Raw genomic sequence first — 226,512 nt, 5'->3', positions numbered from 1 at the left:
ATATCGCGCTTGCGCAGGCTGCAGAAGTTCTGATTAGGGAAGGGCGGGAGATGTATCGCACGGACGCGGCGAACGCTAGTGGTTTAGCGTCGAGCTCGGCAGAAGATATCGTTGACATAGGAATTCCACCTTCAACTCGTGCTCGAGCCTTGAAGCGTGCAGTGGACATTTTTGGATCGATCTTCCTTATCGTTCTTTTGTTGCCAATGATTGTTGTCGTGGCGATCGGCGTGAGGCTGTCTTCAAGCGGGCCTATCTTCTACGCGCAAACTCGGTCTGGAAGGGGGGGGCGCCACTTTCAGTTCTACAAATTTCGCTCGATGAAAGTCAACTCCGAAGACGTTCTGGCGGATTTTCTAAACAGCGACCCGGAAGCAAAGAAGCGCTGGGATCAATATCAGAAGATCGATAATGATCCACGCATCACGGCTTTTGGACGTTTCATTCGGCGGACTAGCCTCGACGAGTTGCCGCAGTTCTGGAACGTGCTCAGGGGTGACATGAGTCTTGTCGGCCCGCGCCCATGTATGCTCCAGCAGAAGGAACTTTATGGCCGGTACTGGCGCGCATACTGCGCAGTCAAACCCGGCATTACCGGACTGTGGCAGGTCTCGGGTCGAAATAGACTGACCTATGAAGAACGAGTTAGACTGGACGTTCAGTATGTCCGTAACTTGTCCGCTTGGGGTGACATAAAGCTCCTAGCCAAGACGATCAAAGTCGTACTTAGCGCGCACGGCGCACACTGATTTCTGGCGCAATCCAATCACTCGGCGATTGTAGTTCCGGGAGGCAAAACTTGCCAAAAAGAGATTGCCGCTGAGTCTTCCTCGGCAGTCGTATTGACGACGCAATCTGAGACTGAGCTTGGGCCTTCGCGCACCTTTTAGGCGTAAAAACAGTCATTAATGGCTAGATGCGCCTAAGCACGCAGTCGTGCACAGGACCTGGAATCTGTTGAAACGAGCATACCTAAGCCATCGCTTTTCCAATGTCTTTAACCCGCGATCGCCAAATACTGGCATCCATTGCAACAGGTATTTGCAGCAAACTTGCAGGCGCGGCGATGGCTTTGCTTGCTCTGCCCATAATCGGCCGCTCCCTCAGTCTAGATGATTACAACTCCTTTCTGGTGGCGATGACCAGCGGTTCTGCCACGACACTGGTCTTTGGAGCGATAAGCGTAACCGGCATTTCTTCAATAGCCGAGGCCGATACCCCCTCGGCGCGGCTGATGGCGATAGGTGAGACCGCGTCCTTCCTTGCTGCCGTATCTGTGGTATTGGCTCTAATTTCATGTGGGCTTTTTCTCCTTTACAGGGACGTAACGCCTGGGGCATGGGTGATTTTCATTGCGAGCATGCTCACGATCGCACAAGGGTTTCTGCTGTCGGGTGATATATATCAAGTTGCCACCGGCAGAGGCTATTTGGCGAACGTACTACAGATGTTGGGCAGTATTGTTGCGCTCGCCCTTTTGTTATTGACTCCGCTTAATGTCGCCTCTGTCACCGCTATCTATTTTGGAGTCCCGGCTATCGTGCAGATGGGGGTTTCGGTTGGGGCGTTTCGCCGACCACTTCCACCTCTTGTCCGCTTCACTACGCTAACGCAGCTGGCGAGTCGCCTAAGCGCGTTACTGCCGGCGCTCATCAATTCTGTCTCGGACTACCTGAAGATATTCGGATCCGCCATGGTCGTCGGGGCAATAGCCGGCGATCTGGAGTACGCGGTCTATTCGACCCTTGTGTTAATGGCTGCGCGCGCGGTCAATCCGATTTCGCTTTTCGTTCGCCCCATACTGCCGGCGTACTTGGATGCTCAAATTCAGCAAGACGTACAGTGGCTCCGGAAGCTCTCGCTATTAATTGCTGGGGGGCTCGCAATAACCACCGTCCTGGCGCTTGCGGCGGCCACGTTCTTCAATCTTGATCTGGCACTAAAAATATTGCCGCAAGGAGCCGAGTTTGGGCGTGCCGACTTGTTCGCTCTAGCGTTATTTGTTGTCGGCCATGCATTCTGCACGTTGCAGTCGCCTTTCTTTGTCGTTAGCGCCCTTCGTAGCGACTATGCGCGGGTGCAGCTTTTCAGTGTGATATTTGGTTTGGTGGCTGGCGCCAGTCTTTCTTCTTGGGGGCTGCAGTACGGCATGCTAGTGGCATTAGGCGTGCTTACGTATCTTCACGCGTGTCTACTCTGTTTCGGAATTCCGAGGTTTTTGTTTAGATCTGCGCTTCCGTCTTCATGAGGTCGCTGAAATGACAAATCTACTCTTCATAGGGCCATTTCCGCCGCCAACGCACGGGCAAGCGCTGGCGACTGCCGTGCTTTTTGAAAAACTTGTGGATGCTGGCGTAGTACTTACACAATTCGACCTGTCTCCCGCGTTGGGCGTTAGGAAGAAAATCTTCGCATACCTGTGCGCCCTGCGCCTCATTCTGACGGGTAGCGGGCCCGTCTATATTTCGGTGGCTTCCAATGCGGGCGTCTGGCTGACCCTTATGTTGGGGCTGGCATGTAGGCTGAAGAATAGGGCCGCATTCTTGCACTACCATGCATATGGACCGATCAATAGACGAGCACATGTCGTCCGTGTTCTGGCCTTCGCGCTGGGACAACTCGGTCACCATATTGTGCTCGGTCGAGCAATGGCGCAGAGTATCGCGCAACTCTTGCCAAAAAATGCATGTGTACTTGAGCTAAACAATTCGGGGCTTATCGACCTCGAGCCAGCGAAGCAATGCCGCTCGGGGGGGGGCCTAATCTTGGGGCACCTTAGTAATCTAACGATAGACAAAGGCGTTGAGGTCGTAATCTCTGCAGCGATATCCGCGATTGAACGCGGGCATGATGTAAAGGTCGTTTTGGCTGGGCCATGTGCAGATCAAAGGTCTCGGGATGTGATTGCCTATGCTTCCGAGCGCCTAGGCGCGCGTTTTAAATATTTGGGACCAGTCTACGGTTCGGAAAAGCTGAAATTTTTTTCCGACATTGACGTATTCCTATTTCCAACGATGTATGTAAACGAGGCTTCGCCTCTCGTTCTGCTCGAGGCCATGGCTTGCGATGTGCCATGCCTTTCTACTGACTTGGGATGTATTCCTGACAGTCTGGGGACTGAGGGCGGGATCGCTGTGCCTATCGAGCAATTTGAGGCCGCCCTAAGGCAATTGCTCAATTCGATCGCACTCATGCCAAGTGCTTTTGCGCCGCGGCAGCGCTTCCTCCATCTTCTTGAGGCTCATCAAGCCCAATTTATTAGCCTCAAGGACGCCATAATTCAATGACCGAACTGCTAAAATTCTATTCTCTTCTGCACATTTCGGCTGGGCAGGCGGGAAGCGGCAACCTAGTAAGCGCGACTGATGCGGCGCGCGTAAAGGTGTATGTCGACTGCGCATTAAGCCTTGATGCGTCCTTGAGGGCTGCGGGCGCGCGTTTGACACTTCTAACCAACAACCGAAAGGCGGTGAAAGATATAGTCGGCAATGATGAGTTGATTGTTGAGGAGATCAACTTTGGCTTGGCCGTGCCTAGTGGGATCGCTTTTTTTTCAGCGCATTATAAGATCGATGTATTCAGGCATTTTTCTGGGCGGGCAAATGAATATTCCATCCTTCTGGATCTCGACATGGTATTGCTCAACCCCGTCGTGGCGGAATTTTCAGAACTAGTTCGCCGAGGGGTTCCGGCCTATTACGATATCACTAGCCAGATTTTGCCTGCATATGGAAGTGCACGGGTTGGCGCAAGCATGCGCTTAATCGATTCGGAATGTTTTGAGAACCGATGGGCTGGCGGTGAATTTATCGCGGGAAGTTCGGATTTCTATTCGTCGCTCGTCGCTCACGTCGATTACCTTTGGCCTAAATATCTCCGGCACCACAAAGAGCTCTTCCATAATGGAGATGAGATGATCGTTTCTGTCGCGCTTGAGCGTATGCGACGTCGCGGGTGGTACATTTCAGACGCGGGGACGCTTGGGATGGTTGCGAGGTATTGGTCCGGACTAATCTCTCATCCTCAGCCGGCATTCAATATTGTTGCCTCAGCTTCCATCTTGCATTTACCTCAGGAGAAGATGCTTCTTGCTAGGTGCAACAGAGATTTCGAACGGACTCGTTTCTTGCGCACTTATGCGAAATGGCGCGTATATCGGCGCCTGCGAAGCGCGGTTGCGACTTGCGTGAAGGCGATCAAGAGAAGCGCATGAAAGCTAAGGCGTTGCTCCGACGTGTTCTCCCAGCTGCTGCGATTGACATGGGACGGCGATTGCAGGCGAGTGTCGAATCAAAATTTTTTGTTCCAGAACGGCTGACCGGGCTGCCTCCTTTCAGTTGGCGTCAAGGCCTCAAGGTCGCGTTAGTCAAGCAAGATACATATAGCAATTTGTATGTGGGCCCCAATCGAATGGCGCCTGCCGATTTGCTCGAGAGTTCAATTAAGCATACTGGCCCTTTTGCATTGTTTAGCGAGCTGGATGCGGATTTTTTTATTATCAAGCCTAGTCTGTCAGCCGGCTGCCACGTGTGGAGGGAAAAGGTTACCCATTGTGGACAGGGTTCGATGCTGCATTTTGAGAATCTGCGGCAGAACTGTAGGTTTGGCGGAAAAACGCAGGGCGAGTGGGCTGTTGACGAGGCTTCTGTGGACTGGGGGAGCTACGACATTGTAATCAGCGTCGATGTTGCTATATCTCCTGGGATTACGCGGCAGCATTCTGGGGTTCTTTGGTGCTATTACATCAGTGAGCCTTGTATGCCAAGCTACGCAAAATCTCATCGCTCGCCCCTTCCGGGTTACGATATATTTCTCAATCAGAGATTTGATGGTCGATTTGCTTCGCCCTCCGCGCATGAAATTAACTTCCCGTTCGCGCTCCAAAAGTTCGGGTGCTTCGATAGGGCGCTCGGGCTCTCTGCGCAAGAGATGCGGCGCAGCGGTTGTTTTGTTGAGTCGCATTCCGCTAAAGACGCGGCGTTCTTAGACTTGCGGAGATTTGGTGAAATTAGAGGTGTCAGTGCAAGCAGCTTTAAGATTATCTCTGATCTTTATAGAAGCAAATATTTTGTGCGACTTGGCGGCAGACACATGTGGGGCAACGCGATGGTAGAGGCAGTGGCTTCGGGTTGCCTTGTGTTGGGTCGGCCTGGAGAGTTTAAGAACAAATCGCTATTCACTCGCGGCGCGGCAGTCGAATCGTTGGATGAGTTGGCCAAAAAAATAGAGTATTTTGAGGCTAATCCTAACGCCTATGCGGCTGAGGTTGAGGAGCAGCGAGCAAGGCTTGATCATTTTTGCTTTTGGCGGCCCATGGGTGAACTGATCGGTAGGGCTAAGGCGATTGTATGAAGGTGCTGTTCTTCCACAATATCCTCTGGGCCCACTACAAAGGCGCCGTATTCTCGGAACTTGTCCCGCTAGCAAATGAAGAGGGGTTATCTGTAGAGATTGTCCAAATTGCGGAAACTTCGGGGCAACGGAAATCTCTTGGATCGGTTGATCTCGCCTATCATCGGTATCCGTACACCGTGTTGTTTCGGGGGGCGTACGATGACACTTCTTGGATTTCTCGATCTAGAGAGATGATCCGTGCTCTCAGGCGGTCGCGTCCAGATGTGGTCGTGCTTCCTGGCTACTATGATCGGGCGTTTTGGGTGGCGATGGCCTATGCGGTAGTGTTCGGAATCAGGCGGGGTATTACGATGGACTCTACTGCATCAGATCACCCGAGGCGCTGGTTGAAAGAGCAGCCGAAAAAGTTCTTTCTGCGGTTTTGTCACTTTGCTCTTTGCTACGGAACGCGAAGTAAGGATTACCTTAAGCAACTGGGAATGCCGGAAAAGCGACTCGTCATTCGATGTCAGGCAGCCCCAACTGATCAGCTATTAGCGATTGGTCAATCGGCAACGGCATCGCTCGTCAAGCCGGCCAAACCATTTTTCTTGTACGTTGGACGCCTATCTCCGGAAAAAGGCCTTCTAGAACTGCTCGCGGCCTACACCGAATTTCATGAAAAGAGGCCTGACTATCGACTTTTGTTGATCGGTGGCGGGCCGATGGAGGCTGAGCTGAAAAGAGTTGTGCGTGAGTTGGGTATTTCGTCTGCTGTCGAATTCCTTGGCCCCATGGCGATGGCTGAAATTGTTCCTTATTACATGACTGCCTATGCTCTGGTGCTTCCAAGCACTAGTGAGCCTTGGGGTTTGGTGGTGAACGAGGCTCTGCTATTCGGTTGTCCGGCTATAGTGAGCGACAGATGTGGTTGCGCGCCTGATCTGATAAGGGCTGATCGTACTGGGCTAGTGTTTGCTTCTGGAAGTGCTCAGGAGTTGGCGAAATCGTTGCATCGAATGGCTGAATTATCGCCGCAACGCGAGGTTATGGGAATTGAATGCAAGGCGCTAATTCGGCATTTCACGCCTAAAACCGCGGCGAGTCAAATGGTGTCGGCCCTGCTTTTGTTCGCTAGCCCGGGTCAATGACATTGCCAATTAGGCTGGGTCTCTCGTTGCGGGCTAAGTTCGCGATTTCGGATTGAGTGCATTTGTTGTGTCCGCCATGATCTCACGAGAAGCTACAGCCGATAAGAGCCCGACGAGCGCGTCGACGTACTGGCCCTTGGTACTGGCGTTCGTTATCGGAGGTTTTTCGGGGGAGAAGTCGCCATTAGGCGAAGCGGGCCAATGGGCGCCGTTGCTTGTTCTCGCTGCTATTGCGATGTGGACGGTCACGCGCGGGGCTAGCTATCGCTTGGACGCAGCCAATAGGCAGGCGGTTGTGGTCGGGGTGGCAATTTGCGCTTCATCTATGATTGGAGCCTTTATCGCCTCCGATGAGGCGAGTGCGATTTACACGGTATTGATGTTATTGGTTTGGTTGGTGATTGCTCTCATGGGCGGGCGCATATCTTTAGATAGGATGTTGGCCTCGTTTGCGTTGGCTGCGATTATTCTGGTTTGGTCCTTCCTCGCCTTGAGCTATGATGACTTCTTGGTCAGATTGCAGCTTAGTGCGGTCGGTTTGGCGCCGGAGAGCCGTTACGGCGGGCCCTTTGAGATTCATCCGAATTTGCTTGGCCATATCATGGGCGCTAGTGCTGGGGTAATGTTCTGGTACGCGACCTCCGTATATGGCTTACGCAGATGGTTCACTATAGTCTCATGCGGGGTGGCGTTGGCTATGTGTTTGGCTGCGTCGTCCCGTGGAGGGTTAGTTGCCTCGACAGCGGCGGTGGGCGTTACATACCTATTGACGGCAATCGAAGATCGCCGACGGCGTACGCACGTCGTGATTGCGATTTTCGCTATCGCAGGAGCCGTCTTAATATTTGTGCCCGAAACGTTGGATGCGTTGTCGAATATGCTTGATCTGACGAGCAAAGACAGGGGCTTGGCTGATAGCGGTCTGTCAGGACGAACTGAATTATGGGATGCCGCCATTGCTAGATTTGGATCCATCTCCGCGCCAATTGTTTGGGGCGGAGGGTTTCGTAATCGGTGGCTCAACGAGAACATCGTTGACAACAGCTACATCGTCATTCTGATGGAAACCGGGGCAGTCGGACTAGTGCTATGGATAGGCCGTATTCTGCAGATACTGAAGCGGAGCATTAGCAGCATCTTTCGGGCCGCTCGCCCAGTCGATCTGGCGGTTACGTCTCACTTGCTGTTCTCGCTCGCGGAAGGCGTCGTCAATCGCCAGTTGCTTGCAATCGGCAACCCTGCTTCTCTGCTAACAATCATGATTGTTATCCTGTACGTACCAATCCGCGCCCGTTCAGACGAGGCCCGACCTATCGATTCGCAGTCGCGCTGATTAGTGGGCGAGGCAGTGTTCTAGCTGTCCTTAAATGATTTGCCCAATTGATGTGATCCACAATGGAGTGGCTCCGTGGGACATGCATCGCTGAGCGTCGGCGCATTCCCGGTAGGGCGCTGCAGGCCATTAAGGACCCGAAAGCGCTGTCGGCGGCTGGCTGAATCGGCCTCCGGTGCAGTCTTGTATCAATTAAGATGGGCCTGGTGGTCGGATTACCATCTCGGATCATGGAATTTCAATACCGACCTACTACAAAAAAGCCCCGCGACGCGGGGCTTTTTTTCTTGCTGAGAAGAGAGCAATCAGGTCCCAGAGACCGTCTTGACAGTTAGTTGCACCGTCGGAAGATTGATGGTTGAATTGCCCACTAGCACAGCAACAGTGCCGTCCGTGCGGACCAGAATGCTCTTCTTGCGCGGCGAAGCCTTAAAGCCGCCCAAGTCGAAGATGGCATCGACTGTTGCGGGGTCGCCGATTCTGGTTCCCGAACTCGTCACTTCTAGGTTGCAGGTTGTGATGGTGTAGGTCGTGCCAACCACCACGCCAGGAATGGTTGACGCCGTAATTGTGAATTTGCAAGAGCCGTAGCTCATAGCGCCAGTGGCGGTAACGCCACCCGCCGCACTGATGCTGAACGACTGAGAGTTGCCGCCGGTGTCCGTGATCGTGAGCGTTGCCGGGCCGGGGATGCTCATTCCGCCGGCATTGATACCCGACGCGAATACCAGTGGATCGCCGTTGAACGTTTGGGTTATGACAGCGCCCGTCGTCGCGTTGACGGCCATGGCCACGTTGCTACCTGCCACGGAGGTGGTAGTGCCACCGCCGCCACCGCCGCCGCACGCCGCGACAAATGCCACGGCCGTCAGGCTGGCCAACATCTTCGAAATCCTCTTCATGCCTCTTTCCCCGTCTGAGTGGTTACGTTGATGGGCTAGAGTACAGGAGCCGTTTCGAATCGTAAATAGGCCAGAGGGCCCAAGCGCGCATTTTTCGTACTGTTGTGTTTGCCCGGTAACATCCCCGCCTCCCATGCGCGCACCCAAACCCACCACCCTTGCCTTGGCGATCGGCATGACGACGCTGCCGGCTTGGGCGATCGACACCACTTTGACATCGGCAGGTTTCACGGGGCTCGGCATCACCCCTAACGCCCACCTGCTCGGATGGGGCCGTATGGAGGTAGGGTATGAAAACCAGCTACCGGGCAACGTGCGCCGCCCCGACGGACACAACGCAGTCCTAGGGTTCGGCCTGCTGCCGAATCTGGAGTTTGCAGGCCGTTTGGCCACGAACACGATCCACGACAACTGCTTCACGTCAGGCTGCGGTGCGCGTGACCTGTCGGCGTCAGCAAAGGCCGGCATCGGGCTGGATGTGGCCAACCGCTGGCGTGTCGCGCTCGGTGCGACGGATGTGGGAGGCTCTGTAACCTACTTCAGGACGTACTACGGCGTCTTGACGTTCAATGAAGGCCCGTTCGAGGCGAGTGCGGGTGGAGCTAAGCGCAGCGGAAACGGCGTGAATGGCTCGCAGGCTCCTTTGGATGGTCCGTTTGCAGCGCTGGCATGGCAGCCGATTCCACTGGTGCGAGGGCATGTGGAGTACACAGACGGCAACTCCTGGGCGGGCGTCCGACTCTTTGCCCCGAAGCAATGGATGCCGGACGGGTGGCTGCTGTCGGCTGGAGCCAACGTCCGCCTGAACAACAACACGCTGACTGAGCGGAGTTGGTGGTCCGCTTCGTTGTCGATCCCTCTCTACAAGACGCCCGGCCTTTCAGGGGCGCAGACGGCAGCGCTCCCGCCTCTTCGACCCGGCGAGCAGCCATTGCCGGCTTACGAGGCGCGGACCGTGCCCGCTCCGCAAGCATCCACGGCTGCGCCTGCATTGCCCCCGCCCGTGTCCTTGGCTCCCCCCGCTCATCCGACTCCCGCGCTGACGCAGACGGCGGCCAGCGACGATGAACTGCGCGCATTGGCCAATGCCTTGCAGGCCAAGGCCCTGGAGGACATCTGGGTGGGGCGCATGCCCGATGGCACCCTGGCCATCCGTGTGAACAACGGCAGCTATCAATGGAATTCGGCGGATGCCCTAGGCGTCGCGCTGGGGGTGATCGGCCGTTCCTTTAGCGAGCACAAGGCAGGCTTCCGCCTCGTGCTCACGCAGCGTCAAGTGCCTCTAGTGGCCGTCACCGGCCAGGCGGACTGCCTGCGCCAGTGGATCGAGCAGGCAACCAGCACGTGCACGGCGGGACAACTGAGTACACCAGGCACCCTACCGCTTGAGCCCTTGTATGAAGGGGCGGCATGGGTCGTCGAGCGACAGAAGCCTGCCTCCAAGACACTCCGACTTAGCGTGAGCCCGGTCCTGCGAACCAATTTTGGGACGGAGCTTGGCGCCTACGATTACTCGGTAGGTGTGAATGTGACGGCGCAATTGCCCTTGTGGGCAGGCGCTAGCGTCGAGTGGGGTCTGAATGCCCCGCTGGCCAATTCGAACGACTACGAACCGGGCGGTGTGTTTGCTGACCGCGCCGTGAAGGCCGGCACGGAGCGACTGACGCTGACCCAAGTTACTCGTGTGCCACTGGAGCGCTGGTTCTCGCCAAGCCAGAAGCTTGGTGCGATGCCTGGCGCGTTGACCGCGCAAGCAACCGTGGGGCGTATTGGCACCTTTTACGACGGCGTGGTTGGTGCGCTGCGCTGGGAACCAGGCGATGGCCGTCACCGGGTTTCTGGGCAAGCGGGGTATTTCCAGAACAATGACTCCCAGGGCGGCTTTGGTCCGTTGGGAAGCTTCCAGCATGGCGGCCCGGTGCTGGGCAGCTATCGCTTCAGCTTCTTGCCAACCCGGACCGACTTCGAAGGTACTGTCGGACAGTTCCTGAACAACGACCGCGGCTTCCAGCTCACCATGCGGCAGTGGTTCACCGACGTTGCTGTCGACGTTTTCTACAAGCGCACAACCTTCCCAGGCCAAAGCGCCGCGCAACTCGTGGGCGTGCAGTTGTCACTTCCCATCGGGCCGCGCCGCGACTGGCAACCGGCGCCGTACCTCCAAGTGGGGGGCACGCCGCGGTTCTCGCACTTGGTGGAAACCACCATCCGTGAGGGCGCCGGCAATCCTCTTCGATTGGGGCACGCCGTGCGTACACCAGCGCAGGATCTGAATGACTACTTCAACTCCGACCGTTCGGGATTGGCCTGGTTCGAAGACAACCTGCGCCGCGTTCGCGATGCAGCGCGTTGACGACAGGAGCGCAACTGAATGAGCACCTGTAGCCTGAAAACAGGAGAGGCATTGACGCAAGCCGGGTAAGTGGGAGGGTGTAAGCTAAAGTGAGTGGTTGCTGGTTGTAACAAAAATACGCAGAGGTCGTCGAGGATGTCTAGGGGCTTCAATGCCGCGCGCGGTTGGCGTGCGGCACTTCCTTTTTGGGGTGCACTGTTCTTGTCAGGCTGTGGGGTCTTTACTGCCCCCGGGTTCGACTATGCGGATCCAGGCACTCGCACGAGCATCACGCTTGGCCAATATGTCCCCGGCGATGTGATCAGCCCGCCACAGGGCGTCATCATCCCTATCAGCCCAGCTCTCGTGCAGGCGCAGCAATCCGCGAGGCCGCGGGAGGTATCTGCCGACGTACGTCGGTTGCTGGGTACGGCTAGGCCTTACACGATCGGGCCCAGCGATGTGCTTTACATCGTCGTGTATGACCATCCCGAACTCCTCCCCAACGCTGGCGCCGTCATCAGCCAGCAAGTTGACCCCACGGGGATAAGTCCTGCGCCTGGATTCACAGTGGGGGCTGATGGGCAGGTCTCGTATCCCTTTATTGGCCGAGTGCGAGTTGCTGGCCTTACGGAAATAGAAGCTCAGGACCTCATTCAACAGCGCCTGGCCCGGTTCATCAAGGAGCCGCAAGTCAGTGTACGGATCAACTCCTATCGAAGTCGCAGAGCCTATGTGGATGGTGAGGTGCGCTCACCCGGTTCTCAAGTGTTCACCGACTTACCGATGACTCTACCCGAGGCTATTAATCGTGCAGGCGGCATCACGCCGGTGGGAGATCGTTCGTTTATTACTCTTACCCGCGCCAACCAGACGAGCATCATCAACCTCATGCAACTGCAGGAACTCGGCATCAACCCGAACCAAATCCTGCTTGAAAGCGGCGACTTGGTGACCGTGCGGAGCCGGGACGACAGCAAGGTGTTTGTGATGGGCGAGATCGCCCGTCCGACGGCGTTGCAGATGCGGAATGGCCAATTGTCGCTCAACGAAGCGCTCGGCGAAGCCGGCGGCCCAAGTCTGAATACAGCCAACAGCAGTCAGATTTATGTGATTAGAAATGTGGAAGTTGGCAAGCCGCCAGCGGTCTTCCATCTCAACGCTAATAATCCCACAGCGCTCGCGTTGGCTGAAACGTTTTCGCTTCGGTCCCGGGACGTGGTCTACATCGATCCGGTGCCGCTGGTGAACTGGAATCGAATCATTTCCCTTATCCTGCCGTCCGCCCAAGCTGCGGCCGTGACGCGTACTACTCTAAATCCGTGAAGACCATTCTTGTCATTTGCGAGGGCAATATTTGCCGCAGCCCTATGGCAGAAGGCCTGCTCGCAAAGTGTCTGCCATCTATTCAGGTCCGAAGCGCCGGCCTTGGCGCCTTGATCGGCATGCCTGCTGATGTTTCGGCAGTACTCCTGATGCATGAGCTGGGCCTCGATATAACCCGACACCGTGCCACCCAGTTGAACCGACAGATGTGCCACGAGGCTGATCTCTTGCTGGTGATGGATGGGGAGCAACGCACACGCGTGGGGTCGCTTTATCCCCAAGTCCAGGGGAAATCGTTTCGGCTCGGCGAATACATAAAGCAGGACATCCCGGACCCATATCGAGCCCCTTTGTCAGAGTTTCGCAGAGTACTCAATCTGATCCAAGACGGCGTTGCCGAGTGGGTCCAAAGAATCCAGAAATTGTGAGGGCGCGTCTATGAATGCTCCGCTTCCGCTTCCGCTTCCGCTTCAGCAAAGCTTCGTTGGGAATTCCCCGGTTCCACAACCGATGAATAGTACCGAGGAGATCAATCTCCTGGAATATTGGGATATTATCCTAGACAGCCGCTGGTTGATAGCGGCCATCTCGGCCGCCGCAATCGGAATTGGCGTCGCCTACGCTCTGTTCGCGAACCCCGTGTATGAGTCTAATCTGCTGATACAGGTCGAAGATTCGCAGAGTTCCGCAAAAAGTTTTCTCGGGGAGGCCGCCAGTCTGTTCGACGTCAAGACACCGGCAACCGCTGAGATGGAAATCATTCGATCACGCATGGTGATTGGTCGAGCTGTGGACAGCACGTTGCTTTACATCACCGCAAGGCCCAAGCGGCCCCCGGTAATCGGCGAATGGTTGGCGCGTAACGCAAATAGCCTTTCGCAGCCAGGATTTTTCGGTGTTGGGGGGTGGGTAACAGGGACTGAACGGGTTGTGGTGAAAGTGTTTGACGTACCGGCCGCCTCAGAGAACACTCGCTTCACGCTGACTGCGCTTGGTGAAGGCCAATTCACCTTGTCTGGTGAGGGGATGAAGGCTCAACGAGGATCCGTTGGAGTACCCCTTGCGGTTCGCTTGGCAGAGAGCGATCTTCTCTTGAATGTGGCCGAATTGGAGGCAAAAGCCGGCGCAGAGTTTGAACTGATCCGGCATTCGCGTTTGGAAACCGTGGAGAGGCTCCAGCAGAACCTGAAGTTATCCGAGAAGGGGCGTCAATCAGGCGTGATTGACGCTACTCTGCAAGACACAAGCAGGACGAAGCTAACGACCATTCTTAATGCAATAGGGCAAGAGTACGTCCGCCAGAACGTAGAAAGGAAAGCGGCCGAAGCGCAAAAGACGCTGTCCTTTCTCGATGTTCAACTCCCGCAGTTTAAAAAACAGCTAGATCAGTCTGAAGAGGCGTACAACCGCTATCGGAATCAAAAAGGGACGGTGTCCCTTGACGAAGAAGCCAGGCTAATCTTAACGCAGAGCGTGGAACTCCAGGGAAAGCTGCTAGAGGCCCAGCAAAAGCGGCGCGAATTCGTGGCGCGTTTTACGCCTGAGCACCCGCAGGTTAAAACGCTCGATGATCAGATCGCTGCTTGGAGTCGTGAAATCGCCACGTTAAATTCGCGAGTCAAGGGCTTGCCTTCCGTCCAGCAGGAGGCTGTGCGTCTTGAGCGCGACGTAAAGGTGAACAATGAGCTGTATCAGCAGTTGCGCAACAATGCGCTCCAAATGCAGCTGATTCGAGAGGGGAAAATCGGAAACGTCCGCCTTATAGATCCCGCTATTGCTCCCATCGAACCTGTCCGGCCTCGTAAATCGCTAACGGTCGGCATTGCGGCGTTGGTCGGCTTGCTGGGGGGCATCCTATTGGCACTCGCGCGAGCTTCGTTTTTCCGCGGAGTGCGCAGCCCGCAGGAGGTGGAAGCTGAGACGGGATTGAGCGTGTACAGCACTGTGCCACTGAGCGATGCGCAACAGCAGATGGCCCGACTCGCCGCCGCTAAGGCTCCTGGCCTGCACGTCTTGGCGCACGCTGCACCGCAGGACATCGCGGTGGAGGCACTTCGCAGCCTGCGCACAGCCTTGCAATTTGCGATGCTGGAGTCAAACAACAATCGTGTGCTCATTACGGGGGGGACGCCTGGCGTGGGGAAGAGCTTTGTCTCCGTCAATTTTTCGGCTGTCCTTGCCAGCGCGGGCAAACGAGTACTGTTGATCGACGCTGACCTACGCAAAGGCCACCTGAATCAATATTTTGGGATTCCCCGGGATGGCGGACTGTCGGAATTGATGGCTGGTCAGATATCAAGTGATCAGGCGATCCGACACGGGATTCTTCCGCAGTTCGACTTCCTGCCTACGGGCGCGCTTCCACCAAATCCAGCGGAGTTGGTTGGAAGCGCGGCTTTTGCTGCCCTGCTCGAGAAATTGTCCGCGCAGTACGATCTCGTCGTTATCGATAGTGCGCCCGTTCTTGTTGCGGCCGATACATTGTCAATTGCGGCGCATGCCGGCACGCTACTTCTTGTTGCACGTGCGGAGTTGACAACCATCGGCGACCTGCATGAGAGCGCGCGCCGGCTCGCCCATTCGGGCAAGGCAGCCAACGGAGTGTTGTTCAACGCTCTCGATGTCTCGCGGCGGCACTATGGCAAATACGGCTACAAGTATGGCGGCTATAGTTATGTCGGTTATCGCTACGGCTCCAAGCAGTACGCATACAACCGAGATTCCGCTTCCTAATTAGCACTGGTCAGAGACCTTTCGATCGAAGCGCGCAGAGAGAGTTCGACTTAACGTGCGCATCCTCATTCACGGTATCAATTTCGCGCCTGAACTCACCGGCATTGGCAAGTACACCGGGGAAATGGCCGCTTGGCTTGCGGCACAGGGCCACAACGTTCGCGTCGTCACTGCGCCTCCGTATTACCCGGAGTGGAAGGTACGCCAGACGTACAGCGGTTGGCGTTGGCGCACTGAATCTGGCGCCGCCCTGCAGATATGGCGTTGCCCGTTGTGGGTGCCGCAGCGTGCAGGCGGCCTGAAGCGAATCGTCCATCTCCTGAGCTTCGCCCTGACCAGCCTGCCGGTGATGGCACGCCAGTGGATCTGGCGCCCACACGTGGTGTGGGTCGCAGAGCCCGCACTCGCGTGCGCTCCGGCAACAGCCTTGCTGGCGGCTCTTGCCGGCGGCAAGTCATGGCTGCACGTGCAGGACTTTGAGGTCGATGCCGCCTTCAGCATGGGTTTGCTGAAGGGCGGTCGTCTCAAGAGGATGGCTCTCGTGATGGAGCGTTGGTTGATGCGCCGCTTCGACCGCGTGTCCACTATCTCAGGTCGCATGATGGATCTTGCGGCGAGCAAGGGCTTGGCGTCGGATCGGCTCGTCTTTTTCCCCAATTGGGTCGACATCTCGCTGATCCAGCCGCAGAAGTCCAGCAGCTATCGCGAGGAGCTTGGTATCGCGGCAGATACCGTCGTTGCCCTCTACTCCGGGAACATGGGTAACAAGCAGGGACTCGAGATCCTGTCAGATGTCGCACGGATTCTGCGCAACAACGCCAGCATCACCTTCGTGTTTTGCGGCGACGGCACGGGCAAGCCCGATCTCGTTCAGCGCTGTGAAGGCCTGCCCAACGTGCGCTTTCTGCCGCTGCAACCCTTGCGCCGTCTCAGTGACTTGTTGGCGCTGGCCGACCTGCATCTGCTCCCTCAGCGTGCGGATGCGGCCGATCTTGTCATGCCCTCCAAGCTCGGGGGCATGGTCGCCAGTGCGCGGCCAGTGGTGGTGACGGCCGCTGCAGAGACCGAGCTGGCAGACGTGGTGGAGCGGCGCGCCAAGTGCGGGCTGGTTGTTGCGCCGGAAGACGCGCAAGCCTTTGCTGGTGCTGTCCTGCAACTCGCGGGCGACCCGAGCACTCGCGCTGTCATGGGCGCCAATGGGCGGGCATTCGCCGAGCGTGAACTCGATCGAGATGCTGTGCTCAAGACTTTCGAGTCGGAGTTGGAATCCCTGGTCGGCGAAGCCCGGGCGAAGTCGTTCTCGAGCTAAGCGGCACTGCGAACTTGCCAGCTACGGCTTGAAGTACGAGGCCACATCTCCCAGGTCGTCCGCCCCCAGCAACCCCGCCGCATGCCGCAGCCGCGTGTGGGCCAGCAAGTAGCTGTAGCGCGCCAGCGCGAGATCGCGCTCGGTCTCGAACAACAGGCGCTGCGCATTGAGCACGTCCAGGCTGGTACGTTGCCCGCCGCGCACGCTGCGGATGGTGGCTTCCACCGCCGACGCGGCCGATCGCTGCGCACTGGCGGCCGCATCGATCCGGGCCAGGCTGCTCAGGTTCAGGTTGTATTGCTTACGCAGTTCCACTTCGACTTGCGTCACCTTGGCGTCCAGGTCGGCCTGTGCCTTGGCGTGGTTGGCCACCGCCTGCGCCGTGCTGGCGTCGATGGCGCCGCCGGAATAGATCGGAACCGTGAGCTGCACGCCGATGTTGACGACGTTGGCGAGTTGGTTGATCGTGTTCGTGGTGTCCGATTGGTTCCGGTAAGCCGTCGCCAGCAGGTCCATCCGCGGCAGGTAGCCAGCCCTGGCCTTGTTGACTTCTTCGACCGCGATGTCAACGATCCGTCGCTGGGTCTGCAGCTCCGGGCTGTTGACGATCGCCAGTTCCCGCCATTCATTGAACGAGGCAGGCTGCATCGGCCGCGGGCGGAAGTCGCGCACCAGCGGGTCGAGCTGCTCCGCCGGACGCCCGATGATGGCTGCCAGCTCCTGCCGCGCCTGCGCCAGCAGGTCGGTCGCTTCGATGAGCTGGGCTTCCGCGCCGTCCAGGCGAGCCTGCGCCTCCAGGACTTCCGTCACCGTGCCTTCGCCGCGCTCGCGCAGGCGCTGGGCCGACGCGCGTGCTTCGAAATAGGCCTCGCGCTGTGCGCGCACCTGGCGCAGCTGGTCGTCGGCGTGGTGCGCTTCGACAAAGGCAGCCACCACGCGGACGATGATTTCCTGCGACCGCTGCGCGAACACGGCTTCACCGGCCTGCGATTGCGCCGCACCCTGGCGGTCCTTGGCCCGGCCTTCCGGGTAGAAGACGGGCTGCCTCACCTGCAACTGGCCTGCGATGCTGGTGTAGCTGGGCTTGGTCGTGACGGGGCCTGCGATGGTGGCGGTCTCGATGTCCGCGTGATTGCGCAGGCGCGTGTAGCTGGCCGAGACCTGTGGCAGAAGGTTCGAGCGGCCCAGGGCGCGGTACTGCTGCGAGGCTTCGTACTCGTGTCGTGCCGCGCGGTACACGGGATCGTTGACGACGGCGGCCTCATAGGCTTCCATCAACCCCAGGGCGTGTGCGCTGGTCCCCAGGGAAAGCGCGAGCGCCACCAGCGCCCGCACCGACGACGTGGCAGTGAAGCGGGCGCGCACGCTCACTCTTCCCGCATGGCCATGTGGAAATGGTCGATCAGCGGCTTGAGCATGTAATTCATCAACGTGCGTTCTCCGGTCTTGACGAAAAGATCCACCGGCATGCCGGGGCGGATGTTCAGGGCCGAGATCATCTGGCGGCCCTCGGGCGCCACCTTGGCCTTGACGTTGTAGTACGGCTGGCCGGTCTTGTCGTCCACCATCCGGTCGGCCGACACATGGGTGATCAGGCCGGGGATCTGGGGTGTGACGTTCTGGTTGAAGGCCGAGAAGATAAGGTTCACCGGCAGGTCGGGGCGCACCTTGTCCACCAAATGCACAGGCAATTGGCCGTCCACCACCAGCGGGTCATCGGCGGGCACGATGTCCATCATCTTCTGCCCCGGGGGCACCACGCCGCCGTTGGTGAAAATGTTCATGCCCACCACGGTGCCGTCGACCGGTGCCCGCACCACGACGTTCTGCAGGTCATGGTCCAGCGCGGTGAGCTTGTTGCCCAGACCGTCGGCTTCGCGCTGGGCATCGGCCAGCTGGGAGCGCACGTCCTTCTGGTATTCCTGCAGGCGCTGCAGCCGGCGCAATTTCAGCTCGGCGACTTGCCGCTCGCCCTTGGCGATGCTGCTCGTGTCTTCGGCGATGGCCGTCAGTAGCTGCGAGTGGCTGCGCTCCAGCTCCAGCAGGCGGTTGCGGGCGACGTAGCCTCCGGCCGCCAGGTCGCGCATGCCGTCCACCTGCTCGCGCAGGAACTGCAACTGCTGCTTCTTACCTTCGCGTGAATCGACCAATCCCCGGTTCTGCTGCAGGACGCCGGCGATGTTCTCGTCGAACGCCGCCAGTTCGCTGACAAGCGCGGCTTGCCGTGAGCTGAACAGTTGGCGTTGCAGTTGCAAGTTCGCGTCGGCACGCGGATCGGTCCGAAGGGCTTCGAGTTCCGCCGGGAACACGATGCTGCGCGCGCCGTCGCGCTCGGCCAGCAAGCGGGCCTCGGCCGCGCGCGCCGCCAGGTACTGCACGCGCAGGGAGTCGGCATTCGCCTTGGGCAGTACGGCGACCATTCGCACCAGCGGGTCCCCGGCTTTGACCGCGTCGCCTTCCTTGACCAGGATGGTTTCGACCGTGCCGCCATTGAGGTGCTGAACGGCCTTGCGGTTGGTGGCGACGGTGACGGTGCCGCTCAGGGGCACACCCTTGTCCAGCGGCGCCAGCGCCGCCCAGGCCAGGAACACACCGAACGCGAGCAGCAGGATCCACCAACCCCATTCCGCCGGTGCTTCGGCATCCGTGGAGGCGCCGGCGATATCGGGCGGCGGCATCAGGCCACCGGTCTGCAGGGCAAGCTGGTTCGAGCTCATTGTCAACCCCTCTCCGTGCGTGTTTCGTCGCCGGGCTCCGTCCCGGTGCCTGCCTCCATCGGCGCCACGCGTGGGCGGGCGGCCTGGGCCTTCTGCTGCGCTGTCGTCAAGTCTGCCAGCACCTTGGCGGTGGGACCGAACATCTCTTGCGAACCGTTGCGCAGGAGCAGCAGTTTCGTCGTGACGCCGATGGCGCTGGTGCGATGCGTGATGAGGACCAGCGTCTTGCCGGCCTTGCGCAGGTCCAGGATCGCTTCCACCAGTGCTTGTTCGCCGGCTTCGTCAAGGTTGGAGTTCGGCTCGTCCAGCACCAGCAACGACGGGTCGCCGTACAGGGCACGTGCCAAGCCGATGCGCTGCTTCTGCCCGCCTGACAGGCCCAGGCCACCGTCACCCAGCGGCGTGTCGTAGCCCTTGGGAAGCAGCAGGATCATCTCGTGCACGCCGGCCTGCTTGGCCGCGCGCACCACTTCCCCGGCGTCGACCTGACCGAAGCGGGCGATGTTCTCGCTCACCGTTCCCGCGAACAGTTCGATGTCCTGCGGCAGGTAGCCCAGGTGGGGCCCCAATTCGTCCTTGTTCCAGCGGTATACGTCGCCACCGTCGATGCGCACGCTGCCGTAGGCGGCGGGCCAGACCCCCACCAGCAGGCGGGCGAGGGTGGACTTGCCGGCGCCACTGGGCCCGATGACGCCCAGCACGTCGCCGGGGGCGAGCGCGAAACTCAGGTTGCGAATGGCGGGGGTGGCCGAGCCGGGCGGGGCCGCGGTCACGGTCTCCAGCACCACGTGTCCTTGGGGTTTGGGCAGCGACATCACCGAGTGGCGCGGCGGGTTCGCCTGCAGCAGCTCGTTCAAGCGTCGGTAGGCGCTGCGGGTGCTGCTCCAGTTGCGCCACACGCCGATCAACTGCTCGACCGGGTTGAGGGTGCGGCCCATCAGGATGGACGCGACGACCATCATGCCGCCAGACATCTTGCCTTCCAGCACCAGCAGCGCGCCGAACCCGAGCACCAAGGACTGGATGGCCGTGCGCACGGCCTTGGTCGTTGAGGCGATCGCGCCGGCCCGCTGGCTGGCGGTGGAATGCAGGCCCAGGAACACACCATGCAGCTTGAACCAGCGTGCCATCAGATTGGGCAGCATGCCCATCGCCTCGATCACTTCGGCGTTGCGCAGGTTGTTGGTCGCCAGGGCGTTGGCCGCGACGGCCATGTTGCTCGCCTCCGCCAGGGGCTTGCGCGAGACCGCCTCGCTGGCGAAGGCCAGCGCGATCAGCACCAGAGTGCCGGCCAGGGCGAAGGTGCCCAAGTAGGGGCTGAAGAGAAAGATGATGGCCAGGTTGATCGGGAACCAGGGCGCATCGAAAAAGGCGAAGAGCCCATTGCCCGTAAGGAACTGCCGCACCGTCGTGAGGTCTTGCAAGGCCTGGCCGGCATTGCCGTTTTTGCCTTTGAGGTTCTGCTCGAAGGCGGCGGTGTAGATGCGCCGGTTCAACTTCATGTCAAGCCGGGTGCCCACCCGGACCAGAATAGCACTGCGCACCCACTCCAGGGCACCCATCAGCGCGAAGCCGCCGAGCACCAAGATAGTGAGCATCAGCAGCGTGGTCTGGTTGCGGCTGGCGAGCACGCGGTCGTAGACCTGCAGCATGTAGAGCGAGGGCACCAGCAGCAGCAGGTTGATGATGGCGCTGAACACCGCCACCTTGCGGAAGGCGCCCTTGCAGTCCGCAAGGGCAGCTTTCAGTTCACCCGAGGAGTTCGGAGGGGGGGATTTGGTCATGTGTGGCCTATTGTTCGGAGGGCGCGGCCTCCCCTCTCAGAAGAGGATGCCGCGCCGTATCCGGGTTAGAGGATGAAGTCGGCGCCTGTCAGGGCAGACGTCCCCACCAGCGCAATTTGCATATCTGCGCTTGCGCCGCCGCTCACGTTGACTTCTACGATGGTTTGGCCGCCGACCAAGCTATATCGCACCTGACCTGCGCTTGTGAAGGCATCGGTACCAATGTACGTTAAGGGTGTACCGTTAACGTTGCTCAGGTCTATCCGGTCGGTGCCGGAAATGAAGTCACGGATTACATCTCTCGAGCCTGCAAGTGAATCAGACGTCGCGAGGAACCTGAAAACATCGTTTCCGCTCCCGCCAGAAAGGTCGTCTGCCCCCAATCCTCCGATCAGTACATCCGCGCCGAGGCCGCCAAGTAGCAGGTCATTGCCGCCGCCGCCGATAAGCGTGTCATCTCCGGATTCACCCGAGAGATAGTCATTGCCATCCCGGCCGTCAAGCGTGTTGGCGCCGTTGTTGCCAACAATGATATTGTTGAGAGAATTGCCGGTGCCGCTGACAGCTGCGTCGATCAGGAAGAACTTTTCAACGTACACGTTTTCGCCGAGGGTGTAGTCGGCCGCTCTGCTCTTAAGTTCTTCGGTTCCCTCACCGGCGGCTTCGACGATAACGTCATTGATGTTGTCGACTACATAGCTGTCGTCACCCAGGCCGCCGATCATGGTATCTGCACCTGAGGCGCCGTCCAATTGATCCGCTCCGGCGCCGCCAATCAGCGTGTCGTTGCCAAGGTCCCCATAGAGGTAGTCGTTGCCGTCTCCTCCATTTAGGGTGTTGGCAAGAGCGTTGCCAACGATAAGGTTGTTCAGTGCATTGCCAGTGAAACTAATGGCCGAATCGATCAGGAATGCTTTTTCCACGTGCACGCCGTCGCCCAGCACATAGTTGGACGCACGGCTCTTTAGCTCATCATTGCCATTCCCAGCGGCTTCCACGACGACGTCGTTTAGATCATCTACGACGTAGCTGTCATCTCCCGCACCACCGGACATGACATCAGGTCCGGCGCCACCGTCCATGATGTCATTGCCGTCTAATCCAAAGATGATTTCCTTACCAGGCGTGCCCGTAATTCCGTTGTTTGCCGTCGTACCCACAATGGCCGTCATGTCCGACACCACGCTATGCGACCCAAACGCGTCGCTATACGTCGCCACCACCCGATCCGTCGTATTCGACTGAGCAGCCAGTGAAGAGCCCGTTGCTCCCGGGATGTTGGTCCAGGTGCTCCCCACCAGGCGCTGCCACTGGTAGGTGGGAACCACGCCGCCGGGCAGGTCCTGGTCGGCCAGCAGGTTGACCGCCTGCAGGGTCGCATCGGAGCCGGTGGCGGCGCTGCTGGTGATGCCCACCGAGCCGGTCGCGGCGTCGTCGGCATTCGTCACCGTCACGGCGAGCGCCTGGGTGTCGAACAGCGAACCGTCCGAGACCTTGACGATGACGTCGTAGACGTTGTTGTTGCCGACGTCGGTCGGGGACTCGAAGTTCCGCGGCGTGACGAACGACAGCTGGCCGGTCGTGGCATTGATGCTGAACGCCGAGGCGTCGGCACCACCGCTGATGGACCAGGTCAGGGTCTGGGCGGGGATATTGTCGAAGTTGGTCGCGTTGTTCGCGTCGGTCGCCGTCAGAGTGGCGATGGCCGTCGTATTTTCCGCGACTGACCTGGCAGCCGAGGCGGCGCCACCGCTGGAGGTGATTTCCGGCGCCACATTGCCCACCACCACCGTGCGATCGGCGAACCTGATCTGCTCGAAGTTGCGGATCAGGTCGGTGCCGTCGTCCAGCACACCGGCGACCACGTTGGTGTGGGCCACCGTGATGGAACCGTCACCATTGCGGGTGAGCGTGTAGTCGGCGGAGTCGCCGTTGTAGACCGCCGTGTCGACTTCGGCGGATGCCGTGGTCGATTGAACGATCTCACGAACGATGTGCAGCTGGCCGGGATTGATCTCACCGCTGATCATGCGGGGGGTGAGCTGGGCCAGGCTGTCGACAGTGAACCACTCGTTGGCGGCCGTGTTGGCGTCGCCGACGTTGTGGGTGACGCGGATGCGGGTGTTCAGCCAGGCGTCGCCGTCCAGGTAGTCGTTGCCCAGGTTGCCCCGGATCGTGTCGCTGCCAGCACCGCCGATGATGACCTCTGCGCCAAGCGTGACGTCGATCACCGAAGTGTTGACCGGCAGCGCGTCGATCTGCGCCTGCGTCATGCCGAGCAGTTGGGCGAAGCCATTGATGAGGCTGACGTTCTGCGACTTCAGGTCGCTCTCGTCCGGCGGGTTGCCCGGGCCGGCACCCGCGCCGCCTGCGGCACCCTTGAGGGCCGAGGCACCGGTCAGGATGTCGTCGTACTTCCAGCCCGAGAGACCCTCCACCGAGTCGAAGCGGTCACGCAGGGTGAAGGGCTCCTGCGAGTTGAAGATCGGGATCCCCAGGTCGGAGTTGGCGGCCACGTTGTCGCCCTTGTGCGAGGCCCAGTCGAAGCCGAACATCCCGTTGCTGCGCTGGATGCCGGGGCCCTGGATCATGATGTCGTCACCGGTCTCCCCGTCGTAGTCGGTGTCGTTGCCATTCCCGTTCAGGACGTCGTGGCCGATGATCGTGCTGTTGAAGAACAGCTGCGAGTTCTCGCCCGACAGGCTGTCGAAGCCTTCGCCGCCCTCGATCCAGTCATTGCCCTCGTTGCCCATCAGGCCGTCGGGACCGTTGCCGCCGATCACGAAGTCGTCGTCGCGGCCGGCGAAGACTTCGGAGAAGTCGCTGCCGAGGACGATGAAGTCCTTGCCGCCGCCGCCGAAGAGGACGTCGTTGCCCGGACCGTTGCTGATGACGTCGTTGCCTTCATCGCCGCGAATGAAGTCCGCGCCGCCGGCCACCGTTCCGTGATCGGTGATGATGTCGTCGCCGTCACCGCCGTGGATCTCGTCGGCCTCGTCGCCGCCGTCGATGCGGTCGTTGCCGCCGTCGCCCCAGATCGTGTCCATGCCGCGGCCGCCCAGCAGGGTGTCGTTGCCCTGGGTGCCGCCCAGGACGACGTGGTCGCCGCCGTCATAGGCGTAGCTGAGCACGCCGCCATCGGCAAAGCCGTCGCCGTTGACGTCCGCGCCCGGCGCCTTGCGCACCACCAGGGGGTTCATGGCGTTCAGGAACTCGTTGTCGCGGGTCGGATCGCCGTTCAGCAGGTCCACGCCGCCGACGACATGGCTGATGCCGGTCAGCTGCTTGGACTGGTCCATCTCCAGGATGTAGCTGGCCGTCCCGAAGAGGTGGCCGTACACGTGGGTGGTGTTGCCCGTCATGCCAAGGTCGCTGTTGCGCATGGCCAGCGCAGCGAAGGTGTTGGCCTCCAGCTCGTTGATCATGTTCAAGCCTTGCGTGCGGCTGAGGTAGTAGAACCGGTCGCCGTTCTGCAGGCTCTCGAGCTGCTTTTCGAACACGTAGTTGAAGGTCGGGCCAAGCATGCCGCCGAACTCCAGCTTCGCTTCGGCCAGGCCGCCGACCCAGAAGTCGATGTCATTGAGGCCGGCTGCCGCAGCCGTCCAGGGACCGGTGCCTTGCAGGAAGGCCACGCGGGCCTGGGTTTGGGCGGGCGTTTCGCCCTCCACGCCGAAGACGATGTCCATGGCGGCTTGCCGCTTCCCATCCACCGTCGTGGCGGCCAGGATGGTGTCGAACTTGCCGTAGGCCGCGATGAAGTTGACGATCGATGCCGGGTTCTTCAGGTGCGGAGCCAGGTCGGCCCAGCTCGTATACGGCGCGAACTGCGAGTCGCCGGTGGCTGCATAGAACGAAGCGCGGGCCTCGTTGAAGCTGGGCGCACCGGTCTCCCGAGCCCGGGTGATGTTCAGCGTGGCCAGGTCCAGCGGGATGCCGACCAGGTTGTTGCGCAGCGCATCGGTGATGAACTCGTCGATCTCGTTGCCGACCTGGCGGGCCATGCCACGGATCACCGCGCCGATGGCCTGCTCCTCGGTGATCGTGCCATCCTTATCGAACGCGATCGGGTTCAGGAAGGCCTGGATCAGGCCGATGTCGTCGGACTGCAGGTTGGGGTCCATCCGCGCGACGGTCTCCGTCAGCATCGAGTGGCCGAAGCGGTACACCACGTTGGCGAACTCTTCCATGATGGCCGGGTCGATGTCGGCCGAGTTGGAGAAGATGAACGGGTCGACGTTCGGGTCCACCGCGCGGGCGAACTCCTCGAAGACCAAGTGCTGGTACTGGATTTCAGTGGCGAACCGGCCGGCCTGAAACAAGCGCTCGCCGTCCCACCGCAGCCCCGCAATCTCGTCCTGCGTGGGCATGTGATCGACGTCGACCAGCAGCCACTCGTTGAGGGTGGCGACATCGCTGCCCAGCAGCGTCTGCTTGTAGCCCTCGACCAGGCGGTTGTGCTCCGAATGGAAGATCGAGTGGATCGTGGTCAGCCCGATGTTCTCGTTGCCGCGGCCGTCGCCGGTGGCGAAGTGGCGGTCCAACATTTCGTTGTCGTAGGTGCCCGCCGGCTGCGCCAGCAGCAGGGGGTTGGCCGTGGTGATCGGCTGGGTCGGGTCAAAGTTGGGGTTCGGCACGCCGCCGACGCTGTTGTCGGAGTCGGCCACCAGATGGACGCCCGCGTCCGTGATCGGGACCGCGCCATGGGCGACGTCGATCAGGAACTGGTGCCCGGTGTGGACGGTATTGGGCGGCAGGTTGACGCCCAGGCCGCCGTTGGCGGTGGGATCGCCCTCCACCAGTCCGGTGGTCGTGACGATCTGGACGAAGCCGTGTTCGCCGCGAATGAACTCGCCGTAGCGGTCGGTGGCCAGCAGCGGAACGTCGAACACGTCGTAGTCGGTCAGGTGGATGCCCAGCAGGGCCGAGGCCTGGGCCTTCACGTCGCCCCAGGTGCCTTCGCCGTGGGCACCGTTCAGCAGGCGGCCGGTGGCCAGGGGCTTGCCGTCGACCATCTGGTATTCGCGCAGGAAGACCTGGTGCGACGGGTGCGAGGTGTAGGTCTGGTTCTGGTCAATGAACGGGGTGGTGGTGTTCTGGTGGCCGCGGGTGTCGTCATCCGCGGTTCCCAGAATCCCGTCTTGGCCTGGGCCGGTGGAGTTGGCGGCGCGCGAGAGCACCATGAAGTTGGTGTGGCTGCCCTCGACATACAGCGGATCGTCCGGCATCAGCGGCACGAACACGGTGCCGTTGTTCTTGGTGATCAGGTCCAGGCCGTGATCGAAGAACTGGCCGAAGAAGGTCATCACGCCGTTGAACGGGGGCGACAGGCCGATGTCGGGCGACAGGTTCGGGATGAACATGGTGCCATTCGTGCTCGTATGCACCTGGCCGTCGTTCGGGAAGGTGTTGTCGGCTGCCCGCTCCAAGGCGGCGATCACGGCCGCCGGGTTGTTGGCGGTCTGGTCGACGATGAGGTTGCTGATGATGCGCGGCTGCGTGTCGTACACGAAGTCGTTCGGGTTCGTCTGTGCATAGCTGCTGCTGGCGGTGCCCGGGTCGCCGGGGCCGAAGAAGCCGACCGGCCGACCTTCGGCCTGGCGGAAGGTGCCATCCACGAGCCGCGGCATGACGTTGTCAGCCGCGCCCAGCCTCTCCTGCCCGGGCAGCAGGTTGTTCCACGTGCCGTCGACCGTGCGCAGGCCATACGGCAGCAAGGCGCCGCCAATGGCTTCCCGATAGGCATCGCCGTCGATCTGTCCGTTAGGCAGCGTGGTCGACTCCGCGATCTTGATCTGCTTCAGGATGAAGGCCAGGTCGTCGAGGTTGACGGTGAAGTTGTACTGGGGAGTGGTGGTGGGCATGTTGCGCTTTCAGGAAGGTGGTTGACTGGGAGGCATTGGTTCAGAGAGGGGTCGTTCGAAGCGGGTCCTGCTGTCGTCGTCGCAGCAGCTGGGCGTACCAGGGAGCCGTGGCGGGGTCGAGGGAGAAGGAGTGGGCTGCGTCAAGCGCGACGGGCGGGCGGGTGTAACCAATGCCGCCAGTCACGGATGAGCGCAGCGACGGGAGCGCACGGGCTTGTCGGCTCGCGTCTCGAGTCGGAAGGTCGCGTCCTCGGTCAAGGAAATGACACATCTCGCAGCTCCTGCCACCTGGGAAGAAGGTCACAAAAGAATGCGAACTTTTCAGGCGGAAGCGGAGTGTGGAAGAAGTCAGCTGCTCACGACGATGTAGTTACCACTGCAACATGTAGTTACTACCAGTTTTTGTTCGTTATGAGGTATGTCGCACTTAAAGGGAGGGAGGGCGTGCCCGAGCCAGGCATCAGGGAGACCCTGACGGGTCGGCAGCCCAACCATGCGGATGTCGCGCCAGTCAACGACTTCAGCGCAATCGATCGGTCCGGGAGGAGTGCCAGGCGGCAGTTGCGTGGCCAAGGACAGGAAAGCCACAACTAACTGTCGAGAAAGATCGTGGCGGGTTTTTTGGTAACAAAGTACCGCGGATGACCGGGACGACAAAGCCCCGGCTGCCATTCCTGGCAGGCCGGGGCTTTGCGGAGGTGCCGTGGGGCCGGTTTCAGCTGACCCTGGTGCGTCCGCTGCTGCGGGCCACGGGGTCCACCGCCATCAGGGTTTCGACGATCTGGTCGGCGTCCAGCAGCGCAGGCGCCATGCACCAGCGGTCCAGGGTGTCGTTGCCGATGCGCACCACGCCGGTGTGCTGGCCGATGTCGGCATCGACCTTCGGATCGACGTCATAGAAGCCCAACGCGACGCGCAAGCGCTCGACGTCTGCCTTGGCACCGGTGAGGAAGGTCCACCCCGGGCCGACGTCATGCTGCTTCATGTAGGCATGCAGGTCGGCCGGCGTGTCGTGCTCGGGCAGCAGGCTGATGGAGTACATGAAGATGTCGTGCCCGACGCGCGCACCCAGCATGTCCTGCACGCGTCGCAGGTTGTATGTCATGGGCGGACAACGATCGCTGCACTGGGCGTACATCATGTTCACGAACACCACGCGGTCCTTCACCAGGTCGGTGTAGAAACGCACGCGCTTGCCTTCGTGCGTGGTGAGCTCCACGTCGGGGAAGCGCCGGCTCCCTCGCGTCTGCGGCGCCGCGGGCGGCTGCTCCCGCGGCTTCAACTGCAGGTACGTGCCGGCGGCGGCTGCCGCGGCTGCGGCACCTGCCGCCAGGGTTGCGAGGGTGCGGCGGCGGCCGCCGGTTTCAAGGGAGGATGTCATAGCGCACCATCATTGCGTGATCTTCGTGAATGAGGTTGTGGCAGTGCATGACGTACTTGCCACTGAAATCGCGGAACCGCAGGAACACCCTGATGGTCTCGTTGGGACCGAGCAGGTAGACGTCCTTGCGACCCCGTTCGTGCGCAGGCGGCGCAACCCCGTTGCGGCTGAGGATTCGGCCTTCCTCGAAATGGATGTGGATCGGGTGGATCCAGCCGCCACTGGCATTGCGCAACGTCCAGATCTCCGCCGTCCCCATCTTCGGCGTGGCAGCCGGCTGGCCGTTGAAGAACTTGCCATTGACGGTCCAGGCCCCGCCGTCCCTGCTGAAGACGAAGTCGCGGGTTGTGACCACCTCGTTCAGGTTGACCGGCGGCAGCTCGCGCAATGTCTCCGGCACGCGGCTGTAGTCCGGTGAGGACAGCGGGCGGTCCACAATGAACTTCAACATGGGAATCGGGCTGGCCAGCAGGGTGTCTTCGGGCTTGCGGCCATCGAGCTGTTGGAACCGGTTGACCAGGTACAGCTCCGCGCCCACCGGGAACTTGGAGAAGTCGACGATCATGTCGCATCGCTCGGCCACGCCCAGGGTGGTGCTGGTGCGCCCCAGCGGAGCGGGCAGCAGGTTGCCGTCGTTGGCGATCTGCAGGAATCCCTGCGCCACCCCGTTGTAGCGGATCTGGATGTCGTAGGTGCGCGAGATCGCTGCGTTGAGGAACCGGAACCGGTACTTGCGCGGCGAGACATGGAAGTACGGCTGGATCTTGCCGTTGACCATGAACTTGTCGCCGATGAAACCGTCGGTGTTGAACTCGTCGAAGAGGTCGTAGCCGCTGCTGTCGAACTGGCGGTCCGACAGCATCAGGGGCACGTCATAGTCGCCACTGGGCAGGCGCAGCGCCAGCGGATTGGGGTCGTTCTCGTTGCCCGAATCGAGCTCGTCGTAGACCAGGAAGAAGCCGGCCATGCCGCGGTACACATTGCCGGCCGTGAAGTCCAGGCGGTGGTCGTGGTACCAGCAGGTTCCCAGGGCCTCGCGCGAGTCGCCGCCGGCATACACCATGGGATAGTGGTGGTCCTTGTACTCGCCGGGGCTGGTGAGGCCGGGGCCGTAGGCGCGGGAGCTGAACCAGTCGAGCGGGTTGCCGTCACTCGCTGAGGGCGTGTGCATGTTGTGCAGATGCATGGAGATGTCCGGAGACCCCCAGCCCGTCACTTCGTTGGGCAACTTGTTCTCCAGGCGCACCAGGATCGGCCGACCGTAGCGGGCATGGATCATCGAACCGGGATAGGTGCCATTGAAGCCCCAGACCTTCGCCGACGGCAGGTCGGAGTGGAACTGATGGCTGCCGACTTTCATCTCGAAGCGATACAGGTCGACGGGTGGATTGGCGGGCCACGCGACGTGGTCTGCGCGACCGCACTCCCCCACGCCGCGCAGGCCCGTCGGCATCGGGCTGAGCGACGACACGGGTTGCAGCGGGCGTAGCACTGGCAACTCGTCGGCCCAAGGCCTGGTCGGCGGACTCGGCACACGCACAATGAGCGCCCGCGTCTTGTCGTCGTCGCCTTTCGACATGACGGGAACAGTCGCGGCCGCTGTCACGGCCGCGCCTCCCGACTTCAATAGCAGGCGGCGATGCCTGTTCGAGGGACCCGCGCCTGGGGGGGCGGAGGTCTCCCGGGATCCGATGCGAAGTGCCATGACAACTCCTGGAAGAGGTACTCGGGGGAACACTGGCGACTGGGGCATTTCACCCAGCGTTACGGAATGCAATGTAGGAGTCCTGCCTCAGCCTGTGGGGCCTTTCCGGGCTGGCGACTCCCCGGCGGGCGCATGTTTTGAGGAGGTACGCGGCGATACCTTGGCCACTCAACCTGCCCGGGGTCACGTCATCCGTAGCTCAGGCGCTCGGCACCAAGGTGCCGTCCCACCAGCCACACCTGTGCCGTGTGAAAAAGGGCCAGGCGAAGCTCTTCTTTAAGAAACACATTCGAACAAAATTATCGGAAGTGAAACGCACCGTCGAGCGCCGATGTCTTGACTGGAGGTCAAGGTCCCGCATGAGAAGGAACCTCTACATCAGCCAATTGGCTGAGGCGTGGTCCTCAGTCTCAGGTCACACGAGCCTCAAAAGGACTGTCCAAGAGGGGCCCGTCGAGGTCCACCAGCATGGCCGTTCCGCCATGCTCGCGGAGAACGCGACAGGTGGAATCGGTGCGGATACTGAGGTCGGATTTGGCCTTTGAACCGACCCAACCGGCACCTTTGGTCTGGATCTCATGACCGAACGGTCGGCCTTTGATGGATCGACTGCCTGCTCCGCTGCGCGGCATTCGTTTGGCGCCGAGGGTGACCGATCGCCGGAGGCCGGAAAGGCGGCGCCTCGTCAGGTGAGCCTTCGATGAGGCGCGAGCGTCACTAGAGAGCGAATGGCAGCATTCGTCGATCATCGAAGGCAGCCAGGGCTGAAAGAGCAGCCAGCGGTCTCGCCGGCGCATGACTCAAGATTTCCAACAATGAGCCGTGCGCGCGGTCTTCTTCCATGGTGCACATGGTGCCGGAGCCCGGAATCGAACCGGGACGGTGTTGCCACCGGCAGATTTTGAGTCTGCTGCGTCTACCGATTTCGCCACTCCGGCAGCGTTGAGAGCGCAACAAAAATTATGGCACAGTGCTCCGATGGAGCTAGTCACCTACCCCACGATTGAAGATGCAGTCGGCCGCACCCCCTTGGTCGCTCTTCAGCGGATCGGCGCTGCCGAGAACAAGTCCCGCGGCAATGTCATCCTGGGCAAGCTTGAGGGCAACAATCCAGCGGGCTCGGTGAAGGACAGGCCCGCCCTGTCCATGATCCGCCGGGCCGAGGAGCGTGGCGAGATCAAGCCAGGCGACACGTTGATTGAAGCCACATCCGGCAACACCGGCATTGCACTGGCAATGGCGGCAGCCATCAAGGGCTACCGCATGGTGCTGATCATGCCGGAAGACCTGTCGATCGAGCGGGCGCAAACCATGAAGGCATTCGGTGCCGAGTTGGTCCTGACGCCCAAGAGCGGTGGCATGGAGTACGCCCGCGACCTGGCCGAGAATATGCAGCGCGAAGGCAAGGGCAGGGTGCTCGACCAGTTCGCCAACCCGGACAACCCACGCATCCACTATGAGACGACCGGCCCGGAGTTGTGGGAGCAGACGTCGGGTCGCATCACGCACTTCGTCAGTGCCATGGGCACCACGGGCACGATCACCGGTGTATCGCGCTACCTGAAGGAAAACAATCCGCAGGTGCGCATCGTGGGCGCGCAGCCGAATGAAGGCTCGCGCATTCCCGGTATCCGCAAGTGGCCGCAGGAGTACCTGCCCAAGATCTACGATCCGTCGGACGTCGATGAACTGGTCTACGTGAGCCAGGACGACGCCGAGGAGATGTGCAGGCGTCTCGCGCGCGAGGAAGGCATCTTCGCGGGCATCTCGTCTGCCGGCGCTTGCTGGGTGGCGCAGCAGGTCGCGGCGCAGGTGCGGGACGCGACGATCGTGTTTGTCGTTTGCGACCGGGGAGACCGTTACCTGTCCACCGGGGTGTTCCCGGCGTGAGCGGGGCCTACAAGTTCTGCCCGGCGTGCGCCACGCCACTGCAACTGGTCGTGGCCGACGAAGATGGCGGCGCCAAGGAGCGTCTGCGCTGCCCTGCCTGCGGCTGGACCCATTGGAACAACCCGACGCCGGTGCTCGCTGCCGTGATCGAGTACCAAGGCAAGATTCTGCTGGCACGCAATGCTGCGTGGCCCAACAAGTCGATGTATGCATTGATCACCGGCTTCATGGAAGCAGGCGAGTCGCCGCAGGCCGGCATTGCGCGTGAGGTGAAGGAAGAGACGAATCTCGACGTGACGTCGCTGTCGCTGATCGGCGCCTACGAGTTCCTGAGGATGAACCAGGTGATCATCGCCTACGGTGTGCAGGCCCAAGGGGAGGTGAGGTTGTCCCCGGAACTGGTCGACTATCGTCTCTATGACCACGACAAGGTGAAGTGCTGGCCGGCCGGAACCGGCTATGCGCTCGCAGAGTGGCTGCGGGCCAAGGGCTATGAGCCTGAGTTTGTCGAATGGGCCAGGCGCACGGACTAGGTGGTCGGGCCGCAGCGGGTCAATGACCGGCGCTGGGTGACGATGACGTCGAAAACGCGGCTGGCGTCCACGCGGAATCAGTTTGCGCTCGGTCTGGCGAACTAGGTAGCAACACGCGCTTGGCGGAGTGTCAGGATCCGCGGCCTGAGCTGGCCAGGCGCGCACGAAGGCGGATCTGATGAAGCGGCCGCCGCGAGAGGCGCCCCAAGCCGTCACGAGAGAACTTGTCCTCCAATTGCAGGGCACCGGGCTTCGTCACCCTCGCTGATCCCGCAATCCGAGGATGCCCCTGCGCCCCACCCGCACTACCTTTGCGACAAACGCAGGGAGGACGGGATGACGGGTGATTGGGTGCTGAAGGTGACGGCGGATCTGCTCTGGACCGGGCTGCTCGCGAGCCTGCCGATCCTGGGGATCACCATGCTGGTGGGGCTGGGGATCGGCCTGCTGCAAGTCGTGACGCAGGTCCAGGACATGTCGCTGAGCGCCGTGCCGAAACTGGTGGCAGCAGGTGTCGCGCTGGTGGCCTTCGGGCCTTGGATGCTCCGCTTGCTCTGCCAGTACCACGTCCAGCTCTGGTCGCGCATCCCCTCGCTGCTCTAGGCCATGGGGGACTTCGCCACCATGTTCGGCACGACCTGGCTGTCCACGACGCTGCTGATGGCGACGCGGCTGGGGGCCACCCTGCTCATGACGCCGCTGCTGCAGGCCATTCCCGTGCCCGGGCCGGTGCGCCTGGCCATCGTGCTCGGGCTGGCCGCCGCCCTGGCGCTGCCGCTGGCGGCCAGTAGTGCCTGGCAGCCGCATTCGCTCGGCGAGTTGCTGGTGGCCCTGCTGGGCGAAGCCGCGCTGGGCGCCACGCTGGGGCTGGGAATCCTGCTGGCGTTCGCTGGCTTCGCGGTGGCCGGGCGACTCCTCGACGTCCAGATCGGCTTCGGGGTGGCCCAGGTGTTCGACCCGCTCACCCGCAGCCAGGTGCCCATCCTCACGTCGGTCATCGGCCTCGTGGGCGTGTTGCTGTTCATCCTGGCCGACGGACACCACGCCGTGCTGCGCGGCATCGCCTTCAGCCTCGAGCGCTTCCCGATCGGCCGGGCCTGGCCCGGCCAGGGCGCGGCCGCTTCCATCGTCCAGCAGGCCTCGGCGCTGTTCGCCCTCGGGTTCGCCTTGGCCGCGCCGGTGGTCCTGTGCCTGTTCCTGGTCGACTTCGCCCTCGGAGTCATCGCCCGCAACCTGCCGCAATTGAACATGCTGGCGCTGGGCATTCCAGTGAAGATCGTGGTCGGGCTGCTGGCCCTGTCGCTGTGGGCGGCGGTCATGGGAACGGCCGCCGGCCGGTTGCACTCGGCCTGGTGGCGCGGCTGGTCGGCGGTGCTGCAGGCCCCGGCGCCGGGAGGCCGCTGATGGCCGAGCAGGACCTTGACCGCAACGAAGCGGCCACGCCGTTCAAGCTGCAGAAGGCGCGCGACCAAGGCAAGGCGCCGCGCAGCCCCGACGTGGTGGCGGTCGCCGGCTTCGCGGCGGCGATGGCTGTTGCTTCCTGGCACGGCGCCGCCATGGTGGCGTCGTTCCTCGACCTGGTCCGCGGCGCCCTGGCGGCGGCGGCCGTGCCGGCCATCGATGCCGCCTGGGTCTCGGCTCAGGTCGGTGCGCTGGGATGGGAGGTGCTGTCCATCCTCGGCCCCTTGCTGCTCACCGTCATGGGAGCGGCCATCCTGGCCTCGCTGGCGCAGACCGGCGTGCTGCTGTCATTCGATCCGCTCAAGCCGGACCTGAGCCGCATCCATCCGGCAACGGGCTTGCGGCGGCTGTTCTCCGGCCGCACCTCGTTCGACGCGGCGCGGGCCGTGCTCAAGCTGGTCGTGCTGGTGGTGGCGGCTGGACTTGCGCTCCAGGCGCTGCTGCCGCGGTCGCCGGCGCTGGCTGACCTGCCGCCGCCGGCCATGGTGCTGGCCTTCATCGACGAGACCACGGCGCTGGGGTTCCGCATGGCCGTGGTGCTGGCCGTCATCGCTGCCATCGACCTGCTCTGGACCCGGCGCGAGTACGGCGCCCGCATGCGCATGAGCCGCCGGGAACTGAAGGACGAACACCGGCAGCGCGAAGGCGACCCGCGCGTGCGCGCTCGGCTGCGCGAGTTGCGCGTCCAGCTTCTCAAGCGCAGCAAGGCGCTGCGCAATACCCGCTCCGCCGACGTCGTGCTGACCAATCCCACGCACGTCGCCGTCGCCTTGCGCTACGTGCACGGGCAGATGGACGCGCCGCAGGTGGTGGCCAAGGGGGCGGGCCAGCTCGCGGCCGCCATGCGCGAGATCGCGCGCCGCCACGCCGTCGTGGTGGTCCCCAGCCCGGCGCTCGCCCGTCGCCTGTTCGGGGCCGTCGACATCGACCAGGTGCTGCCGCCTGCGTTCCATGCCGAAGTGGCGCGCATCATCGTGTGGGTCTTCGCCATGCGCCAGCGCCGCGCGCAGGGTCAGGGGGCGGCCGGATGAGCGGCATTCAGGACCGCTTGGCCCGCCACGCCGACGTGGCCATCGTGCTCGCCGTGCTCGGCGTGCTGCTGGTGCTGTTCATCCCCATCCCCAGCCCGCTGCTCGACTTCCTGGTGCTGGCGAACTTCAGCTTCGCCCTGCTGGTGCTCCTGCTCACGTTCGTCGTGTCGCGGCCGGTCGAGTTCTCCACGTTCCCTTCCTTGCTGCTTGTGGCCACGCTGTTCCGGCTGGCGCTGAACGTCGCCGCCACGCGCCTGATCCTGGCCGACGCAGATGCCGGGCGGGTGATTGCCGCCATCGGCTCCTACGTCGTGGGCGGCTACGCCATCGTCGGACTGGTGGTTTTTTTCATTCTGGTGGTGGTCCAGTTTGTCGTCGTTACGAACGGGGCCCAGCGCGTCTCCGAAGTGGCGGCCCGGTTCGCGCTGGACAGCATGCCGGGCCAGCAAATGAGCATCGATGCCGACCTGAACATGGGCTTCATCGACCAGTCCGAGGCACAGCGCCGTCGGCGCGGGCTGGAACGCGAGGCCGGCTTCTATGGCGCCATGGACGGCGCCTCGAAGTTCGTCAAGGGCGACGCCGTCGCCGGCATCGTCATTCTTTTGATCAACATCGTCGGCGGCCTGGTGATCGGGGTGATGCAGCACCAGCTGCCCTGGGCGCAGGCGCTGCAGACCTACACCCTGCTGACGGTCGGCGACGGCATCGTCACCCAGGTGCCGGCGCTGGTCATCGCGGTGGGCACCGGCATCATCGTCACGCGCTCGGCCAACGACGGCAACCTGGGGCGCGAAGCTTTGCGGCAGATCACGGCCTTTCCCAAGGCGCAGCTGCTGGTGGCGGCCGCCCTCGGTGGCCTGCTCCTCTTGCCCGGCATCCCGGCCTGGCCGGCGCTGGCCCTGGCCATGGCAGCAGTCGGAGTCGCCTGGGCCGCGGCGCGACTGCGCGCGACGCCGGCCGCTGCCGCCGTCGACAGCGGAGCGGATCACTCGATGGCATCCGATGCGACTGATGCCGACCTGGCCATCGAGCCGATCGAGGTGCGGGTGGGGGCGCGCTGGGCCGCCGCGGTGGCCGGCGACGGCAGCCTGTTCCAGGCCCGCATCGGCGCGTTCCGCCAGCAGCACGCCCGCGACAGCGGCTTCGTCCTGCCGCGGGTGCGGTTCCGGGCCGAGCCCGGCCTCGCGCCAGATGCCTACGAGATCCACCTCGACGGTGCCTTGGCGGCGCGCGGCCAGGCCCGGCAGGACCGCCTGCTCGCCATTCACCCTGGCGGCGACCAGCGCTCGGTGGCGGGCGAGCCGACCCGTGATCCCACCTACGGCCTGCCGGCCCTGTGGATCGAGCCGTCGCAGCGCGGCGCGGCATCGGACGCGCGCTACACGCTGGTCGACGCCGAGTCGGTGTTCCTCACCCAGCTTACGGAGGTGCTGCGGCGCGAGTCGGCCCTGCTCCTGACCCGCAGCGAGACCGATCGCATCGTGGCCCGGGTCCGGCAGGCGAATCCCTCGCTGGTGGAGGAGTGCATCCCCACGGTCCTGTCGCTGGGCGACGTGCAGAAGATCTTGCAGAACCTGCTGCGCGAGAAGGTCTCGATCCGCCACGTCGAAGCCATCCTCGAGACGTTGGCCGATGCCGGCCGAGCGACCAAGGATCCAGCCCGCCTGACCGAAGTCGTGCGGCAACGGCTGGCCGCGGCCATCTGCCAGGGCCTGACGGGCAACACCGGAGCGCTGCACGTCCTGACCATCGATCCAGCACTGGAAAGCCGCCTGCTGCAATCGGTCACGGCCGCCGATCTCGGCGCCGCGCCCGCGCTGGAGCCGCGGCTCCTCGAGCGGTTCCTGGCCAACCTGGGCCAGCAGGCGAACCGGATGATGCAGAGCAATCTGTTGCCGGTCCTGCTGTGCGCGCCGGAATTGCGGCGTCACCTGCGCTCGCTGTCCGAGCGCGGCGTGCCGCACCTGCGCGTGCTGTCCATGGTCGAAGTCCCGCAGGCCGTGGAGCTGAAGGCGTTCGGCACGGTCGCCGCCACGTGACCGGAGTCACACCGTGGCGCCCATCCTCCAACTCACGCTCCAGGGCCTGCAAGCCGACATGGCCCGCCTCGACCAGGTCGCGATCAACCTGGCGAACGTGCAGACGCCGGCATTCAAGCGCGAGGTGACGGCCAGCGCGGGCTTCGCGCGCAGGATCGATGCCGGCGCACCGGTTCTGGCCGGTGGCGTTCATCTGGATGCCCGGCCAGGAACGCTGCGCTCCACGGGGCGCGCACTGGATGTCGCGCTCGCCGGCCCCGGGTGGTTCGAGGTCCGCACCGACCGCGGGCCGGCCTACACGCGCCAGGGCGAGTTCCGGGTCGATGCGCTGGGCCGGCTGGTCACGGCGCAGGGCCACGCCGTGATGGGAGTCGGCGGTGAGATCCGGCTCACGTCCAGCAACCCGGTGATCGACACCCAGGGGCGCATCTTCGATGCGGCACCGGGCACCACCACGAGCCGTCGCCTGGCAGACGCGGTCGCGCAGCTGAAGGTGGTCCAGGTCCCGGCCTCAGCGCCCGTGGAACGCCTCGGTCAGGGACTGGTCCGGCTGCTGGTCGAACCCGAGACCGCTGGCGCCCTGCAGGCCGAGGTCCGGCAAGGTCACCTGGAGAACTCGAACGTCGACCCGGCGCGCGAGATGGTGCAACTGGTGCAGGCGATGCGCCATGCCGAGACCCTGCAGAAAGTCGGGCTGGGCTACGACGAGATGCTGGGCAATGCCATCCGGCGGCTCGGCGAGATGTCCTGATCGAGAGAGGAACGACCATGACCAACGCCCTGGCCATCGGCGCCACCGGCATGCACGCCCAGCAACTGCAGGTCGATGCCATCGCCAACAACCTGGCCAACGTCAACACGCCGGCCTACAAGAAGACGCGGGTCGTCTTCACCGACCTCGTCGGCCGGGCGCTCCTGGACGGCGCGGGCGCCCAGGCAGCCACGACGCTCGGCGTGACGGCCACCTCGGCGGGCAAGCTGTTCGATCCCGGCGAACTGCGCAAGACGGACGCGCCGCTCGACCTCGCGATCCAGGGCGACGGCTTCCTGGAGATCGCGATGCCGGACGGGAGCCGCGCGTACACCCGCGGCGGCACGTTGAAGGTGAATGCCGACGGCCAGCTCGCCACGCAGGCGGGCCTGCCCCTGAAGCCGGGCATCGCCATTCCCGACAACGCCGAAGCCATCGTCATCTCCGCCACCGGGCGGGTCCAGGTCCGGGTCGCCGGGCAATCGGCGCTGGCGGAGGCCGGGCAGCTGGAACTGGTGCGGTTCGGCAACGCGCAAGAGCTCCTGCCCCAAGGGGGCAATGTCTACCGGGCCACCGAAGCGTCCGGCGAGCCGCAGGCCACGCGGCCGGGCGAGGAGGGCGCCGGGACCTTGGCGCAGGGCTACCTGGAAGGATCGAACGTCAAGCTGGTGGAGGAGATGGTCCAGCTCATGGTGGCCCAACGCGCATACGAGGCCAGCGTCAAGGTCGTGCAGGCGTCCGACGAGATGCTGGGCCTGGTCAACGGGCTGCGCCGGTGATGCGCCTGGTCGTGCTCTCCGGTCTGCTGGCCGCCCCCGCGTGTGGGGCGGAATTGCGCATCGACCTGCGGCCGCGGGTGGAGGCGGCATCCGGGCCGCTGCACATGGGCCAGCTGGCCCGGCTGGCCTCCGACGACCTCTCGCTGCTGCGAGCTGTCGCCGACTGGCCCTTGGGCCGCCCCGCAGTCTCGGCCCGGTCGCAAAGCGTGCAGCGAAGCGACATCGAGGCGTCGCTGCGCCGCTTGCCGCAGCTGGCCGGCACGGCCGTGCAGTGGTCGGGGGCGCTGGCCTGCGATATCGAATCCGCGACAGCCCTTGTCACCGGCGAGGCGGTGGCGCGCGCTGCCTTGGGTGCGGTGCCGGGGCCAGCGCGCCTGACGCGGCCTCCGCGCGACGTGCGTGTTACGTCCGGCGAGGTGACGCTCACGGCCCGCGCCTCGATGCTGCCGGCCGCCAGTCGCAGGCAATTGGTGTGGGTCGAAATCCGCAGTGGCGGGCAGGTCGTGCGCGAAGTGGCCGTGTCCATCGAGCGGCTGGAGGCCGATCCGCAGGCGCACGTGGCCGTGGCGCCGATGGCATCGCCGACCCGATCCGCACCCGAGGTACCGCGGCGCGGCGCCTCACCGGATGCGCGGGCACCGGCCGTGGAGCGGGGCCATTCCGCCACCCTGCGCGCCGGAACCGGCCTGGTCGTGGCGGAGCGGCGGGTCGAGGTCCTGCAGGATGGCCAGGCAGGCGACCGGGTGCTGGTTCGGTCCGCCTCCGCGCCGGCGCCCCTGTCGGCGCGTGTGATCGGCCCGGAGCTTTTGGAGCTCGACCGATGAAACGCATCGCCTTGGCAGTCACCGTCCTGGCGACAACCGCGTGGCCGGTGCAGGCCGAGAGCCTGTACCGCGAGGAGGCCTGGCGCGGCCTCACTGCCGACAACAAGGCCTACCGCCCGGGCGACGTCCTCACGGTCCAGGTCTACGAGAACACCACGGCCGTGGCCAGCGCCGACACCGGCACCCGGCGCACCAACAACCTGCGCGCCGAACTGGCCCACGGTGGCACGTCAGTGGGGCAGACCACGCTGAACGTGGCGGGTGACTTCGACGGCGGTGGACGCACGCAGAGAACCAACCGGCTGCTCACCACCGTGACCGTGTCCGTCCGCGAAGTGCTGCCGTCGGGCCAGCTGCGCATCGCTGGCACCCAGTCGATCCAGGTCAACGACGAACTGCAGCAGGTGACGCTGGAAGGCCTGGTGCGTCCGGCCGACATCAGCGATGCCAACCTCGTCCAGTCGACCCGCATTGCCGACGGGCGCATCACCTATGTGGGCGAGGGCGACGTCTCCGACCGCTCGCGCCGGTCCTGGTGGCGGCGGTTGGTCGATGCGCTGGGCTTCTGACATGAGCTGCTTCAGACTTTCGAGGGCCGTCTTGATGGCCGTCCCCGTGCTGCTGGTGGCCGCGGCCCAGGCTGCCCCGCTGCGCGTCAAGGACCTGGGCAAGCTGCAGGGCTGGCGCGAGAACGTGTTGGTGGGCACCGGCATCGTCACCGGCCTGGCCGGCACGGGCGACGCACCTGGCAACCGCGCCTCGCGCCAAGCGCTTGCCAACGTGCTGGCGCAGTTCAACCTGACCATCGCGCCCGACCAGGTGAGCAGCCGCAACGTCGCCGTGGTGGTGGTGAGTGCGTCGCTGCCGACGTTCGCGCGCGAAGGCGACACGCTGGACGTGGCGGTCGCGTCCAGTGGCGACGCCCGCAGCCTGGTGGGCGGCAATCTCCTGCTCACCTCGCTGCGCGGCCCCAACGGCCGGGTCTATGCGCTCGCGCAGGGCCCCGTGTCGGTTGGCGGCCACCGCTACGACGCCAACGGCAACGTGGTGCAGAAGAACCATCCCACGGCGGGCTCCATCCCGAACGGCGCCACGGTGGAGGTCGGCCTGGCCCTGCCGGCGCCCACGCCGCCCAGCCACGTCACCTTCGTCCTGTCCGAACCCGATTACACGACCGCCAACAGGGTCGCGGCGGCCATCAATGGCCAGCTCGGCCCGGGCCTGGCGCGGGCCCGCGACGCATCGGGGATCGAGGTGGAGGTGCCGGCGGCGCTGCGCACGGAGCTGGTGGGCTTCCTGGCCCGGCTCGAGGACGTCACCGTCGAACCCGACCGGCGTGCGCGGGTGGTGGTCAACGAGCGCACCGGCACCGTGGTCTCGGGCGGCGACGTCCGCCTGTCGCGCGTGGCCATCTCCCATGGCGACCTGAAGGTCACCATCGCCAGCCAGGTCACGGCGTCGCAACCGGCGTTCGTCTCGCACGTCGGGTCCGGCGTGGGCACCGCGGTGCTGACCAACACCACCGTCGACGTCGAAGAGCCGGCCGGGGTCGGCTATCTCGCCACCGGCGGCACAGTGGCCGACCTGGTGCAGTCGCTCGCCCGCCTGAAGACCAGCACGCGCGACATGATTTCCATCCTGCGGGCCGTCAAGGCCGCCGGCGCGCTGCACGCCGAACTGGTGGTCCAGTGAGGGCGGCCGCATGAGTGGTTCCGTCGAAGCCGTCACGACCGCGGTGCTGTCGGTGGCACTGGACGCCGCCAGCCTGCGCCACCAGGCGATCGCGGCCAACATTTCGCGCGCCGGCGTGCAGGGCACGACGCCCCTGGCGCTGGCCTTCGAATCGCAGCTCGACCAGGCCCGGGAGGAACTCGCCACCGCCGGCGTCCTGCGCCGCGACACCGTCGCCGCGCTGCATCCCGAACTCGAGCCGGCCCTCGACGCCGCGGGCCAACCCGTCCTCCAGTCGGTGGACGAGCAGATGACGCAACTGGCCCGCAATGCCGTCCACTACCAGGCCTTGCTGCAAGGGCTGTCCCGCCATCTCGGCGTGCTTGCGCTGGCGGCGAGCGAAGGGAGGAAGTGATCCATGGATTACCTGCAGGCATTCGCGATCAGTGCGGCCGGCATGTCCGTCGAGCGCATGCGTGTCGAAACAGCCGCGACCAACCTGGCGCACGCCAACACCGTGCAGGACCCGAATGGATCCGGCTTCCAGCCCCTGCGCGTGGTCGCCCGCGCGGGCGCCGCCAGCTTCCCGTCGCTGGTCCACGAGCGCCTGCCCGAAGCCATCGAGGTCCAGGTCGTCCCCGCTTCGGGCCCCGTGCGCCGCCTGCACGAGCCCGGGCATCCGCTCGCCGATGCCGAAGGCTTCGTGCGCTACCCGGGCGTGGACACCGCAACCGAAATGGTCACGCTCACGGGCGCATTGCGTTCCTACGAGGCCAATGTGGCGGCGCTCACCACGGCGCGGGCGCTCGCCCTCAAGACGCTCGAGATCGGCAGAAGCGCATGAGCCCGGACGCCATTGCCGCGATCGGGCTGCACGACGAGGTGCAGCCGGCCGCTTTCCAGCCAGCGCCAGTCGTCGGGGGCGACGAACTGCCGTTCGGCCGGCTGGTCACCGAAGGCTTGCGGGCCGTCGACCAGCGCCTGGCCGCCAGCCAGTCGGACCTGCAGGCCCTGGCGCTGGGCGAGTCCCGCAACCTGCACGAGGTGATGGTGCGGATGGAAGAGGGCCGCATCGCGTTCCAGCTGCTGCTGCAAGCACGCAACCGCGTCCTGGAGGCCTACCAGGACGTGATGCGGATGCAGCTCTGAGGCCAAGGAGGAGCGGCAGCGTGATGACACAGTGGTGGCAAGGATTGCAGCGGCAGGCGCGGGTGGGTGTCGGCATCGGCCTGGTCCTGTTGCTGGCCGCCGGCCTGGGCACCTGGTGGCTCTGGCGCCCCGAACCGGCCGTGCTGTTCGCCGACCTGGGTCCGCAGGACGCGGCCTTGCTGGCGGCTGAACTCGACAAGGCCAAGGTGCCCTACACGGTGGCCGCGGGCGGCACGACCCTGCTGGTCGACCGGGCGCAGGTGCATGCCACCCGGCTGAAGTTGATGGGCAAGGACCTGCCACTGCATGGCGCGGTCGGCTTCGAGTTGTTCAACAACGCCGACTTCGGCATGACCGAGTTCGCGCAGAAGATCAACTACCAGCGCGCGCTGCAGGGGGAGCTGACGCGCACCATCCTCTCGTTCCCCGAGGTGCGGCAGGCCCGGGTGCACCTCGCGCTGCCGGAGCAGGGCCTGTTCAAGCCGGCCTCGGCGGTGCCCAAGGCGGCCGTGACCCTCGCGCTGCGCCAGAACCAGGCACTGCGGGGCGAACAGGTCACCGGCATCCAGCGCCTGCTGGCCGCGGCCGTCCCGGGGCTGGCCGCGCACGAAGTGACGATCGTGGACGACCACGGCGTGGCACTCAGCCGCGGGGCCGCCACCGACAGTGCTGCTGGCCCTGCGGCATCCCTGGACCTCAAGCGCGACATCGAGAGCTACCTGTCCCGCAAGGCGGGGGCCGTGCTCGAGCGCGCACTGGGACCGGGTCAGGCGCTGGCCAGCGTCGACGCCACCCTGGACATGGACCAGGTGCGAACGACCACCGAGGACGTGCTGCCGGCCCCCGATGGCAAGGGTGGTCCGGCCACGGGCGTCCTGGTGCGCGAACGTGAGTCGACCCGCGACAGCGCCGCCCCGGACGGCCGGGGCGACGGGCGCTCCCTGCGTGGCAGCAGCATGCAGCGCGATGCCGACTACCAGGCGGGACGCCGGCTGGAGCAGGTCGTCAGCCAGCCCGGCTCGGTGCGGCGCCTCCACGTGGTCGCCGTCGTGCGCCAGGCCTTGTCGCAGGTCCAGCAGGACCAGGTGCGCCAGCTGGTCGGCGCGGCGGTTGGCGCTTCGGTGGAGCGTGGCGACACGGTGCTGGTCCAGGCTTTCGACGCGGCCGCGATCGCGCCGCCGCGCACGCCCGATCCGGCCGGCCTGGCGCTCGCTGCTGCCGACGTCCCGCGCAGCGGAGACCACGCCGATCCGGCCGTTTCGATGGGGTGGGGCGCGGGCGTTGCCGTGACGGCCGCCGCTCTCCTGGCCTCGGTCCTGCTCTGGATGCGTCGCCGCCCGACGGTGGCCGCGGTCGATCCGCGCGATCTGACCGAACCCCAGCGCCAGCTGGCCTTGGGGCAGGTGCGAGCTTGGCTCGCGGGCGAGCCGGCCGGTGCCACGGCGGTCGCCGTGCCGAGGAGCGACCCATGAACGTCGACCTGCTGTCCCTGCCGGCCCGCCAGGCTGCGTTGCTGGCCCATGGGCTGCCGGCGCACGACCGCGACTGGTTGCTGGATCGCCTCGAGCCGGGGCCGCGCGGCGTGCTGGCCGATCTTCTGAGGGAACTGCAGACCCTGCGCATCCCGCCAGACCATGACCTGCTGCAGGAGGTGCTGCGCCAGCACCGGCCGGCATCCGTGCTGTCCCCCACTGAACGCCTGGAGCGGCTGGATGCAGAAGGTGTCGCCAGGCTGGTCAGCCGGTTGCGCAGCGAGCCGCCTGGCCTCGTGATCCGCCTGCTGCACCTGCACGACTGGCCCTGGCGCGCCGCCGTCGCTCGCGAACTGGGCGTGCACGCGGCCGACGGGCCCGATGCTCCTGCCGACTTGCCGCCCGCGCCTGCGCTCGATGCCGCGCTGCTTGAGGCGGTCGCCGCGGCACTGCCGGCCAGCGGTGCCGCCATGCCGCCAGTACCGCCCGGCGGCCGCTGGCGGGAGATCTTCCGGCGCAGGGGCCGTCCATGAATGCCGCCGCGGTGCTGCGCTCCGTTGCCTGGCAGGGGGATGCTGTGCGCCTGCTTCCCGGGCTGCGTCCGGTTCCGGAAGCCCTGCCGCCCGCCGATGCCGGGCGCAACGGCTACGAGGAGGGGCTGCGGCGCGGGCTGGACGAGGGAGCGCGGCAGGGCCACGAGGCGGGCGTTCAGCGTGGCCACCAGCAGGGCCTGGTCCGGGGGCTGGCGGAAGGTCGTGCGCAAGGCCAGGAGGAACTGGCTTCGGCACGCGAGGAGGTGCAGCGCCGCGGCCAGGAACAGCAGGAGCGGCTGACGGCGCTGGCGCAGTCGCTCGAGCGGGTGCTGGCCGGCGTGCTGTCCGCTGCCGAAGACGAACTGGTCGTGCTGTGCATGGATGCACTGTGCCGCGTCGTGGGGCCTGCACTGGCGTCGGCCGAGGGCGTGCGGGCGCAAGTCGATGGTCTGCTGGCGCAGCACCCGTCAGCAGGTGCGATCCGGGTCCACGTGCATCCGGCCGATGCGGTGAGCCTGCAAGGTGACAACGCCTCGCACGCGGCCGGGGCGTCCCTGTCCTGGGTCGCGGACCCGCAGGTGGCGTTGGGCGGTTGCATGGTGCGGGCGGCGGCGCAGACGCTGGACGCGCGGCTCGAGGTCGTCGTGGATGCGTTCAAGGCGGCCCTGCTGGCGGGCAGGATCCGGCATCGCGAAGCGGCTGGTCGCGCGCTGGAGGGCGCTGCATGAGCGTGCTGCGCAGTTGCCTGGCCACCCTGCGCGAAGCCCCGTTGCAGGCCCGGTCCGGCCGGGTCTGCCGCATCCAGGGGCTGGCGCTCGGTTCGCTCGGTCCCGCGGTGGCGGTCGGGCAGTTGTGCCGTGTCGTGCCCGCGTCCGGCGGAGCCGCTGTCCTCGCGGAGGTGGTCGGGTGCCAGGGCGACGAGCGCACCTTGCTCGCCTACGGTTCCCTGCACGGCATCGGTGCCGATGCCGCCGTGGTAGCGGTCGACGCTCCGCTGGCGGTGCAGGCGGGCCCGGCATTGCTGGGCCGCGTGATCGACGCCTTCGGGGAGCCGCTGGATGGCTCTGAGCCCGCCCCGCGGCCCGCAGCCGTTTCGGTGCAGCCGGACACCAACCCGCTGGACCGTCCGCCGATCGACCAGGTGCTGGAAACCGGCGTCCGCGTCATCGATGCGCTGCTGACGCTCGGGCGCGGCCAGCGGGTCGGCATCTTTGCCGGCAGTGGCGTCGGCAAGAGCAGCTTGCTGGGACTGGTGGCGCGTCACGTGCAGGCCGACGTGAACGTGGTCGCGCTCATCGGCGAAAGGGGCCGCGAGGTGCGCGAGTTCATCGACCGGCACCTCGGGCCGGCTGGCCTGGCGCGTTCGGTGGTGGTGGTCGCCACCTCCGACCAGCCCGCGCTGGCGCGTGTGCGCGCCGCGCACACGGCGGTCGACATCGCCCGCCAATTCGCGCGCACCGGTCGTCATGTCGTGCTGACCATGGACTCGGTCACGCGGCTGGCGATGGCACGCCGGGAGATCGGGCTGGCATCGGGCGAGCCGGCCACGGCCAGGGGCTACACGCCGTCGGTGTTTGCCGAACTTCCGGGCCTGTGCGAGCGCTGCGGCACCGATGCCTCCGGCGGCTCGGTGACGGCCCTGTGGACCGTGCTCGTCGAAGGCGGCGATCTCGACGAACCCGTCGCGGACAGCCTGCGGGCGCTGCTCGACGGCCACATCGTGTTGTCGCGGGAGCTGGCACAGCAGGGCCATTTCCCGCCGATCGATGTCCTGCGCAGCGTCAGCCGCCTGCAGCACCACCTCGCCGACCCGGCGGAGCGCGAAGCGGCGCAGGCCGCGCGCAACCTGCTGGCGCTCCTCGATCGCAACCGGCCACTCGTCGACCTGGGCGCCTACCAGCCGGGCGCGCAGCCGGCGCTCGACCGCGCGCTGGCGCTGGAGCCGCAGCTGCTGGCGTGGATGCGGCAGGCAGAAGGCGGCGTCGCTCGCGCGACCGCGTTGCGGGAGCTGCGCGAATTGCTGGCGACCGGGGGCGCGGCATGAGCCCGTCGTCGACGCGGGCCCCGATGGCCGACCAGGCGGGCGCGCTGGCATCGCTGGCGCTCCTGCGCGCCTGGCGGCTCGACGCCGCCCGCATCGAGCTGCAGAAGGCCCGGCATGCAGCGGACACCGCCAGCTGCTCCGCGCGGGTGGCCGGCGAGGGCTTGGCGTCCGCTCTGGCGTGGTCGTCCGCGCACGCCATCCAGCCCGACCCCGTCCTGCATCGGCGCACGCTGGACCACCTGGCCCGGCTGGCGGCCGAGGCGCGGCGGTCCGATCAGGAACTGACCCGGCGCGCGGCGCTTGCGGACCAATGCCGCCTGGCGCTGCAAGCCCGGCACCGGGAGCTCGACATGGTCCGTCGGGCGCAGGAGCGCAACGCTGCGGATCACCTCGCCAACCGCACGCGCCAAGCCTGGAACGTTGCCGATGCTGCGTGGATCGTCGCCCGCAGAACGCAGGAGCGGTCATGACCTCCGTCTTGCCAATGCCCGCCCCCCGTGCACCGCTGCCGGTTCTTGCGCCCGGCAGCGTGTCGGTCTGCCGCGGTTGGCAGCGTGCGATCGACAAGGCACAAGGCGAGGCCTGGTTCCGGGGGCCCCTGGCGGGCCATTCAGGTTTCGACGTGGCCTCGCGGTCCGCTGCGTCGGACGCTGGCATGCCCCGGGTCCATGCCCTGTCGACGGCGCGCCGCAATGGACCTGCGGAAGGCATCGGGACACCGGCAGAAGGCACCGGGATCGTGTCGCCCACGCCAGCGCCTACCTGCAAGCCGCCACTCCCTGCCACCGCGCCCGGCCTCGCGCGCCCCGACAGGACAGGCGCTGGCCTATCGAGCCCCGGAACCCTCGCTTCGAAGCAGCAGGCCACCGTCAGCACCACCGGCGTCATCGGTCCCCGCGGCGTGCCCACCGAGCCGGTTCCCGGTGAAGAGGGCGCTTCGCCGGCCCGGCCTCGCTCCGCGACCGGCGACCCGGCCCACCGCTCCGTGCACGTGCACGTGGAGCACCAGCCCGATGGCCTGCACATCTGGCTCGGTGCTCCGGCCGGGGTGGCCGACCTGTTGCTGCGGCAGCCCGGGTTGCAGGCGGCCCTGCAGCGCGGCCTGCCGGACAGGCTGGCCACTGTGGTTTTGAACGGCGTCCTGCTCGATCGCGGCGGGATCAAGCCTTCGCGTCCCTTGCATCCGCCCGGCCCGGCCGGGCACAACCAGGAGCCATGATGGAACTCGGTGCGATCAGCGGCACGGCGGCCTCCGCCGCCGGACAGGCGATGGGCCTGCAGGACTTTCTGAAGGTCCTGCTGACCCAGCTGAACTACCAGGACCCGCTCAAGCCCATGGACAACCAGGCGTTCATGGCCCAGATGGCGCAGTTCACGTCGCTGGAGCAGTCACAACGCCTGAACGACAAGCTGGAACTGCTGGTGGCGAACCAGGCCGCCCTCCAGTCCATCGGGCTGATCGGCAAGACGGTGAGCGCCACCGGCGATAGCGGCAGCATTTCCGGTGTCGTCTCGAGCCTGTCGCTGCAAGGCACGTCCCCGCTGGTGAGCATCACCACCACGGCGGGCTCGGTGGTGGCCGACGTGGACCTCAGCCGCATCGTCTCCGTGCGTTGAGGCCGTCCCATGCTCGATTCCATCCACGTGGGAATGACCGGCCTGCAGGGCTATTCGCGCGGCCTGCGCGTCATCGCCAACAACACCGCCAACCTGGACACGCCCGGCTACAAGGCCAGCTCGTTGCAGTTCGCCGACCTGTTCTACACCGGCGCCGATCAGGCCGGCGGACGAGCCACGCAGCTGGGGCACGGACTGGCGACCACGGGGACGCAGCTCGACCTGCGCCAGGGCGATCTGCGCGACACGGGCAACCCGTTCGACCTCGCCATCGATGGCGATGGCCTCTTCGTCCTGCGGCCCGAGGACGGCAGCACGCGCTACACCCGCGCCGGCAATTTCCAGTTCGACGCGGACGGCCGCCTGGTCGACCGCGCCAACGGCGCTCTGGTGCTGGGACGGGATGCCGCCGGGGTCGACGCGCCGCTCTCGCTGTTGGGCCTGAAGACGACGGCGGGCGCCCCCACCGCGGTCGCCCGCTTCGCCGGCAACCTGTCGAGCACGGTCGAGACGCAGACCATTCCCTCGGTGCACGTGCATGACGCCATGGGCGAGACGCATGAACTGGCGGTGAAGTTCACCCGCACGGACGACCAGGCCATCGGGAGCTGGAAGGTGGAGCTGCTGGACGGCGCCACCACCGTCGGGGAGGCCACGATGCAGTTCATCGACGGCCGCCCCGACGCCGCCAGTGGCAAGCCGAGCTTCACCTACACGCCGGCGGGCAAGGCGGCGCAGGTGGTCGTCCTGGATTTCTCCGCCGACGTCACCTCGTACGCGGCGGGCAATCTCTCGACGCTGGCCATGTCCGCCCAGGACGGACGCCCGCCCGGCAGCCTCACCAAGCTGACGTTCAACGCGCGCGGCGCTTTGGTCGCGACCTATTCGAACGGCCAGGAGGTCGAAGGCGCCCGCTTGCTGCTGGCGCGGGCGCGTTCGGCCGACGCCACGGAGAGCGCCGGCGGCAATCGCTTTGTCGCCGCGGGCGGCCAGCCCTGGGAACTGGGAACGGCCGGCGACGGCGGCTTCGGCGCGGTGCATGCGGGCCAGCTCGAGATGTCCAACGTCGACCTGGCGCGCGAGTTCAGCGAACTGGTGGTGATGCAGCGTGGCTACCAGGCGTCGTCGCAAGTCATCTCGACCGCGAACGACATGCTCCAGGAGCTGCTCAACATGAAGGCGAAGTAGCCATGGGCGGCACGGCGGGTCCCGCCCGCGCCTGCGCGCCACACGTCCCGGCCTGGCGTCCCCTGCGCGGGTGGAGCCAGTCGCAGCTGCAGTCCGCCTGCCAGCGCCTGGACACGGTGCAGGCCGCGTGGTCGCTCGCCTGGGGCCTGTCGGCTCCGGCCGGGGGCTGCACGGCGCGAGCGGCCGGAGCGGCCGACCTGCACCTGGCCACCTGGGTGGCGCTCACCACCTCGGACGGCGAGGTCCGCGCGTGGATGGGCGACACGATGCTGGGTGCGGACCTGCGCCGCATCCTGTGGGGCGACGTGCCGGCGGGGCCGCTCGCTGCCGCGCTGGGAGGGCAGTGCGCCGCCGACCTGCAGTCACGGCTGGCGTCCCTCCTCGGCCTGATAGTGGCGCCATCGCCCAGCCGGGGACCGACGGTGGACGACGTGGCGCCCTGGTCCGGCGCGGTGCTGGTCGAGCAGGCACTGGCGCCGCGTCGCCAGTTGCTCCTGCTGTCCGCCGAAGCAATCGACCCCCTCATTCCCCGAGTTGCACCGCAACGGTCCGAGCCTGCGGCCCTGGTGGGCCTGGATGAGGCGCTGCGCAACCGGCGTCTCGCATTGCAGGTCCGTCTCGCTGGCTGCACGGTCGACCTCGGCGCGTTGGCCGGGCTGCGCATCGACGACGTCGTGCGCCTCGACCACGGCCTGCAGCAGCCCGCCACCGTCACCGACGGGCAAGGCCGACCCTGCTTCGCGGCGCACCTGGCCCGGCGCGGCGACCGAAAGGCCATCGTGCTGGCACCCCTCGCATCCGTCCCCAAGGAGTTCCCATGACGCAAGACACCTGGCCCGGCATCGAGCTGATCGATGAGCCGCTGCCGGCGCACACCATCACGCTGGAAGAAGCTGCCGAGCCGCAGGCCACGGTCGCGTTGGCGCCCGCGGTGAATCCACTCCACGCCGTGGACATTCGCCTGCAGGCCTGCGTGGGCGAGGTCGTCCTTACGGTGGGCGAGTTGCTGGGGGCCCGGGAGCAGGCGGTGCTGCCCGTCGATCGCACGCTCGACGCCCCGGTGGACCTGCTCTTGAACGGCCGCGTCGTCGCCCGGGGCCAGCTCGTCGCGGTGGAGGATCGCTTCGCGGTCCGCGTCACCGAACTGCCGTTGCCGCTGGGCATCTAGCCGGACGGGCGATGCGGCGCGCGCATTCCGGTTGGCTGGCCGCGGCGTTGGCGGCGTTCCTGTGCTGCTCGCCGGCGCGTGGGGTGGACGCAGCGGACACCGAACCGCAGGTGGAACTCCCACGGGTCTCTGCTGCCTTGCCCTTGCGCCGTGGCGAGCCTGCGGTCAGCGACGTGTCGGCCGTCACGGTCCTCCTCGTGCTCGGCCTGAGCCTGGGCGGCGGCCTGCTGGTCGCCTTGCAGTCCGGTGGCCTGCGCGCGCTGGGGGCGCGCCGGGGCCGCACGGGGCGCGCGGCCATCGAGCGGCTGTCCAGCCAGATGCTCGGCAAGGGCGCCGCGGTCCATGCCGTGCGCTGGCACGACGAGGAACTCCTGATCGGCTGCACCGAGGGCCAGGTCATCCTGCTGGCGCGACGGCAGGGCGCAAGCGGATTTGCGGAGCCCGCATGAGGCGCTGGTGCCGCGTCCTGGGCTGGCTGGCGGTCGCCGCCTGGCTGTCGTTCGGCGGATGGGCAGCGGCGGCCCCGCAGGAAGCTGTGCCAGGAGCGGGACCCGGCGCGCAACGGGCTGCAGTTCGCTTGCAGACCAGCACGCCGGCGCGGAAGGGCCTGGTGGCGGATCTGCCGTCGCCGGGCCAGCAGCAGGGCACGTCGCAAGCCTTGCGCATCGTGCTCGGTCTGACGGCGCTGGCGGTTCTTCCCGCCCTGCTCGTCTGCCTGACCTCCTTTCTCCGGATCGTCATCGTGCTGTCGATGCTGCGCCACGCCCTCGGCATGCCGGAAACGCCGCCCAACCCGGTGGTGATCGGTCTGGCGCTGTTCCTGACGCTCTTCACCATGGCCCCGGTGTTGCACCAAGTGAACCACCAGGCTTTCCAGCCCTTCATGGACGGCACACTCGCCATGGACGCCGCCTATGAGCGGGGGGCCGGCCCGCTGCGCGAGTTCATGGTGCGACAGACCCGGGAGGAGGACCTGGCGCTGACGGTGGAGCTGTCGCATGCACGTCCGCCTGCCAGCCTGGCCGAGGTGAGCAACGTGCAGCTCATCCCGGCCTTCATGCTGTCGGAGCTGCGGGCTGCGTTCCAGATCGGCTTCGTCGTCTGGCTGCCGTTCCTGCTCATCGATCTCGTGGTGTCGGCTTCGTTGATGAGCCTGGGCATGATGATGCTGCCCCCGTCCACGGTTGCGCTTCCGCTGAAGATCCTGGTGTTCGTCCTCGTGGACGGCTGGGCCTTGCTGCTCAAGGCGCTGGTCGGCTCGTTCCATTGACGTGGCCATGGAGCAAGCCAGCCAAGCCCGTCCATCGACTGCGCTGCCGCTCGAGGAGGCCCAGCTCTGGCGCAGGTTCAGGACCGGCGGCGACGAGGCGGCGCGCGGCGCCTTGCTTGACCTCCACCTCGACTATTCGCGTGTGCTCGCGGCGACCTACTATGCGCGTCGCTTCCACGACGACATCGAATTCGGCGACTACCTGCAGTACGCCCAGATCGGCCTGCTGGAAGCGATGGACCGCTTCGACCCCGACCAGGGCGCGCAGTTCAGGACCTTCGCCGCCCGCCGCATGCATGGCGCGATCCTGAACGGGATCGAGCGGCTGACCGAGAAGCAGCAGCAGATCGCCGCCCGCCAGCGCCTGCGGGCCGAGCATGCCCAGGCCGTCAAGGCCGCGGCATTGGCCGACAGTGGTGCCGCCGACCACGCAGCGCTGCGCCGGCCCGAGCAGTTGCTGCGCTATGTGGCCGAGGTGGGCATCGGCCTGGCGCTGGCCTGGCTGCTGGAGGGCACCGCGATGGTCGACACCGGCGAGGGCACGGTGACGGCGCCGTTCTACCGCCAGGCGGAGCTGCGCCAGATGCGCCAGCGGCTGCATGCCCTGGTCGAAGCCCTGCCGCCGGCGGAAAAAACCGTGGTGCGGTCGCACTATCTGCAAGAGCAGCGCTTTGACCAGATCGCAGCCACGCTGGGCCTGACCAAGGGGCGCATCTCGCAGATCCACAAGCAGGCGATGCAGCGCCTGCGCGCCGGGCTGGCCGAGGCCGGCTTGGATCTCAGCTGCTGAGGCGCCGCGCATGTCGCCCATGACACCGGCCACCGCCCGTCTCGCCCTGCTGGAGGGCTGGCTGCGGCAGGATGCGGGCAATGCCGCCTTGCGCCTGTCCGCCTTCGAAGCGGCCCGCGGCGCCGGGCGGCTCGACGCCGCGGCCCTGCATGCCGAGGCCGGCGTGGCGGACGGCGCCGAGGCCGGGGCGTGGTTGCACCGGCTGGCCCAGGTCCGACTGGCGCAACGCGATGTGCCGTCGGCGCGGGCACTGTTGGCGCGGGCCCGCGCAGCCGGTGCGCCGGCGGCCGTGGTCAACCACGACCTGGCCTGGATCGCGCACCAGGCCGGCCAGACCGACCACTGCCTGGACCTGTTGCGGCCGCACTTGGCGGGCGCGGACGATCCCCCGCTCGAGCCGACCGTGTTGGCCTCGCTCCAGGTCCTGTGGCTGAGGACGCTGCAGCAGGCTGGCCGGCACCAGGCTGCCCTCGAGTGGACTGTGGGCGAGGAGGCGGCGGGCCGACTGCAACCGGCGGGGCAAGGCGTCGCCAGCGTGCTGGCCTGGGACGCGGGGGAACTCGACCTGGCCGAGCGACTGGCGCAGGCTGCGCTGGCAACCGATGCCGCCCATGCGGACGCGCTGCTCACCCTGGCCAGTCTGGCCCTCCTGCGGCGCCAGGACGCGCCGGCCGAGGCGTTCATCGACCGGGCACTGGCCGCGCGGCCGGCGGAAGGACGCACCTGGTCCCTGGCTGGCATGGCCAGCCTGCAGCGTGGCGATACAGGCCAGGCGCGGCTGCGCTTCCAGCGCGCCATCGGCGGCATGCCCGGCCACATCGGTACCTGGCACGGGCTGGGGTGGGCCTGCCTGCTGGCGGGCGATCGTGAGGCGGCACTGCGGGCGTTCGAACGGGCGCTGTTCCTGGATCCGGCGTTCGGCGAGAGCCACGGCGCGGTCGGGCTGGCCCAGGCGCTGGGCGGGGATGCCGAGGCGGCCGAGGCGTCCCTGCGCACCGCGCTGAAGCTCGACCCGGCCTGCGTCACGGCCCGCTATGCGCGCGCCGTCATGGCCGGGGAGGCCAGCGCCGACGGCGTGCCGGCGCTGGCGGGCCGCCTGCTCGACCGGCCCGGGTTCTTCCGGCGGTCGCTGGCGGCCGAAGTGCAGGACCGCGTGGCGGCCCCGCCGGTCAGGCCTTCAGGGCCTTGAGGTACTCGCGGAAATCGGCGCCGACTTCCTGGTGCTTGAGAGCGAAGTCGACCGTCGCTTCCAGGAAGCCCTGCTTGCTGCCGCAGTCGTAGCGGCGACCCTTGTATTCGTAGGCGTGCACGCCTTCGGTGTCGATCAGGCGGGCGATGCCGTCGGTGAGCTGGATCTCGCCGCCCGCGCCGCGCGGATTGGAGCGGATCATGTCGAACACGGCGGGGGTGAGGATGTAGCGGCCGGCCACGCCCATGCGCGAGGGCGCTTTCTCGGGGCTGGGCTTTTCCACCATCTGGTTGACCTTGATGAGGTGATCGCCCACCTTGTCGCCGGCCACGATGCCGTAGCGCTTGACGTGGTCGCGCGGGACTTCCTGCACCGCCAGGATGCAGGTGGGCGTGCGGGCGAACTGCTCGACCATCTGCCCCATCACCGAAGGGCCGCCGTCCGGGCCGCACATCAGGTCGTCGGCCAGCAGCACGGCGAAGGGGTCGCCGTTGACCAGCGGCGCGGCGCACAGGACCGCGTGGCCCAGGCCCAGGGCGCGCGGCTGGCGCACGAACGAGAAGAACATGTCCTCGGGCGTGAGAGAGCGCACCAGCTCCAGCAATTCCTTCTTGCCGCTGGCCTCGAGCTCGTGCTCGAGTTCGTAGGCGGTGTCGAAATGGTCCTCGATCGCGCGCTTGTTGCGGCCGGTGACGAAGATCATGTGCCGGATGCCGGCCTCGTAGGCCTCCTCGACCGCGTACTGGATCAGCGGCTTGTCGACGACGGGGAGCATCTCCTTGGGAGCTGCCTTGGTGGCGGGCAGGAATCGGGTGCCAAGGCCGGCGACCGGGAACACGGCCTTGTTGATCCTCGTGACATTTTTCATCGACTGGAGAGGTGTTTCTGGTTAAAGTCCGCGCAGTTTTTCACGAGCCAGCCGTCTCATCTGTTCGCATCGGCTGATCTTCCTGTCGGACAAAGGCGGAACTCGGTTGGACATCTTACTGGTCGAACGACTTGTCCCGGAGGCCCAGAAGTGGCTGCAGGAGAGGCATTCGGTCGAGTTCCGGCCCGATCTCGCCACCGACCCCAGCGGCCTGCGCAAGGCGATCTACAACACCCAGGCGCTGGTGTTGCCGCGCAAGATGGTCATCACGCGCGAGTTTCTCGACTTCGCGCCCCTGCTCAAGGCCGTCGCCCGCCTGCACGGCGCCACCGACAACACCGACCTCGAAGCCTGCCGCGAGCGCAGCGTCCGTGTCATCCAGGCCAACGCCGCCAACGTGCGCTCCAACGCCGAGTACCTGCTCACCGCGCTGCTGCTGCTGTTCCGGCGCGGCATCGGCACCACCCTGGCCGGCCAGCGCCACGGCGAGGTGCGGCTGGGCCGCGAACTGCACGGCAGCGTCGTCGGCATCCTGGGGCTGGCGCCCTCGGCCCATGCGCTGGCCATGATGCTGCACTCGCTCGGTGCACGCCTGGTCGGGTATGACCCGGCCATCCACCACACCGCGCCGGTCTGGGCGCGCCTGAACATCCAGCCGGTCGGGCTGCAGGAGATGATGGGCGCCGCGGACGCCGTGTCGGTCCAGGTGATGTACGCCTCGCGCTACCAGGGCTTCGTCAACGCCAAGCTGCTGGCGCATTGCAAGCCGGGCCAGATCTGGGTGGGCACCAGCCGATCGCAACTGTTCGACGGTGCGGCGCTGGCGGCCGCGCTGGACGACGGGCGCATCGAGGCCGCCATGCTCGACGGCGCGGAGGCGGGCTTCGCTTCCCGTGGCACCCCGCTGCACAGCTGCGAGAACCTGTACCTGACGCCGCGCCTGGGTTCCTTCACACGCGAGGCGCGCCTGCGCGCCAGCTGGTACCTGGCCCATCGCATCCACGAGACGCTGACGGCGCCCCACTCGGGCTTCGAGGGCACGCCCACCGGCATGATGGACCTGGAGGGCCGGCGCACGTCCGGCACCGAACCCGTCGTCATCCGCTGAGCCGGCGCGGTACTCAGGTGCCGACGTCCTTGTGCTTGTCGGCCTCGGTGGTGAAGGCGTCGGCGTGGAACTCCTCGGCCGGCAAACCGCAGCGCTCGGCGAACTCCGCCCGGGCCGAATCCACCACGATGGGCGCGCCGCAGGCATACACCTGGTGGGCCGACAGGTCCGGGAAGTCCTCCATCACCGCCTTGTGGACGAACCCGGTGCGGCCGGTCCAGTCGTCCTCGGGCAGGGCGTTGGAGACCACCGGCACGTACGTGAGGCTGCCCATCTCGGCGCACTTGGCCTTGACCCAGTCGTCCAGGTACAGGTCGGCCGGCCGCCGCCCGCCCCAGTACAGCACCGCCGGCCGGTCGATGCCCTTGAACTGCAGGTGCTCGATGATGGCCTTGATGGGCGCGAAGCCGGTGCCCGACGCCAGCAGCACCATGGGCTTGTCGGAGTCCTCGCGCAGGTAGAAGCTGCCGTAGGGGCCCTCCACGCGCAGGATTTCCTTTTCCTTCATGGCGCCGAACACGTGGTCGGTGAACTTGCCGCCCGGCATGTGGCGGATGTGCAGTTCTACATGCGGGCCGTTGTGCGGCGCGTTGGCCATCGAGTAGCTGCGGCGTGCGCCGTCGCGCAGGATGAACTCCACGTACTGGCCGGCGTGGTAGCGCATGGTGTCGTTGGCCGGCAGCTGCAGCTTGACCACCATCACGTCGTGCGACTTCTTCTCCAGCGCCAGCACGCGCGAGGGCATCTTCTTGATCGGGAACGCGCTCTCGTCGGTGACCTGGCGCGATTCGAGCACCACGTCGGACAGGGCGACGGCGCTGCAGGTGAGCACGTAGCCGTTGGCTTCCTCTTCGGCCGTCAGGGCCTTGCTCTGGTGGACGCGGTGGTGCACCTCGCCCTCGAGCTTCTTGCACTTGCAGGATCCGCAGGCGCCGTCCTTGCAGCCGTAGGGAAGGCCGATACCCTGGCGGATGGCCGCGGCCAGCAGGAACTCGTCGGCGTTGGCGGTGAAGGCGCGCCCGCTGGGCTGCACGGTCACCTGGAACGGGCCTGCGGCGGCCGGGGCGCTGGTCATGGGTTGGTTATCCTGTCGAAGCTGGTCTTCACGCGTTTCACTTCGTATTTTGCCTTCGAACCAGACCCCCCTCGGCGCGCTGCCGGCGCGCTTCCGGCGCGAGCGCGTGCTCGTGGTCGGCTGCGGCGACGTCGGCCTGCGCGTCGCCCGCGCGCTCGGGCCGCGGGTGCGCCTGCTCGCGCTCACCTCCTCGCCGCAGCGGGTGGCCGGGTTGCGGGCCCAGGGCATCGTGCCGCTGCAGGGCAACCTCGACCAGCCGGCGACGCTGGCGCGGCTGGCCGCGCTGGGCACGCGCGTCGTGCACCTGGCGCCGCCACCGGCCGAGGGCGACGAGGCCTGGTGGCGCGATGCCCGCACGACGGCCCTGCTGGCCGCGCTGCGCCTGCGCACGCCGCCGGCATCGCTGGTCTACGGCTCGACCTCCGGGGTGTACGGCGACTGCGGCGGTGCGCGCGTCACCGAGGCGCGGGCGGTGTCCCCGGCCACGCCGCGGGCGCAGCGGCGCGTCAATGCCGAAGCCGCGGTGCGCCACTTCGGCCGCGTCGCCCAGGTGCGCGCCAGCATCCTGCGCATCCCCGGCATCTACGCGCCCGATCGCGAAGGCGGCACCCCGCGCGAGCGGCTGCGCAAGGGCACGCCAGTGCTGGTGGCGCAGGACGACGTCTACACCAACCACATCCATGCCGACGACCTGGCCCGGGCCGTCGTGGCGGCGCTGTGGCGCGGGCGGCCGTTGCGCGTGGTCCACGCCAGCGACGACTCCGAACTGAAAATGGGCGACTACTTCGACCTGGCGGCCGACCTGTACCGGCTGCCGCGGCCACCGCGGGTGGCCCGCAGCACGGCGCAGGATGAACTGCCGCTCATGCTCCTGAGCTTCATGGGCGAGTCGCGCCGCCTGGACAACACGCGACTGAAGCGTGAACTGCGCGTGCAACTGCGCTATCCCACCGTGCACACCGGGCTGCTCGCGCCGGGGCGCTGACCCGGCCGGAGGCGGTCAACCCGCTAGGGCACAATTTGCGCAATCCCCCGCTTTTCCACCTCCATGACCGACGTCTCCCACATCGCCGCGCGTGACAAGGCCGAGATCCTGGCCCAGGCGCTGCCCTACATCCGCCAGTTCCATGGCAAGACCATGGTGATCAAGTACGGCGGCAACGCCATGACCGACCCGGAGCTGCAGGCCGACTTCGCCGAGGACATCGTGCTGCTCAAGCTGGTGGGCATGAACCCGGTGGTGGTGCACGGCGGCGGCCCGCAGATCGAGCAGGCGCTCAACCGGCTCGGCAAGAAGGGCGAATTCATCCAGGGCATGCGCGTGACCGACGCCGAGACCATGGAGGTCGTCGAGTGGGTGCTGGCCGGCGAGGTGCAGCAGGACATCGTGGGCTTCATCCACAAGGCCGGCGGCAGGGCCGTGGGCCTGACCGGGCGCGACGGCGGCCTGATGCGGGCGCGCAAGCTCCGGATGGTCGACAACAAGGATCCCTCCAAGGAACACGACGTCGGCCAGGTGGGCGACATCGTCGAGATCGACCCCGGCGTGGTGCGCGCGCTGCTGGAGGACCACTTCATCCCCGTGGTCAGCCCGATCGGCTTTGGCGACGAGAACGAGAGCTACAACATCAATGCCGACGTCGTGGCCGGCAAGCTGGCCACGGTGCTGCGGGCCGAGAAGCTGGTGCTGCTGACCAACACGCCGGGCGTGCTGGACAAGAACGGCCGGCTGCTCACCGACCTGACCGCCCGCGAGATCGACGCCCTGTTCGCCGACGGCACCATCTCGGGCGGCATGCTGCCCAAGATCAGCGGCGCACTCGACGCCGCCAAGAGCGGCGTGAACTCGGTCCACATCATCGACGGCCGGGTGCCGCACTCGATGCTGCTCGAGATCCTGACCGACCAGGCCTACGGGACGATGATCCGGTCGAAATGACTCTGTCCCGACATGCCCCCGCCACCAGCGGGCAGGCAGCCGGATGGCGGTGAACTGACATGCGGCTGCTCCTGGTGGAAGACGACGTGATGGTCGCCAGCGGCATCAAGCTGGGCCTCACCGATGCCGGCTACGCGGTCGACTGGGTCGGCAGCGGCGAGCGCGCTGAGGAAGTGCTGCGCACCGAGCCGTTCGACGCCGCCATCATCGACATCGGCCTGCCGCACATGGACGGCCTGGAACTGACCCGCCGCCTGCGCAAGCCCGAGATGGCCAGCCGGCAGATGCCGGTGCTCATCCTCACCGCCCGCGACGCCCTGCAGGACCGGGTGCAGGGCCTGGACCTGGGCGCCGACGACTACATGGTCAAGCCGTTCGAGCTGCCCGAGCTGCTGGCGCGGCTGCGAGCGCTGCTGCGGCGCTCGCAGGCGGCCACCAGCGCCGTGCTCAGCTTCGGCCCGATCGAGCTCGACACGGCCAACCGGCGCGCCAGTGCCACCCGCGGCAGCCAGAAGGTGGCCATCGAGCTCGGCCCGCGCGAGTGGACCGTCATGGAATACCTCCTGATCCACGCCCCCAAGCCGGCCAGCAAGGAAAAGCTGCTGCAGGCGCTGACCGGCTGGGACAAGGAGATCACGCCCAACGCGGTCGAGGTCTACATCTCGCGCCTGCGCGGCAAGCTCGAGCCGCACGGGGTCGCGTTGCGCTCGATCCGGGGCTTCGGCTACCGGCTGGAGTTGCAGGGCACCACGGCGCCGTGATGGTCCGCTGGCCGCGCCGCCGCGGCGGGACCCGCATGCTGTCCGGCCTGCGGCGGCGGCTGCTGGTCATGCTGCTGGCGCCGCTGGTCGTGCTGGCGCTGCTCAATGCCTGGTTCGACTACCGCTCGGCCGACAACGTCGCGCTGCAGCAGGACAAGCGGCTGGCGGCCCTGGTGCCGCTGGTGGCCGACTCGGTGATCGCCGAGGGCGCCCGCGCCGGCGGCCCGCCGGTGATCCTGCTGGCGCCGGCGCTCGAGCAGTTCCTCAACGACCGGGGCGGCTTCGCCTCCTGGAGCCTGACCGACCCCGACGGCCAGCTGCTGGTGGGCGAGCACTGGCTGGCCTCGCTGCCGCCCAGCGATGCCGAGCCCGAGTTCCACAGCGAGGAGGATGGCGGCGTCACCTTCCGCATCGTCCGCCAGCGTCAGCAGACCGTCATCGGCGAGGTGGTGGTGGCCATCGCCGACGGCTCGGACCCGCGCCAGCAGTGGGCCCGCTCCATCGTGCTGAAGGTGCTGCTGCCCAACCTGGTGCTGATCGCGGCGGCGGCGTTCGCGGTCGGCTGGGCGGTGGAGCGCGCCCTGAAGCCGCTGCTCGACCTGAAGGACGCGGTCGAGCGCCGGTCGCCGCGCGACCTGAGCGCCATCGACGAGGACGCCTCGCCGGAGGAGGCGCGGCCCCTGGTGCAATCGCTCAACCGGCTGTTCGGCCTGGTCAACGCGCAGGCCGAAAGCCAGCGCCGCTTCGTCGCCGATGCCGCCCACCAGCTGCGCACGCCGCTGGCCGGCCTGCAGGCGCAGGTCGAGGCCTGGGCGCAGGCGGCCAATGCGGCCGGCCGCGGCGGCGCCGTCGAGCTGCAGCGCGACCAGGTCTACAAGCTGCGCAGCGCCACCCGGCGCACCTCGCAGCTGGCCAACCAGCTGCTGGCGCTGTCGCGCGCCGACGCCCGCACCATGCAGTCGCAGCCGATGCAGCGGGTCGACCTGAAGGCGCTTTGCGAGGACATGCTGCAGGCGCACCTGGACGCCGCCTCGGCCAAGCGGCTGGACCTGGGGCTGGATGCCGAACCGGTTCAGGTGATGGGGCACGAGTGGCTGCTGCGCGAGCTGCTGTCCAACCTGGTGGACAACGCGGTGCGCTACACGCCCGATGGCGGCACCGTCACCATCCGCTGCGGCCGGCGCGACACCGGCGCCTTCCTCGAGGTGGAGGACGACGGGCCCGGCGTGCCGCCGCACGAGCGCGCCCGGGTGCTGGAGCGGTTCTACCGGGTCCAGGGCACGGTCGGCGAGGGCAACGGCCTGGGCCTGGCCATCGCGCAGGAGATCGCCCGCGTGCACCACAGCCAGCTCGAACTGGGCGCGGGCGACGGCGGCCGCGGGTTGCGGGTCACGCTGCCGCTCCAGCGCGGGCTTCCCTTCGCCTCGTTGTAAGTGCGCACTTGGGCGCAAGGCCGCGCCTTCACAGGGCAGCGTGCGGGAGAACCCTGCCCATCGGTGTGCGAGAATGGTTTCAACCCATCCGTTGTCCAGCCATGCCCGACGCCGAGATCAGCTCCCCCGACAGTCCCGTTGCACCCGCAGCGGCGGTTCCCCGCAAGCGCCCCAAGCCCGGCGAGCGGCGCGTCCAGATCCTGCAGGCGCTGGCCATGATGCTGGAGCAGCCCGGCGCCGACCGCATCACCACTGCCGCGCTGGCAGCCCGGCTGGACGTCAGCGAAGCGGCCCTCTACCGCCACTTCGCCAGCAAGGCCCAGATGTTCGAGGGCCTGATCGAATTCATCGAGCAGAGCGTCTTCACCCTGGTCAACCAGATCCAGGAGCGCGCCGGCAACGGCGAGGCCGACACCGGCGCCCGCCAGGCCGCCCGCATCGTCGCCATGCTGGTGCAGTTCGCCGAGAAGAACCCCGGCATGACGCGCGTCATGGTCGGCGACGCGCTGGTCTACGAGAACGAGCGGCTGCAGCAGCGCATGAACCAGTTCTTCGACAAGATCGAGGCCACGCTGCGCCAGAGCCTGCGCGGCGCCGCCGACAGCGAGGGCTCGGCCACGCCGACGCTGGACGCCCAGGTGCGCGCCTCCATGCTCACCGCGTTCGTGGTCGGGCGGCTGCAGCGCTTCGCCCGCTCGGGATTCCGCCGCAGCCCGTCGGAGCACCTCGACGCCAGCCTCGCCTGCATGCTCTAGCGGATTCCCGGGCGTGCTGCAGGTCCGCCTCGCCGGCGAGGACGTGCTGCTGCATCCGAGCGGCGCGCTGTTCCTGCCCGGCCACGACACCCTGCTGGTGGCCGACGCCCATGTCGGCAAGGCGGTGAGCTACCGCATGCTGGGCGTGCCGGTGCCCGAGGCCACCACCGGCGCCACCCTGGCGGCGCTGGATGCCGCCGTCGCGCAGACCGGCGCCCGCCAGGTCGTGTTCCTCGGCGACTTCCTGCACTCGGCCCGCTCGCATGCGCGCGACACCCTGGCCAGCCTGCGCCAGTGGCGGGGCCGCCAGCCGGCGCTCGGCCTGCGGCTGGTGCGCGGCAACCACGACGACCGCGCCGGCGACCCGCCGCCCGACCTGGACATCGCCGCCAGCGACGAGCCGTGCCGCCTCGGCCCCTTCGCCCTGTGCCACCACCCCAAGCCGGTGGCCGGCGCCTACGTGCTGGCCGGCCACTGGCACCCCTGCGTCAGCGTGCGCGGTCGCGCCTTCGAGCGCCTGCGCCTGCCCTGTTTCTGGCTCGGCGACGACAGCGGCGCGCAGCCCGGACGGGCGGTCGGGGTGCTGCCGGCCTTCGGCAGCTTCACCGGCATGCACCGCATCGAGCCGGCCGCGGGCGACCGCATCTTTCCAGTGGCCGACGGGACGGTGCGCGCGCTGCCGCCGGTGCCGTCCGACTGAGCGCCCACGGCTGAGCGTCGGCGGGCAAGCTGCGCAAGATGCGGCGGCGGCCCACAAGCGCGGCTGTCGGCCGCCGCTCCAATGGTTGGGGGTCCGCCCGCCGGCGGACGGGAGCAAGGCGATGCAGCGCAACAGCTTGGTGGCCGCGGTCGCGGCCGCACTGGCCCTGGGATGCCTGTCGGGCTGCGGCGGCGGCGTGGCCACCGGCACCGACCCCGGCCGCACGCTGGCGGTGGCCGACCCGTCCGCCGACCGCACCGTCACGGCGGTCAGCCTGTTCGACGCCGTGGCCGGTGTCGAGCGCATGCTGGCCGCGTCCAACGGCTACTCCGTCATCGAAGGGCCGTCGGGGGTGGACGTCACCAGCGCCTGCGCCGGCGGCGGCACGATCCGGGTGCGCAAGGTCACCGCGACGACGGCCGAGCTGTCCCCGGCGGATTGCCGGCTGCGCACCGACGACACGCTGGTCTACGCGGGCACCTGGCGGTTCACCGTCACGAGCTCCAGCTTCGGCGCGAGCGGCGCCTGTCCGGCCGGGACGGTCTGCCAGCTGGCGGCCACCATCGACCTGTCGACCGCGCGCTACGGCTACGGCAGCGCGACCGAGCGGGTGGTGGGCACGCAGTACCAGTCGGTGACCGACGCGGCCGGCTTCCGCCGGGCGCTGGTGCGGGCCGGCGGCGAGACCCTGCCCAGCCTGGACGCGACCGTGCTGGCCGGCACGCTCGACAACCTGGTGATGCGCCTGCCGGGCGCCGTCGACTGGCAGATCATCGGCGACGTCACGCGCCAGACCCTGCAGGTGGCCAGCCCGTTCGGTGCCACCCTGGTGCTGGGCCCGAGCATCAGCGCGACCTTCGACGACAACCGGGACGGCGTCACCGACAGGACGGCGACCGTTCCCTGGTCGGCGTTCCTGCCGTGAGCGGCTAGGCCAGCCCGACCTTCCGGCCGGCGGCCTGGATCTCGGCCCAGGTGGTGTCGTCGATGGCGATGCCGTCGCGGGCGCGCTCGGCGCGGGCGGCGCGCTCGGGCTCCCCGGCCAGCAGCACGCCGTCGGTGCCGGCCGCGGCGGGGCTCTGCCGCAGCCAGTCGACGAAGGCCAGCGCCTCCTGCGCGAAGGCGTTGGCCGTGCCCAGCTTCACCGGGTCGACCAGCACCGTGAACATGCCGTTGAGCACGGCCCGGGCGGCGTCGGCCGGCCGGTGCCAGGTGCCGCTGCCGGTGAGCGCGCCCCCCAGCAGCTCGCAGGCGACGGCCATGCCATAGCCCTTGTGCTCGCCGAAGGGCATCAGGGCGCCGAAGCCACCGCGCGGCTGCTGCACCACGACCACCCCGGGATCGGTGGTCGGGCGGCCGTCCTCGTCGATGAGGGTGCCGGGCTCGATCCGGCGGCCCTCGTTGTGGGCGACGCGCATCTTGCCCTGCGCGACCCGGCTGGTGGCGAAGTCGAGCACGAACGGCTCGCGACCGGCCAGCGGCACGCCGATGCAGCACGGGTTGGTGCCGAAGCGGCCGTCGCCGCCCTGGAACGGCGCCACCACCGGACGCGACAGCACGTTGACGAAGTGGACCGACACCAGCCCCTGCGCCACCGCCATTTCGGCGAAATGCCCGATGCGCCCCAGGTGGTGCGCATGGGCCAGGGCCAGGATGCAGCTGCCCAGGCTCTTCGCGCGTTCGATGGCGAGTTGCATCGCCTGTTCGCCGACGACCTGGCCGTAGCCGCGCCCGCCTTCGACGCTGAGCAGCGCGCCGGCGTCGAGCGTGACCCGGGCGGCGGTGTTGGGCTTGAGGCCGCCTTCGAGCACCGCGTCGACGTAGCGCGGCACCATGCCGACGCCGTGCGAGTCGTGGCCCGAGAGGTTGGCCAGCACCAGGTTGGCGGCCACGGTCCGGGCCTCGGCCGCGCTGCTGCCGGCGGCTCGGAGGATGGCGTCGACGCGCGCCTCGAGTTCCTGCGGGGACAGGGTGATGGCCATGGCTACATCACCGCCCCGACCTGCCACGGCACGAACTCGTTCTGTCCGTAGCCGTGACGCTCGCTCTTGCTGTGCTCGCCCGACGCGGTGGCCAGCACCAGCCGGAAGATGCGCTCGCCCATCTGCTGCACCGACGACGTGCCGTCGATGATCTCGCCGCAGTTGATGTCCATGTCCTCTTCCTGGCGCTGCCACAGCGCGCTGTTGGTCGCCAGCTTGAGCGAGGGCGATGGCGCGCAGCCGTAGGCCGAGCCGCGCCCGGTGGTGAAGCAGATCATGTTGGCCCCGCCGGCCACCTGGCCGGTGGCGCTGACCGGGTCGTAGCCGGGGGTGTCCATGTAGACGAAGCCGTGCGCCGTGACCGGCTCGGCGTACTCGTACACCGCCTGCAGGTTGGTGGTGCCGCCCTTGGCGACGGCGCCGAGCGACTTCTCCAGGATGGTGGTCAGCCCGCCGGCCTTGTTGCCGGGCGAGGGGTTGTTGTTCATCTCGCCGGAGTTGATGCGGGTGTAGTCCTCCCACCACTTGATGCGCGAGATCAGCTTCTCGCCCACGTCGCGCCGGACGGCGCGGCGGGTGAGCAGGTGTTCGGCGCCGTAGATCTCGGGCGTCTCCGACAGGATGGCCGTGCCGCCGTGCGCCACCAGCAGGTCGACCGCGGCGCCCAGCGCCGGGTTGGCGCTGATGCCCGAGTAGCCGTCCGAGCCGCCGCATTGCAGGCCGATCGTGATGTGCTCGGCGCCGCACGGCTCGCGCTTGACGCGGTTGGCGGCCGGCAGCATCTCGCGCACCAGCGCGATGCCCTTCTCGACCGTCTTGCGGGTGCCGCCCGTGTCCTGGATGTTGAACACGCGCAGCGTGTCGCCTTCGCGCAGGCTGCTGTGCGCCAGCCAGGCGTTGATCTGGTTGGCCTCGCAGCCCAGGCCGACCACGACGACGCCCCAGAAGTTCGCGTGGGTGGCGTAGCCGGCCAGCGTGCGCTCCAGCAGCTGCATGCCCAGGCCCTCGGTGTCCATGCCGCAGCCGGTGCCGTGGGTGAGGGCGACCACGCCGTCGATGTTGGGATAGTCGGCCAGCGCACCCGGGTTGCTCTGGCGCGAGAAGTGGTCGGCGATGGCGCGCGCGGCGGTCGCCGAGCAGTTGACGCTGGACAGCACGCCGATGTAGTTGCGGGTGGCGACCCGGCCGTCGGCGCGCCGGATGCCCAGGAAGGTGGCCTCGCGGCGGCCCGGCTCGGGCTTGACGTCGGCGCCGAAGGCGTAGTCGCGCGCAAAGGCGCCGCCTTCGGCCCCCACGCCCAGGTTGTGCGTGTGCACATGGTCGCCGGCCGCGATGGGCTTGCTGGCGAAACCGATGATCTGGTTGTAGCGGCGCACCGGCTGGCCCGGAGCGATGTCGCGCAGGGCGACCTTGTGGCCGGGAGGCACCAGGCCGCGGACCTGGACGCCTTCGACGGTGGTGCCGCCCACGAGCTGCGAGCGGGCGATCAGGACATCGTCCTGGGGATGGAGGCGGATGAAGGGGGTCATGTCAGTAGAACATCTTCGGCAGCCAGAGCACCAGCTTGGGGAAGTACGTGATGATGCCCAGCGACAGCAGCAGCGGCACCAGCCACGGCAGGATGGCCATCGTCGTGCGCTCGACCGACAACTTTGCCACGCGCGCCAGCACGAACAGCACCATGCCCATGGGCGGGTGCAGCAGGCCGATCATCAGGTTGAGCACCATCACCAGGCCGAAGTGGACCAGGTCGATGCCCAGCTGCTGGCAGATCGGCACCAGGATGGGCACCAGGATCGTGATGGCCGCCGTCGGTTCCAGGAAGCAGCCGACGAACAGCATCAGCGCGTTGGCCAGCAGCAGGAACACCCAGGGTTCCTTGGTGAAGGCCAGCACCCATTGCGCGATGGCCGCGGTGACGCCGGTGGCGGTGAGCATCCAGCCGAAGATGCTGGCCGCCGCGACGATGAGCAGCACGGTGGAGGTGGTCTCGACGGTGTCCAGGCAGACCTTCACGAACATCTTCCAGGTCAGCGTGCGGTACCAGGCGAAGCCCAGCACCATGGCCCAGATGCAGGCCGCGATGGCGCCTTCGGTGGGGGTGAACAGGCCGGTGGTCATGCCGCCGATGAGCAGCACCGGCGTCATGATCGGCAGCACCGCCTGGAAGCGGAACACGCGGTCCATGCCGAACAGAACCACCAGCCCGGCGGCCACCGTGGCCTGCGCGGGCAGGCCGGCCTTCACGATCAGCAGCCACAGCGCCAGCGGCCAGCCGACCACGACCGCCGTCTCGCCGACGGCCTTGCCCAGGCGGCCCCATTCGAAGGCGATGTCGCCGCCCCAGCCGTTCTTGTGCGCGAAGTAGGCAACGGTGAGCATCATCAGCACCGCCATCAGCACGCCCGGCAGGATGCCGGCCAGGAACAGCGCGCCGACGCTGACGTTGGCCATCATCCCGTAGATCACGAAGGGCAGCGACGGCGGGATGATGGGGCCCAGGGTGGCCGAGGCGGCGGTGACGCCGACCGCGAACTCGGTCTCGTAGCCATGATCCTTCATGGCCTTGATCTCGATGGTGCCCAGGCCGGCGGCGTCGGCGATGGCCGTGCCGCTCATGCCGGCGAACACCACCGAGCCGACCACGTTGACGTGGCCCAGCCCGCCCTTGAGCCAGCCCACCAGCGCCAGGGCGTAGTTGTAGATGCGGTTGGTGATGCCGGCGTTGTTCATCAGGTTGCCGGCCAGGATGAAGAACGGCACCGCCAGCAACGGGAAGCTGTCGATGCCGCTGACCATGCGGTGGATGACGACGAAGCCGGGCAGGGTGCTGTCGGACAGCAGGATGAACAGCAGGGCCGAGCCGGCCATCGCGACGGCCACCGGCAGGCCGCTGGCCATCAGGCCGAGGAAGATGATCTTGAGCATGGGTGTTCTTCTCGTGGGCGGGGGTTCAGCGGTCGTCCATGGTGGATTCCGGCCGCTCCAGCACGGAGTAGCCGCGCCGCCAGTGGGTGCGCGCGACGAGCACCGAGCGCACCGCCATGGCCGCGAACCCGAGCAGGCAGACGCCGTACACGTAGTTCATCGGCAGGTCGACCATGGTCATGCGCGAGTTGCTGCCCAGCTTGAGCATCATCATCACCGTCAGCACCGTGGCCGCCGCGAAGAAGGTGATGCGCAGCACGTCGACGGCCGTGGCCAGCAGCCGGCTGAAGCCGGCCGGCATGTAGCGGTAGAAGAAGTCGACCTGGATGTGGTTGTTCTTGACCACCCCGATGGTCGCGCCCGTGAACACGGTGGCGATCAGCAGGTAGCGGGCGATCTCCTCGGTCCAGGCGGCCGAGTCGTTGAACACGTAGCGGGTGATGAACTGGTAGAACACCACGCTCCCCAGGATCCAGAAGAACGCCAGCGCCACCCAGGCCTCCGGCGGGGTGCCGGACAGCACCACGGCTTCGTCCTGGGCATGGAATTCCCCGTCGTCGCCCATGACGCGGGGCATGTCGTCGATGCTGCTGGTGGCAGCGGTTCCGAGGTCGGCTGACATCGCTTGAGTCTCCTGCAAGGGGGCGGCCGGGCCGTGCCGGCCCGGGGCTCTGGTCGGTCGCGGCTTACTTCAGGCCGACGACGCGGTCCCAGTCCTTCTTGTCCAGCTTCATCGATTCGAAGCTGATGGCCTTGAGCACGCGTTGCTGGAAGTCGTTGCGGTCGACGGTGACGACGTTCACGCCCTTCTTCTTGAACTCGTCGACCAGTTCACCCTCGCGCTTGCGGATGTCGTTGGTGGCCTTCTCCGCGGCTTCCTGCGTGACTTCCACCAGGATCTTCTGCTCGGCCGGCGACAGCTTGCCCAGCAACGTGGGCGAGACGATGGTGAGCAGCGAGTCGGCGATGTGGCCGGTCAGGATGATGTTCTTCTGCACCTCGAAGAACTTCTTGGCCTCGATGGTGGGCAGCGGGTTCTCCTGCGCGTCGACGGTGCCGTTCTGCAGCGCCAGGTAGACCTCGGCGAACGCGATCGGCGTCGGGTTGGCGCCGCAGGCACGGGGCAGGGCGGTGTAGGCCGGCGCGTCGGGCACCCGCATCTTCAGGCCCTTCATCTCGTCGCAGGTCTTGAACAGCTTGTTGCTGGTGGCGTGGCGGGCCCCGTAGTACGTGAGCGCCGTGACGGTGTTGCCGGTGGCCTTCTTGTAGCCCTCGGCGAGCTCCTTGAAGACGTCGCTCTTGCTGTACTTGATGACGTGGTCGGCGTCACGGAAGGTGAACGGGTAGTAGCTGACCGCCAGGCGCGGGAACGAGGTGGCTGCGAACGAGGCGCCGGTCAGGATGATGTCCACCGTGCCCAGCTGCAGGCCCTGGTTGATCTCGCTTTCCTTGCCCAGGCTGGAAGCCGGGAACACCTGGATCTCGTACTTGCCGTTGGTGCGCTTCTTGAATTCCTCGCCGGCCCACACCGACCACTTGTGGTACGGCTCGGAGGTCTCGTAGACGTGGGCCCACTTGAGCTTGGTCTGTGCGAACGCGGGCGCGGCCACCGCGGCCGCGAGGGCGCAGGCGGCGACGAGTTTCAGGGTGAGTCGCTTGTGCATCGGTCTGTCTCCTTTGTCGTTGGGGGTTCTGGCGTCAGGAACTGTTGGCGCGGCGCCAGCTCGCGCTGTAACGGGCATAGGCCTTCTTCAGGTGGTGCTGCATGGCGGCGCGGGCGGCGTTGTCGTCGTGCTGCCGGATGGCCTCGAGCACCTGCTCGTGCTCGCCGATCGCGGCGCTCCACGAGGCCGCGTTCTCGAAGTAGTCGCTCATCCGTTCGAACAGCACGCCGCTGCGCGCGTCCCAGTAGCTCACCACGGTGTCGTGCAGCACGCCGTTGCCGCAGGCAGCGGCGATGGCCGAGTGGAAGGCGCCGTCGCCCTCGCGCGGGACGATGCCGGCCGCGGCGGCATCGCGCATCTGCTGGAGGGCCTCGGCCATGGCCGCGATCTGCGCCTTGCGCGCGTGGCGCGCGGCCAGCGCAGCGACCTCGCCCTCGACCAGTTCGCGCGCCCGCATCAGTTCGAGCGGGCCCCATTCGGCGGCTGCGGCCGTGGCGGCGTGGCCCGGGGGCTTGCTGTTCAGCCTGGCGCCGGCCGGCGGGCGCACGTAGACGCCGGAGCCGATGCGCACTTCCACCAGGCCCTCGACCTCCAGCGCGATCAGCGCCTCGCGCACCGAGGGGCGGCTCACGCCCAGCTGGCGCGCCAGGTCCCGTTCGGCCGGCAGGCGGCTGCCGGTGTCGAACTCGCCCTTGCCGATGAGCGAACGCAACTGCTCGGCGATCTGCCGGTACAGGCGTTGCGATTCGACGGCTTGCAGTGGCATCGTTGGGGGGCGGCCAGCCACTAAGGGTTCGCCATGACTGGCCAAGTGGTCAGGCCAATTAATATCCGTCCCGCGCCTGTCCCGCGCATCCGGCAAAACCCGTGGGCAGGCGCGAACAGGAGGCACCGATGCGTTTGAAGGGCAAGACCGCGCTGGTCACCGCGGCCGGTCAGGGAATCGGCCGCGCGAGTGCGCTGGCCATGGCGGCGGAGGGCGCGCAGGTGTGGGCGACCGACGTCAACGAGGACTTGCTGGCCGGCTTCGCGGGGGTCGAGCGGGTGACGGCGAGGCGGCTCGACGTCCTGGACAAGGCGGCCATCGCCCGCGTGGTGGGCGAGATGCCGGCCGTCGACGTGCTGTTCAACTGCGCCGGCGTGGTGCACAACGGCACCATCCTGCAGGCCAACGACGACGACTGGGCGTTCGCGTTCAACCTCAATGCCCGGGCGCAGTTCTGGGCCATCCAGACCGTGCTTCCGCGCATGCTGGAGCAGGGCCGCGGCGGCAGCATCATCAACATGGCCAGCGTGTGCAGCAGCATCAAGGGCCTGCCCAACCGCTTCATCTACGGCGCCAGCAAGGCGGCCGTGCTGGGCCTGACCAAGAGCGTCGCCGCCGACTATGTCGGCCAGAACGTGCGCTGCAATGCGGTGTGTCCCGGCACGGTGGACACGCCGTCGCTTCAGGACCGCATCAACGCCTACGACGACCCGGTCGAGGCGCGCAAGAACTTCATCGCCCGCCAGCCGATGGGCCGGCTGGCGCAGGCGCACGAGATCGCGCCGGTGGTGGTGTTCCTGGCCAGCGACGAGGCCGCCTTCGTCACCGGCCAGGCCTACGCCGCCGACGGGGGGATGACGATTTGAACCAGCTCGACTTCCAGGGCCGGCATGCGGTCATCACCGGCGGCGCCACCGGCCTGGGCTACGCCATCGCGCAGCGCCTGGTGCAGTCCGGCGGCACCGTGTCCCTCTGGGACCGTGACGAGGCCGCTGCGCAGCAGGCGGCCCTCACGCTGGGTGGCAAGGCGCGGGCGATCCACGTCGACGTGGCCGACTTCGCGTCGGTGCAGGAGGCGGTCCGGCGCACCACCGCGCAGGCTGCCCGCATCGACGCCCTCGTCAACAGCGCCGGCATCACCGGCCCCAACACCAGGGTCTGGGACTACCCGCCGGAGGCCTGGCGCCAGGTGCTCGAGGTCAACCTGCTGGGCGTGTTCCACTGCTGCCGCGAAGTGGCGGCGCTGATGCGCCAGCAGGGCTACGGCCGCATCGTCAACATCGCCTCGGTCGCCGGCAAGGACGGCAACCCGAACGCCAGCGCCTACAGCGCCAGCAAGGCAGGTGTGATCGGCCTGACCAAGTCGCTGGGCAAGGAACTGGCCGACGTCGACGTGCGGGTCAACTGCGTGACCCCGGCGGCGGTGAAGACGGCCATCTTCGACCAGATGACGCCCGAGCACATCCAGTTCATGCTGAGCAAGATCCCGATGGGCCGCTTCGGCATGCCCGAGGAGATCGCCGCCATGGTCGGCTGGCTGTGCACCGAGGAGTGCTCGTTCTCCACCGGCGCCGTGTTCGACCTCTCCGGCGGCCGCGCCACGTATTGAAATCCCTCGACAACGGAAGAAAGAAGAACCGATGAAACTCGTTCGCTATGGCAACCCGGGCAAGGAAAAGCCCGGCCTCATCGATGCCGACGGCAAGCTGCGCGACCTCAGTGCGGTGGTGCCCGAGCTGGGGCCGGCGCAGCTGGCGCCGGCGGTGCTGGCCAAGATCCGCAAGGCCAACCCGGCCAAGCTGCCGCTGGTGCGCGGCAAGCCGCGCATGGGGTGCCCGGTGGCCAACGTCGGCAAGTTCATCGCCATCGGCCTGAACTTCACCGACCACGCGGCCGAGTCCGGCATGCCCATCCCCAAGGAGCCGGTGGTGTTCATGAAGGCCACCAGCTGCATCCAGGGCCCGGACGACGACGTGATGCTGCCCAAGGGCTCGGTCAAGAGCGACTGGGAGGTCGAGCTGGGCATCGTCATCGGCAGCCGCGCCCGCTACGTGTCCAAGAAGGACGCGCTGTCGTACGTGGCCGGCTACTGCGTGATCAACGACGTCAGCGAGCGCGAGTTCCAGCTCGAGCGCGGACCGCAGTGGGACAAGGGCAAGGGCTGCGACACCTTCGGGCCCATCGGCCCCTGGCTGGTGACCACCGACGAGATCGAGAACGTGCAGCGCCTGGACATGTGGCTGGACGTGAACGGCGAGCGGATGCAGACCGGCAACACGAAGACCATGATCTTCGGCGCCGCGCACCTGGTCAGCTACGTCAGCCAGTTCATGACGCTGCTGCCCGGCGACGTCATCACGACCGGCACCCCGCCCGGCGTCGGCCTGGGCATGAAGCCGCCGCGCTTCCTCAAGAAGGGCGACGTCATGACCCTGGGCATCCAGGGCCTGGGCGAGCAGCGGCAGCAGGTCGTCGGCTTCAAGGCCTGACGCTCGGGGCGCGGGCCTTCAGCGGGCCTGCGACACCATGTAGTCGACCGCCGCCTTCACCTCGGGGTCGGGCAGCGCCGTGTTGCCGCCCTTGGGGGGCATGACGCCCTTCTTGCCCTGGAAGCCCTGGAGGGCGTGCTGGTACAGCGTGTCCTTGCCCTGGGCCACCCGCGGTTCCCAGTCGGCCTTGTCGCCGATCTTGGGCGCGCCGGCGATGCCCGCGCCATGGCAGGCCACGCAGGTGGCCGCATACACCTTCTGGCCGTCGGCGGCGGCGCCCATCGTGGCCGGGCCGCCGGGTGCGCCCGGTGCCGTGGAGGTGGGTGCAGCAGGCGCAGTGGGCGCCGTCGGGGCCGTGGTGGAAGCAGTCGTCGAGCTCGACCTCGCACCCGATCCCGGCGGCGTGCCGGTGCCGGACGGCGCGGTGGCCGCCGTGCTGCCCGGCGTTGCGGGCGGGCCCTTGGCGCTGGAGGGGTCCTCGGCCTTGCCGCAGGCGGCGAGCAGGCAGGCGCTGGCCAGTGCCGCGCCAAGTGCGATCGGTTTCATGGAATCTCCGGGAGCATGGGCAGGATGTCCCAGTCTCGACACGTGCGCCGGCCACCCGTGTAGTCCTGTCCTGATGGTGCATGCCTGCGGGCGCCGATGCCCGCAGCCCGGCCGGGTCCACCTGTATCGCGCGCGACACCTCATGGGGCAGACCGCATCGTCCGGCGGCCCGAATGCCTGCAAAATAGAACGACCGTTCGTTTCATTCCTCCTGCCCATGTCCGTTTCCGAGTTCTCCCTGAAGCCGGCCCGCGCACCGCGCGAGCGCGACGGGCGCGCGCTGCAGAAGGGCCAGCAGACCAAGGCCGCCATCGTCGATGCCGCGCTCGGCCTGGCCACGCAGATCGGCCTCGAGGGCCTGTCCATCGGCGCCCTCGCCGAGGTGGCGCAGATGAGCAAGTCGGGCGTGTTCGCCCATTTCGGCTCGCGCGAGGAACTGCAGATCTCGGTGGTGCGCGAGTACCACGCGCGCTTCGAGGATGAGGTGTTCTACCCCGCCATGGCCGAGCCGCGCGGGCTGCCGCGCCTGCGGGCCCTGTTCCGCAACTGGATGGCACGCACCTCGGTCGAACTCGATTCGGGCTGCATCTACATCAGCGGCGCGGTCGAGTTCGACGACCGGCCGGGGCCGGTGCGCGACGCGCTCGCCAGTTCGGTGTCGACCTGGCACGCGGCCATGAAGCGGGCCATCACGGTCGCCAAGGAAGAGAAGCACCTGCATGCCGACGTGGACGAGGAGCAGGTTCTGTTCGAGATCCACGGCCTGATCCTGGCCCTGCACTACGAGGCGCGCTTCCTGCGCACGCCGGGCTGCATAGTCCGCGCCAACACCGGTTTCGACAACATCCTGCGCCGCCTGGGCGCCGACATTCCCGACCCGCCCGCGCGGGCCCGCAGCAGCAAATCCCCCAAGGACTGAACCCATGCCCACCTACACCCCGCCCCTGCGCGACATGCAGTTCGTGATGCACGAAGTGCTGAAGGTCGCCGACGAGTACCAGGCCATGCCGCGCTACGCGGAGGTCGACGCCGACACCATCAACGCCGTCCTGGAGGAGGGCGGCAAGTTCGCCAGCGAGGTGACGTTCCCGCTCAACGGCAGCGGTGACGAGGAAGGTTGCACGCTCGACACCGCCACCCATGAGGTGACCACGCCCACCGGCTTCAAGGAGGCCTACGCCCGCTTCATCGAAGGCGGCTGGCCGGCGCTGTCGTGCGATCCGGCATACGGCGGCCAGGGCCTGCCCATCGTGGTGAACCAGGCCTTCTACGAGATGCTGAATTCGGCCAACCAGGCCTGGACCATGTATCCGGGCCTGTCGCACGGGGCCTACGAGGCGCTGCATGCGCACGGCACCGACGAGCAGAAGAAGGTCTACCTGCCCAAGCTGGTGAGCGGCGAGTGGACCGGCACCATGTGCCTGACCGAGCCGCATTGCGGCACCGACCTGGGGATGCTGCGGACCAGGGCCGAACCGCAGCCGGACGGCAGCTACCGCCTCACCGGCAACAAGATCTTCATCTCGGCCGGCGAGCACGACATGGTGCCGAACATCGTCCACCTCGTGCTGGCCCGGCTGCCCGACGCGCCCAAGGGCAGCAAGGGCATCAGCCTGTTCGTCGTGCCCAAGTACCACGTCAACCCGGACGGCTCGCCGGGCGCGCGCAACGGCATCCACTGCGGCGGCCTGGAGCACAAGATGGGCATCCACGGCAATGCCACGGCGCAGCTGGTGCTGGAGGACGCGGTGGGCACGCTGGTGGGCGAGCCGAACAAGGGCCTGCAGGCCATGTTCGTGATGATGAACGCCGCCCGCATCGGCGTCGGCATGCAGTCGCTCGGCCTGACCGAGGTGGCCTACCAGAACGCCCTGGCCTACGCCAAGGACCGCATCCAGATGCGCTCGCTCAGCGGCGTCAAGGCCAAGGACAAGCCGGCCGACCCCATCATCGTGCACCCCGACGTGCGCAAGATGCTGCTCACCGCCAAGGCCTACGCCGAGGGCGGCCGCGCGCTCACCATGTACTGCTCGCTGCTGATCGACCGCGAGCTGCACCACCCGGACGCCAAGGTGCGCCAGGAGGCCGAGGAGCTGGTGGCGCTGCTCACCCCCATCGTCAAGGCCTTCCTCACCGACAACGGCCACGTCGCCACCAATGCCTGCATGCAGGTGTTTGGCGGCCATGGCTTCGTGCGGGAGTGGGGGATGGAGCAGTACGTGCGCGACAACCGCATCAACATGATCTACGAGGGCACGAACACCGTGCAGTCGCTCGACCTGCTGGGCCGCAAGGTGCTGGGCAACCAGGGCGCGACGCTGAAGAAGTTCGGCAAGCTGGTGGCGCAGCTGGTCGAGGAGGAGGGCGTGAACGAGAAGATGGCCGAGTTCATCAACCCGATCGCCGCCCTGGGCGAGCAGATGACCAAGTTCACCACCGAGATCGGCTTCAAGGCGTTCCAGAATCCCGACGAGGTGGGCGCCGCGGCCGTCGACTACCTGCGCGTGGCCGGCCACCTGGTGTTCGGCTACCTGTGGGCCCGGATGGCACAGGTGGCGCTGCGCGAGATCGCGGCCGGCAACGCCGACCCGTTCTACCAGGCCAAGCTGCAGACGGCGCGCTTCTACTTCGCCCGCCTGTTCCCCGAGACGGCGATGCTGATGCGCACCGCGCGCTCGGGCGCCCGGGTGCTGCTCGACACCCAGGAGGCGCTGGCCTGACCATGGATCAGCAACTCGACGAACGCGCCACGGCCGGCGCGACCCACGGCGACGCGGCCAGCGCGATGAACCGGTTCCGGGTGAAGAAGGTGGCCGTGCTCGGCGCCGGCGTGATGGGGGCGCAGATCGCCGCCCATCTCGTCAACGTGAAGGTGCCAGTGGTGCTGTTCGACCTGCCGGCCCGGGAAGGACTGAAAAACGGCATCGTGGCCAAGGCGGTCGAGGGGCTGAAGAAGCTCAAGCCGGCGCCGCTCGGCGTGGCCGAGGACGCCGCCCTGATCCAGCAGGCCAACTACGAGGAGCACCTGGACCTGCTGGGCGAATGCGACCTGGTGATCGAGGCCATCGCTGAACGGATGGACTGGAAGCTCGACCTGTACCGCCGGATGGCGCCGGCGCTCGCGCCGCACGCCATCGTGGCGTCCAACACCTCGGGCCTGTCGATCACCAGGCTGGCCGAGGCGCTGCCCGAGGCCATCCGGCCGCGCTTCTGCGGCATCCACTTCTTCAACCCGCCGCGCTACATGTACCTGGTGGAGCTGATCGCCGCGCCGGCGACGCTGCCGCAGGTGCTGGACGACCTGGAGACCTTCGTCGTGCGCGGGCTCGGCAAGGGCGTCGTGCGCGCCAAGGACACGCCCAACTTCATCGCCAACCGGGTCGGCATCGCCGGCATGCTGGCGACGATGCGCGAGGTCGAGAACTTCGGCCTGTCGTACGACGTGGTCGACGACCTCACCGGCAAGAAGCTGGGGCGCGCCTCCAGCGGCACCTTCCGCACGGCCGACGTGGTGGGCCTGGACACCCTAGCGCACGTGATCCGGACACTGCAGGACAACCTGGACGCCGACGCCGATCCGTTCTACCCCAGCTTCGGCACGCCGGCGGTGCTGCAGGCCCTGCTCGAGATGGGCCACCTGGGCCAGAAGAGCAAGGCCGGCTTCTACAAGAAGGTCGGCCGCGACATCCTGCGCTTCGAGCTGGACAGCCGGACCTACGTGCCGGGCGGCCAGAAGGCCGACGAGGTGTACGGCCGCATGCTGCGCAAGCCGGCGGCCGAACGCCTGCGGCTGCTGCGCCACGCCGAGGGGCCGCAGGGGCGCTTCCTCTGGGCCATCCTGCGCAACAGCTTCCACTACGCGGCGGTGCACCTGGCCGCGATCGCCGAGACGGCGCGCGACGTCGACTTCGCGATGCGCTGGGGCTTCGGCATGCAGCAGGGCCCGTTCGAGCTGTGGCAGGAGGCCGGCTGGCTGCAGGTGGCGCAGTGGATCCAGGAGGACATCGACGCCGGCCGGGCGCTGTCGACCGCGCCGCTGCCCGCGTGGGTGTTCCAGGGGCCGGTCGCGCAGGCCGGCGGGGTGCACACGCCGGAGGGGTCGTGGAACCCCACCAGCGGCCGGTTCGAGCCGCGCCGCCTGCTGCCGGTGCACCAGCGCCAGCTGTTCCCCGAGGCCGTGCTGGGCAGCGGCGCGCCGCGCTGGGACAGTGCCGGGCACACGCTGCACGAGGACAAGACCATCCGACTGTGGACGCTCGACGGCCAGGTGCTCATTGCCAGCATCAAGACCAAGATGCACGCCATCAGCCCCGAGCTGTGCGAGGGACTGCAGCAGGCCGTCGAGACCGCCGAGCAGCAGTTCACCGGCCTGGTGATCTGGTCGGGCGACGAGCCGTTCTCGGTCGGCGCCGACCTGCAGGCGCTGCTGCCCGCCTTCATGGCGGTGGGCGTGGCGGCGGTCGAGGACGCCGAGGGCTTCATGCAGCAGACCATGCTGCGGCTGCGCTATGCCAGCGTGCCGGTGGTCTCCGCCATCCGCGGCATGGCGCTGGGCGGTGGCTGCGAGCTGGCCCTGTACTCGCAGCGCCGGGTGGCCGCGATGGAAAGCTACATCGGCCTGGTAGAAGTGGGCGTGGGCCTGGTGCCGGGTGCCGGCGGCCTGGCCTACATCGCGCGCCGCGCGGCCGAGCTGCAGGCCCGGACCGCGCACAAGGACCTGCTGCCCTTCCTCACCGATGGCTTCAGCGCCGCGGCGATGGCTAAGGTGGGCACCAGCGCGCTGGAGTCGCGCAAGCTCGGGTACTTGCTGGACAGCGACGTCATCGTGCCGAACAAGGATGAACTCCTGCACGTCACCATCGCCGAGGCCCGGTCCATGGCCGAGAGCGGCTGGCGCGCGCCACTGCGGCGCCTGTTCCCGGTGGCGGGCCGCAGCGGCAAGGCGACCATCCAGGGCCAGCTGGTGAACCTGCGCGACGGCGGCTTCATCAGCCCGCACGATTTCCGCATCGCCTCCCTGATCGCGCACGTGGTGACCGGCGGCGACGTCGATGCCGGCACCCTGGTGAGCGAGGAGTACCTGATGACGCTGGAGCGCCAGGCCTTCTGCGAGCTGGTGCAGCACCCGAAGACGCAGGAGCGGATCCTGGGGATGCTGAGCACGGGCAAGCCGGTGCGGAACTGAGGACAGGACATGAGCAAACAAGTGCAAGACGCCTACATCGTCGCCGCCACCCGCACCCCCATCGGGCGGTCGCACCGCGGCTTCTTCCGCCACACCCGGCCGGACGAGTTGCTGGCCACCGCGCTGCGCGCGGCGCTGGCGCAGGCGCCGGGGCTGGACCCGGGCGCTATCGAGGACATCGTCTGCGGCTGTGCCATCCCCGAGGCGCAGCAGGGCCTGAACGTGGCGCGCATCGGCGCCGTGCTGGCGGGCCTGCCCAGGAGCGTGGGCGGCATCACGGTCAACCGCTTCTGTGCCTCAGGGCTGTCGGCGGTGCAGATGGCCGCCGATCGCATCCGCGTCGGCGAAGCCGACGTGATGGTCGCGGCCGGCACCGAGAGCATGAGCATGGTGCCGATGATGGGCAACTCGCCGTCGCTCTCGCCGGCGATCTTCGCCAACCCGGACGACCTGGAGAGCTACGGCATCGCCTACGGCATGGGCCTCACGGCCGAGAAGGTGGCGCAGCAGTGGAAGGTCGGCCGCGAGGCGCAGGACGCCTTCGCCTACCAGTCGCACATGCGTGCCGTCGCCGCCATGCAGGCCGGCGAGTTCGCCGACGAGATCACGCCGGTCGAGGTGGCCGAGCGCTCCGTCGACCTCGACTCGGCCGACGTCACCGTCCGCACCCGCACCGTGACCCTCGACGAAGGCGCGCGGCCGGACACCACGCTGGAGGGGCTGGCCAAGCTCAAGACGGTGTTCGCAGCCCGCGGCAGCGTGACGGCGGGCAACAGCTCGCAGACATCCGACGGCGCCGGTGCGCTCATCCTGGCCAGCGAAGCGGCCGTGAAGCGCTTCGGCCTGCAGCCGCTGGCGCGCTTCGTCAGCTTCGCCAGCCGCGGCGTGCCGCCGCACATCATGGGCATCGGGCCGGTCGAGGCCATTCCCGCCGCGCTGAAGGCGGCCAGCCTGCGGCAGGACGACCTCGACTGGATCGAGCTCAACGAGGCCTTCGCGGCGCAGTCGCTGGCTGTCCTGAACACCCTCGGCCTGGACCCGGCCAAGGTCAATCCCCTGGGCGGCGCCATCGCGCTGGGCCATCCGCTGGGCGCCACCGGGGCTATCCGGTCGGCGACAGTGGTGCACGCGCTGCGCCGCAAGAATCTGAAGTACGGCATGGTGACCATGTGCGTCGGCATGGGCCAGGGGGCTGCCGGCATCTTCGAACGCGTCTGAGCGTCCGCACCCAGGCCACCGCGAGGTGGCCTTTTCCTTTCTTGCCCTGCAGGAGACCACGATGGAGCAGGAGACCCTCACGCATCCCTTCGACGACGCGGTCGCGCTCGAGCCGGTCGGCGACGATCTCTGGCGCGGCCACACCAGTGCGGCCTACGGCAACATGGTCGGGCCGTTCGGCGGCGTGACGGCGGCGCAGGCCCTGTCGGCCGTGCTGCGCCATCCCGGCCTGCTGGGCGAACCGGTCGCGCTTACCGTCAACTTCGCCGCCGCCCTGGCCGACGGCCCGTTCGAGGTGCAGGCCAGGCCCGTGCGCACCAACCGCTCGACGCAGCACTGGATGCTGGAGATCCGGCAGCAGGGCGAGGCCGTCCTGACCGGCACCGCCTTCACGGCGCTGCGCCGCGCCACCTGGGACCGCATCGAACACGAGATGCCCGCCGTTCCCCGGGCGGCCGACGTGCCGCGGGCGGGCGGCCCCCGGCGTGTCGAGTGGGTCGGCCGCTACGAGATGCGCTTCATCGATGGCGCCCTGCCGACCACCTGGGACGGCCAGGAGCAGGGCGACAGCCGCAGCCGGCTGTGGCTGCGCGATGCGCCGCCGCGCGCCATCGATTTCGCGTCCCTCACCGCGCTGGCCGACGTGTTCTTCCCGCGCGTGTGGCGCCGCCGACCGGTGCTGGTGCCCATCGGGACGGTGAGCATGACGGTGTACTTTCACGCCGGTGCCGACCAGTTGCGTGCCGCCGGCACCGGCTACCTGCTCGGCCAGGCGCAGGCGCAGGCCTTCCGCGGCGGATACTTCGACCAGACGGCCCAGCTGTGGACGGAGGGCGGCGACCTGCTCGCCACCACCCACCAGGTCGTCTACTACAAGGAGTGAACACCATGGAAGCCAAGGCCTGCCTCGTCATCGGTGCCGGCGACGCCACCGGTGGCGCCATCGCCCGCCGCTTCGCGCGCGAGGGCTACGTCGCCTGCGTCACGCGCCGATCGGCCGACAAGCTGCAGCCCCTCGTCGACCGCATCCAGGCCGAGGGCGGCCTGGCGCGCGCCTTTCCCACCGACGCGCGCAAGGAGGACGAGGTGGTCGCGCTGGTCGACCTGGTCGAGACCACTGTCGGCCCGATCGAGGCGATGGTGTTCAACATCGGCGCCAACGTGCCCAGCAGCATCCTGGACGAGACCGCCCGCAAGTTCTTCAAGATCTGGGAGATGGCCTGCCTGAGCGGTTTCCTGGCCGGCCGCGAGGTGGCGCGCCGCATGGTCCAGCGCGGCCGCGGCACCATCATCTTCACCGGCGCCACCGCCTCCCTGCGCGGCAGTGCCAACTTCGCGGCGTTCGCCGGCGCCAAGCACGCCCTCCGTGCGCTGGCCCAGAGCATGGCGCGCGAGCTGGGGCCGCGCGGCATCCACGTCTGCCACGTGGTGATCGACGGCGCCATCGACACCGAGTTCATCCGCGAGAATTTCCCCGAGCGGTACGCGCTGAAGGACCAGGACGGCATCGTCAATCCGGCCCACATCGCCGACCAGTACTGGATGCTGCACTGCCAGCCGCGCGACGCCTGGACCCACGAGCTGGACCTGCGACCCTGGATGGAGAAGTTCTGATGGCCAAGGACCTGGAGTTCTACTTCGACGTCGGCAGCCCGGCCGCCTACCTGGCCTGGACGCAGATCCCGCGGCTGTCCGCCGCCACCGGCGCGCAGGTGCACTACCGGCCGTTCCTGCTGGGCGGCGTGTTCCAGGCCACCGGCAACCGCTCGCCGATGGAAGTGCCGGCCAAGAGCCGCTTCATGCAGGACGACCTGGCGCGCTACGCTGTCCGCTACGGCGTGCCGTACCGCCACAACCCGCACTTCCCCATCAACACGCTGATGCTCATGCGCGGCGCCACCGGGCTGCAGATGCGCCAGCCCGACCGCCTGCTGCCTTACGGCGACGCGGTGTACCGGGCGATCTGGGTCGACGGCCGCAACATGAACGACCCGGCCGAGGTCGGCGCGGTGCTGCAGCAGGCCGGCTTCGAGCCGCAGGTGCTGCTGGCGCTCACCCAGGACCCCGAGGTGAAGGAGCGGCTCAAGACCGTCACCCAGGAGGCGGTGGCGCGCGGCGTGTTCGGCGCGCCCTCGTTCTTCGTCGGCGACACGCTCTACTGGGGCCAGGACCGGCTCGATTTCGTGCAACAAGCTTTGGCCTAGAACGCCACGGAGACCCGACATGACCCAGGACATCCTCACCCACGTCGAAGGCGGCGTGATGACCATCACGCTCAACCGGCTGGAGCGCAAGAACTCCATCACCTCCGCCATGTACGGCGCCATGGCCGAGGCGCTCGGGCAGGCGCAGGCGGATGCGGCCGTGCGGGTGGTCGTGCTGCAGGGGCACGAGACCGTGTTCTCGGCCGGCAACGACATCGGCGACTTCCTGAACCAGCCACCGGGCGGCCTCGACGCGCCGGTGTTCCGCTTCCTGCGCGGCATCGCGGCCTTCCCCAAGCCGCTGCTGGCCGCCGTGTGCGGACCCGCTGTCGGCGTCGGAACCACCCTGCTGTTCCACTGCGACCTGGTGTACGCGGGCGACAACGCGGCGTTCTCGATGCCTTTCGTCAACCTGGGCCTGTGCCCGGAGGCCGCCTCCAGCCTGCTGGTGCCGCGCATGTTCGGCTACCACCGCGCCGCCGAGGCCCTGCTGCTGGGCGAACCGTTCATGGCCGAGGCCGCGCTCGAGGCCGGGCTGGTCAACCGCGTGCTGCCGCCGACCGAGGCCAGCAATTACGCGCAGGCGCAGGCGCGCAAGCTGGCCGCCAAGCCCTCCACCGCGCTGGCCGAGACCAAGCGGCTGATGAAGGAAGGGCAGCTGGCCGCGGTCCAGCAGCAGATGACGCAGGAGGCCGAGGTGTTCGGCCGCATGCTGCGCGAGCCGGCCGCGCGCGAGGCCTTCGGCGCCTTCATGGACAAGCGCAAGCCCGACCTGTCGAAGTTCTGAGTCGGGGCGGCACACCATGGCCTACATGCTGCTCATCGTCGAAGACCCGGCCCAGCGCGGCACCCGCAGCGAGGCCGAGGGCCACGCGGTCTACCAGCAGATGGTGGAGTACGCCGACGCGCTCAAGCAGCGCGGCCTGCTGCGAGGCGTCGAGTCGCTCAGCAGCGGCGGCACGCGCGTCCAGGTGCGCGAGGGCGCTGCCCGGCTCGTCGACGGCCCCTTCGCCGAGGCCAAGGAACTGATCGGCGGCTTCTTCCTGGTCGACTGCCGCACGCACGACGAAGCCGTGGCGCTGGCGCGCGAGTGCCCGGCGGCCCGCTGGGCCACGGTCGAGGTCCGGGCGACGGGCCCCTGTTACACCTGAGGCGGGCCGATCGGGGTTTTCCCTGAGGGCGGGACCGTCGAAATCCGGTCCGCTCGGTCGTCGTGGTGGTGACGGGCCGGTGGCGGCCCCAGCAAAGGACCCGCGATGCCCCAGACCAGCACCTGCCTCTGGTTCGACAACCAGGCCCGGGAGGCGGCCGACTTCTACGTCGCCCTGTTCCCCAACTCCCGCATCACCGCGGTGACGCACTACGGCCCCGGCGCCCCCATGCCCGAGGGCAGCGTGCTGACGGTCACGTTCGAGCTCGACGGCCGCAGCTACACCGGCCTGAACGGCGGGCCGGTGTTCAAGCTCTCGCCGGCCGTGTCCATCGTCGTGCACTGCCGCACCCAGGACGAGGTCGACCATTACTGGAATGCGCTCTCGGCCGTCCCGCAGGCCGAGCAGTGCGGCTGGGTCTGCGACCGGTTCGGCGTGTCCTGGCAGATCGTTCCCGAGCAGCTGTTCGACCTGCTGCAGGACCCCGACGCCGCGCGCCGCCAGCGCGTGATGTCCGCCCTCATGGGCATGAAGAAGCTCGACCTGCGCGCATTGCAGGCCGCCGCCCGTTGACCACCCACCAGGAGAATCGACCATGGATCCCGTCGTGCACTTCGAACTGCCCTGCGACAACCGCGAGCGCATCAGCCGCTTCTTCAGCCAGGTCTTCGGCTGGACCACCCAGATGCTGGGACCCGAGATGGGCAACTACGTGGTGGTGACCACGGCCGACAAGGATGGCCCGATGGGCCACCGCGGCGCCATCAACGGCGGCTTCTTCACCAAGACGGCCGACATGCCGGCCCAGTTCCCGGGCATCGTCGTGGCGGTGCAGGACATCCGCGCGTCGATGCGCAAGGTCACCGAGGCCGGCGGCCAGGTGCTGGGCGAGCCGATGGACATCCCCACCGTGGGCGCCTACGTCGCCTTCCTGGACACCGAAGGCAACCGCTCCAGCATGCTGCAGCCGCTGCCCAAGGCCTGAGGGGAGGGCGCATGCGCTACATGATCATGGTGCGGGCCAACGCCGACACCGAGGCCGGGCTGTTCCCGGACGACGTCGACCAGCTGATGGCCGACATGGCCGCCTTCCACGAGGAACTGGCGCGCGCCGGCGTGCTGCTCGACGTCTCCGGCCTGCAGCCCTCGTCCGCGGGTTTCCGCGTCGAGTGGGACGGGCGTGGCCAGCGCGTGGTCGACGGCCCGTTCGCCGAGAGCAAGGAACTGGTCGCCGGCTACACGCTGATCCAGGTGCGCAGCCGCGAGGAGGCGCTGGAGTGGGCGCGCCGCTACCCCAACCCGATGGGCCGGGGCCGGGCCGGCGCGATCGAGGTGCGGCCGCTGTACGAGCTGGAGCACTTCGAGCAGAAGGGCATCCACGGCGCCGAGCGCTTCCGCGAGCTGGGCACGCTATGAGCGCCGCTGCCTCCCCCGACGACGACCGGGCACTGGCCACCAGCCGGAACCTGGCGGCCTCCCCGGCGGCGGTCTTCGACGCCATCCGCGACCCGGCGCGCCTGGCGCGCTGGTGGGGACCGGCGGGTTTCCGCAACCACTTCGCGGTGTTCGAGTTCCACCCCGGCGGCCGCTGGCAGCACGAGATGGAAGGCCCGGACGGCACCCGCTACCCGAACGAGGCGGTGTTCGAAGCCGTCGATCCCGGCTGCGTGGTGGTCCGCCACGTCGGTCCCGACTTCCGGCTCACCATCACGCTGGCGCCGGAAGGCGGCGGCACGCGGCTGGGCTGGCGCCAGGTGTTCGACGACGCCGACACCTGCCGCAAGGTGGCGGCCGTCTGCATCCCCGCCAACGAACAGAATCTCGACCGCCTGGAGGCCGAACTGGCCTCGGCACGCTGAAATATTGGAGCATCCGCCCATGGCCCGCAAGATCTTCGTCAACCTGCCCATCAAGGACATGGAGCGCGCCAAGGCGTTCTTCACCGCCCTGGGCTTCTCGTTCAACCCCCAGTTCACCAACGACAAGGGCGCCTGCATGGTGATCACGCAGGACATCTTCGCGATGCTGCTGGTCGAGCCGTTCTTCCAGACCTTCACCAAGAAGCCGGTGGCCGATGCGACCAAGGGCACGGAGGTGCTGGTGTGCCTGTCGTGCGACAGCCGCGAGGAGGTCGACACCCTGGTGCGCAAGGCGGTGGCCGCCGGCGCCAGGACGCCCAACGCGCCGCAGGACCACGGCTTCATGTACGGCCACGGCTTCGAGGACCTGGACGGCCACCTCTGGGAACTGATGTGGATGGACCCGGCCGCCGTGCAGCCGCAGGCCTGATCCGTCCATGCATTCGGCGACCCACCAGGCCATCGCGGCGGCCTGGCGCATCGATGCGCCCAAGGTGGTGGCCACGGTCGCGCGCATGGTGCGCGACGTCGCCGTCGCCGAGGACCTGGCGCAGGAGGTGCTGGTCACCGCGCTGGAACGCTGGCCGGTCGACGGGCTGCCCGAGCGGCCCGGCGCCTGGCTCATGGCCGCGGCCAAGAACCGCGCGCTGGACCACCTGAGGCGCCAGCAGCTGCTCGCGCGCAAGCACGAGGAGATCGGGCACGAGCAGGAGGCGCAGGAGGCGTTGATCGTGCCCGACTTCACCGACGCCCTCGATGCGGCCCGGCAGGACCAGATCGGCGACGACCTGCTGCGCCTGATGTTCACCGCCTGCCACCCGGTGCTGCCGACCGAGGGCCGGGTGGCGCTCACGCTCCGGCTGCTGGCCGGCCTGACCACGCACGAGATCGCGCGCGCCTACCTCGTCCCCGAGGCCACGGTGGCCCAGCGCATCGTGCGCGCCAAGCAGAAGCTGCGCGACGCCGGGGTGCCGTTCGAGGCCCCGCAGGGCGAGGAGCTGCAGCGGCGGCTTGCCTCCGTGCTGGAGGTGGTGTACCTGGTCTTCAACGAGGGCTACACCGCCACGGCCGGCGAGGACTGGATGCGCCCGGCGCTGGCCGACGAGGCGCTGCGGCTGGCGCGCATGCTCGCCGAGCTGGCACCCCGGGAACCCGAGGCGCACGGGCTGGCCGCGCTGCTGGAGCTGCAGGCCTCGCGCATGCAGGCCCGCACCGATGCCGCCGGCCGGCCGGTGCTGCTGCCGGACCAGGACCGCGGCCGCTGGGACCGCCTGCTGATCCGGCGCGGCCTGCTGGCGCTGGCGCGGGCCGAGGCGCTCGCGCCGAGCCGGGGGCCGTACACGTTGCAGGCGGCCATCGCGGCCTGCCATGCGCGGGCCGCGCGCGCGGACGCCACCGACTGGCAGCGCATCGCCGCCCTGTACGGGGAACTGGCCGGGGTCGCGCCCTCGCCGGTGGTGGAGCTCAACCGCGCGGTCGCGGTCGGCATGGCGGACGGGCCGGCCGCGGGGCTGGCCATCGTGGATCGGCTGCTGGAGGCGCCCGCCTTGCGCGGCTACCAGTGGCTGCCGAGCGTGCGCGGCGACCTGCTGGAGAAGCTGGGCCGCCACAGCGAGGCCCGCGAGGCATTCCTGGCGGCGGCGCAGCTGGCGGGGAATGCGCGCGAGAAGGAGTTGCTGCTGGAGCGGGCGGCGAAGCTGGCGGATCCGACGGAGTAGGCCCCGGCGTCGGCAACCCCTAGCGCCGGGCCTGCCGCACCGGCCCGGCCAACGGCCGCTCGGTGTAGCGCGAGCGGCGCTTCTTCTTCGCCGGCGCGGGCGGCGGCGGGGTGGGGGCCTTTTCCGGCTTCTTGCGGAAGCCCAGGTCTTCCTCGGTCAGGCCGTAGAACGCGATCGCCACCTTGATGCGCGCGATGACCTCGTCGACCTCGCGCTGGCGCACCTCTTCGGCCTGCTTCTTGAGGCGCTCGATCTCTTCCAGCATCTGCTTGTAGGTCTTCTTCACGGGACAGGTCCTTCCGGTCCTGGGCAGTATGGCGCAGCGCCCGCGGGCTGTGCGGCCGCGGTGACCAGGTGTGGATGAGCCGGGCGGCTGCGGGACAATGGCGGGATGACGAAGAACCCACCCGCCGCCGTGCGCGAGTTCGAGCCCGAGTTCGTGGCCGGCCTCCAGGGCATCTTCGAGCACCAGATCCCGTTCAACGGCGTGCTCGGGCTGAAGATCACCAGCGTGCGCCCCGACGGCGTGGCGGGCCGCATCGCCATGCAGCCCCAGCTGGTGGGGCACCCGCTGCACAACCGGCTGCATGGCGGCGTGGTCTCGGCCGGCCTGGACGCCATCGGCGGGCTGGCCTGCATGGCGGCCATCGGCGCACGCCACATGGACGAGACCCCGTCCGACCGGCTGCACCGCTTCGGCAAGCTGGGCACCATCGACCTGCGCATCGACTACCTGCGCCCGGCGGTCGGCGACCACTTCGACTTGCGCGCGGAAGTGCTGCGGCTGGGCTCGCGCGTGGCCTCCACGCGCATGGAATTTCTCGGCCCCGACGGCAAGCTGCTGTGCACCGGCAGCGCCGCCTACATCGTGTCCTGACATGAAACCCATCCTCGTTCGCGGCCAGCCGCTCGCCCAGGGCGCCCTGCCCGCCGTCTGCATCCCCCTGGTCGGCAAGACCGCTCCTGCGCTGCTGTCCGAGGCCCGGGCGGCCGCCGCCAAGCAGCCCCACCTGGTCGAGTGGCGGGTCGACTTCTTCGAGGGCATCGCCGACGCGTCGGCGGTGGCCGGGCTGGCGCAGGAGCTGCGGACCGCCGCCGGCGTGCCGCTGCTGTTCACGCGCCGCTCGCGGCGCGAGGGCGGCGAGGCCATCGCCCTCGACGAGCCGCAGGTCGCCGATCTCTACCGCGTGGTGTGCGAACGGCAAGTGGCCGACCTGGTCGACGTGGAGATGGAGTCGCCCCTGGTCGCCCCGATGGTCGCCGCGGCCGGCCAGCACGGCGTGCCGACGGTGCTGTCGTTCCACGACTTCCAGCGCACGCCGCCGCTGCAGGAACTGCTGGCGCGCTTCCGGCAGGCGAAGGACCTGGGCGCCGACGTCGGCAAGCTGGCCGTCATGCCGCGCAGCAAGGCCGACGTGCTGGTGCTGCTGCAGGCCACGCTGCAGGCCAGCGAGACGCTGGACATCCCGGTGGCCGGGATGGCGATGGGGCCCCTGGGCGCGGTGTCGCGCGTGTGCGGCGGCGTGTTCGGCTCCGCGCTGACGTTCGCGGTCGGCCAGGCGGCCTCGGCGCCGGGCCAGATCCCGATCGACGAGTTGCGGGCGGCGCTGGCGGTGCTGCGCTCAGCCGGCTGAGCGGTCCGGGCCGGGCGATCCCGGCGAGCCCGGCGTCTGCTCGCGCACCTCGGTCAGCAGGTTCCAGCAGACCAGGAACATGGCGGCGATGACCGGGCCGATGACGAAGCCGTTCAGCCCGAACAGGCCGATGCCGCCGACGGTGGCGACCAGCACCAGGTAGTCGGGCATGCGCGTGTCGCGGCCCACCAGCACAGGGCGCAGCACGTTGTCGACCAGCCCGATGACCAGCACCCCCCAGACGATGAGGCCGATACCCCCGACCAGTTCACCGGTGAACAGCTTGTAGAGCGCCACCGGCCCCCAGACCAGGGCGGCGCCCACCGCGGGCAGCAGCGACAGCAGCGCCATGAAGGCGCCCCACAGGGCGACGCCGGGCAGGCCGAGCACCCAGAACGCCAGGCCGCCCAGGGCGCCCTGGATGAGCGCGACCACCACGTTGCCCTTGACGGTGGCGCGCACCACGGTGACGAACTGCTGCAGCAGCTGCCGGGTCTGGTGCGGCTGCAGCGGCACCGCCCGGTGGATGTGCCGGCCCAGCTCGGAGCCGTCGCGCAGCAGGAAGTACAGCACGTACAGCATGATGAAGAAGGACACCACGAAATTGAGCGTGTTCTGCCCGATGCCCAGCAGGCGGGTGGTGAGGAACTGGCTGCTGCGCGAGAGCAGGTCGCCGGTGCGGTGCGACAGGGCCGGGATGTCGTTCAGGCCGAACCGCTGCAGCACCGACCGCACCCACGCCGGCAGGGCGTCGAGCACCTGCTGCAGGTACTGCGCCGGCTGCAGCTCGCCGGAGCGGATCTTCTGGTAGAGCGCCGAGGCCTCCTCGACCACCGAGGCGCTGACCAGGGCCAGCGGCACGATGACGATGACCACGATCGACAGCAGGGTGAGCAGGGCAGCCACCGACGGGCGATGCACCAGCCGCTTGCAGCGCTGGTGCATCGGCCAGAACACGATGGCCAGGAACAGCGCCCACAGGACGGCGCCGGCCAGCGGCCCGATGACGAAGACGAACGCCACCGTGAACGCGACCACCAGCCACAGCAGGGTGCGGTGCTCGAGGGTGGGGGAGCGCAGCGGTTCGGGCGTCTGGGGCGTTTCAGGCGTTTCGGGCATGGCCGAGCCTAAACGCCGGCGATCGGGCGGGGCTTTCCGTTGTCGTCAATCGCCACGTAGGTCAGCGTCGCTTCGGTCACCTTGACGAAGCTGCCCTGGGAGCGGAAGTGCTCGGTGTAGACCTCGACCTGCACCGTGATCGAGGTGCGGCCGATGCGCGTGACGGCGGCGAAGAAGGAGCAGATGTCGCCCACCCGCACGGGCTGCTTGAAGACGAACTCGTTGACCGCCACCGTGGCCATCCGGCCGTTGACGTGGCGCGCCGGGATGACGGCGCCGGCCAGGTCGACGTGCGCCATCACCCAGCCGCCGAAGATGTCGCCGTTGCCGTTGGTGTCGGCCGGCATCGGGATGACCTTGAGGACCAGTTCCTTGTCGGTCGGGGGTTCGGCGGGGCCGAGCGGCTGGGCACTTGGTTTCTGGGACATGGGCACAATCTCCGTTCGACTCCCCTGGATTGTCCCTGATGCGTCGCGCCGGCGAAGCCGCCCCCCTGCCCGTTCCCCACAGTTCCGCGCCCGGCGCGGCGCCCGCCCGCGGCGCCGACTGGGCCGTCCTCAAGCGGCTGCTGCCCTACCTGCTGCAATACAAGTGGCGGGCGCTGGCCGCCCTGGCGTTCATGGTCGGCGCCAAGCTGGCCAACGTCGGCGTGCCGGTGCTGCTCAAGACCCTGGTCGACAGCATGAGCCTGAAACCGGGCGACCCCGCGGCGGTGCTGGTGGTGCCCATCGGCCTGCTGCTGGGCTACGGCCTGCTGCGCCTGTCCACCTCGCTGTTCACGGAACTGCGCGAGCTGGTGTTCTCCAAGGCCACCCAGGGCGCCACCCGCAGCATCGCGCTGCAGACCTTCGAGCACCTGCACTCGCTGTCGCTGCGCTTCCACCTGGAGCGCCAGACCGGCGGCATGACGCGCGACATCGAGCGCGGCGTGCGCGGCATCGAGTCGCTGATCTCGTACTCGCTCTATTCCATCGTGCCCACGCTGGTGGAGCTGGCGCTGGTGCTGGGCATCCTGGCGGTGAAGTTCGACGTCTGGTTCGCCTGGATCACCATCGCCGCGCTGGCGGTCTACATCGTCTTCACGGTCAGCATCACCGAGTGGCGCACCAAGTTCCGGCGCGAGGCCAACGAGTTCGACTCGGCGGCGCACACCCGCGCCGTCGATTCGCTGCTGAACTACGAGACCGTCAAGTACTTCAACAACGAGGCCTTCGAGGCGCGGCGCTACGACGAGAGCCTGGACCGCTACCGGCGCTCGCGCATCAAGGCCCAGACCACGCTGTCGCTGCTCAACACCGGCCAGCAGCTGATCATCGCCACCAGCCTGGTGGCCATGCTGTGGCGGGCCACCCAGGGCGTGGTCGACGGCCGCATGACGCTGGGCGACCTGGTCATGATCAACGCCTTCATGATCCAGCTCTACATCCCGCTCAATTTCCTGGGCGTGCTGTACCGCGAGATCAAGCAGAGCCTGACCGACCTCGACAAGATGTTCGTGCTGATGGAAAAGGAGCGCGAGGTCGCCGACAAGCCCGGCGCCGCGCCGCTGGGCCTGCCGCCCGGCCAGGCCACGGTGCGCTTCGAGCACGTCACCTTCGGCTACGAGCCGGCCCGCGTGATCCTGCACGACGTCAGCTTCGAGATCCCCGCCGGCAAGACCGTGGCCGTGGTCGGTCCGTCCGGCTCGGGCAAGTCGACGCTGGCGCGGCTGCTCTACCGCTTCTACGACGTGCAGCAGGGCCACATCCGCATCGGCGGCCAGGACGTGCGCGACGTCACCCAGGCCAGCGTGCGGCAGGCGATCGGCATCGTCCCGCAGGACACCGTGCTGTTCAACGACACGGTCGAATTCAACATCGCCTACGGCCGCCCCGGCGCCACCCGCGCCCAGGTCGAGGAGGCGGCACGGTCGGCGCGCATCCACGCCTTCATCGAGTCCACGCCCCGCGGGTACCAGACCATGGTGGGCGAGCGCGGTCTCAAGCTGTCGGGCGGCGAGAAGCAGCGGGTGGCGATCGCGCGCACGCTGCTGAAGAACCCGCCGATCCTGATCTTCGACGAGGCCACCTCGGCGCTCGACTCGGCCAACGAGCGCGCCATCCAGGCCGAGCTCAAGAGCGCGGCCCAGAACAAGACCACGCTGCTGATCGCGCACCGGCTGTCCACGGTGATCGACGCCCACGAGATCCTGGTGATGGAGGCCGGCCGGGTCATCGAGCGCGGCACCCACCAGCAGCTGCTGGCGCGCGGCGGCCGCTACGCCCAGATGTGGGCCCTGCAGCAGCAAAGCGGCGAGGGCGAGCCGGCCAGCCCGGCGCGGGTGGTCCCGGCCTGACGCAGCCGCGCACCACCGACTACCATCGCCTCCCTCTGCGTCCCGACAAGGAGCCGAACATGATGCTGGTGCTGGTCGACAAGCGCGCGGCGACGCGCCGATGGGGGTCGAGGCCGTGAAGACCCAGTACTACACGGCCAGCAGCCTGGACGGCTTCATCGCCACCCCGGACGATTCGCTCGAGTGGCTGTTCCCGCTCGGCGACATCAACGCCACCGGCTATCCCGCCTTCATTGCCGAGGTCGGCGCGCTGGCGATGGGATCGTCGACCTACGAGTGGATGCTGCGGCACGTGGTGCGCCCCAACACCGCCCATCCCGGGGCCTGGCCCTACGAGCAGCCGGCCTGGGTGTTCTCCAGCCGCTCGCATGCGCCGGTGCCGGGCGCGCGCATCCGCTTCGTGCGCGGCGACGTGCGGCCGGTGCACGCCGAGATGCGCGCCGCCGCCGGCGGCAAGAACCTGTGGCTGGTGGGTGGCGGCGACCTGGTCGGGCAGTTCCACGATGCCGGCCTGCTGGACGAGGTGATCGTCCAGGTCGGGTCGGTGACGCTGGGCAGCGGCAAGCCGCTGCTGCCGCGCCGGATCACCCAGCCCTCGCTGCGGCTGGTGGCGGCGCGCCGCATCGGCGATGGCTTCGCCGAGCTGCGCTACGAGGTGCCGCGCGCCCCCGGGCCCGCCGCGTGATCGTCCAGGTCCGCGTCAAGCCCAACGCGCGGACCAGCCTGCTGGAGCCGGCCGCCGATGGCAGCTGGGTCGCCCATGTGAAGGCGCCGCCGGTGGACGGCAAGGCCAACGCCGAACTGGTGGGGCTGGTCGCCCGCCACTTCGGCTGCCCGAAGGCGGCGGTGCGCATCAAGGTCGGCGGCGGAGCGCGGCTGAAGCTGGTGGAGGTCGACGCCGGCTGACGGCGTGCCGCCGCAGCGCCTCCCCTGGTGGCATGATCCTCCGACCTCAGGCGGGCTCCTCCACCCGGCCGTCCGGGTACTTCGCGAACCGCTTCGGCTCGCTGCCGTGCACGGGTGCGGCGTCGCCGAACGACCAGCCGCCGAACTGGGTGCGGCGGTAGTCCTGCAGGGCCTGCTGGATCTCCTGCGCCGTGTTCATCACGAACGGGCCGTACTGGGCCACCGGCTCGGCGATCGGGCGGCCCTGCAGCAGCAGGAACTCGCACGCGCCGTCGCCGGCGACCAGAGGGACCTCGGCGTCGGCGCGCAGCTGGATCGCGACCGGGCCGGCCACCGCCTCGCCCGCCACCTGCGCCGCCTGGCCCTTGAAGAAGTACAGCGTGCGCTGCGTGCCGGCCCCGGTTGCCGCCGGCAGGGTCCAGGTCGCGCCCGGCTCCATGCGCACTGTCCAGATGGCGACGTCGGCGTCGGCCTGCGCCGCCCAGGAGTCGGGTGGCGGCGCGAGCGGCGCCACCTCGCCGCAGCGGCCGGCGATGACGGCCACCTCGGTGCGGCGGCCCTCGCCGTCGGTGAACACGCGCCGCGGCACCTGCTCGTTCCACAGCATGGTGAAGTGCGGCTGCGCCATCTTGCTGCGCTGGGGCAGGTTCAGCCAGATCTGGAACAGTTCGAGCGGGTTGTCCTGCCCGGTCTCGAGCAGCGGGAACATCTCGGAGTGCACGATGCCCCGGCCCGCGGTGACCCATTGCACGTCGCCGCCGCCGAAGCGCGCGGTCGCGCCCAGCGAGTCGCTGTGGTCGATCAGGCCCTTGCGCACGATGGTCACGGTCTCGAAGCCGCGGTGCGGGTGGGCCGGGAAGCCCGGCACGCTGTCGCCGTGGTACATGCTCCAGCCATCCTTGCGGCTGAAGTCCTGGCCGATGTCACGCCCGGCCAGCGACTCCGCCGGTCCCATGCGGCCGTTGCCGCGCGGGTAGGCGTCGTCGTGGTAGGCGCAGAACAGGAACGGGTCGGAGGTGGCCCAGGGGAAACCGAGCGGCTGGACGGACAGGACGGGGGAGGACACGGTCATGGGAGCCTTTCGCGAATCCTCGCAGGTGAGGGCAGGGCGGGCGGCTTTCAATCATGGCGCCGGCGGCCGGCGCGGTGGGCCAGAATGGTCAGCAATGAAGCTGGCCGACTGCCTGCCGGGCTCGAGACTCGCCCTCGCCGCCGCGTTGGCCCTGCAGGCCTGCGTGTTCGTGCCGCGCACGGCCGAGGTCTACGACGCCGACTGCCAGATCGCCGCCCGCCGCATGCAGCTGGAGGCCATCCAGATCGCCAGCATCAGCGGCTGCAACAACGAAGGCTGTGCGCTGCTGCTGGCCGCCGCGGGCGCCACCGCCGCCGCCAGCGCCGTCGTGTCGGGCAGCATCGTGGTCGCCGGCAATGCCGTGTACTGGCTGGAGAAGCAGGGGCGCTGCGTGCGCGCGCGGCCGGCCGCCACGGGGGCGGTGGGGGCGGCGGGGTGAGGGAGGCCTGGCTCGCGCTGCTGGCCGTGGCGGCCGGCTTCGCGCTGTCCTTCCTGGCCATGGGCCTGTTCTGGATCGCGATGGCCTGGCCGGTGCAGGCGCTGGTGGTGCTGCCGTTCGGCGCCACGGCCTGGGCGCTGGCACGCTGGTCGGGCAACCCGCGCCGCGCCGCCTTGCTGCTGCTGGTCGGCGCGACCCCGCTGGGCCTGCTGTTCACGCTGTTCCGCGACCGCGAGGGCTCGCACCTGCTGCCCGTGCTGATGGTCGTGCTGTGGGCGCTGGGCACCTTGGCCGGCGCCTCGCTGGCCGCCGGCCGGCCGGACGGTCAGGCCGGCGAGTAGGCCAGCCGCACGTAGATGGGGGCGAAGGCCTCGGCCTGGGTGACCTCGATGAGGGTCTCCTTGGCCAGTTCGAGCATGGCGATGAAGGTGACGATGAGCACCGGCACGCCGCGCTGCACGTCGAACAGCTGCTCGAACTCGACGAAGCGCCGGCCCTGGAGCTTGCGCAGCACCACGCTCATGTGCTCGCGCACCGACAGCTCCTCGCGGGTGATCCTGTGGTGCTGCACCAGCCGGGCCCGCTTCAGGATGTCGCGCCAGGCCTCCTGCAGGTCGACCAGCTGCACCTCGGGAAAGCGCGGCTGCAGGGACTGCTCGATGTAGACCTGGCCGCGCAGCACGTCGCGGCCGAGCTGCGGCACCTCGTTCAGGCGGGCGGCGGCCAACTTCATCTGCTCGTATTCGAGCAGCCGGCGCACCAGCTCGGCGCGGGGATCCTCGGCCTCGTCGCCTTCCGCCGTCTTCTTGGGCGGCAGCAGCATGCGCGACTTGATCTCGATCAGCATCGCCGCCATCAGCAGGTACTCGGCGGCCAGCTCCAGGTTGCGGGTGCGGATCTCGTCGACATAGACCAGGTACTGGCGGGTGACGGCCGCCATCGGGATGTCGAGGATGTTGAAGTTCTGCTTGCGGATCAGGTACAGCAGCAGGTCCAGCGGACCCTCGAACGCCTCGAGGAAGACCTCCAGCGCGTCGGGCGGGATGTACAGGTCGGTCGGCAGCGCGAACAGCGGCTCGCCGTACAGGCGGGCCAGCGCCACCTGGTCGACCACCTCGGGCATGCCGGGCACGTCGTCGCCGTCGGCCGGCGCGGGCAGGACGGTCTCGGTCGGGTCGCTCACGTCGTCAGCCCGGCGCGCGGCCGGCCTCAGCTGCCGCTGCCGTAGACGTAGGGCTTCTGGGGCACGCGGGCCTGCTTCCACTCGCCGATCGCGTCGCGGTCGAGGTGCTTGTCCCACCAGATGGCGCGGCCGGCGCGCTGCTGGGCCTCGAGTTCGGGCCGCTCGGCCTTGAGCTGCTCGATGAACTGCGTGACGTCCGACTGGTAGTCGGCACGGCGGAAGATGCGAAGCAACTTGGAGGACATAGACTCGTTCGGTGGACGCTCGATTTTACAGGGGGTGGCGCATGGGGCTCGTCGGTGGTCTGCTGGCCGGCCTGGCCGCGCTGGTCGGTTGCGACTCACGCAGGATCGCCGAACTCGAGGAGGGCGTGGCCACCGAGGCCGACGTCCGCGCCCGGTTCGGCCAGCCCGAGAAGGTCTGGGACGAGCCCGGCGGCGCCCACACGCTGGAATACAACCGCAACCCGGCCGGCCACCGCAACTACATGGTCACCATCGGCCCCGACGGCCGCATGTCGGCGCTGCGCCAGGTGCTCACCCCCGAGACCTTCGCCCGGGTGCAGCCCGGCCTGCCGCTGGAGCAGGTGCGCCGCATGCTGGGCAAGCCGGCGCGGCAGCTGCAGTTGCCGCTCAAGCGCGAGCAGGCCTGGGACTGGCGCTGGCTGGAGCCGCCCAACACCTCGATGGTGTTCACCGTCTGGTTCGACGCCGACCAGCGCGTCGTGCGCACTGCCACCGGCCGCGACCCCGACGACCCCGACCTCGGCAAGGGCAGCAAGTAGGCGCCGGCCAGGGGCGGCAGCGGCTGCCGTGCTTCAGCCGCCGATGAGCAACCAACCCCAGCGGCCCACCCGCGGCGGGCGGCCTGGATGTCCGCCACGGCAATGCCTGCGCAGCCGGCCGGCGGAGCAGCGCAGGCTGCGGGAGGACACACGGGAACGGCGGCGCGACATGACGACAAAAGGCTGCAAGCGGATGAGCCCCGATTCTATGGATGAGGTCCTGGCTCAGCCGCACGGTGTTGTAAGCGGCCGTTGCGGCGGCCCCTCTTCCGAGCACAGCGGGCCGGCGGCGTCAACCGAGACTGTCCCGAGGTGGGCGCCGGGCGGCGCTGGTTGAATGGACCCGTCGCGCGGGCCCCGCACCGCGGCGGCTCGCAGGCATCGAACCAAGCCGCTGCGGCGGCACAGGAGACATCCATGAAGCTGCTGTTCAAACCCGCTTTGGCCGCCGGCGCGCGCCGGCTGCTCGCGGCCACCGCCCTGGCCATGGCCGCCGGCGCGGTCCACGCACAGACCGTCACCATCAACGTGGTCGACGTGGGCGGGGCCCTGGCGCTGCTGCAGGACGCGATCGAGGGCTACACGGCCAAGAACCCGAACGTGCGCTTCGCCTTCACCAAGGCGCCGGCGCCGGAGCTGCCCGGCAAGATCAAGGCCATGCAGGGCGCCAACCGGGTCGACATCGACATGGTCCTGGGCGGCACCGACATCCTGTCGGCCGGCGTCGAGCAGGGCCTGTGGCTCAAGGTGCTGCCCGACCATGCGGCCAAGTTCCCCAAGCTGATGGACAACTACCTGCCGCAGGCGCGCAAGATGCAGGAACTGGCCAAGGACCAGGCGCTGGCGGTGGTGTTCATGACCGGCGGACCGTTGCTCGAGTACAACCCCGACAAGGTCAAGCAGGTGCCCACCACGCCGCAGGAACTGCTGGCCTGGTGCAAGGCCAACCCGAACAAGCTGATCTACGCCCGGCCGGCCAACTCGGGCCCGGGCCGCACCTTCCTCATGGGACTGCCCTACCTGCTGGGCGACAAGGACCCCAAGGACCCGGTCAACGGCTGGGCCAAGACCTGGGCCTACCTGAAGGACCTGAACACCTGCATCGAGTACTACCCGGGCGGCACCGGCGCGGTGATGCGCGAGCTGGGCGAGGGCTCGCGCGACATGACCGTCAGCGTCACCGGCTGGGACATCAACCCGCGCGCCCTGGGCGTGGTGCCCAAGAACTACAAGATCGCCGCCTTCAAGGACTTCACCTGGGTCAACGACACCCAGTACATGATGGTTCCCAAGGGCATGCCGGCGGCCAAGCAGGCCATCGTGCTGGACCTCATGGCCTTCCTGCTGCAGCCGCCGCAGCAGGCGCTGACCTGGGACAAGGGCTACTTCTACCCCGGCCCGGCGGTCGCCAACGTGCCGCTGACGATGGCGCCCAAGGAGAGCCAGGACGTGATCAAGGAATTCGGCCGGGCCGAATACGCCGACTGGATCGCCAGCCGACCGCACGTGCAGCCGCTCGACTCGCAGGCGCTGGTCAAGGCGTTCCGCAAGTGGGACGAGGAAGTCGGCGGGCAGAAGCTGCGCTGACGTGCGCAACGACTTCGGCAGCCTGCGGCTCGACGGCGTCACCCGCAGGTTCGGCGGCCCGCACGGGTCCGCCACGGCGCTCGACGGCCTGAGCCTGGAGGTGCGGCGCGGCGAGTTCATCGCCCTGCTGGGGCCTTCGGGCTGCGGCAAGTCCACCGCCCTCAACTGCATCGCCGGCCTGCTGCCCCTGTCGCAGGGGCAGATCTTCCTGGACGAGCAGCGCGTCGACCAGCTGCCGCCGGAGCGGCGCGGCTTCGGCATGGTGTTCCAGAACTACGCGCTGTTCCCGCACATGACGGTGGCGCGCAACGTCGGCTTCGGCCTGCTGATGCGCAAGGTGCCGCGCGCCGAGCTCGACCGCCGGGTGGCGCGCGCGCTGGCGCTGGTGCAACTGAGCGACCACGCCCGCAAGCTGCCCGGCCAGCTGTCGGGCGGCCAGCAGCAGCGCGTGGCCATCGCCCGCGCCATCGTCATCGAGCCGCCGCTGGTACTGATGGACGAGCCGCTGTCCAACCTCGATGCCAAGCTGCGGCTGGAGATGCGCACCGAGATCCGCCGCATCCATGGCGAGCTCGGCCGCACCACGATCTACGTGACGCACGACCAGGACGAGGCGCTGTCGCTGGCCGACCGCATCGTCGTCATGAAGGACGGCCGGGTGCAGCAGGTCGGCACGCCGGCCACGGTGTACGCCCAGCCCGAGAGCCTGGCCGTGGCCCGTTTCATGGGCTACCGCAACGAGCTGCCGCTGGAGGCGACCGTCGACGGTGCCACCCTGCGGCTGGCGGGGCCCGGCATCGCGATGGCGCGCCCGCTGGCGGGCACCGTCGCCACCGGCCCGGTCGTGGCCGCCATCCGGCCGGACGACCTGCGCTTCGCCGACGCGGCCACGGCGGGCGACGCCCGCCTCGAGGCCACGGTGGAAGGCGTGGAGTACTACGGCAAGGAGAGCCTGTTCATGCTGCGCACCGACGGCGGCGTGTCGCTGTTCGCGCGCACCGTCGGCCGCGCCCGGGCCGGCGACCGCGTGGTGGTGGCGGCGCCGCCCGACCGGGTGCTGGTGTTCCCGCGCGAGGCCGCCGCATGACGGGCGAACCGGCCCGTGGCAGCTCGGCGCTGCGCGACCCCGCGTTCTGGATGGCGCTGCCGGCCACCCTGTTCGTGGTCGCGGTGTTCGTCTATCCCTTCCTCAGCGGGCTGGTGCTGTCGTTCACGCCCGAGGGCAAGGACACCTTCGCCAACTACCTGGAGTTCTGGAACAAGCCGACCCTGTGGAACACCATCGCCACCACGCTGAAGCTGGCCCTGCCGGCCACGCTGATCAACGTGGGGCTGGCGATCCCGGTGGCCTACCGGCTGCGCAACCGCAGCCCGTTCCAGAAGGTGGCCACCACCCTGGTCACGGTGCCGCTGACGCTGGGCACGGTGCTGATCGCCGAGGGCATGCTCACCTACTTCGGCCCGCGCGGCTGGTTCTCGCAGGCGGTGCAGGCGCTCGCCCTGTGGGACGGCCCGGTGCGCCTGACCCACAACTACTGGGGCGTGCTGATCTCGCTGGTGATCTCGGGCTTCCCGTTCGCCTTCCTGCTCACGCTGTCGTACATCACCGGCATCGACCCCGCGCTGGCCCGCGCCGCCGCCACGCTGGGCGCTCCGCCCTGGCAGCAGTTCCGGCACGTCATCTTCCCGCTGCTGCTCAGCGGCCTGGCGATGACCTTCTGCCTGGCCTTCGTGCAGGCCTTCTCGGTCTTCCCGTCGGCCGTGCTGCTGGGCGCACCGGCCGGGCCGACCCGCGTGATCTCCATCGCCGCCTACGAGGCGGCGTTCGAGGCCTACGACTACTCGCTGGCCTCGGCCATCGCCATGGTCATGGGCGTGGTGCAGCTGGCCGTGGTGGCGCTGGTGCTGGCATCGCGCAACTTCCTGTACCGCGGCCCGGCCGGCGGGGGCAAGGGCTGACCATGGCAGGCGCCCCCGACCGTCGCATCGCCGGCAGCTGGGGCGGCCGCTGCTGGAACGCCGTGGTCGTGGCCGTGATGGCCTTCTTCCTGCTGAACGTCGCCATGATGGTGCTGGCGGTCGCCGTGAACTCGTTCGCGCAGCGCTGGTTCGGCACCGTGCTCCCCGAGCACTTCACCACCCAGTGGTACGCGGCGGCCTGGAAGGAGTTCCAGCTGTCGCAGGTGCTGCTGGTGACGGTGGAGGTGGTGGCCGCGGTGGTGGGGCTGTCCGTCCTGCTCGGCGTGCCGGCCGCGTACGCCCTGGCACGGCGCGACTTCCGCGGCAAGCGCGTGCTCATGACCCTGTTCCTGCTGCCGATGCTGGTTCCGCCCATCACCTACGGCATCCCGCTGGCGACGGTGTTCTACCAGCTGCACCTGGCCGGCACGCTGTGGGGCGTGATCCTGGCCAACCTGCTGCCGGCGCTGCCGTTCGTGATCCTGGTGATGACGCCCTTCATCGAGCAGATCGACATCAACCTGGAGTCGGCGGCGCGGGTGTTCGGCGCCCGCACCTGGCAGGTGTTCCTGCACGTGCTGGTGCCGCTGCTGGTGCCGGGCATCCTGGCGGCGTCGCTGCTGGTGCTGGTGCGCACGGTGGCGATGTTCGAGCTCACCTTCCTGACCGCCGGCGCCGATTCGCAGACGCTGGTGGTGGCGCTGTACTACGCCGTGTTCGCGGCCGGCGTGCGCGCGCCGCAGTCGGTGGACGCCATGGCCATCGTGTACATGGGCGTCACGCTGGTCTGGCTGCTGATCGCGATGCGCTTCGTCAGCCCGACCCAGCTGGTGTCGCGCGTCAAGGAGCAGCCGGCGCACGCCTGAGCGTCGCCGCCGCCCTTCAGCGCACCCGCATGCCGGGCTGTGCGCCGGTGCCGGGCTCCAGCACGTAGATGCCGGGCTGCGCCTTTTCGTCGCCGTGGCTGGCGGCCAGCACCATGCCTTCGCTGAGGCCGAACTTCATCTTGCGCGGCGCCAGGTTGGCCACCAGCACCGTCAGCTTGCCCACCAGCTGCTCGGGCCGGTAGGCCGAGGCGATGCCGGAGAACACGGTGCGCTGCCGGCCTTCGCCCGCGTCCAGCGTCAGGCGCAGCAGCTTCTTCGAGCCCTCGACCGGCTCGCACTGCACGATCTTCGCGATGCGCAGGTCGATCTTGGCGAAGTCGTCGATCGTGATCTCGGGGGCGAGGGCCTCGCCGCCAGGCAGGCCGTCACCGCCCGCTGCGGCTGCGGCCGCGGGCTGCACAGCGGGCTGGGCCGCGGCCGCGGCGGCCTCGGCCGGCACCTCGAACAGCGCGTCCAGCTGCTTGGCGTCGACCCGCTGCATCAGGTGCTGGTACTGGCCCACCACGTGGCCGGCGCCCAGCGGCGTGGCGGCGTTCGACCAGTCGAGCGGCGCGCAGCGCAGGAAGGCTTCGGCCTGCTCGGCCAGGAGCGGCAGCACGGGCTTGAGGCAGGCGGTCATGACCTTGAAGGCCTCCAGGCACTCCGAGCAAACCAGCGCCGCCTCCTCCGGCTTGCCTTCCTTGACCAGCTTCCAGGGCGCGGCGCCGTCGAAGCGCTCGTTCACGGCGTCGGCGTACGCCATGATCTCGCGCAGCGCCTTGCCGTACTCGCGGCCCTCGTACAGGTTGCGCACCTCGTCGACCAGGCGGATGGAGCGGCTCTCCTCGGCGCTGAACGAGCCCACCAGCTGGCCGCCGGGCACGAACTTCACCGCCCGGCTGGCGATGTTGACGAACTTGCCCACCAGGTCGCTGTTGACCCGGGCCATGAAGTCCTCGGGGTTGAAATCGATGTCCTCGTTGCGCCCGGTGAGCTTGGCGGCCAGGTAGTAGCGCAGCCACTCCGAATTCATGCCCAGCGACAGGTACTTGAGCGGGTCGAGCCCGGTGCCGCGGCTCTTGCTCATCTTCTCGCCGTTGTTGACGGTGAGGAAGCCGTGCACGAACACCTTGCCGGGCACCTTGCGGCCGCTGAAGTGCAGCATCGCCGGCCAGAACAGGGTGTGGAAGGTGATGATGTCCTTGCCGATGAAGTGCACCTGCTCCACCGCCGGGTCGGCGATGAAGTCCTCGTAGCTGCGCGGCTCGCCGCCCGCCCGGGCGCCGCCCTTGTCGAAGTAGTTCTTCAGCGAGGCCAGGTAGCCCACCGGCGCGTCGAGCCAGACGTAGAAGTACTTGCCCGGGGCGTCCGGGATCGGGATGCCGAAGTAGGGCGCGTCGCGGCTGATGTCCCAGTCGCCCAGCGCCGTGGCACCGGTCTCGTCCGGCCGCAGCCACTCGCTGATCTTGTTCAGCACCTCGGGCTGCACCGCACCGCTGGTCGTCCACTGGGTGAGGAAGCGCAGGCAGCGCGGGTCGGACAGGCGGAAGAAGAAATGCTCCGAGCTGCGCAGCACCGGCTTGGCGCCCGACAGCGTCGAATACGGGTTGATCAGGTCGGTGGGGCTGTAGACCTTGCTGCACACCTCGCAGTTGTCGCCGTACTGGTCCTGCGCGTGGCAGTTGGGGCACTCGCCCTTGATGAACCGGTCGGGCAGGAACATGTTCTTCTCGGGGTCGAAGAACTGCTCGATGGTGCGGCTGGCAATGAGGCCGTTGGCCTTGAGGTCGCGGTAGATCTGTTGCGCCAGCTCGGTGTTCTCGGCGCTGTCGGTCGAGTGCCAGTTGTCGAAGCGGATGTGGAAGCCGTCGAGGTAGGCCTTGCGGCCGGCGGCGATGGCGGCCACGAATGCCTGCGGCGTCTGGCCGGCCTTCTCGGCCGCGATCATGATCGGCGCCCCGTGCGCGTCGTCGGCGCCGACGAAATGCACCTTGTGCCCGCCCATGCGCTGGTGCCGCACCCAGACGTCGGCCTGGATGTATTCCATGATGTGGCCGATGTGGAACTTGCCGTTGGCGTACGGCAGGGCGGTGGTCACGAAGAGGTGGCGCTGGGAGGACATGAGGGTTTCCGCGGAGAGCCGGCGATTTTAGGCGGCGCGAAGGGGCTCTCGCCGCGTGGGTAAACTGGCCGCTCCCCCACGCGTCCCCTTCCATGGCAACCCCCGACCAGCTTCTCGCCGCGCTTGCGGCCGTCCAGGACCCCAACACGGGCCAGGACTTCGTGTCCACGAAAGCCCTGAAGAACCTGCAGGTCCAGGGCGGCGACGTCTCGTTCGACGTCGAGCTCGGCTACCCGGCCCGGTCGCAGGTGCCGGCGCTGCGACAGGCCCTGGTGGCCGCCGCCCGGGGCGTGCCCGGCGTGACCGCGGTCACCGCCAACATCGTGACCCGGGTCATCCCGCATGCCGTGCAGCGCGGCGTGCAGCTGATGCCCAACGTGAAGAACATCATCGCCGTGGCATCCGGCAAGGGCGGCGTCGGCAAGAGCACCACGGCCGTCAACCTGGCGCTGGCGCTGGCCGCCGAGGGCGCGTCGGTCGGTCTGCTCGATGCCGACATCTACGGCCCCAGCCAGCCCATGATGATGGGCATCGACGGCCGCCCCGACAGCTCGGACGGCAAGACCATGGACCCGCTGGAGAACTACGGCGTGCAAGTCATGTCGATCGGCTTCCTGGTCAACCCCGACGAGGCCATGATCTGGCGCGGCCCCATGGCCACCCAGGCGCTCGAGCAGCTGCTGCGCCAGACCAACTGGCGCGAACTCGACTACCTGGTGGTCGACCTGCCGCCCGGTACCGGCGACATCCAGCTCACCCTGTCGCAGCGCGTGCCCATGACCGGCGCGATCGTCGTCACCACCCCGCAGGACATCGCGCTGCTGGACGCCCGCAAGGCGGTGGCCATGTTCGAGAAGGTGGGCGTGCCCATCCTCGGCCTGGTCGAGAACATGGCGGTGCACGTGTGCAGCAACTGCGGCCACGTCGAGCACATCTTCGGCGAGGACGGCGGCAAGCGCTACGCCGCCGACCGCGGCCTCGACTACCTGGGCGCGCTGCCGCTGGACATGGCCATCCGCCTGCATGCCGACAACGGCAAGCCCACCGTGGTGGCCGACCCCGACGGCCCGGTGGCCGGCATCTACCGGGACGTGGCGCGCCGGGTCGCGGTGCGCGTGGCGAGCAAGGCCAAGGATTTCTCGGCCAAGTTCCCGACCATCACCGTCTCCAAGACCACCTGATTCCGGCCATGGACCCGCGCCCCAGCCTGCAGGTCGACGTGGTGATGCGCCGCGAGCGCATCGACAACCCCTGGCAGACCTGGCGCTGGGTGCTGCACGACGTGGTGCTGCACGAGCCGGCGTTCGGCACCGAGCCGCGCCGCATCGGGACCGACGAGCACGAGGAGCGCTGGCTCCACCCCGGCTACACCGTCGAGCTGTGGCGCGACGACGCCGAGGGCTACTACCTCAACGCCACCACGCCGGCCCCGTGCTGGTTCGTGCTGTGGCGCATGGAAGAGACCGCGAGCCTGGCAGACGAACCGATCGCCCGGCCCGAGATGGTGACGCTCAGCTACCACGACGCCGGTCGCTGGCTCGACGCGCAGGAGACGGTGGAACAGGTGCCGGCCCCGCCCGAGGTGGTCGCCTGGATGCGCGCCTTCGCCGATGCGCACTACGTGCCCGAGCCCAAGCAGCGCAAGCGGCCGGAGAGCTTCCGGCCGCTGCAGGACCGGTTCGGCAATCCGGCCAGCGTGTCCACCGACGGCAAGCGCCGCGGCGGCGGAGGCGGCGGTGGCTGACGGTTTCCTGGGCCGCTGGTCGCGCCGCAAGCTCGACGCGAAGGATGGCAAGCCGCTGGACGAGCCGGCCGTCGTCGCCCCACCGGCGGCCGTTGCGCCGGTGTTGCCGGCCGTGCAGCCAGACGTCGATCCGGACGGGGTCGCGCTGGCGGCCGGGCAGCAGGCGCCGGTCGCGCCGCCGGCCGCCGAGCCGGAACCGCCGCCGCCGACGCTGGAGGATGTGCAGGCCCTCACGCCCGAGTCGGATTTCCGCCGCTTCGTCGGCCGCGACGTGGCGCCGGACGTGAAGAACGCGGCCGTCAAGAAGCTGTTCGCCGACCCGCGCTACAACATCCAGGACGGGCTGGACGTCTACATCGACGACTACAGCAAGCCCGATCCGATTCCCGAGTCCATGCTGCGCAGCCTGGCCAGCGCGAAGTTCCTGGGGCTTTTCCGTGAAGAAGAGCGCGAAGACGCCGCTCCCGGTGGCGCAACAAGGGAAGGTGCGGAGGAGTTGCCGGCCGATTCCGTGGCACAGTCGGGCGCCGCGGATCCGACCCCGCTGATTGCGCCGACCGCGCCGCTTGCCGACCATGCCGACCCTGATCTGCGACTGCAACAAGACCATGCCGCTCCAGGCGAAGAGCCTGGGCACGGCACTGGGTGAGTCGCTGACGCTGCATTCCAGCCTGTGCCGGCGCGAGGCCGGCGCCTTCCAGCAGGCCGTGCGCGGCAGCGGCGACGTCGTCGTCGCCTGCACCCAGGAAAAGCGCCTGTTCGCCGAGGTCGGCCGCCAGACCGAAGGCGCCGTGGCGCCGGTGCACTTCGTCAACATCCGCGAGACCGGCGGCTGGAGCCGCGACGCGGCGCAGGCCATGCCCAAGATCGCGGCGCTGCTGGCCGCGGCCCACCTGCCCGAGCCCGAGCCGGTGCCCACCGTCACCTACCGCAGCGCCGGCCGCCTGCTGGTCATCGGTCCGGTCCAGCAGGCCGAGAAGGTCGCCACGCTGGTCGGCGACGCGCTGGAGGTCACGGCCTTCGCCCAGGGCGGCGCCGGCGCTCAGGAACGCACGATCCCGGTGCTGGCCGGCCGCATCGACCGGCTCGCCGGCTGGCTGGGCGCGTTCGAGCTCGCCTGGACCGCCACCAACCCGATCGACCTCGACCTGTGCACCCGCTGCAACGCCTGCATCGCGGTCTGCCCCGAGGGCGCCATCGGGCTCGATTACCAGATCGACCTGGCGCGCTGCACCGGCCACCGCGCCTGCGTGAAAGCCTGCGACGCTGCCGGTGCCATCGATTTCTCGCGCAGCGCCTCCGGGCAGGCCGACACCTTCGACCTGGTGCTGGACCTGCGCGCCGAGCCGGCGTTCGCGCAGCACGCGCCGCCGCAGGGCTACTTCCACCTGCCGGCGCCCGACGCCCTGGCCGGCGAGGCGGGCCTGCGCACCGTGCTGCGGCTGCGCGAGCTGGTGGGCGAGTTCGAGAAGCCCAAGTTCTTCACCTACAAGCAGAAGCTGTGCGCGCACAGCCGCAACGAGCAGGTGGGCTGCAAGGCCTGCGTCGACATCTGCTCGGCCGCCGCCATCCGCAGCGAGCCCTCGCGCCAGCAGATCGTCGTCAACCCCAACCTGTGCGTGGGCTGCGGCGCCTGCACGACGGTGTGCCCGACCGGTGCGCTGGGCTACGCGTACCCGCGCACCGGCGAGCAGGGCCTGCAGCTGCGCACGCTGCTGGCCACCTACACGGCGGCCGGTGGCCGCGATGCGACCCTGCTGTTCCACTCGCAGGAGCAGGGCACGCGGCTGGTCGAGGACCTGGGCCGCGCGGCGCGCCTGCGCCAGGCGCAGGGCGTGCCCGCGAACGTGATCCCGGTCGCCCTGTGGCACACCGCCAGCACCGGGCTGGACCTGTGGCTGTCGGCCATCGCCTTCGGCGCGCGCCAGGTGGTGGTGCTGGTCACGGGCGACGAGGCGCCGCAGTACGTGCAGGGCCTGCGGAAGCAGATGGCCGTCGGCCAGACGATCCTGCGCGGCCTGGGCTACGCCGGCACCCACTTCGAGCTGCTGCAGGCGACGTCGGTCGCGGCGCTCGACGGCGGGCTGCAGTCGCTGGCCGGCACGCGCCAGCAGGGCCCGAAGGAAGCGGCCCGCTACGCCGTCGCCGCCGAGAAGCGCGCCACGCTGGAACTCGCGCTCGACCACCTGGTCGCGCAGGCAGCGGCGCTGCCCGAGGCGATCGAGCTGCCCGCCGCCGGCGCGCCGTTCGGCACCATCGCGGTCGACAAGGAGCGCTGCACGCTGTGCATGAGCTGCGTCAGCGCCTGCCCGGCAAGCGCCCTGCAGGACAACCCGCAGCTGCCGCAGCTGCGCTTCATCGAGAAGAACTGCGTCCAGTGCGGGCTGTGCGCGACCACCTGCCCCGAGGACGCCATCACCCTGCAGCCGCGCCTGCTGCTCGGGCCGGCACGGCGCGAGGCCCGGGTGCTGAACGAGACCCGCCCGTACGCCTGCGTGCGCTGCGGCAAGCCCTTCGGCACGCTCAAGGCCATCGAGGCCATGCTGGGCAAGCTGTCCGGCCATTCCATGTTCCAGGGTGCCGCGCTGGAGCGCCTGAAGATGTGCGGCGACTGCCGCGTCATCGACATCTATTCGTCCGAGCGCGAACAGAAGATCACCGATGTCTGAACTCCTGTCCGGCTCGTCCGCCCTCGACGAGGAAACGGCGCGTGCCGAGGTCTACGGTCTGCTCGCGCAATTGTTCTATGCACCGCCGCCGCCGGCGCTGCTGGGCGCGCTGCGGGTGGCGGTCACCGAGGCGCCGGCGGCCGGCGGCTTCCTCGAGGAACCCTGGCGCGCCGTCGTCGGCCTGGCGCGCGAGATGGGCGACGCCGAGATCGCGGCCGAACACGATGCGCTGTTCGGCGGCGTCGGCAAGCCCGAGCTCTACCTGTTCGGCTCGCACTACCTCACCGGATTCCTGAACGAGCGCCCGGTCGCCCGGCTGCGCGACGACCTGGCCGCGCTGGGCCTGGCGCGCGACGAGGCCATGTCCGAGACCGAGGACCACCTGGCCTACCTGTGCGAGGTGATGCGCTACCTGATCGCCGGCGACGACGTCGCGGTGTCCAACCTCACCCGCCAGGCGCAGTTCTACGCCGCCCACCTGCAGCCCTGGGTGCAGGCGATGTGCGAGGCCGTGGCCGCGCATCCGCGCGCGCGCTTCTATGCCGCGCTGGCCGGATTCGCGCAGGCCTTCTTCAGCGTCGAGCAGCAGGGTTTCGACCTGCTCGACTGAGCTAGTCGGCTAGGGATTTTCCCGGAGGGGTGCGCACCTCCGCGAGGCGTTTTCACTCTAATCCCTCTCTGACGAACGCCTGACGGGCCCCGGTGTCGGTTCTGTCGCAGATGGTTTCCCCTCTACCCAAAACCGTGCATGTGGCTATGCTCAGCGTTGCATAGCATGTCTACACAGTCGTAGTACAGGAGACCGCATGTCCAGACCTGCCAACACGGGGGCGCCAGTCGTTCCCTCCTCTGACAGCAAGCTGTCCCGGCGCACCCTGTTTGCAGGCGCCGGCACCGTGGGAGCCCTCGCGGCCGCGGTCAGCCTGGTGCCCGGTGCACAGGAAGCGGTCGAATCCGCGTCGGTGCCCGCCAAGCCCGCACCAGAACGGGGCGGCGGCTACGTGCTCTCCGAGCACGTCAAGCGCTACTACAAGACCACCCGTCTCTAACTCCGTTGCCGGAGGCCAATCCATGTTGCTGACGAAGAAAACGGCCGGCCAGGCCGCCTCGCACGCGCGCGCCGAAGGGCGCTCGCCGTTCATCCACAGCCTGCAGCGCGGCCTGTCGCACGCGCTGCCCACCATGGACCGGCGCTCCTTCCTGCGCCGCTCGGGCCTGGGCGTCGGGGTCGGCATCGCCGCCGGCAGCCTGACCCTGGTGAAGAAGGCGCAGGCCGCCGGCAACGGCGAGGCCGCCGTCGGCAAGGGCAAGATCGAGGTCAAGCGCACCGTCTGCGGCCACTGCTCGGTGGGCTGCGCGGTCGACGCCGTCGTCGAGAACGGCGTCTGGGTGCGCCAGGAGCCGGTGTTCGACTCGCCGCTGAACCTGGGTGCGCACTGCGCCAAGGGTGCCGCGCTGCGCGAGCACGGCCACGGCGAGTACCGCCTGCGCTACCCGATGAAGCTGGTCGACGGCAAGTACCAGCGCATCAGCTGGGACCAGGCGCTGGACGAGATCAGCGCCAAGGTGCTGGAGCTGCGCAAGGCGAGCGGACCGGAGGCCCTGTACTGGGTCGGCTCGTCCAAGCACAACAACGAGCAGTCGTACCTGATGCGCAAGTTCGTCAGCCTGTGGGGCAGCAACAACTGCGACCACCAGGCGCGCATCTGCCACTCGACCACGGTGGCCGGCGTGGCCAACACGTGGGGCTACGGCGCCATGACCAACTCGTACAACGACATGCAGAACAGCAAGTGCGCGTTGTACATCGGCTCCAACGCCGCCGAGGCGCACCCGGTCAGCATGCTGCACATGCTCCACGCCAAGGAGAGCGGCTGCAAGATGATCGTGGTGGACCCGCGCTTCACCCGCACGGCCGCCAAGGCCGACGAGTACGTGCGCATCCGCTCCGGCACCGACATCCCGTTCCTGTTCGGGATGCTGTACCACATCTTCAAGAACGGCTGGGAAGACAAGAAGTACATCAACGACCGCGTCTTCGGCATGGAGGACGTCAAGAAGGAGGTCATGGCCAAGTGGACTCCCGACAAGGTCGAGGAGGCCTGCGGCGTGCCCGAGGCGCAGATGGCCAAGGTCGCCGAGATGATGGCCCTGAACCGCCCGTCCACCCTGGTGTGGTGCATGGGCCAGACCCAGCACAGCATCGGCAACGCCATGGTGCGCGCCTCCTGCATCGTGCAGCTGGCGCTGGGCAACGTGGGTGTCTCCGGCGGCGGCGCCAACATCTTCCGCGGCCATGACAACGTGCAGGGCGCCACCGACATCGGACCCAACCCCGATTCGCTGCCCGGCTACTACGGCATCGTCGAGGGCTCCTGGCGCCACTTCGCCAAGGCCTGGGGCGTCGACTACGACTGGATCAAGGGCCGCTTCGCCAACGTCGGGATGATGAGCAAGCCCGGCATCACGGTCTCGCGCTGGATCGACGGCGTGCTCGAGAAGAACGAGCTGATCGACCAGGACCCCAACCTGCGCGGCGTGGTGTTCTGGGGCCATGCGCCCAACTCGCAGACCCGCGGCCTGGAAATGAAGCGGGCCATGGACAAGCTGGACCTGCTGGTGGTGGTCGATCCCTACCCGTCGGCCACCGCCGCCATGGCAGCGATGCCAGGGCGGCCCGAGGACGCCAACCCCAAGCGCGCGGTGTACCTGCTGCCGGCGGCCACCCAGTTCGAGACCAGCGGGTCGGTCACGGCCTCCAACCGCTCGTTGCAGTGGCGCGAGAAGGTGATCGAGCCGCTCTGGGAGAGCCGCAGCGACCACATGATCATGTACCAGCTGGCCGAGAAACTCGGCTTCGGCAAGGAACTGGTCAAGAACTACAAGATGCAGAAGGTCAAGGGCATGGACGAGCCCGTGCCCGAGGACATCCTGCGCGAGATCAACAAGTGCGTCTGGACCATCGGCTACACGGGCCAGAGCCCCGAGCGGCTGAAGGCGCACATGCGCAGCATGCACATGTTCGACGTCAAGACGCTCAAGGCCAAGGGCAGCTACGTCGACCAGGCGACCGGCTACAACATCGAGGGCGACTACTTCGGCCTGCCGTGGCCGTGCTTCGGCACCCCGGAGCTCAAGCACCCCGGCTCGGCCAACCTGTACGACACCACCCGCCACGTGATGGACGGCGGCGGCAACTTCCGCGCCAACTTCGGCGTCGAGCGCAACGGCGTCAACCTGCTGGCCGAGGACGGCTCGCACTCCAAGGGCGCCGACATCACCACCGGCTACCCCGAGTTCGACCACTTGCTGCTCAAGAAGCTGGGCTGGTGGGACGAGCTCACCGACGCCGAGAAGGCGCTGGCCGAGGGCAAGAACTGGAAGACCGACAACTCGGGCGGCATCATCCGCGTGGCCATGAAGAACCATGGCTGCCACGTGTTCGGCAACGCCAAGGCGCGCGCCGTGGTCTGGAACTTCCCGGACGCCATCCCGCAGCACCGCGAGCCGATCTACAGCACGCGCCCCGACCTGGTGGCCAAGTACCCGACGCACGACGACAAGAAGGCGTTCTGGCGCCTGCCCACCCTCTACAAGACGGTGCAGGAGAAGAACATCGCCGACAAGGTGGCCGACAAGTTCCCGCTCATCCTGTCGTCCGGCCGCCTGGTCGAGTACGAGGGCGGCGGCGAGGAGACCCGCTCCAACCCCTGGCTGGCCGAACTGCAGCAGGAGGCGTTCGTCGAGATCAACCCGAAGGCGGCCGGCGCCCGCGGCATCCGCAACGGCGACCGCGTGTGGCTGCTCAGCCCGACCGGCGCGCGCCTGAACGTGCAGGCCCTGGTGACCGAACGGGTGGGGCCCGACACGGTGTGGATGCCGTTCCACTTCTCCGGCCGCTGGCAGGGCGCCGACATGCTGGCGTACTACCCGAACGGGGCCGCACCGGTGGTGCGCGGCGAGGCGGTCAACACCGCCACGACCTACGGCTATGACAGTGTGACGATGATGCAGGAGACCAAGACCACGATCTGCAACATCGAGCGCGTGGCCTGACGAGGGGACTGACATGGCAAGAATGAAATTCATCTGCGACGCCGAGCGCTGCATCGAGTGCAACGGCTGCGTCACCGCCTGCAAGAACGAGCACGAGGTGCCCTGGGGCGTGAACCGCCGCCGGGTCGTCACCCTCAACGACGGCGTGCCCGGCGAGCGCTCGATCTCGGTGGCCTGCATGCACTGCTCGGACGCGCCCTGCATGGCGGTTTGCCCCGTCAACTGCTTCTACCGCACCGACGAGGGCGTGGTGCTGCACGACAAGGACGTCTGCATCGGCTGCGGCTACTGCAGCTACGCCTGCCCGTTCGGCGCGCCGCAGTTCCCGGCCTCGGGCACGTTCGGCGTGCGCGGCAAGATGGACAAGTGCACCTTCTGCGCCGGCGGCCCCGAGGCCAACGGCACGCAGGCCGAGTTCGAGAAGTACGGCCGCAACCGGCTGGCCGAGGGCAAGCTGCCCGCCTGCGCCGAGATGTGCTCGACCAAGGCGCTGCTGGCCGGCGACGGCGACGTGGTGGCCGACATCTTCCGCAACCGCGTGGTCAAGCGCGGCAAGGGCGCCGAGGTCTGGGGCTGGGGCACCGCCTACGGTTCGCAGCAGGCCGGCAAGCCCGCCAACGGGACCAAGTCATGATGCGCGCGCTCCTCGTCACCACCGCCGTCCTGCTGCTGGCCGCCTGCGGCGAGAAGCCGCAGGTCGCCGCCACCGGACGCACCGACGCCACCCCTTACCAGGGCACCGGCGTGGCCGGGTTCACGGCCGGCAACTGGAAGGCCGGCGACAAGGCCGCCTGGGAGCAGCAGCTCAAGACCCGTACGCAGGGGCAGAACGACTATGTCAAGGTCAACTAGCGTCCGCTGCTGGATCGCCGGCGCCGCGCTCGCGGCGGCCGCCTGTGGCGCCGCGGCGCAGGACAAGCCTGCCGCTGCACCGGCCGCCCCGGCGGCCGCCACGGCCCCCCCGGCGGCCGCCACGGCCCCCGCCGCCACCCCGGGCAACGCCGGCGCGGCCGGCGTCCAGGGCCAGAACATCTTCGAGGTCAAGCCGGAGGCCAGCGCCGACCCGAACTACCTGAAGCAGGACAACGGCCAGCGCGCCAAGGTGCAGCCGATGAACAACGCGCCCATGTGGCGCGCCGTCGGCTCGGGCGCCGAGGGCTACAGCAGCCTGCCCAAGGCCACCGCGCCGGAAGCCGGCGTGCTGGTGCAGCCGGCCGTCACCTACCCGGGTTCGCGCCACACCACGGCCGGCGAGGCCTGGCGCCAGGTGCGCAACAACTGGCTCATCCCCTACGGCGGCGCGCTGCTGCTGATCGTGCTGGGCGCCATCGCGCTGTTCTACTTCGCGCGCGGCCCCATCGAGCAGCATGGCCCCGACACCGGCCGCAAGATCGAACGCTTCACGCCGTTCGAGCGCTCGGCGCACTGGGCCAACGCCATCGCGTTCTGCATTCTGGCCATCTCCGGGCTGGTGATGGCCTTCGGCAAGTTCATCCTGCAGCCGGTGATCGGCACCACGCTGTTCGGCTGGCTGACCTACCTGCTCAAGACCCTGCACAACTTCGTCGGCCCGCTGTTCATCGTCTCGCTGGTGATCATCTTCATCACCTTCCTGCGCGACAACTGGCCGCAGAAGGGCGACCTGCACTGGATCCTGCGGGCCGGCGGCCTGTTCAGCAAGCACGGCGGCGAGCCGGCCTCGAACCGCTTCAATGCCGGCGAGAAGGTGGTGTTCTGGATCGGCGTGTTCCTGCTGGGCATCGTGGTGGCCAGCTCGGGCGTGGTGCTCGACAAGCTGGTGCCCGACCTGGTGTACGACCGCCAGACCATGCAGATCGCGCACATGGTGCATGCGGTGGGCACGGTCCTGATGATGGTCGTGTTCATGGGCCACATCTACATCGGCACCCTCGGCATGCGCGGCGCCTACAAGGCCATGCGCGAGGGCTACGTCGACGAGACCTGGGCCCGCGAGCACCACCAGTACTGGTACGACGACATCGCCGCCGGCAAGATCCCGGCCCAGCGCAGCACGCCGCCCGACGCGCCGCTCTCGGCCGAGCCGGTCCGCACCGCCTGATCCACGAGACACTGCCATGAGCCGCACGGCCGTTCCGAAGGCTCATAGCACCGCCGCCCGCAGGGCAGAGGTTATCCAATGAGCAAACGCACCCTCTTCGTCCTCGTAGCCGCCGCCGCCGTCGGTGGTTCCGCCCTCGCCAAGCTGCCGGCCCCGGCCCAGGACGACGCCGCCAAGGCCAAGGCCGCCGAGACCGCCGCCAAGACGGCCTGGCAAGGCAAGGTCGACGCCTACCAGCTGTGCAAGGCGCAGGACAAGGTGGCCGCCAGGTTTGGCGGCAAGGGCGCCATGAAGCCGGTCGCGATGCAGACTGCCGCCGCGGCTCCGGCTGCAGCGGCTGCTCCGGCGGCGGCCAAGGCGTCGGCGCCGGCCGCGGCTGCGTCCGGGTCGGCGCCCACCACCCCGGTGGCCTCCGTGCCGCCGACGCCCTGCGCCGACCCCGGCCCGTTCGCCTTCAACGCGCCCGAGCAGAAGCCGCTGGAGACCTCCGGTGCGCATTCGCCGGCCGGCAACGCCGCCAGCCCGCCCAGCGTGCGCCAGGATTCGGCCACCATGGCGCCGGCGGGCAAGAAGCCCTGAGCGCGCCCGCCCCGGGCCCGCGCGCCTAGACTGCGGGCATGCTGCCCCGCCTCACCCAGGCCCGCGCGCCGCTCACCCACGAGATCGAGGCCGTCGACGAGCACGGCCAGCCGCAGCGCGTGGCCATGCCGGCCGAGCGCGACCTCACCGTCTACGTCGACCGGCGCGAGCTGGTCACGCTCATGACGCTGGGCGCCCAGCCGGAGTGGCTGGTGCTCGGCTACCTGCGCAACCAGCGTCTGGTGCGTTCGGTCGACGAGATCGAATCGGTCACGGTCGACTGGGAGGTGTCCAGCGCCGCGGTGAAGACCCGCTCCGGCATCGACTGCATCGAGGAGCGCACCGCCCGACGTGTGGTCACCACCGGCTGCGGCCAGGGCAGCGTGTTCGGCGCCCTGATGGACGAGGTGGGCTCGCTGCAGTTGCCGGACGCCGTGCTGCCGCAGGCGTCGCTGTACGGCATCGTCGACGCCATCCGCCACCAGGAGTCCACCTACAAGTCGGCCGGCTCGGTGCACGCCTGCGCGCTGTTCCGCGGCGCGCAGCTGCTGCTGTTCGTCGAGGACGTCGGGCGCCACAACGCCATCGACACCATCGCCGGCTGGATGTGGATGCAGGGCCTGGCGGCGGCCGACGCCGCGCCCGACGCGCCCTACGTGTTCTACACGACCGGCCGGCTCACCAGCGAGATGGTGATCAAGTCGGCGCAGATGGGCGTGGCCATCGTCGTCTCGCGCAGCGGCATGACGCAGATGGGCCAGTCCATCGCGGCCCAGCTCGGCCTGTGCGCCATCGGCCGCGCGCTCAACAAGCGCTTCCTCTGCTACAGCGGCCGCGAGCGCGTGCGCTGGCAGCCCGGGCTGGCCGGCTGATCGATTCGGGGCGCCGGCGCTTCAGCCCGGTGCGCCGGCCGACATGGTCCAGCGCGTGTTCGGCCGCGAGCGGTACTTGCGGCGCGACAGCCGCCAGTCCTCGTAGTCGGTCGTGACCTGCGCCACCACCAGCGGCAGCGAGCCCTGCAGCAGGATGGAGATGCGCGGCAGCCGCAGCGGGTCGTCGTCGCGGCGCGCGCGCGAGCTGACGATGGTGGTCGCCGTGGTGTAGCCGGCCGCGCGCGCCATCTCCGCGTGCTCGGGCCGGTGGCCACCGTAGGGGTAGCAGAAGCTGCGCACCTCGCTGTCGAGCATGCGTTCCAGGTCCTGCCTGGAACCCGCGATCTCCTCGCGCGCCGTCTCTTCATCGCAACGCGACAGGTCGACATGGTGGCGCGTGTGGGCACCGATCTCCATGCCGGCCTGCAGCCAGGCCTTCATGTGCGCCACGTCCATCAGCTTGGCCGCCGGAGCGCCGACCGGGTGGTCCCAGACATTGGAGCCGCCGGGCTGGCTGCTGACGATGTAGGCGGTGGCGGTGAAGCCCAGCTCGCGCAGCACCGGCAACGCGTGCTCGAAGTTGTTGAGGTAGCCGTCGTCGAGCGTGATGCCGAACACCTTGCCATGCCGCTCGCCCTGCAAGTAGGGTTGGAGGTCGCGCATCGACAGCCCGGTCCAGCCCAACCGCCGCAAGGTGCGCAGCTGCAGCGCGAAGCGCCACGGGGGCAGGAACAGCGAGCGCACCGGCGTGCCGCGCCGCGGCGGTTGAGCTGTCTGGTGGTACGAGAGGATGGCGATCGGTCGGGCACGCGGGAACATGGGGCGCATCTTCCCGCGACTGCCGAGGTTGCCTGTAGGCCGGCGCCCTGTGGCGCTGTAGTCCCGGCCAAGGTAGTCCGTCCGGGCCACTGAGCCCCACAAGCGTGAGCTAGACGGGCAACATGCCATGTGACAAGACGCTAGCAAGGCAAGTCATGCAGTGTGATGGAGTGGAAGTCTGGACCGCGCGACCCGAGGCACTCGGTGCCGCGGCCTGCGGCGAACTCGAAGGCCTGCTGGACCTGGAGGAGCGCATGCGCTGTGCGAGCCTGCGCTTCCCGGCCGACCAGCGCGCCTACGTTGCGGCCCACGCGCTGCGTCGCATGGCCCTGGGGCTGGCGCTCGGGGTCGATGCCGGTGACCTGCGCTTCGGCACCAATCGCCACGGCTGCCCGTTGCTGCTCGGACATCCCGACGCACCCGCCTTCAGCCTGACGCGCAGCCGCGGCCTCGTGGCCTTCGCGATGAACGGCGCCGGGCGCGTGGGCATCGACGTCGAGCCGATCGACGAGCGCTCCGATGGTGCACTGCTGGAGCCGTTCTATGTGCCGTCCCCCGAGGTCCAGGACTTCCATCTCCAGTGGACCGCGCTGGAGGCGTACTGGAAGGCGCGTGGCCTGGGCCTGGCGGACGACAACCCGCGCATCGCCCTGCGTCCGCTCGATGGCGAATCGCTCTACGAGGTGGTGGAAGGCGACACGCGCCGCGCCACCGGCATGGTGGTGATCCGGTTGCAGGCACCGGCGGGGCACGTGCTCAGCCTCGCCTGCGAAGCGCCGGCCACCGTGCGCATGGTCGAACTCGATGGACTCGCGGCCGCACCCGGCTGCGGCCACCTGGCGCCTCCCGCGCATGGCGCGCTGCTTGCCGAGGCAGTGCAGGCATGCGACGGGAACGGCAAAACAACACTCTGAAGGTAAGGCAAGCATGGCAACGACAACATCGGTGTTCATCGGAGACGGCAGCCTGCTGGTGCAGTGCGCCGAGGCCTATCGCCAGGCCGGCCACACGATCGAGGCAGTCGTGTCGGCCCATGGCGCCAACCTGGACTGGGCCGCGGCCCAGGGACTGCGCGCGGTGCGCATGGAGGGCGACTGGGCGTCGCAGCTGGACGGACTGTCGTTCGACTACCTGTTCAGCGTCGCCAACCTCAAGATGCTGCCGGCCGCCGTGCTGGCCCGCGCCGGCAAGCTCGCGATCAACTTCCATGACGGCCTGCTGCCCCGCTATGCCGGGCTGAACGCCACCGCCTGGGCCCTGATGGCGCAGGAGCCGGTGCACGGCGTTACCTGGCACGAGATGACCGAGCGCGCCGATGCGGGCCGCATCGTGCGCCAGGCATCGTTCGAGGTCTCGCCCGAGGAGACGGCGCTGAGCATCAACGCCAAGTGTTACGAGGCGGGGCTGGCCAGCTTCGCGCAGATCGCGCAGGACCTGGCGGCCGGCGAGCTGGTGCTGTCGCCGCAGCGGGGCGAGCGCAGCTACTTCGGCCGCCACCGGCGTCCGGCCGCCCTCGGCACGCTGGACTTCACGCGCCCTGCGCGCGAACTGGCCGCGCTGGTGCGCGCACTGGACTTCGGCCAGTACGCGAACCCGCTCGGCCGCGCCAAGATCGTCGCCGGCGACGAGGTGGTGCTGGTGCGCACGGCGTCGGTCGTCGACGCCGACAGCGGGGCCGCGCCGGGCACCGTGCTCGGGATCGAGGGCGACACGGTGCGGGTCGCGGCCGGCGGCGGTGAACTGCGGCTGGGCGGCTGCACCTGCATCCAGGGCGTGCCGGGCGTGGTGGGCCTGCAGCCGGGCCTGGTGCTGTCGGTTCCCGCCAGCGCCGCCTGCACGCGCCTGGCCGAGCGCCTGGAAGCCATCGGGCGCGGCGAGCAGCACTGGCGGCAGGCGCTCCACGCGGTGGCCCCGGTCGAACTGCCATACCCGCGCCGGCAGGCCGCGGCCGCGGCGCCGCTGCGGCAGGGCGTCGGCGTGGCTGCGCACGGCAGCACCACGGTGGCCGCGGTGCTGGCCTGGCTGGCCATGCTCACCGGCCAGGAGCAGGTCTCTGTGCTGTACACCGATGCGACGCTCGGCGAGCAGGCGCGCGACCTGCGCGCCTGGCTCACGCCCTGGGTCCCGCTCACCCTGGCGCTGCCCGCCGGCGCGACCACCGTCGCCACCGCCGGCGCCGCGGAGCAGCAGCTGGCCGCGATGCGCGCCGCCGGCCCGATGACGCGCGACCTGCCCCTGCGCCTGGGCGAGCACCGGCCGTCGCCGCTGCCGGCGCTGTCCAAGGTGGCGCTGGCCCTCACGGCCGCCGAGCTGCCACCCGGTGGCGAGCTGCTCGTCGCCGTCGATGCCGCCGGCCGGCTCGAACTGGTGGCCGACCCGGCCGTGTTCGCGCCCGAGACCGTGCTGGCCATGGCCAGCCAGCTGGGCGCCTGGCTGCAGGGGTTCGCCGGAACCACCGGCGCGCTGCGCGAGGTCCCGACGCTGCCGGCGGCCGAGGTCGATGCGATCGCGCGGCTGAACGACACGACGCTGCCCTTCGACGCCGACAGCTGCGCGCAGCAGGCCATCGCCGCCCAGGTCGAGCGCACGCCGGAGCAGGTCGCCGTCACCGATGGCGGCGAGAGCCTGAGCTACCGCGAACTGGATGCCCAGTCCACCGCGCTGGCGCAGCGCCTGGTGGCGCGCGGCGTGCAGCCGGGCGCGGTGGTCGGCCTGTGCCTGCCGCGCACGCCGGCGCTGCTGGTCGCCGTGCTGGGCGTGTGGAAGGCCGGCGCCGCCTACCTGCCGCTGGATCCCGAGTACCCGCGCGACCGGTTGCAGTTCATGGTGGAGGACAGCCAGGCGCCGCTGGTGCTGGCCAGCGCTGCCACCGCCGCCGCGCTCGACATCGACCCCGCCAGGCTGCTGCGGCTGGAGCAGGCCCTGCAGCAGCCGCTGGCCGAGGCGCCCGCGCTGCCGTCGCCCGACGCGGGCCGCGCCGCCTACGTCATCTACACCTCCGGCTCCACCGGCCAGCCCAAGGGCGTGGTGGTCTCGCAGCGCAACGTGATGAACTTCTTCGCCGGCATGGACCAGCGCGTGCCGCACCCGGCCGGCAGCCGCTGGCTGGCCGTGACCAGCCTGTCGTTCGACATCTCGGTGCTGGAGCTGTACTGGACCCTGGCGCGCGGCATCACCGTGGTGCTGCACTCCGATGCGCCGGCGCAGGCCGCGACAGCGCCCGAGTTCAGCCTGTTCTACTTCGCCAGCGACGACTCCAAGGATCCGCGCGAGCACTACCGCCTGCTGATGGAGGGCGCGAAGTTCGCCGACCGCGAGGGCTTCACTGCGGTGTGGACGCCCGAGCGCCACTTCCACGCGTTCGGCGGCCTCTATCCCAACCCGGTGGTCACCAGCGCCGCCGTGGCCGGCATCACCTCGCGCGTGCAGATCCGCGCCGGCAGCTGCGTGCTGCCGCTGCACCACCCGGTACGGGTGGCCGAGGACTGGGCCTTCGTCGACAACATCTCCAACGGCCGCATCGGCATCTCCTTCGCGTCCGGCTGGCAGCCCAACGACTTCATCCTGATGCCCGAGGCGTTCGCCAAGCGCCAGGACGAAATGATCGCGCGCATGGACGTGGTGCGCCGGCTCTGGAAGGGCGAGGCGGTGGGCTTCCCCGGCCCCAACGGCAACCTGGTGGAGACCCGCACGCTGCCGCGGCCGGTGCAGCAGGAGATCCCGGTGTGGATCACCGCGGCCGGCAACCCCAAGACCTTCGAGCAGGCCGGCACCCTGGGCTGCCGGCTGCTGACGCACCTGCTCGGCCAGAAGGTCGAGGACGTGGCCGAGAAGCTGCGCCTGTACCGCGCCGCCTGGCAGGCGGCCGGCCACCCCGGCACCGGCCACGTCACGCTGATGCTGCACACCTTCATCGGTGCCGACGAGGCCTCCACGCGCGAGGCCGCGCGCGGCCCGATGAAGAAGTACCTGCGCAGCTCGGTCGACCTGATCAAGAAGGCGGCCTGGTCGTTCCCCACCTTCGTCGAGCGCGGCGCCGCCAGCGGCAAGAGCCCGCAGGAGATCATGGAATCGGCGCCGCTGTCCGAGGCCGAGATGGACGCGCTGCTGGACCACGCGTTCGAGCGCTACTACGGCACCAGCGCCCTGATCGGCACGCCGCAGCGCTGCCTGGAACTGGTGGACAAGGTGCAGGCGGCCGGCGTCGACGAGATCGCCTGCCTGATCGACTTCGGCATCGCGCCGGACACCGTGCTGGAGCACCTGCAGGACATCAAGGCGCTGATGGAGGCGGCCCGGGCGCCGCGCGCGTCGACCCGCCGCGTGTCGGTGGCCGACAACGTGCTGCAGCACGGCGTCACCCACCTGCAGTGCACGCCCTCGATGGCGGCGATGCTGCTGGCCGACGCCACCGGGCGCACGGCGCTGGCGCGCCTGCAGGCGCTGATGGTGGGCGGCGAGGCGCTGCCGCTGGAGATGGCGGCGCAGCTGCGCGCGCTGGTGCCGGGCGCGTTGCTCAACATGTACGGCCCGACCGAGACCACGGTCTGGTCGACCACCTGCAGGCTGGATCGCATCGACGGGCTGGTGCCGCTGGGCGAGCCGATCGCCAACACCCGGCTGGCCATCCGCACGCCCTGGGGCGCGGACTGCCCGGCGCTGGTACCCGGCGAGCTGCTGATCGGCGGCGACGGCGTGACCGACGGCTACCTGCACCGCCCCGAGCTGAACGCCGAGCGCTTCGTGCGCGATGCGGCCGGCGAGCGCTGGTACCGCACCGGCGACCTGGTGCGGCGGCTGGCCGACGGCACGCTGGAGTTCCTCGGCCGCATCGACCACCAGGTCAAGCTGCGCGGCCACCGCATCGAGCTGGGCGAGATCGAGAGCGTGCTGCTGCGGCAGGACGGCGTGAAGCAGGCCGTGGTGGTGGCGCGCGACGACGCCACGGGCGACCGGTTCCTGGCCGCCTACGTGACGGCCAGGCCGCACGCGGCGCTCGACGCCGCCCGGCTGCGCGAGGCGGTCGCCCAGGTGCTGCCCGAGATCATGGTGCCGCGCATCGTGGTGCCGCTGCCGGCGCTGCCCATGACCCCCAACGGCAAGGTCGACCGCAAGCAGCTGCCCGATCCGCGCATCGCGGCCGCGCCGCGGGCCGCCAGTGCACCGGAGACCGGCATGGAGACGGCCATCGCCGCGATCTGGAAGGAGGTGCTGGGACTGGAGTCGGTCGGCACCACCGAGAACTTCTTCGACCTCGGCGGCCACTCGCTGCTGGTGGTCCAGGTGCAGCGGCGGGTCAAGGACGCCATCGGCCGCGAGGTGTCCATCACCGACATGTTCCGGCTGCCCACCATCCGGGCGCTGGCTTCGCACCTGGCGGGCTCGGGCAGCGCGGCGGTGACCGCGGTGAGCGAAGGGCAGAGCCGGGCGCAGGCGCGGCGGATGCTGCGCACGCGCAACCTGCAGACCCCGACGCCGGTGTGATGGGAGGACTATGAGCGACACCAACCTTCCCGGCATCGAACCGGGGTGTATTGCCATCGTCGGCATGGCCGGGCGCTTCCCGGCCTCCCGCACGCCCGGCGACCTGTGGAAACTGCTGGCCGCCGGGCGCGAGGCGACCCAGTGGCTGACCGACGACGAGCTGCGCGCCGCCGGCGTGCCCGAGGCCGACCTGGCCGACCCCAACTACGTGCGCGCCGGGCTGGTGCTGCCCGACATGGAGTCGTTCGATGCCGAGTTCTTCGGCTTCTCCAGGCGCGACGCCGCCATCCTCGACCCGCAGCACCGCCACTTCCTCGAGTGCGCCTGGGAGGCGCTGGAGGATGCCGGCCACCCGCCGGAGAAGTTCGCCGGCGCCATCGGCGTGTTCGGCGGCTGCGGCATGCAGGCCTACCTGCCATACAACCTGCTCACCAACCCCGAGCTGCGCAAGTCGGTCGGCCTGTTCCTGCTGCGCCACACCGGCAACGACAAGGACTTCCTCACCACCCGGGTCTCCTACCTGCTGGACCTCAAGGGCCCCAGCGTCGGCATCCAGACCGCCTGCTCGACCTCGCTGGTCGCGGTGCACGTCGCGGCCCAGAGCCTGTTGTCCGGCGAGTGCGACATGGCGCTGGCCGGCGCCGCCAGCATCGAGCTGCCGCACCGCCAGGGCTACCGCTACGCCGAAGGCGAGATCCTGTCGCCCGACGGCCACTGCCGTGCGTTCGACGAGAGCGCCAGCGGCACCCTGTTCGGCAGCGGCGCCGCCATGGTGGTGCTACGCCGGCTGGAGGACGCGGTGCGCGACCGCGACAACATCTATGCCGTGATCCGCGGTTCGGCCGTCAACAACGACGGTTCGCAGAAGGCCGGCTACCTGGCGCCCAGCGTCGACGGCCAGGCGCGCGCCGCCGTCGAGGCGCTGGGCATCGCCAACGTCGACCCCGCCAGCGTGAACTACATCGAGGCGCACGGCACCGGCACCCCGGTCGGCGACCCGATCGAGGTGGCGGCGCTGACGCAGGCCTACGGCGAGGGCGGTACCGGCTTCTGCGGCATCGGCTCGATCAAGACCAACATCGGCCACCTCGATACGGCAGCCGGCGTCGCCTCGCTGATCAAGGTGTCGCTGGCACTGCGCCACGAGTTGATCCCGCCGTCGCTGAACTTCAGCCGGCCGAACAGCCGCTTCGACCTGGACAAGACGCCGTTCCGCGTCGTCCAGGACGCGCAGCCGTGGAAGCGCGCGGCGGCGCCGCGCCGCGCCGCCGTGAACTCGCTGGGCGTCGGCGGCACCAACGCGCACGTCATCGTCGAGGAGCCGCCGCTGCTGCCGGTGCAGGCGCCGGCGCAGCCGTGGCAGGTGCTGGCACTGTCGGCCCGCACTCCGGCGTCGCTGGAGCGCCTGAAGGCCAAGTGGAGCGATTTCCTGGCCCAGCCGCCGGCCGGCTTCACGCTGCCGGACGCCGCGTTCACCACCCAGGAAGGGCGGCGCGGGTTCCCGCACCGCTGCGCCATCGTGGCGCGCGACCTGGCCGGGCTGCAGGCCTCGCTGGAGGCCCGCCAGCCGCTGCGCAGCGCGGCCGCCAAGGCCGGTTCCCAGGCGCCCCAGGTGGTGATGATGTTCCCGGGCGGCGGTGCCAGCTACCCGGGCGCCGGGCGCGACCTGCTCGAGCAGCCCGCGTTCAGCGCCGCGGTCGACGAGTGCTTCCGGCTGATGCCGGGCACCGCGCCGGCCGACCTGCGCAGCGTGATGTTCGAGCGCGAGCCGGGCGACGCCCAGGCGGCCAAGGTGCTGGAGCAGCCGCGCTACAACATCCCCGCCCTGTTCGTGCTGGAGTACGCCCTCGCCAGGCTGTGGGAGAGCTGGGGCGTGAAGCCGGCCGCCGTCATCGGCCACAGCGCCGGCGAGTACGCGGCCGCCGCCATCTCCGGCGTGATGGGCCTGGCCGACGCGCTGTCGGTCGTGGTCCTGCGCGGCAACCTGTTCGAGGAGGTGCCGGCCGGCGGCATGCTGGCGGTGGACCTGCCCGAGGACGGCCTGCGGGCCGTCGCGGAGGGGCTGGACCTCGACGTCGCCGTGATCAACGCCCCCGACCTCACCATCGCCTCGGGCACCGTGGCCGCCATCGGCGCGCTCGAGCAGCGGCTCAAGGCCGAGGGCCGCGAAGGCCGCCGGCTGCACATCAACGTCGCGGCGCATTCGCGCCTGCTCGACGGCATCCTCGAGCGCTTCCGCCAGGGCGTGGCGCGCCTGCGGCTCGCCGCTCCCGGCGTTCCCTTCATCTCCAACCTCAGCGGTGACTGGGCCGATGCCGCGCTGCTGGGCGACCCCGGCTACTGGGTGCGCCACCTGCGCCAGCCGGTGCGCTTCGCCGACGGCCTGGCGCGCCTGCTCGAGATGGGCGCCGACACCGTGCTGCTCGAGGTCGGTCCCGGCCAGGGCCTGGGCGCGCTGGCGCGCCAGAACCTGCAGGGCCAGTCGCGCACCGTGCTGGCCTCGACCTGCAAGCCGCAGGAGGCCACCGGCGACCTGCCGCTGATGCTCACCTCGCTGGGCGCGCTGTGGGCGCGCGGCGCGGCGCCGGCGTGGGACGCGGTGCGTGGCAGCGGCCAGCCGCGCCGCATCTCGCTGCCCACCTACGCCTTCGACCACCAGCGCCACTGGATCGAGCCCGGCAAGGTCACCCACGAGCAGGCGCCGCAGCAGGAGGCGATGCCGGCGCAGGCCCTGCGCCGCCTGCCGCGCCTGGACGACTGGTTCGGCGTGCCGCAATGGAGCCCGTCGCCGCTGCCCCAGGGCGACCCCGTGGCGGCCGGCGAGCAGTGGCTGGTGTTCGGCGGCGACAGGCCGCTGGCGGCCGCGGTGCTGCGGCGTATCGCCGACGAGGGCGGCAAGGCGACGCTGGTGCGCCACGGCGCGGCCTTCGCCCCGGGGGCCGACGGCGGCTTCACCATCGACGCGGCCGACGAGAGCCAGTACGAACGGCTGTTCTCCGCCCTGGAGCAGGCCGGCCGGCTGCCCGACCGCATCGTGCATCTGTGGAGCCTGGAGACGCCGGCGACAGGGCAGGGCGGTGGCGTGCTGCACGGCCAGGCGCTCGCGTTCGACAGCCTGGTGCACGTGGCCAAGGCGCTGCAGGTGATGGACGTGCGCCAGCCGGTGCGGCTGGCCGTGGTCAGCGCCGGCGGCCAGCCGGTCAACGGTGCCCGCGTGCAGCACCCGGTGCGCAGCCTGGCGCTGGGGCCGGTGCGGGTGATCCCGCGCGAGGTGCCCAACGTGTCCACCGTGCTGGTCGACCTTGATCCGGCGGAAGCCGCCGGCACGGCACCGGCACGCGCCATCGTGGCCGAGTGCCGCACGCCGACGCCATCCGACCTGGTCGGCTGGCGCGACGGCGCGCGCTGGATCGCGCAGCTGGTCAAGCCGTCCGCGACGGCGGCCGCCGCCAAGCCCCTGGTGCGCGAGGGCGGCGTGTACCTGGTCACCGGCGGCCTGGGCGGCATCGCGCTCGAGCTCGCCGGCTTCCTGGCGCAGCGCTACCGCGCGCGGCTGGCACTGGTCAGCCGTCGGACCCTGCCCGCACGCAGCCAGTGGGACACCCTGGCCGGCGGCACCGGCGAGCAGGCGGCGCTGCTGCGCCGGCTGCTGGCCCTGGAGGCCGAGGGCGGCGAGGTGGCGACCTTCGCCGCCGACGTCGCCGACGCGCCGGCGATGGCCCGCGTGCTGGCCGACGTGCGGCAGCGCTGGGGCGCCGTGCACGGCGTCTTCCATGCCGCCGGCACGCTGCAGGACGGCCCGATCGCGACCAAGACGGGCGAGGCGATGCGCCAGGTGCTGTCACCCAAGGCGGCCGGCGCCCAGGTGCTGCACGAACTGCTGCCGCCGGGCGAGCTCGACCTCTTCGCGCTGTTCTCGTCGACCAGCGTGTTCCTGGGCCCGCCGGGCCAGGTCGACTACGTGGCGGCCAACGCCTTCCTGGACGCCGTTGCGGCCGCGCGGCCCGACGGGCTGGCGATCCACTGGGGCATCTGGGCCGACACCGGCATGGCCGCGCGCGCCTACGGCCGCGCGGCGCCGCCGGCGGTCTCGCCCGGCGACCACCACCCGCTGCTCGGGACCCAGGTCGACGACGACACCGGCACCGCCTTCGAGGCCACGTACGGCGCCAACGACCTGTGGGTGCTGCGCGAGCACCGCGTGGCCGACCGTTCCGTGCTGCCCGGCACCGCCTACATCGAGATCGCGCGCGCCGCGATGGCCCAGCTGCACCCCGGCGCCGGTGTCGAGATCCGCTCGCTGTCGTTCGAGGAGGCGATGGTGTTCGAGCCCGGCGCCAGCCGCCAGGTGCGCATCGACCTGCGACGCGGCGGCGACGGCTACGAGTTCCTGGTGCGCAGCCGCAGCGACTCGGCCGAGCCGTGGCAGCAGCATGCCCGCGCCACCGTCGCCCGCCTGCGCGGCACGCTGGCGCCGCACGCCCAGCGCCCCAGCGGCAGCTGGCGCGAGGGCGAGTTGCCGCAGGGCGGCGTCGAGTTCGGACCGCGCTGGCACAACATCGCGCGCATGCAGCTGGGCGGCAAGCACGGCGTGGCCGAGATGGCCCTGGCCGAACGCTACGCCACCGACCTGCAGCCGTACGCGCTGCACCCGGCGGTGACGGACATGGCCTGCACCTTCGGCCTGCAGCTGCTCGACCCGGCGCAGCGCAAGGACATGCTGTTCGTGCCGCTGTCGATCGACCGCATCCGCATCGTGGCCCCGCTGCCGCTGCGCAGCATCAGCCGGGTGGAACTGCGCTCGCCGCCGCAGGATCGCTTCGCCGCCTTCGACGTCAGCCTGCACACGCCCGAGGGAGCGCCGATCGCCACCTTCGAGGGCTTCAGCCTGCGCGGCATCGATCCCAACGCCATGTCGCGCCATGCCCATGCGCGGCGCGAGCCGACGCTGGCCGAGGCGATGCTGGCGTGCGGCCTGCGCGCCGAGGAGGCGCCGGCGCTGTTCGAGCGGGTGCTCGGCGGCGGCGCACGCGACGTGGTGGTGTCGTCGCTGTCGCTGTCGGCGATCCGGCGTGCCATGAGCGACGCCGCGCCCAAGCCGCTGCCGGTGGCCGCCACGCGCGCGCCGGCCGCCAACGCGGCCTCGCTCAATCCGGTGGAGACGGTGATCGCCGACGTCTGGCGCGAGCTGCTGGGCGTGGACGAGGTGGCGCGCGAGGACGACTTCTTCGCGCTCGGCGGCCACTCGCTGGCCGCGGTGCGGCTGTTCGCCCGCATCCGCAAGCAGTGGAACATCGACCTGCCGCTGGCGACGCTGTTCCAGGGCTCGACGCTGGCGGGGCTGGCGACCATCGTCGCGCACGCCGGCAACCTCGACACCACGATGCCGGGACAGCAGGCGCCGGCGGCGGCACCGGCCTCCAACGTCATCCAGCTGCCGCGTGCCTGGTCGCCGCTGGTGCCGATCTGCAAGGGCGCGGACGACCGCCGGCCGCTGTTCTGCGTGCACGGCGCCGGTGGCAACGTGCTGAACTTCAAGGTGATCTCGGACCGCCTGGGCCCGCAGCAGCCGTTTTACGGCCTGCAGGCCCAGGGCGTGGACGGCCGGCTGCCGCCGCTATCGACCATCGAGGACATGGCGGCTCAGTACGTCGAGGCGATCCGCGCGGTCGATCCCACCGGGCCGTACCGGCTGGCGGGCTATTCGGCCGGCGGCGTGATCGCCTACGAGATGGCGCAGCAGTTGCGGCGCGACGGCGCCCGGGTCGAGACCATCCTGATGATCGACACCCTGTCGCCCACCGCGGCGACGGCCAAGGTGCCGCTGCTCGAGAAGATCTGGCTCAAGCGCCACTGGACGCTGGACTTCGCGCTCGACTGGCCGGTGCGGCGCCGGCGCGGCCGCCAGATGCAGCACAGCTACCAGCTGGCACTGGAGAAGCTGGCCCGCGGCGAGCCGCTGCCGCCGGAACTGGTGGACTTCCACCTGTTCCGCAACTTCACCGACGCCCAGGCGCAGTACCGGCCGGAGCCCTACGACGGCGAGGTGGTGCTGTTCAAGGCGGCGCAGGCCGAGACGCTGTACCTCTACGCCGGCCCGACGCTGGGCTGGGACCAGCACGCCACCGGACCGATCCGCGTCACCCGCATCGGCGGCTCGCACTTCACCATGATGGCCGAGCCCGGCGTGTCGGAGGTGATCGAGGGCATCCGGCGCGAACTCGCCCGCCTGGACGGCGAGGGCGATGCCGGCTCGGCCGACGGCAAGCGGCCGGGACAGCGGCCGGTGGTGACGGGAAGCTTCATCAGCCCCGTGGCCTAGCGGCCCTGGCCGGCGGCGAACGGCGCCCGGGCGCCGTTCGTCCCGTGGCCGGGCGCCGCACGGGCATTCGCCATCGGGTAATGTCGGCCGCATGACGACCTCCCCCTGGCGCCTGGGCTGGCGCACCCTGTGGCGCGACCTGCGCGCCGGCGAACTGCGCCTGCTGGTGGTGGCCGTGACGCTGGCGGTGGCCGCGCTCACCGCGGTCGGCTTCTTCGCCGACCGGCTCAAGGGCGGGCTGTCGCGCGACGCGCGCCAGCTGCTCGGCGGCGACACCGTGGTGGTGAGCGACAACCCGACGCCGGCGGCGTTCGCCCAGCGCGCGCGGGCGCTCGGGCTGCAGGCCGTCACCAACACCCAGTTCCCGACCATGGCCCGGGCCACCGAGGCCCAGGGCGGCGCGGCCCGGCTGGTGACGCTCAAGGCGGTCGAGCCGGGTTACCCGCTGCGCGGCCAGCTCACCGTGGCCGCCACGCCCGAGCAGGCCGGCGCGCCCACGCGCGACATCCCGCTGCGCGGCGAGGCCTGGGTCGACCGGGCCCTGCTGGAGGCGCTGGGACTGGCCCCCGGCGATCCGCTGCTGCTGGGCGACGCCCGGCTGCGCATCGGACGCGTGATCCTGCTGGAGCCCGACCGCGGCACCGGCTTCTCGTCCTTCGCGCCGCGCGTGCTGCTCAACGCCGCCGACCTGCCGGCCACCCGGCTGGTGCAGCCGGCCAGCCGCGTCACCTGGCGCTTCGCGGTCGCCGGCGACGACGCACCAGTGCGCGCCTTCACCCAGTGGGCGCAGGCCGAGGCCGCGCGCGCCGCGGTGCGCGGCGTGCGCGTCGAGTCGCTCGAGAGCGGCCGCCCGGAGATGCGCCAGACGCTGGAGCGGGCGGAGAAGTTCCTCAACCTGGTCGCTCTGCTGGCGGCGCTGCTGAGCGCGGTCGCGGTGGCGCTGGCGGCGCGCGGCTTCGCCACCCGGCACCTGGACGACTGCGCGATGCTGCGCGTGCTCGGACAGCCGCAGAGGACCATCGCGCTGGCGTACGGGCTCGAGTTCGCGCTGGTCGGCCTGGCAGGCAGCGCGCTGGGCGTGGCGCTGGGCTACGCGGTGCACTTCGTGTTCGTGATGCTGCTGTCCGGGCTGGTCGAAGCCAGCCTGCCGGCCGCCACGCTGTGGCCGGTGGCATTCGGGCTCGGCATGGGCCTGACGCTGCTGTTCGCGTTCGGGCTGCCGCCGGTGCTGCAGCTGGCGCAGGTGCCGCCGCTGCGCGTGATCCGGCGCGACGTCGGCTCGCTGAAGCCGGCCTCGGCCGCGGTGCTGGGCATCGGCGTGGCCGGTTTCGCCACCCTGCTGCTGGCGGCCAGCAGCGACCTCAAGCTCGGCGCCATTGCGGTGGGCGGCTTCGCTGGCGCCGTGCTGCTGTTCGCCGTGCTGAGCTGGATCGCGGTGAAGGTGCTGCGCGCCTCGGTGAACGAGGCCACGGCACCGCGCTGGCTGGTGCTGGCGACGCGCCAGCTGTCGGCGCGGCCGGTCTACGCCGTGGTGCAGGTCAGCTCGCTGGCGGTCGGGCTGCTGGCGCTGGTGCTGCTGGTGCTGCTGCGCACCGACCTGGTGGCGAGCTGGCGCCGGGCGACCCCGCCCGATGCGCCCAACCGCTTCGTCATCAACGTCATGCCGGAGCAGGGCGACGCCTTCCAGCAGGCGCTGCGCGCCGCCGGGGTGCAGCGCTACGACTGGTTCCCGATGATCCGCGGCCGCCTGGTGGCGGTGAACGGGCGCGCCGTCGGCCCTGACGACTACGTCGAGGACCGCGCCAAGCGTCTGGTCGACCGCGAGTTCAACCTGTCGCACAGCGCGACCCGGCCGGCGCACAACGCGGTGGTGGCCGGGCGCTGGACGCCCGAGGAGCGTGGCGGCGCCAGCGTGGAGGAGGGCATCGCGCAGACGCTGGGTCTGAAGCTGGGCGACCAGCTGCGGTTCGACATCGGCGGCCTGCAGGCCGAGGCCCGGGTGACGTCGCTGCGCAAGGTCGACTGGGGCTCGATGCGCGCCAACTTCTTCGTCATGTTCCCGGTCAGCCGTCTGCCCGACGTGCCGGTGACCTACATGACCGCCTTCCGCGCGCCAGAGAAGCCGGGCTTCGACAGCGCGCTGGTGCGGGCCTTCCCCAACATCACCGACGTCGACATGACCAGCACGATCAACCAGGTCCAGGCGGTGCTGGACAAGGTGGTGCGGGCGGTGGAATTCCTGTTCGGCTTCACGCTCGCCGCCGGGCTGGTGGTGCTGTTCGCCGCCGTCACGGCCACGCGCGAGGAGCGCGCGCGCGAGTTCGCCATCATGCGGGCGGTGGGTGCCCGGGGGTCGCTGCTGCGCCAGGTGCAGCGGGCGGAACTGGCCGGGGTCGGGCTGCTGGCGGGCTTCCTGGCCAGCACGGTGGCCGTGGGGGTGGGCTGGGGGCTGGCGAAGTACGTGTTCGACTTCGCCTGGACTGCCTCGCCATTGGTGCCCCTGGCCGGGGCGCTGGCCGGCGCGGCGCTGGCGCTGGCGGCCGGCTGGTGGGGCCTGCGCGAGGTGCTGCAGCGTCCCGTGGTGGACACGCTGCGCCGCGCCACGCTCGACTAGGCCGGGAAGGTCAGCGGGCGGCGGCCTTGGCCAGGGCGGCGCGCGCCGCCTGCTCGGCCCGGATGCCGGCGTCCAGCGGCGAGCGGCACAGGCCGGCGTGCTCGTACTGCAGGTTCTCGTACAGCTCGGCCAGTTCGGGGGCGGCCGCCAGCAGGGCCTCGAGGCCGGCATCGTGCGGGTGGTTCTCGAGTTCGGCCGTGATGTGGTGCACCAGCGAGCGGTACTGCTCGGGATCCACGGGCACGCTGCTGCGCTCCAGCCGGCGCAGCACCTGCGCCAGCGTGACCAGGTTGCGGTGGGTGGTCAGCGGGGTGTTCATGCCATGGCAGCTGGGGCCCGGGCCCCGGAATGCAAGCCGCGCGCTGCGACAATGGCAGCCATGCAGACCGAGGACAAGCCGCCGTTCGACACGCCGTACGAATGGATCGGTGGCGAGGAGAAAGTGCGGGCGCTGGTCGAGCGTTTCTACGACCTGATGGACCTGGAGCCGCGCTATGCGGCCCTGCGGGCGGCCCACGCCACCACCCTGGAGAACGCCCGGCAGAAGCTGTTCTGGTTCCTCAGCGGCTGGCTGGGCGGGCCGCAGCACTACACCGACCGCTTCGGCCACCCGCGCCTGCGCATGCGGCACATGCCGTTCGCGATCGGCATCCAGGAGCGCGACCAGTGGCTGGCCTGCATGGACCAGGCGATGGCCGAGACGGGCGTGGACCCGCGGTTGCGCGAGCGGCTGCGCAATTCGTTCTTCCAGACCGCCGACTGGATGCGCAACATCGGCGCCTGAGCCCGCGCCAGCAATGAAGGCCAAGTCGCTCCAGGACCTGCAGGCGATCCAGCGCAAGCTGGCCGAACAGCAGCAGGCCGCCGCCGAGCAGGCAGCGGCGCGGCGCGAGGCACAGCGCAAGGCCGAGGCCGAACGCAACCTGTTCGTGCGCGCCGCCGGCCAGGTGCAGCGGCTGCGCCACCCGCCCCGGGTGCTGCTGGAGCGGGACCAGCCGCCACCGATCCCGGTGCAGCAACAGCTCGACGAGCAGCGCGTGCTGGCAGAGTCGCTCAGCGACGAGTTCGACGCCAGCACCCTGCTCGATGTCGACGATGCCCTGAGCTTCCGCCGGCCCGGGGTCGGCCTGGACGTGACGCGCAAGCTGCGCAAGGGCCACTGGAGCATCCAGCGCGAGCTCGACCTGCACGGGCTGCGGCGCGAGGACGCGCGCGAGGCACTGGCCGGCTTCATCCGCGAGGCGCACCGGCAGGGCGTGCGCTGCGTGCGCGTGGTGCACGGCAAGGGCCTGGGCTCGCCGGGCAAGACGCCGGTGCTCAAGGGCCGCGTGCAGGCCTGGCTGGTGCAGAAGAACGAAGTGCTGGCGTTCGTGCAGGCGCGCGGCGACGAGGGCGGGGCCGGCGCGCTGGTGGTGCTGCTCAAGCCCCAGGGTCCCGAGCGCTAGCCGCAGGCCGTCACAGCAGCCCTTTCTCCGCCATCGACAGGGCCCCGCCGGGCGCCACGATGACGTGGTCGAGCACGCGGACGTCGACCAGCCCCAGCGCCGCCTTCAGGGTCTGCGTCAGCGCCTCGTCGGCACGCGAGGGCTGCACGGTGCCGCTGGGGTGGTTGTGCGCGAGCACGACGCTGGCCGCATGGTGGGCCAGGGCCCGCACCACGATCTCGCGCGGGTAGACCGAGGTCTGCGTCAGCGTGCCGCGGAACAGGATCTCCAGTTCGAGCAGCCGGTTCTGGGCATCCAGGAACATCACCGCGAAGACCTCGTGCGCGTGGCGCGCCAGGTGCAACTGGAGGAAGTGCTTGACGGCATCGGGCGAGCCGAACACCTCCCGGGTGCGCAACTGCTGGGCCATGGCCCGGCGTGCCAGTTCCAGCACGGCCAGCAGCTCGGCGCGCTTGGCCGGGCCGCCCAGCCCCTTGATGCGCTTGAGGTCGGCGGGCCCGGCGTCCAGCAGCCCGGCAAGGCCGCCGAAGGCATCGACCAGCTCCTGGGCCAGCGCCAGCACGCCCTTGCCGGCCAGCCCGGTGCGCAGCAGCAGGGCCAGCAGTTCGGTGTCGGACAGCGCGGCGGGCCCGCGGGCGAGCAGCTTCTCGCGCGGGCGGGCATCCAGGGGCAGGGACTGCAGGGTCACTGCCGCGCCGGCGGCGGGGCAGTGGGCACCCACCTAAAATCGGGCCTGTTCACCGAGAGTTCCATGTCGTCATCCCTGCCCCGCGTCGAGCCGGGTTCCTTCCTCACGCTGCACTACCGCCTGGCCGGTCCGGGCGGCGACATCATCAACACCTTCCGCGACAAGCCCGCCACTTTGACGCTGGGAACCGGCGAACTGTCGCCGGCGGTGGAGCAACGCCTCCTCGGGTTGGAGGAGGGCGCACGCGCCACCTTCGCCATCCCGCCCGGCGAGGCCTTCGGCGAGCGCAACCCGGAGATGCTGCAGTGGGTGGCACGCAAGCTCCTGCTCGAGCTGGGCGACCCGCACGAGCAGTACCACGTGGGCGACGTCGTGCAGTTCCCCACGCCCGACGGGCTGGGCAGCTACGCCGGCGCCGTGCAGCAGGTGGGCCGCGAGGGGCAGCCCGATGCGGTGCTGTTCGACTTCAACCACCCGCTCGCGGGCCAGCCGGTCACCTTCGAGGTGCACCTGATCGGGGTGCTATGAGCCGCGCCGTCGTTCCCCAGGTCGCCCCGGCGTTGCGCGCGGAGGCTCGCGCATGAGCGCCGCCGCAGCCAAGGAAATCCTGCTCGCCGAGCCGCGCGGCTTCTGCGCCGGCGTCGACCGGGCGATCGAGATCGTCGAGCGTGCGCTGGCCAAGTTCGGCGCGCCGATCTACGTGCGGCACGAGATCGTGCACAACACCTACGTCGTCAACGACCTCAAGAGCAAGGGCGCCATCTTCATCGAGGACCTGGCCGAGGTGCCGCCCGGTGCCACCCTGGTGTTCTCGGCCCACGGCGTGAGCAAGGCGGTGCAGGAGGAGGCGCGGCAGCGCGGCTTCCACGTGTTCGACGCCACCTGCCCGCTGGTGACCAAGGTCCACGTCGAGGTCGCCAAGCTGGCCAGGGAAGGCTACGAGTTCATCATGATCGGCCACAAGGGCCATCCCGAGGTCGAGGGCACCATGGGCCAGCTCGAATCGGGCATCCACCTGGTCGAGGACATCGACGATGTCGCCCGGGTGCAGCCGGGCCAGACCGAGAAGCTGGCGGTGGTCACCCAGACCACGCTGTCGGTGGACGACGCGGCCGGCATCGCCGCCGCCGTGCGCCAGCGCTTCCCGGCCATCCGCGAGCCCAAGCAGCAGGACATCTGCTATGCCACCCAGAACCGACAGGACGCGGTCAAGGTGCTGTCGCAGCAGGTCGAGGTGGTCATCGTGGTCGGCAGCCCGACCAGCAGCAACAGCAACAGGCTGGCCGAGCTGGCCCGCAAGCTCGGCGTCGACAGCTACATGGTCGACAGCGCCGACGAGCTCCAGCCCGAGTGGCTGCAGGGCAAGGTGCGGGTCGGCCTGACGGCGGGTGCCTCGGCCCCCGAACTGCTGGTCAACCAGGTCATCGAGCGCATCCGCGCGCTGGGCGCGGTGTCGCTGCAGCGCATGGACGGCGTCGAGGAAACGATGAAGTTCCCGTTGCCCAAGGGCCTGAAGCTGTGAACCGCGACGCCGTCGCGCAGGCCGCGGCGCGGTTGCGCGACGGGCACGCGGGCTTCATCCGCGAGACGCCGCTCTGGCGCCTGCCGGGTGCCGCCCTGGGCATCGAGTGCCGCGAGGTCTGGCTCAAGCTGGAGCAGTTGCAGACCAGCGGCAGCTTCAAGGCGCGCGGCATGCTGAACCGGCTTTTGTCCAACCCCGTCCCCGCCGCCGGCGTCATCGTCGCCTCGGGCGGCAACGCCGGCATCGCCACCGCCGCCGCGGCCCGGGCGCTGGGCGTGCACTGCGAGGTGTTCGTGCCGACCGTGAGCAGCCCGGCCAAGCAGGCCCGGCTGCGCGAGCTCGGCGCGCAGGTGGTGGTGACCGGCGCCGTCTATGCCGAGGCGCTGGAGGCCTGCCTGGCGCGCCAGCGCGCGACCGGCGCCCTGCTCACGCACGCCTACGACCAGCCCGAGGTGGTCACCGGTGCCGGCACGCTGGCCTGGGAGATCGAGCGCCAGGCCGGCGGCCTGCCCGGGTCGGTGCTGGTCAGCGTGGGCGGCGGCGGGCTGGTCGCCGGCCTCGCAGCCTGGTTCGAGGACCGCACCCGCATCGTGGCGCTGGAGCCCGAGCTGGCGCCCACCCTGCACCGGGCGCGCCAGGCCGGCCAGCCGGTCGACGTGGCCGTCAGCGGCATCGCCGCCGATTCGCTGGGCGCCAAGCGCATCGGGACGCTGGCCTGGGAGCTCACGCAGCGCTGGGTGCGCGACGCCCTGCTGCTGCCCGATACCGCGATCCGCGAGGCCCAGCTGTGGCTGTGGAAGGAACTGAAGCTGGCCGTCGAGCCGGCCGCGGCCCTGCCGCTGGCGGCGCTGCGCTGCGGCGCCTACGTGCCGGCGGCCGACGAGGCGGTGTGCCTCATCGTCTGCGGCGCGAACGTGGACCCGGCGACGCTGGTTGGCTGACGCGGCTGTCGCGCCGGGCTTGCCGGCGCCTGAAACTCGTCATGCCGGGCTTGACCCGGCATCCATCCCCAGGCCGTTGGTCGCGCTTATTCCTGCTGTTCCAGGAACCGCTGCGCGTCCAGTGCCGCCATGCAGCCGGTGCCGGCACTGGTGATCGCCTGCCGGTACACATGGTCCTGCACGTCGCCGGCCGCGAACACGCCCGGCACGCTGGTCATGGTGGCGAAACCCTGCAGGCCCGACTTGGTGAGGATGTAACCATCCTTCATCTCCAGCTGGCCCTTGAAGATGTCGGTGTTGGGGTGGTGGCCGATGGCGATGAAGCAGCCCTTGAGGTGCAGGTCCTCGGTGGCGCCGGTCTGGATGTCCTTCAGGCGGATGCCCGTCACGCCGGTGTTGTCGCCCAGCACCTCGTCCAGCGTCTTGAACAGCTTGAGCTCGATCTTGCCGGCCTTGACCTTGTCCATCAGCTTGTCGACCAGGATGGGTTCGGCCCGGAACTTGTCGCGCCGGTGCACGAGGTAGACCTTGCTGGCGATGTTGGCCAAGTAGAGCGCCTCCTCGACGGCGGTGTTGCCGCCACCGACCACACAGGTCTCCTGGTCGCGGTAGAAGAAGCCGTCGCAGGTGGCGCAGGCCGACACGCCGCGGCCCATGAAGGCGGTCTCGGAGGGCAGGCCCAGGTAGCGAGCCGATGCCCCGGTGGCCAGGATGAGCGCGTCGCAGGTGTAGGTGCCGCTGTCGCCGGTGAGGGTGAACGGCCGCCGGCTGAAATCGACCTTGTTGATGTGGTCGAAGACGATCTCGGTCTTGAAGCGTTCGGCGTGCTCCAGGAATCGCTGCATCAGCGCCGGTCCGTCGACGCCGTGGACGTCGGCCGGCCAGTTGTCGACTTCCGTCGTGGTCATGAGCTGGCCGCCCTGGGCGATGCCGGTGATCAGCACGGGGTTCAGGTTGGCGCGCGCCGCGTAGACGGCGGCGGTGTAACCGGCAGGGCCGGAGCCGAGGATCAGGACTTTGGCGTGCTTGGTGGTCATTGTGGTGGAACCTGTGTCGAAAAGCCCACAGGTCGGGTACAGTTCAGGGCGATCGGAGCAAGTATCAACGGCCTGCGGGCCACAAGATGCTTGGGCGTTTCAATCCTGCCGATTGTAAGAACCGATCGCGCAACGCCGCTGTGGAGGGAACCGGATGTCGATGCTGTCCAACCTGGAGCTGATCCGCCGGGTGCCGCTGTTCGCGCTCCTGACGGCCAACCAGGCCGAGTCGGTCGCGGACGCCGTTGCCAAGCGCCGCTTCAAGCGGGGCGAAGTCGTGGTGGAGCAGGGCGAGAAGTCCAACACGCTGTTCATCATCCTCACCGGCCGGGTCCGGGTCGTCACCTCCGACAAGCGCGGCCGTGAAGTCATCCTGGCCACGCTCAATCCCGGCGACTACATCGGCGAGATGAGCCTCATCGACAACGAACCGCATTCGGCCACCGTGCGCGCCGAGGTCCAGACCGACATGCTGGCCCTGGGCCGCACCGAGTTCGCGCGCTGCCTGCCCGAGAACAGCTCGATGGCCTACGCCATCATGAAGGGGCTGGTGCAGCGGCTGCGCCAGGCCGACCGCAAGATCGAGTCGCTGGCGCTGATGGACGTCTACGGGCGCGTGGCCCGTGCGCTGCTCGAGTTCGGCCAGCCCGACCGCGACGGCAACACCACCATCCGCGAGCGCATCTCGCGCCAGGACATCGCCAAGATGGTCGGCGCCTCGCGCGAGATGGTCAGCCGGGTCATGAAGGACCTGGAGGACCGCGGCTTCATCGAGACCCGCGAGGACGGCTCGATGCTCATCAAGGACCGCCTCAGCACGCTGGGCTGAGGCCCCGTTCCGCAGGCGTTGCGGCCACGCCGCGCGCAAGTGGCGCACCGCTGGGGCGACGGGTATCCTCGGCCCACGGATGACGTACTCGCTCAACACCCTCACCCATCCCGGGGCGTCCGCCGCCGGCAGTTCCCGCCCCGCCGCCGTCCGGTTCGCCCACGAGGCCCTGCTCGTCATCGGCGGTGCCGCGCTCGTCTTCTGGCTCCTGGCACTGCTCAGCTACTCGGCCCAGGATCCGGCCTTCTCCACCTCCGGCAGCGGCGCGCCGCTGGCCAACTGGGGCGGCCGCTTCGGCGCCTGGCTGGCCGACGGCAGCTACTTCCTGCTCGGGTTCTCGGCCTGGTGGTGCTTCGCCGCAGGCGTGCGCGCCTGGCTGGCCACGCTGGCGCTGTGGATGCGCGGCGGCGAGATGCCGGCTGCCGGCGGCCGGCATCGCAAGCTGGCGTTCTGGATCGCGCTGGCGCTGCTGCTGTGCGCCAGCACGGCGCTCGAGTGGTCGCGCCTGTACCGCTTCGAGGGCCACCTGCCCGACCATGCCGGCGGCGCGCTGGGCTGGCTCACCGGTCCCGCCGCCGTGAAGTGGCTGGGGTTCACCGGCTCCGGGCTGCTGGCGGTGGCCCTGGTCACCGTCTGCGCCGCCCTGGTGTTCCGCTTTTCCTGGGGCCACGTGGCCGAGCGCATCGGCGCCCGCATCGAGTCGCTGGTGCGGGCCCGGCGCGAGAAGCGCGAGATCGCGCAGGACGTGGCGCTGGGCCAGCAGGCGGCGCGCGAGCGCGAGGAGATCGTGCATGTCGAGCGCGTCGAGAGCGAGGAGCACCATCCCACGCCGGTCCTCATCGAGCCGGTGGTGGTCGAGGTGCCCAAGAGCGAGCGCGTCGCCAAGGAACGCCAGAAGCCGCTCTTCACCGAACTGCCGGACAGCAAGCTGCCGCAGGTCGACCTGCTCGACGGCGCCCAGCAGCGGCAGGAGACCGTGTCGGCCGAGACGCTGGAGATGACCTCGCGCCTGATCGAGAAGAAGCTCAAGGACTTCGGCGTCGAGGTGCGGGTGGTGCTGGCCCAGCCCGGCCCGGTGATCACGCGCTACGAGATCGAGCCGGCCACGGGCGTCAAGGGCGCCCAGATCGTCAACCTGGCCAAGGACCTGGCGCGCTCGCTGTCGCTGGTGTCGATCCGGGTGGTGGAGACCATCCCGGGCAAGAACTACATGGCGCTGGAACTGCCCAACGCCAAGCGGCAGTCGATCCGGCTGTCGGAGATCCTGGGCTCGCAGGTCTACAACGAGGCCAAGTCGCTGCTGACCATGGGCCTGGGCAAGGACATCATCGGCAACCCGATCGTCGCCGACCTGGCCAGGATGCCGCACGTGCTGGTGGCCGGCACCACCGGCTCGGGCAAGTCGGTGGGCATCAACGCGATGATCCTGTCGCTGCTCTACAAGGCCGAGGCGCGCGACGTGCGCCTGCTGATGATCGACCCCAAGATGCTGGAGATGTCGGTCTACGAGGGCATCCCGCACCTGCTGGCGCCGGTGGTGACCGACATGCGGCAGGCGGCCCACGGCCTGAACTGGTGCGTGGCCGAGATGGAGCGCCGCTACAAGCTCATGAGCAAGCTGGGCGTGCGCAACCTGTCGGGCTACAACCAGAAGATCGACGACGCCAAGGCCAGGGAACAGTTCATCTACAACCCGTTCAGCCTGACACCCGACAGCCCCGAGCCGCTCGAGCGGCTGCCGCACATCGTGGTGGTGATCGACGAGCTGGCCGACCTGATGATGGTGGTGGGCAAGAAGATCGAGGAGCTCATCGCCCGCCTGGCGCAGAAGGCGCGCGCGGCCGGCATCCACCTGATCCTGGCCACGCAGCGCCCCAGCGTCGACGTGATCACCGGACTGATCAAGGCCAACATCCCGACCCGCATCGCATTCTCGGTCGGCTCCAAGATCGACAGCCGCACCATCCTCGACCAGATGGGCGCCGAGGCGCTGCTGGGCATGGGCGACATGCTCTACATGGCCAGCGGCAGCGGGCTGCCGGTGCGCGTGCACGGCGCCTTCGTCAGCGACGAGGAAGTGCACCGCGTGGTGGCCTACCTCAAGGAGCAGGGCGGCGAGCCCAACTACATCGAGGGCGTGCTGGAAGGCGGCACCGTGGACGACGAGGGTGGCCTGGGCGACGTGCTGGGCGAGAGCGGCGGCGAGAAGGACCCGATGTACGACCAGGCGGTGGAAGTGGTGCTGAAGAACCGCAAGGCGAGCATTTCGCTGGTCCAGCGGCACCTCAAGATCGGCTACAACCGGGCTGCGCGCCTGGTCGAGGACATGGAGAATGCCGGCCTGGTGAGCGCGATGAACGGCCAGGGCCAGCGCGAGATCCTCGTGCCGGCCCGGGCCGAGTAACCCCTGGTTGCGAACTTCCGGCCTGCTGGGCCGCACCAATACCGCATGAAACGTCTCGCCGCCACGCTGCTGGCCACCCTGGCGCTCGCCGCCCACGCCGACGGGCTCGAAGCGCTCGAGTCCTTCGTCAAGACCGCGCGCAGCGGCCGCGCAGACTTCACCCAGATCGTCACCGCCCCGGCCCGTGCGGGCGAGGCGGCGCGCAGCAAGACCTCCACCGGCACCTTCGAGTTCGCGCGCCCGAACCGCTTCCGCTTCGACTACCGCAAGCCGTTCGTGCAGACCATCGTGGCCGACGGCCAGACGCTCTGGCTGCACGACGTCGACCTCAACCAGGTGACCGCGCGCAAGCAGGCCCAGGTGCTGGGCGCCACGCCGGCCGCGATCGTCGCGGCGGCGCCCGACCTGGCCAGCCTGCAGCGCGACTTCACGCTGCAGGCCGTGCCCGACCGCGACGGGCTGCAGTGGGTGCAGGCCACGCCCAAGTCCCGGGACGGACAGCTCAACGGCGTCAAGGTCGGCTTCCGCGGCAACGAGCTGGCGGTGCTGGAGATCCTCGACAGCTTCGGCCAGCTGTCGGTGATGAAGTTCGACCGCCTGCAGGTGAACACCTCGCTGGCGGCCGACACCTTCCAGTTCAGGCCGCCGCCGGGCGCGGACGTGGTGCGGCAGTAGCCTTGCCCAAGGCCCCCGCCACACCCCACCGGCCGCTCGCCGAGCGGCTACGGCCCCAATCCCTGGGCGAGGTCGTCGGCCAGCAGCACCTGCTGGGCGAGGGCATGGCGCTGCGCATCGCGTTCGAGTCGGGCCAGCCGCACAGCTGCATCCTGTGGGGGCCGCCCGGCACCGGCAAGACCACCATCGCGCGGCTGATGGCCGACGCGTTCGACGCCCAGTTCATCAGCATCAGCGCGGTGCTCGGCGGCGTGAAAGACATCCGCGACGCGGTCGAGGCGGCGCAGCGCGCGCGCGACGGCCTGGAGCAGCGGCGCACCATCGTCTTCGTCGACGAGGTGCACCGCTTCAACAAGAGCCAGCAGGACGCCTTCCTGCCGCACGTCGAGTCGGGCCTGTTCACGTTCATCGGCGCCACCACCGTTCTTTAGCCCAGCATTTCATACATAGTTGAGATTGAGGCGGAGCGCCTTCGTAGGCATCTGCCTGTCGGCTCTGTGCCACGAAGCAATTGACGAGATCGTTCTTGTCCCCTCATAATACATAGTATGAGGAGATGGGAATGATGAACGGGCAAGACAAGGGTGCAGAACACTTCGCCGCGTTCACGCGCTGGGCGGCCGAACTCACAGATGCAGATGCTCGTTCGATGGTGCGAGGCGGCCAACTCAATCGGGCCGAAATTTGCAAGGCGGTGGGTTGTGCGCGCTCTGTGCTGCGACAGAACCCCCGCGTCAAAGGTGCGTTGGAGGAACTTGAAGCGGGTCTCCGGGCTCGCGGCATCCTTCCCCCGACCTCTGTCAGTGAAGTGTTGCCGCTGCGTCCTCAAGGGCAGCTGCAGCGCTCGACCGAACGCGAGCGGCTGCGGCAACTGGAGGTGGAGAACGCGGCGCTGCTGGCCACGGTTTCAGAGCTTCGCAGGCGGCTCCAACGCCTCGAGACTCTTGACGCCCTTGTAGCTCAATCCGGCCGGCTCCCGCGATGACCACCAGTTCGGAAACGATTTGCCTTCGGGTGCAGCAGGTTCGCTTCCAAGGCGAGCAGGGCGTTGTCCTAGCAGGGCTGGCACTCGACGAGAGCCGGAGCGTTCGGCCCGATGCTCCTCGCTATGCAGTCTCCGTGCCTGGCAGCGTGCTGCCCGCCCGCGCTGAAGAAGGCCAGTGGTGGAATGTCTCCGGGACATACGAGGACGTCGAGTACGACGCTGGCGGGTGGAGGGTGCGCGAGAGGCGCATGCGTGCGCAGAGCGCAGAGTTGCTGCGCCCCTCGGGTGAGCACATCGTGCAGCTTCTCGCTCGCAGCGCTGCATTCCCCGGCATAGGCGAGGTCAAAGCTCGCAAGCTCTGGGAGTCGCTGGGCGAGAGCCTCTATGACGCGCTGGATGAGGCAGACCAGAGCCGCCTGGCGGCGGTGGTCGGCCATGACTTGGCGCACGTGCTGGTTCAGGGGTGGCGCTCGTACGGTGACGCGGACTCGGTGCGTGCCTTCCAGCGAATGGGACTCAATCTGTCTGTCTCCCAAAAGCTGCTGCTGGCGTACGGGGATGAGGCGCTGGACCACGTCGAGCAGGACCCCTATCGGCTCCTTGCGTTCGGGATGACCTGGCGAGCGGTTGATTGGGTCGCTAGTCAGCACTTTGGGCTAGATGCGAACGACTTCCGCAGGCTCGGTGCCGCCGTCGAAGCAGCGCTGTTCAAGCGGCTAGACCAAGGGCACACCTGCGCTACTTGTGCAGAGGTTAACGAACTGGTCGAAGGCTTTGTTGGCAAGGACGGTGCGCCAGAAGCCCTGCGGCATGCAGATGCGGCGCGACATGTCATCCAACGGGGAACGACGCTCTTCGGGCTGGGCACCTGGGCGATGGAACAAGCAGTCGCCCGGAGGGTTGCCCTGATGTCAGGCGCCAGGTCGGAGCTGTTGAGCGACGACGACGTCGCTGCGCTGATTCGGGAGTTAGAGAGGGCGGAAGGTGCCGCTATCCCGGGGTTCGCACTGAATGCCGCGCAGTCTGAAGCAGTTCGTTTGGCTGCCGTGCACCCGTTACTGCTTATCACCGGTGGCGCCGGTGTGGGCAAGACGACTGTCCTCAAGGCAATTTGCTCGATGCTCGAGAAAGCCGGCCAGGAAATCTACCTGATGGCCCTCTCCGGCCGCGCCGCCAAGCGAATGGCCGAAGCGACGAACCGCAAGACGATGACTATCGCCGGGTTCCTCCGCAACGTCGCCAAGGAACCGCTGCCGGCCAACTGCACCATCGTCGTTGACGAGGCGAGCATGCTGGACCTGCTACTCGCGTATCGCCTGGTGGGCGTGCTCCCTGAGGAAGGGCGCTTGATTCTGATTGGCGACCCTTCCCAGCTTCCACCCGTCGGCCCAGGCCTGACCCTCCATGCGCTGGCGGACATCGCAGAGGTGCCCAAGGTGGAACTCACTGTAGTGAAGCGGTTTGGTGGAACCATCGCGAGCACGGCCTTGGCCGTGAGAAGCGGCGCGTTGCCTTCGCTACCTTCCGAGCCTTCGGCTGAAGTCGCCTTCATCGAGTGCGAGGCAGAGGACCTGGCGGCCAAGACCCTGGAGTTGTACCTGGTAGACCCAGCCAATACGCAGGTTCTGACCTTCACCCGGGAGAAGGGGCCGGCAAGCAGTGCATCGGTGAACGCCGTTTGCCAGGAGGTGCTGGCTGAAAGCGCCAAGAAGCTCTTGCTGTTTAACGACGAACGCGGCCGCCTTGAAGACTGCGGCCTGCGGGTCGGCGAGCCGGTGTTGTGCACCAAGAACCTGTGGGACATCGGCGTCCAGAACGGCAGCCTTGGCCGCCTGCATGCCATCGAAGAGCCGCCGCTGGTCGACCTGGAGGGGACTGTGACCTACGGGTGGATTCGCTGGGACGACGGGGAGCTCAGGCCTCTCACGTTTGAGGTGCTTGACGCCATCGAGCTCGGGTACGCCGTGACGGTCCACAAGGCGCAGGGCTCTCAGTTCCAACGCGTCATCGTGCCCGTCTCTAAGACGCGCAACCTGGATAGGACCATGCTCTATACGGCAATAACCCGGGCGACCAACCAGGTGTTGATGGTCGGTGACCGTGCAGCCGCCTCCAAGGCTGCTCGAGAGCTTCCGCACTCATCACACCGCCGCGTGGGCCTTCGTGACCTCGTAATCGACGCTCTAGCCGCTCTTTGAGATGCCAGTACCTATAACCGTAGTCAAAGCTTCGGTAGTCACAGACGCCACCAGCGTCGTGACGCAGGTGCCCGCATTGGTCACTCCGTACGGGGTCCTGGAGCCTCTGTTGGACTACTTTGTCGCCCGGCACCACGACCGCAGCCTCGGCTGGATGCAGAAAGGCGCACGCGCCGTCCGCCTGTTCATCGAGTACCTCTCCACGAATCCTGCGGAGCGTGACAACTACCGCCTCTTTCTGAACTTCGCCCAGCGCCTCTACACAGGCACTCTGGTGACGGAGCTCGGCGAAGACCCAAGCGGGCTCGGGTGGGAACCGATGCCGCCAAGCGAGGCACGTAAGGTGGTAACGCTTCTCAACGACTTCTTCGACTACCTCTCCGAGATTCGCCCCGTTGCCGCGCGCTTCAATCCAAAGTACGCCGGCTCCGTACAAGACCGGATGCTCGATGAAGTCGCTTACCAGTACCGCAGGGACAAGGCGTTTCTGGGCCATACCTGGGCCACGTCGCTTGAGGCTGCAACGAGCAACGGCCGGCTGGTGCGTCCTGCCCGCAACATCACAGTTGAGACCTCGCGTCCTCCTTGTTTTCCCGACCAGCACTTCGCGCGCCTGCTCACTGAGGGGTTCCGTGTCGGCAACCGCTACGACTACCGCGGAATGCTCATCACGGTGCTACAGCACTGCGCGGGCTTTCGCGAGTCTGAGCCCTTCCATCTCTACATCTCCGATGTGGTCCCCGACCCGGCAAATCCTCGCTCTGCACTTGTTCTGATTCCGCACCCCAGTGAGGGTGCCGCTCCTCCAGACCCGCGTTGGGTAGATACCAGGGGCAGGCCTAAGACGGGCAACAGGCGTCAGTACCTTCAAGAGCGCTGGGGCCTGCAGCCAAGGAACGAGGTCATGGGTCCCCTGCATGCCGGCTGGAAAGGTGGCATTCACGAGCGGGACCTGGACCAGGGCTACTACTACCGTGCGTACTGGTTCGAGCCCATGTGGGGCGAGTTCTTCATGTCCGTATGGCAGAAGTACATGGCAGAGGTCGCCATGATGAAGCGCAATCACCCCTACGCATTCGTCAATACGGAGCGCGGCGAAGTGGGGGAGATGTACAAGCTTGGCCGCTACAACAAGGCACACGCGGCCGCAGTGCGCCGAATTGGGCTCGAGGTGTCGAAGCAGGCCGGAACCACTCCGCACGGGCACCGCCATGCCTACGGTCAGCGACTGCGCGAAGCCAAGGTGGAGAAGGAGTTCATCCGCCGCTTCATGCACCACAGTTCGTTGAACAGCCAAGACGTCTACACGACGCCGCCTCTCAGCGCGTCTTTGCGCGAGCTGCAGGCAGCAGCGCAGCGCCTGCAATCTGTTAGCCACCAGCCTGCGTTGCTGCAGAGTGTGAAGTAGTTGGAGGGGGCATGGTCAAGTCGGTCAGATATTCGAAGCAGGTTGTCAGCGAAGTCGTTCGCCGCGTGCGCGCCGGCGAGACACATGAGAAGGTCGCTGACGAACTCGGCGTCAAGCACACCACAGCGTTCGGCTGGGTTCAGCGAGACAGAGCAGAGCGAGGCGAGACCAAGGCTTTGCCTCCGAAGTACACCGCCGAATTCAAGGCTAGCGCCGTGCAACTCGCGCAGGAGAAAGGGGTCCCAGCTGCCGGACAGGAGCTTGGCATCACGCCGGGACTTCTCGCGAAGTGGGCCAGGAAGGCGGAAGTGAAGCCGCTCTCGTTGAAACACCCGAAGGAGCTCTACGACGAGGCCATCAAGCGCATCCACGCGGGTGAGGGCTACAAGAATGTGGCTGCCTCCTTGGGTGTGAAGGCGGGGACTGTGTTCTCCTGGAGCAAGAAGGACCGCGCGGCCCGCGCCGTGCCCCTTCGCAAGCAGGTTGTCTGGAGCGACGAAGACAAGGCGAAGGCGCTCGACATTTCCAAGAACACAGGACTCGCGGAGGCTGTCGCTCAGACCGGCATCCCAATGGGCACCATCCGGCAGTGGCTCAAGGAAGCCGGAATCGTGCACAAAGGCAAGCGCGGTGGCGAGGGTTCGTACACCGCCGACCGTGAACTCAGCTGGATTTCCAGCGAGTACCCGCATCTCGACGAGTGGCGTCCGCTGGCAGCACAGTGGCTCAAAGAGCAGGAAAGTAGCGTTCAGACCCGCCTTACTTCCCTTCGACTCTTCGTACGCAACTACCTACACGAACAGGTCTACCAGGCAGGCCTGCCGCACTCTCCTGCACTCGTGCTTTCCAGGTCCGTGCTGCTGCCGGACTACTGGGCCACCTGCATGCAGCGCTACGCCAAGGAAGTGGGTCGTGTTCAGAACAACTATGTCCACGAGTTCCTAAACTGGGTTCTGTTAACCGAATTGAGCGAACCGGACGACCATGGGCGGCCGGTCGTGAGTCCTCAATTTCACAACCCCGTGCCCAAAAAGGCACGAGGAGGTGGCGGGCAGAATGCGGAATCGGTGCGCTCTCCTCTCCCTTACGGGTACATCGACGAGCTCAGGACGATGCTCGCGCAAGGTCCGTACTTCCGCGACTGGGTGTGGGCTCAGAACGGAGACCGGCAGAAGGCAAGCGACTGGTTCGCTGTCGAGGAGAGCCAAATCGACAAGAACGACCCAGACTGTGTCTCGCGCCTGCGTCGCAAATACGGAGGCGAAGAGGTGCTTGAGATGTGGTCGCCAGTCCGCTGGGTTGCCTTGCTCATCAAGCTCATCCTGCCTCTGCGCACGTTGCAGGTGCGCTTCTTGGATTCCGGAGAGGCGGACTACTGGCGGTACGAGCGCGATGAGCGAGGGACTGTGTCGTGGAATCCAAACGCGTCTGTCCTGGCTGAAGGGACCGAGCGCAAACCGCTGCGTCAAGGCGTCTTCCGGCGCGTACTGCTTCCGGACCAGGCAGTTGCGTCTGCGATTCTGTACGTGAACACCAACAAGACGCTGGACATAGGCAAGGACGGCACTCACAAGGGCTACGAGATGCCGTGGATGTCATCGGCTCCGATGCACAGTGATGCCTTTTACTGGCTCGAAAAGCTCCGGAACTGGCAGGAGAAATACAACCCGGTCAGCCGGCGGGTCGCCTGGAAGGAGTTGGACCACACTCGTTTGGACCTCAAGGCACTGACGCAACTGGCTAGCTTCCCTGACGCGTGTTTCCTGTTCCGTCTTCCGGAGACAGGGCCCGCCGCCGCTCACCTGCCGATGACCAGCTCCTCATTGGACGTCGCTTGGTGCAAGCTGCTCAGAGCGTTCGAAGAGCGTCTTGCAAAGCGTGGCGAGGTGCACGCAGACGGCCAGCGCATCAGGCTGGTGAAGCCCGACGTGGATTGGCCATTCTTCCCTCTGCATAGTCTGCGCGTTTCGCTCATTACCGCGCTGGCGCTGGAAGGACAGGTGCCGTTCCCGGTACTTCAGAAAATTGCAGGGCACAGCCGTCTCGTCATGACGCTGTACTACACCAAGCTGGGTACCGTGTTCCCCCAGCAGGCTTTGGAGGAAGCGGCGAAGCGGCTCGACTCCCGAAAGGCCGAGAGCATCGTCACCTTCCTGCGCAACACCGAATACAAGGCTCTGGTCAAGGATGCCATCGCGAACAACGCCGCGGCATTTGCAGCCGCCATTCCGGAGCACCCAGCCGCTCGCAATCCCGCCGGCTGGATGCCGATGCACCATGGCCTGTGTCTCGTGGGCGGCAACTCTGCACCGATGGACTCGAACAACAGCATTGGTGGCTGCTACAACGGTGGACCCAACATTGGGTCGGAGTCGTCGCCTCGCTACGCCCCCACTCCAGGCGGAGCGCGTAACTGCGTTCGCTGCAGATGGTTCGTGACCGAGCCGCACCACATCTGGGCGCTGAACGCCCATGCGAACACGCTCTTCTACCACTCTGATGAAGCGGTCAAGCAGGCTCTGAAGACCGAGCGTCAGCTCAGTGAGCTCAAGTCGGAGCGGGCTGCTTGCGAGGAGGCGGGTGCTGCTTTCTTGAAGCAGGACCTGCTATCTGACGTGGAGCGACTGCACGAAACTGCCATGCAGCGATACAGCGACCTTACCGAGGACGTTGCCGCCACAGTAAGGCTGATGCAGCGCTGCATCGTGCAGGCGCGGCGCCTGGCAGCGGAAGGTGGCGCCAACGGTGCCCTCGTAGCCGTGGGTGCTGCGATGGATGTGCAGATGGCTGTGGAAGAGGTCCCCTCCGAGCTCCTGCAGCTGTCCGGCGTGTGTGACGCCGCGGAGCTTTACCCGGACATCAATCCGGGCAAGGCTGTATTCCGACGCAGTCAGCTCCTTGACGCCGCTCTGGCGCGAGAAGGCCTGCCGCCGATGCTCATGACGCTGGACGAGGAAGAGCAGCTTGTGGCTGGCAATGCCTTCATGAACAAGCTCGCTCGCACTGTGAGCCCGGACAACCCTGCTTTGGGCCGGCGCCAGGTGGTGTCCATCATGGACGAAGGCCGGAGCCTCTCCGACGCCTTGAATCTGGACGTTGGTTCGCTGCTGTACGCAGAGCAGATGCAGCCTGAGAAGCTGCTCATGTTGGAGACCGAAGATGAGTAAAAGCGTCCACCCCGACGACGTGCTGCAGGCGCTTCTGAAGAAGAGTGCACGCTCCCAAAAAGAAGCTAATCTGCGCAAGCTGCACGAGGTGTGCGCAGCTCAGTATGCTGGTTCAAGAGACTTTTCTCTACCTGCGATTGGGCGGCTTTGGCAGGCGGCCGGCGGCATCAAGGCTCGCGCGCTGTACAACGCGCCATCTGAGGACTACCGCACTCTCATCCAAGCTTGGGCGGACTTCAGTGGTCCCGCGGACGTCCCTCCGACTCAGGTGAAGGAGGGCCGCCGCTATAGCTTCCTTGCTCGCATTGAGGACCCTGCGGTCCGCGCCTTGGTTCAGGGCGTCGTCATCGAGCGGGACAAACTGGAGGGCGAGGTCAACCTGCTCAAGTCGCTAACCACGTTGACCATCAATCGCGCCCCTGCCTTGGCAGCGACTCCGCCGGCGAACGCCCCCGCGTTGCTCCCGGCAACTCCATCGGCCAATCTCACTGAGTCTGAGCGCGCTGCACTGGAGCGCTCTATCTCGCCGGACTTCCTGGACGGAGAAGGCTGGGTGGAAATGAAGAGTGGCGCCGTAACGAAGGAGAATGGTCGAACGATTTTTGACCCTGGATTTACCAAGGCCATACGCAAGGTACTGGACGCAGCCAGGCCGCGTGACTGACTTCATGGCTGCTGATGCCCATGGCTGACCTCTTTACGACTGAACCACGACCTCCACTGGCCGAGCTAATCCGGCCGAAGACCATCGACGAAGTAGTGGGGCAGCGGCATCTACTGGGGCCGGGGAAGCCGCTGCGCCTGGCGTTTGAAGCCAGGAAGCTGCACTCCTTCATCCTTTGGGGCCCGCCAGGTGTCGGAAAGACCACTCTCGGAAGGCTTGCGGCGCGTGCGACGAACGCGAACTTCATCGCCATTTCGGCAGTTCTTGCCGGAGTGAAGGACATCCGCCAAGCCATCGAGGACGCCCAGGGCGCACTTGACCGGGAGGGGAAATCCACTGTTTTGTTCGTTGACGAGATTCATCGCTTCAACAAGGCACAGCAGGACGCACTCCTGCCGCATGTGGAGTCGGGGCTCTTGACGCTGGTCGGCGGAACGACCGAGCACCCAGGCATCGAAGTGAACAACGCCCTCCTGTCTCGCGCGCAGGTGTACACACTGCACCCTTTCACTGGAGAGGAACTGCAGCAGCTCTATGAGCGAGCTCTGCCCCAACTTTCCGACGTGACGCTGACGGGCGACGCCCTGGACCTTCTGAAAGGGTTTGCTGATGGAGATGGCCGCAGGTTCCTGAACCTTCTAGAGCAGGTGTCCAACGCCGCATCAGGCGCCGGACTGAAGGAGGCGGACCTGGAGTTCGCCAAGAACTCCACCAGTCCATCTTTGCGCCGCTTCGACAAGGGTGGCGACGCTCACTACGAGCTTATTTCGGCGCTTCATAAGTCGGTGCGTGGGTCCAGCGTCGACGCCTCACTCTATTGGCTTGCAAGGATGCTGGAGGGCGGCGCCGACGGCCGCTACCTGGCTAGGCGCTTAGTGCGCATGGCGGTTGAAGACATCGGTCTGGCTGACCCGCGCGCCATGCAAGTGACGCTCAACGCGGCCGAGGTGTACGACCGCCTTGGCTCACCTGAGGGCGAACTTGCCCTTGCGGAAGCAACGGTTTACCTGTGCATCGCTCCCAAGAGCAACGCCGTATACAACGCTTGGAACCAGGTGCAGGCCTTCATCAAAAAGGACGGCTCGCGGGATGTCCCGATTCACCTCCGCAACGCGCCAACCAAGTTGATGAAGCAGATGGGCTACGGCAAGGCATACCGGTACGCCCACGACGAGCCGCATGCTTATGCCGCGAACGAAAACTACTTCCCTGACGGGATGCCGACTGAGACTTGGTACGAGCCGACCGACCGTGGCATGGAGCAGAAAATTGGCGAGAAGCTGGCATGGCTCAAGTCCCTCGACGATGCAGCAAGACGGGGTGAGCCTTGATGGCTTGATTTTATGGTCTTCACTTCCTATGCGGTCTTCCGGCAACCGCAGTGTGGGCAGCTTGCTGTCCACACGGAGGGCGTCAGCCGCGCCTAGTGTGGTGAACCTGGGGAGCCGGTATGGTGGTTGAGTGGGCTACTGCTTAAGGAGACGGCATGCGAGTCTTGGTGGCCTGCTTGGAAGACAAGTCATTCGAGTTCAAGGGGAACGCTGGACAGTTGAACCAGTCTGCCACCTGGCCGTACTTCTGGATGCCCTGCGTGATGGGCGACGACTACCTGCAGCGGGCGAACTGCCTCGTCGAAGCGGTGCCGGTCGATGTACGCTTACTGGATGGCTGCATGTTCGTGCTCTACCAGGCACGCAAGGACGCGGAGGCATTCGCGGCATGGATTCCTGATGCCTTGGCTGCCGTGGAGCACGGCTACCGCACGATGCGGGGGTGAGCCGCCGAGCTCCCGCCGCTGGCGTTATGGAAAATCATATGGCGACCTTATAACTCGGCCAACCTCCGCTGTCAGGCTGCACACCTCGAAGCTGGCTCCCGACCAGAACCTGCCGTTCGGACCGAGATCATCTGGCGCGGCGCGTGCCCAAGTGATCCTTGGATTCGAGGAAGCGGTGGAGTAGCAGAAACCAAATGCTCCACGCCAAGTCATCCTGATCTAGGTACTCGTCTATCACAGGCACCCAACCAGCTCTAGTCATCTGCACGACGCTCTCTGGCATCCCGACCCCAGGGCGCTCCAAGGCAGCTTCCTTCAACAGTTGCTTGATCTTCATCTGCGACGAGTCAGAAGGCGAGAAAGAACTGATTCTGACCCGTCTTCGTGCACCTCAAAAGCCACTCGAGGCGGAGCCGGCGCGTCTGTTGGCATAGCCTTTGACCTTGCGCGGGCCGCCCTATCCAGCGACCTTCGACTAATGTTTCCAAAGGGGCTCGACGCCAAGGTCATCGGCCTGCGGCAAGTTCAGCAATGTGGCGAGGTTCCTGGTGCGGCTGGTGAACTCCTCGTCGGGTCGTCGATCACGCAGGCCGTGAGCGTGCAGCCAACCGGTGCGTCGCCGGGACCTGCCGGCACAAAGGTGCTGGTTGGCCGGCCGCAACGGAAGCAGCGCATGTAGCTGCCGAAGCTGCCGATGCTCCCGCTCGCCTCGGCAGCTTGTCGGGAGATGCGCATGTGCACGCGGCCGCAAGCCGGGCACTTGTACTCGCCCAGGGGGCGCGGCTGCTGTTCTTGGGGTGGCGGCTTGGACATAGGGAATTAGTGCGGCCTAGCGACCTCCGTGATGAAGCTGCCCGTCACGCCGAACTGGACACGGGAAGCACCACGTCCTCGATGCTGCCCAGTTCCTTGATCGTTGCCCCCGCCGCGCGCGCTTGCTCCTGGTAGCTCGCGAGCACGCTGGAGGCGAATCCGGACGTGCCTTCGGCGCCCTTGGCGCAGATGTAGACGCTGCCGGTGTCGTTGTGTACGCGGTAGTGATCTGGGGCCCGCTCGATCACGGTGATGCCGCTGCTCATCCGCCAGCTGTCGCTGCCGAGATACCCTCCATACCAGGACGCCAGGATCCGGAAATGGCGCTCGCCGGCCGCGTTCGAGATTGCGAGGACCGTCCAAAGGTCAGGGGTGTACGTCGCCATCGTGTCTTCCCCAGATCTACTAATTTGGCAAAGCCGCCAGCATTGAGAGAGGACCTGGGTTCCCCTTGATCTGCGCTATCGGGAATCCTCCATAGAGCGCGCCATCTTCCCCTCTTGTGACCGCTGAGGGGATTGAGCCATCGGGTGGCGCCTCTTGAAGAAGGATCTCTGACATCCTCTTGATTGCCCAACCGCTAGACCCCGACCACCACGGGGGCTGCAAGAGGTGCAGATCAGTGATCTTGCCTGCTGGAGTCTTGTTGGCAAATTCATTCAACTCGATGGTTCCGTGCAGCAAGAACGTTCTTGATGCATCGTCATCGCTGCTGAAGCAGGTAACGAGGAACATTGGATGGTGCAACGCCAGTTCAATGCCTCTCCACGCCGTCGACTCTCGATCGAGTTGCACGGGGTGCTTGAGGGCTTCGTGGGTGACAAACATAGGATCAGCGGATTGTGACTTAAAAGCGGCTGACTTAAAAGCGTCAACTGCAGAGACTCGCGCGGGTGAGTGTTCGTCCAGCGACCGCCGTCAGAAAGCAACAGTCCGCCCGCGAACTACTTGCGCTGAATGTCATTGCGTTGCGACATGGAAAGGGTTGGTCGCAGGAAGCGCTCGCGCTGGCGGCCGGATTGCATCGGACGTTCATCGCGCATGTAGAGCGCAAAGCCCGAAACATCTCGCTCGACAACCTCGAGCGGATTGCCGCAGCGCTGGATGTGGCTCCCGGCGAACTCCTAAAGCCACGTCGAGACTCAGCATGAGTGCAACCCAGCCGGTAGGCCTACATCGCTGAAATCGGCCTCAACAGCTTGGTCTCAAACCCGACTGGCGGGTCCGCAGCGCCAGGTAGAGAACGCACAAGCGAGGCTGTGGCCCTTCGCCTATGAGCGTTCGTTTTACCGTAAGCGCCAATTCTTGCCCCTGCTGCTGAGCCGGCCCACCGACGTCCGAACGGGTCCGCTGAATGCCATCGCAGGATCTCTGGCGCCATGACTTGTGCCTCCTCAGCGCGCGCGTCGAGTCGGAATTCGCCCCATCGTCGCGCCGCATTGGCGTCCGCCGTTCAGTGTCTAGCGATCTGGAGCCCGGCTTTACCGGCTTCAACGCTGGCGTTATAGGGATGCGTCGCACCGGTTTTGCCAGCGGCAACGTCGAAATCAGCTTGAAGCTGGCCTTCCGCCATCCACCCCAAAACAGCCGTGATGTTGCCGACTAGCCGCTCAGGAGTGGGTTCTCGCGACGGGCACAATGCTGAACTACTCAAGCCGAGCCGCCACAGAGCGGTCGGCAGCAAGCCGAGGAGGGGCGATGCTCAACGCGATCGAGCGGATCAAGGGCCTTGGGGTGTACGGCGACTACGCCCCGCCTGCCGGAACGAAGAAGTTCGAATCCAGCAACGTCATCTACGGCTGGAACTACTCCGGCAAGACGACGCTGTCCCGACTGTTCGCCCACCTCGAGAGGGGCACCTACGACGGCGACTCGTCTGGCTACAGCTTCACTTTCGCAACGGACACGGGCCAGGTCACTGAGGCGAACGCGAAGGACTGCGGTCACGTGGTGCGCGTCTTCAACAGTGATTTTGTCCAGGAGAACCTGAATTTCGGCAACGCCCACGGGCGCCCGATCCTACTTCTGGGATCGGAATCTGAGGCGGCCCAGAAGGCGATCGCTGAGATCGCAGCCAAGCGCCTTCGAATCAACCAGGCGGCGACGAACCAGCAGAAGAAGTCGGATGCGGCGGCCTCGGCTCTCTCGGATGCCAAGAAAGTTGCGGCGGCAGGCACCAAATCCGCGCTCTCGCTTGTTGAAATCTACACCGCTACGCAGTTGGACATTGACCTGCGCGTCACGCAGCTCGGCCTGGAAGAGCACAAGCTGTCCGAGCAGGATCTGGAGGCAGTCACGAAGCTCGCGCGCACCCCGGACCAGGATGCGCTGCCCCCCATGACTAAGATCTCGGTCGCGAGCTCCCTGGCCGAGATTTGGCGCGAAGCTGGCCTGCTCCTGGTGCAGGCGCCAGAGGTGGCCGGCGCTATCCAGCGCCTGACTGAAAACCCACAGGTGGCGAACTGGGTGGAGCGCGGTCTGGCGCTCCACGAGCACACAGATAAATGCGAGTTCTGCGGTAACGACGTGGCTGCCCAACGGCTCGAACAGCTGCGCTCCCACTTCTCGACCGCACAGGCGAATTTCAAAGCCCGCATCGAGACGCTGCTTGCGAGGGCATGGGCGTCGCGCGCTGCACAGCCCTTACCCTCGGCCCGCGCGGTTTACCCGCAGTTTCGGGAGCGTTTCGACCAGGCTGGGAGCAAGTTGCTCGCCGCGATAGCCGACCACGACCAGTTCGTGAACGTCCTTGAGGGCGAGCTGGCCGCAAAGAGGGACGATCTTTTTGCGCCGCGTACGCTAGTGGCGCTGTCCTCCGACCCCGCCGAGGGGCTCCGCAAGACGGCTGAGGAGCTCAATTCGGTCATTAGGGAACACAACGGGGTGGCCGAACACTTTAAGGCGGAGAAGGCCAAGGCCATCCGGCGTGCCAAGCTCCACTATGCGCAGCTGTTCGATGACAAACAGAAGCTAGCGGTGAAGGCCCGCAAGCAGGAGCGGTTCAAGGAGCGCATTGCCAAGATTCGCCGAATGGGCGAAATCCTCGATGCCAGGAAGCGCGAGCTCGAAGCGCAGATTAACCAAGCGCAAAAAGGACGGGAGGAGATCAACCGCCGGATTGAAAGCCTCCTGGGCGCGGAGAGCGTGCAGATCCGAGTGACCGCGGTTGATGGGGAGGACCGATTCATGCTGGTGCGCCGCGACGGCAGCGTAGCCAAGAGGCTGAGTGAAGGCGAGAAGACCGCGATTGGCTTCGCTTTCTTCCTCACGAAGCTCCTGGAGTTGCCTGACCTGTCGAAGGCGATCGTCTTCATCGACGATCCAATATCAAGCCTCGACAGCAATCACATCTTCCAAGTGGCAGCGATCCTGCGCGAAGCCTTCTTCGAGAAGAACGAAGGTGCATGGTCGACAAAGTGCAAGCAGCTCTTCGTTTCAACCCACAACTTCGAATTTCTGGGCCTCCTGCGCGAGCTGCCCATGGGCGACAAGAAGAACCGTTCGTACTACCTCGTGCATCGAAAGGCGCCAGGTGTATCGGTCCTCTGCGACATGCCACTGTCGATCCTGAGGCACTCCTCCGAGTACCACTTCCTCTTCTCGGTAATCGACAAGTTCCACAGAGCTGAGGACAAGACAGATCTGGAGGTCCTGATGCATCTGCCGAACGCCGTTAGGCGGTTTGTCGAGCTCTACACCTATGCCAAATATCCTGCAGGCACAGTTGATCAGCGAGCCGAGAAGCTCTTCGGCGCGGAGAAGGGCCGGCGCATCCTTAAAGTGCTGCACCACTTCAGCCATGGCAACAACGTCGAGCGCTTGGTCAGGAACAACGACTGCATGGTTGATATCGCGGCAGTGGTGGCCGATCTGATGAAGCTCATTTCAGAGCAAGACGAGCGACACCTGGAGGCGCTCTTGTCGACCTAAGCAGTCGTGTTTGGGTCGCGACGCGGACGGCGCGGTCTGAGGCAACTCGCTGTGGTGTGCGGAGGGCGGCTACCTGTCGCCGCCCGAGTGGGTCAGGCCAAGCGCCCGTGCCTAGTCGCGATCACCTGAACGAGTCGCAGCGTCTCCATTGATCCAACAGGTGGTTCAGGAGCGTCGCGATCGGGAGCAGCCGGAAGACCGTTTCGTGCAGCGTTGGGCCAGCTTTGATCCCGTGACCGCGGGCGAACTGGTTGGTTACCGCGAGAACGGCACGGACGTCCGAGCTCCGGCCGACGGTTTCATCGAGACGCAGGTGCGCAAGGCAGTTCAGGATTGCCGAGTGCGCCACCTCCGGAGCGTGGGGGTCCTCATGCTGGCCACACCTTGGACGATTCGCAGGCCCAACGCTCGCTGGAATTGGCATCGAAACTGGTCGTGCTGCAGCGGCTGGGCTTGGACGCACTACCCGCGGCAATGCGCACCAAAGCCCGCGTCATCTACCAATCCACCTCCAGCCGCCAGCCCCTGCCCAAGGCAACGGGGTCGCTCCGTGTCGTCATGGTCGGTCACCTGCGGCAGGTGAAGAGTCCGCAGACGCTCTTCGACGCCGCCCGCCTGTTGCCGCCGGAGATGGGAATCCAGATCGCCCACATCGGTGAGGCCAACGAGCCTGCCTTGGGGGAATTGGACCTCCAGACTGCGCGTGACTGCCCCCACTACCGCTGGCTGGGTGCCCTGCCTCACGAGACCACGCGCCGGGCGATCCAGCGCGCCCATGTGCTGGTACACACCAGCGCGATGGAGGGCGGCGCACACGTGATCATGGAGGCGGTGTGCAGCGGAACGCCGGTGCTGGCGTCGCGGGTGGACGGCAACGTGGGCATGCTGGGCGACGACTATCGGGGTTATTTCGAGCACGGTGATTCGGCTCATCTCGCCTTGCTGCTTCAGCAGTGCCTAACCTCCGACCTGCTCAACGGGCTCCGCAAGCAAAGTACCCGTCGTGCGCCTCTGTTCAGCCCAGAGACCGAGCGGCAGGCCGTTCTGCATCTCGTCGAAGACCTTCGCGGCGGAGCCTGATGCACTGACGTCCGTCGGCGCAGGCAGGCGGCGGGAAGCATCACAGCCCAGCGTTGAACCCGCGCACGGTACGCAGAGTACTGCTCGCGAAAGAGCGCCGACAGCGCACGCTCCTCGGGATCGATCTGGAAGCGATTCATGTACCACACGAACAGCGGCAACACGAGGACGGAGAACGCGCTGGAGAGGTTAGATCTCCCACGCCAGCAGCACGAGCAGCAGACGCAACCGCGCGGTGGACCAGGGCCTTCCCCGATGAGTCAGCGAACGGGCGCTCAGGTAGCTTGGCCAGGGGCGTGCCAAGCGTTTGCCTGGTCACAAGGAATCAGCTCGCACTGAACGGTGACATGCGTAATGCCGAATCGCTGTTCCAATGCCTCCCGCACGACCGGGAGGATGTCCCGCTCAGCGTCGACGTCCGGGTCGTTCACGAGATGCACCGTCAGGCTGACCTTGCCGCTCGACAGCGCCCAGATGTGCAAGTCATGGAAGCTTCGGACACCGCGGATCCCGGACAGCGCCGAGCGCACTTCCCCAAGGTCGATCTCCTCCGGAACCCCTTCCAGAAGGATGTTGACGCTGGACTTGAGAAGTGACCAGGTCCGCGGCACGACCCAAAGCCCGATCAGGACCGCCACCAGGGAGTCGACCCAGGCGTAGCCGGTGAACTGGATGATGACGGCGCCGGCAATCACGCCCAGGGAGCCGAGCATGTCGCTCCACACCTCCAGGTAGGCGCCTTTGACGTTCAGGCTCTCGTCCTTCCCCCCCATCAGCACCTTCATGGCAAGGATGTTCACGATCAGTCCGACCACGGCGATCACCAGCATCCCGGTCGGCTGGATGTCGGGTGGAGCCTTGAGCCGCAGGTAGGCCTCGTAGACGATGAACACGGCGGCCCCGAACAGCAGCATCGCGTTGAAAGCGGCCGCGAGGATCTCGAAGCGTGCATAGCCGAACGTCCGGCGGGAGTCCGCAGCCCGCTGGCCCATGCGAATCGCCACAAGGGCGATGACCAGTGCGGCGACGTCGGTGAACATGTGCGCGGCATCCGACAACAGTGCCAGGCTCTGCGTGACAATCCCGCCCACGAACTCGACCAGCAGGAACGAGGAGGTCAGGCCCAGGGCGATCTTGAGCGACCGTTCGTTGGCGCCTGCCGTGTGGTCGTGTCCGTGACCGGCCTCGTGCGCTTCACCGTGGTCGTGTGCGTGGGCCATGGTTCCTTTCCCTTCAGGCGTTCGCAGGCCGGGCCTCCAAGGCTTCATGCTCATCCCGGCGGTGCGCCCAGCGGTATAGGAGGGGAAGCAGCAGCAGTGTCAGCGCCGTGGAGGAAAGAATGCCCCCGATCACGACGGTGGCCAGCGGCCGCTGGACCTCGGCGCCCGTGCCCGTGGCCAGGGCCATCGGGAGAAATCCGAGCGAGGCGACCAGCGCCGTCATCAGGACCGGTCGCAGGCGTGCGTGCGCCCCTTCCTCGACGGCGGCATCCAGGCCGTGGCCCTCGTCACGCAGGTTGCGGATGAACGTGAGCATGACGAGCCCGTTGAGGACGGCGACGCCGGAGAGGGCAATGAAGCCGACCGCTGCGGAAATGGACAGCGGGATGCCACGCGCCCACAACGCCAGCACGCCCCCGGTGAGGGCGAAGGGGATGCCGGTGAAAACCAGCAATCCGTCCCTGACATTCCCGAACATCGCGAACAGGAGGACGAAAACCAACAGCAACGACAGCGGGATGACCAGCTGCAGGCGCTGGGCGGCCGACTGCAGTTGCTCGAAGGTGCCGCCCCAGGTCATCCAGTAGCCGGAGGGCACCTGGACTCCACGCTCGATCGCGGCCTGGGCCTGCGCCACGAATGAGCCCAGGTCCCGACCGGTCACGTTGGCGCTGACGACGATCCGTCGCTTGCCGTTCTCCCGCGACACCTGGTTGGGGCCGGGGGCCAGATCCAGGCGGGCCACCTCGGACAGCGGGATGTAGCTGGTCCTGGCAATGTCGGTGCCCTTCGGGAGAGCGATCGGCAGCCGCTCCAGCGCCTGGAGGTCCTGCCGGACGGCATCCGGCAGCCGCACCAAGACGTCGAACCGTCGGTCGCCCTGGAAGAAGGTGCCGGCCTGGCGGCCACCGACCGCCGTAGCGACCGCGTCCTGGACGTCGCTCATGTTCAGGCCGTACCGCGCCGCCTTCACCCTGTCGATGTTGACCGTCAGCATCGGTAGCCCGGTGGTCTGCTCCACCTTAACTTCCGTCGCGCCGGCCACGCCCCGCAGCACCTCGGACACGCGTGTGGCGGTCGTGTTCAACACCGCCTCGTCGTCGCCGAACACCTTCACCGCCACGTCCGATCGCACCCCGGAAATCAGCTCGTTGAAGCGAAGCTGGATGGGCTGGGAAAACTCGTAGTTGTTGCCCGGGAGTTTGGCGGCTTCCTCGCGGATGGCCGCCAGTAACCCATCGCGCGACTTGCGGGGCTCCGGCCACGCGTCCATGGGCTTGAGCATGACGTACCCGTCCGAGATGTTCGGCGGCATCGGGTCCGACGCGATTTCGGCTGTGCCAGTGCGGGCGAACACGCGCTCGATCTCCGGGAAGGTAGCCTTCAGGTGCTTCTCAAGCTGCTTTTGCATCTCGACGGACTGGGTGAGGCTGGTGCCGGGAATGCGCAAGGCCTGGATGGCGAAATCGCCCTCGTCCAGGTTGGGCACGAACTCGCTGCCCAGGCGGGTGCCCAGGAGCGCGCAGAACAGGATCAGCACACCGGCGAACGTCAGGACCACCGGGGCATTGGCCAGGGTCGATCGCAGCAGGGGCTGGTAGCGGCGTTCTGCCCACTGCATGACTCGACTTTCCTTGGTCGAGACTCGATCCGTCATGAACAGGGCGACGGCCGCCGGCACGAAAGTCACCGACAGCACCATGGCGCCGAAAAGGGCCAGGAGCACGGTGTAGGCCATGGGGTGGAACATCTTCCCCTCCACGCCGGTAAGCGCCAGGATGGGGAGGTAGACCACCATGATGATGAGCTGGCCAAACAGCAGGGGCCGACGTGCTTCGCGCGCTGCTGCGAAAACCTCCTCAAAGCGCTCGGCACGGGACAGCGGCCGCCCGAGGCGGACCTGGGCATGGGCAAGCCGCCTGACGCAGTTCTCTACGATGACGACCGCGCCGTCCACGATGATCCCGAAGTCCAGTGCGCCCAGGCTCATGAGGTTGGCGCTGATCCCGGTGCGCACCATGCCCGAGAACGTGAACAGCATCGACAGCGGGATGACCATGGCCGTGATCAGCGCGGCGCGGATGTTCCCAAGGAACACGAAGAGCACCGCGACGACCAGAGCGGCGCCCTCCAGGAGGTTCTTCTGAACCGTGTGGATGGCCTTGTCTACCAGCACCGTCCGGTCGTAGACGGTCACAGCCTTCACGCCCGCCGGCAGGCTCCTGTTCACGGCCTTCATCTGTCTGTCGACCGCTCGCGACACCGTCCGGCTGTTCTCGCCCATGAGCATGAAGACTGTCCCAAGGACTACCTCCTGGCCGTTGTCGGTTGCCGCTCCGGTGCGCAACTCGCGGCCGAGCTCCACCTCGGCGATGTCCCGCACGCGGATCGGCTGTCCCTGCGCGGTGCCGATGATGACCTCGCGGATGTCTTCCATGGACCGGACCTGACCCGGTGCCCGCACCAGGTACTGCTCGCCGCGCCGCTCGATGTAGCCGGCGCCCTGGTTGGAGTTGTTCTTCTCCAGCGCGGTCACCACGTCGGCCAGGCTCAGGCCGAAGGCGGACATGCGCTCGATGTTGGGCGCAACGACGTACTGCTTCTCGAAGCCGCCGATGGAGTTGATCTCCGTGACGCCCGGCACGTTGCGGAGCTGGGGTTTGATCACCCAGTCCTGGAGTTCCCGCAGGTCGGTCGGGGTGTAGGGTGTGTCGTCAGGCTTGCGTGCGGTCGGCTCCGCTTCCACGGTCCACAGGTAGATCTCGCCGAGCCCAGTCGAGATCGGGCCCATGCTCGGTGCCACGCCACCGGGCAACCGGTCGCGCGCTTCCTGGATGCGCTGGTTCACCAGTTGCCGCGCGAAGTGAATGTCCGTGCCGTCCCTGAAGATGACGGTGACCTGGGACAGCCCGTACCGGGACAGGGAGCGGGTCTGCTCCAGGCCTGGCAACCCGGCCATCACGGTCTCGATCGGGTAGGTGACCCGCTGCTCAACTTCGAGCGGCGAGTACCCGGCGGCCTCCGTGTTGATGACCACCTGCACGTTGGTGATGTCGGCGACGGCGTCGACCGGCAGCTTCGTGTAGCTGTAAACGCCCAGGCCGGCCATGGCCAGGACCATGAGCATGACCAGCCAGCGTTGTTCGACGCAAAAGCGGATGAGTCTCTCGAACATCGCCGCTCCTCAATGCGTGTGCGCCGTGCCGGCCTTGCCCAGCTCGGCCTTCAGCACGAAGGCGTTGCTGGTGGCGACCTTCTCGCCCGCTTGCAGCCCGCCCAAAATCTCGACGTTTCGACCGTCGGATCGGCCGGGCTGGACTGGGGTGGCCTGGAATCCACCGGGCACCACCTTGAACACGGTCGGACGGTTCTCGATCGTCTGCAGTGCATCAACGGGCACGGCCAGCGCGACGTCCTGGTCGCTGCCCAGCACGGTCACCGTGACGAACAGCCCGGGCCGCCAGGCGCCCTGCGGATTCGACAGCGTCACGCGTGCGCGGGCGGTGCGCGTCTGTTCCCCCAGCAAGGCGCCCACGTACGAGATGACGCCTTGCACCTTGGTCTGGGAGGCCGTCGAGGACACCACAACCTTCTGGCCGACGCGCGCGAAGTCCAGGTCGCGGGGTCCGACGGCGAACTCGGCCCACACCGAAGACAGATCCGAGATCGTGAAGATGCGGCTGTCCTCCTTGACGGCTTCGCCCAGCGTCAGGTGCTTCTCGACGATCGTGCCGTCGAACGGCGCGCGTGCCTCGAACCGGTTGAGGCCCCTTGACGCGGGCGGCGCTCCGACAGCCGCCAGCTTCTGGCCGGAATTGGCCACTGCGATCTCGGCTTCGCGCAGGGCGGTTTTGGCCTGCAGGTAGTCCTGCTCGGCCGAGATCTTCTCCTCCCACAACTTCCGCTCACGATCATGCGTCACCCGGGCGGCCTCCAGGCGCCGCTGCGCGGTCAGCAACTCACTGCGCTGCTCGGACAGGGCGGGGCTGGCGATCACGGCCAACAGCTGCCCCTCGCGCACGACTTGCCCGAGGTTGGCCGGCACGTTCTCGGCGACGCCGTTGAGTCTGGGAACGACGTGGGCGGTCCGGTCTTCATTGAATCGGATCTCACCCGGGAATTCTTGGGCGGACTGAAGCTTTGCGGGCCCGGCGGGTGCCGTCCCGATCCCGGCAGCGCTGGCTGTCGCTTCATCGAGCTTGACGAGGCCTTCGGCGGGCCTGGCATCAGCCTTGCCAGCGACGCCGACCTTCGCCTGCCCTTCCTTGCGACTCGGTTCCTTTTGGCCGCGCTCTTCCTCATGGCCATGCGCGTCCGAAGACACGGGGGCATGGTTCCCGGCCAGCAGGACGGCCGCGCCGGCGGCGACGCCGATGGCCACGATGGCGGCCATCGCGATGCGTTGCTTCTGGGTGATGGGCATGACTCTTCCTTCAGGGACCGACGACGCGGTCGATGGCGGTCGCGGCCTGGTGAGCGGCCGCGAGGGTATTGAGGTAGCGCGAACGTGCAGCCAGCAGCGAGCGCTGCGCGTCCAGAACGTCGATGAACCCGAACTTGCCGGCCTCGAAACCCTTGGTGGCTGCTTCGTAGGCACTCTGGGCGGCCGGAAGCACGGTGTCCCGAAGCGTCGCCGCCGAGGTCCGGGCGACTGCCAGGCGGCTCGACGCCTGCTGTACTTCCGCCCCAAGCCGCAGCCGGGTGGCCTGCAGTTCGTCGGCGGCCTTGTCGGCCAGCTTCATGGCCTCCTGGATCGCGCCTTGGTTGCGGTCCACCAGTGGCAGCGGGATGGACATCCCGATCAGGGCCTGCGTGCGGCCCAGCTCGTTGTCGCGCTTTGCGCCGACGCTCACGGTGACATCAGGGCGGGCCCGGGTTCTTTCCACGTCGACGAGCGCGCGGCGGCGCTCGACCTCGAATCGACCGGGCAAAAGAGCAGGGGAAGCGTCCAGACTGGCGAGAAGCTGGGGGGAGGGCGGTCGCTGGGGCACCACGGCGGCGTCGGCGGTGACTTCCGTGAACCCGAGTTCCGGTTCGCCCAGCGCGGCCGCGAGCGCCTGTCGCGACACCTCGACCTCGGCTTGCGCTTCCGCAGCTTCCAGTTGGGCGTTCGCCGCATCAACCCGCGCGCGCGTTTCCTCCACCGGCGAGACCTTGCCCGCGGTCACGCGTTTGCCGACCGCTGTCGCGGCACGGCCGGCCAGATCGGCGGAGCTGGCAGCGAGCTTCAGGCGTTCCTGCGCGACAAGTGTCTGGAAGAACGCGGCGATCACTGTTGCCCTGAGCTGCGCACGGGCGTTCGATAACCCGGCCTGGGCCACGTCACGGGCGCGCTCGGCGGCCGTCACGCGCGCAACGCGCTTGCCGCCCAGTTCCAGCGGGTAGTCCAGCGTCACCGTCGTGCTTCGGGTGTCGCGCCGGATGTCCTCGACCGATGCGTTTAGGGTCGGATTGCGAAGGGCGCCGGCCTGGTGCAGTGCGCCGTCGGCGGCGTCGACGTCCCGGCGGGCAGCGGAGAGGGTCGGGTTACGGTCGGTGGCGAGCTGTAGCGCCTGGTCCAGCGTGAGCGGACCAGCAGACGCCTGTGCGAAGGATGCCAGGGGGCTCAGCAATGCTGCCGCGAGCCCAAGCGGCAAGAGGTGGTTTCTCATCGAATCTCATGGTTTGGAACCGGGATTCGGCGAGACGGAATGACAGAGAGGTCGGATCGTCCCGCCGGCTAGGCGAGACGTGGCCACTGGGGCCGGTCGGGACTGTCCGGAGGGAGAGAGGGGGGAGCCTGGGCCGACGGGGCCACGGGCGCCTCGCCGAGCCTTGGCACGAGGGGTATTGGCCGCAGGGCGGTAACGGCGGTCGCCCCGGCGCCGTGGCAGGTACCGCAATCGTTGTCCGGCGCCACCTTCAGGTCGACAGCCTTCTTGCCGCCGGCCTTGTGCACATGCTCGTGATGGCCGAAATGCTTGCTCGCGGCGCCAGTCTCGTGCTGGCAATAGCTGGCCGAGGCGCCCCACGCCAGTTGGAGAGGCAGCAGGACGGCAATCAACAGCAGGAGGAGTCGGCGCGGCATGCAGTCCGCATTATCGTCCGGTGTCTTCGGGCCGATGGCGCAACAGCCGCAGGCCGTTCGCCACGACGAGCAGGCTGGCGCCCATGTCGGCGAAGACGGCCATCCACATGCTGGCGGAACCGAAGATCGCCAGCATCAGGAACACGGCCTTGATCCCCAACGCGATGGAGATGTTCTGCACCAAGACGGAGCGCGTCTTGCGAGATAGCTGGACCGTCTCGGCCACACGGCGAAGGTCGTCGTTCATGATCACGACGTCGGCCGCCTCCATCGCGGCGTCGGTGCCGGCGCCACCCATCGCAAAGCCTACGTCGGCTTGAGCCAGGGCGGGAGCGTCGTTGATGCCGTCCCCCGTCATGCCCACGGAGCCGTATCGCTTCTGCAACTCCTGGATGACGCCCAGCTTTGCCTCCGGCAGAAGGTCCCCTCGCGCGTCGGAGATCCCCGCCTGGTCGGCGATGGTCTTGGCAGTGGCCTGGTTGTCACCGGTGAGCATGACCGACGTCACCCCCAACTTGGCCAGGTCGGCGATGGCCGCCTTCGAACTCTCCTTGATGACGTCGGCCACGGCGAAGAGGGCCAGCACATGGTGCGCATCGGAGAGCAAGGTGACGGTGCGGCCCTGGGATTCGTGGCGCGCGAGTTCCGCTTCCAGCTCTGGGTCGCAGAGGCCACGCTCGTGCATCAATCGGTGGTTGCCCAGCCAAAGCGCCTGGCCCTCGACGATGGCTTGCACCCCACGGCCGGGCAGCGCCTTGAACTCCGAGGCTTCGGGGGCGGGAAGCCCGAGGCCCGTGGCAATGGCCTTCGACACCGGATGGTCTGAGCGCGAGGCCAGGGCCGCGGCCAGGAGCCTGAAGCGCGACTCGTCGGCACGGCCCCATGCCCGGAAGTCGACGAGCTTGGGCTTGCCTTCCGTGATGGTGCCGGTCTTGTCCAATGCGACGGCCTTGATCAGGCGCGCCTGCTCCAGGAACGTTCCGCCCTTGATCAAGATGCCGCGCCGGGCCGCGGCCGACAGTCCGCTCACCACCGTCACCGGGGTGGAAATCACCAACGCGCACGGGCAGGCGATCACGAGGAGCACCAAGGCCTTGTACAGCGCCTCCAGCCAGGTGGCGTCGGCCAGCCAGGGCAAAAGGAACGCTGTGGCCACCGCGATTGCGAAGATCGCCGGCGTGTAAAAGGCCGCGAAGCGGTCAACAAAGCGTTGGGTCGGCGCGCGCGTGCCCTGCGCCTCTTCGACGGCGTGGATGATTCGAGCGAGCGTAGTGTCGGCTGCCGCCGCCGTCACCCGTGCTTCCAGCTCCGCCGTCTGGTTGACGGTACCGGCGAAAATCGGCATCCCAGGTGCCTTGTCGACCGGGATCGACTCGCCGGTGATGGGTGCCTGGTTCACCGCACTCTCGCCCTTCGTCACCAAAGCGTCGAGGGGCACGCGCTCTCCAGGCTTCACGCGGATGATGGCGCCGATGGCGATCCGCTCAGCGGCAACCTCAGTCCATGAGCCGTCAGGCGAGCGTGTCAGGGCTTTCTCGGGGGCCATGTCCAGTAGGCCCTTGATGGAGCTGCGCGCACGGTCGACAGCCTTGGCCTCGATCAGTTCCGCGATCGCGTAAAGCGCCATGACCATCGCGGCCTCGGGCCATTCTCCGATCAGGAAGGCGCCGGTCACCGCCACCGACATCAGGGCGTTGATGTTGAGCTTTCCCCGCAGCAATGCCGCGATGCCTTTCCTGTAGACGTCGAGGCCGGCAAGCCAGATGGCAAAGCCCGCGATGGCCATGCCGGCTACCTTCCATGCGAGCGAGTCGGGCGCGAAATACGAAATCACTTCGGCGGCCACCGCCACAGCCAGCGCAAGCCCCAAGCGGGCTGGGCCAGCATCCGGTGCATGGTCGTGGTCGTGCTCGTCGTCGGCCCCGTGGGGTTCCCCCTCCACCCTGGCGTTGGCCTCCACCGGCTGCGGGTCGAAGCCGGCTCTGCGAATGGCCTCCAGAGCGGGCGCCAAGGCGGAGGCCTCTGCGTCGATGCGCAATTGCCTGGCGCCGAGCTGGAAGCCAAGTGACCGGACGCCTGGCACCTTTTCCAGTGCACGGCGGATCTCGGACTCCTCGGCGCTGCAATCCATCGTGGAAATGCGATACAGCTGGCCCGTGGCCGAGCGCGACGCGGCCGCAGTTGCTACGCGCCCGTCCGCGGCGCACGCCGCCGCGCCGCAATCGTCGGCGGGAGACTGGGCCAGCACCGGCTCTGCCCCAGTTGAGCAAGAGCCGACGCAGCAGGATTCGGACTGGACTTCGGGCAATGTCTTCGCATTCATGACACCATTAAGAACCTTGTAGCCGCTACAGAGTCAAGGCCACACCGGAGCCAGCTCATCTGGGCAACAACCGACACGGAGGCGCAATGAAGATCGGCGACTTGGCCAAGGCCACGGGCACCCAGGCGGAGACGATCCGCTACTACGAGGCTCAGGGGTTGCTGCCCGTGCCTGCGCGGACCGAGTCAAACTACCGGGCCTATGGTGAGGCGCACGTGGCACGCCTGGCGTTCATCCGCCACTGCCGTACGCTCGACATGACGCTGGGGGAGATCCTGAAACTGCTGCGCTTCAAAGACGCACCTGAGCAGAACTGCGAGGAGGTCAACGGGCTCTTAGATGAGCACATTGCGCACGTGGCCGCGCGCATCAAGGAACTCCGCCGTTTGCAAACAGAGCTGAAGGCATTGCGAGAACAATGCGGCGCTGCGCGGGAGGCGGCGGCCTGCGGCATCCTGGTCGGCCTGGATGAGGCGTCTCGGCAGGTCAGGTCCAAGCTGTCGAAAGGACGCGGCCATGTCCACGGCACGCACACCAAGGTTGGTTAGCTGCGCGCCGATTCTTCTACCTCCACGCGTCCACCGACTGCAACCCATCATCAGGGAATGAGCGGCTGACCGAAGCTGCTCTCGATCCCAAGCCGGCCGGCGCCTCCGGCGGCTCCCCGCTGGGTGCGCATGCGCGTTTATCGGCGCACCACCTACTTGCACTGCTCGTGCATCGCCTGCATCCGCTGACGCATCTCCGGCGACATGGATTTCATGTGCTCTTGCATCATTGCTTGCTGCTCTGCAGCGGACTTTCCGCTCATCATCTTCCTGTGCATCTCGCAATGAGCTTGCATGTCCATCGAATCCATCGTGGCATGAGCATGGTCGGAGCCCTTCTGAGGGGCTGCGGCGCAGCCAACCAGTGCGCCGGCCAGTAGCGCCGATGAAACCAGGGCCACGACGCGTGAAATCAGCTTCATTGATAGACCTTCCAAATTGAACCGTGACAATCGGAGCCTAGAGTTGATTTCGGAAGGAACCATTGACTCACCTCAAGCGAAGGTGCGTCAACGACGGGCCACTCATCCGGGCTCAAGATTTTGTGCCGCGATGCAGCAGCGGCAAGGGACCGCTGCATTTTCCTTGCTCGTACTCCGCACGCAGTCTGGACGACTTAGCGGGCGCGCTTCAACTCCGTAACGGTGGCACTGCCCCGAATCATCTCGGCCTGGAATTTCACTTTCTGCCCGACACTGACGCCCTTCAGCAACTTCTTGTCAGCGACATCGAAGCCCATGGTCATGGGACCCATCGCGAGATTCGGAAGGTCCCCGTGCTCGATCACGATAAGGCCGCTTGAGATGTCGATCTGCCGAATGACCCCGTCCACAAGTGGCATCGCTGCATGGGATGCGGACGGTAGAGGCTTCTCCGTCGCCGCGGAGTCCTGAGCTCGGGCACCAGCGACAGCTACAAGCACAACCGCTGACAGCAGAGACGGGAAGTTCATGGAAAACTCCTGAGGACTAGCTAAGAGGAGGGAGTAGGAAGCGCGGCCCCATCATGCACGCGCCCCGCAACAGGCTCTCGACGACGACGGCGTCGTCGCAGGAGGTGTAGGGGTCGCCCTGGGAAGCGCCGGCAGGGGCTCATCCGCGCTGCTTAGTTCGCCGCCTGGAGGACCGTCACGATGTACGCGCCGTTTTGCTTCTCGGCAGTGAACTTCACCTTATCACCTTCCTTGAGCCCATCCAGCAGCTTCTTGTCGGGGACGGTGAAGACCATCGTCATGGCCGGCATGTCGAGGTTCACCAGCGGTCCGTGGCGCAGCGTGACCTTTCCTTGGGCCAGGTCAATCTTGCGCACTTCGCCTTCGGATTGCGGAGCCGAAGCCGCGGCCTGCGTCGAGTGGTGAGAGGCGTGGTCCCCCGACTCGGGGGCTTGCTGTGCGTAGGCGCCGGCGGAAGCCAGCAGAGCAGCGGCGATGAGAGCTTGGATTGCTTTCATGGAGAACTCCTTAGGTTTTGGGATAGGTGGCAAAGACGCTGGAGCGCCCTGCCTTGTCGATGAGAAGAACCTGATACGGGTCCTTTCGAGAGCCCACTTCCATTCCCGGCGACCCGACGGGCATGCCAGGCACGCTCAGGCCGACGGCATCCGGTTTCCTTGCTAGCAGGCGCTTGATGTCTTCGGCGGGCACGTGGCCCTCGATGGCATAGCCGGCGACTACCCCGGTATGGCAGCTGCCGAACTCGTCCGGGATGCTCCAGCGCTTGCGAACGGCACCGGTGTCGGGGACTTCGGTGACTTTCACCGGGAATCCCGCGGCCTCCAGGTGGTCTACCCAGGCGCCGCAGCAGCCGCAGTCCGGGTTCTTGAAGACCTCGACTCGCGGGAGAGAAGCTGCCGCCAAGGCCGGAATTGTCGCCACCGCTGCGGCAGCAGCGACCGTCAGAAGGTGTCTGCGCTTCACTTGACGCTCACGTTGCCGACCATGCCGGCTTCAAAATGACCCGGGATGAGGCAAGCGAACTGGAACTCGCCGGCCTTGGTGAACTGCCACACAATCTCGCCGGTGGCGCCTGGCTTCACGTGCGTCATGCTGGGCTCGTCGTGCTCCATGCCGGGGTGCTTCTTCATCAGCTCGGCGTGCTCTTTCAGAGCCTGGGGCGTGCCGAGCACCATCTCGTGCAGCACGGCCCCCTGGTTCGCGACGACGATGCGGACGGTCTCTCCCTTTTTGAACGTGATGCTCTCAGGGTTGAAGCGCATCTTGTCGCTCATGCCGACCCGGATGGTCCGAGAAGCGTTCTTCGGATCGCCCTGCCGACCAAATGGGGTGTCTTCCACCTTGCTGGCGTCGTACTTCTGCGCCGTTGGATGTTTCTCATCGCCATGCGCATACGCGTTAGAGGCGAGTACGGCGGCGGCAGCCACGAGAAGGCTGAGGATTTGTTTGGATTTCATCGTTCGTCTTTCCTCTAGGTTTTGATGCTCAATGCCCAGTGTGGGCGGTAGGCTTGCGGACATTCATCGTCATGGTGTCGCGCGACGGTGTGGCAGTCGCGCCGGGCGCACGGGAAGGCTGCGTCAGCTCGCCGGCGTACTCATAGGCCACGGTGCCCTGCGGGTGCTTGTACCAACCAGGGTCTTTGTAGTCGCCACGCTTCAGGTCGTCCCGCACCTTCACGGCCGTGAACATGCCGCCCATCTCCATGGGTCCGAAGGGGCCCTGACCGGTCATCATTGGCAGCGTGTTGTCGGGAATTGGCATCTCCATGGCGCCCATGTCTGCCATCCCCTTGTCACCCATCGCCATGTAGTCCGGAACGAGCTTCGTGATGCGTTCGGCCACTCCGCGGTGATCCACCCCAATCATGTTTTCGACGGCGTGGCCCATAGGACCCATCGTGTGGTGAGACTTGTGGCAGTGGATGGCCCAGTCCCCGGCGACAGCGTCAAACTCGAACGCGCGCATCTGCCCAACCGCCACATCGGTCGTGACTTCCGGCCAGCGAGCGGCCGGCGGAATCCAACCTCCATCCGTGCCGGTCACGGTGAAGTGCGGCCCATGCATGTGAATGGGATGGTTCGTCATGGTCAGGTTGCCCACGCGAACACGGACCCGGTCACCAGCTCGGGCAACGATGGGATCGATGCCGGGGAACGTACGGCTGTTGAAGGTCCACAGGTTGAAGTCCGTCATCTCCGCCGTGCGCGGGGTGGCACTTCCGGGCTCAATGTCGTAGGCCGCGAGCAGGAACACGAAGTCCCTGTCCACCCGCATCTGGCGCTGGTCCTTCGGGTGGATGATGAACATGCCCATCATTCCCATTGCCATCTGAACCATCTCGTCGGCGTGGGGGTGGTACATGTGGGTACCAGACCGCAGCAAGGTGTACTCATAGACGAAGGTCTTGCCTGGCGGAATGTGCGGCTGGGTCATGCCGCCTACACCGTCCATTCCTGAGGGCAGCTGAATTCCGTGCCAGTGCACAGTGGTGTGCTCCGGCAACTTGTTCGTCAAGAAGATGCGCACCCGGTCGCCCTCCACCGCCTCGATGGTCGGCCCAGGGCTGGAGCCGTTGTAGCCCCACAGATTCGCCTTCATCCCAGGCGCGAACTCTCGGACGACTGGCTCGGCGACCAGGTGGAACTCCTTGACGCCGTTGTTCATGCGCCAAGGTAGCGACCACCCGTTCAGCGTCGCTACAGGGTTGTACGGGCGGCCGGTGTTCGGAATCAGCGGCGGCTGCATCGTCGGAGAGGTCTGGATGACCGCTTCCGGCAACGAGGCGGCGCCGACTCGGCTCACTGCAGTCGCGCCCAAGGCAACAGCGCCCGCCGTCTTGAAGAAATTACGTCGATTGGACATGGTGGTGGTTCTCTCAGTGCGCGGCAGCAGCGGGCGCGGCCGCGCCGGGCGACGGGCCACTAGCGGCCGCAGCTCCCGGCGAGCGGCCAGTCAGCGCGGTGTTCAGGGTGGTGTCGGCAATCCAGAAGTCCCGCAGAGCTTGGACATAGGAGCTCACGCTCCGGACTTGCTCGCGCGAGTCGGCGAGAAGTTCGAAGACACCAATGAGCATGCCGTTGTAGCGAAGAAGATTCTCTTCCGAGATTCGCTTCCTGAGCGGGATGACCTCATCTCGGTAGTGCTTGGCCAAGTCATATGCCGTCCGATAGGCGGAGTACGACTCCCGGACCTGCGAGCGCGCGTTCACAGCCACTTCGGCCGTGCGGTGCACCGCCTGCATGTAAGTTGCCTCCGCCCGTGCGAGCCGAGTCGAGCCGAAGTCAAACAGCGGCAGCTCCAGCTCCACCTCATAGCCGTTGGCGCGGGGTTCCCCGGAAACGCTCTTGTTCTGGTACCCGATCTCCAGCACGTTGATGAAGCGCGTCGTCTTCGTCAGGCCGAGGGAGCGCGCCGTCGATTCGGCGCTGCGGCGTGCGGCCAGAACGTCAAGGCGCTTCTCCATCGCGGTCTGCTCAGCGTTCTTTGGCTCAACCAATGTCTTCGGCAGATCAGGCAAACGCTCCGGCAGCATGACATTGAGCTGTTGCCCCCACAGGCCCAGCGCCCGCGCCAGCCGTTCGCGTTCAGCGACTGCCTGATGCTGCGCACGGGCTAGCTCGGAGGTGGCGTCCGCGTAGAACGCCTGCTCCCGCATCTGGGCAAGCTTGTTGAAGTTGCCCGCCTGAACCATGCGTTTGGCCAGCTCGTTGGACACGTCAGCGGCCTCTTTGACCTGCTGCAGGAACTTCACAAGATCCTGGGCTGCCACTGCGCTGTAGAAGGCCCGACGCGCTTCCACGGCAACACCGACGGCGTCGCCGGCGGCCTGGAACTGCGTCTCCTCGAACCTGCGCTGCTCCACCTGCCGCGCCACGGGCATGGTGAGCATGCCCAGCACGTTGAACATCACAGATCGTTCGATTTCGACTACTCCACCACCCTCGCGCAGGCGGCCGAAACTGAAGAGCGGGTTCGCGAGCCGGCCAGCGCGCACCAGCTCGGACTCGGCGATGCCGAGGGAATGGAGGTTCGCCTGCAGGCCCCGGTTGTTCAGGAATGCCACTTCAACGGCGGATTCGGCCGTGAGCGGCTGCTTGAGCAGCTCGTCCACTCGCGCCCGAGCGTTCTCAGTGTCTTCAGCGCTGCGCTGGTACGCCGGCGCTTGACCCGTGCGCTCTTTGGTGAGCTCGGAGACGCGGTCGAAGCCGCCGTCCGTGGAGAACGAGGCACAGCCCGCCAGGAACACCGCCGCGGCGGCAGTTACGGTCAGACGAATCATTAGTGGCTCCCGTGACCCTGATGGCCGGCCGGCGCCTGAGGTGCTGCCGCAGGCGCCGGGGTGGGAGCGGCCTGCCGCGGAGTGGCTGCAGGCGCTGATGTCGTGCCGGGCGCAGCCCCATGGCCGCCGTGACCACCGCCTTTGGCGGCCGCGCCGCGCACCGTGTCGTTGACCGCGCGCCAGTCGGCCGGCTTGATGTCCTGCCAAGGCTTGTAGTCCGAGAAGGCGGACTGGTATCCCAGGGCGGGTGCGCCTGCCTCAGCGTCGGCCGGATTGGCCTGGGCCGCCGCCGTGAGCGGGAGCCCCATGAGGACGGCAATCGCCGCCCAGGGAGATGTTTTCTTTTTCATTACCCGAAGTCATCTGAACCGCCGACTTGGTCGGCCGATGCCCGTGCGGACGCACGAGCGCTATCAGGCCTCGCGCGGAGGCCTCAATGGGTCAGATGGTTCGAGGTGGCCGCTCCTGGCCGTCCGAAATAAAACTCGGAGGCGGAGCGTAGAGGTGCGGGAAGACAGTGGCGACAGTCTGCGGCTCAGCAGTAGTCGCAGTGCCGCTGACCATGCCGGTCACCGAGCAGAAAGCTGAGCACAGGTTGCACTTGTCGGCAGGGTCGCCAGCGCTGGCGAAGTCATGGTGGTCGGCATGCTCGGACGCGAGTGCGGGACCGGCTTGTTGCCCGCTCGCCTCGTGGTTGTGTGCATGCCCGTGGTCGTGCGCCTGCTCAGCCATCGGAACTTCGGTCTGCGCTCCCGTGCCTGCGACTGGGCACATCATGGCAGCAGCCAGCGCGCCCCTAAGCGGGAGCAGCACTGCAAGCAGCACCAGGAGCCAAACGCGAAACGACTTCACAGGAGTTAGTTTACCGTGGGGCAGAAAGTTCAACCGTAAAGGCACTGGCGTCAAGCCTGCTGAAGACAGCCTAGACCTTGCCCCTATGGAAAGGTCAAGGAATCGAGCGAGTTTTTTTCAGGCTGAGCTTCAGCCTCCCGCTACAAGTACAGGTAGCTCCTGCTCCGCGTAGCTGGGCATCGAGCATCACCGTGCCATGCGGCGATGCACCCAAGCGAAGAAGGTGCCGGCCAGAAACGCCCATACGGACATCACCAGCAGGGCCTCGATGAACCCTCCCCAGGAGAACGGTGCCGGCTTCAGCAGCAGGCTGAAGTCGAAGCCGTGAAACAGGTTGTTCATGAAGCCTAGGAACGCGCCGGGGGCTGCCATCCAGGCCAAGGTGCACAACGTGTAGAAAACGGCCACTGTGATGGCAAGCGCGACGCCGGTACGAAGCGAGCCTGCAGCAGAGCCGGCGCTCTGCAAGGGGGCGGTGAGCGTAGTCATGTCGGATTCCGATTCGGCAAGGATTGCCTCCGAATCAATTTAGGAGGCCCAGAGGCCTCCGCGTTGACTTGCATCAAGCTCAATGGGCGGAGCCGAGCAGGGCCCAGGTTGGTCGGGCACGTTGAAAAAGTAAAGCGCTTGACCCTGACATCATGGGAAGGTTGATAGTTGCTCCACCAACGCCGAAAGGAGAAGCAATGGTCACCTTCCAAGTCAATGACATGATCTGCGGACACTGCGCGAGCGCTATCTCTCGCGCGGTCGTGGCAGTCGACAAGAACGCCCGCATGGACATCCGCATTCAACAGAAGCTTGTGCGGGTAACCGGCACCGCGTCGGCCGCCGAACTCGCCAAGGCCATCCAGGCCGCCGGCTACACACCCCAGGAGGTCCAGGATGACTCAGTCAAGGCTGCTGCGCTACGGGGATCGGGCGGGTGTGGCTGCGGCTGCGGCACCCCAAACGCCACCGCGGTTGACGCTCGTCAACAAGCCACTACCGCCGCCGGCTCATGCTGCAGTTGACATAGGAGCCCAGCATGGACCAGCAGCACGCCCGCCCTTCATTCTGGAAGACGCCTTTCGGCATCGTCGCGACCTTGGTCGCGGTTGCCGCGAGCATCTACCTGTACCTGGTGCACAAGGACCATGTCCTGGCGCTGCTGCCCTACGCCTTCCTGGCCGCTTGCCCAGTGATGCACATGTTCATGCACCGGGGGCACGGCCATGGGGGCCACTCACACGGCGGCAGCCGGAAAGGCGATGGCCCGCGGCGCAGCTAAAGCTGCGGAGGTCGCCTCCGGTCTGGGCGCAATCGTCCTGGGCGCCGGACTGGCCCTGTTGGTGCCAGATGCCCTTCGCGGATACGCGATCCCCATCCTCGTGACCGGCATCTTGATCCACGGGGTCGGGATGAGCCTGAAACACCGGCTGGAGGCAGTCGAGCGAGAGCCCCGTTGGTGGGAGCGAGTGCTCTTCTGGTTGTGTTGGGTGTGTTTGGCCCTGTTGGCAATCTGGTTGCTGGTCCGTCCGTTCACAACCTGAGGCTGGGCGCTGCGCGAGCGGCTCGCCTGGCCCCAAACTAAAGAAAACTGGAGCACGCCATGCAACGGGAAAACTCCTCCCATGGAGAGCGCGGTGCTGAGCACCCGCACGACCATCATCATGACCACGCCGACCACGCCGACCACGCCGACCACGCCGACCACGCCGACCACGCCGACCACGCCGACCACGCCGACCACGCCGACCATGCGCACCATGCGCACCATGCGCACCATGCGCACGATGCCCATGGTGACCAGGCCGTAACGTCAGGCGACGCCGAGTACACCTGCCCCATGCACCCGGAGGTGCGCCAGGCAGGGCCTGGAAAGTGTCCTAAGTGCGGCATGTTCCTGGAGCCGGTCGGCGCTCCGTCGACCCATGCGCACGGCCACGGCCACAGCCAGGCCCAAAAGCACCACGACCACCATCATCACCACGCTGCGCCGGCGAAGGGGTCCGGCGCTGCACCAGCGGCGGTGACGGGCGGGAAGGACGTCGAGTACACGTGTCCGATGCACCCGGAAATCCGTCAGATGGGCCCAGGCAACTGTCCCATTTGCGGAATGGCCCTCGAGCCGGTGATTGCCACTGGCGAGACCGGTGAGAGCCCGGAGCTGCGGGATATGACCCGCAGGTTCTGGATTGGCCTGGTGCTGACCTTGCCGGTGTTGTTCTTGGAGATGGGCGGGCACCTGTTCGACATCGGCCATCTGGTGCGACCACAGACCTCGAACTGGATACAAATGCTGTTCGGAACGCCGGTGGTGCTTTGGGCCGGCTGGCCCTTCTTTGTTCGGGGCTGGCAGTCATTGTTGAACCGCAGCCTGAACATGTTCACCCTGATCGCGCTCGGCACAGGCGCGGCCTGGCTGTACAGCATGGTCGGCACGCTCGCTCCGGGCCTATTCCCGCCGGAGCTGCGCGGACATGAGGGAGCGGTGGCCATCTACTTCGAGGCGGCGGCCGTCATCACGGTGCTGGTGCTCCTTGGCCAGGTCCTCGAGCTGCGCGCTCGCGAGAAGACCTCAGGCGCCATCAAGGCCCTCCTCGACTTGGCACCTAAGACAGCCGTTCGCGTGGGCTCCGACGGCTCCGACGAGACGGTGCAGATTGACACCATCCAGGTTGGCGAACACCTGCGGGTGCGACCAGGCGAGAAGGTGCCCGTGGATGGAGAGCTCATCGAGGGCAAGGGAACGGTCGACGAGTCCATGGTGACGGGGGAGCCAATGCCGGTGGCCAAGGCGCCAGGGTCGAAGGTCACGGCCGGCACCATCAACCAGACCGGGGGCTTCGTGATGAAGGCGGAAAAGGTCGGGGCCGACACCCTCCTATCGCAGATCGTCCACATGGTGGCGGCCGCTCAGCGCAGCCGCGCTCCCATCCAGCGAATGGCCGACCAGGTTGCCGCGTGGTTCGTGCCGGTCGTCATCGTGGTCGCCCTCGTCACATTCGGAGCTTGGCTGCTCTGGGGCCCCAGCCCGGCGTTTTCGTATGCACTCATCACCTCCGTGGCTGTCCTCATCATCGCCTGCCCCTGCGCGCTGGGCCTCGCCACGCCCATGTCCATCATGGTCGGAGTTGGGCGCGGCGCCCAGCACGGCGTCCTAATTCGGGATGCCGAGGCGCTCGAGCGCATGGAGAAGGTGGATACCTTGGTGGTCGATAAGACGGGCACATTGACAGAGGGCCGGCCAAAAGTGGTTCACATTGAGGCGGCAGCGGGCTTTCAGTCCGACGACCTGCTCCAGAAGCTCGCCAGCGTCGAGCGCGCGAGCGAACACCCCCTGGCGATGGCGGTTGTGGCGGCGGCACAAGAACGCAGGCTGCAGCTCTCGGAGGTCACCGACTTCGACTCGCCTGTGGGCAAAGGAGTAGTCGGCAGGGTCGGCGGTATGGACGTCGTCAGTGGTGCGGGCAAGTTCCTCGGCGAGCGCGGTGTCGACGTTGCGTCGCTGCAGGCCGCGGCGGAAAAGCAGCGTGCACGTTCTGCGACCGTCATCTTCGTAGCCCTGGCCGGCAGGCTCGCAGGCTTCGTCGCCATCGCAGACCCCATCAAGGAGACCACGCCTGCTGCTCTGAAGGCTCTGCGGGAAGCCGGCGTGCGAATCGTGATGCTCACCGGTGACGGCAAGACGACCGCCGAAGCTGTCGGCAAGGAGCTGGGCATCGACGAAGTGGTCGCAGAGGTCTTCCCGGAAGACAAGGCGAACATCGTGCAGCGCCTGCGCGGTGAAGGCCGCGTAGTCGCCATGGCCGGCGACGGCGTGAACGATGCCCCGGCGCTGGCTGCGGCCGAAGTGGGCATCGCGATGGGGACTGGGACGGACGTGGCGATGGAGAGCTCCGGCGTGACGCTCCTGAAGGGCGACCTGATGGGCATCGTCCGCGCCCGCAAGCTGTCGCAGGCGACGATGCGGAACATCCGGCAAAACCTCTTCCTCAGCTTCGCCTACAACGTAGCGGGCATTCCGCTCGCCGCGGGCGTGCTGTACCCTCTCTTCGGGCTGCTGCTCTCGCCCGTGGTGGCTGCAGCTGCGATGGCGCTTTCGTCGGTAAGCGTCATCGCAAACGCGCTTCGCCTGCGGACGGTGAGCGTCGACTGAACGTCTCCGCTCGTCTGCACGACCAGCGCTGCACAGGGCCGGACTGTGTCGCTCGACGTATTCGAAAGGTTGGCCAAGGGCCTGGGGATTGCCGTGGCCGAACTCTTCTCGTGAACTGCCAGAACTATGTGCTGGAAGCTCGTTCTACATAGTTGTGATACATAGCAAAGCCAGAGGGGAGTTACTCACTCACTCACCAACTATGTAGGTTATGGGGGCGACTCCCACGAAGAACCCCTCGTTCGAGGTGAACTCGGCGCTGCTGTCGCGGGCGGCGGTGTACGTCCTGCAGCCGCTCACCGAGGACGACCTGCGCACCATCGTCGGCAAGGCGCAGGCGCTGGGCGCGGTGCCGGCGGTGGAGGAGGCCGCGCTCGCCCGGCTGGTCGCCTATGCCGACGGCGATGCGCGCCGGCTGCTCAACACGCTGGAGACGCTGGCGGTGGCGGCGGCCAACGAGAAGCTCGAGGCGATTGGCGACGCCTGGCTGCTCAAGGTGCTGGGCGAGCGCATGCGCCGCTACGACAAGGGCGGCGAGCAGTTCTACGACACCATCAGCGCGCTGCACAAGTCGGTGCGCGGCTCCGATCCCGACGCCTCGCTGTACTGGTTCGTGCGCATGCTCGATGGTGGCGCCGACCCGCGCTACATGGCACGCCGGCTGGTGCGCATGGCCAGCGAGGACATCGGCCTGGCCGACCCGCGCGCGCTGCGGCTGGCGCTGGACGCGGCCGACACCTACGAGCGGCTCGGCTCGCCGGAGGGCGAGCTGGCGCTGGCGCAATGCGTGGTCTACCTCGCCGTCGCGCCCAAGTCGAACGCGGTCTACAAGGCCTTCAACGAGGCCAAGGCCTTCGTGCGCCAGGACGGCACCCGGCCCGTGCCGCTGCACCTGCGCAACGCGCCGACGCAGCTGATGAAGGACCTGGCGTACGGCAAGGGCTACCGTTACGCCCACGACGAAGAAGGCGGCTTCGCGGCGGGCGAGACCTATTTCCCCGAAGGCGTGGAGCCGCCGGCGTTCTACCGTCCGGTCGGACGCGGGCTCGAGATCCGCATCGGCGAGAAGCTGCGCGAGCTGCAGAACATGAACGCGCGCCCGGACGACGGCGACGGCCGGCAGGAAGGGTAAACCCCGCCGCCAAGCGGCTGTCCGGCTGAGTCGCTTGGCTACAATCCGCGCCAGAATCAAACCCGTCCTGCATGCATGGCGGGTTTTTTGCTAGATGGCCCCGAGGTCCACGAGACCGCACGGGTCGCGCGATGCGGCCCGACCACCGGAAGGGCCCGACGGCGCCAGGCGACCGGCCAGGAAACGGAGAGAGAACCAGTCTATGGAAATCCTGCTGCAGCAGATCATCAACGGTCTGGTCCTGGGCAGCATGTATGCCCTGGTGGCCCTTGGCTACACCATGGTGTACGGCATCATCAACCTGATCAACTTCGCGCACGGCGAGGTGCTGATGGTGGGGGCGCTCACGAGCTGGGCCATCATCGTGCAGATGCAGGAAGCCATGCCCGGCGTGCCCGGCTGGATCATCCTGCTGGTCGCGATGATCATCTCCTGCGTGGTCGCGGCGGCGCTGAACTTCGTGATCGAGAAGGTCGCCTACCGGCCGCTGCGCAACAGCCCGAAGCTGGCGCCCCTGATCACCGCCATCGGCATGTCGATCCTGCTGCAGACGCTGGCGATGATCATCTTCAAGCCGAACTACAAGCCCTATCCCACGCTGCTGCCGGCGGCCCCCATCCAGTTCGGCGGCGCCGTCATCACGCCCACGCAGATCATGATCCTGGGCCTGACCGCGGTCTCGCTGGCGGTGCTGATGTACCTGGTGAACTACACCAAGCTGGGACGCGCCATGCGCGCCACGGCCGAGAACCCGCGGGTCGCGGCGCTGATGGGGGTGCGGCCCGACATGGTGATCTCGGCCACCTTCATCATCGGCGCCGTGCTGGCCACCATCGCCGGCATCATGTACGCGTCCAACTACGGCACGGTGCAGCACACCATGGGCTTCCTGCCCGGGCTCAAGGCCTTCACGGCGGCGGTGTTCGGCGGCATCGGCAACCTGGCCGGCGCGGTGGTCGGCGGCATCCTGCTGGGCCTCATCGAGTCCATCGGCTCGGGCTACATCGGCGTGCTCACCGGCGGCGTGCTGGGCAGCCACTACAGCGACATCTTCGCCTTCATCGTCCTGATCATCATGCTCACGCTGCGGCCCTCGGGCCTGCTCGGCGAGCGGGTGGCGGACCGGGCCTGACGTGGGAGCGACACCATGAAGACCACCCGCACCGGCTGGATCGCTTTCGGCGCCGCGCTCGTCCTGCTGCCACTGCTGCTGCAGTACATGGGCAACTTCTGGGTGCGCATCGCCGACGTGGCGCTGCTGTACGTGCTGCTCGCGCTGGGCCTGAACATCGTGGTGGGCTTTGCCGGCCTGCTCGACCTGGGCTTCGTGGCCTTCTTCGCCATCGGCGCCTACATGTACGGCCTGATGGCGTCGCCCCACCTGTCCGAGACCTTCGCCTGGTTCGCGCGCCTGTTTCCCACCGGGTTGCACACGTCGATCTGGCTGGTGGTGCCACTGGGCGCCTTCATCGCGGGCGTGCTGGGCATCCTGCTGGGCGCGCCGACCCTGAAGCTGCGCGGCGACTACCTGGCCATCGTCACGCTCGGCTTCGGCGAGATCATCCGGGTGTTCCTGAACAACCTGGACCACCCGGTGAACATCACCAACGGTCCCAAGGGCCTGAACCAGATCGACTCGATCCGCATCCTGGGCCTGAACCTGGGCCGCCCGCTGGAGATCGGCGACTACACGCTGTCGGCGGTGACGCTCTACTACTACTTCTTCCTCATCCTGGTGGTGCTGTCGGTGGTCATCTGCCACCGGCTCGAGCTCTCGCGCATCGGCCGCGCCTGGATGGCCATCCGCGAGGACGAGATCGCCGCCAAGGCCATGGGCATCAACACCCGCAACATGAAGCTGATGGCGTTCGGCATGGGCGCCACCTTCGGCGGCGTGTCGGGCGCGATGTTCGCGGCCTTCCAGGGTTTCGTCTCGCCCGAGTCGTTCAGCCTGATGGAGTCGGTGATGATCGTCGCCATGGTGGTGCTGGGCGGCATCGGCCACCTGCCGGGGGTGATCCTCGGCGCGGTGCTGCTGTCGGCCATGCCCGAGGTGCTGCGCTGGGTGTCGGGCGTGTTCGACCTGCAGCGGCTCACCGACGGCCGCCTCGATGCGTCCATCCTGCGCCAGCTGCTCATCGCGCTGGCCATGATCATCGTCATGCTGCTGCGCCCGCGCGGGCTGTGGCCCACCCCCGAGCACGGCAAGTCGCTGCCGACGCCGGCGGGCAAGTGAGGGAGAGGGCCATGGCGGACACCGTCCTTCGCGTCGCGAACATCTCCAAGCGCTTCGGCGGGCTGCAGGCCCTGTCGGACGTGGGCCTGACCATCGAGCGCGGCCAGGTCTACGGCCTCATCGGCCCCAACGGCGCCGGCAAGACCACCTTCTTCAACGTCATCACCGGCCTGTACACGCCCGACAGCGGCACCTTCGAGCTGGCCGGCAAGCCGTACAAGCCGACCGCGGTGCACGAGGTGGCCAAGGCCGGCATCGCCCGCACGTTCCAGAACATCCGCCTGTTCGCCGACATGACGGCGCTCGAGAACGTCATGGTCGGGCGCCACATCCGTACCGGCTCCGGCCTGGTCGGCGCCATGCTGCGCACCCGCAAGTTCGTCGCCGAGGAGGCCGCCATCGCCAAGCGGGCGCAGGAACTGCTCGACTACGTGGGCATCGGCAAGTACACCGACTACAAGGCCCGCACGCTCTCCTACGGCGACCAGCGCCGGCTGGAGATCGCGCGCGCCCTGGCCACCGACCCGCAGCTCATCGCGCTGGACGAGCCGGCGGCCGGCATGAACGCCACCGAAAAGGTGCAGCTGCGCGAGCTCATCGACCGCATCCGCAAGGACGACCGCACCATCCTGCTGATCGAGCACGACGTGAAGCTGGTCATGGGCCTGTGCGACCGGGTCACCGTGCTCGACTACGGCAAGCAGATCGCCGAGGGCACGCCGGCCGACGTGCAGAAGAACGAGAAGGTGATCGAGGCCTACCTCGGCACCGGGGGGCATTGAGATGGCGGACGTCCTGCTGAAGGTCAGTGGCCTGAAGGTCGCGTACGGCGGCATCCAGGCGGTCAAGGGGGTGGATTTCGAGGTCCACGCGGGCGAGCTGGTCACGCTGATCGGCTCCAACGGCGCCGGCAAGACCACCACCATGAAGGCCATCACCGGCCTGCTGCCGATGAACGACGGCGACATCCAGTACCTCGGTCGCAGCATCCGCGGCCGCGGCGCCTGGGACCTGGTGAAGGAAGGCCTGGCCATGGTGCCCGAGGGCCGCGGCGTGTTCACGCGCATGACCATCACCGAGAACCTGCAGATGGGCGCGCACATCCGCAACGACCGCGCCGAGGTGGCGAGCGACCTCGACAAGGTGTTCACCATCTTCCCGCGCCTGAAGGAAAGGCGCGACCAGCTGGCCGGCACCATGTCCGGCGGCGAGCAGCAGATGCTGGCGATGGGCCGTGCGCTCATGAGCCGCCCGCGCGTGCTGCTGCTCGACGAACCGTCGATGGGCCTGTCGCCCATCATGGTCGACAAGATCTTCGAGGTGGTGCGCGAGGTGTACGCGCAAGGCGTCACCGTGCTGCTGGTGGAGCAGAACGCCAGCCGCGCGCTGCAGATCGCCGACCGCGGCTACGTCATGGAGTCGGGCCTCATCACCATGGCCGGCGAGGCCCGGCAGATGCTCAGCGACCCCAAGGTGCGGGCCGCCTACCTGGGCGAGTGAACGCCTAGTAGCGGTACTGCAGGCCCAGGCTGGTCGAGCGCACCGGGCCACCGTTGGCGGGGCCGCGCAGGTCGTAGCTGTCGACGCCGAACGTGGCCGACAGGCGCTGCGTGACGTCCATGCTCACGCCGGCCCCGAACGCCATCCCGTAGCTGCCCTCGCCCAGGGGGACGGGCGCCGCCATGGCCGCACCGGTGTCCCCCAGAGCGGTGGTGGTCGCGGTGCCGAGGCGCCCATAGAGCGAGAAGCTGCTGCCGAACAGGGGCTGGCGGCCGACCACGCTCAGGCTCATGCCTTGGCGGCCGGTCCACCAGCCGGGGCGCGGCGCCGAGGCGAGGTTGAGGCTGCCCACCTCGACCGCCCAGTTGAGGCTGCGGGGCTGCCGCAGCGCGGCCAGCGAGGCCTGTTCCTGGCCGCAGGGCAGCAGCGAGGCGCCGCAGCCGATCGGCATGGAAACCCGGTTGGCGTTCAAGCCCACGCTGGTGGTGGGAGGTCGCAGCGACCCGGGCGCCGCGTCCTGCGCGAGGGCTGGTGTACTGGCCAGCGCACAGGCGCCGAGCACCGCCCAGAGGGTTGGAGGAATCCGCAGTTGGCTGACTGACATCGCCGCTCCTCGCTGTTTCCGTTCGGAACAATGTACGCCGCTTGTAGCTCGACGCTTGTCGGACAAACCGCACAGCTAGCGGCGAGGCTTGATCGCCCGACGCTACGGAAAAAGGAGCGCTATCTCCAATATCGGATTGGCTGCCGCGCTAAATCGTTGCGGAAGACTCTACAGATGAGCAAGTGGGATTTTTGCGTTTGCTTGCAGTCTGCGTGGCCCCGGCGCATCTGGCCGGGGCTGCGGCCCCGGGTCAATCGACCTTGGCGCCGGAAGCCTTGACCACCTTCTCGTACTTGGCCAGTTCCGAGCGCATGAAAGCCTGGAATTCCTCGGGGGTGGTGGCCACCGGCTCGGCCATGAGGCCGGCGAATCGCGTCTTCGACTCGTCGGTGCGCAGGGCCGCCACGAAGGCCTGGTTCAGGCGCGCGATGGTCTCCCTGGGCGTCGCCGCCGGCGCGACCAGGCCCCACCAGGTGTCGATGGCGAAGCCCTTGAGCGTGTCGGCGACCGGCGGCACGCCCGGCAGGCTGGGCGAGGCATGCAGCGTGGTGACGGCCAGCGCCTTCAGCTTGCCGGCGCGGATGTTCGGGGCCGCGGTGGCCAGGTTGTCGAAATTGAAGTCGACCTGGCCCGACAGCAGGGCCAGCTGCGCCGGGTTGCCGCCGTTGTAGGGGATGTGCACGGCGAAGATGCCGGCGTCGCGCTTGAACATCTCGCCCGCCAGGTGGCCGGCGCTGCCGTTGCCGCCGCTGCCGTAGTTCAGCTTGGCGGGGTTGGCCTTGGCGTAGGCGATGAGGTCTGCGAGGGTGTTGATCTTCAGCCGCGCGGCGGTCTCGGCGTTGACCACCAGCACGTTGGGCACGCGGACCATCTGCGTGATCGCGGCGAAGTCCTTCACCGCGTCGTAGGGCATCCTGCTGAACAGCCAGGGATTGATGGCGTGCGTCGCGACCGCCGAAATGCCGATCGTCAGCCCGTCCGGCGCGGCCTTGGCCACCGCATCGGCACCGATGTTGCCGCCGCCACCCGGCCGGTTCTCGATGATCACCGTGCCCAGCGAGTCCTTGACCCGCTCGGCCAGCACGCGGGCCGTGACGTCGATGGGGCCGCCGGCGGCGTAGGGGACGATCAGCCGGATCGGGCGTTGCTGGGCGAATGTGGGCAGTGCCGCGGCCGCGGCCATGCCGGAGAGGAGGAGGTGTCTGCGCTTCATGGGCCGCGATTGTGCGGCACCCGCGCGGACACCCCCGGCGGCCCCGCGCCGCCGCCCCGTCAGCCCAGGCGGGCGAGCTGGTCGCGCAGCTTGGCCAGGGCGGCGCCGAAGTCGGCGATGCGCTTGCGTTCCTGCTCGATGACCGCCGGCGGTGCCTTGGCGACGAACGCCTGGTTGGCCAGCTTGCCGTTCGCCTTGCCGACCTCGCCGTCCAGGCGCGCGATCTCCTTGGCCAGGCGGGCCTTCTCGGCGCCGACGTCGATCTCCATGTACAGGCACAGGTGGGCGTCGCCGACCACGGCCACCGGCGCCGCCTTGGCCGCGCTGGCCCAGGCCGCCTCGTCGTCGAACACCTGCACCTCGCTCAGCTTGGCCAGCGCCTGCAGCACCGGCGCCGCCTCGCGCAGGAAGGCCTGGTCGCCCACCGCATAGAGCGGCAGGCGGGTCGACGGCGACACGTTCATCTCGCCGCGCAGCTGCCGGCAGCTGTCGACCACGGCGCGCAGGCGGTCGACCCAGGCGATGGCCTGCGGGTCGATCTTCTCGGGCTGCGCCTGCGGATAGCGGGCGATGCTGACCGATTCGCCGGCGATGCCGGCGACGGGCGCGACCTTCTGCCACAGCTCCTCGGTGATGAAGGGGATGACCGGATGGGCCAGGCGAAGGATGGCTTCCAGCGTGCGGATCAGGGTGCGGCGGGTGGCGCGCTGCTGCGCTTCGTCGCCGTTGCGGATCTGCACCTTGGCGATCTCGAGATACCAGTCGCAGTACTGGTTCCAGACGAAGTCGTAGACGGCGTTGGCGACGTTGTCCAGCCGGTACTCGGCAAAGCCCTTGGCGACCTCGGCCTCGACCTGCTGCAGCAGCGACGCGATCCAGCGGTCGGCCTGCGAGAAGCGCAGGTACCCGTGCGCCGGCCCGCCCGGCTGGCAGTCGGCCTTGGTGTGCTCCTTCAGGCCGCAGTCCTGGCCCTCGCAGTTCATCAGCACGAACAGCGAGGCGTTCCAGAGCTTGTTGCAGAAGTTGCGGTAGCCCTCGCAGCGCTTGGCGTCGAAGTTGATGCTGCGGCCCAGCGAGGCCAGCGAGGCGAAGGTGAAGCGCAGCGCGTCGGCGCCATAGGCCGGGATGCCCTCGGGGAACTCCTTCTCGGTGTTCTTGCGCACCTGGGGCGCGGTCTCGGGCTTGCGCAGGCCGGTGGTGCGCTTGTCCAGCAGCGGCGCCAGCGAGATGCCGTCGATCAGGTCCACCGGGTCGAGCACGTTGCCCTCGGACTTGCTCATCTTCTTGCCGTGCGAGTCGCGCACCAGGCCGTGGATGTAGACGTCGCGGAACGGCACCTGGCCGGTGAAGTGCGTCGTCATCATGATCATCCGGGCGACCCAGAAAAAGATGATGTCGTAGCCGGTGACCAGCACCGTGGAGGGCAGGTACAGCGCCAGGTCCTTCGTGCTGTCGGGCCAGCCCAGGGTCGAGAAGGGCACCAGCGCCGACGAGTACCAGGTGTCCAGCACGTCCTCGTCGCGGCGCAGCTGCTTGCCCGGGGCCCGCGCCTGCGCCTCGGCCTCGCTGCGGGCGACGTAGACGGTGCCGTCCTCGTCGTACCAGGCCGGGATCTGGTGGCCCCACCAGAGCTGGCGCGAGATGCACCAGTCCTGGATGTTGTTCATCCACTGGTTGTAGGTGTTGACCCAGTTCTCCGGCACGAAGCGCACCTGCCCGCCCTGCACCGCGTCGATGGCCTTCTGCGCGATCGACTTGCCGGTGGGGTCCTGCTCGCTGACCTTGGTCATGGCGACGAACCACTGGTCGGTGAGCATGGGCTCGACCACCTGGCCGGTGCGGCCGCAGCGCGGCACCATCAGCTTGTGCTTCTTCGTTTCGACCAGCAGGCCCTGGGCCTCCAGGTCGGCCACGACCTGCTTGCGTGCCACGAACCGGTCCAGGCCCTGGTAGGCGGCCGGTGCGTTCTCGTTGATCTTGGCGTCCAGCGTGAGCACGCCGACGAGGGGCAGGCCATGGCGCTGGCCGACCGTGTAGTCGTTCGGGTCGTGCGCCGGCGTCACCTTGACCACGCCGGTGCCGAAGGCGCGGTCGACGTAGGCGTCGGCGATCACGGGGATGTCGCGGCCGACCAGCGGCAGGCGCACGGTCTTGCCGACCAGCCCGGCGTAGCGCTCGTCCTCGGGGTGGACCATCACGGCCACGTCGCCGAGCATGGTCTCGGGACGCGTGGTGGCCACCGTCAGCGAGCCGCTCCCGTCGCTCAGCGGGTAGCGGATGTGCCAGAGGAACCCGTCCTCCTCCTCGCTCTCGACCTCCAGGTCGCTCACGGCGGTCTTGAGCTCGGGGTCCCAGTTGACCAGCCGCTTGCCGCGGTAGATGAGGCCCTGCTCGTACAGGCGCACGAAGGTCTCGGTGACGATGGTCGACAGGCCCTCGTCCATGGTGAAGTACTCGTGCGACCAGTCCACGCTGTCGCCCATGCGGCGCATCTGCGTGGTGATGGTGTTGCCCGACTTCTCCTTCCAGTCCCAGACCCGGGCGACGAAGTTCTTGCGCCCCAGGTCGTGGCGGCTGGTGCCCTGCTCCTGCAGCTGGCGCTCGACCACGATCTGGGTGGCGATGCCCGCATGGTCGGTGCCCGGCACCCACAGCGTGTTGAAGCCGCGCATCCGGTGGTAGCGCGCCAGGCTGTCCATGATGGTCTGGTTGAACGCGTGGCCCATGTGCAGCGTGCCGGTCACGTTGGGCGGCGGCAGCTGGATGGCGAACGAGGGCTCGCCGTCCCGGGGCTCGCCGGTGCCGCGGTAGCCGGCCCGCGCGAGACCCTTCTGTTCCCAGGTGGGACCCCAGCGCGCCTCGATGGCGGCCGGTTCGAAGGACTTGGACAGGCTGGCGAGGCCAGGTTGGGCGGGCGAATCGCTCATGGTGGGGCGGAAAACGAAAGCGGCACCGCGAGGATGCCGCCGTTGGAGGAAGAAGCCCCGATTTTATCGGGCGGGCCAGTTCAGGCAGGCCGCGCGGTCACCCCGGGGCCCTGCGCGGCCGCATCCACGCAGGCGCGCAGGACCCGGGCATCGCCGACCTGGTTGGCCAGCAGCAGGATGAGCCGGGCATTGAGCAGTTCCGACTGGTCCCGGTCGAGCCCGGCGTGGGCGTCGAGCAGGTGCTCGTAGAAGCCGTCGGCATCCTCGAAATGCAGCGTGGTCTTCATGCGGCTTCCTCCCGGGCGCCCAGGGCGCAGGCAACGGCGTCGACGACGCCGGCATTGATGGCCTCGCCGGTGGCGGCGACGTAGGCGTCCGGCCGCAGCAGCGCCCAGGCGTGGCCGAACACATGGCAGGCGCCCTGCAGGTGGCCCTTCGGGTCGCGCACGTGTTCCAGGGCGCCGGGCGCGTCGGTCGCGCCGAGCACCTGCACGCAGCGCAGCGGGGCGGCCTGGACCAGTTCGCGCACGCGCGCCAGCCCGGCCCGGCCGGGGTCGCCGAACACCAGCAGCAGCAGCCGGCCCTCGGCCCACAGCAGCAGGTCGTTGACCAGCCCGGTCGTGCCGTCGGACCAGTGGAACGACACGTTTTGCACCGACTGGCCTCCCGTCGGGTCGCAGGCGCAGGACCGGGTGTAGGTATTGGCCACCGCCATGCGGCCGGTGTTGACCAGCTGGCGGGCGAAGGGGTACTGCCGCGCCAGCCCGAGCGCGGCGGTGCGGAACACCCGCTCCATCCCGTCGGCCGGCCGCAGGAAGCGCGCCGTGCGGTTGGTCACCAGCACGTTCTGGCAGGCGGCCTCGTGGCGCTCGTCGTGGTAGCTGTCCAGCAGGCGCGGCGGCGCGCGGCCCTGCAGCACCGCCGCCAGCTTCCAGGCCAGGTTGTCGGCGTCGGCGATGCCCGTGTTGCCGCCGCGGGCACCGAAGGGGCTCACCACCTTGGCCGCGTCGCCCATGAAGAACAGCCGGCCGTGCCGCATGGCGTCGACGCACTCGCTGCGGTAGGCATACGGGCCCACCCAGACGATCTCGACCTCGCAGTCGGCGCCGAACTGGCGCGCCAGCCGCTCGCGCACCACGTCCTCGCGGCTGACCTGCTCGGGGTCGGCGTCGGGCGGCATCTGGTAGTCGATGCGCCAGACGTCGTCGCCCATCAGGTGCTGCCAGACGGCCCGGTTCTCGTTGAACGGGGCCTCGATCCAGGTGTGGCGTTCCACCGGCGGGTGCCGGGTGAAGCGCACGTCGGCGATGCACCAGCGGTCGTCGCCCTTACGGGCGGTGACGGAGGCTCCGACCCAGCGGCGGAACGGGCTGTGCGAGCCGGTGGCGTCGATCACGTGGTCGGCCGTCAGGCGGTAGTCGCCGGCCGGCGTGGTGACCGACAGCGTGGCGCGCCGCTCGTCCTGCTCGAAGGCGGTGACCCGGTTCTGCCAGCGCAGGTCGATGCCGCCCAGGTCCTGGATGCGCTCGACCAGGTAGCCCTCGATGTAGAACTGCTGGATGTTGATGAAGGGCGGCTGGCTCGACAGGTTGTAGCCGGCCTGCTGCCGCAGGTCGAACGAGTACACCTCGTCGTGGCCGGCGAAGGTGCGGCCCACGCTCCACTGGATGCCCTTGCGCGCGATGCGCTCGTACACGCCCAGCCGGTGGAAGATCTCGAGCGACTTCTGCGTGTAGCAGATGCCCCGCGAGGCGGCGCCCTTGACGCCGACCGTGTTGTCCTCGTCCAGCAGCACGGCGGCCACCCCGTAGCGGGCCAGGGCGCACGCCAGCGTCAGGCCGGCCAGGCCGGCGCCGACGATGACCACCGGGTGGTGGGCGGATTGCCCGGTCCGCAGCTCGGCGGGCGCGACGAACGGGTATTCGGGCAGCTGGTAGCCGCTGCCCTGGGTGAACTCGTAGCCGTTGCGGAAGGTGGTGTCGGCCCAGCCGGTGCGCAGCTCGTCCATTCCCGTCCTCCTCAGCTGCCGGAGAACTCCGGGCGGTCGTTCCGCTGGGGCTTGAGCGGCGCCGTCGCCCGGCCGGCGGCACGGTCGCGGCGCCACTGGTCCTTGCGGGCCGTCCACTCGGCCAGCCGTGCATGGGCGGTCTTGCTCTCTTGCAGCATCTGGAATTCGTCGGCCTGCTGGGCCGTGAGTTCCAGCCGCACGCCGTTGGGGTCGAAGAAGTAGATGCTGTGGAAGATGTGGTGGTCGGTCACGCCGAGCACCTCGACGCCGTGCGCCTGCAGGCGCGCCTTCATGTCCTCCAGCGCCTGGACGGAGTCGACCCGGAACGAGATGTGGTTGACCCACTGCGGCGTGTTGGGCGAGGGTTCGCAGGCCTGGTCGTCGCCGAGGTCGAAGAAGGCGATGAAGGAGCCGTCCTGCAGGCGGAAGAAGAAGTGCGTGTACGGGCAGTACTCGCCCGTGCTGGGCACGTGGTCGCTCTGGATGATGTGGTACAGCGGCAGCCCCAGGATGTCCTCGTAGAACTGCCGGGTCTCCTCGGCGTCGCGGGCGCGGTAGGCGTAGTGGTGCAGCTGGCGGATGGGAGCGGGGGCGGGCAGGGGGCTCGGGGGCTTCAGGACGGCGGCCATGGCATCTCTCCGGCATTCAACTATGCGTAATGCATTTACTATAACGTAACGCTGTGCCTGCGAACGCGACCGTTGCCGGGCTGGCGTCCACCGCTGTGCCGCGGGCTATCGGGGCCTTAGCGCGATTCAATCGGAATCCCGGGTGCTGCCCGGTTGGCTGCGCAAAACCGCACAGTTACAGTCGACGGGTCCTCGGGCAGCGCACCTGCCTCCCGGGGCCCGATCGATCCGATCAACCCACACAGGAGAATTCCATGGCAACCCTCAAGGGCTCCAAGACGGAAGAGAACCTCAAGGCCGCTTTCGCGGGCGAATCGCAGGCCAACCGGCGCTACCTGTACTTCGCGAACAAGGCCGACGTGGAAGGCCAGAACGACGTCGCGGCGCTGTTCCGCTCGACCGCCGAGGGCGAGACCGGCCACGCGCATGGCCACCTCGAGTGGCTGGAGCAATCGGGCGATCCCGCCACCGGGCTGCCGATCGGCAGCACGCGGCTGAACCTGCAGGCGGCCGTGGCCGGCGAGACCCACGAGTACACGGACATGTACCCCGGCATGGCCAAAACGGCGCGCGACGAAGGCTTCGACGAGGTCGCCGACTGGTTCGAGACGCTGGCCAAGGCGGAGCGCTCACACGCCAACCGCTACACGCGCGCCCTGAACGAGCTGGTCGACTGAAGACAAGCGGCCGGGCGTCCGGCGCCGGCGGTCGGCCTGACCGTCGCGCCGGGCACAGGCGCCCGGCCCCCACGCTCAACGCTGAACTTCCCATGGGCGCACGCGAAGGCAGCCTGGAAGCTCCGACCCGGCACCCGCTGGACTGGAAGAACCCCGAGTTCTACGACGAGGGCGCCGCGTTCCAGGAACTGGAGCGCATCTTCGACATCTGCCACGGCTGCCGCCGCTGCGTGAGCCTGTGCGGATCGTTTCCCACCCTGTTCGACCTGGTCGACGAGGGAAAGACCGGCGAGGTCGACGGGGTCGACAAGCAGGACTACTGGAAGGTCGTCGACCAGTGCTACCTGTGCGACCTGTGCTACATGACCAAGTGCCCCTACGTGCCTCCGCACCAGTGGAACCTGGACTTCCCGCACACCATGCTGCGCGCCAAGGCGATCAAGCACCGCAAGGGCGAAGTGAAGGCGGCCGAGCGGTTCCTGGCCTCGACCGACACGCACGGCAGCTTCGCGGGCATCCCGGTCGTGGTGCAGGTGGCCAACGCGGCCAACCACAGCAGCCTGGGGCGCGCCGCGCTGGAGAAGGTGCTGAACGTCGACCGCACCGCCTGGCTGCCCGACCTGGCGACGCGCAAGTTCCGCTCCGGTGCCGCGCCGTCGGCCGACCACCCGGTGCGCGACGGGGCCAAGACGCCGGGCAAGGTGGCGGTGTACGCGACCTGCTACGTCAACTACAACGAGCCGGGCATCGGCCACGACCTGCTGAAGATCCTGGACCACAACGCCGTGCCGTACCTGCTGGTCGAGAAGGAGAAGTGCTGCGGCATGCCCAAGCTGGAGCTGGGTGACCTGGACGGCGTGGACGCCCTCAAGCAGGTGAACATCCCGGTGCTGGCGCGCTACGCCCGCGAGGGCTACGCCATCCTGTCGGCGGTGCCCAGCTGCACGCTCATGTTCAAGCAGGAGCTGCCGCTGATGTACCCGCACGACGAGGACGTGCAGCTGGTGAAGGAGGCCATGTGGGACCCCTTCGAGTACCTGACCCAGCGCCGGCGCGACGGCCTCCTGCGCACCGACTTCAGCAAGCCGCTGGGCAAGGTGAGCTACCACACGCCCTGCCACGGGCGGGTGCAGAACATCGGCAAGCGCACCGAGGAGTTGCTCAAGTCCATTCCCGGCACGCAGGTCGCCACGCACGAGCGCTGCTCGGGCCACGCCGGCACCTACGGCGTGAAGAAGGGCTACCACGCGATGGCCATGAAGATCGGCAAGCCGCTGTTCAAGAAGATGGCCGACCATCCAGCCGGCGGCGCGCCTGACGTCATCAGTTCCGATTGCCCCCTCGGCGGGCACCACATCGCGCAGGGCTTCGAGCGCAACGGACTGGGCACGCCGGCCCTGAAGCACCCGCTCAGCCTGGTGCGCGAAGCCTACGGCCTCGAGTGATGCAGCTCACCGGCAGGATCACCCCCGACAGCCTCATGACGCTGGAGGCGTACGCGCGCTGGCGCAAGGCCCACAAGGCCGAGGTCATCGCGCACCGCAAGCTGCGCAGCGTGCACCTGGGCGAGCACATCACGCTGCAGTTCGAGAGCGAGATGACGGTGCGCTACCAGGTGCAGGAGATGCTGCGCATCGAGAAGATCTTCGAGGACGAGGGCATCGCCGCGGAGATCGAGGCCTACGCCCCGCTGGCGCCGGACGGCACCAACTGGAAGGCGACGATGCTGCTGGAGTACCCCGACGTGAACGAGCGGCGCCGCGAACTCGGCCGGCTGATCGGCGTCGAGGACCGCATGTTCGTCGAGGTGGAAGGACACGAGCGCGTGTACGCCATCGCCGACGAGGACCTGGACCGCGAGAACGACGAGAAGACCTCGGCCGTGCACTTCGTGCGCTTCGAGTTCACGCCGGCGCAGGTGCAGGCCATCCAGGCCGGCGCCGCCGTCAAGCTGGGCTGCGACCACCGCAACTACCCGGCGCACGTGGGTATCGGGGCCGAGACGCTGGCCTCGCTGGCCGGCGACCTGCGCTAGCTGCCTTGGGCAGGTCCCGCCGTTGACGTGCGGTTCGTGGGTCAGTCGCCGGTGACGTTGTTGGCCTGGGCCACCGCCGTCCAGTGGGCGATCTCGGCGGCCATGTAGTCGCCGAACTGCGCCGGGCTCATGGGCATGGGCTCCAGTGCCTCGCTGGAGAGCCGCTCGCGGAAGTCCGGCTGCGCCAGCAGGCGGTTGATCTCCTCGTTGAGCAGCCTGGTGACGGCAGCGGGCAGGCGCGCCGGGCCGACGATGCCGTACCAGGTGACGCCCTCGAAGCCGGCATAGCCGGATTCGTTGAAAGTGGGCACGTCGGGCAGCAGGGGATGGCGGCGTGCTCCCGTGACCGCCAGCGGCCGCACCGCGCCGCTGCGCACGTGGGGCAGGCCGGCGGCCAGGCCGGGGAAGATCGCCTGCACCTGGCCGCCGATCAGGTCGGTGAAGGCCTGGCCGATGCTGCGGTACGGCACGGACAGGCTCTGGAAGCCGGCGGCGTTCTTGAACTGCTCCATCACCAGGTGGTTGAGCGTGCCCTTGCCCGAGGTGCCGTAGTTGACCTTCTCCGGCTGCGCCTTGGCATAGGCCACGAACTCCGCCAGGTTGCCGACGGGCAGCGAGGGCCGGCAGACCAGCAGGTTGGGGGTGCCGCCGATCATGGCGATGGGCGTGAAGTCGCGCAGCGCGTCGTACGGCACCTTGCGCACCGCCGGGTTGGTGGCATGGGTGGCGACGTACCCGATCATCAGGGTGTAGCCGTCCGGGGCCGCGCGGGCCGCCTGCTGCGCCGCGATGGAGCCGCCGGCGCCGGCCTGGTTGTCGATGACGAAGCCCTGGCCCAGTGCCTTGCCGAGCCGGTCGGCGACGATGCGGCCCACCAGGTCCACCCCGCCGCCTGGGGCCTGGGGGGCGATGACGCGCACCGGCCGTGCCGGATAGGCGGACTGCGCGCGCGCAGCCGAGGCGGCCAGTGACGCGAACAGGAGCAGGGCTCGGCGCTGCATGGATCCCCCGGCGGGCGATGCGAGGAGCGCGATGATGCCACCGGCTCCCCCGCAGCGCAGCGGGGAAAGCTCCCGGGGCGCGGACGCCTCAATCCGGTGCGAAGAGGTCCACCCGGTCGGTGATGATGGCGTCGGTGCCCAGGTCCCAGAGGCGCTGCGCGGCCCGGGAATCGTTGACGGTGTAGCTCAGGCAGCGCATGCCGGCGGCGTGCACCCGGTGCACGCTGGCCGCGTCCCAGAGGGTGTGGTTGCAGACCACCGCCACGCAGCCGAGGATATGCGCCGTCTCGAACCAGCCATCGATCCAGGTGTCCAGCAGCAGGCCGCGCGGCAGCTGCGGTGCGCTGCGTTGCGCCCCGCGCAGGGCCTCGGGCTGGAACGACGTGAGCAGGGGCGGTACGTCGGCCCCGGCCCACAGGCGGGCGGCCTCGGCCGCGACCACCTCGCCGGTGCGCCCCTCGACGCCCGGCGTGGGCTTGATCTCGATGTTCAGCAGCAGCCGGTTGGCGTGGCAGAACGCCGCCAGCCCGGCCAGCGTGGCCGGCGGCTCGCCGGCCCAGGCGCGCCCCAGCCAGCCGCCGGCATCGAGCCGTGACAGCTCGGACCAGGCCAGCGCGCCGGCGGCGCCGTGGCCGTCGGTGGTGCGCTCCAGGGTCGCGTCGTGCAGCAGGAACACGACCTCGTCGGCCGACAGCTTGGCGTCGCATTCGGCCATCCGGTAGCCGTGCTGCGCGCCCAGGCGGAAGGCCGCCAGGGTGTTCTCGGGCGCCAGCTTGCCGGCGCCGCGGTGGGCGATCCAGCGGGGGTAGGGCCAGGGCTGCGCGGTCACAGCCGCTTGCCCGACGCGGCGTCGAACCAGTGCAGCCGGTCCTCGCGCGGCTTGATGCGGATGGTGCTGTCGGCTGCCGGGGCGGCGTGCTGCTCCTCGGTGCGCACGATGACCTGCTCGCCGCCCACGCGGGCGTAGACCAGGCGCTCGGCGCCCAGCAGCTCCACCGTCTCGACCCGGGCTTCCCAGCCGTCGGCGCCGATGTCCAGGTGCTCCGGGCGGATGCCCAGGATGGTGCCCGGGCGGCCGCCGGGCGCCGCCTTCAGCAGGTTCATGGGCGGCGAGCCGATGAAGCTGGCGACGAAGGTGGAGGCCGGCTGCTGGTAGACCTGCTCCGGCGTGCCGAACTGCTCCATGCGGCCGGCGTTCATCACGATCATGCGCTGCGCCAGCGTCATGGCCTCGACCTGGTCGTGGGTGACGAACAGCGAGGTGATGCCCAGTTCGCGGTGCAGCTTCTGGATCTCCAGCCGGGTCTGGGCGCGCAGCTTGGCATCCAGGTTGGACAGCGGTTCGTCGAACAGGAACACCTGCGGCTGGCGCACGATGGCGCGGCCCATGGCGACGCGCTGGCGCTGGCCGCCCGACAGCTGGCGCGGCTTGCGATCGAGCAGGTGCCCCAGCTCCAGGATGGCCGCGGCCTTGTCGACCCGGGTCCTGATCTCCGCCGGCGGCATCTTGCGGATCTTCAGGCCGTAGGCCATGTTGTCGAACACGCTCATGTGCGGGTACAGGGCGTAGTTCTGGAACACCATCGCGATGTCGCGCTCGGCCGGCTCGAGGTCGTTGACGACCCGGTCGCCGATGGCGATCTCGCCGCCGGAGATCTCCTCCAGGCCGGCCACCATGCGCAGCAGCGTCGACTTGCCGCAGCCGGAGGGCCCGACGATGACGATGAACTCGCGGTCGGACACCTCGGCATCGATGCCGTGGATGACCTGCAGTTCCTGCTTGGCCTTGCCGTAGCGCTTGACGACGTTGCGAAGGGAGATGGCTGCCATGTGTTTACTTTTCCGCGTCGACCAGGCCCTTGACGAACCACTTCTGCATCAGGATCACGACCACGGCCGGCGGGAGCATCGCCAGCATGGCGGTGGCCATCACGACGTTCCATTCGGTCTGGGCATCACCGCCGGAGATCATCTGCTTGATGCCCACCACCACCGGGTACATGTCCTCCTGCGTGGTCACGAGCAGCGGCCACAGGTACTGGTTCCAGCCGTAGATGAACTGGATGACGAACAGCGCCGCCATGCTGGTGGTCGACAGCGGCAGCAGCACGTCCTTGAAGAAGCGCAGCGGCCCGGCGCCGTCCATGCGCGCGGCCTCCACCAGTTCGTCGGGGACGGTGAGGAAGAACTGCCGGAACAGGAAGGTGGCCGTCGCCGACGCGATGAGCGGCACCGTCAGGCCGGGGAAGGTGTTGAGCATGCCCAGGTCGGCCACCACCTTGTAGGTCGGGCCGATGCGCACCTCCACCGGCAGCATCAGCGTGACGAAGATGGCCCAGAAGAAGAACTTGCGCAGCGGGAAGCGGAAATAGACGATGGCGAAGGCCGACAGCAGCGAGATCGCGATCTTGCCCAGCGCGATGCCCAGCGCCGTGACCAGGCTGACCAGCATCATGCGGCCGACGGCGGCGTGGGTGCCGGTGCCGGTGCGCTCGCCGAGCAGGGCGCTGCGGTAGTTCTCCACCAGGTTCGAGCCCGGCGTGAGCGGCATCGGCACCTGCACCACCGCATCCATCGTGTGGGTGGAGGCCACGAAGGTCACGTAGACCGGGAAGGCGACCACCAGGACGCCCAGCAGCAGCACCACGTGGGTGAGCACGGACAGGAAGCGGTTGCGCTCGACCATCAGTAGGTCACCTTCTTCTCGACGAAGCGGAACTGGATCACCGTCAGGGCGATCACGATGGCCATCAGGACCACCGACTGCGCCGCCGAGCCGCCCAGGTCCAGCGCCTTGAAGCCGTCGAAATAGACCTTGTAGACCAGGATGGCGGTGTCCTTGCCCGGGCCGCCCTTGGTCGCGGCGTCGACGATCGCGAAGGTGTCGAAGAACGCGTAGACGACGTTGATGACCAGCAGGAAGAACGTGGTGGGCGACAGCAGCGGGAACTGGATGGTCCAGAAGCGGCGCCAGGCGCCGGCGCCGTCGATCGCGGCCGCCTCGATCAGCGACTTGGGAACGCTCTGCAGCCCGGCCACGAAGAACAGGAAGTTGTACGAGAACTGCTTCCAGACCGCGGCCATCACGATCAGCGCCATCGCGTGGTCGCTATCGAGCAGCGAGTTCCACTCGAAGCCGACGCTGCGCAGCCAGTACGCCAGCACGCCGATGCTGGGGGAGAAGAGGAACAGCCACACGACGCCGGCGACGGCGGGAGCGACCGCGTAGGGCCAGATCAGCAGCGTGCGGTAGGCGAGCACGCCCCGCACCACCCGGTCGGCGAACACCGCCAGCAGCAGCGACAGGGTGATGCCGAAGAAGGCGACCAGCAGCGAGAACACGGCCGTGGTCTTGAACGAGGCCAGGTAGGACTCGTCGTTCCAGAGGTTGTGGAAGTTCTCCAGGCCGACCCATTCCACGGAGGTGCCGAAGGCGTCCTGCTGCTGCAGCGACTGCAGCAGCGCCTGCCCGGCCGGCCAGAAGAAGAACACGCTGATGATGGCGACCTGCGGTGCCAGCAGCAGCCACGGCAGCCATGTCGACCTGAACCAGACCCTCTTCTCCATCGCGCGATTCTCACCTCATCAGGCGGCGTCCGGAGCGGACGCGGCGAATTGTTCTCGACCCGGCCCCCGGACAAACGGAACCCTCCCCTCGCAGGACGGGGGGAGGGTGGCCAGGGGGCGCCGCCGGCGCGGCGGCGAGGAAGGCGGGTGTCAGCCCTTGTTGGCCTTCTGGAAGCGCTCCAGCTGCTCGTTGCCGCGCTTGACGATGGCGTCGAGCGCTTCCTTGGCCGACTTCTTGCCGGCCCAGACCTGCTCGAGCTCCTCGTCCTCGATGGCGCGCACCTGCACGTAGTTGCCCAGGCGGATGCCGCGCGACTTGTCGGTGGTCTTGCGCACCATCTGGTTGACGGCGGTATCGGTGCCGGGGTTCTGCTTGTAGAACCCGGACTGCTCGGTCAGCTTGAACGAGGCCATGGTGATCGGCAGGTAGCCGGTGCGCTTGTGGCTCGCCGACTGCACGTCCGGGTTGGACAGGTACTCGAAGAAGGTCGCGACGCCCTTGTATTCGGCGGGCTTCTTGCCGGCCATCACCCACAGGCTGGCGCCGCCGATGACGGTGTTCTGCGGCGCACCGGGCACGTCGGGGTAGTAGGGCAGGGTGGAGACGGCGTACTTGAACTTGGCGTTCTTGGCCACGTTGCCGTAGAAGCCCGACGAGGTCGTGATCATGGCGCACTCGCCCGAGACGAAGCTGGCTTCGGGCACGTTGCCGCGGCCCTTGTAGACGAACAGGCCCTGCTTGGCCATGTTGCCCAGGTTCTCGATGTGGCGCACGTGCAGCGGCGAGTTGGCCACCAGCCGCGCGTCGGGGCCGTCCAGCCCGTTGCGCTTGGTGGCCAGCAGCGTGTTGTGCCAGGTGGAGAAGCTCTCCAGCTGCGTCCAGCCCTGCCAGCCGAGGGTGATGGGGCACTTGTGGCCGCTCGCCTTGAGCTTGCCGGCGGCGAGCGCCACCTCGGGCCAGGTCTTGGGCAGCTCGTTGGTGTCCAGGCCGGCGGCCGCGAACGCGTCCTTGTTGATGTAGAACACCGTCGTGGAGCTGTTGAACGGGAAGCTCATCATCTGACCGTTCGGCGCCGTGTAGTAGCTGGCCACCGCGGGGATGTAGGCGCCCGGGTCGAATTTCTTGCCGGCGTCGGCCATCAGCTTGGTCACCGGCACCACGGCGCCCTTGCTGGCCATCATGGTGGCGGTGCCGACTTCGAACACCTGCAGGATGTGCGGCGCGTTGCCGGCGCGGTAGGCGGCGATGGCGGCCGTCATGGACTCGTCGTAGGTGCCCTTGAACACCGGCACGACCTTGTAGTCCTTCTGCTTGGCGTTGAAGTCCTTGGCGAGGTCGTTGACCCACTCGTTGTTCACGGCGGTCATCGAGTGCCACCATTGGATCTCGGTCTGCGCCTGCGCGGCGATCGAACAGGTGGCCGCGAGAACGAGGGCGGACAACTTCAGCTTCATGGATGCTCCTGGAGAAGGTCGGTCACGAGGGGCGTGACTCTACCGGCGATTTGTGTCAAGCGATTAGACCGGCGGCAGGCGGTCGCGGGACACGGGGCTAACCATGAGGGACGGCCGCCCGGGGGCGGGTCATCCCCGACGCGGGCACGGGTCATGTTGCGCTGCGGTAACATCCTCCTTCAGCCGCTGCGCGCATTCTTGTCCGGCTGAAGACCGAGCCCCTCCGATGGCTGGGGCAGCACCGGAACGATGAACGCACCCACCACGCTCGACCAGCTCCTGGCCGCCGCCTCGGACGAGGCTCCGCGGCTGCGCGAAATCCCGTACAACTACACGTCGTTCTCCGACCGCGAGATCGTCATCCGCCTGCTCGGGCCGCGCGCCTGGGAAGTGCTGGGCCGGCTGCGGGCCGAGCGCCACACGGGCCGCTCGGCGCGCATGCTCTACGAGGTGCTGGGCGACATCTGGGTGGTGCAGCGCAACCCGTACCTGCAGGACGACCTCCTGGACAACCCGCGCCGCCAGCGCCAGCTGGTCGAGGCCCTGCACCACCGCCTGGGAGAGATCGAGAAGCGCCGCACGCCGGGCGACGACGCCGAGCGCGACAAGCTGGTGGCCGAACTGCTGGTGGCCGCGCGCGCCGCGGTGCAGGCCTTCGATGCGTCCTTCCAGGAGACCGCGGAGCTGCGCCGGCGCGCGCAGAAGGAACTGCGGCGCCACACGGCGCGCGACAACATCAAGTTCGACGGCCTGTCGCGGGTCTCGCACGTCACCGACGCCACCGACTGGCGCGTCGAGTACCCCTTCGTGGTCCTCACGCCCGACACCGAGGCCGAGATGGCCGCGCTCGTCAAGGGCTGCATCACGCTGGGCCTGACCATCATCCCGCGCGGCGGCGGCACCGGCTACACCGGCGGCGCGATCCCGCTCACGTGGAAGAGCGTGGTCATCAACACCGAGAAGCTCGAGGCGATGACCGAGGTGGAACTAGTCGCCGTCCCCGGCCACGCGCAGCCGCTGCCCACCATCTGGACCGAGGCCGGCGTGGTGACCCAGCGGGTGGCCGACGCCGCCGAACGGGGCGGCTTCGTCTTCGCCGTCGACCCCACCTCGGCCGAGGCGTCGTGCATCGGCGGCAACATCGCGATGAACGCCGGTGGCAAGAAGGCCGTGCTGTGGGGGACGGCGCTGGACAACCTGGTGTCCTGGCGCATGGTCACCCCGCAGGCCGAGTGGCTGGAGGTCACCCGGCTGGACCACAACCTGGGCAAGATCCACGACGCCGAGGTCGCCACGTTCGAGCTGCGCTACTTCGGGCCGGACGGCCGCCATGAACTGCGGCGCGAGACGCTGGCCATCCCGGGCCGCACCTTCCGCAAGGAAGGCCTGGGCAAGGACGTCACCGACAAGTTCCTGTCCGGGCTGCCGGGCATCCAGAAGGAAGGCTGCGACGGCCTGATCACCAGCGCGCGCTGGGTGGTGCACCGGCTGCCGGCGCACACCCGCACCGTCTGCCTGGAGTTCTTCGGCAACGCGAAGGACGCGGTGCCCAGCATCGTGGAGATCAAGGACTTCATGTTCGCCGAGAAGGAGCGCTCCGGCGTCCTGCTGGCCGGCCTGGAGCACCTGGACGACCGCTACCTCAAGGCGGTGGGCTACTCCACCAAGAGCAAGCGCGGCGGACTGCCCAAGATGGTGCTGGTGGGCGACATCGTCGGCGACGACCCCGACGCGGTGGCGCGCGCCACCTCCGAGGTGGTGCGCATCGCCAACTCGCGCAGCGGCGAGGGATTCATCGCCGTGAGCCCCGAGGCGCGCAAGAAGTTCTGGCTCGACCGCAAGCGCACGGCCGCCATCAGCAAGCACACCAACGCCTTCAAGATCAACGAGGACGTGGTCATCCCGCTGCCCCGGATGGCGGAGTACACGGACGGCATCGAGCGCATCAATATCGAGCTGTCGCTGGCCAACAAGATCCGGCTGGCCGACGAGCTGGTCGCGTTCTTCGAACGCGGCAACCTGCCGCTGGGCAAGCTCGACGACGCCAGCGAGATCCCGTCGGCCGAGCTGCTCGAGGACCGCGTGGCCCAGGCCCTGGCCCTGGTGCGCGAGGTGCGCGCCCAGTGGCAGGACTGGCTGGCGCGGGTCGACCCGCTGTTCCCGCAGCTGCAGGACCACAGCCTGCGGGCCAGCTGGAAGACGCAGCTGCGGGCGCCGCTGCAGCAGATCTTCTCGGGCGCGCCGTTCCGGCCGCTGCTGGAGGAGGTGCAGGCCATCCACCAGCGCGTGCTCAAGGGCCGGGTGTGGGTGGCGCTGCACATGCACGCCGGCGACGGCAACGTGCACACCAACATCCCCGTCAACAGCGACGACTACGAGATGCTGCAGGCCGCGCACGCGGCGGTGAAGCGCATCATGGCGCTGGCGCGCTCGCTGGACGGCGTGATCTCGGGCGAGCACGGCATCGGCATCACCAAGCTGGAATTCCTGACCGACGACGAGATCGGGCCGTTCGCCGACTACAAGCAGCGGGTCGACCCCGAGGGGCGGTTCAACAAGGGCAAGCTGCTGCGCCCGTCGACCCAGCAGGGCCCGATGTCGGTGTATGCCGACCTGACCAATGCCTACACGCCCAGCTTCGGGCTGATGGGGCACGAGTCGCTGATCATGCAGCAGTCGGACATCGGCGCCATCGCCGACAGCATCAAGGACTGCCTGCGCTGCGGCAAGTGCAAGCCGGTGTGCGCCACCCACGTGCCGCGCGCCAACCTGCTGTACAGCCCGCGCAACAAGATCCTGGCCACCTCGCTGCTGGTGGAGGCGTTCCTGTACGAGGAGCAGACGCGCCGCGGCGTGTCGATCAAGCACTGGGAGGAGTTCGAGGACGTCTCCGACCACTGCACCGTGTGCCACAAGTGCGCCAACCCGTGCCCGGTGAAGATCGACTTCGGCGACGTGTCGATGAACATGCGCAACCTGCTGCGCAAGATGGGTCAGAAGAGCTTCCGGCCCGCCAACGCGGCCGCGATGTTCATGCTCAACGCCACCAACCCGCAGACGATCAAGCTCGTGCGCGGCGCCATGGTCGGCGTCGGCTTCAAGGCCCAGCGGCTGGCCAACGACCTGCTGCGCGGCTTCGCCCGCAAGCAGGTGACCCGGCCGCCCTCGACGCACGACCGCGCGCCGGTCAAGGAGCAGGTGATCCACTTCGTCAACAAGAAGCTGCCCGGCGGGCTGCCGAAGAAGACGGCGCGGGCGTTGCTGGACATCGAGGACAAGGACTACGTCCCCATCATCCGCAACCCGCAGGCGACCACCAGCGAGACCGAGGCGGTGTTCTATTTCCCGGGCTGCGGCTCGGAGCGGCTGTTCTCGCAGGTCGGCCTGGCCACCCAGGCGATGCTGTGGCACGCCGGGGTGCAGACCGTGCTGCCGCCGGGCTACCTGTGCTGCGGCTACCCGCAGCGCGGCAGCGGACAGTACGACAAGGCGGAAAAGATCATCACCGACAACCGGGTGCTGTTCCACCGCGTGGCCAACACGCTGAACTACCTGGACATCAAGACCGTAGTGGTCAGCTGCGGCACCTGCTACGACCAGCTGCAGGGCTACGAGTTCGACAAGATCTTCCCCGGCTGCCGGATCATCGACATCCACGAGTACCTGCTGGAAAAGGGCATCACCCTGCCCGGGGGCGGCGCCTACCTGTACCACGACCCCTGCCACACGCCCATGAAGCTGCAGGAACCGATGAAGACCGTGAAGGCCCTGCTCGGCGACAAGGTGCGCAAGTCCGAGCGCTGCTGCGGCGAGTCGGGCACCTTCGGCATCACGCGGCCGGACATCTCGACCCAGGTGCGCTTCCGCAAGGAGGAAGAGCTGCGCAAGGACGAGGCGGCACTGCGGGCGACGGGTGAGGTGGGCCCCAAGGACGACCTGAAGGTGCTGACCAGCTGCCCAAGCTGCCTGCAGGGCCTGTCGCGTTACGGCCACGACCTGCAGAACGGCCTGCTCGAGGCCGACTACATCGTGGTCGAGATGGCCAACAAGATCCTCGGCGCCGACTGGATGCCCCAGTACGTCCAGGCCGCCAACAGCGGCGGCATCGAACGCGTCCTGGTCTGAGTCCGGCCGCCTTGGCCGGCACCCCGCGGCCCGTCCGGGCAGCGGGGGCTTCCCCACGCCGCCAGCCAACGCCGGCGCGGCCGTCGCACGGATGCGCAAGCGGCCGCCGGACGTGAAATCCGCACGCTGACTACCGCCGCCGAGCCCGACGGTGGACGGGGCCGAGCCCGACAGCGTGTATAACCTTGCAACACTTTTTCACGAATCTGAGAAACCGACCGGTTTCCGGAGGTTGCCATGCTCGGGCCCGTCCAATCACGAACGTTCCTCCAGCTCGCCGCCGGCCTGTGCCTGGCCCTGGCGGGTTCCCTGGCCTCGGCCCAGGTCGCGGGCGAGGTGGAGTTCGCGCGCGGCGTGGGCTTCGCCCAGACGCCCGGACAGGCGCCACGGACGCTGGGCAAGGGCCTGGAACTGCGCGAGGGCGACCGCCTGACCACCGCCGAGGGCTCCTCCGCCATCGTCAAGCTGCAGGACGGCACCCGGATGACCGTGCGGCCGAACTCCGAGATCGTGCTGCAGCAGTACCAGTTCCGGGAGAACGGCAGCGACAACAGCATGCTGCTGCAGATGGTGCGGGGCGGCTTCCGGGCCGTCACCGGCCTCATCTCCAAGGGCTCGCCGAATGCCGCCAGGGTGCAGACCAGCACCGCCACCATCGGCATCCGGGGCACCGACTTCGACGCCCGCCTGTGCACCCGCGACTGCGGCGCGGAATCGGCCCAGGTCGCCGAATCCGCCCGCCCCAACGCCGTGCTGGCCAGCGCCAAGGTCGTGCAGTCCGCTGGCGAGCTCTATGCCGTCGATGCCAACAACCAGCGCCGCCGCCTGGTCGACGGCGGCAGCGTCTATCCCGGCGACGTGGTCGAGACCATGCCGGGCGCGCGCGCCGTGCTGGCGTTCCGCGACGACAGCCGCATCTCGCTGGGCAGCAACACCCGCTTCCGGGTCGACAACTTCGTCTTCGACGAGAAGAACGCGGCCGAGGGCCGGTTCCTGGTGTCGCTGGTGCGCGGCACGGTGCGCGCCATCACCGGCCTGATCGGCAAGGCCAACAACCGCAACGTGTCCTTCTCCACCTCGACCGCCACGATCGGCATCCGGGGCACCGAGCTGGGCATCGGCTGCGAGCCGGACTGCAGCAACCTGAACCTGTGGACCTTCCTGGGGGCCATCGCGGTGCAGCAGACCGGCCAGTCGGCCCTGGAGCTGCTGCAGGCCGGCCAGGGCCTGTTCATCTCCCCCAGCGGCGTGGTGCCGATCAGCACTCCCCAGCAGCAGCTGACGTCGCCCGACGTCGTGCCGCCCGGCGACGTGCCGGTGCCGCCGAACACCTTCTCGACCCAGCAGGTCTCCGACGCCCAGGAGGGCCTGTTCGTGTTCGTGCGCGACGGCCACATCGAAGTGGCCACCGCCAGCCAGGTGCTGCACCTGGGCAAGGGCGAAGCCGGCTTCGCCAACTCCGCCGGCGACACGGCGCGCCCGACCAACATCCCCAAGTTCATCGACTTCGACAAGCTGCCCCTGCCCACCGCCAGGAACCCGCTGCTCGTCTCCGTGCTGAGCGACGTGCCCCGCGTCTGCAAGTGACCGGGCCCGGCGTGACAATCGGTTACGCCGGATGAGACAATCGACCGCTGGTCCGGGGAACAACAAGAGGGGCGAGAGGAATGATGGTCAAGGGGTATCGCGCGCCTGAGCGCATCGGCCTGCGGGCGGGGCTGGCACTGGCACTGGCCGCGGCCATGCCGGCGCTGGCGCAGCAGGCGGCGCCGGCCCCGGCCGCACAGCCGACTCCTGCCCAGCCGCCCCGGGGCACGCAGGTCCCGCTCACGCCGGCACCCGACCCGGTGTTCGCAATCCGGGGCTTCCAGGTCGGCGGCGAGAACCCGCTGGGCGAAGCCGAGACCGCCGCCGTGCTGGCCCCGTACCTGCGCAACGACGCAACCATGTCGACCCTGCAGGACGCCACCGGCGCCCTGGAAAAGGCGCTGCGCGACAAGGGCTACGGCCTGCACCGGGTGGCGCTGCCGCCCCAGGAAGTGGGCGCCACCATCAAGCTGGAGATCGTCACCTTCCGCATCAGCCGGGTCGACATCGACGGCCGCAGCCTCTACAGCGAGGACAACATCCGCCGCACCCTGCCCGAGCTGAAGGAGGGCCGCACGCCCAACTTCAAGACACTGGCGGTGCAGACGGCGATCGCCAACGAGAACCCCAACAAGCAGATCCAGGTCGGCATCCGCGAGGGCGACGAGGCGGACAAGATCAACGCCGCCATCACGGTCAAGGAAGCCCGCCCCTGGACCTTCGCGGTCGCCGCCTCCAACCTGGGCAGCGCGTCGTCCGGCCGCGACCGCCTCACCCTCACCGGCGGCCACACCAACCTGTTCGACCGCGACCACAGCTTCAATGCGGCCTACACCACCTCGATCGAGAAGCCGGGCAGCGTCAAGCAGTTCGGCCTGACCTACCGGGTGCCGCTGTACGAACTGGGTGGCGTGGTCGGCGCCACCTTCACCGACTCCAACGTGGTCGGCAACTTCGGCAGCTTCACCAGCACCGGCGCCGGCCGCACCTTCGGCCTCAACTACACCTTCTACCTGCCGCCGGAAGGCGGGCGCCGCAGCTACGTGGTGGCCGGCCTGGACGACAAGGTGTTCGACGCCGCGCAGATCAACGGCGCCGTGGTGCCGGGCGCGTTCGACCGCCGCAGCCGCCCGGTGGTGGTGGGCTACAACGCGCGCACCGAGACCGAGACCGCGGTCTGGGGCTGGGAGGCGAGCGTCGTCGCCAACACCGGCACCGGCTACGGCAACGACCTGCGCTCCTACCAGAGCGAGGACCCCCGCATCAGCAAGTTGCACTGGACGGCGCTGCGCGGCGGTGCCAACTACGTGTCGCCGTTCGCCGGCAACTGGCTGCTGGGCCTGCGCACGCAGTTCCAGTACAGCCCCGACGTGCTGATCGCCGGCGAGCAGTTCGGCCTCGGCGGCACGGGGTCGGTGCGCGGCACCGAGGTCGAGCGGCCGCTGTCGGCCGACAAGGGCATCAGCGCCTCGGCCGAGATCACCACGCCGGAACTGGCGCCGGGCCTGCGGCTGCTCGGCTTCCTGGATGCCGGCTGGGTCACCAACAACCAGCCGAACGGCAGCACCAAGCCGGCATCCGACCGGCTGTCCAGCGCGGGCGTGGGGCTGCGCTATGGCTCCGGCCCGTTCGCCTTCACGGTCGACTATGGCCGCCTGCTCAACAGCAGCAACGTGCCGCTCACCGTCAACAGCGCCTCGCCGCAGCGCGGCAACGAGCGCGTTTACGTGAACCTCTCCGTCCGCTTCTGATCCCAACCCCATGGCAGGCCTGCAACAAGGCGGCGCGGTGCCGCAGTCGATCACCGTCCACGAGCAGTCGCGCGTCCTCGAAGTCGGGTTTTCCGACGGCGCCGTCTTCCGCATCCCGTTCGAGCTGATGCGGGTCTACTCGCCGTCGGCCGAGGTGCAGGGGCACGGCCCCGGCCAGGAGGTGCTGCAGACCGGCAAGCGCGAGGTGGCACTGCTGGCTCTCGACCCGGTGGGCAACTACGCCGTCCAGCCGCGCTTTACCGACGGCCACGACAGCGGCATCTTCTCCTGGGACTACCTCTACTTCCTGGGGTCGCGCCAGGAGCAGCTGTGGGCCGACTACGAACGCCGGCTCGCCGAGGCCGGCGTCGACCGCGACGCCCCCATGGCCGGCAAGTCCGGCCACGCCTGCGGCCACTGACCGCGTCGCATCCGGGCGACGTCCGGCCCCCGGAAGACCCCGCGGAGACCCCGCCGGGCCCTGCGCGTGCGCCGAATGCGCCTACGATGCCGGGGATGAGCAGTACCCATTTCGGCTTCGAAACGGTCGAGGAGCGTGACAAGGCCCGGCGCGTGCGCGGCGTCTTCGACTCGGTCGCCCCGCGCTACGACCTGATGAACGACCTGATGTCGCTGGGGCTGCACCGGGCCTGGAAGGCGTACACCGTGCTGGTGGCCAACGTGCAGCCGGGCCAGCAGGTGCTGGACATCGCGGGCGGCACGGGCGACCTGGCGCTGGCCTTCGCGCCCAAGGTCGGCCCGAGCGGCCGGGTGGTGCACACCGACATCAACGAGGCCATGCTGCGCACCGGCCGCGACCGGCTGCTCGATGCCGGCCTGGCGCTGCCCACCGTCGTCTGCGACGCCGAGAAGCTGCCGTTCCCCGGCAACCACTTCGACCTGGTGACGGTCGCCTTCGGCCTGCGCAACATGACCCGCAAGGAGGAGGCGCTGGCCGAGATGCAGCGGGTGCTCAAGCCCGGCGGCAAGCTGCTGGTGCTGGAGTTCTCGCGCGTGGCCCGGCCCCTGTCCAAGGTCTACGACTGGTACTCGTTCAACATCCTCCCGCGCCTGGGCCAGGCGGTCGCCGGCGACGGCGCCAGCTACCGCTACCTGGCCGAATCCATCCGCATGCATCCCGGCCAGGAGGAACTCAAGACCCTGCTGCACAAAGCGGGTTTCGGGCACGTGGACTACCACAACCTGACGGGCGGCGTCGTCGCCCTGCATGTTGGAATCAAATGTTGACGACAGGCACCAGCAAGAAGGATCGACCATGAAGTTGTGGACCGCTGTTTTCGCCTCCGCCCTTGCGCTCGGCGCGATGGACGCCGACGCCGCGCGCCGCCTGGGAGGCGGCCGCTCGATCGGCAAGCAATCGGGCAATGTCACCCAGCGGGAGGCCGCGCCGGCGGCGCCCGCCGCACCCGGTGCCGCGCCCGCGCAGCAGTCGGCCGCCGCGCAACAGGCCCGTCCCGCCCAGCCGGCACCCGCCGCGCCGGCCGCCGCCCCGCGCAAGCCCTGGGGCGCCATGCTCGGCGGCCTGGCCGCCGGCCTGGGCCTGGCCTGGCTGGCCAACGCGCTCGGCTTCGGCCCGGCGCTGGCCAACGCGCTCCTGATCGCGCTGTTCGCGTTCGCGGCGCTGGCCATCGTCGGCTACATCCTGCGCGGCCGCCGGCCGGCCATGGCGGGCGCCCCGGGCGCCTGGGGGCCGGCCCCGGCCGACACGGCCCAGCCCCCGCGCCAGTACAGCCCGGACAAGGTTGGCAACGACGCCTCGGCCCGCCCCTGGGAGCGCAGCAGCATGGCGTTCGATGCCGGCAAGTACAACGGCAGCGGCGTCCAGATCGGCTCCGGCCTCACCGGCCCGCAGGGCTGGGGCATCCCGCAGGGGTTCGACGTGCCCGGCTTCGTCGATGCCGCCAAGCGCAACTTCATGACGCTGCAGGAGGCCTGGGACTGCTCCGACATCGCCACCCTGCGCTCGATGATGACCGACGAGATGCTGGCCGAGATCCGTTCGCAGCTGGCCGAGCGCGAAAAGCACCTGGACGGCCAGCCGAACAAGACCGAAGTGGTGATGCTCGAGGCGCAGCTGCTGGGCATCGAGGACCTGGGCGGCGACTACATGGCCAGCGTGGAGTACTCGGGGATGATCCGCGAGCAGCCCTCGGCGGGGCCCAGCCCGTTCCGCGAGGTCTGGAACATGACCAAGCCCAAGAGCGGTGCCAGTGGCTGGCTGGTCGCGGGGGTGCAGGCCCTGGCCTGATACCGGCACGGCCGGCGCGGCCGACCGGCGCGCGTATTGAATAATGGGGGACCATGGCGACACGGTCCCCTTTTCCTTTCCTGGACGGCATCTTCGACGCCGTGGCCGAGCGGCTCCAGCCTCCGCCCTGGGCCGTGCACGAGGCCCAGCACCGGCTGGTGCTGCTGCTCAATCACGTCCTGATGCAGGAGCCGCAGGCCATGGAGCGCCTGCGCCGCCAGTCCGGCCGCATCGTCGAGGGCCGCTGGCGCACCTTCAACGTCCGCCTGGTCGCCACCCCCGCCGGCCTGCTCGACCTGGCCAGCCCCGCGGCCGCGCCCGACCTCACGCTGACGGTCACCGACGACTCGCCGTGGTCGCTCACCCGCGCCGCCCTGCGCGCCGAGAAGCCGCCGGTGCGCATCGCCGGCGACGTGCAGTTCGCCGCCGAAGTGAACTGGCTGGTCGACCACGTGCGCTGGGACCTCGAGGAGGACCTGGCCCGGGTGGTCGGCGACGCGCCGGCCCATGCGGTCGCCCAGGCCGCGCGCGCCATGGTCGACGCGCTGCGCCGCTTCGTGCCCGGCCCGGCGGCCGCGTCCCCGGCTGCGCCGGCGGACGGCGCCGGTGCCACCCCGGCCGGCCCGGGCGCCGCATGAAGCGGTACTTTCGGGGCGCCTACATCGTCTTGGTCGCCCTGCGCTACGGGCTCGACGAACTCGTCCTCAACAGCTTCCGCCGGCCCTGGCTGCACCGGCTGGCGCGGGTCCTGGCGTTCGGGCGCCGGCTCGATGCGCCACGCGGCCAGCGGCTGCGGATGGCGCTGGAGCGGCTGGGGCCGATCTTCGTCAAGTTCGGCCAGGTGCTGTCGACCCGGCGCGACCTGCTGCCGGCCGACATCGCCGACGAACTGGCCCGCCTGCAGGACCGGGTGCCGCCGTTCGACCCGGCCATCGCCATCGAGACGATCGAGCGCGCCTTCCGCCGCCCGGTCGGCAACCTCTTCGCCAGCTTCGAGCGCGAGCCGGTGGCCAGCGCGTCGATCGCGCAGGTCCATTTCGCGACCCTGCTGGACAAGCAGGGCCGCACCCGCGAGGTGGCCGTCAAGGTGCTGCGCCCGGGCATGCTGCCGGTCATCGAGAACGACCTGGCGCTGATGCGCATGATGGCCGGCTGGGTGGAGAGCCTGTCGGCCGACGGCAAGCGGCTGAAGCCGCGCGAGGTGGTCGCCGAGTTCGACAAGTACCTGCACGACGAGCTCGACCTGCTGCGCGAGGCGGCCAACGCGGCCCAGTTGCGGCGCAACATGACCGGCCTCGACCTGGTGCTGATCCCGGAGATGTTCTGGGACTGCTGCCATCCCGAGGTGATCGTCATGGAGCGCATGTACGGCGTGCCGATCAACCAGGGCGAACGGCTGGTTCAGGCCGGCGTCGACATGCGCCAGCTGGCCCGCGACGGCGTGACCATCTTCTTCACCCAGGTGTTCCGCGACGGCTTCTTCCACGCCGACATGCACCCGGGCAACATTCAGGTGAGCCTGGATCCGGCCACCTTCGGGCGCTACATCTCGCTCGACTTCGGGATCATCGGGACGCTCACCGAGTTCGACAAGGACTACCTGGCGCAGAACTTCAACGCCTTCTTCCGGCGCGACTACAAGCGGGTCGCGGAACTGCACATCGAGTCCGGCTGGGTGCCGCGGGACACCCGCGTCGACGAGCTGGAGTCGGCGATCCGCGCCGTCTGCGAGCCCTACTTCGACCGCCCGCTCAAGGAGCTGTCGCTGGGCATGGTGCTGATGCGCCTGTTCCAGACCTCGCGCCGGTTCCAGGTCGAGATCCAGCCGCAGCTGGTGCTGCTGCAGAAGACGCTGCTGAACATCGAGGGGCTGGGCCGCCAGCTCGACCCCGACCTGGACCTGTGGAGCACGGCCAAGCCGTTCCTGGAGCGCTGGATGCTGGAGCAGGTCGGCCCGCAACGCCTGATGGACGAACTGCGCGACCAGGCGCCGCGCTATGCCAAGCTGCTGCCCGAACTGCCCCGCCTGCTGCATGATTTCCTGCAGCAGCGCCCCGACGCGCAGCGCCAGGAGCGCCAGGTCGAGCTGCTGATCGCGGAGCAGCGCCGCACCAACCGGTTGCTGCAGACCGCCGTGGCGATCGGCCTGGGATTTGCCATCGGACTGGCCCTGACCCAGCTGGCGCACTGGGTGCGGGTCTACTAGAGACTGGAGGAAGCCGCCGGTGAACCCCACCCTGATCACGTTCGTCGTCCTGTACCTGCTGGGCACGCTGGCCATCGGCGCCTGGGCGGGCACGCGCATCAAGAACACCGCCGACTTCGCCATCGCCGGCCGCAGCCTGCCGCTGGCGATGGTGGTCACCACCACCTTCGCCACCTGGTTCGGGGCCGAGACGGTGATGGGCATCCCGGCCAAGTTCGTGCAGGGCGGGCTCAACGCCATCGTGGAAGACCCGTTCGGCGCCGGCACCTGCCTGATCCTGGTCGGCGCCTTCTTCGCCACCAGGCTGTACCGGCAGAACCTGCTGACCATCGGCGACTTCTACCGTGCGCGCTACGGCCGCGGGGTCGAGGTGTTCTGCTCCTGCGCCATCATCCTGAGCTACCTGGGCTGGGTGGCGGCGCAGATCACGGCCCTGGGCCTGGTGTTCTCGGTGCTCACCAACGGCGCCATGTCCGAGACCGCCGGCATGGTCGTCGGCACGCTGGCGGTGCTGGTGTACGTGGTGATCGGCGGCTTCCTGGCCATTGCCTGGACCGACTTCATCCAGATGATCGTGCTGGTGGTCGGCCTGTCCATCATCGCCGTGTTCGCGAGCGACCTGGCCGGTGGCGCGCACCACGTGCTGGACCTGGCCACGCAGCAGAACCTGTGGGCCTTCTTCCCGCCGCCCACCTTCACCGACATCGCCTTCTTCATCGGCGCCGGCCTGACCATGATGCTGGGCAGCATCCCGCAGCAGGACGTGTTCCAGCGCGTGATGTCGGCCCGCGACGTCGACACGGCCCGCAACGGCGCGGTGATCGGCGGGGTGAGCTACATCCTGTTCGCCTTCGTGCCCATGTTCATCGTCGCCAGCGCGGTGGTCGTGATGGGCGACCAGGCCGTCGAACTGGCCCGCAACGACTACCAGCGCCTGCTGCCGACCTTCATCCTCACCCGGATGCCGCTGGTGATGCAGATCCTGTTCTTCGGCGCGTTGCTCTCGGCGATCAAGAGCACCTCCTCGGCCACGCTGCTGGCGCCGTCGACCAGCTTCGTGGAGAACATCCTGAAGAACCTGCGCCCCCACATGAGCGACCGCCAGCAGCTGCTGGCCATGCGCATGACCATCATCGTGTTCACCGCCATCGTGCTGTCGTACGCCATCGCGATGAAGGGCACCCCCATCTACGACCTGGTCTCGGCCGCCTACCAGGTCACGCTGGTGGCCGCCTTCGTGCCGCTGGTCATGGGCCTGTACTGGAAGCGGGCCACCACCCAGGGCGCCATCACCTCCATCGCCGCGGGCGTCTTCGTCTGGGTGCTGTTCTTCCCGCAGGTCAACGAGGGGCTGAGCAAGGCCTTCCCGGGCCAGCTGGCCGGCCTGCTGGCGGCGCTGGCGGGCATGGTGGCCGGATCGCTCCTACCGCAGCTGCTGCGCAACCGCAAGGAACCGCGGACCCACGTGCCCGCCTGACCGGCGGCAGGCCGGGCTGGCAACCCGGCCCGCCGCCTATAATTGCGGGCTTTGCCTTCGGGCCCAACCCTCCCATCCTCGCCATGCCCATCTACGCCTACAAGTGCGGCTCCTGTGGCCATGCCAAGGACGCGCTGCAGAAGGTGTCCGACGCCCCGCTGACCACGTGCCCGGCCTGCGGCGCCGAGGCCTTCAGCAAGCAGGTCACCGCCGCCGGGTTCCAGCTCAAGGGATCCGGCTGGTACGTCACCGATTTCCGTGGCGGCAACGGGTCGTCGTCGGCGACCCCGGAGTCCAAGTCGGGCGATGCCAAGTCGGGCGACGCCAAGCCGGCCGAGGCCGCCAAGCCCGGCGATGCAGCGGCCGCCCCGGCGGGCGATGCCAAGCCCTCGGTCAGCGCCACCACCAAGACCGACACGCCCGCGGCTTCCGCCGGTACGTCCTCCTGACGCCGCGCACCATGGTCGCACTCCGCCGTTGGCTGTTTGCCGGCCTGCTCGTCCTCGCGCCCCTGGGCATCACCCTGTGGGTGCTGCAGTGGATCGTCGGCACCCTCGACCAGACGCTGCTGATCCTGCCGCAGGCCTGGCAGCCCGAGCGGCTGACCGGCTACCGCATCCCCGGCCTGGGCGTGCTGCTGGCGCTGGCCATCCTGCTGGTGGTGGGGGCCATCACCAGCAACTTCGTCGGCCGCAAGCTGGTGTCGTGGGGCGACGCCATCGTCAACCGCATCCCGGTGGTGCGGTCCATCTATTCCAGCGTCAAGCAGGTCTCCGACACGCTGTTCTCGCCCTCGGGCAACGCGTTCCGCACCGCGGTGCTGGTCGAGTGGCCCCGGCCGGGCGTCTGGACCATCGCCTTCGTCACCGGCTCGCCCGGGGGCGACGTCGCCACGCACCTGCCGGCGGGCGATTTCGTCAGTGTCTACGTGCCCACCACGCCCAACCCCACGGGCGGCTACTTCGTCCTGCTGCGCCGCGCCGACTGCATCGAGCTGCGCATGAGCGTCGACGAAGCCCTGCGCTACGTGATCTCGATGGGGGTGGTCGTGCCGCCCGCTCCCGTTCCCGTTCCCCATCCGCGGTGACGGGTCGCCGCGCGCGGCCCGTCCTGCTTGTCGAGGTACTCCCATGTCCCAACAAATGCGCTCCACCTATTGCGGCCTCGTCGACGAGTCGCTGCTCGGGCAGGCCGTCACCCTGTGCGGCTGGGTGAACCGCCGGCGCGACCACGGCGGCGTCATCTTCGTCGACCTGCGTGACCGCGAAGGCTACGTCCAGGTCGTGTGCGACCCCGACCGCCCCGAGATGTTCAAGGCCGCCGAGGGCCTGCGCAATGAGTTCTGCGTCCAGATCAAGGGCGTGGTGCGGGCGCGCCCGGCCGGCACCACCAACGACAGCCTGCGCAGCGGCAAGGTCGAGGTCCTGTGCCACGAGCTGGCGGTGCTCAACCCCTCGGTCACGCCTCCGTTCCAGCTCGACGACGAGAACCTGTCGGAGACCACGCGGCTGGTGCACCGGGTGCTCGACCTGCGCCGGCCGTACATGCAGAAGAACCTGATGCTGCGCTACAAGGTGTCGATGGAGGTGCGCAAGTTCCTCGACGCCAACGGCTTCATCGACATCGAGACGCCGATGCTCACCAAGAGCACGCCCGAGGGCGCGCGCGACTACCTGGTGCCCAGCCGCGTGCACGACGGCATGTTCTTCGCGCTGCCGCAGTCGCCCCAGCTGTTCAAGCAGCTGCTCATGGTGTCGGGCTTCGACCGCTACTACCAGATCACCAAGTGCTTCCGCGACGAGGACCTGCGCGCCGATCGCCAGCCCGAGTTCACGCAGATCGACGTCGAGACCTCCTTCATGAAGGAGGAGGAGATCCGCACCATGTTCGAGGGCATGATCCGCAGCACGTTTCAGAACGTGATCGGCGTCGACCTCGGCGCCTTCCCGGTCATGAAGCACGCCGACGCGATGCGGCTGTACGGCTCCGACAAGCCCGACCTGCGCATCAAGCTCGAGTTCACCGAGCTCACCGACGTGATGAAGGACGTCGACTTCAAGGTGTTCTCGGGCCCGGCCAACCAGGAGGACGGCCGCGTGGTGGGCCTGCGCGTGCCCGGCGGCGCCGAGATGAGCCGCGGCGAGATCGACGGCTACACCGAGTTCGTCAAGATCTACGGCGCCAAGGGGCTGGCCTGGGTCAAGGTCAACGAGGTCGCCAAGGGCCGTGACGGCCTGCAGTCGCCCATCGTCAAGAACCTGCACGACCAGGCGATCGCCCGCATCCTGGAGCGCACCGGCGCGAAGGACGGCGACCTGCTGTTCTTCGGTGCCGACAAGGCCAAGGTCGTCAATGACGCCATCGGCGCGCTGCGCGTGAAGGTGGGCCACAGCGAGTTCGGCAAGTCCCACGGCCTGCGCGACGGCGAATGGAAGCCGCTGTGGGTGGTCGACTTCCCGATGTTCGAGTTCGACGACGACGCGCAGCGCTGGAACGCCGTGCACCACCCGTTCACCTCGCCCAAGGACGGCCACGAGGACTGGCTCGAGACCGACCCCGGGCGCTGCGTGGCCAAGGCCTACGACGCGGTGCTCAACGGCATCGAGCTGGGGGGCGGCTCGGTCCGGATCCACCGCGAGGACGTGCAGAGCAAGGTCTTCCGTGCGCTCAAGATCGGCCCCGAGGAAGCCCAGCTGAAGTTCGGCTTCCTGCTCGACGCGCTGCAGTACGGCGCGCCCCCGCACGGCGGCATCGCCATCGGCCTCGACCGCTTCGTCATGCTGATGACCGGCGCCGAGAGCCTGCGCGATGTCATCGCCTTCCCCAAGACCCAGCGTGCCCAGGACCTGCTGACCCAGGCCCCCGGCCCGGTCGACGAGAAGCAGCTGCGCGAGCTGCACATCCGGCTGCGCAACGTCCCGGCCGCCTGAGGCGGGCCGCGCGGCAAAATGGAAGGGCACTCCGGTGCCCTTTTTTCATGCAGCGCCCCTACAAGATCCCGCAGTCGGTCCTGGTCGTGATCCACACGCCCGAGCTGGACGTGCTGCTCATCAACAGGGCCGATGCGCCGTCCTTCTGGCAGTCGGTCACCGGCAGCAAGGACCATCCCGACGAGCCGCTCGAGACCACCGCCATCCGGGAGGTGCTGGAGGAGACCGGCATCGACGCGCGCGCCGGGCTGCTGCGCGACTGGGGACTGGAGAACATCTACGAGATCTACCCGCGCTGGCGCCACCGCTACGCGCCCGGGGTGACCCACAACACCGAGCACGTGTTCGGCCTGCAGGTGGCGCACGGCACGCCGGTAACGCTGAACCCGCGCGAGCACACCGCCTGGCAATGGCTCGGCTGGCGGGCGGCGGCCGATGCCTGCTTCTCGCCGTCGAACGCCGAAGCCATCCTCTTGCTGCCACAATTTCAGCGATGACGGTGATCCGGGTCGCCACCTACAACATCCACAAGGGCGTCCAGGGAATCGGTCCCGCTCGGCGCCTGGAGATCCACAACATCGGCCATGCGGTCGAACAGCTCGACGCCGACCTGGTGCTGCTGCAGGAGGTGCGCAAGCTGCACCGCCGCGAGGAGCGCTACTTCACCCGCTGGCCGGAACTGCCGCAGGCGGAATTCCTGTGCCCCGAGGGCTTTAGCGCGGTCTACCAGACCAATGCCACGACCCGGCACGGCGAGCACGGCAACGCGCTGCTGTCGCGCTGGCCGGTGATGTCGCACGGCCACGAGGACATGTCCGACCACCGCTTCGAGCAGCGCGGCCTGCTGCACGTGCAGGTCGAGATGGGCCGGCGCGAGGTCCATGTCATCGTGCTGCACCTGGGCCTGATCGCCGGCAGCCGCCTGCGCCAGGTGGAGCAGCTGGGGCGCTACATCCAGCGCGAGGTGCCGCGCACCGCACCGCTGCTGGTCGGCGGCGACCTCAACGACTGGGGCGCCAAGCTGCGTCCCGCCATGCGTGCCATCGGGCTGAACGATTGCATCCAGCCCAAGGCCGCCACCTATCCCTCGCGGCTGCCGCTGGCCCAGCTCGACTATGTCTACGCGCGCGGCCTCAAGCCGGTGGGCATCGAGATCCCGCGCGGCTCGGTGTGGGGCCGCATGTCGGACCACCTGCCCCTGATCGCCACGTTCAGGCTCTGAGGACCCGGCGGCCATGGCGCACCGCATCCCTCCGCTGCGCAGCGGCCATGTGCTGGACCTGCTGCAGGGCAGCCGCGACTACTTCCCTGCGTTGGTGGATGCCATTGATGCCGCCCACGGGGAAGTCTGGCTCGAGACCTACATCTTCGACTTCACCGGCGCCAGCGCCGAGGTCGCCTGGGCGCTGGAGCGGGCGGCGCGGCGCGGCCTGGACGTGCGGGTGGTGGTCGACGGCTTCGGCACGCCGGCGGTGCCGCCCGAGTGGCGGCTGCGGCTGCTGGGCGCCGGGGTCCGCTGGCGCACCTTCGCGCCGACCGGGCCGCTGTCCGTGCTGTCGCCCAGCAGCTGGCGGCGGCTGCACCGCAAGCTGTGCGTGGTCGACGGCGAGACGGGCTTCTGCGGCGGGGTCAACGTGCTGGACGACCTGCACGATCCCAACCACGGCGCCTTGCCGGCGCCGCGCTTCGATTTCGCGGTGCGCGTCACCGGGCCGCTGGTGCAGGAGATGCGCACCACCATGCTGACGCTGTGGCAGCGCATGCGGACCTTCCAGGACCTGCGCCACGGCGACCTCGGCGGCGCGCTGGCCACCATCCGCGGCACGCGGGCGGCGCGCGAGCAACCGCCGCCGCGCCCGTCCAGCCTGCCGGGGGCGCGGGCCGCGCTGGTGCTGCGCGACAACCTGCGCTTCCGCGGCGCCATCGAGCGCTCCTACCGGCGCGCCATCGGGCGCGCGCGCGAGGAGATCATCATCGCCAACGCCTACTTCGTGCCGGGCCGCAAGATGCGCCAGGCCCTGGTCACGGCGGCACGGCGCGGCGTGCGGGTGGTGCTGCTGCTGCAGGGGCGCTACGAGTACTTCATGCAGTACTACGCGGCGCGGCCGATCTACGGGGCGCTGCTGCGCGCCGGCGTGGACATCCACGAGTACTCGCCCAGTTTCCTGCACGCCAAGGTGGCCGTCATCGACGGCCGCTGGGCCACGGTCGGCTCGTCCAACCTCGATCCGCTGAGCCTGCTGCTGGCGCGCGAGGCCAACCTGCTGGTCGACGACGCGGCCTTCGCCGCCGGGCTGCGCACGCGCCTGCTGGATGCGGTGCAGCACGAGGGCCACCCGATGCTCGCCGCCCACTACGAGCGGCGACCGCTGCGCGAACGCGTGTTCGAGTACATCGCGCTCGGTGTCATGCGGCTGGCGCTGGCGGTGCAGGGCAAGCGGAGGTACTGGTAGCCGTGGCCGACCTGGTCGTGCAGCGCCCCGAGGGGCTGTGGTGCCCGCCCGGCGACTTCTACATCGATCCCTGGCGGCCGGTGGCCCGCGCCGTCATCACGCACGCGCACGCCGACCATGCGCGCGTGGGCAATGGCCACTACCTGGCGGCGGCGCCGTCCGAGGGCGTGCTGCGGTCGCGCCTGGGCGCGATCGACCTGCAGACGCTGGCCTACGGGGAGGCCGCGGTGCACCACGGCGTGCGCATCTCGCTGCACCCGGCCGGCCACGTGCTCGGCTCGGCCCAGGTGCGGCTGGAGCACGGCGGCCAGGTCTGGGTGGCCAGCGGCGACTACAAGGTGGCACCCGACCGCACCTGCGACCCGTTCGAGCCGGTGGCGTGCGACGTCTTCATCACCGAGTCCACCTTCGGCCTGCCGATCTACCGCTGGCGGCCGGACGACGAGCTGTTCGCCGACCTCAACGGCTGGTGGGGGCGCAATGCCGCGGCCGGACAGGCCAGCGTGCTGGCCTGCTACAGCTTCGGCAAGGCCCAGCGCATCCTCAGCGGCATCGACCCGACGATCGGGCCGGTCATCGTGCACGGCGCGGTGCGTCCGCTCAACGACGCCTACCGCGCCGCCGGCGTGGCGCTGCCCGACACCCGGCTGGTCACCGAAGTCGGCGACCGGGCGGAGCTGCGCCGGGCGCTGGTGCTGTGCCCGCCCAGCGCCGTGGCCAGCACCTGGCTGCGGCGCTTCGGCGAGACCAGCACCGCCTTCGCCAGCGGCTGGATGCAGCTGCGCGGCGCGCGCCGGCGCGGCGGCTACGACCGCGGCTTCGTCCTGTCCGACCACGCCGACTGGCCCGGGCTGCTGTCCGCCATCGGCGCCACCGGCGCCCACCGCATCATCGTCACCCATGGCAGCGTGCCGGTGATGGTGCGCTACCTGCAGGACCAGGGCCTGCAGGCCGAGGGCTTCGACACCGAATACGGCGACGACGTGGTCGAGGCCGACGCGGCGGCGGGCAACGGCGAGGCCGGCCCAGATGGTCCGGCGGCCGAGGCCGGACCGGGCGGCGCGGCGGGTGAGGGCGGCGCCGGCGCATGAGGCAGTTCTCGCAGCTGTTCGCCGAACTGGATGCGACGACCTCCACCAACGCCAAGGTCGAGGCCCTGCAGCGCTACTTCGCGGCCGCGGCGCCGGCCGACGCGGCCTGGGCGGTCTACTTCCTGGCCGGGGGCAAGCCGCGCCAGGTCGTGCCCATGGCCCTGCTGGCGCAGCTGGCCTGCGAGGAGGCCGGCATTGCACCCTGGCTGTTCGACGAGTGCTACCAGGCGGTGGGTGACCTGGCCGAGACCATCGCCCATGTGCTGCCGCGCGCCAGCCAGACCTCGAAGGTGGGCCTGGCCGAGTGGGTCGAGCAGCGCCTGCTGCCGCTGCGCGGCCTGCCGCCGGCCGAGAGCGCGGCGCGCGTGCGCGGCTGGTGGCGCGAGCTCGACGACCAGGGACGCTTCCTGCTCACCAAGCTGGTGGGCGGGGGCTTCCGGGTCGGCGTGAGCAAGCTGCTGGTGCAGCGGGCCCTGGCCGCGCACGGCGGCGTCGACGCCAAGCGGGTCGCGCAGCGCATGATGGGCTACACCGACGGCAAGGTGGTGCCCTCGGCCGAGCGCTTCGCGGCGCTGGTGGCGACGGTGGAGGAGGGCGCCCCCGAGCGCGCCGACGAGGGCCAGCCCTATCCCTTCTTCCTGGCCCACCAGCTCGATGGCACGGCCGAGACCTTCACGCCGCGGCTGGGCCCGGTGCAGGACTGGCAGGTCGAGTGGAAGTACGACGGCATCCGGGGCCAGGTCGTCAAGCGCGGCGGCCGGGTCTGGGTGTGGTCGCGCGGCGAGGAACTGGTCACCGAGGGCTTTCCCGAGATCGTCGCGCTGGCGCAGGAGCTGCCGGACGGTACCGTGCTGGACGGCGAGATCCTGGTCTGGCAGGACCCGGAACCCGGTGCCGAGCTCGCGTCCGGCAGCGAACCGGCCGCGGGCCTGGCCGGCACGCTCGCTGGCCGGCCCGCGCCGTTCGCGCTGCTGCAGCAGCGCATCGGCCGCAAGACGCTCACGCGCAAGGTGCTGGCCGACGCTCCCGTCACCTTCATGGCCTATGACCTGCTGGAGCAGGACGGGCAGGACCTGCGCGAGCGGCCGCAAGGCGAACGGCGCGCCCGGCTGGAGGCGCTACTGGCCCGCACGCGCCTGAAGCTGTCGCCGGTCGAGACGGCCACCTCCTGGCTCGACTTCGCCCAGCGGCGCGCCCGCTCGCGCGAGCTGGGGGTCGAAGGCTTCATGCTCAAGCGCCTGGACGCTGCCTACGGCACCGGCCGCACCAAGGCCGACGGGCTGTGGTGGAAGTGGAAGATCGACCCCATGACCATCGATTGCGTGCTGGTCTATGCCCAGGCCGGTCATGGCCGGCGCGCCTCGGTCTACACCGACTACACCTTCGCGGTCTGGAACCGGCCGCCGCGGGACCGGCACGAGGCCGACGCAGTCCTGGAGGCCATCGCGGGCAAGGAGCCGGCGCAGCCGGGCGCCTTGCAGCTGGTGGCATTTGCCAAGGCCTATTCGGGGCTCACCGACGAGGAGTTCCGGCAGGTCGACGCCATCATCCGCCGCACCACCATCGAGAAGTTCGGCCCGGTGCGCAGCGTCAGGCCGTCGCTGGTGTTCGAACTCGGCTTCGAGGGCATCAACCGCAGCTCGCGGCACAAGAGCGGCATCGCGGTGCGCTTTCCGCGCATGCTGCGCATCCGCCACGACAAGCCGCTGCACGAGGCCGATACCCTGCAGGCGCTGGAAGCGCTGCTGCCGGGTTGAATGGATGGGCAGCATCCGAAGGGGGCACTCGCTCAACGCCAAGCGCCCGCCACCGGACGTTTGTTAGCATACTCAATGCTCATGAAAGCCGAACCGAACCAGCAAGCCCTGCAGGCCGCCGACGAGGGTACGCCCGTGTCGGTCAAGATCCGCGAGCGGCTGCTGGCCGCCCGCAGGCGCTTCCACGCCAACGACAACATCGCCGACTACGTGCAGCCCGGCGAGCTCGAAGCGCTGCTCGACGAGGTCGAGTCGAAGATGCAGGGCGTGCTCGACAGCATGGTCATCGACACGTCCAGCGACCACAACACCGTCGACACCGCGCGCCGCGTGGCCAAGATGTACCTGAACGAGGTGTTCCGCGGCCGCTACGTGCGCCCGCCCACCATCACCGAGTTCCCGAACGCCGAGCACCTGAACGAGCTGATGATCGTCGGCCCGATCACCGTGCGCTCGGCCTGCAGCCACCACTTCTGTCCCGTCATCGGCAAGATCTGGATCGGCGTGCTGCCCAACGAGCACACCAACGTCATCGGGTTGTCCAAGTACGCCCGGCTGGCCGAATGGGTGATGGGGCGGCCGCAGATCCAGGAGGAGGCGGTGGTGCAGCTGGCCGACCTGATCATGGACAAGACGCAGCCGGACGGCCTGGCCATCGTCATGGAGGCCAGCCACTACTGCATGGCCTGGCGCGGCGTGAAGGACATGGACAGCAAGATGATCAACTCGGTCATGCGCGGCGTGTTCCTCAAGGACGCGGCGCTGCGGCGCGAATTCCTGGCGCTGATCCCCAAGCGGAACGGGGGCAACTGAGCATGCTGGTTCGTCTCCTCTACTGCAGCCGCGCGGTCGACACGCGCCCCGACGGCATCGAAGCCATCCTGGCGCAGGCGCGCCAGCACAACCCGGTCAGCGGCATCACCGGCATCCTCTGCTACGGCGGCGGCATCTTCCTGCAGGCCATCGAGGGCGGCCGGCTGCAGGTGTCCGACCTGTTCGGCCACATCCAGAAGGATCCGCGCCACAAGGACGTCGCGCTGCTGCACTACGAGGAAATCTTCGAGCGTCGCTTCGGCGGCTGGACCATGGGGCAGGTCAACCTGTCCAAGCTCAACCACACGATCCTGCTGAAGTACTCCGAGAAGCCCGAGCTCGATCCCTATGCCGTGTCCGGCAAGGTGTCGCTGGCGCTGCTGGAGGACCTGATGGCCACCGCCGCCATCTGCGGCCGGACCTGACCCGCGCGGCCGCGCCGATGACCGTCGTCGTGCGCCTGCAGCGCGAGCTGGCCTGGGGCGACTGCGACCCCGCCGGCATCGTCTTCTACCCGACCTACTACCGCTGGATGGACGCGGCCACCTGGGGGCTGGCCGCCCAGGCGGGCTATCCGGCCGCGCGCATGCGCGCCGAGCACTACACCCTGCCGCTGGTGCACGCCGCCTGCGACTTCCTGCGTTCGCCCACCTTCGGCGACCTGGTCGAGATCCGCTCGCAGGTCACGCGCTGGGGGCGCAGCTCGTTCAGCATCGGCCACGAGTTCGTGCTGGCAGGCGATGGCACGCTGCTGGCGCGCGGCAGCGAGTCGCGCGTGTGGTGCCGCTACGCGGACGGCCCGGGCAGCGCCCTGCGCAGCGCGCCCGTTCCCGACGAGGTGCGGGCGGCGCTCGGCGGCCCGCCGGCGTGAGCGCCCCAGCGACCCTGGTCGGCTGCGACTTCTCCAGCAGCCCGAGCCGCCGCAAGCCCATCGTGCTGGCCCTGGGCCACGAGCGCCAGGGCCGGGTGGTGCTCGACCGGCTGCAGCACCTGGACACCCTGCCGGCCTTCGGCCACTGGCTGGGCGAGCCGGGTTCCTGGGTCGGCGGCTTCGACGTGCCGTTCGGCCTGCCGCGCGAACTCGTCGAGCAGCTCGGCTGGCCGACCGGGTGGGAGGCGTGCATGCGCCACTACGCCGGCCTGACGCGCGAGCAGATCCGTGCCACCTTCGCGGCGTTCTGTGATGCGCGGCCGGCCGGCAACAAGTTCGCCCACCGCGCCTTCGACCGCCTGGCCGGCTCCAGCCCGTCGATGAAGTGGGTCAACCCGCCGGTCGCGTACATGCTGCATGCGGCCGTTCCCCTGCTGCTGGCCGCCGGGGTCGACCTGCCGGGCGTCCATGTCGGCGATCCGGACCGGGTGGCGCTGGAGGCCTACCCCGGCCTGCTCGCGCGCGAGCTCATCGGCCGCCGCAGCTACAAGAGCGACGACCGCGGCAAGCACACGCCCGAGCGCCTGATCGCGCGCAAGGACATCGTCACCGCGCTCGAGGCCGGCCAGACCCGCCTGGGCCTGCGCCTGAAGCTCAGCCATGCGCAGCGCGACGCCCTGGTCGCCGATGCCAGCGGCGACGCGCTGGACGCGGTGCTGTGCATGGTGCAGGCCGGCTGGGCCGCCCTGCAGGGCCCGCCGCGCTGGGGCCTGCCGGCCGCGCTCGATCCGCTGGAAGGCTGGATCGTCAGCGCCGATCTCGCGGTTCCGTCCCACGGTTGAGCACGCCGGCTCGACCGTTAGGGCCATGGCTCCACCGGGCTATGCGACGCCCGCTGGACGGTTGCGCGGCCTAGCATCCCTGGACGCCGACCAACCGCCCTCGGCAGGGTGGTGTCGCCGCCAGGGAGCCGTGAGCCATGTTGAATGATTTGAATGCCGTCGATGTCGCCGTCGTGATCCCCTGCTTCAACGAGGAGGTCGCGATCGGGCGCGTGGTGGAGGACTTCCGTCGCGCGCTGCCGGGCGCACGCATCTACGTCTACGACAACGCCTCCACCGACCGCACGGCGGAGGTGGCGGCCCGTGCCGGCGCCATCGTCGGCCACGAGCCGTTCCCCGGCAAGGGCAACGTGATGCGCCGCATGTTCAGCGACGTCGAGGCCGATGTCTACGTGCTGGTGGACGGCGACGACACCTACGACGCGTCGTCGGCGCCGGCGCTGGTGCGCACGCTGCTCGACGGCCAGCTCGACATGGTCAACGGCGCCCGGGTGACGCAGATCAAGGAGGCCTACCGCTTCGGCCACCGCTTCGGCAACCGCCTGCTCACCGGCCTGGTGCAGGTGATCTTCGGCAAGCAGTTCGACGACATGCTCTCGGGGTACCGCGTGTTCTCGCGCCGCTTCGTCAAGTCGTTCCCGGCGACCTCGAGCGGCTTCGAGATCGAGACCGAGCTGACGGTGCACGCGCTCGAACTGCGCATGAAGACGGCCGAGGTGCCCACCCGCTACAAGGACCGGCCCGAGGGCTCGAACTCCAAGCTGAACACGATCCGCGACGGCCTGCGCATCCTGCGCATGATCGGCCTGCTGGTGAAGGAGGAGCGTCCGCTCATGTTCTTCGGCTGCAGCTTCGTCGTGCTGGCGCTGCTGTCGCTCGGCCTGGCCACCCCGGTGGTACTGGAATTCCTGCGCACCGGCCTCGTGCCGCGGCTGCCGACCGCCGTGCTGTCGGTCGGCATCATGCTGGTGGCCGTGCTGTCGATGGTGTGCGGCCTGATCCTGGACACCGTCACGCACTCACGCCGCGAGCTCAAGCGGCTGGCCTACCTGGACATCCCGGCGCCCCAGTGGCCCGACGCCGACATCCGCGCCACCCGCGCGCTCGCGGCCGGTCGCCGGCCCGCCGCCCAGCCCGCGCAGGCGCAGGCGCAGCACGACGAAGCCATGGCCGCGACCCCGGTCCTGTCCTGACCGGTGGCCATGCAGACCGATTCCGACTTCCTGTTCGGCTGGGACCGGCGCGAGCGGACGGTCGCCGCGGGCGGCTTCGAGGGCATGGCCGGCTGGCTGCTCCTGGGGCTGGTCGCGCTGCTGTTCGCCGCCAACGTGGCGCTGCACTTTCCCGGCGTGATGAACAACGACACGCTGCAGCAGTACCGGCAGGCGGTGACCGGACGCTATGGCGACTGGCACCCGCCGGTGATGGCGTGGCTGTGGTCGCTGCTGCTGCACGTCGCCGACGGCCCGGGGCCGCTGCTGGTGCTGCACCTGGCGGCCTACTGGGCCGGTTTCGGCCTCATCGCCGACGCGGTGCGCCGCGCCGGCCATCCGCGCCTGGCCCTGGTCGTCGCCGCGGCCGGCGCCTTTCCGCCCTTCCTGTACGTCAACGCCCAGGTGGTGAAGGATGTCGGCATGGCCGCCAGCTGGCTCGCCGCGGCCGGCGCGTTGTTCTGGTACCGCAGCCGTGATCGCCGCATTCCGCTCGCCGTCGGCGTCGCCATCGCGCTGCTGGTCGCCTACGGCACCCTGGTGCGCACCAACGCCCTGTTCGGCCTGGGGCCCCTGCTGCTGTATGCCTTCGCGCCCCGGCACTGGCTGCGCAACGTGCGGCTGATGGTGGCGGCGGTGCTGGTCGCGATCGTGGCATTGCCCGCCGGCCAGCTGCTGAACCAGCAGCTGTTCCGGCCGGTGGCGCAGAACGCCACCCAGTCCCTGTTCCTGTTCGACCTGATGGGCATCGCCGTGCACACCGGCGACCCCGCCGTGCTCGAGCCGCGCGCCACGCTGTCGCGCGACGACCTGAAGGCCTGCTACTCGCCCTACTGGTGGGACAGCCTGAGCATGTGGGGCCGCTGCGCCGACCGGGTCCATCGGCCCGACGCGGACACGCCGACACTGCCCGACGGCCTGGTTGCCCAGTGGGCCCGTGCGATCGCCGCCCACCCGCTGGCCTATGCCGAGCACCGCCTCAAGCACTTCAACTCGGCCCTGCTGTTCGCGGTGCCCAGCAAGCACATCCGCTTCACGGCCGAATACCGGCCGGGCGATCCCAGGCATCCACCGCTGGAAGTGGTGACCGAGCGCGACGTGAAGCTCGACCTGCTGCGCAAGAACCCGTTCGTCTGGCCCTGCGTGTGGCTCGCCTGGGCGGGCTGCCTGCTGGTGCTGCTGCGGCGCGACGAGCCGGCGTCACCGGCGGTGGCCTTCGCTCGCGTGCTGTGCGTGTCGGCGCTGGGCTATTCGGGCGCCTACCTGCTGATCGGCGTCGCCACCGACATGCGCTACCACTACTGGTCGCTGCTGGCCGTGCTGCTGGCCAGCCTGGTCACCGGCCCGCGCCTGCTGGCGATGTGGCGCGAACGGCGGCAGCCGCTGCTGGCCAGCGCCGGCCTGGTCGGCGCGGTCGTCCTCGTCGGGCTGGCCACGCGCCTGCTCGACTTCCGGGGGTTCGTCTGATGGGGGCGCGGGTCGCGGCCCTGCCGCCGCTGGTGCGCTTCGGCCTGGTCGGCACCGTCGGCTTCGTCGTCGACGGCGGCCTGCTGCAGTTGCTGGTGACGTTCGCCGGCTGGGGACCGATCGCGGCCCGGCTGGTGTCGTTCCCGGCCGCCGTGCTGGCGACCTGGTGGCTCAATCGCACCGTGACCTTCCAGCCGCGCGAGGGCGGCTCGCTGCTGGCCAGCCTGGGGCGCTATGTCGCGGTGAGCCTGGTCGGCACGGGCGTGAACTTCGGCATCTACACCGGCCTGGTGCTGGCCTCGCCGTTGCTGGCCGCCCGGCCCATCGTGCCGTTCGCCGTCGCCTCGGCGGCCGCCCTGGTCTTCAACTACCTGGGCAGCAAGCACTTCGCCTTCAAGGGCTGAGCCGTCCGAAGGCGAGCAGGGCCTCGACGTCGGTACGGTACAGGCGCAGCATCGTCTCGTCGGCCAGCGCGCCTGCCTTGCGCAGCACGGTCTCCACCGGCAGCTTGATGCCGCTCACGTGCAGCGTGATGCCGCGGGCCGCCAGCAGCCGGCGCAGGGCGGTGAACACCTCCACGCCGGTGGCGTCGATGCGGTTGATCGGCTGCGCGAACAGGCAGACATGCCGGGTGTCGGGATTGGCCGCCAGGTGTTCGACCACGGCGCGCTCGAACGCGGAAGCCGACGCGAAGTCCAGCTCGGCGTCCATCCGCAGCGCATAGGTGTGCGGCGCGATCGGGGCCAGGCGCCACAGGTGGCGGTCGCGCAGGCTGCCGTCCGGGTGCAGCCCGACCTCGATGATGCGCGGATGCAGGCGCAGGTAGAGGAAGTGCGCCAGCCCGATCACCACGCCCGACAGCACGCCCCAGTAGATCGACGGGGCCGCCAGCACCGTGATGGTGGCGGTGACGGCGGCGGTGACCGCCTCGACCCGGTCGACCTGCCACAACTGCGTGAACACGCGCGGCTTGAGCAGGCCCATCACGGCCGCCACGACCACGGCCGACAGCACCGCCGAGGGCACGTGGTAGAGCGCCGGCGTGAGGAACAGCAGCACCAGCAGCACGATCGCGCAGGCCGCGACCGTGGCCCAGCCGGTCTTCGCGCCCGAGTACAGGGTGATGGCCGAGCGCGAGAACGAGGTGCTGGTGGGGAAGCTGCCCGACAGCCCCGACACCAGCTTGCCCACGCCCTGGCCCACCAGGTCCTGGTTGGCGTCCCAGCGCTTGCCATCGCGCTGGCTCTCGATCTTGGCGCTGGCCGCCATCTCCATCGAGCTGACCAGCGCCAGCACCAGCGCCGGCGCCACCAGGGCGCGGAGCGTGTCCCAGGCGGGCAGGGCCGGCAGGTACAGGGCCGGCAGGCCTGCGGGCAGGCTGCCGACCACGCTGCCGCGCGTCGCGTATCCGGTGGCCCAGCTCAGCACGGCCGCGGCCGCCAGCACCAGCAGCACCGTCGGCAACCTGGGCAGCAGGCGCTTGCCGACCTCGAACAGCGCCAGGCTGACCAGCCCGTACGCCAGTCCCTCGAGGTCGAAGCGGGGCCCGTGCAGCAGGCTGGCCAGCGGACCCTGCAGGCCCAGCAGCTTGGGCAACTGCGAGGCGATGATGAGGAGCGCGGCCGCCTGGCTGAAGCCGGTGAGCACGGGCGAACTCACGAGGTTGAGCATCCAGGCCGAGCCGCTGGCACCGACGGCCAGCTGCATGGCGCCGGCCAGCAGCGCCAGCCAGACGGCCAGCAGCACCCACTGCGCGCTGCCCGGCTCCGCCAGGCCCAGCAGCGAGGCGCCAACCAGCACGCTGCTCAGGGCCGAGGGACCGACCGACAGCCGTGTCGAGCTGCTGAACAGCACGGCCGCCAGCATGGGCAGGAAGGTGGCGTACAGGCCGGTGACGAGCGGCATGCCGGCCAGGCCGGCATAGGCGACCGACTGGGGAATCATCACCACCGCCACCGTGAGGGCGGCGGTGACTTCGCCGCGCAGCAGGCCGGCGTCGGGACGCGGCCAGCGCAGGAACGGCAACCAACGGGACAAGCTCGGCAGCATCACCCGAGCTTACGCGACGCCGTCGGCGTCATCGCTGCGGCATGTCGCTGGCGCCGTAGCCCAGGCTCACCGTCGCGTCCTCGGGAATGGGGGGCATGGTGGTGCTCCAGGCCTCCCAGTCGTCGCGCATGCGGGCGAGCCGCTGCGGGTCGCGGCCGGCGTGGTTGGCGCGCTCGCGCTCGTCGGCCTCGAGGTCGAACAGGTAGTCGTGGCCGTCCACGCGCAGGTACTTCCAGCGACCGTCGCGCAGCGCGCGCTGGCCGCGGTGGTTCATGCGCCAGTGCAGCGTGCGGGCGAACGGCCTGGCGGGCGCCTTCAGCACCGGCAGCAGCGAGATGCCGTCGAGCGGATAGGCGGGATGCGCCGCCACGCCGGCCGCATCGAGCAGGGTGGCCGACCAGTCCATGGTCATGCACTGCTGCGCGGTGACGGCGCCGGCGGCGATGACCGCCGGCCAGTGGGCGATCCAGGGTACGCGGATGCCGCCCTCGGTGAGGTCCATCTTGCCGCCCACCAGCGGCCAGTTGTCGGAGAAGCGTTCGCCGCCGTTGTCGCTGGTGAAGACCACCAGCGTGTCCTGCGCCATGCCGTGGCAACGCAGGGCGTCCATCACCCAGCCGATGCCCTCGTCCATGTGGTGGATCATGCGGCGGTAGGTGTGGATGTTGCCGCCGTGCAGGTGGAACAGGTTGTCGCGCACCTCCCGCGCCAGCCCGGCGTCGTCGCGCGTCTCCCACGGCCAGTGCGGCGCCGTGTAGTGCAGGCTCAGGAAGAAGGGGGCGTCCTGGCCGGCCATGCGGTCGATGAAGTCCACCGCACGCCGCGACAGCAGGTCGGTGAGGTAGCCCTCCTCCTGCTTCTCCTCGTCGCCCAGGTACAGGTCGTGGGTGCCGTTGTTGCTGCAGTGGCTGAAGTAGTCGACCCCGCCCGACATGGGGCCGAAGAACTCGTCGTACCCGGACAGCAGCGGGCTGAACGCCGGCGGGTAGCCCAGGTGCCACTTGCCGACCAGCGCCGTGCGGTAGCCCGACTCCTTCAGCAGCGAGGGCAGGGTGGGGTGCTCGGGCGGCAGGCCCAGCGTGGGGCTGCCCTTGCTGCGGCTGTTGATCGGCTCCTCGGCGGCGCCGCGCAGGCGGTACTGGTAGCGCGCCGTCATGAGCGCGAAGCGCGTCGGCGAGCACACCGGCGAGTTGGCATAGCCCTGCGTGAAGCGCAGGCCGGCCGCGGCCAGCCCGTCGAGGACCGGCGAGACCGGACCGAAGGCGGCGTCGCGGCCGCCGTAGCAGCCCAGGTCGGCGAAGCCGAGGTCGTCGGCGACGATGAAGACGATGTTGGGACGCGCCATGTTCATTCCACTTTCATGCCGGTCGCGCGGATCACCTTGCCGTAACGCCCGGACAGCTCCGCCAGCCGCTGGGCCGCCGCGGCGCCGGCCAGTCCCTCGTGGCGCATGTCCAGGGCCTCGAGCTTGCCGCGCAGGTCGGGCCGCGCGATCGCCTCGGCAATGGCCGCCTGCACCGCCTGCGCCACCGGCTCGGGCGTGGCCGCCGGCACCATCACGACGTACAGCACTTCCTGTTCGAGCTGCGGCAGCCCGGCCTGCGCCACCGTCGGCACCTCGGGCGCCAGCGGCGAGCGCGTGCGGCTGGTGACGGCCAGCGGCGTGATCTTGCCGGCCTTCACGTGCGGCAGCATGCCGGGCGTGGCGAGCACGCCGCCGTCGACCTCGCCCGCCAGGACGGCGGTGACGGCCGGGGTGTTGCCCTTGTAGGGGACGTGCGTGATCTTCATGCCGGTGGCCTCGGTGAACATCTCCG

The 226,512-nt window shown here is 68.2% G+C and carries 207 protein-coding genes, 1 tRNA gene and 2 pseudogenes (1 of these 210 only partly in view); 150 read left to right on the top strand and 60 right to left on the bottom strand.

The features are described 5' to 3' along the window. Window positions 1-50 precede the first annotated feature (50 nt). The 7 genes from GON04_RS10030 to GON04_RS10000 all read left to right on the top strand — a co-directional run bounded on the left by GON04_RS10030 (window position 51) and on the right by GON04_RS10000 (window position 7,818). Window positions 51-749, top strand: a complete 699-nt coding sequence (locus GON04_RS10030; protein ID WP_157397751.1) for a sugar transferase — start codon at window positions 51-53, stop codon at window positions 747-749. 242 nt (window positions 750-991) lie between these two features. Further along, entirely contained in the window at window positions 992-2,248 is a 1,257-nt protein-coding gene (locus tag GON04_RS10025) for a hypothetical protein (protein WP_157397750.1), read from the top strand. Window positions 2,249-2,258: 10 nt separating this feature from the next. After that, a complete protein-coding gene (locus GON04_RS10020; protein ID WP_157397749.1) occupies window positions 2,259-3,287 on the top strand; it encodes a glycosyltransferase family 4 protein in 1,029 nt (342 codons plus the stop codon). Next, window positions 3,284-4,213: a hypothetical protein gene (locus tag GON04_RS10015; protein WP_157397748.1), complete on the top strand. Its 930-nt coding sequence runs from the start codon at window positions 3,284-3,286 to the stop codon at window positions 4,211-4,213. Before GON04_RS10020 ends, GON04_RS10015 begins: the two co-directional genes overlap by 4 nt. Continuing rightward, window positions 4,210-5,352, top strand: a complete 1,143-nt coding sequence (locus GON04_RS10010) for a hypothetical protein (RefSeq protein ID WP_157397747.1) — start codon at window positions 4,210-4,212, stop codon at window positions 5,350-5,352. The genes GON04_RS10015 and GON04_RS10010 overlap by 4 nt, the downstream gene beginning before the upstream one ends. Further along, window positions 5,349-6,485 carry a glycosyltransferase family 4 protein gene (locus GON04_RS10005; protein WP_157397746.1) on the top strand — a complete coding sequence of 379 codons (1,137 nt, stop codon included), beginning with the start codon at window positions 5,349-5,351 and terminating at the stop codon, window positions 6,483-6,485. The genes GON04_RS10010 and GON04_RS10005 overlap by 4 nt, the downstream gene beginning before the upstream one ends. 136 nt (window positions 6,486-6,621) lie before the next feature. Continuing rightward, on the top strand, window positions 6,622-7,818 hold the full coding sequence (locus GON04_RS10000; protein WP_157397745.1) for an O-antigen ligase family protein: 1,197 nt from the start codon (window positions 6,622-6,624) through the stop codon (window positions 7,816-7,818). Window positions 7,819-8,123: 305 nt separating this feature from the next. Here the strand turns inward: GON04_RS10000 and GON04_RS09995 are convergent, their stop codons facing one another. Beyond that, window positions 8,124-8,702: a hypothetical protein gene (locus GON04_RS09995; protein WP_157397744.1), complete on the bottom strand. Its 579-nt coding sequence runs from the start codon at window positions 8,700-8,702 to the stop codon at window positions 8,124-8,126. Between the two features lie 151 nt (window positions 8,703-8,853). Between GON04_RS09995 and GON04_RS09990 the strand changes: the two genes are divergently transcribed. From GON04_RS09990 to GON04_RS09970, 5 genes are all read left to right on the top strand, one after another. After that, window positions 8,854-11,073: a YjbH domain-containing protein gene (locus GON04_RS09990; protein WP_157397743.1), complete on the top strand. Its 2,220-nt coding sequence runs from the start codon at window positions 8,854-8,856 to the stop codon at window positions 11,071-11,073. Between the two features lie 267 nt (window positions 11,074-11,340). Next, entirely contained in the window at window positions 11,341-12,378 is a 1,038-nt protein-coding gene (locus tag GON04_RS09985) for a polysaccharide biosynthesis/export family protein (RefSeq protein WP_338050959.1), read from the top strand. Next, window positions 12,375-12,806 (top strand): arsenate reductase/protein-tyrosine-phosphatase family protein, encoded by a 432-nt coding sequence (locus GON04_RS09980; protein ID WP_181653977.1) that lies wholly within the window; start codon window positions 12,375-12,377, stop codon window positions 12,804-12,806. Before GON04_RS09985 ends, GON04_RS09980 begins: the two co-directional genes overlap by 4 nt. Window positions 12,807-12,888: 82 nt before the next feature. Further along, on the top strand, window positions 12,889-15,111 hold the full coding sequence (locus GON04_RS09975) for a polysaccharide biosynthesis tyrosine autokinase (RefSeq protein WP_232532967.1): 2,223 nt from the start codon (window positions 12,889-12,891) through the stop codon (window positions 15,109-15,111). Between the two features lie 55 nt (window positions 15,112-15,166). After that, complete coding sequence (locus tag GON04_RS09970) at window positions 15,167-16,420, top strand: WcaI family glycosyltransferase (protein ID WP_181653976.1); 1,254 nt, start codon at window positions 15,167-15,169, stop codon at window positions 16,418-16,420. A 21-nt stretch (window positions 16,421-16,441) separates the two neighbouring features. On the opposite strand, the gene GON04_RS09965 is transcribed toward GON04_RS09970, so the two are convergent. The 8 genes from GON04_RS09965 to GON04_RS09935 all read right to left on the bottom strand — a co-directional run bounded on the left by GON04_RS09965 (window position 16,442) and on the right by GON04_RS09935 (window position 30,806). Further along, window positions 16,442-17,785 (bottom strand): TolC family outer membrane protein, encoded by a 1,344-nt coding sequence (locus tag GON04_RS09965; RefSeq protein WP_157397740.1) that lies wholly within the window; start codon window positions 17,783-17,785, stop codon window positions 16,442-16,444. Between the two features lie 2 nt (window positions 17,786-17,787). Next, window positions 17,788-19,137: an HlyD family type I secretion periplasmic adaptor subunit gene (locus tag GON04_RS09960; RefSeq protein ID WP_157397739.1), complete on the bottom strand. Its 1,350-nt coding sequence runs from the start codon at window positions 19,135-19,137 to the stop codon at window positions 17,788-17,790. 2 nt (window positions 19,138-19,139) lie between these two features. Continuing rightward, the gene (locus GON04_RS09955; protein ID WP_157397738.1) at window positions 19,140-20,921 is read right to left on the bottom strand and encodes a type I secretion system permease/ATPase; all 1,782 of its coding nucleotides are present in this window, start codon (window positions 20,919-20,921) and stop codon (window positions 19,140-19,142) included. Between the two features lie 65 nt (window positions 20,922-20,986). After that, complete coding sequence (locus GON04_RS09950) at window positions 20,987-26,782, bottom strand: peroxidase family protein (protein WP_157397737.1); 5,796 nt, start codon at window positions 26,780-26,782, stop codon at window positions 20,987-20,989. Between the two features lie 715 nt (window positions 26,783-27,497). After that, window positions 27,498-28,163, bottom strand: coding sequence for an SCO family protein (locus GON04_RS09945; RefSeq protein ID WP_157397736.1), 666 nt, complete (start codon window positions 28,161-28,163; stop codon window positions 27,498-27,500). Beyond that, window positions 28,147-29,868, bottom strand: coding sequence for a multicopper oxidase family protein (locus GON04_RS09940; protein WP_157397735.1), 1,722 nt, complete (start codon window positions 29,866-29,868; stop codon window positions 28,147-28,149). The genes GON04_RS09945 and GON04_RS09940 overlap by 17 nt, the downstream gene beginning before the upstream one ends. 717 nt (window positions 29,869-30,585) lie before the next feature. Further along, window positions 30,586-30,711 carry a hypothetical protein gene (locus tag GON04_RS27060; RefSeq protein WP_275406130.1) on the bottom strand — a complete coding sequence of 42 codons (126 nt, stop codon included), beginning with the start codon at window positions 30,709-30,711 and terminating at the stop codon, window positions 30,586-30,588. An 8-nt stretch (window positions 30,712-30,719) separates the two neighbouring features. Then, window positions 30,720-30,806 (bottom strand) — tRNA-Leu (locus tag GON04_RS09935). 40 nt (window positions 30,807-30,846) lie between these two features. Here GON04_RS09935 and cysM point away from each other — a divergent pair. From cysM to GON04_RS09795, 28 genes are all read left to right on the top strand, one after another. Next, the gene (cysM, locus tag GON04_RS09930; RefSeq protein ID WP_157397734.1) at window positions 30,847-31,758 is read left to right on the top strand and encodes a cysteine synthase CysM; all 912 of its coding nucleotides are present in this window, start codon (window positions 30,847-30,849) and stop codon (window positions 31,756-31,758) included. Next, entirely contained in the window at window positions 31,755-32,291 is a 537-nt protein-coding gene (locus GON04_RS09925; RefSeq protein ID WP_181653975.1) for an NUDIX domain-containing protein, read from the top strand. The genes cysM and GON04_RS09925 overlap by 4 nt, the downstream gene beginning before the upstream one ends. 336 nt (window positions 32,292-32,627) lie before the next feature. Beyond that, window positions 32,628-32,894: a flagellar biosynthetic protein FliQ gene (locus GON04_RS09920; RefSeq protein ID WP_157397732.1), complete on the top strand. Its 267-nt coding sequence runs from the start codon at window positions 32,628-32,630 to the stop codon at window positions 32,892-32,894. A 3-nt stretch (window positions 32,895-32,897) separates the two neighbouring features. Continuing rightward, window positions 32,898-33,695 carry a flagellar biosynthetic protein FliR gene (fliR, locus tag GON04_RS09915; protein WP_157397731.1) on the top strand — a complete coding sequence of 266 codons (798 nt, stop codon included), beginning with the start codon at window positions 32,898-32,900 and terminating at the stop codon, window positions 33,693-33,695. Next, window positions 33,695-34,783: an EscU/YscU/HrcU family type III secretion system export apparatus switch protein gene (locus tag GON04_RS09910; protein WP_157397730.1), complete on the top strand. Its 1,089-nt coding sequence runs from the start codon at window positions 33,695-33,697 to the stop codon at window positions 34,781-34,783. The genes fliR and GON04_RS09910 overlap by 1 nt, the downstream gene beginning before the upstream one ends. Further along, complete coding sequence (locus GON04_RS09905; protein ID WP_157397729.1) at window positions 34,780-36,825, top strand: flagellar biosynthesis protein FlhA; 2,046 nt, start codon at window positions 34,780-34,782, stop codon at window positions 36,823-36,825. The genes GON04_RS09910 and GON04_RS09905 overlap by 4 nt, the downstream gene beginning before the upstream one ends. Window positions 36,826-36,838: 13 nt before the next feature. Further along, the gene (locus GON04_RS27170; RefSeq protein WP_181653974.1) at window positions 36,839-37,576 is read left to right on the top strand and encodes a flagellar hook-basal body complex protein; all 738 of its coding nucleotides are present in this window, start codon (window positions 36,839-36,841) and stop codon (window positions 37,574-37,576) included. 17 nt (window positions 37,577-37,593) lie between these two features. After that, window positions 37,594-38,355 carry a flagellar basal-body rod protein FlgG gene (gene flgG / locus GON04_RS09895; protein ID WP_157397728.1) on the top strand — a complete coding sequence of 254 codons (762 nt, stop codon included), beginning with the start codon at window positions 37,594-37,596 and terminating at the stop codon, window positions 38,353-38,355. Further along, the gene (locus GON04_RS09890; protein ID WP_157397727.1) at window positions 38,355-39,179 is read left to right on the top strand and encodes a hypothetical protein; all 825 of its coding nucleotides are present in this window, start codon (window positions 38,355-38,357) and stop codon (window positions 39,177-39,179) included. Before flgG ends, GON04_RS09890 begins: the two co-directional genes overlap by 1 nt. Continuing rightward, window positions 39,176-39,748, top strand: a complete 573-nt coding sequence (locus tag GON04_RS09885) for a flagellar basal body L-ring protein FlgH (protein ID WP_157397726.1) — start codon at window positions 39,176-39,178, stop codon at window positions 39,746-39,748. Before GON04_RS09890 ends, GON04_RS09885 begins: the two co-directional genes overlap by 4 nt. A gap of 34 nt (window positions 39,749-39,782) precedes the next feature. After that, the gene (gene flgI, locus GON04_RS09880; protein WP_232532966.1) at window positions 39,783-40,871 is read left to right on the top strand and encodes a flagellar basal body P-ring protein FlgI; all 1,089 of its coding nucleotides are present in this window, start codon (window positions 39,783-39,785) and stop codon (window positions 40,869-40,871) included. Window positions 40,872-40,881: 10 nt separating this feature from the next. Next, window positions 40,882-41,265, top strand: a complete 384-nt coding sequence (locus GON04_RS09875; protein WP_157397724.1) for a flagellar basal body protein — start codon at window positions 40,882-40,884, stop codon at window positions 41,263-41,265. 3 nt (window positions 41,266-41,268) lie between these two features. Beyond that, on the top strand, window positions 41,269-41,694 hold the full coding sequence (gene flgC, locus GON04_RS09870; protein ID WP_157397723.1) for a flagellar basal body rod protein FlgC: 426 nt from the start codon (window positions 41,269-41,271) through the stop codon (window positions 41,692-41,694). Continuing rightward, window positions 41,691-41,999, top strand: a complete 309-nt coding sequence (gene fliE, locus GON04_RS09865) for a flagellar hook-basal body complex protein FliE (RefSeq protein WP_157397722.1) — start codon at window positions 41,691-41,693, stop codon at window positions 41,997-41,999. Before flgC ends, fliE begins: the two co-directional genes overlap by 4 nt. A 23-nt stretch (window positions 42,000-42,022) precedes the next feature. Then, window positions 42,023-43,471 (top strand): flagellar basal-body MS-ring/collar protein FliF, encoded by a 1,449-nt coding sequence (gene fliF, locus GON04_RS09860; RefSeq protein ID WP_157397721.1) that lies wholly within the window; start codon window positions 42,023-42,025, stop codon window positions 43,469-43,471. Continuing rightward, complete coding sequence (locus tag GON04_RS09855; RefSeq protein WP_157397720.1) at window positions 43,468-44,004, top strand: hypothetical protein; 537 nt, start codon at window positions 43,468-43,470, stop codon at window positions 44,002-44,004. The genes fliF and GON04_RS09855 overlap by 4 nt, the downstream gene beginning before the upstream one ends. Further along, window positions 44,001-44,732 carry a FliH/SctL family protein gene (locus GON04_RS09850; protein WP_157397719.1) on the top strand — a complete coding sequence of 244 codons (732 nt, stop codon included), beginning with the start codon at window positions 44,001-44,003 and terminating at the stop codon, window positions 44,730-44,732. The genes GON04_RS09855 and GON04_RS09850 overlap by 4 nt, the downstream gene beginning before the upstream one ends. After that, complete coding sequence (locus GON04_RS09845; protein WP_157397718.1) at window positions 44,729-46,048, top strand: FliI/YscN family ATPase; 1,320 nt, start codon at window positions 44,729-44,731, stop codon at window positions 46,046-46,048. Before GON04_RS09850 ends, GON04_RS09845 begins: the two co-directional genes overlap by 4 nt. Before the next feature lie 23 nt (window positions 46,049-46,071). Further along, window positions 46,072-46,518 carry a hypothetical protein gene (locus tag GON04_RS09840; RefSeq protein WP_157397717.1) on the top strand — a complete coding sequence of 149 codons (447 nt, stop codon included), beginning with the start codon at window positions 46,072-46,074 and terminating at the stop codon, window positions 46,516-46,518. Then, window positions 46,515-47,267 (top strand): hypothetical protein, encoded by a 753-nt coding sequence (locus tag GON04_RS09835; protein ID WP_157397716.1) that lies wholly within the window; start codon window positions 46,515-46,517, stop codon window positions 47,265-47,267. Before GON04_RS09840 ends, GON04_RS09835 begins: the two co-directional genes overlap by 4 nt. Continuing rightward, entirely contained in the window at window positions 47,267-47,665 is a 399-nt protein-coding gene (locus GON04_RS09830; protein ID WP_157397715.1) for a flagellar hook assembly protein FlgD, read from the top strand. The genes GON04_RS09835 and GON04_RS09830 overlap by 1 nt, the downstream gene beginning before the upstream one ends. A 9-nt stretch (window positions 47,666-47,674) precedes the next feature. Then, complete coding sequence (locus GON04_RS09825) at window positions 47,675-48,853, top strand: flagellar hook protein FlgE (protein WP_157397714.1); 1,179 nt, start codon at window positions 47,675-47,677, stop codon at window positions 48,851-48,853. A 2-nt stretch (window positions 48,854-48,855) separates the two neighbouring features. Then, on the top strand, window positions 48,856-49,674 hold the full coding sequence (locus GON04_RS09820) for a flagellar motor switch protein FliM (RefSeq protein ID WP_157397713.1): 819 nt from the start codon (window positions 48,856-48,858) through the stop codon (window positions 49,672-49,674). After that, window positions 49,671-50,021 (top strand): FliM/FliN family flagellar motor switch protein, encoded by a 351-nt coding sequence (locus tag GON04_RS09815; RefSeq protein ID WP_157397712.1) that lies wholly within the window; start codon window positions 49,671-49,673, stop codon window positions 50,019-50,021. Before GON04_RS09820 ends, GON04_RS09815 begins: the two co-directional genes overlap by 4 nt. Window positions 50,022-50,032: 11 nt before the next feature. Continuing rightward, entirely contained in the window at window positions 50,033-50,470 is a 438-nt protein-coding gene (locus GON04_RS09810) for a flagellar biosynthetic protein FliO (RefSeq protein WP_157397711.1), read from the top strand. Then, complete coding sequence (fliP, locus tag GON04_RS09805) at window positions 50,467-51,291, top strand: flagellar type III secretion system pore protein FliP (protein ID WP_157397710.1); 825 nt, start codon at window positions 50,467-50,469, stop codon at window positions 51,289-51,291. Before GON04_RS09810 ends, fliP begins: the two co-directional genes overlap by 4 nt. Before the next feature lie 7 nt (window positions 51,292-51,298). Continuing rightward, window positions 51,299-52,081 carry a sigma-70 family RNA polymerase sigma factor gene (locus GON04_RS09800; protein WP_157397709.1) on the top strand — a complete coding sequence of 261 codons (783 nt, stop codon included), beginning with the start codon at window positions 51,299-51,301 and terminating at the stop codon, window positions 52,079-52,081. Window positions 52,082-52,100: 19 nt separating this feature from the next. Further along, a complete protein-coding gene (locus GON04_RS09795) occupies window positions 52,101-53,270 on the top strand; it encodes a tetratricopeptide repeat protein (protein WP_198349244.1) in 1,170 nt (389 codons plus the stop codon). Here GON04_RS09795 and galU read toward each other — a convergent pair. Beyond that, window positions 53,251-54,138 (bottom strand): UTP--glucose-1-phosphate uridylyltransferase GalU, encoded by an 888-nt coding sequence (galU, locus tag GON04_RS09790; protein WP_157397707.1) that lies wholly within the window; start codon window positions 54,136-54,138, stop codon window positions 53,251-53,253. The genes GON04_RS09795 and galU overlap by 20 nt on opposite strands. Before the next feature lie 106 nt (window positions 54,139-54,244). On the opposite strand from galU, the gene GON04_RS09785 reads away from it, so the two are divergent. Beyond that, window positions 54,245-55,246, top strand: coding sequence for an NAD(P)-dependent oxidoreductase (locus GON04_RS09785; RefSeq protein ID WP_157397706.1), 1,002 nt, complete (start codon window positions 54,245-54,247; stop codon window positions 55,244-55,246). Between the two features lie 13 nt (window positions 55,247-55,259). Here GON04_RS09785 and GON04_RS09780 read toward each other — a convergent pair whose 3' ends face one another. Continuing rightward, a complete protein-coding gene (locus GON04_RS09780; protein ID WP_157397705.1) occupies window positions 55,260-56,321 on the bottom strand; it encodes a CDP-6-deoxy-delta-3,4-glucoseen reductase in 1,062 nt (353 codons plus the stop codon). Window positions 56,322-56,370: 49 nt separating this feature from the next. On the opposite strand from GON04_RS09780, the gene GON04_RS09775 reads away from it, so the two are divergent. The 7 genes from GON04_RS09775 to GON04_RS09745 all read left to right on the top strand — a co-directional run bounded on the left by GON04_RS09775 (window position 56,371) and on the right by GON04_RS09745 (window position 62,834). Beyond that, window positions 56,371-57,306, top strand: a complete 936-nt coding sequence (locus tag GON04_RS09775; protein ID WP_157397704.1) for an NAD-dependent epimerase/dehydratase family protein — start codon at window positions 56,371-56,373, stop codon at window positions 57,304-57,306. Between the two features lie 63 nt (window positions 57,307-57,369). Beyond that, window positions 57,370-58,260 (top strand): acetylglutamate kinase, encoded by an 891-nt coding sequence (gene argB / locus GON04_RS09770; protein ID WP_157397703.1) that lies wholly within the window; start codon window positions 57,370-57,372, stop codon window positions 58,258-58,260. Between the two features lie 59 nt (window positions 58,261-58,319). After that, entirely contained in the window at window positions 58,320-59,021 is a 702-nt protein-coding gene (locus tag GON04_RS09765) for a response regulator transcription factor (RefSeq protein WP_157397702.1), read from the top strand. A gap of 35 nt (window positions 59,022-59,056) precedes the next feature. After that, window positions 59,057-60,454, top strand: coding sequence for a sensor histidine kinase (locus GON04_RS09760; RefSeq protein ID WP_157397701.1), 1,398 nt, complete (start codon window positions 59,057-59,059; stop codon window positions 60,452-60,454). A gap of 101 nt (window positions 60,455-60,555) precedes the next feature. Continuing rightward, complete coding sequence (gene slmA / locus GON04_RS09755; RefSeq protein ID WP_157397700.1) at window positions 60,556-61,209, top strand: nucleoid occlusion factor SlmA; 654 nt, start codon at window positions 60,556-60,558, stop codon at window positions 61,207-61,209. A 13-nt stretch (window positions 61,210-61,222) separates the two neighbouring features. Continuing rightward, window positions 61,223-61,909, top strand: a complete 687-nt coding sequence (pdeM, locus tag GON04_RS09750) for a ligase-associated DNA damage response endonuclease PdeM (protein ID WP_181653973.1) — start codon at window positions 61,223-61,225, stop codon at window positions 61,907-61,909. 121 nt (window positions 61,910-62,030) lie between these two features. After that, the gene (locus GON04_RS09745) at window positions 62,031-62,834 is read left to right on the top strand and encodes a hypothetical protein (RefSeq protein ID WP_157397699.1); all 804 of its coding nucleotides are present in this window, start codon (window positions 62,031-62,033) and stop codon (window positions 62,832-62,834) included. 4 nt (window positions 62,835-62,838) lie between these two features. Here GON04_RS09745 and GON04_RS09740 read toward each other — a convergent pair whose 3' ends face one another. From GON04_RS09740 to GON04_RS09715, 6 genes are all read right to left on the bottom strand, one after another. Further along, a complete protein-coding gene (locus GON04_RS09740) occupies window positions 62,839-63,891 on the bottom strand; it encodes a malate/lactate/ureidoglycolate dehydrogenase (RefSeq protein ID WP_157397698.1) in 1,053 nt (350 codons plus the stop codon). 2 nt (window positions 63,892-63,893) lie between these two features. Further along, window positions 63,894-65,420: a UxaA family hydrolase gene (locus GON04_RS09735; protein ID WP_157397697.1), complete on the bottom strand. Its 1,527-nt coding sequence runs from the start codon at window positions 65,418-65,420 to the stop codon at window positions 63,894-63,896. Between the two features lies 1 nt (window position 65,421). After that, window positions 65,422-66,819 carry a TRAP transporter large permease gene (locus tag GON04_RS09730; RefSeq protein WP_157397696.1) on the bottom strand — a complete coding sequence of 466 codons (1,398 nt, stop codon included), beginning with the start codon at window positions 66,817-66,819 and terminating at the stop codon, window positions 65,422-65,424. A gap of 25 nt (window positions 66,820-66,844) precedes the next feature. Further along, complete coding sequence (locus GON04_RS09725) at window positions 66,845-67,441, bottom strand: TRAP transporter small permease (protein ID WP_157397695.1); 597 nt, start codon at window positions 67,439-67,441, stop codon at window positions 66,845-66,847. 64 nt (window positions 67,442-67,505) lie between these two features. After that, window positions 67,506-68,483, bottom strand: a complete 978-nt coding sequence (locus GON04_RS09720; RefSeq protein WP_157397694.1) for a sialic acid TRAP transporter substrate-binding protein SiaP — start codon at window positions 68,481-68,483, stop codon at window positions 67,506-67,508. 34 nt (window positions 68,484-68,517) lie between these two features. Next, a complete protein-coding gene (locus GON04_RS09715) occupies window positions 68,518-69,249 on the bottom strand; it encodes a FadR/GntR family transcriptional regulator (protein WP_157397693.1) in 732 nt (243 codons plus the stop codon). Window positions 69,250-69,377: 128 nt separating this feature from the next. Between GON04_RS09715 and GON04_RS09710 the strand changes: the two genes are divergently transcribed. From GON04_RS09710 to GON04_RS09700, 3 genes are read left to right on the top strand one after another with little or no spacing between them, the layout of a single operon-like run. After that, complete coding sequence (locus GON04_RS09710; RefSeq protein ID WP_157397692.1) at window positions 69,378-70,115, top strand: SDR family oxidoreductase; 738 nt, start codon at window positions 69,378-69,380, stop codon at window positions 70,113-70,115. Beyond that, window positions 70,112-70,858, top strand: a complete 747-nt coding sequence (locus tag GON04_RS09705) for an SDR family NAD(P)-dependent oxidoreductase (RefSeq protein WP_157397691.1) — start codon at window positions 70,112-70,114, stop codon at window positions 70,856-70,858. Before GON04_RS09710 ends, GON04_RS09705 begins: the two co-directional genes overlap by 4 nt. 31 nt (window positions 70,859-70,889) lie before the next feature. Then, entirely contained in the window at window positions 70,890-71,738 is an 849-nt protein-coding gene (locus GON04_RS09700) for a fumarylacetoacetate hydrolase family protein (RefSeq protein WP_157397690.1), read from the top strand. Window positions 71,739-71,756: 18 nt separating this feature from the next. Here GON04_RS09700 and GON04_RS09695 read toward each other — a convergent pair whose 3' ends face one another. Then, window positions 71,757-72,284 (bottom strand): c-type cytochrome, encoded by a 528-nt coding sequence (locus tag GON04_RS09695; protein WP_157397689.1) that lies wholly within the window; start codon window positions 72,282-72,284, stop codon window positions 71,757-71,759. A 217-nt stretch (window positions 72,285-72,501) separates the two neighbouring features. Between GON04_RS09695 and GON04_RS09690 the strand changes: the two genes are divergently transcribed. The 15 genes from GON04_RS09690 to GON04_RS09620 all read left to right on the top strand — a co-directional run bounded on the left by GON04_RS09690 (window position 72,502) and on the right by GON04_RS09620 (window position 85,619). Then, a complete protein-coding gene (locus tag GON04_RS09690; protein ID WP_157397688.1) occupies window positions 72,502-73,203 on the top strand; it encodes a TetR/AcrR family transcriptional regulator in 702 nt (233 codons plus the stop codon). Between the two features lie 4 nt (window positions 73,204-73,207). Further along, complete coding sequence (locus GON04_RS09685; protein WP_157397687.1) at window positions 73,208-75,004, top strand: acyl-CoA dehydrogenase C-terminal domain-containing protein; 1,797 nt, start codon at window positions 73,208-73,210, stop codon at window positions 75,002-75,004. Window positions 75,005-75,069: 65 nt separating this feature from the next. Then, complete coding sequence (locus GON04_RS09680; RefSeq protein ID WP_157398447.1) at window positions 75,070-77,469, top strand: 3-hydroxyacyl-CoA dehydrogenase/enoyl-CoA hydratase family protein; 2,400 nt, start codon at window positions 75,070-75,072, stop codon at window positions 77,467-77,469. 9 nt (window positions 77,470-77,478) lie between these two features. Continuing rightward, entirely contained in the window at window positions 77,479-78,687 is a 1,209-nt protein-coding gene (locus GON04_RS09675; protein ID WP_157397686.1) for an acetyl-CoA C-acyltransferase, read from the top strand. Window positions 78,688-78,748: 61 nt separating this feature from the next. Continuing rightward, window positions 78,749-79,570, top strand: a complete 822-nt coding sequence (locus tag GON04_RS09670) for an acyl-CoA thioesterase (RefSeq protein ID WP_157397685.1) — start codon at window positions 78,749-78,751, stop codon at window positions 79,568-79,570. Between the two features lie 5 nt (window positions 79,571-79,575). Then, the gene (locus GON04_RS09665; protein ID WP_157397684.1) at window positions 79,576-80,301 is read left to right on the top strand and encodes an SDR family oxidoreductase; all 726 of its coding nucleotides are present in this window, start codon (window positions 79,576-79,578) and stop codon (window positions 80,299-80,301) included. After that, window positions 80,301-80,891: a 2-hydroxychromene-2-carboxylate isomerase gene (locus GON04_RS09660; RefSeq protein WP_157397683.1), complete on the top strand. Its 591-nt coding sequence runs from the start codon at window positions 80,301-80,303 to the stop codon at window positions 80,889-80,891. Before GON04_RS09665 ends, GON04_RS09660 begins: the two co-directional genes overlap by 1 nt. Window positions 80,892-80,910: 19 nt before the next feature. Next, window positions 80,911-81,678: an enoyl-CoA hydratase gene (locus tag GON04_RS09655; protein ID WP_157397682.1), complete on the top strand. Its 768-nt coding sequence runs from the start codon at window positions 80,911-80,913 to the stop codon at window positions 81,676-81,678. A gap of 16 nt (window positions 81,679-81,694) precedes the next feature. Then, entirely contained in the window at window positions 81,695-82,042 is a 348-nt protein-coding gene (locus GON04_RS09650; protein WP_157397681.1) for a YciI family protein, read from the top strand. Between the two features lie 105 nt (window positions 82,043-82,147). After that, on the top strand, window positions 82,148-82,615 hold the full coding sequence (locus GON04_RS09645; protein WP_157397680.1) for a VOC family protein: 468 nt from the start codon (window positions 82,148-82,150) through the stop codon (window positions 82,613-82,615). Window positions 82,616-82,637: 22 nt separating this feature from the next. Further along, the gene (locus tag GON04_RS09640; RefSeq protein WP_157397679.1) at window positions 82,638-83,027 is read left to right on the top strand and encodes a VOC family protein; all 390 of its coding nucleotides are present in this window, start codon (window positions 82,638-82,640) and stop codon (window positions 83,025-83,027) included. 11 nt (window positions 83,028-83,038) lie between these two features. Next, window positions 83,039-83,458 carry a YciI family protein gene (locus tag GON04_RS09635; protein WP_157397678.1) on the top strand — a complete coding sequence of 140 codons (420 nt, stop codon included), beginning with the start codon at window positions 83,039-83,041 and terminating at the stop codon, window positions 83,456-83,458. Beyond that, entirely contained in the window at window positions 83,455-83,901 is a 447-nt protein-coding gene (locus tag GON04_RS09630; protein ID WP_157397677.1) for an SRPBCC domain-containing protein, read from the top strand. The genes GON04_RS09635 and GON04_RS09630 overlap by 4 nt, the downstream gene beginning before the upstream one ends. Before the next feature lie 19 nt (window positions 83,902-83,920). After that, the gene (locus tag GON04_RS09625) at window positions 83,921-84,331 is read left to right on the top strand and encodes a VOC family protein (protein ID WP_157397676.1); all 411 of its coding nucleotides are present in this window, start codon (window positions 83,921-83,923) and stop codon (window positions 84,329-84,331) included. A 7-nt stretch (window positions 84,332-84,338) separates the two neighbouring features. After that, complete coding sequence (locus tag GON04_RS09620; protein WP_157397675.1) at window positions 84,339-85,619, top strand: RNA polymerase sigma factor; 1,281 nt, start codon at window positions 84,339-84,341, stop codon at window positions 85,617-85,619. A gap of 19 nt (window positions 85,620-85,638) precedes the next feature. On the opposite strand, the gene GON04_RS09615 is transcribed toward GON04_RS09620, so the two are convergent. Then, window positions 85,639-85,905: an H-NS family nucleoid-associated regulatory protein gene (locus GON04_RS09615; protein ID WP_157397674.1), complete on the bottom strand. Its 267-nt coding sequence runs from the start codon at window positions 85,903-85,905 to the stop codon at window positions 85,639-85,641. A gap of 105 nt (window positions 85,906-86,010) precedes the next feature. Here GON04_RS09615 and GON04_RS09610 point away from each other — a divergent pair, with 105 nt between their 5' ends. Together GON04_RS09610 and aroD are read left to right on the top strand one after the other, a co-directional pair. Then, window positions 86,011-86,496: a thioesterase family protein gene (locus GON04_RS09610; protein WP_157397673.1), complete on the top strand. Its 486-nt coding sequence runs from the start codon at window positions 86,011-86,013 to the stop codon at window positions 86,494-86,496. Between the two features lies 1 nt (window position 86,497). Beyond that, window positions 86,498-87,253, top strand: a complete 756-nt coding sequence (aroD, locus tag GON04_RS09605; protein WP_157397672.1) for a type I 3-dehydroquinate dehydratase — start codon at window positions 86,498-86,500, stop codon at window positions 87,251-87,253. Here aroD and GON04_RS09600 read toward each other — a convergent pair. After that, complete coding sequence (locus tag GON04_RS09600) at window positions 87,242-88,372, bottom strand: AI-2E family transporter (RefSeq protein WP_157397671.1); 1,131 nt, start codon at window positions 88,370-88,372, stop codon at window positions 87,242-87,244. The genes aroD and GON04_RS09600 overlap by 12 nt on opposite strands. Window positions 88,373-88,380: 8 nt before the next feature. Continuing rightward, window positions 88,381-88,800, bottom strand: coding sequence for an acyl-CoA thioesterase (locus tag GON04_RS09595; RefSeq protein ID WP_157397670.1), 420 nt, complete (start codon window positions 88,798-88,800; stop codon window positions 88,381-88,383). Window positions 88,801-88,838: 38 nt separating this feature from the next. Here GON04_RS09595 and GON04_RS09590 point away from each other — a divergent pair, with 38 nt between their 5' ends. From GON04_RS09590 to GON04_RS09580, 3 genes are all read left to right on the top strand, one after another. Beyond that, window positions 88,839-90,707: an ABCB family ABC transporter ATP-binding protein/permease gene (locus GON04_RS09590; protein ID WP_157397669.1), complete on the top strand. Its 1,869-nt coding sequence runs from the start codon at window positions 88,839-88,841 to the stop codon at window positions 90,705-90,707. Between the two features lie 115 nt (window positions 90,708-90,822). Next, complete coding sequence (locus GON04_RS09585; protein ID WP_181654044.1) at window positions 90,823-91,392, top strand: dihydrofolate reductase family protein; 570 nt, start codon at window positions 90,823-90,825, stop codon at window positions 91,390-91,392. Next, window positions 91,389-91,613 carry a DUF167 family protein gene (locus GON04_RS09580; RefSeq protein WP_181653972.1) on the top strand — a complete coding sequence of 75 codons (225 nt, stop codon included), beginning with the start codon at window positions 91,389-91,391 and terminating at the stop codon, window positions 91,611-91,613. The genes GON04_RS09585 and GON04_RS09580 overlap by 4 nt, the downstream gene beginning before the upstream one ends. 46 nt (window positions 91,614-91,659) lie before the next feature. On the opposite strand, the gene GON04_RS09575 is transcribed toward GON04_RS09580, so the two are convergent. Next, window positions 91,660-92,685, bottom strand: coding sequence for a pirin family protein (locus GON04_RS09575; protein WP_157397667.1), 1,026 nt, complete (start codon window positions 92,683-92,685; stop codon window positions 91,660-91,662). Window positions 92,686-92,779: 94 nt separating this feature from the next. On the opposite strand from GON04_RS09575, the gene GON04_RS09570 reads away from it, so the two are divergent. Continuing rightward, window positions 92,780-93,124 carry a hypothetical protein gene (locus GON04_RS09570; RefSeq protein WP_198349242.1) on the top strand — a complete coding sequence of 115 codons (345 nt, stop codon included), beginning with the start codon at window positions 92,780-92,782 and terminating at the stop codon, window positions 93,122-93,124. Then, window positions 93,121-93,465, top strand: a complete 345-nt coding sequence (locus tag GON04_RS09565) for a lysophosphatidic acid receptor (protein ID WP_157397666.1) — start codon at window positions 93,121-93,123, stop codon at window positions 93,463-93,465. The genes GON04_RS09570 and GON04_RS09565 overlap by 4 nt, the downstream gene beginning before the upstream one ends. Here GON04_RS09565 and GON04_RS09560 read toward each other — a convergent pair. Together GON04_RS09560 and GON04_RS09555 are read right to left on the bottom strand one after the other, a co-directional pair. Further along, a complete protein-coding gene (locus GON04_RS09560; RefSeq protein WP_157398444.1) occupies window positions 93,450-94,247 on the bottom strand; it encodes a segregation and condensation protein A in 798 nt (265 codons plus the stop codon). The two genes, GON04_RS09565 and GON04_RS09560, sit on opposite strands and share 16 nt — an antisense overlap. Window positions 94,248-94,333: 86 nt before the next feature. Continuing rightward, on the bottom strand, window positions 94,334-94,552 hold the full coding sequence (locus GON04_RS09555) for a DUF3460 family protein (RefSeq protein WP_157397665.1): 219 nt from the start codon (window positions 94,550-94,552) through the stop codon (window positions 94,334-94,336). Between the two features lie 41 nt (window positions 94,553-94,593). Between GON04_RS09555 and GON04_RS09550 the strand changes: the two genes are divergently transcribed. The 5 genes from GON04_RS09550 to GON04_RS09530 all read left to right on the top strand — a co-directional run bounded on the left by GON04_RS09550 (window position 94,594) and on the right by GON04_RS09530 (window position 99,503). Beyond that, a complete protein-coding gene (locus GON04_RS09550; protein WP_157397664.1) occupies window positions 94,594-95,091 on the top strand; it encodes an outer membrane protein assembly factor BamE in 498 nt (165 codons plus the stop codon). A gap of 417 nt (window positions 95,092-95,508) precedes the next feature. Continuing rightward, window positions 95,509-96,678, top strand: a complete 1,170-nt coding sequence (locus GON04_RS09545; protein ID WP_157397663.1) for an extracellular solute-binding protein — start codon at window positions 95,509-95,511, stop codon at window positions 96,676-96,678. Window position 96,679: 1 nt separating this feature from the next. Further along, window positions 96,680-97,765 carry an ATP-binding cassette domain-containing protein gene (locus GON04_RS09540; RefSeq protein ID WP_181653971.1) on the top strand — a complete coding sequence of 362 codons (1,086 nt, stop codon included), beginning with the start codon at window positions 96,680-96,682 and terminating at the stop codon, window positions 97,763-97,765. Then, on the top strand, window positions 97,762-98,637 hold the full coding sequence (locus GON04_RS09535) for an ABC transporter permease (protein ID WP_157397662.1): 876 nt from the start codon (window positions 97,762-97,764) through the stop codon (window positions 98,635-98,637). Before GON04_RS09540 ends, GON04_RS09535 begins: the two co-directional genes overlap by 4 nt. Before the next feature lie 2 nt (window positions 98,638-98,639). Continuing rightward, the gene (locus GON04_RS09530) at window positions 98,640-99,503 is read left to right on the top strand and encodes an ABC transporter permease (RefSeq protein ID WP_157397661.1); all 864 of its coding nucleotides are present in this window, start codon (window positions 98,640-98,642) and stop codon (window positions 99,501-99,503) included. Window positions 99,504-99,519: 16 nt separating this feature from the next. Here GON04_RS09530 and metG read toward each other — a convergent pair whose 3' ends face one another. Beyond that, a complete protein-coding gene (gene metG, locus GON04_RS09525) occupies window positions 99,520-101,625 on the bottom strand; it encodes a methionine--tRNA ligase (RefSeq protein WP_157397660.1) in 2,106 nt (701 codons plus the stop codon). A gap of 92 nt (window positions 101,626-101,717) precedes the next feature. On the opposite strand from metG, the gene apbC reads away from it, so the two are divergent. From apbC to GON04_RS09465, 12 genes are all read left to right on the top strand, one after another. Further along, the gene (gene apbC, locus GON04_RS09520) at window positions 101,718-102,806 is read left to right on the top strand and encodes an iron-sulfur cluster carrier protein ApbC (protein WP_157397659.1); all 1,089 of its coding nucleotides are present in this window, start codon (window positions 101,718-101,720) and stop codon (window positions 102,804-102,806) included. Window positions 102,807-102,814: 8 nt separating this feature from the next. Beyond that, complete coding sequence (locus GON04_RS09515; protein WP_157397658.1) at window positions 102,815-103,369, top strand: DUF3305 domain-containing protein; 555 nt, start codon at window positions 102,815-102,817, stop codon at window positions 103,367-103,369. Then, entirely contained in the window at window positions 103,362-104,018 is a 657-nt protein-coding gene (locus GON04_RS09510) for a DUF3306 domain-containing protein (protein ID WP_181653970.1), read from the top strand. Before GON04_RS09515 ends, GON04_RS09510 begins: the two co-directional genes overlap by 8 nt. Then, window positions 103,945-106,038, top strand: coding sequence for a 4Fe-4S binding protein (locus tag GON04_RS09505; RefSeq protein WP_157397657.1), 2,094 nt, complete (start codon window positions 103,945-103,947; stop codon window positions 106,036-106,038). Before GON04_RS09510 ends, GON04_RS09505 begins: the two co-directional genes overlap by 74 nt. Next, the gene (locus tag GON04_RS09500) at window positions 106,031-106,648 is read left to right on the top strand and encodes a TorD/DmsD family molecular chaperone (RefSeq protein WP_157397656.1); all 618 of its coding nucleotides are present in this window, start codon (window positions 106,031-106,033) and stop codon (window positions 106,646-106,648) included. The genes GON04_RS09505 and GON04_RS09500 overlap by 8 nt, the downstream gene beginning before the upstream one ends. A gap of 196 nt (window positions 106,649-106,844) precedes the next feature. Beyond that, window positions 106,845-107,087, top strand: a complete 243-nt coding sequence (locus GON04_RS09495; protein WP_157397655.1) for a formate dehydrogenase — start codon at window positions 106,845-106,847, stop codon at window positions 107,085-107,087. Window positions 107,088-107,109: 22 nt separating this feature from the next. Continuing rightward, window positions 107,110-110,094 carry a formate dehydrogenase subunit alpha gene (locus GON04_RS09490; RefSeq protein WP_157397654.1) on the top strand — a complete coding sequence of 995 codons (2,985 nt, stop codon included), beginning with the start codon at window positions 107,110-107,112 and terminating at the stop codon, window positions 110,092-110,094. A 13-nt stretch (window positions 110,095-110,107) separates the two neighbouring features. After that, the gene (fdh3B, locus tag GON04_RS09485; RefSeq protein WP_157397653.1) at window positions 110,108-110,728 is read left to right on the top strand and encodes a formate dehydrogenase FDH3 subunit beta; all 621 of its coding nucleotides are present in this window, start codon (window positions 110,108-110,110) and stop codon (window positions 110,726-110,728) included. Beyond that, window positions 110,728-110,946, top strand: coding sequence for a hypothetical protein (locus GON04_RS09480; RefSeq protein WP_420821527.1), 219 nt, complete (start codon window positions 110,728-110,730; stop codon window positions 110,944-110,946). The genes fdh3B and GON04_RS09480 overlap by 1 nt, the downstream gene beginning before the upstream one ends. Continuing rightward, a complete protein-coding gene (locus tag GON04_RS09475; protein WP_157397651.1) occupies window positions 110,930-112,174 on the top strand; it encodes a formate dehydrogenase subunit gamma in 1,245 nt (414 codons plus the stop codon). Before GON04_RS09480 ends, GON04_RS09475 begins: the two co-directional genes overlap by 17 nt. A 78-nt stretch (window positions 112,175-112,252) precedes the next feature. Further along, window positions 112,253-112,753 carry a hypothetical protein gene (locus GON04_RS09470; protein ID WP_157397650.1) on the top strand — a complete coding sequence of 167 codons (501 nt, stop codon included), beginning with the start codon at window positions 112,253-112,255 and terminating at the stop codon, window positions 112,751-112,753. 38 nt (window positions 112,754-112,791) lie between these two features. Further along, entirely contained in the window at window positions 112,792-113,625 is an 834-nt protein-coding gene (locus GON04_RS09465) for a formate dehydrogenase accessory sulfurtransferase FdhD (protein WP_157397649.1), read from the top strand. A 21-nt stretch (window positions 113,626-113,646) separates the two neighbouring features. Here the strand turns inward: GON04_RS09465 and GON04_RS09460 are convergent, their stop codons facing one another. Beyond that, on the bottom strand, window positions 113,647-114,444 hold the full coding sequence (locus GON04_RS09460) for a polysaccharide deacetylase family protein (protein ID WP_157397648.1): 798 nt from the start codon (window positions 114,442-114,444) through the stop codon (window positions 113,647-113,649). A 170-nt stretch (window positions 114,445-114,614) separates the two neighbouring features. Between GON04_RS09460 and GON04_RS09455 the strand changes: the two genes are divergently transcribed. The 4 genes from GON04_RS09455 to GON04_RS09440 all read left to right on the top strand — a co-directional run bounded on the left by GON04_RS09455 (window position 114,615) and on the right by GON04_RS09440 (window position 128,864). After that, on the top strand, window positions 114,615-115,358 hold the full coding sequence (locus tag GON04_RS09455) for a 4'-phosphopantetheinyl transferase family protein (protein ID WP_157397647.1): 744 nt from the start codon (window positions 114,615-114,617) through the stop codon (window positions 115,356-115,358). 13 nt (window positions 115,359-115,371) lie between these two features. After that, complete coding sequence (locus tag GON04_RS09450; protein ID WP_181653969.1) at window positions 115,372-119,928, top strand: MupA/Atu3671 family FMN-dependent luciferase-like monooxygenase; 4,557 nt, start codon at window positions 115,372-115,374, stop codon at window positions 119,926-119,928. A gap of 10 nt (window positions 119,929-119,938) precedes the next feature. Then, complete coding sequence (locus tag GON04_RS09445; RefSeq protein WP_157397645.1) at window positions 119,939-126,250, top strand: type I polyketide synthase; 6,312 nt, start codon at window positions 119,939-119,941, stop codon at window positions 126,248-126,250. 91 nt (window positions 126,251-126,341) lie between these two features. Then, a complete protein-coding gene (locus GON04_RS09440; RefSeq protein ID WP_157397644.1) occupies window positions 126,342-128,864 on the top strand; it encodes an ABC transporter permease in 2,523 nt (840 codons plus the stop codon). A 10-nt stretch (window positions 128,865-128,874) separates the two neighbouring features. Here GON04_RS09440 and GON04_RS09435 read toward each other — a convergent pair whose 3' ends face one another. After that, window positions 128,875-129,183 (bottom strand): hypothetical protein, encoded by a 309-nt coding sequence (locus tag GON04_RS09435; RefSeq protein WP_157397643.1) that lies wholly within the window; start codon window positions 129,181-129,183, stop codon window positions 128,875-128,877. A 60-nt stretch (window positions 129,184-129,243) separates the two neighbouring features. Here GON04_RS09435 and GON04_RS09430 point away from each other — a divergent pair, with 60 nt between their 5' ends. Both GON04_RS09430 and GON04_RS09425 read left to right on the top strand, forming a co-directional pair. Next, a complete protein-coding gene (locus GON04_RS09430; protein ID WP_157397642.1) occupies window positions 129,244-129,648 on the top strand; it encodes a group II truncated hemoglobin in 405 nt (134 codons plus the stop codon). 13 nt (window positions 129,649-129,661) lie between these two features. Next, window positions 129,662-130,309, top strand: a complete 648-nt coding sequence (locus GON04_RS09425) for a Smr/MutS family protein (RefSeq protein WP_157397641.1) — start codon at window positions 129,662-129,664, stop codon at window positions 130,307-130,309. Between the two features lie 10 nt (window positions 130,310-130,319). On the opposite strand, the gene radC is transcribed toward GON04_RS09425, so the two are convergent. Continuing rightward, the gene (gene radC / locus GON04_RS09420; RefSeq protein ID WP_181653968.1) at window positions 130,320-130,997 is read right to left on the bottom strand and encodes a RadC family protein; all 678 of its coding nucleotides are present in this window, start codon (window positions 130,995-130,997) and stop codon (window positions 130,320-130,322) included. A 63-nt stretch (window positions 130,998-131,060) separates the two neighbouring features. On the opposite strand from radC, the gene GON04_RS09415 reads away from it, so the two are divergent. The 3 genes from GON04_RS09415 to GON04_RS09405 are packed head-to-tail and all read left to right on the top strand — an operon-like array spanning window position 131,061 to window position 133,460. Then, window positions 131,061-131,525, top strand: a complete 465-nt coding sequence (locus tag GON04_RS09415) for an FKBP-type peptidyl-prolyl cis-trans isomerase (RefSeq protein WP_157397640.1) — start codon at window positions 131,061-131,063, stop codon at window positions 131,523-131,525. Window positions 131,526-131,577: 52 nt separating this feature from the next. Continuing rightward, window positions 131,578-132,519: a 4-hydroxy-3-methylbut-2-enyl diphosphate reductase gene (gene ispH, locus GON04_RS09410; RefSeq protein WP_157397639.1), complete on the top strand. Its 942-nt coding sequence runs from the start codon at window positions 131,578-131,580 to the stop codon at window positions 132,517-132,519. Beyond that, entirely contained in the window at window positions 132,516-133,460 is a 945-nt protein-coding gene (locus GON04_RS09405) for a serine/threonine dehydratase (protein ID WP_181653967.1), read from the top strand. Before ispH ends, GON04_RS09405 begins: the two co-directional genes overlap by 4 nt. Window positions 133,461-133,546: 86 nt before the next feature. Here the strand turns inward: GON04_RS09405 and trxB are convergent, their stop codons facing one another. Further along, a complete protein-coding gene (gene trxB, locus GON04_RS09400; RefSeq protein ID WP_157397638.1) occupies window positions 133,547-134,497 on the bottom strand; it encodes a thioredoxin-disulfide reductase in 951 nt (316 codons plus the stop codon). 154 nt (window positions 134,498-134,651) lie between these two features. On the opposite strand from trxB, the gene GON04_RS09395 reads away from it, so the two are divergent. The 11 genes and pseudogenes from GON04_RS09395 to GON04_RS09345 all read left to right on the top strand — a co-directional run bounded on the left by GON04_RS09395 (window position 134,652) and on the right by GON04_RS09345 (window position 148,604). Beyond that, window positions 134,652-135,326, top strand: coding sequence for a Crp/Fnr family transcriptional regulator (locus tag GON04_RS09395; RefSeq protein WP_157397637.1), 675 nt, complete (start codon window positions 134,652-134,654; stop codon window positions 135,324-135,326). A 79-nt stretch (window positions 135,327-135,405) separates the two neighbouring features. Continuing rightward, on the top strand, window positions 135,406-137,730 hold the full coding sequence (locus GON04_RS09390; protein ID WP_157397636.1) for a DNA translocase FtsK: 2,325 nt from the start codon (window positions 135,406-135,408) through the stop codon (window positions 137,728-137,730). 45 nt (window positions 137,731-137,775) lie between these two features. After that, a complete protein-coding gene (lolA, locus tag GON04_RS09385; protein WP_157397635.1) occupies window positions 137,776-138,405 on the top strand; it encodes an outer membrane lipoprotein periplasmic chaperone LolA in 630 nt (209 codons plus the stop codon). Window positions 138,406-138,407: 2 nt separating this feature from the next. Further along, window positions 138,408-138,827: pseudogene (locus GON04_RS09380) on the top strand (AAA family ATPase); the annotation flags it as partial. A gap of 143 nt (window positions 138,828-138,970) precedes the next feature. Next, complete coding sequence (locus GON04_RS09375) at window positions 138,971-139,390, top strand: VPA1267 family protein (RefSeq protein ID WP_157397634.1); 420 nt, start codon at window positions 138,971-138,973, stop codon at window positions 139,388-139,390. Then, window positions 139,387-141,588 (top strand): AAA family ATPase, encoded by a 2,202-nt coding sequence (locus tag GON04_RS09370; protein WP_157397633.1) that lies wholly within the window; start codon window positions 139,387-139,389, stop codon window positions 141,586-141,588. Before GON04_RS09375 ends, GON04_RS09370 begins: the two co-directional genes overlap by 4 nt. A 1-nt stretch (window position 141,589) precedes the next feature. Beyond that, complete coding sequence (gene gmtY / locus GON04_RS09365; protein WP_157397632.1) at window positions 141,590-142,996, top strand: gamma-mobile-trio recombinase GmtY; 1,407 nt, start codon at window positions 141,590-141,592, stop codon at window positions 142,994-142,996. An 11-nt stretch (window positions 142,997-143,007) separates the two neighbouring features. Further along, a complete protein-coding gene (gmtZ, locus tag GON04_RS09360; RefSeq protein WP_157397631.1) occupies window positions 143,008-146,163 on the top strand; it encodes a gamma-mobile-trio integrase GmtZ in 3,156 nt (1,051 codons plus the stop codon). Further along, on the top strand, window positions 146,156-146,827 hold the full coding sequence (gene gmtX, locus GON04_RS09355) for a gamma-mobile-trio protein GmtX (protein ID WP_157397630.1): 672 nt from the start codon (window positions 146,156-146,158) through the stop codon (window positions 146,825-146,827). The genes gmtZ and gmtX overlap by 8 nt, the downstream gene beginning before the upstream one ends. 20 nt (window positions 146,828-146,847) lie before the next feature. Further along, the gene (locus GON04_RS09350; protein WP_157397629.1) at window positions 146,848-148,158 is read left to right on the top strand and encodes a replication-associated recombination protein A; all 1,311 of its coding nucleotides are present in this window, start codon (window positions 146,848-146,850) and stop codon (window positions 148,156-148,158) included. Window positions 148,159-148,313: 155 nt separating this feature from the next. Then, window positions 148,314-148,604: a hypothetical protein gene (locus tag GON04_RS09345; RefSeq protein ID WP_157397628.1), complete on the top strand. Its 291-nt coding sequence runs from the start codon at window positions 148,314-148,316 to the stop codon at window positions 148,602-148,604. An 857-nt stretch (window positions 148,605-149,461) separates the two neighbouring features. On the opposite strand, the gene GON04_RS09340 is transcribed toward GON04_RS09345, so the two are convergent. Further along, window positions 149,462-149,803: a hypothetical protein gene (locus tag GON04_RS09340; RefSeq protein ID WP_157397627.1), complete on the bottom strand. Its 342-nt coding sequence runs from the start codon at window positions 149,801-149,803 to the stop codon at window positions 149,462-149,464. A gap of 19 nt (window positions 149,804-149,822) precedes the next feature. Beyond that, window positions 149,823-150,245: a hypothetical protein gene (locus GON04_RS09335; RefSeq protein ID WP_157397626.1), complete on the bottom strand. Its 423-nt coding sequence runs from the start codon at window positions 150,243-150,245 to the stop codon at window positions 149,823-149,825. Between the two features lie 65 nt (window positions 150,246-150,310). On the opposite strand from GON04_RS09335, the gene GON04_RS09330 reads away from it, so the two are divergent. The 3 genes from GON04_RS09330 (at window position 150,311) to GON04_RS09320 (ending at window position 154,427) form a co-directional block, all read left to right on the top strand. Further along, window positions 150,311-150,568 carry a helix-turn-helix domain-containing protein gene (locus GON04_RS09330; RefSeq protein ID WP_181653966.1) on the top strand — a complete coding sequence of 86 codons (258 nt, stop codon included), beginning with the start codon at window positions 150,311-150,313 and terminating at the stop codon, window positions 150,566-150,568. A gap of 547 nt (window positions 150,569-151,115) precedes the next feature. Then, entirely contained in the window at window positions 151,116-153,347 is a 2,232-nt protein-coding gene (locus GON04_RS09325) for an AAA family ATPase (protein ID WP_157397625.1), read from the top strand. Between the two features lie 384 nt (window positions 153,348-153,731). Then, window positions 153,732-154,427: a glycosyltransferase gene (locus GON04_RS09320; RefSeq protein WP_232532964.1), complete on the top strand. Its 696-nt coding sequence runs from the start codon at window positions 153,732-153,734 to the stop codon at window positions 154,425-154,427. Window positions 154,428-154,702: 275 nt separating this feature from the next. Here GON04_RS09320 and GON04_RS09315 read toward each other — a convergent pair whose 3' ends face one another. From GON04_RS09315 to GON04_RS09290, 6 genes are all read right to left on the bottom strand, one after another. Next, window positions 154,703-155,647 carry a cation diffusion facilitator family transporter gene (locus GON04_RS09315; RefSeq protein ID WP_157397624.1) on the bottom strand — a complete coding sequence of 315 codons (945 nt, stop codon included), beginning with the start codon at window positions 155,645-155,647 and terminating at the stop codon, window positions 154,703-154,705. A 13-nt stretch (window positions 155,648-155,660) separates the two neighbouring features. Then, the gene (locus tag GON04_RS09310) at window positions 155,661-158,822 is read right to left on the bottom strand and encodes a CusA/CzcA family heavy metal efflux RND transporter (protein ID WP_157397623.1); all 3,162 of its coding nucleotides are present in this window, start codon (window positions 158,820-158,822) and stop codon (window positions 155,661-155,663) included. Window positions 158,823-158,831: 9 nt separating this feature from the next. Next, entirely contained in the window at window positions 158,832-160,070 is a 1,239-nt protein-coding gene (locus GON04_RS09305) for an efflux RND transporter periplasmic adaptor subunit (protein ID WP_157397622.1), read from the bottom strand. Window positions 160,071-160,080: 10 nt separating this feature from the next. After that, window positions 160,081-161,298: a TolC family protein gene (locus GON04_RS09300; RefSeq protein WP_157397621.1), complete on the bottom strand. Its 1,218-nt coding sequence runs from the start codon at window positions 161,296-161,298 to the stop codon at window positions 160,081-160,083. Window positions 161,299-161,366: 68 nt separating this feature from the next. Further along, the gene (locus tag GON04_RS09295) at window positions 161,367-161,714 is read right to left on the bottom strand and encodes a cobalt-zinc-cadmium resistance protein (RefSeq protein WP_157397620.1); all 348 of its coding nucleotides are present in this window, start codon (window positions 161,712-161,714) and stop codon (window positions 161,367-161,369) included. Between the two features lie 10 nt (window positions 161,715-161,724). After that, complete coding sequence (locus GON04_RS09290; protein ID WP_255481822.1) at window positions 161,725-164,037, bottom strand: heavy metal translocating P-type ATPase; 2,313 nt, start codon at window positions 164,035-164,037, stop codon at window positions 161,725-161,727. An 86-nt stretch (window positions 164,038-164,123) separates the two neighbouring features. On the opposite strand from GON04_RS09290, the gene cadR reads away from it, so the two are divergent. Beyond that, the gene (gene cadR / locus GON04_RS09285) at window positions 164,124-164,585 is read left to right on the top strand and encodes a Cd(II)/Pb(II)-responsive transcriptional regulator (protein ID WP_157397619.1); all 462 of its coding nucleotides are present in this window, start codon (window positions 164,124-164,126) and stop codon (window positions 164,583-164,585) included. A gap of 152 nt (window positions 164,586-164,737) precedes the next feature. Here cadR and GON04_RS09280 read toward each other — a convergent pair whose 3' ends face one another. From GON04_RS09280 to GON04_RS09245, 8 genes are all read right to left on the bottom strand, one after another. Next, a complete protein-coding gene (locus tag GON04_RS09280; protein WP_157397618.1) occupies window positions 164,738-165,007 on the bottom strand; it encodes a hypothetical protein in 270 nt (89 codons plus the stop codon). Between the two features lie 194 nt (window positions 165,008-165,201). Continuing rightward, on the bottom strand, window positions 165,202-165,537 hold the full coding sequence (locus tag GON04_RS09275; protein WP_157397617.1) for a copper-binding protein: 336 nt from the start codon (window positions 165,535-165,537) through the stop codon (window positions 165,202-165,204). 152 nt (window positions 165,538-165,689) lie between these two features. Further along, the gene (locus GON04_RS09270; protein WP_157397616.1) at window positions 165,690-166,034 is read right to left on the bottom strand and encodes a copper-binding protein; all 345 of its coding nucleotides are present in this window, start codon (window positions 166,032-166,034) and stop codon (window positions 165,690-165,692) included. 10 nt (window positions 166,035-166,044) lie between these two features. Next, window positions 166,045-166,500: a DUF411 domain-containing protein gene (locus GON04_RS09265; RefSeq protein WP_181653964.1), complete on the bottom strand. Its 456-nt coding sequence runs from the start codon at window positions 166,498-166,500 to the stop codon at window positions 166,045-166,047. Then, entirely contained in the window at window positions 166,497-166,994 is a 498-nt protein-coding gene (locus tag GON04_RS09260) for a cupredoxin domain-containing protein (protein ID WP_157397615.1), read from the bottom strand. The genes GON04_RS09265 and GON04_RS09260 overlap by 4 nt, the downstream gene beginning before the upstream one ends. Window positions 166,995-167,022: 28 nt before the next feature. Further along, window positions 167,023-168,402: a multicopper oxidase family protein gene (locus tag GON04_RS09255; protein ID WP_157397614.1), complete on the bottom strand. Its 1,380-nt coding sequence runs from the start codon at window positions 168,400-168,402 to the stop codon at window positions 167,023-167,025. A gap of 13 nt (window positions 168,403-168,415) precedes the next feature. Next, window positions 168,416-169,819 (bottom strand): TolC family protein, encoded by a 1,404-nt coding sequence (locus GON04_RS09250; RefSeq protein ID WP_157397613.1) that lies wholly within the window; start codon window positions 169,817-169,819, stop codon window positions 168,416-168,418. A gap of 1,038 nt (window positions 169,820-170,857) precedes the next feature. Then, on the bottom strand, window positions 170,858-171,160 hold the full coding sequence (locus GON04_RS09245) for a DUF5676 family membrane protein (RefSeq protein ID WP_157397612.1): 303 nt from the start codon (window positions 171,158-171,160) through the stop codon (window positions 170,858-170,860). Window positions 171,161-171,357: 197 nt separating this feature from the next. On the opposite strand from GON04_RS09245, the gene GON04_RS09240 reads away from it, so the two are divergent. From GON04_RS09240 to GON04_RS09200, 9 genes and pseudogenes are all read left to right on the top strand, one after another. Beyond that, on the top strand, window positions 171,358-171,684 hold the full coding sequence (locus tag GON04_RS09240; protein WP_157397611.1) for a heavy-metal-associated domain-containing protein: 327 nt from the start codon (window positions 171,358-171,360) through the stop codon (window positions 171,682-171,684). Window positions 171,685-171,698: 14 nt separating this feature from the next. Further along, complete coding sequence (locus GON04_RS09235; protein WP_157397610.1) at window positions 171,699-171,941, top strand: DUF2933 domain-containing protein; 243 nt, start codon at window positions 171,699-171,701, stop codon at window positions 171,939-171,941. 343 nt (window positions 171,942-172,284) lie between these two features. Continuing rightward, window positions 172,285-172,470, top strand: a complete 186-nt coding sequence (locus GON04_RS09230) for a hypothetical protein (RefSeq protein WP_157397609.1) — start codon at window positions 172,285-172,287, stop codon at window positions 172,468-172,470. Between the two features lie 29 nt (window positions 172,471-172,499). Next, entirely contained in the window at window positions 172,500-174,812 is a 2,313-nt protein-coding gene (locus tag GON04_RS09225) for a copper-transporting P-type ATPase (protein WP_275406126.1), read from the top strand. A gap of 211 nt (window positions 174,813-175,023) precedes the next feature. Further along, window positions 175,024-175,944 (top strand): annotated as a pseudogene (locus GON04_RS09220) (replication-associated recombination protein A); the annotation flags it as partial. Window positions 175,945-176,146: 202 nt separating this feature from the next. Beyond that, window positions 176,147-177,076, top strand: a complete 930-nt coding sequence (locus tag GON04_RS09215; RefSeq protein WP_157397607.1) for a branched-chain amino acid ABC transporter permease — start codon at window positions 176,147-176,149, stop codon at window positions 177,074-177,076. Window positions 177,077-177,091: 15 nt separating this feature from the next. Next, window positions 177,092-178,180 carry a branched-chain amino acid ABC transporter permease gene (locus GON04_RS09210; protein ID WP_157397606.1) on the top strand — a complete coding sequence of 363 codons (1,089 nt, stop codon included), beginning with the start codon at window positions 177,092-177,094 and terminating at the stop codon, window positions 178,178-178,180. 11 nt (window positions 178,181-178,191) lie between these two features. After that, the gene (locus GON04_RS09205; protein WP_157397605.1) at window positions 178,192-178,962 is read left to right on the top strand and encodes an ABC transporter ATP-binding protein; all 771 of its coding nucleotides are present in this window, start codon (window positions 178,192-178,194) and stop codon (window positions 178,960-178,962) included. A gap of 1 nt (window position 178,963) precedes the next feature. Then, window positions 178,964-179,680, top strand: coding sequence for an ABC transporter ATP-binding protein (locus GON04_RS09200; RefSeq protein ID WP_157397604.1), 717 nt, complete (start codon window positions 178,964-178,966; stop codon window positions 179,678-179,680). Between the two features lie 4 nt (window positions 179,681-179,684). Here the strand turns inward: GON04_RS09200 and GON04_RS09195 are convergent, their stop codons facing one another. The 6 genes from GON04_RS09195 to GON04_RS09170 form a co-directional block, all read right to left on the bottom strand. Continuing rightward, a complete protein-coding gene (locus GON04_RS09195) occupies window positions 179,685-180,284 on the bottom strand; it encodes a hypothetical protein (protein WP_157397603.1) in 600 nt (199 codons plus the stop codon). A 250-nt stretch (window positions 180,285-180,534) separates the two neighbouring features. Continuing rightward, on the bottom strand, window positions 180,535-181,497 hold the full coding sequence (locus GON04_RS09190) for a Bug family tripartite tricarboxylate transporter substrate binding protein (RefSeq protein WP_157397602.1): 963 nt from the start codon (window positions 181,495-181,497) through the stop codon (window positions 180,535-180,537). A 59-nt stretch (window positions 181,498-181,556) separates the two neighbouring features. Next, complete coding sequence (locus GON04_RS09185; RefSeq protein ID WP_157397601.1) at window positions 181,557-184,424, bottom strand: valine--tRNA ligase; 2,868 nt, start codon at window positions 184,422-184,424, stop codon at window positions 181,557-181,559. A gap of 80 nt (window positions 184,425-184,504) precedes the next feature. After that, the gene (locus GON04_RS09180; protein WP_157397600.1) at window positions 184,505-184,711 is read right to left on the bottom strand and encodes a DUF2783 domain-containing protein; all 207 of its coding nucleotides are present in this window, start codon (window positions 184,709-184,711) and stop codon (window positions 184,505-184,507) included. Next, window positions 184,708-186,432 (bottom strand): FAD-dependent monooxygenase, encoded by a 1,725-nt coding sequence (locus GON04_RS09175; RefSeq protein WP_157397599.1) that lies wholly within the window; start codon window positions 186,430-186,432, stop codon window positions 184,708-184,710. The genes GON04_RS09180 and GON04_RS09175 overlap by 4 nt, the downstream gene beginning before the upstream one ends. Window positions 186,433-186,443: 11 nt before the next feature. After that, on the bottom strand, window positions 186,444-187,061 hold the full coding sequence (locus GON04_RS09170; RefSeq protein WP_157397598.1) for a VOC family protein: 618 nt from the start codon (window positions 187,059-187,061) through the stop codon (window positions 186,444-186,446). A 254-nt stretch (window positions 187,062-187,315) separates the two neighbouring features. Between GON04_RS09170 and GON04_RS09165 the strand changes: the two genes are divergently transcribed. From GON04_RS09165 to GON04_RS09155, 3 genes are all read left to right on the top strand, one after another. Beyond that, window positions 187,316-187,738, top strand: a complete 423-nt coding sequence (locus tag GON04_RS09165) for a rubrerythrin family protein (RefSeq protein ID WP_157397597.1) — start codon at window positions 187,316-187,318, stop codon at window positions 187,736-187,738. Window positions 187,739-187,830: 92 nt separating this feature from the next. Beyond that, a complete protein-coding gene (locus GON04_RS09160) occupies window positions 187,831-189,183 on the top strand; it encodes a (Fe-S)-binding protein (protein WP_157397596.1) in 1,353 nt (450 codons plus the stop codon). Beyond that, complete coding sequence (locus GON04_RS09155) at window positions 189,183-189,773, top strand: DUF3501 family protein (protein WP_157397595.1); 591 nt, start codon at window positions 189,183-189,185, stop codon at window positions 189,771-189,773. Before GON04_RS09160 ends, GON04_RS09155 begins: the two co-directional genes overlap by 1 nt. A gap of 41 nt (window positions 189,774-189,814) precedes the next feature. On the opposite strand, the gene GON04_RS09150 is transcribed toward GON04_RS09155, so the two are convergent. The 6 genes from GON04_RS09150 to ugpB all read right to left on the bottom strand — a co-directional run bounded on the left by GON04_RS09150 (window position 189,815) and on the right by ugpB (window position 195,796). Beyond that, window positions 189,815-190,774 (bottom strand): Bug family tripartite tricarboxylate transporter substrate binding protein, encoded by a 960-nt coding sequence (locus GON04_RS09150; RefSeq protein ID WP_157397594.1) that lies wholly within the window; start codon window positions 190,772-190,774, stop codon window positions 189,815-189,817. An 88-nt stretch (window positions 190,775-190,862) separates the two neighbouring features. Beyond that, on the bottom strand, window positions 190,863-191,603 hold the full coding sequence (gene ugpQ, locus GON04_RS09145) for a glycerophosphodiester phosphodiesterase (protein ID WP_181653962.1): 741 nt from the start codon (window positions 191,601-191,603) through the stop codon (window positions 190,863-190,865). Next, window positions 191,600-192,604, bottom strand: coding sequence for a sn-glycerol-3-phosphate import ATP-binding protein UgpC (locus GON04_RS09140; protein WP_157397593.1), 1,005 nt, complete (start codon window positions 192,602-192,604; stop codon window positions 191,600-191,602). The genes ugpQ and GON04_RS09140 overlap by 4 nt, the downstream gene beginning before the upstream one ends. A gap of 4 nt (window positions 192,605-192,608) precedes the next feature. After that, on the bottom strand, window positions 192,609-193,460 hold the full coding sequence (ugpE, locus tag GON04_RS09135; protein ID WP_157397592.1) for a sn-glycerol-3-phosphate ABC transporter permease UgpE: 852 nt from the start codon (window positions 193,458-193,460) through the stop codon (window positions 192,609-192,611). Next, window positions 193,460-194,341, bottom strand: coding sequence for a sn-glycerol-3-phosphate ABC transporter permease UgpA (gene ugpA / locus GON04_RS09130; RefSeq protein WP_157397591.1), 882 nt, complete (start codon window positions 194,339-194,341; stop codon window positions 193,460-193,462). Before ugpA ends, ugpE begins: the two co-directional genes overlap by 1 nt. A 150-nt stretch (window positions 194,342-194,491) precedes the next feature. Continuing rightward, window positions 194,492-195,796: a sn-glycerol-3-phosphate ABC transporter substrate-binding protein UgpB gene (gene ugpB / locus GON04_RS09125; RefSeq protein ID WP_157397590.1), complete on the bottom strand. Its 1,305-nt coding sequence runs from the start codon at window positions 195,794-195,796 to the stop codon at window positions 194,492-194,494. Between the two features lie 249 nt (window positions 195,797-196,045). On the opposite strand from ugpB, the gene GON04_RS09120 reads away from it, so the two are divergent. From GON04_RS09120 to GON04_RS09005, 24 genes are all read left to right on the top strand, one after another. Next, window positions 196,046-199,921, top strand: coding sequence for a DUF3683 domain-containing protein (locus GON04_RS09120; RefSeq protein WP_157397589.1), 3,876 nt, complete (start codon window positions 196,046-196,048; stop codon window positions 199,919-199,921). A 237-nt stretch (window positions 199,922-200,158) separates the two neighbouring features. Next, window positions 200,159-201,508: a FecR family protein gene (locus GON04_RS09115; protein WP_157397588.1), complete on the top strand. Its 1,350-nt coding sequence runs from the start codon at window positions 200,159-200,161 to the stop codon at window positions 201,506-201,508. Window positions 201,509-201,591: 83 nt separating this feature from the next. After that, window positions 201,592-203,259 (top strand): ShlB/FhaC/HecB family hemolysin secretion/activation protein, encoded by a 1,668-nt coding sequence (locus tag GON04_RS09110; protein WP_157397587.1) that lies wholly within the window; start codon window positions 201,592-201,594, stop codon window positions 203,257-203,259. A 10-nt stretch (window positions 203,260-203,269) separates the two neighbouring features. Further along, window positions 203,270-203,680 (top strand): gamma-butyrobetaine hydroxylase family protein, encoded by a 411-nt coding sequence (locus tag GON04_RS09105; protein ID WP_157397586.1) that lies wholly within the window; start codon window positions 203,270-203,272, stop codon window positions 203,678-203,680. 95 nt (window positions 203,681-203,775) lie between these two features. Next, the gene (gene ubiE / locus GON04_RS09100; protein ID WP_157397585.1) at window positions 203,776-204,507 is read left to right on the top strand and encodes a bifunctional demethylmenaquinone methyltransferase/2-methoxy-6-polyprenyl-1,4-benzoquinol methylase UbiE; all 732 of its coding nucleotides are present in this window, start codon (window positions 203,776-203,778) and stop codon (window positions 204,505-204,507) included. A 28-nt stretch (window positions 204,508-204,535) separates the two neighbouring features. Next, window positions 204,536-205,528, top strand: coding sequence for a Tim44 domain-containing protein (locus tag GON04_RS09095; RefSeq protein ID WP_157397584.1), 993 nt, complete (start codon window positions 204,536-204,538; stop codon window positions 205,526-205,528). A 53-nt stretch (window positions 205,529-205,581) separates the two neighbouring features. Then, a complete protein-coding gene (locus GON04_RS09090; RefSeq protein WP_157397583.1) occupies window positions 205,582-206,166 on the top strand; it encodes a hypothetical protein in 585 nt (194 codons plus the stop codon). Further along, a complete protein-coding gene (gene ubiB / locus GON04_RS09085) occupies window positions 206,163-207,734 on the top strand; it encodes a ubiquinone biosynthesis regulatory protein kinase UbiB (RefSeq protein ID WP_157397582.1) in 1,572 nt (523 codons plus the stop codon). The genes GON04_RS09090 and ubiB overlap by 4 nt, the downstream gene beginning before the upstream one ends. A 19-nt stretch (window positions 207,735-207,753) precedes the next feature. Beyond that, window positions 207,754-209,211, top strand: a complete 1,458-nt coding sequence (locus GON04_RS09080) for a sodium:solute symporter family transporter (protein ID WP_181653961.1) — start codon at window positions 207,754-207,756, stop codon at window positions 209,209-209,211. 83 nt (window positions 209,212-209,294) lie between these two features. Then, complete coding sequence (locus GON04_RS09075) at window positions 209,295-209,660, top strand: FmdB family zinc ribbon protein (protein ID WP_157397581.1); 366 nt, start codon at window positions 209,295-209,297, stop codon at window positions 209,658-209,660. Window positions 209,661-209,671: 11 nt separating this feature from the next. After that, on the top strand, window positions 209,672-210,298 hold the full coding sequence (locus tag GON04_RS09070; protein WP_157397580.1) for a DUF502 domain-containing protein: 627 nt from the start codon (window positions 209,672-209,674) through the stop codon (window positions 210,296-210,298). 43 nt (window positions 210,299-210,341) lie between these two features. Continuing rightward, a complete protein-coding gene (gene aspS / locus GON04_RS09065) occupies window positions 210,342-212,141 on the top strand; it encodes an aspartate--tRNA ligase (RefSeq protein ID WP_157397579.1) in 1,800 nt (599 codons plus the stop codon). A gap of 47 nt (window positions 212,142-212,188) precedes the next feature. After that, the gene (nudB, locus tag GON04_RS09060) at window positions 212,189-212,638 is read left to right on the top strand and encodes a dihydroneopterin triphosphate diphosphatase (protein WP_157397578.1); all 450 of its coding nucleotides are present in this window, start codon (window positions 212,189-212,191) and stop codon (window positions 212,636-212,638) included. Beyond that, window positions 212,635-213,363 (top strand): endonuclease/exonuclease/phosphatase family protein, encoded by a 729-nt coding sequence (locus GON04_RS09055; RefSeq protein ID WP_157397577.1) that lies wholly within the window; start codon window positions 212,635-212,637, stop codon window positions 213,361-213,363. Before nudB ends, GON04_RS09055 begins: the two co-directional genes overlap by 4 nt. 13 nt (window positions 213,364-213,376) lie before the next feature. Next, window positions 213,377-214,594 (top strand): cardiolipin synthase ClsB, encoded by a 1,218-nt coding sequence (gene clsB / locus GON04_RS09050; RefSeq protein WP_157397576.1) that lies wholly within the window; start codon window positions 213,377-213,379, stop codon window positions 214,592-214,594. A 2-nt stretch (window positions 214,595-214,596) separates the two neighbouring features. Further along, window positions 214,597-215,685 (top strand): ligase-associated DNA damage response exonuclease, encoded by a 1,089-nt coding sequence (locus GON04_RS09045; RefSeq protein WP_181653960.1) that lies wholly within the window; start codon window positions 214,597-214,599, stop codon window positions 215,683-215,685. Continuing rightward, entirely contained in the window at window positions 215,682-217,442 is a 1,761-nt protein-coding gene (locus GON04_RS09040) for an ATP-dependent DNA ligase (RefSeq protein ID WP_157397575.1), read from the top strand. Before GON04_RS09045 ends, GON04_RS09040 begins: the two co-directional genes overlap by 4 nt. 75 nt (window positions 217,443-217,517) lie before the next feature. Beyond that, on the top strand, window positions 217,518-218,255 hold the full coding sequence (folE, locus tag GON04_RS09035; protein ID WP_181653959.1) for a GTP cyclohydrolase I: 738 nt from the start codon (window positions 217,518-217,520) through the stop codon (window positions 218,253-218,255). A 2-nt stretch (window positions 218,256-218,257) separates the two neighbouring features. After that, complete coding sequence (locus GON04_RS09030; RefSeq protein WP_157397573.1) at window positions 218,258-218,680, top strand: BLUF domain-containing protein; 423 nt, start codon at window positions 218,258-218,260, stop codon at window positions 218,678-218,680. A gap of 17 nt (window positions 218,681-218,697) precedes the next feature. Continuing rightward, entirely contained in the window at window positions 218,698-219,126 is a 429-nt protein-coding gene (locus GON04_RS09025) for an acyl-CoA thioesterase (RefSeq protein WP_157397572.1), read from the top strand. After that, window positions 219,123-219,968, top strand: a complete 846-nt coding sequence (locus GON04_RS09020; RefSeq protein ID WP_181653958.1) for a DUF429 domain-containing protein — start codon at window positions 219,123-219,125, stop codon at window positions 219,966-219,968. The genes GON04_RS09025 and GON04_RS09020 overlap by 4 nt, the downstream gene beginning before the upstream one ends. Before the next feature lie 137 nt (window positions 219,969-220,105). After that, a complete protein-coding gene (locus tag GON04_RS09015) occupies window positions 220,106-221,161 on the top strand; it encodes a glycosyltransferase family 2 protein (protein WP_157397571.1) in 1,056 nt (351 codons plus the stop codon). 9 nt (window positions 221,162-221,170) lie between these two features. Beyond that, entirely contained in the window at window positions 221,171-222,646 is a 1,476-nt protein-coding gene (locus GON04_RS09010; RefSeq protein ID WP_157397570.1) for a hypothetical protein, read from the top strand. Then, window positions 222,646-223,050 (top strand): GtrA family protein, encoded by a 405-nt coding sequence (locus GON04_RS09005; protein WP_157397569.1) that lies wholly within the window; start codon window positions 222,646-222,648, stop codon window positions 223,048-223,050. The genes GON04_RS09010 and GON04_RS09005 overlap by 1 nt, the downstream gene beginning before the upstream one ends. Here GON04_RS09005 and GON04_RS09000 read toward each other — a convergent pair. The 3 genes in view from GON04_RS09000 to GON04_RS08990 are tightly spaced (at most 28 nt apart) and all read right to left on the bottom strand, a layout consistent with a single transcriptional unit that may run on beyond the window. Continuing rightward, on the bottom strand, window positions 223,040-224,695 hold the full coding sequence (locus GON04_RS09000) for a SulP family inorganic anion transporter (protein ID WP_157397568.1): 1,656 nt from the start codon (window positions 224,693-224,695) through the stop codon (window positions 223,040-223,042). The genes GON04_RS09005 and GON04_RS09000 overlap by 11 nt on opposite strands. Window positions 224,696-224,723: 28 nt before the next feature. Next, entirely contained in the window at window positions 224,724-226,040 is a 1,317-nt protein-coding gene (locus GON04_RS08995) for a sulfatase family protein (protein WP_157397567.1), read from the bottom strand. 2 nt (window positions 226,041-226,042) lie between these two features. Further along, window positions 226,043-226,512, bottom strand: partial view of a Bug family tripartite tricarboxylate transporter substrate binding protein gene (locus tag GON04_RS08990; protein ID WP_157397566.1) — the 3' portion only. It continues 487 nt past the right edge of the window; only the last 470 of its 957 coding nucleotides appear in the window; its start codon lies off the right edge, out of view; it ends in the stop codon at window positions 226,043-226,045.

Source organism: Ramlibacter pinisoli (assembly GCF_009758015.1).
Classification (GTDB): Bacteria; Pseudomonadota; Gammaproteobacteria; order Burkholderiales; family Burkholderiaceae_C; genus Ramlibacter; species Ramlibacter pinisoli.
The sequence above is the reverse complement of the archived record's forward strand: the minus strand, read 5'-3'. Positions and strand labels throughout refer to the sequence as shown.

What these genes read in the sequence shown, in the direction of transcription:
- GON04_RS09475 (WP_157397651.1), top strand. Translation starts at nt 110,930, where the DNA reads ATGTCAAGGTCAACTAGCGTCCGCTGCTGGATCGCCGGCGCCGCGCTC.
- ugpE (WP_157397592.1), bottom strand. Translation starts at nt 193,460, where the DNA reads ATGGTCGAGCGCAACCGCTTCCTGTCCGTGCTCACCCACGTGGTGCTG.
- GON04_RS09440 (WP_157397644.1), top strand. Translation starts at nt 126,342, where the DNA reads ATGACGACCTCCCCCTGGCGCCTGGGCTGGCGCACCCTGTGGCGCGAC.
- ugpB (WP_157397590.1), bottom strand. Translation starts at nt 195,796, where the DNA reads ATGAAGCTGAAGTTGTCCGCCCTCGTTCTCGCGGCCACCTGTTCGATC.
- GON04_RS09245 (WP_157397612.1), bottom strand. Translation starts at nt 171,160, where the DNA reads ATGACTACGCTCACCGCCCCCTTGCAGAGCGCCGGCTCTGCTGCAGGC.
- GON04_RS09620 (WP_157397675.1), top strand. Translation starts at nt 84,339, where the DNA reads ATGCATTCGGCGACCCACCAGGCCATCGCGGCGGCCTGGCGCATCGAT.
- GON04_RS09495 (WP_157397655.1), top strand. Translation starts at nt 106,845, where the DNA reads ATGTCCAGACCTGCCAACACGGGGGCGCCAGTCGTTCCCTCCTCTGAC.
- GON04_RS09215 (WP_157397607.1), top strand. Translation starts at nt 176,147, where the DNA reads ATGGAAATCCTGCTGCAGCAGATCATCAACGGTCTGGTCCTGGGCAGC.
- apbC (WP_157397659.1), top strand. Translation starts at nt 101,718, where the DNA reads ATGGCAACCCCCGACCAGCTTCTCGCCGCGCTTGCGGCCGTCCAGGAC.
- GON04_RS09940 (WP_157397735.1), bottom strand. Translation starts at nt 29,868, where the DNA reads ATGGCACTTCGCATCGGATCCCGGGAGACCTCCGCCCCCCCAGGCGCG.
- GON04_RS09090 (WP_157397583.1), top strand. Translation starts at nt 205,582, where the DNA reads ATGGCGACACGGTCCCCTTTTCCTTTCCTGGACGGCATCTTCGACGCC.
- GON04_RS09075 (WP_157397581.1), top strand. Translation starts at nt 209,295, where the DNA reads ATGCCCATCTACGCCTACAAGTGCGGCTCCTGTGGCCATGCCAAGGAC.
- GON04_RS09995 (WP_157397744.1), bottom strand. Translation starts at nt 8,702, where the DNA reads ATGTTGGCCAGCCTGACGGCCGTGGCATTTGTCGCGGCGTGCGGCGGC.
- GON04_RS09635 (WP_157397678.1), top strand. Translation starts at nt 83,039, where the DNA reads ATGCGCTACATGATCATGGTGCGGGCCAACGCCGACACCGAGGCCGGG.
- gmtY (WP_157397632.1), top strand. Translation starts at nt 141,590, where the DNA reads ATGCCAGTACCTATAACCGTAGTCAAAGCTTCGGTAGTCACAGACGCC.
- GON04_RS09260 (WP_157397615.1), bottom strand. Translation starts at nt 166,994, where the DNA reads ATGAAATCCAAACAAATCCTCAGCCTTCTCGTGGCTGCCGCCGCCGTA.
- fliE (WP_157397722.1), top strand. Translation starts at nt 41,691, where the DNA reads ATGAGCCCGGACGCCATTGCCGCGATCGGGCTGCACGACGAGGTGCAG.
- GON04_RS09325 (WP_157397625.1), top strand. Translation starts at nt 151,116, where the DNA reads ATGCTCAACGCGATCGAGCGGATCAAGGGCCTTGGGGTGTACGGCGAC.
- GON04_RS09445 (WP_157397645.1), top strand. Translation starts at nt 119,939, where the DNA reads ATGAGCGACACCAACCTTCCCGGCATCGAACCGGGGTGTATTGCCATC.
- fliP (WP_157397710.1), top strand. Translation starts at nt 50,467, where the DNA reads ATGAGGCGCTGGTGCCGCGTCCTGGGCTGGCTGGCGGTCGCCGCCTGG.
- GON04_RS09795 (WP_198349244.1), top strand. Translation starts at nt 52,101, where the DNA reads ATGACACCGGCCACCGCCCGTCTCGCCCTGCTGGAGGGCTGGCTGCGG.
- GON04_RS09735 (WP_157397697.1), bottom strand. Translation starts at nt 65,420, where the DNA reads ATGACCCCCTTCATCCGCCTCCATCCCCAGGACGATGTCCTGATCGCC.
- flgC (WP_157397723.1), top strand. Translation starts at nt 41,269, where the DNA reads ATGGATTACCTGCAGGCATTCGCGATCAGTGCGGCCGGCATGTCCGTC.
- GON04_RS09990 (WP_157397743.1), top strand. Translation starts at nt 8,854, where the DNA reads ATGCGCGCACCCAAACCCACCACCCTTGCCTTGGCGATCGGCATGACG.
- GON04_RS09590 (WP_157397669.1), top strand. Translation starts at nt 88,839, where the DNA reads ATGCGTCGCGCCGGCGAAGCCGCCCCCCTGCCCGTTCCCCACAGTTCC.
- GON04_RS09335 (WP_157397626.1), bottom strand. Translation starts at nt 150,245, where the DNA reads ATGTTTGTCACCCACGAAGCCCTCAAGCACCCCGTGCAACTCGATCGA.
- GON04_RS09280 (WP_157397618.1), bottom strand. Translation starts at nt 165,007, where the DNA reads ATGAAGCTGATTTCACGCGTCGTGGCCCTGGTTTCATCGGCGCTACTG.
- GON04_RS10015 (WP_157397748.1), top strand. Translation starts at nt 3,284, where the DNA reads ATGACCGAACTGCTAAAATTCTATTCTCTTCTGCACATTTCGGCTGGG.
- GON04_RS09030 (WP_157397573.1), top strand. Translation starts at nt 218,258, where the DNA reads ATGCTGGTTCGTCTCCTCTACTGCAGCCGCGCGGTCGACACGCGCCCC.
- GON04_RS09535 (WP_157397662.1), top strand. Translation starts at nt 97,762, where the DNA reads ATGACGGGCGAACCGGCCCGTGGCAGCTCGGCGCTGCGCGACCCCGCG.
- GON04_RS09570 (WP_198349242.1), top strand. Translation starts at nt 92,780, where the DNA reads ATGAAGCTGGCCGACTGCCTGCCGGGCTCGAGACTCGCCCTCGCCGCC.
- GON04_RS09205 (WP_157397605.1), top strand. Translation starts at nt 178,192, where the DNA reads ATGGCGGACACCGTCCTTCGCGTCGCGAACATCTCCAAGCGCTTCGGC.
- GON04_RS09825 (WP_157397714.1), top strand. Translation starts at nt 47,675, where the DNA reads ATGCTCGATTCCATCCACGTGGGAATGACCGGCCTGCAGGGCTATTCG.
- GON04_RS09165 (WP_157397597.1), top strand. Translation starts at nt 187,316, where the DNA reads ATGGCAACCCTCAAGGGCTCCAAGACGGAAGAGAACCTCAAGGCCGCT.
- GON04_RS09140 (WP_157397593.1), bottom strand. Translation starts at nt 192,604, where the DNA reads ATGGCAGCCATCTCCCTTCGCAACGTCGTCAAGCGCTACGGCAAGGCC.
- GON04_RS09150 (WP_157397594.1), bottom strand. Translation starts at nt 190,774, where the DNA reads ATGCAGCGCCGAGCCCTGCTCCTGTTCGCGTCACTGGCCGCCTCGGCT.
- GON04_RS09225 (WP_275406126.1), top strand. Translation starts at nt 172,500, where the DNA reads ATGCACCCGGAGGTGCGCCAGGCAGGGCCTGGAAAGTGTCCTAAGTGC.
- GON04_RS09185 (WP_157397601.1), bottom strand. Translation starts at nt 184,424, where the DNA reads ATGAGCGATTCGCCCGCCCAACCTGGCCTCGCCAGCCTGTCCAAGTCC.
- GON04_RS09800 (WP_157397709.1), top strand. Translation starts at nt 51,299, where the DNA reads ATGGAGCAAGCCAGCCAAGCCCGTCCATCGACTGCGCTGCCGCTCGAG.
- GON04_RS10020 (WP_157397749.1), top strand. Translation starts at nt 2,259, where the DNA reads ATGACAAATCTACTCTTCATAGGGCCATTTCCGCCGCCAACGCACGGG.
- GON04_RS09470 (WP_157397650.1), top strand. Translation starts at nt 112,253, where the DNA reads ATGAGCAAACGCACCCTCTTCGTCCTCGTAGCCGCCGCCGCCGTCGGT.
- GON04_RS09850 (WP_157397719.1), top strand. Translation starts at nt 44,001, where the DNA reads ATGAATGCCGCCGCGGTGCTGCGCTCCGTTGCCTGGCAGGGGGATGCT.
- GON04_RS10010 (WP_157397747.1), top strand. Translation starts at nt 4,210, where the DNA reads ATGAAAGCTAAGGCGTTGCTCCGACGTGTTCTCCCAGCTGCTGCGATT.
- GON04_RS09000 (WP_157397568.1), bottom strand. Translation starts at nt 224,695, where the DNA reads ATGCTGCCGAGCTTGTCCCGTTGGTTGCCGTTCCTGCGCTGGCCGCGT.
- GON04_RS09745 (WP_157397699.1), top strand. Translation starts at nt 62,031, where the DNA reads ATGCAGCGCAACAGCTTGGTGGCCGCGGTCGCGGCCGCACTGGCCCTG.
- GON04_RS08995 (WP_157397567.1), bottom strand. Translation starts at nt 226,040, where the DNA reads ATGGCGCGTCCCAACATCGTCTTCATCGTCGCCGACGACCTCGGCTTC.
- folE (WP_181653959.1), top strand. Translation starts at nt 217,518, where the DNA reads ATGCTCATGAAAGCCGAACCGAACCAGCAAGCCCTGCAGGCCGCCGAC.
- nudB (WP_157397578.1), top strand. Translation starts at nt 212,189, where the DNA reads ATGCAGCGCCCCTACAAGATCCCGCAGTCGGTCCTGGTCGTGATCCAC.
- GON04_RS09040 (WP_157397575.1), top strand. Translation starts at nt 215,682, where the DNA reads ATGAGGCAGTTCTCGCAGCTGTTCGCCGAACTGGATGCGACGACCTCC.
- GON04_RS09740 (WP_157397698.1), bottom strand. Translation starts at nt 63,891, where the DNA reads ATGGCCATCACCCTGTCCCCGCAGGAACTCGAGGCGCGCGTCGACGCC.
- GON04_RS09425 (WP_157397641.1), top strand. Translation starts at nt 129,662, where the DNA reads ATGAAGGCCAAGTCGCTCCAGGACCTGCAGGCGATCCAGCGCAAGCTG.
- ubiB (WP_157397582.1), top strand. Translation starts at nt 206,163, where the DNA reads ATGAAGCGGTACTTTCGGGGCGCCTACATCGTCTTGGTCGCCCTGCGC.
- argB (WP_157397703.1), top strand. Translation starts at nt 57,370, where the DNA reads ATGACCGACGTCTCCCACATCGCCGCGCGTGACAAGGCCGAGATCCTG.
- GON04_RS09960 (WP_157397739.1), bottom strand. Translation starts at nt 19,137, where the DNA reads ATGAGCTCGAACCAGCTTGCCCTGCAGACCGGTGGCCTGATGCCGCCG.
- gmtX (WP_157397630.1), top strand. Translation starts at nt 146,156, where the DNA reads ATGAGTAAAAGCGTCCACCCCGACGACGTGCTGCAGGCGCTTCTGAAG.
- GON04_RS09055 (WP_157397577.1), top strand. Translation starts at nt 212,635, where the DNA reads ATGACGGTGATCCGGGTCGCCACCTACAACATCCACAAGGGCGTCCAG.
- GON04_RS09295 (WP_157397620.1), bottom strand. Translation starts at nt 161,714, where the DNA reads ATGCCGCGCCGACTCCTCCTGCTGTTGATTGCCGTCCTGCTGCCTCTC.
- GON04_RS09195 (WP_157397603.1), bottom strand. Translation starts at nt 180,284, where the DNA reads ATGTCAGTCAGCCAACTGCGGATTCCTCCAACCCTCTGGGCGGTGCTC.
- flgG (WP_157397728.1), top strand. Translation starts at nt 37,594, where the DNA reads ATGACCAACGCCCTGGCCATCGGCGCCACCGGCATGCACGCCCAGCAA.
- GON04_RS09505 (WP_157397657.1), top strand. Translation starts at nt 103,945, where the DNA reads ATGCCGACCCTGATCTGCGACTGCAACAAGACCATGCCGCTCCAGGCG.
- GON04_RS10005 (WP_157397746.1), top strand. Translation starts at nt 5,349, where the DNA reads ATGAAGGTGCTGTTCTTCCACAATATCCTCTGGGCCCACTACAAAGGC.
- GON04_RS09765 (WP_157397702.1), top strand. Translation starts at nt 58,320, where the DNA reads ATGCGGCTGCTCCTGGTGGAAGACGACGTGATGGTCGCCAGCGGCATC.
- GON04_RS09305 (WP_157397622.1), bottom strand. Translation starts at nt 160,070, where the DNA reads ATGCCCATCACCCAGAAGCAACGCATCGCGATGGCCGCCATCGTGGCC.
- GON04_RS09945 (WP_157397736.1), bottom strand. Translation starts at nt 28,163, where the DNA reads ATGACATCCTCCCTTGAAACCGGCGGCCGCCGCCGCACCCTCGCAACC.
- cadR (WP_157397619.1), top strand. Translation starts at nt 164,124, where the DNA reads ATGAAGATCGGCGACTTGGCCAAGGCCACGGGCACCCAGGCGGAGACG.
- GON04_RS09890 (WP_157397727.1), top strand. Translation starts at nt 38,355, where the DNA reads ATGCGCCTGGTCGTGCTCTCCGGTCTGCTGGCCGCCCCCGCGTGTGGG.
- GON04_RS09810 (WP_157397711.1), top strand. Translation starts at nt 50,033, where the DNA reads ATGCGGCGCGCGCATTCCGGTTGGCTGGCCGCGGCGTTGGCGGCGTTC.
- GON04_RS09155 (WP_157397595.1), top strand. Translation starts at nt 189,183, where the DNA reads ATGCAGCTCACCGGCAGGATCACCCCCGACAGCCTCATGACGCTGGAG.
- GON04_RS09920 (WP_157397732.1), top strand. Translation starts at nt 32,628, where the DNA reads ATGACGGGTGATTGGGTGCTGAAGGTGACGGCGGATCTGCTCTGGACC.
- lolA (WP_157397635.1), top strand. Translation starts at nt 137,776, where the DNA reads ATGAAACGTCTCGCCGCCACGCTGCTGGCCACCCTGGCGCTCGCCGCC.
- GON04_RS09595 (WP_157397670.1), bottom strand. Translation starts at nt 88,800, where the DNA reads ATGTCCCAGAAACCAAGTGCCCAGCCGCTCGGCCCCGCCGAACCCCCG.
- GON04_RS09710 (WP_157397692.1), top strand. Translation starts at nt 69,378, where the DNA reads ATGCGTTTGAAGGGCAAGACCGCGCTGGTCACCGCGGCCGGTCAGGGA.
- GON04_RS09760 (WP_157397701.1), top strand. Translation starts at nt 59,057, where the DNA reads ATGCTGTCCGGCCTGCGGCGGCGGCTGCTGGTCATGCTGCTGGCGCCG.
- fdh3B (WP_157397653.1), top strand. Translation starts at nt 110,108, where the DNA reads ATGGCAAGAATGAAATTCATCTGCGACGCCGAGCGCTGCATCGAGTGC.
- GON04_RS09680 (WP_157398447.1), top strand. Translation starts at nt 75,070, where the DNA reads ATGAACCGGTTCCGGGTGAAGAAGGTGGCCGTGCTCGGCGCCGGCGTG.
- GON04_RS09500 (WP_157397656.1), top strand. Translation starts at nt 106,031, where the DNA reads ATGTCTGAACTCCTGTCCGGCTCGTCCGCCCTCGACGAGGAAACGGCG.
- GON04_RS09715 (WP_157397693.1), bottom strand. Translation starts at nt 69,249, where the DNA reads ATGCCACTGCAAGCCGTCGAATCGCAACGCCTGTACCGGCAGATCGCC.
- GON04_RS09730 (WP_157397696.1), bottom strand. Translation starts at nt 66,819, where the DNA reads ATGCTCAAGATCATCTTCCTCGGCCTGATGGCCAGCGGCCTGCCGGTG.
- GON04_RS09190 (WP_157397602.1), bottom strand. Translation starts at nt 181,497, where the DNA reads ATGAAGCGCAGACACCTCCTCCTCTCCGGCATGGCCGCGGCCGCGGCA.
- GON04_RS09645 (WP_157397680.1), top strand. Translation starts at nt 82,148, where the DNA reads ATGCCCCAGACCAGCACCTGCCTCTGGTTCGACAACCAGGCCCGGGAG.
- GON04_RS09910 (WP_157397730.1), top strand. Translation starts at nt 33,695, where the DNA reads ATGGCCGAGCAGGACCTTGACCGCAACGAAGCGGCCACGCCGTTCAAG.
- GON04_RS09625 (WP_157397676.1), top strand. Translation starts at nt 83,921, where the DNA reads ATGGCCCGCAAGATCTTCGTCAACCTGCCCATCAAGGACATGGAGCGC.
- GON04_RS09490 (WP_157397654.1), top strand. Translation starts at nt 107,110, where the DNA reads ATGTTGCTGACGAAGAAAACGGCCGGCCAGGCCGCCTCGCACGCGCGC.
- gmtZ (WP_157397631.1), top strand. Translation starts at nt 143,008, where the DNA reads ATGGTCAAGTCGGTCAGATATTCGAAGCAGGTTGTCAGCGAAGTCGTT.
- GON04_RS09390 (WP_157397636.1), top strand. Translation starts at nt 135,406, where the DNA reads ATGACGTACTCGCTCAACACCCTCACCCATCCCGGGGCGTCCGCCGCC.
- clsB (WP_157397576.1), top strand. Translation starts at nt 213,377, where the DNA reads ATGGCGCACCGCATCCCTCCGCTGCGCAGCGGCCATGTGCTGGACCTG.
- GON04_RS09240 (WP_157397611.1), top strand. Translation starts at nt 171,358, where the DNA reads ATGGTCACCTTCCAAGTCAATGACATGATCTGCGGACACTGCGCGAGC.
- GON04_RS09460 (WP_157397648.1), bottom strand. Translation starts at nt 114,444, where the DNA reads ATGTTCCCGCGTGCCCGACCGATCGCCATCCTCTCGTACCACCAGACA.
- galU (WP_157397707.1), bottom strand. Translation starts at nt 54,138, where the DNA reads ATGAAAAATGTCACGAGGATCAACAAGGCCGTGTTCCCGGTCGCCGGC.
- GON04_RS09830 (WP_157397715.1), top strand. Translation starts at nt 47,267, where the DNA reads ATGGAACTCGGTGCGATCAGCGGCACGGCGGCCTCCGCCGCCGGACAG.
- GON04_RS09025 (WP_157397572.1), top strand. Translation starts at nt 218,698, where the DNA reads ATGACCGTCGTCGTGCGCCTGCAGCGCGAGCTGGCCTGGGGCGACTGC.
- GON04_RS09210 (WP_157397606.1), top strand. Translation starts at nt 177,092, where the DNA reads ATGAAGACCACCCGCACCGGCTGGATCGCTTTCGGCGCCGCGCTCGTC.
- GON04_RS09665 (WP_157397684.1), top strand. Translation starts at nt 79,576, where the DNA reads ATGGAAGCCAAGGCCTGCCTCGTCATCGGTGCCGGCGACGCCACCGGT.
- GON04_RS09370 (WP_157397633.1), top strand. Translation starts at nt 139,387, where the DNA reads ATGACCACCAGTTCGGAAACGATTTGCCTTCGGGTGCAGCAGGTTCGC.
- GON04_RS09230 (WP_157397609.1), top strand. Translation starts at nt 172,285, where the DNA reads ATGGAGAGCGCGGTGCTGAGCACCCGCACGACCATCATCATGACCACG.
- GON04_RS09200 (WP_157397604.1), top strand. Translation starts at nt 178,964, where the DNA reads ATGGCGGACGTCCTGCTGAAGGTCAGTGGCCTGAAGGTCGCGTACGGC.
- GON04_RS09450 (WP_181653969.1), top strand. Translation starts at nt 115,372, where the DNA reads ATGGCAACGACAACATCGGTGTTCATCGGAGACGGCAGCCTGCTGGTG.
- GON04_RS09345 (WP_157397628.1), top strand. Translation starts at nt 148,314, where the DNA reads ATGCGAGTCTTGGTGGCCTGCTTGGAAGACAAGTCATTCGAGTTCAAG.
- GON04_RS09515 (WP_157397658.1), top strand. Translation starts at nt 102,815, where the DNA reads ATGGACCCGCGCCCCAGCCTGCAGGTCGACGTGGTGATGCGCCGCGAG.
- GON04_RS09600 (WP_157397671.1), bottom strand. Translation starts at nt 88,372, where the DNA reads ATGCCCGAAACGCCTGAAACGCCCCAGACGCCCGAACCGCTGCGCTCC.
- GON04_RS09300 (WP_157397621.1), bottom strand. Translation starts at nt 161,298, where the DNA reads ATGAGAAACCACCTCTTGCCGCTTGGGCTCGCGGCAGCATTGCTGAGC.
- GON04_RS09170 (WP_157397598.1), bottom strand. Translation starts at nt 187,061, where the DNA reads ATGGCCGCCGTCCTGAAGCCCCCGAGCCCCCTGCCCGCCCCCGCTCCC.
- GON04_RS09820 (WP_157397713.1), top strand. Translation starts at nt 48,856, where the DNA reads ATGGGCGGCACGGCGGGTCCCGCCCGCGCCTGCGCGCCACACGTCCCG.
- GON04_RS09670 (WP_157397685.1), top strand. Translation starts at nt 78,749, where the DNA reads ATGGAGCAGGAGACCCTCACGCATCCCTTCGACGACGCGGTCGCGCTC.
- GON04_RS09290 (WP_255481822.1), bottom strand. Translation starts at nt 164,037, where the DNA reads ATGAATGCGAAGACATTGCCCGAAGTCCAGTCCGAATCCTGCTGCGTC.
- GON04_RS09655 (WP_157397682.1), top strand. Translation starts at nt 80,911, where the DNA reads ATGACCCAGGACATCCTCACCCACGTCGAAGGCGGCGTGATGACCATC.
- GON04_RS09650 (WP_157397681.1), top strand. Translation starts at nt 81,695, where the DNA reads ATGGCCTACATGCTGCTCATCGTCGAAGACCCGGCCCAGCGCGGCACC.
- GON04_RS09660 (WP_157397683.1), top strand. Translation starts at nt 80,301, where the DNA reads ATGGCCAAGGACCTGGAGTTCTACTTCGACGTCGGCAGCCCGGCCGCC.
- GON04_RS09250 (WP_157397613.1), bottom strand. Translation starts at nt 169,819, where the DNA reads ATGATTCGTCTGACCGTAACTGCCGCCGCGGCGGTGTTCCTGGCGGGC.
- GON04_RS09725 (WP_157397695.1), bottom strand. Translation starts at nt 67,441, where the DNA reads ATGTCAGCCGACCTCGGAACCGCTGCCACCAGCAGCATCGACGACATG.
- GON04_RS10030 (WP_157397751.1), top strand. Translation starts at nt 51, where the DNA reads ATGTATCGCACGGACGCGGCGAACGCTAGTGGTTTAGCGTCGAGCTCG.
- GON04_RS09530 (WP_157397661.1), top strand. Translation starts at nt 98,640, where the DNA reads ATGGCAGGCGCCCCCGACCGTCGCATCGCCGGCAGCTGGGGCGGCCGC.
- GON04_RS09010 (WP_157397570.1), top strand. Translation starts at nt 221,171, where the DNA reads ATGCAGACCGATTCCGACTTCCTGTTCGGCTGGGACCGGCGCGAGCGG.
- GON04_RS09840 (WP_157397717.1), top strand. Translation starts at nt 46,072, where the DNA reads ATGGCCGACCAGGCGGGCGCGCTGGCATCGCTGGCGCTCCTGCGCGCC.
- GON04_RS09555 (WP_157397665.1), bottom strand. Translation starts at nt 94,552, where the DNA reads ATGTCCTCCAAGTTGCTTCGCATCTTCCGCCGTGCCGACTACCAGTCG.
- GON04_RS09720 (WP_157397694.1), bottom strand. Translation starts at nt 68,483, where the DNA reads ATGCACAAGCGACTCACCCTGAAACTCGTCGCCGCCTGCGCCCTCGCG.
- GON04_RS09310 (WP_157397623.1), bottom strand. Translation starts at nt 158,822, where the DNA reads ATGTTCGAGAGACTCATCCGCTTTTGCGTCGAACAACGCTGGCTGGTC.
- GON04_RS09005 (WP_157397569.1), top strand. Translation starts at nt 222,646, where the DNA reads ATGGGGGCGCGGGTCGCGGCCCTGCCGCCGCTGGTGCGCTTCGGCCTG.
- GON04_RS09465 (WP_157397649.1), top strand. Translation starts at nt 112,792, where the DNA reads ATGCTGCCCCGCCTCACCCAGGCCCGCGCGCCGCTCACCCACGAGATC.
- GON04_RS09550 (WP_157397664.1), top strand. Translation starts at nt 94,594, where the DNA reads ATGGGGCTCGTCGGTGGTCTGCTGGCCGGCCTGGCCGCGCTGGTCGGT.
- GON04_RS09545 (WP_157397663.1), top strand. Translation starts at nt 95,509, where the DNA reads ATGAAGCTGCTGTTCAAACCCGCTTTGGCCGCCGGCGCGCGCCGGCTG.
- GON04_RS09275 (WP_157397617.1), bottom strand. Translation starts at nt 165,537, where the DNA reads ATGAACTTCCCGTCTCTGCTGTCAGCGGTTGTGCTTGTAGCTGTCGCT.
- ubiE (WP_157397585.1), top strand. Translation starts at nt 203,776, where the DNA reads ATGAGCAGTACCCATTTCGGCTTCGAAACGGTCGAGGAGCGTGACAAG.
- GON04_RS09120 (WP_157397589.1), top strand. Translation starts at nt 196,046, where the DNA reads ATGAACGCACCCACCACGCTCGACCAGCTCCTGGCCGCCGCCTCGGAC.
- fliR (WP_157397731.1), top strand. Translation starts at nt 32,898, where the DNA reads ATGGGGGACTTCGCCACCATGTTCGGCACGACCTGGCTGTCCACGACG.
- GON04_RS09110 (WP_157397587.1), top strand. Translation starts at nt 201,592, where the DNA reads ATGGTCAAGGGGTATCGCGCGCCTGAGCGCATCGGCCTGCGGGCGGGG.
- GON04_RS09575 (WP_157397667.1), bottom strand. Translation starts at nt 92,685, where the DNA reads ATGACCGTGTCCTCCCCCGTCCTGTCCGTCCAGCCGCTCGGTTTCCCC.
- flgI (WP_232532966.1), top strand. Translation starts at nt 39,783, where the DNA reads ATGGCCGTCCCCGTGCTGCTGGTGGCCGCGGCCCAGGCTGCCCCGCTG.
- GON04_RS09315 (WP_157397624.1), bottom strand. Translation starts at nt 155,647, where the DNA reads ATGGCCCACGCACACGACCACGGTGAAGCGCACGAGGCCGGTCACGGA.
- GON04_RS09695 (WP_157397689.1), bottom strand. Translation starts at nt 72,284, where the DNA reads ATGAAACCGATCGCACTTGGCGCGGCACTGGCCAGCGCCTGCCTGCTC.
- GON04_RS09430 (WP_157397642.1), top strand. Translation starts at nt 129,244, where the DNA reads ATGCAGACCGAGGACAAGCCGCCGTTCGACACGCCGTACGAATGGATC.
- GON04_RS09640 (WP_157397679.1), top strand. Translation starts at nt 82,638, where the DNA reads ATGGATCCCGTCGTGCACTTCGAACTGCCCTGCGACAACCGCGAGCGC.
- GON04_RS09105 (WP_157397586.1), top strand. Translation starts at nt 203,270, where the DNA reads ATGGCAGGCCTGCAACAAGGCGGCGCGGTGCCGCAGTCGATCACCGTC.
- aroD (WP_157397672.1), top strand. Translation starts at nt 86,498, where the DNA reads ATGAAACCCATCCTCGTTCGCGGCCAGCCGCTCGCCCAGGGCGCCCTG.
- GON04_RS09955 (WP_157397738.1), bottom strand. Translation starts at nt 20,921, where the DNA reads ATGACCAAATCCCCCCCTCCGAACTCCTCGGGTGAACTGAAAGCTGCC.
- GON04_RS09180 (WP_157397600.1), bottom strand. Translation starts at nt 184,711, where the DNA reads ATGAAGACCACGCTGCATTTCGAGGATGCCGACGGCTTCTACGAGCAC.
- GON04_RS10025 (WP_157397750.1), top strand. Translation starts at nt 992, where the DNA reads ATGTCTTTAACCCGCGATCGCCAAATACTGGCATCCATTGCAACAGGT.
- GON04_RS09395 (WP_157397637.1), top strand. Translation starts at nt 134,652, where the DNA reads ATGTCGATGCTGTCCAACCTGGAGCTGATCCGCCGGGTGCCGCTGTTC.
- trxB (WP_157397638.1), bottom strand. Translation starts at nt 134,497, where the DNA reads ATGACCACCAAGCACGCCAAAGTCCTGATCCTCGGCTCCGGCCCTGCC.
- GON04_RS09700 (WP_157397690.1), top strand. Translation starts at nt 70,890, where the DNA reads ATGAAACTCGTTCGCTATGGCAACCCGGGCAAGGAAAAGCCCGGCCTC.
- GON04_RS09835 (WP_157397716.1), top strand. Translation starts at nt 46,515, where the DNA reads ATGACCTCCGTCTTGCCAATGCCCGCCCCCCGTGCACCGCTGCCGGTT.
- GON04_RS09690 (WP_157397688.1), top strand. Translation starts at nt 72,502, where the DNA reads ATGTCCGTTTCCGAGTTCTCCCTGAAGCCGGCCCGCGCACCGCGCGAG.
- GON04_RS09340 (WP_157397627.1), bottom strand. Translation starts at nt 149,803, where the DNA reads ATGGCGACGTACACCCCTGACCTTTGGACGGTCCTCGCAATCTCGAAC.
- GON04_RS09610 (WP_157397673.1), top strand. Translation starts at nt 86,011, where the DNA reads ATGACGAAGAACCCACCCGCCGCCGTGCGCGAGTTCGAGCCCGAGTTC.
- GON04_RS09270 (WP_157397616.1), bottom strand. Translation starts at nt 166,034, where the DNA reads ATGAAAGCAATCCAAGCTCTCATCGCCGCTGCTCTGCTGGCTTCCGCC.
- GON04_RS09160 (WP_157397596.1), top strand. Translation starts at nt 187,831, where the DNA reads ATGGGCGCACGCGAAGGCAGCCTGGAAGCTCCGACCCGGCACCCGCTG.
- GON04_RS09885 (WP_157397726.1), top strand. Translation starts at nt 39,176, where the DNA reads ATGAAACGCATCGCCTTGGCAGTCACCGTCCTGGCGACAACCGCGTGG.
- aspS (WP_157397579.1), top strand. Translation starts at nt 210,342, where the DNA reads ATGTCCCAACAAATGCGCTCCACCTATTGCGGCCTCGTCGACGAGTCG.
- GON04_RS09685 (WP_157397687.1), top strand. Translation starts at nt 73,208, where the DNA reads ATGCCCACCTACACCCCGCCCCTGCGCGACATGCAGTTCGTGATGCAC.
- fliF (WP_157397721.1), top strand. Translation starts at nt 42,023, where the DNA reads ATGACACAGTGGTGGCAAGGATTGCAGCGGCAGGCGCGGGTGGGTGTC.
- cysM (WP_157397734.1), top strand. Translation starts at nt 30,847, where the DNA reads ATGGAGCTAGTCACCTACCCCACGATTGAAGATGCAGTCGGCCGCACC.
- GON04_RS09780 (WP_157397705.1), bottom strand. Translation starts at nt 56,321, where the DNA reads ATGACCAGCGCCCCGGCCGCCGCAGGCCCGTTCCAGGTGACCGTGCAG.
- GON04_RS27060 (WP_275406130.1), bottom strand. Translation starts at nt 30,711, where the DNA reads ATGGAAGAAGACCGCGCGCACGGCTCATTGTTGGAAATCTTGAGTCAT.
- GON04_RS09115 (WP_157397588.1), top strand. Translation starts at nt 200,159, where the DNA reads ATGCTCGGGCCCGTCCAATCACGAACGTTCCTCCAGCTCGCCGCCGGC.
- metG (WP_157397660.1), bottom strand. Translation starts at nt 101,625, where the DNA reads ATGTCCTCCCAGCGCCACCTCTTCGTGACCACCGCCCTGCCGTACGCC.
- GON04_RS09950 (WP_157397737.1), bottom strand. Translation starts at nt 26,782, where the DNA reads ATGCCCACCACCACTCCCCAGTACAACTTCACCGTCAACCTCGACGAC.
- GON04_RS09375 (WP_157397634.1), top strand. Translation starts at nt 138,971, where the DNA reads ATGAACGGGCAAGACAAGGGTGCAGAACACTTCGCCGCGTTCACGCGC.
- GON04_RS09095 (WP_157397584.1), top strand. Translation starts at nt 204,536, where the DNA reads ATGAAGTTGTGGACCGCTGTTTTCGCCTCCGCCCTTGCGCTCGGCGCG.
- GON04_RS09630 (WP_157397677.1), top strand. Translation starts at nt 83,455, where the DNA reads ATGAGCGCCGCTGCCTCCCCCGACGACGACCGGGCACTGGCCACCAGC.
- ugpA (WP_157397591.1), bottom strand. Translation starts at nt 194,341, where the DNA reads ATGGAGAAGAGGGTCTGGTTCAGGTCGACATGGCTGCCGTGGCTGCTG.
- GON04_RS09415 (WP_157397640.1), top strand. Translation starts at nt 131,061, where the DNA reads ATGTCGTCATCCCTGCCCCGCGTCGAGCCGGGTTCCTTCCTCACGCTG.
- GON04_RS09905 (WP_157397729.1), top strand. Translation starts at nt 34,780, where the DNA reads ATGAGCGGCATTCAGGACCGCTTGGCCCGCCACGCCGACGTGGCCATC.
- GON04_RS09015 (WP_157397571.1), top strand. Translation starts at nt 220,106, where the DNA reads ATGTTGAATGATTTGAATGCCGTCGATGTCGCCGTCGTGATCCCCTGC.
- GON04_RS09480 (WP_420821527.1), top strand. Translation starts at nt 110,728, where the DNA reads ATGCGCGCGCTCCTCGTCACCACCGCCGTCCTGCTGCTGGCCGCCTGC.
- GON04_RS09235 (WP_157397610.1), top strand. Translation starts at nt 171,699, where the DNA reads ATGGACCAGCAGCACGCCCGCCCTTCATTCTGGAAGACGCCTTTCGGC.
- GON04_RS09875 (WP_157397724.1), top strand. Translation starts at nt 40,882, where the DNA reads ATGAGTGGTTCCGTCGAAGCCGTCACGACCGCGGTGCTGTCGGTGGCA.
- GON04_RS09175 (WP_157397599.1), bottom strand. Translation starts at nt 186,432, where the DNA reads ATGGACGAGCTGCGCACCGGCTGGGCCGACACCACCTTCCGCAACGGC.
- GON04_RS09845 (WP_157397718.1), top strand. Translation starts at nt 44,729, where the DNA reads ATGAGCGTGCTGCGCAGTTGCCTGGCCACCCTGCGCGAAGCCCCGTTG.
- GON04_RS09855 (WP_157397720.1), top strand. Translation starts at nt 43,468, where the DNA reads ATGAACGTCGACCTGCTGTCCCTGCCGGCCCGCCAGGCTGCGTTGCTG.
- GON04_RS09435 (WP_157397643.1), bottom strand. Translation starts at nt 129,183, where the DNA reads ATGAACACCCCGCTGACCACCCACCGCAACCTGGTCACGCTGGCGCAG.
- GON04_RS09975 (WP_232532967.1), top strand. Translation starts at nt 12,889, where the DNA reads ATGAATAGTACCGAGGAGATCAATCTCCTGGAATATTGGGATATTATC.
- GON04_RS09070 (WP_157397580.1), top strand. Translation starts at nt 209,672, where the DNA reads ATGGTCGCACTCCGCCGTTGGCTGTTTGCCGGCCTGCTCGTCCTCGCG.
- GON04_RS09815 (WP_157397712.1), top strand. Translation starts at nt 49,671, where the DNA reads ATGACGCAAGACACCTGGCCCGGCATCGAGCTGATCGATGAGCCGCTG.
- slmA (WP_157397700.1), top strand. Translation starts at nt 60,556, where the DNA reads ATGCCCGACGCCGAGATCAGCTCCCCCGACAGTCCCGTTGCACCCGCA.
- GON04_RS09350 (WP_157397629.1), top strand. Translation starts at nt 146,848, where the DNA reads ATGGCTGACCTCTTTACGACTGAACCACGACCTCCACTGGCCGAGCTA.
- GON04_RS09560 (WP_157398444.1), bottom strand. Translation starts at nt 94,247, where the DNA reads ATGCCCGAGGTGGTCGACCAGGTGGCGCTGGCCCGCCTGTACGGCGAG.
- GON04_RS09675 (WP_157397686.1), top strand. Translation starts at nt 77,479, where the DNA reads ATGAGCAAACAAGTGCAAGACGCCTACATCGTCGCCGCCACCCGCACC.
- GON04_RS09255 (WP_157397614.1), bottom strand. Translation starts at nt 168,402, where the DNA reads ATGTCCAATCGACGTAATTTCTTCAAGACGGCGGGCGCTGTTGCCTTG.
- ispH (WP_157397639.1), top strand. Translation starts at nt 131,578, where the DNA reads ATGAGCGCCGCCGCAGCCAAGGAAATCCTGCTCGCCGAGCCGCGCGGC.